Raw genomic sequence first — 230,686 nt, forward strand, 5'->3', positions numbered from 1 at the left:
GTTGCGATCACCGTGCCGTAACAGAGCGGGTAAGCCCACGCCATGCAGCGAACGGGCCAACTCAGCCACCAACCGCCTCCCCGGCCCCGTCTGGGGAGGTAGCTCTCGCGGGAAACGCAGGGCCACGCCAGCATCGGCCAGCAGATTGCCATCCAGCCAAGATGGGCACGCTTTTGCGCCATTCAGACGACGCAATGCTTGGTAAGCGGCATCATTGGTGAATTCCGCAACGGCAGCCTTGAGCCCATCCAGCCCCGCCCTGCCCGGCCATTCTTTCCAACGCAGAAGAAAAGCCGCCGCATCGAGCCAACGGCCTTCATCCAACAGACTGCGTATGCGTGGCCCCGGGTAACCGACGTATCCGCCACACAGCTCATCAGCCCCCTGACCATCGAGCGTGACAGTGATGCCGCGCTCGCGAGCCAACTTGAACACACGATACTGGGCATAAATACTGGTGCTACCGAATGGCTCACCCTGCGTCGCAATCATGTCGTCCAGATCGGATGCCAGCTCTGCCGGGGTAATACTCACTTTATGAGAGATCGCGCCCACATGGGAATTCATGGAGTCAACCCATTGCTCCTCAGAAACGGAACTACCGGATGCGATAAAGCTGAACGTGTGGATGGGAGCGTCAGGCTCGAGATGGCGCATGCAACCGACTATGGCGGAGGAATCCAGCCCACCTGACAGGGCAGCCCCCAAAGGAACGTCACTGCGCAGGTGCAAACGTACACTGCCCAGTAAATGGGAGCGAAGTTCTGCTGCTGCATCTTCGAATATCAGACCCTGAACTGGGGCAATGCGAGGACTCCACCAAGAATGCAGTGTGAGCTGTTTTGAATCCAACTCATAACAGAAGCGATGCCCTGGTGCCAAAGCATGTATATGGTCAAAAAATGTACCAGTTCCCGTGTCGTAATTCCCATGAACTAGATAGTCGTAGGAAGCCTGCCAATTGAGTGTTGGAGCGCGTGACTGCAGGGCGCGTAAAGCCGGAATTTCCGACGCAAAACACAGCTCTCCGTCATCCGCATGGTGGAAATACAGCGGCTTGATACCAAATGGATCGCGGGCACCATGAAGGGTGGCGGTATGGCGGTCAAAAATGACGAACGCAAACATGCCGACAAAACGTTCGAGAGCTGCGTCACTCCATTGAGCCCAGGCCTGTAAAAGGACCTCTGTATCGGAAGTGGAAAGAAACTGACGGCCAAGACCTTGCAGTTCGGCACGTAATTCGCGGTAGTTGTAGATCTCGCCGTTAAAGATCAACAGATAGCGCCCATCCTTGCTGAACATCGGCTGATGGGCAGCAGGGGTAGGATCGATTACCGCCAACCGCCGCTGACCCAGGGCAATAATGGCTTGTCCCTGGCGTAAAGTCTCAAATCCGGAGTCATCCGGACCACGCCGAGCCATCAAATCCAGTGATGCAAATAGGCTGCCAGCGATTTTCGCCTCGTTGGCTACCGGCCAAACGCCCCCGGCAATTCCACACATCTTGTGTTCCTCACGCAGTCAACGCAGGCGTGACCAAGGGGTCGGATGCGTTGTGGAATTCGAGACACGCCTCCAGAGATCCTTGGTGCACTACCCGACCTTCGGCCATCACAATACCCTTCGTGCAAAAAGCGCGGAGGATCTCTTCGTTGTGCGAAGCCAGTACCAAGATTTGAACTTGGTTCATCAGCTTACCAAGCCTACGGTGAGCCCGATCAAGAAACTGCGAGTCCCCTACTCCGATCATCTCATCCATCAACAGAATGTCTGGAACGATGGCTGTAGAGACAGCGAATGCAAGACGCAGAAGCATCCCCGTGGAGTACGACCGAACGGGCAAATGCAGGTAGTCTCCCAATTCAGTGAACTCCTCGACGTCGGCAAACAAGCCTTTTGCCTGGGCTCTGGTAAGGCCCATGACGATGCCTCGAGTGATGACAAAGTCATATCCACTGGCTTCGGGATCGACACCCAACAGTAGGTCCGTCAGCGCAGTCAGCTTACCCTCACTCCGAATTTCCCCCTGCTCTGGCTCGTAAATTCCAGACATCACACGCAACAGAGTCGTTTTCCCTGCCCCGTTGCGGCCAATGAGTGCTACTCGGTCGCCAGTACGAAGATGGATGTCTACATCGCGCAAAGCGTGCACAGTGACACCAGCCCCCCCCTTGCTCTCGATGCGCTGCTGCAGCGCCCTATCAAAACGTAGGATTGAATTGACAAGCCCTCGCGCCTGCGAAGAAAAAATCGGGAAGTCCACGCTGACGCGGGAAAGTTGGAGATGGGCCATAAACGTCAGATCCAATACACGATACGGCGCCGAGCAAAGGTGTAGAGCACAAGAGCAAGGACAAAGAGCACAAGCATGGTCGCGCCCCCAAGAACAACCGATGCGGAAGATGGATGGGTACCAATCAGAGGAGACCTCACCAAATCCAGCAGGGCGGCTAACGGATTGAGGCGCACTGCCCACTGGGCACGTTCGGTCAGTTGTTCTGGCTTCCACATCACAGGTGTCACAAAGAACGCGATCTGCATCAAGCTGGTCACGATCATCGGTACATCTCGAAAACGCGCCGCTACAAGTCCAAGAATAGCCACAGCCAAGGTCGCGCAAGTCACGAACATCGCCAATCCCAGCAGTAGCCACAGCGGCTTCACGGACGTTACCCCCGAAGTGAATCCCAGCACCAAAAGCAAGATGGGTATGTTGTGAGCGAGAAGAATGAGGTTGCGCCAGACAGCGCGGAAAATAAAGGCGAATTTTGGGAAAGGGGCCTGCTTGAGATAGGGCTCTGCCTGAACAAACACCTGACAGCCTTCATTGGCCAGCATCGACAGCGAAGTAAAGAGGATGTGCCCAACACAGAGATAAGGAAGGTAATCACTCGCGCTGGTCTTGAAGAGCTGCGCACCAATCAGGCCGAACACCACAATGAAAATCCCGGTGTTGAGCGTGATCCATACAGGACCGAGAAAAGAGCGTCGGTATTGGCGGGCAATGTCTTCCCAGCCCAGATGCATCCAAAACCGCCAAGTCTGGCACGATTGTTTAATGTCCTGAAGCAGCAATCCAAATTGCTTCATGCTTGTGCTTGTCATTTATTCAGAATCCAATTCGACCAGAGTCGCGCTTTTCACAGTCAGGCGAGAGACACCATAGCGCTCGATCCCAATCCGAACACCGGACACCTCGCCATCGATACGCATACGCCTGGAGAAAGCTAAATGCGAGGTTTTCGAAGACAGCGCGAAATCACCGGCCAACGTCTGCTTCCAAGATGCCGGATCAGTTATGGGCTCCTTTCCTTTCCAAACCCAGATACGAATAAATCCCTCGCCTTCCACGTCCAGTTTCAAAACGTACTCCCTCCCACTCTTGACAGGTATTGGTCCTGCAAGTTGACTGCCACTCGTCGTCAAGCCAACCTGAAGCATGTGGCTATAGCTACGAGGGAAAACCGAGTTAGTGGAAAAAAAGGAACCAGGCATAGTCACCTTACCTTTGCCCATACCTCGCAAAGCAAATGCTGGGCCGCCTACACCAATGCGCGGATACTCAACCCAATCCCAGTCAAAGAGATTTTGGCTGAGTGAAATGCGGCGTGTCTGCTCAGTTCTTTCCTCCGGTAGTCGCAGCCGATAGAGCTGATTAAAGTTGGTATCTACGATCAATTCAGTCAGCTCAGGATCACTTAACAAGACCATCACGCTAGAGTTGGAAACGGGAGGAATAAGATAGTCGGAAACTTGGACGTAGTTCACACCTAGTCGCTGCAAGCTATCGACCAATTTGGTGGGAGCCTGCTCATAAAGCGGTACCGTTCTTGGATCCAAATAGCTGAGCATCCTACGATCGGAGTAGTAAAAATCAGCAGGCCGCATCGCCAAGATACGGGCATCAGAAGGCACCTCTTTTGATAACTGCCGTACCATCTGAATCCCCCCCCAACCCAATAGTGGATCAGCCTTCATTGCTATAACGGGAGGCAGGTCAGGCAGTGTCTGCGCAGGATCGGATTTATGCCACGTGACATCAACTAACTGCAGCCACTGCATCAAATTGCCATATAGCAAAAATGCACACGCATGTCCAAAGAGCAAAATACACACGCTCAGCTGGACGAAGAGCTTGGATTTGGCACGGTAGCTTACATTTTGACTCCACCTTGCATACAGCAACTCGATGCAAGCCCACGCCCCCAAAAGCCCCACGGCGGGTGCAATCACCAGCAGATAGCGATCATTCTTGATCATCAGGTCGGTTCCCACGACCAGTGATGCCACGACTCCTCCAAAGTAAATAGCAAGTACATGAAAGGCAATCAACGGGACGACAGCGCCAAGGGGCTGCGCAGAAACATTGAATAAGACCCGCCAGTTCTTAACTGGCGTTAAAACTACCGTCAACAGGTAGATAGCGCCGACAACCGCGACCCAGAATGCGAAACCGTAACTGTGTACAGCGAGAAAGCCTTTCAGCAATCCATACTGTAGACGCGTGCTCCAGTCGTAAATGGACCTGGCATAACGAAAAAACCCGTCCCAATCCAAGCCGCCCAGCGCAAAGACCGCCGGGTTATCGGAAATCGGTGTGCCGTAAATGGCTATGTTGCGCAGGTAGGGATACGACGCAAATACAGCTGCGATCAGTAGGCTTTTGAATGCCAGCACTGTCGATGCGCGCCACTCGGACAGTCCTCCCGTGACAACTATAACCACGACAAGAATGGGGGCGTACAGAATGGCCTGCGAATGTGTCCATAAAGCCAACCCCAGCAGACTGCCAATCGCCAGGGCCGCACCTCTACGACTACGGTCGATACCCACCAGAGCGATGAGCAACAACACCATCCCCGCCACAGGGAGCGCATCGATAGCCGAGGTCTGAGCCCCCACCCCCAATAGAGGTATCGTCAAAAAAAGAATGGCAGCAAGCCAACCCGTTCGTTGCGAGTGCAAGCGCCCCAAACCAAACAACCCGCAAGAAGCCCCCAAGGTGAACCATGGAGCGATCGCTTTCATTAGATCAGCCTGCGACGCAGTGTCCTGAAGCCCATAGGTCAAAGCGACAAGGCTGGGATACAACGGCGGGTGGGTCCATGGTGCAAAGAATCCAGATGCCACTGAATCGGCATTCAGGAGTGGATACACGCTCAGAGTGCGCGCCTCAAAAATGGCACGCCCCACCAAACCGTATTCCAATGCGTCGTTCTCGGTCAGGGGCAACCGTATGGCGAGATACAGAATATCGGCTGCACAAATGAGAAGCACGAAAAGGAGAATCCATTCTCCGCCCGAAGCAGGCAACCACTGTATGCCAGAAAACTCTGAGTTCTTCAGATTTCTACTGAATTTTAAAAGTAGCCCACCCACGCTCACCATGACCGCTGTGATGATCAATACTTGGACTTGCAGGGAGACTCCTTCAGCCATCAAGCAGATCAGCACGCTGCAAATACCCAAGATAAAGGGTCCCAAGGCAAGCGCAGTGGGAACTACCAGGAGCTCACCACTCCAGCGCGTTTGCCAAGGTAACGCACGCGCAATTAGGAATGCTAGAAACGTGGAGAGGATAATCAAAAAGACCAACCCTCCCCATGCAGCAGTTGGGTTGGACATCATTTCACATCTCCTGCGCTGTAACCCCCCGACTCAATTACACACTCTTCAGTCAAGGTTCAACCTCGGGCGCAAGGCGCGACAAGCTCCACACTGCATTAGCCAATTCCCACGGCGAAGTTAAACGGGAGTAACCATTTGCGACTTTGGGACTCAAATGAAGCGCCCCCGTCTCAGACACTAGGCTTTGATTGACCAGCGGATAGAGCAAACCCCTTGCAGCTAGTGCAGCAGTACTGTTCACAACATTTTTGTGCAGCAAAGGAGACCCCTGACGCGTAACCGCTATCAGAGACATCGCATCGATTGTGCGAAACGATATCCAGGCCTTGCCCTTGTCACCCGGATACTCGGGCTTGTTCTTCGAGACATCATCGAGACGGCTCCAACCATCGAAGGCCTGGCCCCACCAGTAATTCCAAACTCCATCCTCTGGTAGATTACCGTCGGGAGCCACATGACCAATGAACAACTGAGCTATTTCACGCGCCGCACGGTAAGAAGCGGCGTCCTTGTTAGGGTCGGCCACTACTGCAACCGCATAAGCCCATTCGTTTTGATGGTTGTAAGGAACCGCAACGCCGTCGAAATAGAACTTACTTCCCTTGGGCCAACGCAAGTGTGCCTGACCAGGGCTGATCCATTCAGGCTTTTCACCCTTGCGGGCCAACACATCAATGTGGTTACGCAACTCCAAGACATCCCTTTTGAGAGTTATAAGGGATGCAAGTTGCCTCGGTCTAGACACCTCTTTCGTGTAGCGCTCAAAGAGAAGCAGTAATCTCGCAGTCTGCACAGCGAAGAGAGCCCGGCTACGGTCAACCGTGAATGCCCGCGTCTGGAAGCGACCCTGAGCATAGTGCTGATCGATGAGACCGATTTCCAAATCCAGGCGCTGCCTTGCCGCCGCCAGGAGGGGCCCGAATATCCTGAAGGCGGCTTCGCTCCGGCGCGATACCTCCAGCATATCGAGCAGCCCGTTGAGGTAATAAACCTGAGACCAAGGAATACGGCCTTCCTCATTACTGAGGCCCGTCTCCAACCAACCTGAATGCTGTGCTGATAAAAAGTCACGCAGGAAAACACTGCGCAATTGGTCAGCCGAGCGAGCATGCTCAATCTGCAGTCGCCCTTGCGACCACGCCAAGCCCCAAACAGCGCCTTGGGCCGAATTCACAGCAGGCACAGCGATACCGGAAGGCGCTACGATGCGCAGTTCTCGCGGCCCACTGTCAATGGGGGACGGTGTGACGCAGAGATGTGCCAGCCCGCTAGGCGTAGCCACAGACTCCACTACGTGGCGGCATCCTGGCACTCGGCGCACCTGAATCTGCGCTTCATGAATCTGCGCCTCCAAGGTTCCACCGACCAAATAGAGACGATCTTGCGGACTGACCAAAAACCGCAAGGCGGGAATCATTTCGTAAGTAGTACCTGCTGGATCCTCAAGAGAAGGTATTTTCGTACGCACTCCGCCCGGCTCTGTGCAAAGACTTTCGGCCTTGAAGCGAATCAACCAGTTGGCCGACGAGGGATTATCAAAATACGCTAAGTAAATGCTATCCCCATGCAGGGCTGCCGCTCGAAAAAGTGGGTTCACATTACCATGCACAATGGGCAAGGCACAAAGAACCTTGGAGTCGGTATCTAGTTTTTTTAACCAGAGGGCGTCGGTTGGAAAGCGCCTGAAGACCACATAGCGTCCCGCACGCCCTTCAAGTATCGCGAGCGGGATGCCTGCGTCCTCAAACTTTAGCGTCAAACCAGAACGGTACACGGTTGCCTTCGTATTCTTATCTAGCACAACCGAGCCGAGTGATGGATCCAGCAAAGGTACTGAATCAGTCTGAGCAAAAGCGTCCCTCGCTGACACTCGCACAACCTCCTCGGAAGCCCCTGAAATCGCCATCTGCCTAGCAGACTCCAAACCCGCGCCTGAGGCTTCACGCTGGGCACGCATGCAAGCCAATACGCCGCGATAGAGATACGCTTCATACTCAGCAACGACCAGAGGGCTGGCATTGTCAGCGCCCTGCGGATACTTCGCGTAGCGCCCGTCTGACATGCGGTATCGGTGCAATGTGCCGTACAGAGACGGCCGCAAATTAGTCAAGCCTTCCTCCGAACAAGCCAAATACATTGCAAAACCTAGGTCATAAGACCGCGCTGCTGTCTTAACGTCCCCACGAAATCCAGGCCAGCCACGAACAGTACCGCCCTCAATTGGGAAGTCACGTATGTGGCCCAGCACGGCATACCGATCGAACAGCCCCGAAAGGCGACCTCCATAGGCCATGTAAGTTCGTATTCCGTCGATGACGTAGCCCGCGTGCGGCAAGTCATTCGGTACGTTTTCCTGTACCGAATAATTCCAATACCAACTCTTGCGGGCCGAGACCTGACGATGGCGCAGCAGTGATTCCATTGTTGCGTCTGCTACGGCTCGCAACGCTGCCTGGCGTGATGCATCGCGCACCATCCAGCTGTAGCGTTGCAGCTGCCCTGCCATGTAGGCAGCTGGATTAAAAGTGTCGTATGGACGGTCAGAATCCCTAAGCGAATATGGAACCAAGCCGCTCGGGCTTCGCATCGCAAGGTTCAAATAGGGATCAAAGGCCCGCCCAACCTTATCGAGAATTTCCTTGCCGGGAGCAGCAGGATCGCGAGCACGCCATGTCATTAGTGCGTCGACGACGATAGCCGTCGAAATCGTGTATTCCGAGTGCGCCGGATTTACGGAACCATCACCATAGGCATCCCACGCGACAGGCACCCCCCAGCCTATCACCCCGTCATGATTTTCGTCCGCGTGTTCCAGTAACCAACGTCCAGCAAGGCGAACGAGCGACTTCTTTTGTGGCTCGAACCTCAAATCAGCACGATCCAACTCCGCCAACAGCACCATGGCGGTTGCCTTTGGAATACTGTCAATAGTGTGACCCGGATAATCGGTGGTGCCTCTTCCGGGCACAGTCTGGTCGATATTGGCGTAGAGGCTTCGGGCCACTGTTGACCAATCACTATCTGCAACTTGGCTCGGCTGCCCAAATGCCATTGAGCCAGTCGTCAGAACCAGTACACCAACCGCGCTGCACCAACGCACGCCCTGTTCCACAATGGCCCAAGTCATGCGTGCAAACCCAGCGTGTCTAGGGAGTTGATGCGGCGGATCGTGTCGTTGAAGTCTAGTCCAATGGTGTCTAGATACCAGCGCAAGGAAGGAACACGCGGCCGATTCTCTTCCATGATGGCGAGCATGGCATATTCCCTGGTGATCTGCCCCTCGCGAATCTGGTTACTACGGAAGGTATCAAACTCAGTGAAGCCGCGGGCCGTCATGTAGATATAGTTGTAGAAGGGTGCCGTTCCATCGCCAATACGCCATGTGCTCGGAGAATCAGGAGAGAGCTCCCAGTCGTATTCGCCAATCAGCGTCTGGTTGACCTTATCTTCGTTCCAGATGAAGTGGTCGAAAATGAAATAGAAATCTTTTCGGGGCTCAACGTAGTACGCAAGAAATGCTCCGAACGTATCTGCCAAGGAGCTGTTCAAATAACCCGGATTCTTGAGAAACTGAAAAGCATAGTGACTTGCCAGTTTGGCCTTGCGCCCCATCGAGAGGTAATCTACCCGTCGCTTCTCGAAATCGGGTGAGACGTTGCAGAAGCCGGATTTGAAGTCGGTATTCTCAAGCGGGTTGGCGCACCATAGGTCAAGCGATATGCCGGTTTGCTTTTTGAGCATGTTCACAACGCGAAAGAAGTGCTTGTCACCGGCCATGAAGAGCGGAACCATACCCAGGTCGGGCTTTCGCAGCCATGCCGCAACATTCTTGCGAATATTTTCCCGCTTCGTCTTGATGTCCGCAGAAACCAAAATGTTCTGTATGCCCAGTTGGCCACAGAGCCGCGCTACGTTACGCCGTGCGAGGTCTGTCACCATGCCCCAGTCATAGGTGAAGGTCACCGGCTTGAGGCCAAATTCCTTCTTGATAAGATGAAGTCCATAACTGCTGTCACGGCCACCACTGAATGGCACGATGACATCAGGGCCTGGCGCGCTTCGACGGTAGCGCTCCAGCGAAGTAATGAAATCCGCACGCGTCTTCTCTGGGTGCATGCCAGCGAACCGGCGGCGGTATGAACGGCAATAATTGCAGACACCCGCAGAGTCAAAGTGGATATACGGAAACGTCTCCGGGAGCACACAGCAAGTGCACCGGCGTAGCCCTTTAACTCGAGTTTCGCCGAACTTGACCAGCGACTCGTCAGCAGAGCGCCGGAGTACAGAGGGTGCCCCGGGATGGCCCACATGGCGTTCGAAATGCTGCAGCGGTGTCAACGCAGTTTGGCCGTCCGCATGGTTTGCCTCCTGCACAGAGGCCTCTTGCCCGTCTTCCAACGTTGCAATCTTGAACCGGGATGCAGGTTGCTGTCCCGTCACGTCGAAAACCAAGCCGGTGCCGGCTTCGATCCATTCAATTGCAGTCGAGAGCGGAAAACCGGACTTGCCATCTCGGCTGTCTAAAACGCTTTCTAGAATGTAACGCTCAGAAGCGAAGACCAATACTTGCTGTTGGGCATCCACCGCCATGTGGAGATCACCCGTATTTGTTGCCAGCGTTACTAAGCCAGTTTCGCTGTGAGTCCAGGCAATGGAGGCTGCGCCCTCAAGTTCCAAATAGATGGCACGGGTTGCGGCGACCGGGTCCTTGGATAGGCGCATGAAAGCGTCCAGTTGTGCAGCGAGCACTTCTGTATCTACCTCGGCCATTCGTGGCAAGTTGCTGTGCGAGGTCCACAGCTCTTCCACGTTCACCACGATGCCGTTGTGAATGATACTGATATGGCCCGAACGGACAGGCTGGTTGTTTTGCGGAAGGGCCGCAGTACCGTTGGTCACCAACCTGGAGTGAGCCAAGATGGCCATCGGTTGATTGCCCGAGGAGGCTTGAGCGTCAAGTCCGGTGTCAAGGACCCGCTCCAGCACCTCGCGGTATTCATCACTGCGTATGAATAGCGATGCAGACTGCGCGCCCTTGACCGTCCAGGCTTCGCGTTGCGCAGGCAGATACGCATGGAACCCAGCGGATTCCTTGCCTCGGCTCTCAGACAAAAGGTAGAGCCGTTCCAACATCGCCTTGACCGAGTTGCGATCAACAGAAGCCTGCGACTGAAAAAGAAGCCCGAAAATTCCACACATGATAGGTAATCAGTTACGCCAAGTATTGGTAAAGAGTCGCCAGCCGATGAGTTGCCGGGAAAGCACGAATAACGCTGCGGTGCCTGCAACATAACTGATCGCAGTGCCCAAAGCAGCACCCTCCAGTCCCAGGTACGGCAACAATAAGCATGAACCAAGCACATTTGCGCCAACAGCCACCAATTGCTGCACCGCCTGATAGCCCGGTCTGCCAGACACAAGCATGAGATTGTCGAAGGGAATCCACGTACCAATGAGGTTCAGGCCAATCAGGAGAATGATCAGCGACGGCAACCCTTCGTCCAGGCCCTTGCCCGGAATGATCCATGCGCTTGCGGCCATGTAGGCAACAACCAAACCTAAAGAAAGAACCAGCAACGCAGGCAGCGCATACCTCGCGGCTTGAGCACGAAGCGTGCGCAACTGAGCAACATCATTCAGCCGTAGTGCCGCCACTAGAACTGGATTGAAGTTGAGCCGCACCATAGCCAGCACGTGATATGCCCCATCGACAAGCATTGCTGCAAAACTGTAGATTCCCACAGCTCTGTCTGTAAGGAAGAAACCAATCATCAACACATCGATGCGGGAGTTGACCTCCGCGAACATGCCTGCAGGAAAACTTTTGCTACCAAATGCCAAGTGCAATCGACACCAAGTTGCACCGACCCGAGGAAGCAGACACAGCTTGGCACGCGCGATGAAAATCAAAGCGGCCAAGCACGTGACGACCTCAGCCAGCAGGAACGCAAGTGTGCTGACAGCCATGGAAAGCCCCGAGGCCGCAATGCCCACAACCCCTGCCATGACCAAGATGTAGCGCAGCGCCTGCAGAACCGCATGCGCCCGCATGTGCCGCAGGCCATTGAGATACGCCAGCAGAACCTTATTAAAGGGAAACAGTGCCAGTCCACCTGCACTGAAAGCGATGGCTGCAGCCGTGACATCATTTTTGAAAAGCTGAGCAAACAACGGTTGAGCCAGCCAAAGCGCCGCAGCTCCCAGTGTCCCGAACAACAATACCAAGCAACCCGCACTACCAAGCATGACAGCCCGGTCAGGAGCACTGTCGGAATGGAAAGCACTATGACGCAACACCGAATAATGCACCCCCCAACTGGCAATCTGCGAGGCGACGATATAGACTGCATAGGCGAGGTTGAAAACCCCCAGCGCGGCTGCATCGCGCAGCATAGCAACAGCTATATTGATGACAATGCCGCTTGATGCCAGAACGGCAAAACTGCCCAAGCTGAATGCAATATCTTGAGACAGCTTGTGCCGTCTCAAACTATGCGCCACGGTGTGAAGTACCGATACGATCATGAACGCTCAGCGGGGGCTCCTGCGGCCCCGAACGTCTCGTGTACGCAGTGGGGGATTCAGATGCTTGTTCTCTTCATAATCAAACCACATCGCGAAAAACAGAGAGTTGAATCCCAATGAAAATGAGAACAGCCAACTCAAAAAAGTAATCTCAGGCACACTCCCACTGCCAATCCAGAGGCCTAACAGCCGGATGAACATGAGACAACTCACGCCAATGCTAAAAAAGCCGAATGCATAGAAAAACACCAGCGGATGAAAATTACGAATGATGTACTTCTCCTTAAGACGCCAGAAGAACAGTCGCACCAGAAGTGACCCTATAGTGAAAATCACCTTGCGCACCTTAATGCCAGACTTCTCTCCGACGTTATAGACCGGCTCAATCGGTACATCGACCACTCGCATGCCTGCAACGTTCAATTTCACCAGAAGATCGTTGGGCTGACCGTAACGCTTATACATTAGGTCCCAATTGATAGCCTGCAGAGCCACTAAGTTGATAGCCGTATATCCAGTTTGCGAATCCGCAACATGCCAATAACCGGATGCAATCTTGGTAAACAATGAAAGAGCCGAGTTACCAAAGAATCGAATTTTCGGAATCTTCCTAAATGCCTCACCTGTAACCAGTCGATTGCCTTTTGTGTAATCAGCCTCATCATCGACTACAGGATCTAAAATTGCGGGAAGATCCGCCGGATCCATCTGACCATCCCCCGCCATCACAACGGCAATATCATACGCGGCATCACGGGCCCATTTATAGCCTGTTGCAATAGCTCCGCCTACACCTTGATTGACGGAATGCTCAATTAATGTCACAAGCCCGGCCCTGCAGCGCTCATGCTGCCTGATTACCTCTGACGTTCGATCCCGACTGCAATCATTGATGATCACAATCATGTCAACCCATCCAGGCATTGTGTCAATCACTTTGGCAATCTGCGTTTCTTCGTTGTATGCAGGAACCACCACAGCGATACGCTTATTTCGATACATTTCCAAATCCTTTAGATACTTGCCATAGCAGAGACAACGCGCTCAATATCAGCCTCTTGCAAGTCTGCGCTCATAGGCAAACTCATTACATGATCAGCAGCCCAATGACTATTGAGAGTTTGCAAGGCAGACACATCATCACGATATGCAGGCTGCCGATTTAGCGACAAGGGATAATGCACTGCAGTAGGAATACCTTTAGCATGCAAATGCTGCTGCACCGTCTCACGACTCTCTACGAACACCGTGTATTGGGCCCATACACAATTACGGTCTGGCCGCACTGCCAGAAGTTGCGCCTTGCAGCAAGTAGATAAAAGGCGCTCTCTATAGATGGCACCAAGCCTGAGTCGACGCTCGACTTCCCAATCAAAGCGCTGAAGCTTAGCAAGCACAACGGCGCATTGAATCGTATCCATGCGACCACCGAGCCCTAAACGCGTGTGGTAGTAACGCCTTTCTTGTCCGTGGACTCGTATTTCCCTCAAAGCTTTGGCGATTATGTCGTCATTGGTAAAAACTGCGCCACCATCTCCATAACAGCCCAATGGCTTGCTAGGGAAGAAACTTGTACAACCGATAGTAGAAAGATTACAACTCTTGCGCCCTTTGTAAGTGGCACCAAAACTCTGTGCACCATCTTCAATTACAGAAATACCGTGAGCGGAAGCAACTGCATTAATGCTATCCATATCTGAAACCTGCCCATAAAGAGAAACAGGCATGATCGCTTTAGTGCGAGATGTGATTTTTGATGCAATAGCTTTTGCATCAATGAGACATGTATCAACCTCAATATCTACATAAATAGGTTTGGCACCTAGAAGAACGATTGTTTCAACCGTTGCCGCAAAGGTAAATGGGGTAGTAATCACCTCATCACCCGGGCCGATGCCAAGGGCCATAAGCGACATCAACAGGGCTTCTGTACCCGAAGCGCAACTGATGCAATGGCGAGACCCCGTATACGCAGCAAGGGCCTCCTCCATCTCTGCAACCTCAGGTCCCATGATGTACTGCCCATGATCCAGTACCCTGTGAATCCGAGCATCAATTTCACTCTTGAGAACCTGATACTGGCTTTTGAGATCGATGAATTGCATTTGCAGGCACGCTTCCATAGACTGAGCTTTGGTCAAAATTCTGCCCCCTGCTCAAGGGTGCAAACACTGCCTCGCAGCGAGTAGATATCTCCAGTGTGGGGGCAGGCTGCCGTCGCCTCGCCAGATAGAGGTAGAGGCAAGCGCTCACCATGGCGACTCATCCATCCAATTTGCCGCGCTGGCACCCCAACAACAAGCGCAAACGCCGGCACATCCTTTTGAACTACCGCACCTGCACCTACAAAGGCATAACTTCCAATAGTTACGCCACATACCACGGTGCAATTGGCACCCAGCGTAGCGCCCCGCCTGACAAGGGTTCGTCGGTACTCGTTCTTACGCACCACTGCGGCACGGGGGTTGTAGACATTTGTGAACACCATACTGGGTCCACAAAAAACATCGTCCTCTAGTGTCACGGCGTCATAGACACTCACATTGTTTTGGATTTTGACGTTGTGCCCGATATGTACATCGTTACCTACAAAGACACCCTGTCCGAGTGAACAGTGCTCACCAATTGACGCACCACCGCTGATGTGAACCCAATGCCATATGCGAGATCCCGCACCTATGCGAGCTCCTCCGTCTATGATCGCCGTAGGGTGAACCGTGTAGCTCATCGCTTCAAACCCTTGAGAAACGGATGCACCCGCTCATCTGCACCCACTGCAATCGATGCACTGCGAATCACATCCACCGTCTCAATACAGTGCCTTGCATCGGCCAAACCATATCCCCGGCCCGCCAGAATCTCGCGGTAACTGGTGGTGTGCAGGTCGGTAAAACCTTCTGAAAACTCCAGTTGTTCGCCGCTGATGTCGATGTTGCGGTAGGTTGGCTTCTTGCCCTTGACTTCATCCGGCAGGTCGTTCGCGTCGATGGACAAAAACCAGCGCACCCGCGCCCGTTCATATTCCAGATAACCAGCGGCCTTGCTTTCCTGGCTCAGATGGATGCGGTTTTCCTGCAGCTTGCCAAAGATGAAGTGCAGCATGTCAAAGAAATGCACCCCAATGTTGGTCGCTACACCGAACGATTTGCGTGGGTCCCCCTTCCAGCTTTCGGCATACCATTTGCCACGCGATGTGATGTAAGTCAGTTCGACATCAAACTTGGTGTCATGCGGTGCCGCTGCCACCTTGTCGCGCAGTTTCAAAATCGCGTCATGGTGGCGCAGTTGCAGAATATTGAAGACGCGCTTGCCTGTTTCCTGCTCGATGCGGGCCAGTTCATCCATCAGCTGCGGCGTTGGTACCAGGGGCTTCTCACAGATGACATCACAACCAAGCCGCAAGCCGGCGGCAATATGGGCATGGTGCAAATAGTTGGGTGAGCAGATGGAAACGTAATCCAGCGCTGTCGCGGGATGACGCCTGAGTTGGTGCGCATGCTCAGCAAACCGCTCAAACTCTGTGAAGAAGTCACTTTGCGGCGAAATGCTGTCGATGATGCCCACCGAGTCATTGATGTCGTAAGCCACGGCCAGATGATTGCCCGTGTCCTTGATGGCGCGCATGTGCCTGGGGGCAATGTAGCCAGCTGCGCCAATGAGTGCAAAATTTTTCATGCGGAAATCTTGAGAATTCTGAGAGCGTAGGGGCGTTTCAAAGGCGGAATACCGTGAATCCCGCGGCCAGTGCCAAGTGCCTGTTGTAGAGGCTTTTCACATCGGCCAGCACGGGCTTTTCACCCCGGCAAAAGGCGCGCAATTGCCCTGGTGTGCAGGCCCGAAATTCGTTGTGACCGACAGCCACCACCAGCGCATCCACAGGGTGGTCGGCATCTACGCGGTCCAGTGCCAAACCATACTCGTGACGAACCTCGTCTGCATTGGCCCAAGGGTCCGCAACCACGACATGCGCCCCCCAGCCTTCAAATTCGCGCACCATGTCCACCACTTTGCTGTTACGGATGTCCGGGCAGTTTTCCTTGAAGGTGATGCCGAGCACGCCGATTCGGCAACGTGGCACATCCATGCCGTTGCGGAGCATCAGGCGAATGGTGTTCCTGGCGACGTAACGCCCCATGTTGTCGTTGATTCGCCGCCCGGCCAGGATCACTTGCGGGTGATAGCCCACTTCCTCGGCTTTGTGGGTGAGGTAGTATGGATCTACGCCAATACAGTGCCCCCCCACCAGGCCGGGACGGAAGGGCAGGAAGTTCCACTTGCTGCCTGCGGCCTCCAAAACATCCAGCGTATCGATCCCCAGGCGATCAAAAATCACCGACAACTCGTTGACCAGTGCAATGTTCAGGTCTCGCTGGGTGTTTTCAATGACCTTGGCGGCCTCCGCAACCTTCAGGCTGCTGGCTTTGTGGGTTCCCGCCTTGATGATGCTGCCATACAGCACATCCACGGCATCTGCCACCTCAGGAGTGCTTCCACTGGTGATTTTTTTGATTTTTGTGAGCGTATTGACCTTGTCGCCTGGGTTGATGCGCTCCGGGCTGTATCCACAGTAGAAATCACGATTGAAGGTTTTGCCGCTGGCCCGCTCCAGCACGGGCACGCAGACTTCCTCCGTTGCACCGGGGTACACCGTCGATTCATAGATCACAACAGCACCCGCGGGCATGACCTTACCAATGGTTTCGCTGGCTCGCACCAGTGGCGTCATATCGGGCCGGTTGGCCTTATCCACTGGCGTGGGCACGGTCACAATGAAGATCTGGCAATCACCCAGTGCCGATGCATCTGAAGTGAAGCGCAGATGCGTGGCTGCCTGAAGGTCTTCCGTGCTGACTTCCAAGGTCGTGTCTTTGCCTTGCGCGAGCTCACTGATACGGTGGTCGTTGATGTCGAATCCCATCACCTCTCGGTGCTTCCCAAACTCAACAGCCAGGGGCAGCCCCACATAGCCAAGACCCACCACAGCAATTTTTGCGTTGTCCAGTTTCATATTTCTTTTGAATCAATGAGGGCCATTTGCCTCAATACACGCGCACCACGCCCACTCCACCCAACCCGAAACTATAAGGTTCGACCATAGCGGTCATCGAATCGAACAATATCGTCCTCCCCAAGATACTCGCCTGACTGCACTTCGATGATCTCGAGCGGCACCTCGGAAGGATTGGCTAATCGGTGCACGCGACCGACAGGAATGTAGGTGGATTGGTTGGCCTCCAGCAGATAGGTGTCCTCACCATTCGTGACCTCGGCCACGCCCTGCACCACCACCCAATGCTCAGCGCGATGGTGATGCATTTGCAGGCTCAGCGATGCGCCAGGGTTCACCACGATGCGCTTGACCTGGAATCGCTCGCCTTTATCAAGGCAGTCGTACCATCCCCACGGGCGGTGTACTTTGCGATGGGTGCGCGCAAGCGCATGGCCTGCCTGCGCCAGTTGGGCGACCACCTGCTTGACGTCCTGCGTCCGGCGCTTGTCGGCCACCAGCACTGCATCTGGCGTCTCCACCACCACGACATTGTCCAGCCCCACGCCAGCAACAAACCGGCTGCTGGACAGCAAAAGGGAGTCAGTGCAGCCCTGCTGCACCACAGCGCTACCCACCAGGGCATTGCCCTGTGGGTCTCGCTGGACCTGACTCCACAGGGCATCCCAAGCCCCCACGTCAGACCACCCGGCCTGCAATGGCACCATGGACAGGGGAATGCCTAATTCAGAGCAGGCGGGCAGCCGCTCCATGACGGCGTAATCAATCGAATCCGAAGGGCATCCAGCGAACAGTGCAGCATCGGGACGAACAAAGTCGAGGTCTTGACGAGCGGCCTGCATGGCCGATGTGCAGGCGGCAAGAATGTCAGCGCGGCAATGCCCCAAGGCTCGCAGCCACGTACTGCCCTTCAGCATGAACATGCCGCTGTTCCAGAAATGAGCACCGGACTGCAGATACTTCTGGGCAAGTTCCAGAGGAGGTTTTTCGGTAAACCGCTCTACCTGACGCAACAACGGCTCAGACCGGATGGATGGGCCCGACGCAATGCGCCCAGCGGGTTCGGCATGGCACTGGATGTATCCATACCCCGTTTCAGGGTAGTGGGGCACAACCCCGAAGGTCACTACATGCCCCTGGCAAGCCCCAGCATAAGCATCTTGCACGGCCTCGTGAAAGGCGGAAACATTGCCGACCACATGGTCTGCAGGCATTGCAAGCATGACGGGATCCTCGCCGCACGACTGGGCCTGCAGTGCAGCCAGGGTGAGCGCAGGCGCGGTGTTGCGCGCAGCCGGCTCCAGCAGGATACGAGCATGCTCGATGCCAACTTCCTGCAATTGGCTGGCCACCACAAACCGATGCTCTTCGTTGCAGACCAGCACAGGGGTTGGGGCCTGCGGCACATCACGGGAAAGACCACCCAGGCGAAGCACCGTCTGCTGAAGCAGTGTGTGCTCACCCGTCAGCGCAAGAAATTGCTTGGGTAAAGTTTCGCGCGACAAAGGCCAAAGGCGTGTGCCAGAGCCGCCGCAAAGAATGACGGGAAGAAGCATGGGGCGGTTCACGAAGTCGCAGAGTCGGTGCGTTCAGCTTGGCGCATGGTTGCCAAATCGGCCTCCAGCAAGGCAAGCCGTTGATTCAGGCGGCGCACGTCACGCTCTATGCGCGTGTTGACCATGTCTGCATGCAAGGCCTTGACCAGCAACACCATGCAGGCACCGAGCAGCAACAGCGCTGGCGAGTAGCTGATCCCCAAAATCCGCGCCAAACGGTCAATCAACCCGGGCCAGGCTCCCAAAAGCGCAGCGAACGCAGCCACGGCGACCCAGAACAGGCCGTGCATCACGTACAGGTGATCTCGCCGAACCAGATACAGAATCACCGCCGCCAAGCCAATGCCCAGCAGTGCAGTTGTCATTTGCAAGGACGCCATTGAACTCCCATTTTTGTGATGCTTGATAGCAGCCTGGATATTCAGAGGCTCAGCGGTGAACAGCTTCAGTGCGGGCCACTCGGGGGCATGGATCAGATGAATCGATCTGAAGCTTGGCACGCCCCACGGAACCGGATCGCTGCCTGATTACAGATTGTATAGATGCTGAACGCCAGTCACCCGCTCCATGATGCGTGTGCTCATGTCCCCGAGAAGGCTCTAGCGCCAATGATTTATGGCGCAAGCGACCCCAATGCGTTTGCAATCGCGGATGTGGGGCGGGATATCTGCCCCCTCCGATCTAGCGTTCGCTCCTAGGGCGCTTTCAGATCCGCTCCATGCTGACTGTTATGCTTGTTCGATGGCCCGCTCAATCTCTTCGTGCACATCCCTGACAGTGGGTCCACAGAGCGACAAGGAGCTTCTGGAAGTAAGCTGGCTGACGATTTCGTCCACCGTTTCAGAAATGCGCTTGGGCCGCACGATGAACGCGCGACGAACTGCATCCGAAAATCGATGAGCTCTAACTATTTTGGGCTCCAGATCACAGACAGCGCGTGCCCTGACGGCTGTCCGATCTGCCTGGCTATGGGGATTCATCCTTACCGGCCGATCACACGCTCGAGGCGATGGTGGCTCTGGTCGGCCATTCTCTTGATCGGTTAGTGGGGCCGGATGCTCCAGTAGGTGTGGCTGGATTCTCTTTTGGCGGTCTGGTCGCTGCCGGGCTGTCAGCCGAACGCAGCGCCATTTCATGCCTTGCGCTCCTGGGGCCCGCCGGCCATGGAGGCGAAGGCCGTCCCAAGGGCGAACTGCGCAACTGGAAGCCTGCGCTTGAGCGAGAGGACTGGGTGGAGTTTGACGCAGCTATGCGCCACAACCTGATGATGCACATGCTCCACAACGTCAACAGTCTCGACACCACAGCTCTCGCGATCCATACGCAGTCATGCCTGCAGACTCGGTTTCATAGTAAGCGTATCTCCCGTTCCTCTCAGTTGCCACAACTGATGGAAAGGTACACAGGCCCTGTGCTGCTTGCTTGGGGGGAGCATGACGTCACTGCCCATCCACATTCCACTGCATCCATGCTCATGCAGCGCCGTGGACCCTGCACTTCGGTGGTCGTTCCCCGTTCAGGCCACTGGGTGCAGTACGAGGCGGCCAGCGATGTGAACAGCCTGCTATTGAACTGGTTTGATCAAAAATTTTCTCCTTGTCAGAAAACCTGAAATGCACGCTACAGAAGTATTCGCACGGTATGCCACCGAATTCCAGCGCCAGCCGCTTTCTGGTGATGTTATTCACCACGCCAAGCGTGCCGTGATCGATTGGTACGCCTCTTTGTTCCCAGGTTTGAATACGCCGCCCGTGGCTATCCTGGAGAAGACCCTCGCAGATGACCTCGACCGTGGTCGATCCCTCCTAGGTAACGGACGTACAAGTACGGCACGTACGGCCGCGCTCATCAACGGCGCTGCAGCGCATGCGGCCGAGGTGGATGACAGCTTCCGCGATGCGATGTACCACCCTGGCGCAGCGACCATCGCGGCCGCATTGGCTGCAGGGCAGGACCTTGGCGTTGCAGGCCTCGATTTTCTGCGGGGGGTTGTGCTTGGGTAAGAGGTCTCCACTCGCATCGGGGTGGTCATGGGCCGACCTCATTACAAGTTCTGGCACAGCACCGGCACGGTAGGCAGTTTTGGTGCGGCGGCTGCCGTGGGCGGAGTCATGCGCCTCGACGGCACCGCGTTCGCCCACGCGCTCGCGACCGCCGCGACGTTTGCGGCAGGGCTTCAGCAGGCGTTCCGCATGGACTCGATGTCTAAACCACTGCACGCAGGGCGCGCCGCAGAGGCTGGCTTGTTGGCAGCGCAATTGGCCTCGCAGGGCCTGACCGGATCGTTGGATGTACTGGATGGAGAAGTCGGGCTGGGGCAAGCCATGAGCAACGGCCCGGATTGGTCGACCATCGGCGTAACGCTGGGTCAAGATTTCCACATCACTCGACTGACCTTCAAAAACCACATTGGCTGCGGACACACGTTTGCAGCCATTGATGGCGCGCTGGAGCTGCGAGAGCGCCACAATCTTCGGGCGGACGAAATCAAGAGCGTGCGGGTTGCGACCTACCGCCCCGCCCTGGACATTGCTTGCTACACCCGCCCCACAACGGCCAACGAAGCGCGATTCAGCCTGACCTATGTCGTCGCCACTGCGCTGTCACATGGCAGCGTTCGCTTGGCGGCTTACGAGCCAGATCGACTGGATGATGTACGTACACGCGCTCTGATGGAGCGTATGACTGTTGAGGTGGATCCGGCTCTTGACGCAGCATTCCCAGGGCAGCGCTCCGCCCGCATCGAGATAGAGACTGTGGATGGTCGTCGGCTCACACATTTGCAGCCCAACCGCAAGGGAGATCCTGAGCTGGCTCTCACAGATGCCGAACTTGAAGACAAATTCTTGGAGCTTGCAGAACCGGTCATTGGTGCAACTCAAGCTAGGGCCCTGTTGGAGAAGATCTGGGCTCTCGACAGTCGCAACGATTTGTTTTAGGTCCATCAGCGCTAGGTCGCTTGGAGTGTTCTAAGAACTGGCGCTAGGCGACCGCAATGCAGCGGTTGCTGCCGTTCGATTCGGATAGCCGAACTCACGGTATCGTCCGCATAGCGGTCATAGCCACAAGCGGGTCCCATCAAAAAAAGGCATCGCGAGCGATGCCTTTGTGTGCACAGGGGCGTTCTTACAGGGCCTTGACCAGTTCAGGCACAGCCGTGAACAGATCCGCTTCCAGCCCGTAGTCGGCCACGCTGAAGATCGGCGCCTCAGGGTCCTTGTTGATCGCCACGATCACCTTGGAGTCCTTCATGCCCGCCAAGTGCTGGATAGCACCCGAGATACCGGCGGCCACATACAGCTGCGGTGCCACGATCTTGCCCGTCTGGCCCACTTGCCAGTCGTTCGGTGCGTAGCCTGCGTCCACCGCTGCGCGGCTGGCACCCAGGGCGGCGCCCAGCTTGTCGGCCAGGGGCGTCATGACTTCGTCGAACTTTTCCTTGCTGCCCAGCGCACGACCACCGGAGACGATGATCTTGGCAGCGGTCAGCTCGGGGCGGTCGCTCTTGGCGATTTCGCTGCCCACGAAGCTGCTCTTGCCTGCGTCGGCCGTGGCGGCGGCGATTTCAACTTGTGCGCTGCCACCGGTGGCGGCTGCGGCGTCAAAGCCGGTGGTGCGCACGGTGATGATCTTGACGGCATCTTGGCTTTGCACGGTGGCAATGGCGTTGCCGGCGTAGATGGGGCGCTCAAACGTATCGGCTGCGATCACCTTGGTGATGTCGCTGATCTGGGCCACATCGAGCTTGGCCGCCACGCGGGGGGCCACGTTCTTGCCGCCAGCAGTCGCCGGGAACAGGATGTGGCTGTAGTTGGATGCGATGGCGAGCACTTGCGCGGCCACGTTTTCTGCCAGGCCGTGTTCCAGGCCAGGGGCGTCGGCGTGGATGACCTTGGCAACACCGGCTATTTTGGAGGCGGCCTGTGCAGCAGCTCCGGCGTTGTGGCCGGCCACCAGCACGTGCACGTCGCCGCCGCAGGCCACTGCGGCCGTGACGGTGTTCAGCGTGGCGCCCTTGATGGACGCGTTGTCGTGTTCAGCAATAACGAGTACCGACATTTAGATCACCTTCGCTTCGTTCTTGAGTTTTTCGACCAGGGCGGCCACGTCGGCCACCTTGATGCCAGCGCCGCGCTTGGCGGGCTCGGTCACCTTGAGGGTCTTCAGGCGCGGGGCCACGTCCACACCGAGGTCTTCGGGCTTGACGGTATCGAGCTGCTTTTTCTTGGCCTTCATGATGTTGGGCAAGGTGACGTAGCGGGGCTCGTTCAGGCGCAGGTCGGTGGTGATGACGGCGGGCAGCGTCAGGGCCAGGGTTTCCAGGCCGCCGTCCACTTCGCGGGTCACGCTGACCTTGTCTGCAGCCAGTTCAACCTTGCTGGCGAACGTGGCCTGGGGCAGGTCGGCCAGGGCCGCCAGCATCTGGCCGGTCTGGTTGGCGTCGTCGTCGATGGCTTGTTTGCCCAGGATGATGAGCGAGGGTTGCTCTTTGTCCACCAGGGCCTTCAAGATCTTGGCGACGGCCAGGGGCTGCAGTTCGACGTCGGTTTCCACCAGGATGGCGCGGTCGGCACCAATGGCCATGGCCGTGCGCAGGGTTTCCTGGCACTGGGCCACGCCGCAAGAGACTGCGATGACTTCGGTCACCAGGCCTTTTTCTTTCAGGCGCACGGCCTCTTCAACGGCGATTTCGTCAAAGGGGTTCATGCTCATCTTCACGTTGGCGATGTCCACACCCGTGTTGTCCGACTTCACGCGGACCTTCACGTTGTAGTCCACCACGCGCTTGACGGGAACGAGAATTTTCATAGGTCGATCAGCTCACTTTCATTGCTGGTTGGGAGAATCATTGAGCCAGCTTGCCAATACGCTAGCGACATCAACGGGCGGGACACCGGCGGAGCACTGAATGCGTCCAGGCGTGCGCGAGAAGCGAGGTGCTGGCGCGATGTGCGTTACACCATCGACGCTCGTAAAACTTTTGCGCGACTGGATGTGGGGATGCTGCTGAGCTTCCTCCAGCGTCAGAACGGGGGCAAAGCAACTATCGCTACCCTCTATTCGCAAGCACCACTCTGCCAGGGTACGCTGGCGAAATGCAGCGGCGATGGCGTCACGTAGGAGGTGCCAACGAGCACGGTCCTTTTGGGCGTCCCGTAAGGTATCGGGCAAATCCAATTGTTGACACAGCAGGGCAAAAAACTGGGGCTCAATAGGCCCGACAGCTACATGCCTTTTGTCGGCAGTCTCGTACGTTGTGTAGTAAGGCGCGCCACCATCCAGCATGTTGCTATACCGCTGGTCACGGTATAGGTCCCGCAATCGGTGAGACAGGTTATTGTTCAGCATAGAGAGCACACCATCGCAGATGGCGGCATCCACCACTTGGCCCTCCCCCGTAGCGCGAGCGTGCAGCAGCGCCGCGAGCAGACCCGTCACCAAGTACAGACTGCCTCCGCCATAGTCACCCACCAGGTTCAACGGCGGCACGGGACCTCTATCTGCCTCGCCGATGGTGGCTAGTGCACCTGCGACTGCGATGTAGTTGATGTCATGGCCAGCCACCTGTGCGAGCGGCCCATCTTGTCCCCAACCAGTCATCCGGCCGTAGACCAAGCGGGGGTTGCGCTGTGCAACCAATTTTGGGCCGAGTCCAAGCCGCTCCATGACCCCGGGCCTGAAACCCTCCACCAACGCGTCTGCCTTTTCGAGCAACTGCAGTACTTGCTCAACGGCCTCGGGCCGCTTCAGGTCCAGCAGGATGGTCCGGCGTCCCCGTCCCACAATGTCCAAAGGACTCATCGGCGGCGCATCCGGACGATCAATGCGCACCACTTCCGCTCCCATGTCTGACAAGAGCATGCAGGCGAAGGGCCCTGGTCCCAGACCCGCAAACTCGACAATTCGCAATCCGACCAACGGACCTTCGCGTGTGGGTGAGGAGTTTTTTTCCACGTGTTTCTCCAGTTCAGTTCCCTATGGCGCGAGCGACCAACCCCAAAACGCTGGCGGAGCTACCAAGTGCTAGCAAGACAAAAACAGCATTCGCCCGGAGGCTTATCACGATTACGGGAATTCCTGACCAGCGACTTGCGAGCGCACTGACTACCGAGAAGGGCGTAACAATGATCGCAAGGCCCCAGCCAATGAGTACTGCGCTGATGTGCACCAACACTGGCAAGCCCAACAGGGCAGGTCCCAAGCTGGCGCCAACGATGACGGAACTCAGCATGGGATGCATCGCGCTGGCCGACATCAGCACAATGGCCGAAGACACAGTCAGGCAGGCCAGGGCTGGAGAACCTGCGACTGAGGCGCCCACGGCAGCGGTCCATTCGGGAGGGATGGCGTTGCCAATTACAGTCCCTGCGCAGCCCGAGGCAATGAAAATCATGACTTCTCCCGCCATTCCTCTGAAGCTGGACATGTCCTGCCCCAGTTGGATAGTCGCCGCGTGGATGCCGCCAAGGCCACCGCCTTGCAATCGAGCATTCAGTAGCCACGCGGCGGCGGGGGCTATGGAAATGATCACTGCGGAGATTGGCATTGCCAGCCATCGGCTTGTCACGACCATGAGCGACACAAAACCGAGCATGGCCAGCAGCACTGGCCAGCCACTGCGCACAAGCTCGCCCACATTCACAACAGATGGATCGGCGGAAACGCCGCTCCTCGAAATGGCGAATCTGTCCAGCACGACGCCAAGCACGATGAACATCGTAGTGATACCCAGCGCTACCGGTAGCACCCCTGCCCAGCTCGCTCCCTCGTACATGGCCAGCACGATGCTCATATTGCTATACATCGGGCTCCAAAGGCTTAGGGCTGCGTAGCCGCGAGTCACGGCAGAGAAGGCGGCAATTTTCTCGGAGTCAGCCAGGTCTTTCTGCTGAGCTGCCGACTCCATCATCATCGAGATGCCTGCGAGCCCTAGTAGGCCGCCAAAGAACTGGCTCGCCATGCTGAGCACGCCGTACCTTTGACTGGGATGCACGTGATACAGGCGCTGAAGAAGGATGCGTACTTGTGGCACCCGGGAGGCGGAGCGCGAAAGCAGGTTGATTGTCACCAAGAGCGAAGCAATCAGCGCACCGATGCGAACTCCGCGCTCCAACGTAGCGATGGGTGAGGAAAGCAGTGGCAGCAGCACAACTGTCACGGCTACAAGCACCACTGAAGTGCGGCGAAGAGGTCGTGCGACGTGACCCAAATGACGGAACAAAAAGCACAGCGTCACAAATGCCACTCCGGCGACCAGCCCAGGGTTGCGAAACAAGAGATCCGCCAGCGTCAGAGCTGGAATGGCACCCATCACAGCAATGTCGATTGACGGGGCCCGCGCGGTCGTAATGGTCGATACCGCTAGTTTCGTTTGAGGCTGAGGAGATGAGTCGGGCAGCTTGTCCATCGTAAATCTGTCCCATGCGAGAGGCTTTTGTGGCTTTCGCCCAAGGGTTTTCATGCGGCTTGGAGACTGGATATACCTACTATACAATGAATGGATCAACCATTGACAATTGCTGCTCAGGCAGAGCGGCACCACCACTACCAGGAGACAAAAGAGATGAAGATGAGCAAAAGAGCACTGATCGTGGCTTTGGCCGCTTTGAGCACAAGTCTGGCCGGCGCGCAAACCGACAGCTTCCCGTCGCGCCCCATCACCATTGTTGTGCCTTATCCGGCAGGTGGGACCAGCGATGGGCAAGTGCGCATGGTTCAGGAACGGTTGAGCAAGCTTCTCGGCCAGCCGATCGTGGTGGAGAACAAAGCCGGGGCTTCGGGGGCGATTGCTGCACAGTACGTCGCGCGCTCAAAAGCAGACGGCTACACCTTGCTATACCCCAATTCTGGCGTGCTACTGGCGCCGTTACTGAGTGACAAGGCCGGCTACGACGCACTGAAAGATTTCAAGCCCATCAGCATCATGACGTCAGTTCCCATGGTGCTGGTAACAAACAAGTCCATTACCGCCAACAGCGTGGCCGACTTCATCCAGTACGCACGCAGCCAACCTAACGGTATCCAATATGCGTCGGCAGGCCCTGCGTCGTTTGGTCACATCGCATCCGCGAGATTTGCGCAAATGGCCGGCATGAAGGTCGAGCATGTGCCCTACCGCGGAGAAGCCAACACCACAATGGCTATTCGCTCAGGTGAAGTCCAAATGCTGCTCACAACACCTTCGTCAGCGATGCTGGGCCAGATTCAGCAAGGCAATATCAAGCTTTTGGGTGTATCGACACCAAACCCCTCGCCGCTGCTCCCCGGTACGCCGACACTCAACAAGACGGTCGCAGGCTTTACCTCAGAAATCTGGTTCGGGCTGCTGGCTCCTGCAGGCACTCCGGATGACGTGGTTGCCAAGATCAATGCAGCTGTCAAGACGGTGATGTCCGACGATTCCATTCGCGAAAAACTGCAGCCTACAGGCGCATTGCCCCAGACGTCCACCCCTGCCGAGTTTGCAAAGGTGATGAGGGAAGAGTCAGCTCAGTTGCGTGAAGTCGTCAGCAAGTACGGCATCAAGGCTGAGTAAGGGAGGCCCCCCATGAAGACTAAGTACGATCTCGTCATTGCAGGCTCAGGCGCTGCAGGGTTGGCTTGCGCCATCACAGCAAAGAGACGCGGGCTGGATGTAGTGGTGCTGGAAAAGGAGCCCGTCTTTGGTGGTACGACCGCCTTATCCGGTGGCGTGTTGTGGATTCCGCTCAACCACCATGGCCGCAAGCAAAACGCCAGTGATTCCGTCAGAGCAGTGCAGACCTATATGCAGTCCGAAACTGGGAAGTTTTATGACGAAGAGGCTGTGAAGTGCTTCATTGAGAACGGTCCAAAGATGGTGGAGTTCTTCGAGCAGAACACCGCCATGCAGTTCATCCCTACGCTCTACCCGGACTACCACCCTGATGCTCCTGGAGGTGTCGATATCGGACGGTCCATTTTGGCAGCTCCTTACGACATTCGGGAACTGGGCAAGGATATGGACCGGCTCAAGCCCCCGCTGAAAACGATCACGTTCATGGGGATGATGTTCAACTCATCCAACGCAGATCTCAAGCACTTCTTTCGCGTAACCAAATCCTTGACTTCGTTCTTTTATGTCGCCAAGCGTCTGGCGAATCACATGAAAGAACTCGCGTTGTATCGCCGTGCTGTGCAGGTCACCAGTGGTAACGCACTTGCCGCCCGGCTGGCCAAGTCAGCACTTGATCTTGGAATTCCCATCCTCACCGAGACACCGGTACGGAATGTTTTGGTCGAGAGCGGGCGTGTAGTTGGTGTGCTTGCAACTCGTCTGGGCATCGACCAGCGCATCACTGCAAGACATGGTGTGGTGCTCGCTACAGGCGGCTTTCCGCACGATGTCCAGCGGATCGCCAAGGCCTATCCCCATGTCGATCGAGGACACCAGCATCTTTCACCAACGCCCAAGAGCAATACAGGGGATGGTCCCAATATGGCTGAGGCTGTCGGCGGTGTTGTGGATATCCGCTTTCAGGAGCCCGCAGCCTGGATGCCCGTGACACGGGTGGACTTTGGCAAGGGGGAGATTGGCGTCTTCCCGCACCTGCTGGATCGCTACAAGCCAGGTGTGATTGGGGTGCTCTCGAATGGCCGCCGGTTCACCAACGAATCCAATTCCTATCACGACGTCGGCGCGGCGATGGCAAAGGCTTGCGCGAGCATGAAGGAGACGGCTATGTGGCTCGTCTGCGACAAGTCAACCCTTTCCAAGTATGGCTTGGGCTATGTGAAGCCTGCTCCTATGCCGATCGGTAGTTTTGTGCGCAATGGTTATCTCATCAAAGGTCGCACCCTTGCAGATCTCGCAAAACGCGCTGGTATCGACGCCACCAACCTTGAGCGAACCGTGCGCGAGTACAACAAAGACGCAGTTAAAGGAGATGATCCTGCCTTCGGACGGGGAACTACCAGTTTCAATCGCTACCTTGCCGATTCAGATCGCAAACCCAACCCTTGTGTTGCGCCCATTGAGCAAGGACCATTTTTTGCCGTGAAGGTGGTGATGGGCGACCTCGGAACATTCGATGGCATCACAACTAGCGTTGTCGGGGAAGTTCTGCGTCGCGATGGCACTCCGATTGCAGGCCTCTACGCGGTGGGCAATGATCGAGCCAGCATCATGGGTGGAAACTATCCAGGAGCGGGTATCACCCATGGCCCCAATATGACCTTTGGGTATGTCACTGCGAACCACATTGCCGATGCAGCAATACGCGCGGCAACGCCAGAACCGTCGATTACCGGGGAACGGGGATACGCATGACAGCCCATTTATCTCAACTTGATCTTCCGTTGGTGGATCACCGTGTTTACACCATCGCGCTGAGAAAGATGCCAGAGTTTCTTGATGTGTTTCAGCGTCTTGCAATTCCGGTATTGATGGAAACGTTGGGGCATCCGCTGGGTTTCTACACCAGCTTTGTGGGTCCTCAAAACCAGTTTGTCCACCTGTGGGGCTACACCGACTTGGCTGACTATGAGCGGCGGAGCCGCGCGCGCGATAACCATCCTGCCTTCGGGAACTACCTTGCCGCGTCTGGTCACCTCATCACGTCGCAAGAAACGCGACTGATCCGCACTGCCCCCGTGAATCTTGCCATTTTGCCCCAGTAAGCCGCAGACCCGAAGGGCTGCGACTGACCAAATTAGGAGACAAATATGAAGTTGAATAAATGCGCCCTCTCCATCACACTCGCGCTTGCATGCGCTGGTGTGCAAGCTGAAGCACAGTACCCGAGCCAGGCAGTACGGCTGATTGTTCCCTTCCCTCCCGGGTCCAGTTCCGACGTGACGGCGCGTGCAGTGGCGCAGAAAATTGCAGGTCCGCTGGGCCAGCCGGTGGTAGTAGAAAACCGACCTGGTGCTATGGGGGGGATAGGTATGCAAGCCGTAGCACGCAGCAAACCCGATGGACACACATTGGTGGTGGGAACTGTATCAACCACGGTGGTGCCTCCCATCATCTCGAAGAGTGTCCCTGTTGATCTGTTCAAGGATTTCGCGCCTGTCGCTACGATGGCTAACACACCTTTGTTGCTCACGGTGCCTCAGGATTCACCTTTCGGGAGCGTCGCCGACTTAGTGGCTGCTGCCAAGAAAACCCCCAAGTCCCTGACTTATGGAAGTTCGGCGGGCCTTTACAGGATCGCTATGGAAGCTGTGAACAGCAGTGCTGGCATCGACCTGCTCGGTGTTCCTTTCACCAGTCCTCCTCAAGCACTCACGGAATTGCTGGCTGGTCGGCTTACCGTCAATCCCGATGCTTTGGGGGCCGTTGGACCGATGCTTCAGGCCAAGCGTGTTCGCGCGCTTGCCGTGCTGGGCTCCAACAGGACGCCGAGCCTGCCCGATGTGCCAACCATGCAGGAGCTAGGCTTCAAGGGCTTTGCGTTCAACGGCTGGCTTGGTGTATTGGCCCCGGCAGGAACCCCCCAGCCAGTGATCGAGCGACTGCATAAGGAAATTGCCAAAGCCGTTGCTACCCCAGATGTCCAAGCCCTATACACCCGCCTGGGCATGGAGGCAACGGTGCTGTCGCCGCAGGCCTACGGCGAAGAGATGCGCAAGGACGCCGCCAAATACAAGGCCGTGGCACAACAGGCGGGGATAGAAAAAGAATGAACACAGCCACCAACTCCACCTTGTGGCAGATCGCGCAGCAGGCGCGCTCTATGTCTGGCGCCCACATCCCCGAGTCCGTCCGACAGCAAGCGAGACTTTGCATCCTGGATACGATCGGGTGCATATTGGCTGGCAGTCGTACCGAGGAGGCGCAGTTGGTACTCGCGTGCGAGCCAGAGTCGGGCGATCAAACCGCCACTGTATTCGGCGCTTCGTACCGTCGCGGGCTGCGCGCAGCAATGCGCATCAACGGCTATCTGGGCGACGTCCTCGAACTGAACGATCTCATAGGTGGTCACGCCAGCATCGGGAATGTATCGGCTGCGCTCGCCCTTGGTGAGTCGCTGGAGACCAGCGGCGCGCGTTTGCTCGAGGCGGTCGTTCGTGGCATCGAAGTGACCACGCGGGTGTATGAATCTGTCTACCCCTCACTGCGCCGCTACACCGAGGCAGGTCTGGTACCCGTGGGCATACCGGCATCTTTCGGTTCGGCTGTTGCCGCCGCTCACTTGCTCTCGCTGGACGAAGAGAAAACGCTGCATGCCATGGCAATTGCCGGTAGCCTAGCCGGCTGGTGTCCCGCAGAAGTAATCTTTGGCCACGGAGGCTCAGTCAAGCCAATGCTGTTTGGCGCCCAGCCCGCGGACGCGGGCGTGACCGCTGCGCAGTATGCGAAGGCGGGCATGACGGGCCCCGTGAACTTGCTCGACAGCAAGGTCGGATACTTCGCCACGGCCTCTACGGACGGTAGCTTCGATGCAGCGGCCTGGAACAACCGCTGGGCGCTGGAGCAACCGCGGCGCAAGCTGCACGCATGCTGCGGTTACCTGCATTCCGCTGCAGATGCCCTGGGCAAACTGCGCCTGCGCACCGGTGCGGCATTGCAGGATTCGCGCGTTGAAGTGCGCGTACCTACCTACGTGGCCGACGTCGTGAGCAAGGACCGCCTTCCAGACTCACCCAACGACGCCCGCTTTCACTTGCAGTACTGCCTGGCGCTGGTGGCTTGCGGCGCCGACGTGATCCTGCCGGAGCACAGCATCGCGCTGGCCGACCAGCTGCAGCGTCCGGAGGTGCTGGCGGCAATGCAACGAATCACCGTGCTGCCAGACAGTGGGCTCACGCACTATCACCAATGCAGTATCGCGGTGACTGACGCCAGCGGGCAGACCAAGGTGCAACCAGGGACAGCTCCGCGCGGTTCGCCTCAGGAGCCCTTGGGCGACAGTGAGGTGGTGGCGAAGTTCCACGCGCTGGCCGATCCGGTACTGGGGCGCCCTCGTGCCGAGCTATTCGCGCAACAGGCTTTGTCATTGGAGGCAGTGGACAATGTGCATACGTGGATCGCATTGCTTCGCACCTGAAAGCTGCAAAACCAGCGCGCAAAGCGGTGACGCAAAACAAAAGGGCCTGCCGGGAAACCGGCGGGCCCTTTTCTCATCAGCCTTCGTCCTTACTACAGATCCATCTGCTTGGCAATGATGTTGCGCTGGATCTCGCTGGTGCCACCGCCGATGGGGCCCACGCGCGAGTCGCGGAAGAACATCTGCATGTCGTACTCGTTAGAGTAGCCGGCTCCGCCCATGATCTGCATGCCGATGTCGGCGCACTTGAAGTTGTTTTCGGTGGCGACGATCTTGGCGACCGATGCCTCCTGCACCACGGGAAAGCCGCCGTCCAGCAGGTCGGCCACACGGTAAGTCATCTGGCGCGCTGTCTCGGACATGATCATCATGTCGGCGAGTTTGTGCTGGATCACCTGGAACTGAGAGATCGGCTTGCCAAACTGAATGCGGTCACGGGCATAGTCACGCGCGTATTCGGTGATCTTGAAGCAGTGTCCGGATGAGATCGCGGCCAGGCCGAGGCGCTCCAGACCCAGGGCTTTCATGATGTTCTTCCAGGCTTGTCCTTCGCCGCCAAACAGGTTCCCCGCCGGCACCCGGACGTTGTCGAAGAAAACTTCGTTTGCATGGGTGGTACGGCGGCCAAGCATTGAAAGCGGGCGGATCGTGACGCCGTGCGCCTTGGTCGGCACCAGTATGGTGCTGATCCCGTTGTGGCGGGCCTGCGTATCCGTCTTCACAATGGCCACGATGTAATCTGCGACGTGGGCGCAGGTAATCCACACCTTGCTTCCGTTGATCACATAGTCATCGCCATCGCGGACTGCGGACGTCTTGATCCCTGCAACGTCGGAGCCTGTGCCAGGCTCCGACATGCCCAATGCCAGTTTGGCCTGGCCGCTGATGATCTTGGGAATGATTTCCTGCTTCAGCTCTGGCGAGCCAAACTTCGCCACGTGCATCCCGGCATAGATCGCTGAAGTGGTCACAGCCTGGGCGATACCGGTGTAGTAGTAACCCAGTGTTTCCAGTAACACCGCGATGTCCTTGTAGGTGCCACCCATGCCACCAAGTTCTTCGGGGTAGAACAGGCCCAGGTAGCCGGCGTCGGCCAGCGCGTTGTAGGCCTCATGCGGAAACTCGCGCGCCTCGTCCATCTTGCGCACTTTCTCCCAAGGGAGGTGGCGCGACAGCAGGTCGAGCACGCCCTCGCGCATCATGCGTTGGTCTTCGGTTAGGCCGGCGGTATTGATCAGTGATTGGGACATGGTTACTCCGTGGAAACAGATTCAGGGCTTGCTCTTCATAGCCTCGCGGCCGGCAATAGTGAGGACCATGGTGGTCATGAGTCCGGTCTGCACGACGTTGTCGTGCTGATTCAGAAGATCCATGCGGCGGACTAACACGCCGCGGTCAGGCTTGGAAGTTGGTCGCACGGCAACCACAGTGGCGCGCAGGCGGATGGTGTCGTTGAGTAGGATGGGTTTGATAAATTTCCACTCATCAATACCCAGTGCCGCAACTGCTGTGCCGTCCAGGTAGCCAAGACTGGCGCTCAACCCAGTGGCTACTGAAAGCCCTAGCGCACCATGCGCGATGCGCTGTCCCAGCGGAGACTTGGCGCTATGCACTGCATCCGTGTGCATTGGATTGACGTCGCCAGAGATCCAGGAGAACTGCACGACATCCGTTTCGGTAATGGTGCGGGCCCGACTTTCATCGACCTGCCCGACCTCGAATTCCTCAATACATTTACCTCGCATTTTGATTCCTTGCTTAAGTTTCAGGACGCGACCGCTCGCGCCGCGAAAAGCGGCCCGTCTTCGTATTGCAGGACGACCATTTCCACGGCCATCCCGGGGTTCCAGGTAACGCCCGGAGCATCTAGCAGGCGGCATGCAACCCGGATGTAGCTATCTAGGTCGACAATGCCAACGGCATAGGGCGCCTCGGCTGCAAAGACGGCAGGTGCCGCATGGATGCGGGTCCAGGAATAGAGCGTGCCGCGGGCGGACAGCGGGCTCCAGACCACCGAGTCTGACCAGCAATGCGGACAGATAGGTCGCGGCGGGAACGTCTGCTTGCCGCAAGTCTCGCAGCAGGTGGTCTGCCAGCGGCCTTGTGCGAGGCCGTCCCAGAACGTTCTGGTAAAAGCGGAGGTACGCGGTGGATAGGCACGGCGGCCCGGCGCTGGAAATGTGTGTATCTGCGTCATGCCATGGCTTCCAGAACGTGTACGAGGGCGGCGTTGTAGTTACCCAGTTCGCCAGTGGAAAGGCCGAAGCGCGCGTTCTTCACCTGGCGCTCGCCAGCCCGGCCGCGCAGTTGGTCGGCGAGCTCAACGTAGTTGTAGAGTGAAGTCACGTACGCCGGATGGCCCCGAGAGGTCAGGCCGCCGGATGTCGACACCGGGATGCGGCCGCCCAGGCGCGTCTCCCCTTCAAAAGCTGCGTGGGCTCCATGGCCTCTGGGCACCAGGCCAATCGCCTCGCTCACCAGTACCTCGACGATCGTGCAGGGGGCGTAGAGCTCCACCACATCCAGGTCGGCGGCAGTGATACCTGCCTGCGCGTAGGCATCGCGCGATGCGCGGGCAGCAGCCTCGAAGCCGATCATGTCGTTGGGCACGTCGTTGATTTGGTGCGAACCATCGTGGTAGAACCCGCGGCCACGCACCAGTACATAGGGCTTTCCGAGCGACTTGGCGACTTCCTCACTCGCCAGCACCAAGCATGCGGCGCCATCTCCGCGTGGCGGCACGTCATACAGTCCCAGTGGCTCGACGATGGGGCGCTGCGCCAGTACCTCCTCCAGCGTGATCGGTTTACGGTACTGCGCTAACGGGTTCAACGAAGCGTGGTGGCGGTTCTTCACCGCCACAGAGGCCAGTTGCTCGCGCGTAGCACCGGTCTCGTGCATGTAGCGCATGGCGTCCATCGCATACCACGCAATCGGCGTAAAGCCAGCGGAGGTGTGAAAGTCCACATCCCCCGTCGTTCGCATACTGCTCATCATGTGCTCTGCGGCAGAGACTGCGCTTTCCATGTTGATGCCGAGCGCCAGCGCCACATCTGAGCGACCCAGAAGGATTTCGTCGCAAGCCTTGTCGAAGGCCAATGCCGCCGTCATGCCGTTGCCCATCACCTCCATCACACTGCCGCGGCAGGCCAGCCGCAGTTGGCCCACCAGAAATGTGTGGAAGTACTTCTGGCGCGTGTAGGGACGCGGCAAGGTAAACACCAGGCTCTGGATGTCTTCCTTGGAGATGCCCGCGTCCTGGACCGCTTCGGCGACCAGCCGCGTCATGATCTCGTTTTCAAGGACCTGCAGCTCTTCATCGTCTGCGGTCTGATGCCTGCCGTTGGGGATGGCGCTGGCGCCGATCAAAGCGACGCGTCGGGTCACGATGCCACCTTTACCGGATCGGCGCTTGCCACTCCAAATGCTCCCTCAGCTTGCAGCTGCGCAATGTGGTCTTCGTCGTAACCCAGCGTTTCTCTCAGAACTGCTTGGGTGTGCTGCCCGACGGACGGTGCGGCAAAGGGTGCTACCGCCGGCGTCCGCGCCAATCGCAATGGACTGGCGATGTTGGGAATCCAGCCCTTGACCGGGTGAGGGATGCGCGTGACTAGGCCTCGCGAGCGCGCTTCATCCGAGGCGAGTGCTTCACCCAGTGTCCGTACCTGCCCGTGCGGCACGTTCGCTGCACGCAACAGTGGCGCCCAATGGCTCCATGGCTGCTTAGCGAAGGCCTCGTCCATGATCTGAAAGATGCGCTCGCGCTGCTCAAGCCGCTTGACCCGCTGCGAGAGTACGGGATCGTGCGCAAGATCGGGCCGCTCCAGCACCTGCTCAAACAACCGCTGGAAAATCTTGTCATTGCCACAGTTGATATAGAAAGGTTTGTCTTGCGACTGGAAAACGCCCGAAGGACATGTGTCGGGACTGACGTTGCCGTTACGCTGAGGCTCGTAGCCCGTGGTCAGGTGCTGCATGGCGCCGAACCCGGTCATGAGGATGGCTGTGTCGAACAAGGCCACTTCAACTTTCTGCCCCACACCGTCCCTCGTGCGGGCCATCAACGCCAGCAAGATGGCATTGGTGGCGGACATTGCCGTCGCAACGTCCATCACTGCGGCGCCCGTGCGAACTCCTTGTCGGTCTCTGTACCCGTTCATGGAGATAAAGCCGCTTTCCGCCTGCGCGATTGGGTCAAAGCCCAATCGGTCCGCGTAAGGACCTTCGCGCCCGTAGGCCGAGATGGAGCAGTAGACCAGGCGAGGATTGAGCTTGGCGCATGCTGCGTAGTCCAGCCCAAATCGATCCATCACGCCACTGGAGAAGTTCTCCACCAACACGTCGGCCTGGGCAATCAGTTCCTTCGCAATTTTGAGCCCTGCCTCGCTCTTCATGTCTAGCGCGAGGCTTTTCTTGTTGCGGTTGGCCCAGATAAAGGGACCTCCCTGGGCCGGAATGGCGGGGTCCACAGTGGGATAGTGGCGAAAGTCTTCGCCCCGTTCCGGAGCTTCGATCTTGATCACGTCGGCGCCGAAGTCGGCCAGGGTCTGTGTCGACAGCGGGCCCGCCACGAAATGCGTGAAGTCGATCACTCGAAGCCCCTCGAGCGCGGGCGACGCCTGAGACGGCGTACTTTGATGGACCGGAAGGGAGTCGATGCTTAGCTGATTGAACATTGGTTATCCTATCAATGGTTCAACCATTATATTGAAAAAAAGAAGTTTGCCCAGCCCTGCGTATGTGCGGGTCAATTACCAGTACCGGTACATAACGTCAAAAAGCCCCATCGACGGCTGTCGATGGGGCTTTCATAGGCGTTACGTAAAGGGGAGCTGCTAGTGTTGCGCCAGCAGCGAGTGGCTCAGCGCTTGCAGATGCTATCGGGCCATCAATATAGCTCCCACCGCGCGAGCTACTTATTACGCGTCCTGATCGGATTCTCGGCGTAGGCTCCTTCAGGCAGTTTTGCAGCTGCCACCGGCGCAGCTTCTTTGGCCAGGGAAAGGTAGCTGCGCTGTAGGCGCTTGAGACTAGCTTCCATTTCGGCAACCGCACCCTCCGCATCCCGCGCTTCCATCATCTTGATGAAGCGTTTGCGAGAAGGCAAAACAAACGAGTTCTCGTAGGGACCGATTGTCTGTACGAAGTGCCGCAAAACAGAAAGCACGCTGTCCATGACGATCACCATGACAGGGTTCCCGGTCATGCGCGCGAGAATTCGGTGAAACTCCAAATTGGCCTCAGCGCGCTTGCCTAGATCCCCCTGCGCATTCGCCTCCTCTGCTTGCCGCACATTTTCGCGCAGGTTTTCGATGTCGTTGGGAACTGCGCGCTGGCAAGCTTCGCGGACCACGATGGATTCCAGCCAGATGCGAGCCTCGGTCAATTGGGCCGGCAGTATTGACCCACTGTGGAACATGTCCAGCAAACCGGTTGCGATTGTCTCGCCACTGGCCTCGGTGATAAAAGCTCCGCCAGTCGCACCCTTCTGAAGTCGTACCAACCCCGAATGCTCAAGCGAGCGAAGCGCCTCACGCAATGTGTTGCGGGAAACACCAAATTGCTCGGAAAGCGCCCGTTCAGAAGGCAATCGATTGCCTACGCGCAATTTACCCTCGGCCAACTGGGCGCGGATTTGCGTTGCGATTTCCTCAAATGCACGCTGCGACTTGATTGGCCTAAAGACAGGTGCTAATTCGTCAGAGGAACGTTTGGAAGATTGTGAGTCCGTCAAGGTGCTCAGAGCCAATAGTTAGATTGGCACAATGATAGGACCAAAAGCGACCGCTGCAAGACCCAATATGGTTGACGATGAAAGCAGACAGGTACTCGCCGACCTCGACCGAGAAGCCATCGGCGTCGCAGGTGGCGTCCAGTCGTTGACGACAACGCCAAGCAAGGAGATCGGAGAGTTTTGGCATCGATTACGAAGTAAGCAGCCAGCGAATACATGTTGATCTGAGAGCAGCGTTCGATCAGACGGGTGACACATTCACTGTGGCACTTCGATGTTGTCTACGGGTGGGGGCGTCCATCCCCTTGTTTCGACATCAAGGCGTGTATGGCACGTCAACAATTGAAACGCGGACTCCCAGTTGACGGGCGTAACCCACCAGTCCATCCAACAGGTGAAACAGCTGCGCCGTCTCTGCGGTTCGTAGGCTCGGATCCTTAACGGCGTTTTCAAGCGCGCCTACCCCACCGAGATCATCCAGACTCCAGTTATGCCCTCGCGCGACGAGCTCAAGAGCCCTTGCTTCCATTGAATGCACGGCAACCATCGGGACGCGACGTAAGTCGGGTTCTTCGTTGTCGAAGATTTCCTGGGCCGCACCTAGGCACGTCTTGTCCTGTGTGTGAAGGAAGAGATCAATCAACTCCGCAGCCAAGTAGTCCGGATTTCGCATCCAGAAGTCAAACGCCTGGAGCCTCGCTTCACCCTTAAAGACCAACGCGGCGCCCGTATGCTCCGGGTCTCCGTGGATGCTGCCGCTCAGCTCCTGGTCCGCGAGCGTCTCACATCAGCCTTAGGCTGACGTAGTAGCAACCAAGTCACTGTCGAATGCAGTCGATAGTTTGCACTTACTTCTAATTTTTCAATTGTGATTCTTTGCGGCTCAGAGGTGGTAAACAGATCACGTGCCCAGTCCCTGCGCGCCAGCGGGTCGTCAAATCTAAAGTTAAGTGGCGGAAAAACGAAAGTAGAGTGGCGTTCCGCAAAAGTAGAGTGGCGTTCCGCAGCGTTCCGCACCTTCGACCCCATGTTCTGAGGGGGTGTCTTGAAATGGCCACAAATGCCCGTATCATTAGCACTCACCGCAGACGAGTGCTAACACCGCATTCCCTGCTGGCAGTTTGGTGGCCCCGGATGGCCGGGGCTGATTGAGTCCCTCAGCTTTTTTACTGAAAACAGGAGCATTGCAATGAACCTTCGCCCTCTGCACGATCGCGTGATCGTCAAGCGTATTGAAAGCGAAACCACGACCGCTTCCGGCATCGTGATCCCTGACAACGCCGCTGAAAAGCCCGATCAAGGTGAAGTGTTGGCCGTTGGCCCCGGCAAGCGCAACGAAAAGGGCGAAGTGCTCGCCCTGAACGTGAAGGTCGGTGACCGCGTTCTGTTCGGCAAGTACTCGGGCCAGACCGTCAAGGTCAAGGGCGACGAGCTGCTGGTCATGAAGGAAGACGACCTGTTTGCAGTGGTTGAGAAGTAATTTCTCGCCCCTCTGAATCACTCATCTTTTCATAGCTGCTAGTGCTTATTGAATAAGCGCCAGCAGCCAATTTGAATCAAATTTTCAGGAGCTCCAAAATGGCAGCAAAAGACGTAGTTTTCGGCGGCGAAGCCCGCGCACGCATGGTTGAAGGCGTGAACATCCTGGCCAACGCGGTCAAGGTGACTCTGGGCCCCAAGGGTCGCAATGTGGTGCTGGAGCGCTCGTTCGGCGCCCCTACCGTGACCAAGGACGGTGTGTCCGTGGCCAAGGAAATTGAACTCAAGGACAAGCTGCAGAACATGGGCGCCCAGCTCGTGAAGGAAGTGGCCTCCAAGACCAGCGACAACGCTGGTGACGGCACCACCACCGCTACGGTGCTGGCACAAGCCATCGTGCGCGAAGGCTTCAAGTACGTGGCCGCCGGCATCAACCCGATGGACCTGAAGCGCGGTATCGACAAGGCTGTGACGGCCCTGGTCGCCGAGCTGAAGAAGGCTTCCAAGCCCACCACCACCTCCAAGGAAATCGCCCAAGTGGGTTCGATCTCCGCCAACTCCGACGAAACCATCGGCAAGCTGATCGCTGACGCCATGGACAAGGTTGGCAAGGAAGGCGTGATCACCGTGGAAGACGGCAAGTCGCTGGACAGCGAACTGGACGTCGTGGAAGGCATGCAGTTTGACCGCGGCTACCTGTCGCCCTACTTCATCAACAACCCTGAAAAGCAATCCGCGATTCTGGACAACCCCTTCGTGCTGCTGTTCGACAAGAAGATCAGCAACATCCGCGACCTGCTGCCCACGCTGGAACAAGTCGCCAAGGCTGGCCGTCCCCTGCTGATCATCGCCGAAGAAGTCGAAGGCGAAGCCCTGGCTACGCTGGTGGTCAACACGATCCGCGGCATTCTGAAGGTTGTGGCTGTCAAGGCCCCTGGCTTCGGCGACCGCCGCAAGGCCATGCTGGAAGACATCGCCATCCTGACGGGCGGCAAGGTCATCGCTGAAGAAGTCGGTCTGACCCTGGAAAAGGTCACCCTGGCCGACCTGGGCCAAGCCAAGCGCATCGAAGTGGGCAAGGAAAACACCATCATCATCGACGGCGCTGGCGCTGCCGCTGACATCGAAGCCCGCGTCAAGCAAGTGCGCGTGCAGATCGAAGAAGCCACGTCCGACTACGACCGCGAAAAGCTGCAAGAGCGCGTGGCCAAGCTGGCTGGCGGCGTGGCTGTGATCAAGGTGGGCGCTGCCACCGAAGTCGAAATGAAGGAAAAGAAGGCCCGCGTGGAAGACGCACTGCACGCTACCCGTGCAGCTGTGGAAGAAGGCGTTGTGGCTGGTGGCGGCGTGGCTCTGCTGCGTGCCAAGCAAGCTGTGGGCGACTCGATCAAGGGCGACAACGCTGACCAGGACGCCGGTATCAAGCTGGTGTTGAAGGCAGTGGAAGCTCCTCTGCGCGAAATCGTGAACAACGCCGGTGGCGAAGCCTCGGTGGTGGTGAACGCAGTGTTGGCTGGCAAGGGCAACTTCGGCTTCAACGCTGCCAACGACACCTACGGCGACATGCTCGAACTGGGCATTCTGGACCCCACGAAGGTCACCCGCACGGCCCTGCAGAACGCTGCCTCCGTGGCATCGCTGCTGCTGACGACCGAAGCCATGGTGGCAGAGGCTCCGAAGGAAGAAGCCGGCGCTGGCGGCGGCATGCCCGACATGGGCGGCATGGGTGGCATGGGCGGCATGGGCATGTAATTGCCTGGCCCCTGCGCAGCAGCCCCGTGCTGACTGCGCAGCCCACTACACAAAAGCCCGCAGGCCTTACGGTCTGCGGGCTTTTGTTTTTTTATGGGGCCAACTCGGGACACTGGCCTGCCATGGGTTTACTCCCCGCTGGGTTGCACCCACCAGTAAATCAGCACCAGGGTGCCGATACCGGTGAGGGACAGCAGCTGCCACCAGCCGGAGCGGCCAATATCGTGCAAACGGCGAGCCCCCACGGCCAGCGCGGGCAACAGCAGGGCCAGCGCGGCAATGCCATACAGCACCTGGCTGATCATGGTGGCAATCACCAGCACCCCGAACTGAAACAGCGCAAACCACCAGAACTCGGAGCGTGGTGCACGGCCCGAAAACCCTGCGTACTGCGCGAAGCAGCTTTTGACAGCCGAAACAAAATCCATAGCGAATTCCCTCTCTTGAACAATCGTTGCTCGGTCACGGGGTATCCCCGCGTGGCCATGATAGAGGGGCGCTGCGACAAGTCCAGCCAACTCGGCGCGCGCAGCGGAGACACCGTACCGCTGGCACCACGGTGTCAGCGTCTCCTTTGCTCTTATTTTGATAGCTGTTAGTGCATATTGCACTAGCACACCAGGCGCTTTTGGCTGCAAACCCAGCGCCCAGAGCCCCTCAAGCCGCCTTGCGCAATGCCTGGGTGTCGCGCGCCAGCTGGGTGATGCGGGCCCAGTCGCCCGCGCGCACCGCATCGGTGGGCGTAAGCCATGAGCCGCCCACGCAGCGCACATTGGGCAGTGCCAGGTAGTTGGAGGCAGTGGCGTTGGTGATGCCACCCGTGGGGCAAAAGCTCACCTGGCCAAACGGGCTGGCCCAGGACTTCAGCAGCGGGATGCCGCCCACGGCCTCGGCCGGGAAGAGCTTGAGGAACGAGAACCCATCGGCCAGCGCCGCCATGATCTCGCTGGACGTGGCCACACCGGGCAGCAGCGGCAGGTTCAGGCCCTTGCAGGCGCTGCCCACGGCCGAGGTGTAGCCGGGGCTCACGGCAAACCGCGCACCGGCTTCGCTCGCGCGGCGCGCGTCATCGGCGTTGAGTACCGTACCCACACCCACCACAGCTTCGGGCAGATGGCGGGCGATGGTTTCGATGGCGGGCAGACCGGCAGCGGTGCGCAGCGTCACCTCCAGCACCTTCACGCCACCGGCCAGCAAGGCCTCGGCCAGGGGCAGCGCGTCTTCCACGCGGTCGATCACGATGACGGGGATCACCGGGCCATGGCTGGCGATGTCGAGGGGATTCATGGGGGCGGAAGCAGGGGTTACAGCCATGTGCAGGCTCCTTGTTCGGCACCGCCTGCGTGGCGGCGAAAGTTGGTGAAGAGTTCGCGGCCGAAGCCGATGGGGGATGGGGCGCTGCAGCGCTCCGGGGCGCGTGCGGCCCACTCGGCGTCGTCCACCAGCACATCGAGCGTGCCAGCCACCGCATCCACCCGCACGATGTCGCCATCACGCACCTTGGCCAGCGGGCCCCCGGCCAGTGCCTCGGGCGTGACGTGGATGGCAGCGGGTACGCGGCCCGACGCGCCGCTCATGCGGCCATCGGTAACCAGCGCCACCTTGAAGCCCTGGTTCTGCAGCACCGCCAGCGGCGGCGTGAGCTTGTGCAGCTCAGGCATGCCATTGGCCTGCGGGCCCTGAAAGCGCACCACGGCCACCATGTCCTGGTTCACCTCGCCCGCACTGAAAGCGGCGAGCAAGGCCTCTTGCGAATCGAATACACGGGCCGGGGCCTGGACGACGTGGCGGTCTTCGGGCACGGCAGACACCTTGATCACCGCACGGCCCAGGCGACCTTGCAGAAGGCGCAGGCCGCCCGTGGGCGAGAAGGGCTCACTCACGGGGCGCAGCACCGAGGTGTCGCCCGACACGGCGGGCGCGCTCTTGCCGCCATCGGCAATACCGCCTGCGTTCACGCTCATCACATCGGGGTGCATGAAGCCCCCCGCCAGCAGCTCGCGCAGGATCCACGCCGGGCCGCCTGCCGCCTGAAACTGGTTCACATCGGCATCGCCATTGGGGTACACGCGGGCCAGCAGAGGCACCGCCGACGAGAGTTCGTCAAAGTCCGTCCAGTCGATCAGGATGCCCGCGCTGCGCGCAATCGCCACCCAGTGGATCAGGTGGTTGGTGGAGCCGCCCGTGGCCAGCAGGGCCACCATGGCGTTGACGATGCAGCGCTCGTCCACCAGCTTGCCGATGGGGGTGAAGCGGTTGCCCCGTTTGCCGAGGTCGAGCACCGTACGCAGCGCCTGGCGCGTGAAGGCCTCGCGCGCCTCGCTGCCGGGCGACTCGAACGCTGCACCGGGCACATGCAGGCCCATGGCTTCGAGCAGCATCTGGTTGCTGTTGGCCGTGCCGTAGAACGTGCAGGTGCCAGGGCTGTGGTACGCGGCCGATTCGGCCTTGAGCAGTTCGTCACGGCCCACCAGGCCTTGTGCGTACTGCTCGCGCACCTTGGATTTTTCCTTGTTCGACAGGCCTGTGCCCATGGGGCCTGCGGGCACAAACACGCAGGGCAGATGCCCGTAGTGCAGCGCGCCGATCAGCAGGCCGGGCACGATCTTGTCGCACACGCCCAGCAGCAGTGCACCATCGAACACATCGTGGGACAGCGCTACCGCAGTGGCCATGGCAATGGCATCGCGGGAGAACAGCGACAGCTCCATGCCGGGCGTACCCTGCGTCACACCATCGCACATGGCGGGCACGCCACCGGCCACTTGCACCGTGGCACCGAGCTGGGCGGCCTCATCACGCAGGATAGCGGGGTAGCCCTGGTACGGCTGGTGCGCCGAGAGCATGTCGTTGTAGGCCGTGACGATGCCGATGTTGGGCGCCTTCTCGACCGTGACCTTGAACTTGTCCGATCCCGGCAATGCCGCGTAGGCGTGGGCCAGGTTCGCGCAGCCCATGCGGTCTTGTGCGGGCTTGCGGGCAATCATGGCGTCAACGCCGGCAAGGTAGGCGCCGCGGGTGTCTGCGCTGCGCTGGACAATGCGCTCGGTCACGCGCGCTACAACTGGATGCATGGAAGTCTCCATCGGTGGGTGGCAGGACCCCGTGCATTGCGCCAGGGTCGTTATCTGAGGCCCTAGAATGTAACTCGATAACCACCCCAATTCAACCCATGTCCCTGCAAACCTTGCCCTTGCCGCCGTCCGAACTGGGTGAATCCCCCTTCTGGCACCCCACGGAAAAATCCCTTTACTGGTGTGACATTCAGGGACAAGCGGTGCACGCATGGCATCCTGACAGCGGCCACCACCGGCAGTGGCACATGCCCAGCGAGCCCGGCTGCTGCGCCCCTGCGGCTGATGGGCGATTGGTAATCGGGTTACGAAACGGTTTCTATCTTCTGGATCCGGCCAAGGACAGCGCAGACCCTACCGCCCTCACCTGCCTGGCCCTGCTGCCGCCCGAGCAGCATGACACCACGGTCCTGCGCCTGAACGACGGTCGCTGCGACACCGCAGGCAGATTCTGGGCGGGCTCGGTCATCACGCCCCGCCCCGCACCGAATGCGGCACTGTGGTGCCTGCAGGCCGACCCGGCCAGCACCACAGGCTACCGCGTGCGCTACATGGCGGGCGACAACTTCACCGCGAATGGCCTGGCCTTCAGCCCCGACAACCGCACGATGTACTGGTCCAACACGCCGGAGCACCGCATCGACCAGTTCAACTTTGAGGTGGCCACGGGCGATATCACCAACCGCCGCCCCTGGGTGCAGTTTGACCGCAAGGTGGACGGCCAGCCGTACGGCGGCAGACCCGATGGTGCGGCAGTGGATGTGGATGGCAACTACTGGGTGGCGATGTACGCAGGCGCTTGTGTGTTGCAGCTTTCGCCAGCAGGTGAGGTGCTGCAGCGCATTGCGGTGCCGGTGCAGTGCCCGACCATGGTGTGTTTTGGGGGGCCGGATCTGCACACGCTGTTCATCACATCGGCGCGGGCGGGGAGGCCTCTTCAAGAACAGCAGGCAGCGGTTGCAGCGGGGTCGCTGTTCAGCATGCAGGTCGAAGTGGCTGGGCTGCCGGTGAATTTCTTCAAGGTGTGAAAAGCGCCGAGCAACTGGTCACAGTGGGGCACAAAGGCCAGCGCTCCATCACCAGCCCGCCAACGCGCCGATCTCCTCGCGCACGATCCGATAGCTGAGGCGGTCACTGACCAACCTTGCACCCAGGCTCTCGTAAAACGCAATGCCCCGGGCGTTGGACGACTTGACCGACCAGTCGATGCGGCCACAGCCGTTGTCCAGCGCGTATCGCGCCACCCATTGCATCAAAGCCAGGCCAATACCTTGGCTCCGATGGTGCGGAGAAACAAACAGCTCCTTAAGTACACACTGCCGCTGGTGGGCGGGCTCGGGCTCCACCAACGAATACACCAGGTAAATGGCGGCAAACCCCAACAACTCGCCGCCGAGTTCTGCCGTCACCAGCCGAATCTGAGAGTGGGGTCCGCACAGGTTGTCCAACAGGTGGTTGCGCACAAGGACCCGGTCGAGCACCCGGCCCGGGTGGTAGTGATCATGCAGCGCAAGCAGCAAGTCCACCGTCTGCTCCTGTTGCGCCGGGGTCAGCAAACCGACTTCCATGTTTCCTCTTCTGCTGGACCGGATGGTTCCGATGGGGTGAGCTTACGTCGACAGGGTGACTCGCTGGCGGTCAGCCCTTCTCAGCCCCCAGCCCCAGCGCTCCCAACACGTCATAACACGCCCCCATGTTGTGATAGTCCACCTTCCCCGCGTTGCTCTTCTCGCGGGTGGTGTTGCGGTTGTTGCGGTGCAGGATGCGAAACCACGCGCCTGTTTCGTGGTCCACAAAGTGGGCCCAGCAGTAGGTCCAGATGCGGTTGTACCACTGCCAGTAGCGCGTATCCCCCGTGCGAACAGCAAGCACCGCTGCAGCCGCCATGCTCTCGGCCTGCACCCAGTGGTATTTGCCGTCGTCGCAGATGCTGCCGTCGGGCGCCATGCCGTAGTACAGGCCGCCGTGTTCGGCATCCCAGCCCCGCTCCACAGCGGTATCGAACAGGCGCTGCGCACACGGCAGGTGCCATTCGGCGGGCAGCAAGGCGTCGAGTTGCAGCAGCAGCTTGGCCCATTCGGTCTGGTGGCCGATCTGGTAGCCCCAGGGGCGGAAGATGTTGCTGCGGTCATGGCGGTTGTAGTCCCAGTCCACGGACCAGTCGGCATGGAAGTGCTCCCACACCCAACCTTCGGCAGCGGGCGCAAGGGCGCGGGTGGACAACGCGGCCTGCCGCTGGCAGATACCTTGCGCGAGTTGTTCGGCACGCTCGATGTAACGACGCTCGCCCGTGGCGCGGAAGGCCGAAATCATGGCCTCGCAGGCATGCATGTTGGCGTTCTGGCCTCGGTAGCTGGTCACCTGCCACTCGGGGCTTGCCTCGTCGGCATACAGGCCTGCGGCAGGTTGCCAGAAGTGCTGTTCGGCAGTTTCAAAAGCCTCAGCCAGCCAATCGCGGGCCTCGGGCACTCCGGCCTCGTAAGCGCGGGCATACGCCAGCATCACAAAGGCCATGCCGTAGCAGTGGCGCGTGGCGTCTTGCACGGTGGTGCGGCCATCCTGCCAGTCGATCAGCCAGGCGTAGCCGCCCGTGGCAGGGTCGAGAAACGCGGTGCGCAGGAACGTGAGCGCGTGCCGCATGCCCGCCTGATAACGCGCCTCCCCCGTGGTGCGGTAGAGCATGGCGTGCGTGACCACAAAACGGGTGGCGCTGACGAGATGGCGGGTGTGCGTGTTGTAAACCGTGCCGTCGTCCAGAAAGAAGTGGAACTGCCCGCCGCTCGGATCGGTGGCCACGGGGTCGTAGAACGCCATGGTGTCACGCAGATGCTGGCGCAAAAAGGCTGCGGAGCGGAAGTCCGGATAGGGCGGAATCGCCATGGGGAGTGTCTCCTGATGCGTTAGCTGTCGACCAGAAACTGTGCCGGCTTCTGCCGGCAGGGCGCCCGGTCTTCCGCCAGAGCGACCCCGAGGACTTTGCTGTGCCGTGAAGGTCAGGCAGGGCTGCGCAGCAAGCCCAGCAGGCCAGCGGTGGAGCCATCGAGCCCCGCCACATCACCGCTCTCCAGCCGGGCCTCCAGGTCCTTGGCCAGCACCTTGCCCAACTCCACGCCCCACTGGTCAAAGCTGTTGATGCCCCACAGGCTGCCGCTCACAAACACGCGGTGCTCCTGCAGTGCAATCAGCGCGCCCAGCGATGTGGGGGTGAGTGATTCGAGCAGCATCAGGGTGCTGGGGCGGTTGCCCGGAAAGTGCCGGTGGCCGTCGTCGCTGGCCTTGCCCACCATCAGCGCCTGCGTCTGCGCCAGCGCGTTGGCCAGCAGCTTTTGCTGGTGGCCGGGCAGCGGGTGCGAGGCCTTGCGCACGGCGACGATCTCCAGCGGCAGCACATCGGCGCCCTGGTGCAGCATCTGGAAGAACGCGTGCTGGCCGTTGGTGCCGGGCTCGCCCCACAGCACGGGCGATGTGACGCAGGCCAGCGTGCTGCCGTCTTGCGCCACGCGCTTGCCGTTGCTCTCCATCTCCAGCTGCTGCAGGTAGGCCGAGTAGCGCCCCAGCGCGGCGTGATACGGCGCGATGCAGCGGCTGGTGAAGCCGTGGAAATTGCGGTACCAGACATCGAGCAGGCCCAGGCGCACCGGCAGGTTCTGCGCCAGCGGTGCGGTGCGGAAATGCTCGTCCATGGCGTGCGCGCCCGCAAGGAAATCTCGGAAGCCTTGGGCACCGATCGCGATGGCAATCGGCAGGCCAATGGCCGACCACAGCGAGTAGCGGCCGCCCACCCAGTCCCAGAAGCCGAAGGTGGTGGTGATGCCGAGAGCCGCTGCGGCCTCGATGTTGGTGGTAAGCGCCCCAAAGTGGCGGGCCACATCGCGCCCGCCCTGGGCACCAAACCACGCCAGTGCCGAGCGCGCGTTGGTCATGGTCTCGGCCGTGGTGAAGGTCTTGGACGCGACCAGGAACAGCGTGCTCTCAGGCCGCAGGCCCCTGAGCACGTGGTGCAGCTCGTGCCCGTCCACGTTTGACACAAAGTGAAAGCGCTTGCCCGGTGCGCGGAACTCTTCGAGCGCGCGCACGGCCATGTGCGGGCCCAGGTCCGACCCGCCGATGCCAATATTCACCACGTCGGTGATGGCGGCATCGCTGCGCACCTTCTCGGCGTAATGCAGCATGGCATCAAGCGTGTGGTGCACGTCGGCCAGGCGCTGTGCGGTCTCGGGCACATCACCGGGCAGGGCCACGCCTGCAGGGCGGCGCAGCAGCGTGTGCAGCACGGCGCGGTTTTCGGTGGTGTTGATGGCCTCGCCTGCAAACATCGCATCGCGGTGTTGCACCAGGCCGCAGTCGCGGGCCAGATCCAGCAGCAGCGCTTCGGTATCGCGGTCCCACAGGTTCTTGGACAGGTCAGCAAACACATGCGGAGCCGACTGGCTGAAGGCTGCAAACCGCTGGGCATCCTGCGCAAACGCCTGGCGCATGTCCAGGTGCTGGCCGTGGGAGGCGTAGTGGGCGGCCAACTGGGGCCACAGCGCAGACTGGTCGCAACGGAGAGGCATGGTCATCAAACGGGTAAGGTGAAAAAAGCGCCGAGATAGTAACTTGATTACACGACAAAGTGGCCTATTAACAGGTTCTTTTGGGTTACAAGCAGTAGATACAAGGCAATCCTCTTTAGAAAATCATGTAACGTGATTACAATCCCACGCAACAAAACGAACCACCCCATCACGGAGACACCATGAGTTTTGACCTCGTCCTGTTTGGCGGCACCGGCGACCTCGCCTGGCGCAAGCTCATGCCCGCATTGTTTCAGGCCTTTCGGCATGGCACGCTGCCTGAGGGGGGACGCATCATCGCGGTGGCACGTGATGACCTGAGCGACGAACAATACCGCAGCCTGATCCAGTCGCGGTTCGACAGCGTGGAGCTGGCCAAGCGCCCCAGCCCGGACGAGTTTGCACGCTTCGCCGCGCTGCTGCACTACCTGCGCATGGACTTGTCCAAAACCCAGGACTACGAGCGCCTGGCCGAGACGCTGAAGGCGCGCGGAGCCGACTCGGTGGTGATGTATGTGGCCACAGCCCCCAGCCTGTTCACCAATGTGTGTGAACAGATCGCCGCCGTGGGCCTGAACGGCCCCACCACCCGTGTGGTGCTGGAAAAGCCCCTCGGCCACGACCTGCAGTCCAACCGCGCGATCAACGACACGCTGCGCCGCGTGCTCAAGGAAGAGCAGGTCTTCCGCATCGACCACTACCTGGGCAAGCCGTCCGTCCAGAACCTGTTTGCGCTGCGCTTTGGCAACGCGCTGTTCGAGCCCCTGTGGCGCCGCGAAACCATTGCCAACATCCAGATCACGATTGCCGAGGAGCTGGGCGTGGAGTCGCGCGGCGCGTTCTACGACCAGACCGGCGCACTGCGCGACATGGTGCAGAACCACGCGCTGCAGCTGCTGTGCGCGATCGGCATGGAGCCCCCCATCAACTCCAGCGCCAACGCGATCCGTGACGAAAAGCTCAAGGTGCTGCAGTCGCTCAAGCCCTGGACGCTGGAGACCATCGGCCAGCACGTGATCCGTGGGCAGTACGCGGCCGGCAACCACCAGGGCCAGCCCGTGCCCGGCTACGCGCAAGAGAAAGGCGTGGCCGCCAGCAGCACCACCGAAACCTTTGTGGCGCTGCGCACCGAGATCAGCAACTGGCGCTGGGCGGGTGTGCCGTTTTACATCCGCACCGGCAAGCGGCTCGCGGGGCGCGACGCGCACATCGTCATCAACTTCCGGCCCGTGCCCCACCCCATCTTCAAGACCCCTGCGGGCGCTGCCAACCGCCTGGTGATCAACCTGCAGCCCAAGGACGGGCTGGAACTGCACCTGATGGCGCAGGGCGCCGCCCAGCACCAGACCGAGCCCGCGCTGTCGCAGGTGCACCTGAACCTGGACTTTGACCAGCGCTTTGGCACCGAACGCGTAGGCGCCTACGAGCGCCTGCTGCTCGACGTGATCGCTGGCCGCCTGAACCTGTTTGTGCGCAGCGACGAGCAGGAAGAGGCCTGGCGCTGGGTGGAGCCCATCCTGCAGTATTGGAAGAACGACCCGGCAGGCCCCCGACCCTACCCCGCAGGCAGCTGGGGCCCGCGTGCGGCCAGCGCGATGATTGCGCGCGACGGGTATTGCTGGAGCGAGGAGATGTGAGAGCCTCGCGTCCGGCGGCTGCAGACCTTCGCAGCCTCGGCCGCCGGGCCTTGTTTTCTTAAGTCTGCGCAGCCTCGCTGTGCAGCCACGACAGAAACGCCTCCACCGCTGGGCGCTTGGCGTGCCGCTCGGGGTACACGGCGAAATGCGCCTTCACCCGCACGGCCTGGTCCATGCCGAACGGGGCCTTCAGCCTGCCATCGGCCAGGTGCCCACCCGCGTTGACGGCGCTCTCTAGCGCAACGCCCAGGCCCTGTGTGGCGGCGTCCAGGGACATCTGGGCGCGGTCAAACCGCAGGGAGAAACGGTCGGGTGCCCGCAGCTTGGTGAACCGGCCAAACCAGTCGGACCACTGCACGATGCTGACGTTGCTTTGGATCAGCGGCAGGTCCAGCAACTGCTCTGCGCGCTTGAGCTTGTGCGCCTTGATGAAGGCCGGGCTGGCCAGCGGCACGATCGCCTCCTCGAACAGCGGCTCCACCACCAGATCGCCCCACTGCGGAATGCCGTAGCGGATGTCGATGTCGGCCTGGCCCAGTGCGAAATCGCTGGGTGTGTGGGCGGCCGAGAGGTTGAGCGATATCTCCGGGTAGGCCTGTGCAAAGTGGTGCAGGCGCGGCATGAGCCACAGACTGGCAATGCTGGGTGCCGAGTGCACATACAGGCTGTTGCGGATGCCATGACGCAGATCGTCCGTGGCCGTGGCGATGGCGTTGAGCGCTGCACCCACGTGCATCAGGTAATGCTCGCCCGCAGGGCTCAGGCGCACCCCGTGGGCGCTGCGTTCGAACAGGCGGATGTCCAGCTGTGCCTCCAGTCGCGAAACCTGGTGACTGATGGCCGAGGCCGTGAGGTTCAACTCCGCCGCTGCCAGTGCAAAGCTGCGGCGGCGTGCCACGGCCTCGAAGGCCTGCAGATTGGCAATGGGCGGCAAGGTGGGCATGGGGTGAACCCTGACGTTAGATGACGGAATGTCATCTTACGCTGATGATTCATCGCTTGTCATCATCTTGAGCGGCTTTGAGAATCGGCTCCCAGAACAGGAGACACCGCTTCGACAGCCGCCCTCACCGGCAGCGTGCAAGTCTCCTGCACCTTCACACCACAGGAGACAAAACACATGCTGCTCAAGAACCAGGTTGCCATCATTACCGGAGGGGCGGGACTCAACGGCCTCGGGTTTGCCACCGCCCGCCTGATGGCCGAGCAAGGCGCCAAAGTCGCCATCCTCGACCTCGAAGCCGCCGACCCCGCAGGCGCCGCCGCGCGGCTGGGCGAGGGCCACCTGGGCCTGGTGGCCGATGTGACCGACAAAGCATCGTGCGATGCCGCCGCCGCCCAGGTGTATGCCCATTTCGGCCGCATCGACACGCTGGTCAACAACGCGGGCATCACCCAGCCCGTCAAGACGCTGGAGATCACGGGCGCCGACTACGACCGCATTCTCAACGTCAGCCTGCGTGGCACGCTGTACATGTCCCAGGCTGTGCTGCCCACGCTGCGTGCACAGCAAAGCGGCTCCATCATCTGCATCTCGTCGGTGTCGGCCCAGCGCGGCGGCGGCATTCTGGGCGGGCCCCACTACTCGGCCGCCAAAGCAGGTGTGCTGGGCCTGGCCCGCGCCATGGCCCGCGAGTTTGGTCCCGAGAACATCCGCGTCAACTGCATCACCCCCGGCCTGATCGGCACGGACATCATCAAGGGCAAGCTGACCGAAGAGAAAAAGGCCGAGATCGCGGAAACCATTCCACTCGCCCGCCTGGGCCGGGCCGATGACATTGCCGGAGCCTGCGTGTTTCTCGCCAGCCCGCTTTCGACTTATTGCACCGGCATCACGCTCGATGTGAACGGCGGCATGCTGATCCACTGACCGCTTCACGACCTCTCAACAAACATAAACCAGGAGACAAACCATGCAACGCAAAACCTTCACCCGCACCCTGCTGACAGCCGCTGCTTTGGCGGTGGCACTGCCCGGGCTCGCGCAGGCGCAGACCATGAAGCTCACGCTGGGCCATGGCGCTGCCCCCGGCAATCCGCGCCACGAGGCCGCTGTCAAATTCGCTGAAACCCTCAAGGCCAAGACCGCAGGCCGCATCGAGGTGCAGGTGGCGCCCTCCGCCCAGCTGGGCGACGACGCTGCCATGGTCACGGCCGTGCGCACCGGCGCGCTGGACATGACGGCGAACTCGCAAGGCGCCGTGTCGGTGGCCGTGCCCGAGTACGCCGCCTACGGCATGCCGTTCATGTTCTCCACCCCCGCGCAGGCTTTCAAGCTGCTTGACGGCCCACTGGGCCAGGAGCTGGCACAGAAGTCGGCCGACAAGGGCATGGTGGTGCTGGGCTATTGGGACAACGGCATCCGCCACATGACCAACAGCAAACGCCCCATCACCAAGGTCGAAGACATGAAGGGCTTGAAGATGCGCACCCCGCCTGACGCAGTGCTGGTGGACATCATGCAAGCGCTGGGTGCCGAGGCACAGCAGATCAAGTTTGCCGAGCTGTACGTGGCGCTGCAGCAGGGCGTGGTCGATGGGCAGGAGAACCCGCTGGTCAACATCCACGCCAGCAAGCTGTACGAAGTGCAAAAGCACCTGGCACTGACGAGCCACATGTTCCAGATGACGCCGTTCCTGATGAGCAAGCGCACCTGGGACCGCCTGTCCGACGCCGACCGTAAGGCCGTGACCGAAGCGGCTGCCGAGGCCACGACACTGCAGCGCAAGATGTCGCAAGAGGCCGACGACAAGCTGCTGGACGACCTCAAGGCCAAGGGCGTGCAGGTGACCACGGTGGACAAGGCCGCGTTTGCTAAGGCCACGGCTGCGGTGGACGCCAAGTGGCTGACCACGCCCATCGGCCCGTACCTCAAGAAAGTCATCGCCGCCGCGCGCTGACCGCTCCGGGCGCTGCGGCGCCTGTCCTCATTTCCCCGAAGCCGCTGCATGGGCCCCAGCCCTGCAGCCCAAGGAGTCTCCCGATGAACCTCATCGAATGGGCCGTTGTCGGCTTATGCCGAGTGCTGCTGTGGATCAGCACGTCCGTCATCTTCATCATCCTGGTGGCCAACACCGTGTTGCGCTACGCCACCGGCACCAGCCTGCAGTGGGCCAATGAGGTGCCGGAGCTGCTGTTTCCGTGGCTGGTCATGTCTGGCGTAGTGCTGGCGGCAGCGCACGGTGCCCACATCACCACCAGCTTTCTGATGGACGCCATGCCCCCCGCGCTGCGCCGCTGGGCGGCCATCGGCAGCTGGCTGGTGGTGGCAGCGCTGTACGGCACGCTCGCCCGGGCCACCTTTCAGATGCTGGAGATCGTGCACGACGAGAAGTCGCCCATCCTGCAGGTGCCCGGGTCGCTCACCTATGGCTGCGTGATGGGTGGACTGGTGATGCTGGCGTTGCTGGCGCTCAAGTCGGCCTGGAACGCCTGGGCCACCCCGCCGGTGCCCAGCGCCCCCGATGCCGAGACCGCCGTGCCCGAGGCGCACTGGTAAGCCCCGCCACCCCTGCCAAGGAACTCACCATGAGCGCCCTCATTCTTTTTGTCTTTCTCGGTGCGGCCGTGCTGGCCATGCCCATTGCCCATGCGCTGCTGGTCGCGGCCATGGCTGCCGCCGCCACCTCCGACCGTGTGCCGCTCGACCTGCTGGTGCAGCAGATGGTGGCGCAGGTGCAGAGCTTTCCGCTGATCGCGATTCCGTTCTTCATGCTCACCGGCTCGCTCATGATGGGCGGCCGCCTGGGGGCTGCGCTGGTGGGCGTGCTCAGCACGCTGATCGGCCGCTTTCACGGCGGGCCCGCGCAAGTGGGCGTGCTGTCGTCCACGCTGTTCGGTGGCGTGTCGGGTTCGGCCGTGGCCGATGCCTCGGCCATCGGCTCGCTGCTGATTCCCTGGCACAAGCGCCTGGGCTATCCGCCCGCTTTTTCTGCAGCCACGCTGGCTGCAGCGGCCACCATCGACATCCTGATCCCGCCCTCCATCCCGATGATTCTGTTCGCCCTGACGGCCAATGCCTCCATTGCGGCACTGTTTGTCGCGGGCATCCTGCCCGGCATCCTGATGTGCGTGGGCTTTATGTTCATGTGCTGGTGGGTCGGCAAGCGCCGCAACTTCCCACGCGACACCACCCCCATCAACTGGAGTGAATTCCGCGTGCACCTGCTGTACTCGTCGCCCGCGCTGCTGCTGCCGGCGCTGATCGTGTTGTTCCTGCGCTTTGGCATTGCCACACCCACCGAGGTGGCCGTGTTGTCCACGCTGTACGCCGCTGCGGTGTCGGTGGTGGTGTACCGCGACCTGTCGCTCAAGCGCCTGAACGATGCCGTGGTGCATGCGGGCCTGGCGACCGGCGTGGTGCTGCTGGTGATCATGGCCTCTGCCGCCATCGGCTGGCTGCTGACCTACGACCAGATGCCCACGGGCGTGGCCCACTGGATCCAGCAGAACGTGAGCCAGGGCTGGATCGTGATCCTGATCATGAACCTGCTGATGCTGTTCATCGGCATGTTCATCGACCTGCCCGCCGCCGTGTTGCTGCTGACCCCGGTGTTCCTGCCCCTGGCCGAAAGCATTGGCATGGACCCGGTGCAGCTGGGAATCATGATGGTGGTGAACCTGGCTGTGGGCCTGTACACCCCGCCCGTGGGCACCACGCTGTTCATCACCAGCGCGCTGGCCAAGGTCAAGGTGGGCCAGACGGTGCGCGAGCTGGGGCCGTTCTACTTCGTTGCCTTCCTGGTGCTGGCGCTGGTGTCTTACGTGCCGGCCTCGATCCTTCGCTGACCGCTTTTCTTCCCCGCTTTCACACAGGAGAACTCCATGACTTCCGCCGCAGACAAACTGCAGGCGCTGGCCCGGTGCGCCCATCGCATCCGCCGCTACGCCGTTCGCATGGGTGAGGTTCAGGGCCAGGGCTACATCGGCCAGGCCTTGGGCTGGGCCGATGTGCTGGCCGTGGCCTACGGCCACGCGCTGAACCTGCAGCCCCAAGACCCCACCTGGGAGGGGCGGGACCGCTTCCTGCTGTCGCACGGCCATTACGCCATCGCCCACTACGCGGCGCTGATCGAAGCAGGCGTGATCCCGCAGGACGAACTCGAAACCTACGGCAGCGACGACAGCCGCCTGCCCATGAGCGGCATGGCCACATACACACCGGGCATGGAAATCTCGGGCGGCTCGCTGGGCCAGGGCCTGGTGATCGGTGTGGGCATGGCGCTGGGCCTGAAGCAGAAAAAGAATCCCGCGTTCGTCTACAACTCCATGAGCGACGGCGAGCTGGACGAAGGCTCTACCTGGGAGGCCGCCATGTCGGCGGCCCACCACCAGCTCGACAACCTGATCTGTCTGGTGGATATCAACAACCAGCAGGCAGACGGCCCCAGCAGCAAAGTGCTGGGCTTCGAGCCGCTGGCCGACAAGTGGCTGGCCTTTGGCTGGCATGTGCAGCGTGTCGATGGCAACGACCTGGCTGCCGTACTGGCGGCCTTTGACACCGCGCGAAATCTGACAGGGCCCAAGAAGCCGCGTGTGATCCTGTTCAACACGCTGATGGGCAAGGGCGTGCCCTTCCTGGAGACGCGTGACAAGAACCACTTCATCCGTGTCGATCCGCCCGAGTGGCAGCAGGCCCTCGCCATCCTCGACCAGAACGCCCCCGAAGGAGCCGCCGCATGAACACCGTTGCCGAGAAAAAACCGCGCCTGACCACCTCCGCCATGATCGCCTCCATTGCGGGCGAGGGGCAGCGCGTCAAGGCCGCTCCGTTTGGCAAAGCGCTGGTCGAGCTGGCCGCGAACCGCCCCGAGATCGTGGGCATGACCGCCGACCTGGCCAAGTACACCGACCTGCACCTGTTTGCGCAGGCCTACCCGGAGCGCTTCTACCAGATGGGCATGGCCGAGCAGTTGCTGATGGGCGCGGCGGGCGGCATGGCCAAGGAAGGGCTGATCCCCTTCGCCACCACGTATGCGGTGTTCGGCACACGCCGCGCGTACGACTTCATCCACCAGGTGATTGCCGAAGAAAACCTGAACGTGAAAATGTGCTGCGCGCTGCCCGGCCTGACCACCGGCTACGGCCCCAGCCACCAGGCCACCGAAGACATTGCCATGATGCGCGGCATCCCCGGCCTGACCATCATCGACCCCTGCGACGCGCTCGACATCGAGCAGGCCGTGCCGCAGATGGCGGCGCACAACGGCCCGGTCTACATGCGCCTGCTGCGCGGCAATGTGCCGCTGGTGCTGGACGAGTACGACTACCAGTTTGAGCTGGGCAAGGCCAAGCGCCTGGTGGATGGCGACGAGGTGCTCATCATTTCCAGCGGCTTCCTGACCATGCGCGCGCTAGAGGTGGCCAAGGCGTTGCAGGCCGACAACATCGGCGTGGGCGTGCTGCACTGCCCCACCATCAAGCCCCTGGACACCGCAACCATCCTGGCCGAGGTGCAGCGCAAGCCGCGCCTGGTGGTGGTGGCCGAGAACCATTCGATGGTTGGCGGCCTGGGCGAGGCTGTGGCCAGCGCGCTGCTGCAGAACGGCGTACAGCCCGCGCGGTTCCGCCTGGCGGGGCTGCCCGATGCCTACCTGGATGCGGGGGCCCTGCCCACGCTGCACGACCGCTACGGCATTAGCACCGAGGCGTTGTCGGCGCGCGTCAAGGCGTGGTTGAAATAGGGCCGTATCCAGGGGGGCAGGTCCGCACTCTCTGCGCCAGCGCAATGGCCACTCCGTGTTGCTGTGGCGTTGCAGCGATGTGCAGGTTACCGCGCCCTGCCCTCTTCCACCAGCTCGATCGGCAACCCGTCCGGGTCGGCAAAAAAGGTGAACAGCGCCCCGGTGAACGGGTCCGTGCGCACCGGCTCCACGGCCACGCCATGTGCCGCCAGGGCAGCGACACTGGCCGCCATGTCGGCCACGCGCAGGGCCAGGTGGCGCAGGCCACAGGCCTCTGGGTAGGACGGGCGCGCAGGCGGTTCAGGAAAGGAAAACAGCTCCACCTGCGTGCCATCGGGCAGTTGCAGGTCGAGCTTGTACGACTGCCGCTCGGCGCGGTAGTGCTCGTGCACCACCTGCAGGCCCAGCACCTCGGTGTAGAAGCGGCGGGAGCGGGTGTAGTCGCTGGCGATGATGGCCACATGGTGCACGCCGGTGGGCCGGAGCATGGGCGGTGGTGCGCTGTTGCTGCTCATGCGTCCGAGCCCGTAATGTCCAGCGCACGCGATGCGCCAAACAGCGCGGGCGTGGCGCTGGGGTCAATCACCCAACAGGGAATGGTCGCCAGATAGGACTGGAAGCGCCCTTTGGATTCAAACCGTGCGCGGAACGGGGACTGGTCAAACCACGTGCCCAGTCGCGGCACCATGCCGCCGCCCAGGTACACGCCACCGCGCGCACCCAGCGTGAGCGCCAGGTTGCCCGCCACACTGCCCAGAAAGCCGCAGAACAGCTCCAGCGCCTCCAGCGCCAGCGGGTCATTGGCCTGCAGCGCCAGCTCGGTCACCTGTGCGGCGGAGCTGACTTCCTTGCCACCGCGCTGAGCCAGCCGGCGCAGCGCGTGGTACAGGTCCACCAGCCCGGCGCCACACACGGCGCGTTCGGCCGACACGTGGCCGTAGCGCTCTTGCAGAATGCCCAGCACATCGAACTCGCGCTGGGTCTGCGCGGCCAGCGTGACATGGCCGCCCTCGCCGGACAGCGGCACCCCCAGGCTCGAGCCGGGCGGAAACACCAGGCCCGACACCCCCAGGCCCGTGCCCGGGCCCAGCAGCGCAATCGCAGCGCCCGGCACGGCCACACCGCCGCCCACGGGGCGCAGCTGCTCGGGCGTGAGCAGGGGCAGCGCCAGCGCCAGTGCGGTGAAGTCGTTGATGACCACCAGCCGCTCAAAACCAAACGCCTCGCGCACGGCGCGCTGCGAGAAGCTCCAGCTGTGGTTGGTCATGCGGATGGCGTCGCCCGTGACCGGGTTGGCGATGCCAAACGCCGCCTCGCGCGGGGTGGCGATGTTCACTTCGGCCAGGTAGGCCGCCAGTGCGGCGTCCACCGTGGGGAACTGTGCGCAGGGCAGCACACGGGTGTCGTGCAGGGGGCCATCGGGCTGGTCTTGCCAGGCGAGGCGAATGTTGGTGCCGCCAATATCGGCCAGCAGGCGCAGGGGTGTCATGCGGTGTTTTTAAGCAAAAACAGCTGCTAGCGCTAGTAGAACATGCGCTAGCAGCTATTGTTTCAATAGCAACTAGTGTGCTGTCCCGCAAATAGCTGCACGAAATGAAATCGATGACATCGCGCCCAGAGCAAGGCGCAAACCGCAGTGATAGCCGTCGCTATCGCGAGGATTTGCAACGCAGCCCTGGGGGTGAGGACGCGATTTCATGTGCAGCTATTTGCGGGACAGCACACTACATGCAACGATCCGGCGGCGCTTGCGCCGCGCGGCTCACGCCAGCCGATTCTCGCTGCTGGCGTCAAACCAGTGGGCGTTGGCGGGCTCTACCGCCAGGCCCACGGCATCGCCGGGCTGCACGCGGGTCTGGGCGTCGGTGCGCAGCGTGACGCTGCCTGCGGCCGTGTCCACCATCACATAGGTGTCGGGGCCTGTGGGCTCGACCACGCTGACGCGGCCGCGCCACGGGGCCGTCTCCTGCATCACCAGGTGCTCGGGGCGCACGCCCAGCAGCACCTCGTTGGCACTGGCGGGGGCTGCCAGGTTCAACGCTGCGCCCTGGATGCCAAACTGCCCCCCCGTGGCCGCACCGCGCAGCAGGTTCATGGTGGGCGAGCCGATGAAGGTCGCCACATAGGTGTTGGCCGGGCGGTTGTAGATGTCGTCCGGCGTGCCCAGCTGCTGCACCACACCGCCCTTCATCACCGCGATGCGCGAGCCCAGCGTCATGGCCTCGACCTGGTCGTGTGTGACGTACACGCTGGTGATGCCGCTGGCCTGGTGCAGGCGCTTGATTTCGGCGCGCATCTCCACGCGCAGCTTGGCGTCCAGGTTGGACAGCGGCTCGTCGAACAGGAACAGTTGCGGCTGGCGCGCCAGCGCCCGCCCCATAGCCACACGCTGGCGCTGGCCGCCCGAGAGCTGGCTGGGCCGGCGGTCCAGCAGGTGGCTAATCTGCAGCATGGCGGCCACTTCGTCGATGCGCTTTTGGCGCTCGGCCTTGGGCATCTTGCGCATCTCCAGCGCAAAGCCGATGTTGTCGGCCACGCTCAGCGTGGGGTACAGCGCATAGCTCTGGAACACCATGGCGATGTCGCGGTCGCGCGGGGGCATGCCCACCACGTTCTTGCCGCCAATGCGGATCTCGCCCTCGGTGGGTTCGTCGAGCCCCGCAATGATGTTGAGCAGCGTGGACTTGCCGCAGCCCGAGGGGCCGACCAGGATGAGGAACTCGCCGGGCGCGACGTGGATGTCCACCTTGCGCAGCACCTCCACGCTCTTGTCGCCCTTGCCAAAGCGCTTGTTGATGCCTGCAATGTCGAGTGATGACGCCATGATTGATGAGAGCCTGTTATGCACTTTTACGTGCCCACGAAAGCCGGGGAAAGGCCCGGCAACTAGGCGCAGGACGCGCCGCGGTATGGATACCGCAAGCGGTCTGCAACAACGTGGCCGGGCCTTTCCCCGGCTTTCCCGAAGGGTTGGGCCCACAGGCCAGCGCTCGCGGCGTTGCAGTCCTTGCCAAGGTCCCGACCTTGGCGGCGGCAGACTGCGCCTTGCGATCACAGGCCTGAGGGCCCAACGTGGGCGCGTAAAAGTACATAACAGGCTCTCCTACCCTTTGACCGCGCCGGCCGTCAGCCCGCGCACAAAAAATTTACCCGCCAGCACATAGATCACCATCGTGGGCAGGCCCGCGATGATGGCGGCCGCCATGTCCACGTTGTAGGCCTTCACACTGCTGCTGGTGTTGGCCAGGTTGTTCAGACCCACGGTGATGGGCTTGGACTCGGTGCCCGAGAACACCACACCGAACAGAAAGTCGTTCCAGATGTTGGTGAACTGCCAGATCAGCGTGACCATCACGATGGGCGTGGACAGCGGCAGCACGATGCGCCAGAAGATCTGCCAGAAGCTTGCGCCATCCATGCGTGCCGCGTTCACCAGCTCCTTGGGGATGGCCGCGTAGTAGTTGCGAAAGAACAGCGTGGTGCCGGCCAGCCCCGCCAGGCAGTGCACCAGCACCAGCCCGGTGATGGAGCTGGACAGCCCCAGCCAGCCCAGCACCTGGCTCATGGGCAGCAGCACGACCTGGAAGGGCATGAACACGCCAAACAGCAGCAGGCCAAACAAGGTGTCGCTGCCGCGAAACTTCCACAGGCTCAGCACATAGCCGTTGAGCGCGCCCCACACGGTAGAGATGAGCACCGCTGGCACGGCCATGGCCACCGAGTTCCAGAAGAAGGGGCGCAAGCCGTTGCAGTCCACCCCCGTGCAGGCGCTGGACCATGCCGTGCCCCAGGCCGACCAGTTGAGCGCAGCGGGCAGCGCCAGCAGCGAGGTGCTGCGGATCTCCTCGGCGTCCTTGAACGAGGTGACCAGCATGGCGTACAGCGGCAGCAGAAAGAAGGCGGTGGCCAGGGCCAGCACCGTGTAGACCAGCAGGCGGCCCACAGAAGGGAACAAGGAGGGCTTAGCGGTCATGGGCTTTGGTCCGCAGTTCGCTGTAAAGGTAAGGAATCACCAGGGCCGCGACGGTGGCCAGCATCATGGTGGCGCTGGCCGCGCCCAGACCAATTTGCCCGCGCGAGAACGACATGGTGTACATGAAGGTGGCGGGCACATCGGTGGAAAAACCGGGGCCGCCCGCCGTCAGCGCCATCACCAAATCAAAGCTCTTGATGGCCAGGTGCGACAGCACCATGAGCGTGGAGAAGAACACCGGCCGCAGCGCGGGCAGCACGATGCGCCAGTAGATGCGCGGCAGCGAGGCACCATCGACCTGCGCGGCCTTGATGATGCTGTCGTCAATGCCGCGCAGCCCGGCCAGGAACAGCGCCATGGCAAACCCGGCGCTTTGCCAGATGCCGGCGATGACCACGCAGTAGATCGCCATCTCGGTGTCCACCAGCCAGCCAAACTCAAAGTTCGTGAAGCCCCAGTCGCGCACCATCTTTTCGATGCCCAGACCGGGGTTCAGCAGCCACTTCCAGGCCGTGCCGGTCACCACGAACGACAGCGCCATGGGGTACAGATAGATGGTGCGCAGCGCGCCCTCGGCGCGGATCTTCTGGTCCAGCAGCACGGCCAGCACCACACCAATCACCAGCGATCCGCCCACATAGCCCACGCCAAAAATGCCCAGGTTCTTCAGGGCGACCCACCAGCGGTCCATCTCCCACAGGCGCTCGTACTGCGCCAGGCCCGCCCATTCGTAGTTGGGCAGCATGCGCGATGCGGTGAGGCTGAGCACGCCGTTCCACACCATGAGGCCATAGATGAAGGCAAAACCCAGCACAAACGCCGGGGTCACCACCAGCCTGGGCAGCCAGGTTTCAAAGGAATTCTTCATTGCTTGCGAATCTCTCTTGCGTACGCACTGCACACGCTGCGCGCGCGGTACGCGGTGTCTCGATCAGTCACTGAATCACCGTTTCACTCATTCACACATCCACTTTGTGTCACATGAAAAAAGGGGGGTGCGCACAGAGCACCCCCCAATGAACAAAGTGTCTACCTCAAACTAACTCGCTACTCACTCTCTCCCTCTTACCACCACACCTCGTACTGCACGCCCACCAGCGTGCGCGAGGTCTTGCCATTGGCGCCAAAGGTGCCTGCGTTGGCCACAGCCGCCGCCTGGTTCCAGTTGGCCTTCGTCACGTACAGACGCAGCTCAGGACGCGACCAGAAGTCTTCATTCAGTGCCAGGGCACCCGCCAGCGTGACCTTGGACAGGCGCTGGTCCGGACCACTGCCCTTGCGGGTGGTGGTGGACAACTCCACCAGGCCCTTGAAGTTCTTGGTGAACGCGTACGAGCCACGGCCGCCCAGCGAGAAGTCCTTGGTCTCCACGCCGGTCAGGTCAGCCTTGTTGGTCTGGTAGCCAATGAGGGCCTGGCCGCCAAACGGGCCGCTTTGCCAGTTGATGGAGTCGGCAATGCGGGTGGCGCGCTTGCCTGCGCTGGTGCCCTCGATGGCTTCAAACTCCCCGTCGATGCGGGCATGGCCGCGCGATGTCTGCAAATACAGCGTGTTGCTGATGCTGGGCAGCAGGAACTCCTTTTGTGTGTGCATCAACGAGATGCCAGAGCCGGAGCCGCCACCCACCTGGTTCTTGCCGCCAACGGCGGTCAGCAGCACCCGCAGCTTGCCGCCGGGGTTGGTGTTGATCTCGGACAGGTCGGCGTTGATGCGGTGTGCCTTCACGTTGTTGGGCAGGCCGCCGTCAAACTTGTCGCCGGAGAACACGCCCACGCCCAGCTTCATGCCGCCCACAGGCACGTCGGTCACACCAGCGCCGATGTTGTCGCCGTAGTTCAGCAGGAAGTAGTCGACGATGTGCACGTCCTGGATCCGCAGGCGGCGCTGGCCGACCCAGAACTTGGCTTCGGGCGAGAACGAGAAGCCGCTCATTTCCACAAACGCCTGTTCGGTGCTGATGTCGCCACTGCCCCACTTGGCGGGCATGTAGTTCACCTTCCAGTTGACGCCACCTGCCTCGAAGCCCTTGGCAAAGTTGACTTCGATACCGTTGTCGCCTTCGTTGCCCAGGCGGTACTTCTGCAGTTCGCCGCCCAGCGTCAGGTTGCCCTTGACGCCATCGGAGTGGTTGAACACCGGGCCACCGCGGGAGTAGCCGTTGAACTCAAAGCCTGCTACGTCCATAGCAAAGGCGCCATTCGCGCATGCGGCGGCCAAAGCCACCGCCGTGAGGCGGTTTCTTGTCTTCATGATGGGATCCCTCTGGGGTTGGTTTTAGTGCGTGTAGGTATGTGTGTCGTACACGGCTTACTTGGTCTTCGCGGCGGCCGCGATCTTCTTCATGGCGTCGGCGACGCTCACCTTGTCGTCGTTCCAGAACTGGCTGACGACATCCTTGATCGCCCCTTCGGTGGCAGGCGCAATCGCCATGCCATGGGCCACGCTGGGCACCAGGCCACCGCTCTTGGCAGTGTCGGCAAAGTCTTTGCTGGACAGCTTGGCGCAGTCGTCAAACTTGTCCATCTTCTGTCCGGTGCGCACAGGGATCGAGCCCTTGTTGAGGTTGAACACCTCCTGGAACTCAGGGCTCATGATGGAGCTGGCCAGGTCGCTCTGCGCCTTCTGTGCTGCTGCGTCCTTGAGCTTGAACAGGATGAACGAGTCCACGTTGAAGGTGAACGCGTTGGCCGTGCCTGGTGCCGCTACGCACTGGAAGTCCTTGCCCGGCGCCTTGTTGGCCGCGATGAACTCACCCTTTGCCCAGTCACCCATCAGCTGGAAGCCCGCCTTGCCCTGGATGAGCATGGCTGTGGCCAGGTTCCAGTCGCGGCCGGGAGCGCCCGGGTCGGTGTAGGTCTTGATGCGGCGGAAGGTCTCCAGCGACTTCTTCATGGTGTCGCTGTTGATGGCCTTGTCGTCCAGTTTGACCAGGGCGTCCTGGTAAAACTTGGCACCGCCCACGCCCAGCACCACGGATTCAAAGGTCGTGAAGTCCTGCCAGTTCTGGCCGCCATGGGCCACGGGGACCAGGCCTGCGGCCTTGAGCTTGTCGGCAGCGGCAAAGAACTCGTCCCAGGTCTTGGGCATGCTGGCCACGCCCGCCTTCTTCAGCGCATCGGAGCTGGCCCACAGCCAGTTCACGCGGTGCACGTTGACCGGGGCAGCCACGTAGCTGCCCTTGTACTTCATCACGTCGGCGACCACCTTGGGCAGCACGTCGTCCCACTTCTCGGTCTTGGCCAGCGCATCGACATTGGCCAGCACGCCTTCGGACGCCCATTCCTGGATGGCCGGGCCCTTGACCTGGGCGGCCGAGGGCGGGTTGCCCGAGATCACGCGGCTCTTGAGCACCGTCATGGCGCTGTCGCCACCGCCGCCAGCCACGGCAAAGTCGCGCCAGGTGTGGCCTTTGGACTGCATGATCTTCTTGAGCTCGGCAGCCGACTTGGCCTCGCCGCCCGATGTCCAGTAGTGCAGGACCTCGACCTCCCCCGCGCTGGCAGACATCGCGGCCGCCAGGCCCACCGCCAGTGCGGCGATCTTTGTCATCTTCCACATACCCTTGTCTCCTCGACGTTGTTTTCAGAACCCGTTGCTGCGCCGTGATACCGGTGCCGTTCAGCGCAGTCGGTACTTTAATTACAATAATTAATTTAATTCTCAGGGCTTTCCCTGAGAGTCGCAGCGGCCCCACAGAGGGCCCGTTGCAGGGGCCTTTGTTATGCTCAATCCATGGCCACGATACTGATTGTCGAAGACGACGCCCTCCTGCTCGACGCTCTCACCGGCCAGCTCAAGCAACTCGATTACAGCGTCTGCACCGCCAGCAGCGTGGCGCAGGCCATGGCGCTTTTGCAGACGCAGGCGGTGGACGGCATCATCCTGGACCTGGGCCTGCCCGGCGCCGACGGCATGGAACTGCTGACCTGGGCCCGCGCGCACATTGCCGGCCTGCCCGTGCTGATCCTCACCGCCCGCGACGGCGTCGACGACCGCGTGCTGGGCCTGAACGCCGGGGCCGACGACTACATCACCAAGCCCTTCAACATGCAGGAGCTGCAGGCCCGCCTGCAGGCCATGCTGCGCCGCGCGCGCCAGCCCGCCTTCACCCAGGCCAGCAGCGCTGCGGGCGCCGTCAGCACCACCATCGGCCCCCTGGTGCTGGACCACGCCAGCCATGCCGCGGCCCTGAACGGTGACCTGCTGGAGCTGACCCAGCGCGAGTGGGAGCTGCTGGAGCTGCTGGCCCACCGCTGTGGCGAAGTCGTCACGCGCGACGACGTGCTGGCCGCCTGGCGCGCCAGCCCGCCCGAGCCGGGCCAAACCGCCGCCCCGCTGAACTCCAATGCACTGGAGGTGTATGTGCACCGCCTGCGCAAGAAGCTCGACCAGTCCAATCTGGTGATCCGCAATATCCGGGGGCTGGGGTACATGCTGAACAAGCCATGAAGCCCCCCCTGAGATGCTACGCATCTTCCCCCCGTGGGGGGGACGCCGCCAGCGCGGCGGGGCGGCCCTTGCGCGGCGGCACTGGCCTTGGTCGCGCCAGTTGCAAGACGCGCGCCGTTTAATTTTTACGGCCATTCATGCGTCACGTCCCGGGTGTTTCTCTTCAACGCAAGCTGCTGCTGTGGCTGCTGCTGCCGCAGCTGGTGCTGTGGTTGTCGGGTGGGTTTCTGGCGTGGCGCATTGCGCTGCAGAACGGCGAGAAGGGCATTGACCAGACGCTGACCCAGTCAGTGCGGGCGCTGGCGCGGCAGATCAAGCCGATTGGCGATGGGCTGCTGGTGGACTTTCCGAAGGCCGCGCAGGACATCCTGGAACAGGACCCGGCCGACCGCATCACCTACATGGTGTCGTCTCCGCCCGGCCGCTTTTTGCTGGGCAACGCGCAGCTGCCGCCACCGCCCGCCCAGGTTGATGTGGCGGTGGGCGAGGCGTTTTTGTACCAGGCGCGGGTGGATGACAAACCGGTGCGCGTGGCCTTGCTGGATGTGGACTACGGCACCGCCTCTACCCGCCAGCGCCTGCGCGTTCAGGTGGCCCAGAGCCTCACGGTGCGCGAGCGCATTGCGCAGGAACTGCTGGAGCGCATGGTGTTCCCCATGGGCCTGATGGGCCTGGCCCTGAGCGCCGTGGTGTACGCCGGTGTGCTGCGCGGCCTGCAGCCCTTGAAGCGCCTGGAGGCGCAAATTGAGCGCGCAGGCGCGCAGCCCCACACGGGCACCACGCCGCTTCCGCCCATAGAGCTGACCTCTGCCCCGCAGGAAGTGCATTCGCTGGCCAGCACCATCAACCGCCTGCTGGAGACCGTGGCGCGTGGCCAGCAAAAGGAAAAGCGTTTTCTGAACGACGCTGCCCACCAGCTGCGCACGCCGCTCGCAGGCCTGATCGGCCAGACCGAGCTGGCCCTGCATGAGAGCCACGAACCCGCAGTACAGGCCCGCCTGCAAAAGGTGCTGTCGGCCGCGCAACGCAGCGCGCACCTGGTGCACCAGCTGCTGCAACTGGCGCGCTCAGAGTCGAACGTGGAGATGCAGTCCATCGACCTCGCCGCCCTGGCCCGCGAGGTGGCCCGCGAATGGGCCGCCCGCGCCCTGGCCCAGGGCATGGACCTGGGCTACGAGGGCGTGGACCACCTGCCCGCGCAGGGCCACCCGCTGCTGCTGCGCGAGGCGTTGAACAACCTCATCGACAACGCGCTGCACTACGCGGGCCCCGGCGCCACGGTGACGGTGCGCGTGGGCCATGAAGAGCCGGGGCATTGGGCGCTGCTGGTGGTGGAGGACGATGGACCGGGCGTGCCGGCCGAGCACCTGGGCGATCTGTTTGCGCGGTTCTGGCGTGGGTCGGACAAGGCGGGGGGGTGCGGACTGGGGCTGTCGATCGTGGAAGAGATCGCGCTGCGGCACGGGGGGCGGACGGTGGCGGAAGGGGTGGTGCCGAAGGGGTTGCGGGTGGGGATGCGGCTGCCTGCGGGGTGAGTTTTTGGTGTTTTTGGCTGGATGCGCTAGTGCTTCATGCCTTGGCAGCTATGATTTTTATAGTGAACTCCATCACGTCTGGGCTGAAGATTTCCAGCGGAAATTGACGGTTTCATGCGTCTGGTGTGCGCGCTGAGTCTTGGGGGCTTGTGCGCATCGAATGACATGCTTTCTTTGAGGGCGGAGGCCGGGAGTCGCCCGGCAGGCGAGTAACTTTCTCTTGTCTCGCCAAGAGAAAGTCACCAAAGAGAAAGCGACCCCACTGTCTGCGTCCCCTGCGCTTCGCTCCGGGGCAACCTGCGGTGCTTGGGTTTGGCGGGGTCTCGCTCAACTCGCGCCGCTGCGCGTCGCTCAGACACACGCGAGCCCTGATCGGCCAAACCCTGCGCTCCTCGGCGCAACCAGAGGGGCCAGGGGAGCAGAACATCCACACGGGCCATCGCTGCGCTCGGCCACACCTCGCGGGCGCAAGCGCTACGCGCTGCGCAGCCTGGGCCGAGCGCAGCGATGGCCCGAATGGATGTCCGGCTGTTCGGTTGTTGGGATGTTCGGTTGCCCCACCCCTGCTGGCTGCGCCTGCGGCGGGGCGGTTGCGGGGTGGCATGGGCGTCGAAGCGCCCATGCTTCGTGAACTGGCTCGCCGTGGCTGTCCGAGCGGCGCGCGCAGCGCAAAGCGAGTTCCACGGCGCACCCCGCAGCCGCACCGCTGCAGGTTTGCCCCGGAGCGAAGCGCAGGGGTCGCAGACTGGGGGTCGCCTTTTCTTTGGTGACTTTCTTTTGGCGAAGCAAAAGAAAGTTACTCGCTCGCCGGGCGACTCCCGGCCTCCGCACTCAAACCAGGCACACCGCCTGATAAGCACGTAGCCTTGCGAATAGCCAAAAACAAAAGCGGCCAGCACCTGCACCCCAGGCACCAGCCGCCCCAATACAAAAACAAACCTCAAGCCGCGAGGATCAGCTTCTCCAGCTTCACAGCATCCACCGCAAACGCCCGAATCCCCTCAGCCAGCTTCTCGGTCGCCATCGCATCCTCATTCAACGCAAACCGGAACCCCGCCTCGTCATAGTTCACCGCAGGCAGGTCCATCGCCTTGGCAGCCTCCGCATCCAACGCCCGCTGCAACGGCGCATCACTCGCAGCCAGCTGCGCCAACAGCTCGGGGGCAATGGTCAACAGGTCGCACCCGGCCAGCGCCGTGATCTGCCCCACATTGCGGAAACTCGCGCCCATCACCTCGGTGGCGATGCCGAAACGCTTGTAGTGGTTGTAGATCTGCGTGACAGACTGCACGCCCGGGTCGTTGGCGCCCGCGCGCGCGGCCTCGTCCCAGCTCGCGCCTGCCTGCTTTTTGTACCAGTCGTAAATACGGCCCACAAACGGCGAGATCAGCTGCACCTTGGCCTGGCCGCAGGCCACGGCCTGGGCAAAAGAGAACAGCAGCGTGAGGTTGGTGTGGATGCCCTTGCGCTCCAGCTGGGCGGCCGCCTGGATGCCTTCCCACGTGGCTGCGATCTTGATGAGCACGCGGTCGATGTGGATGCCTTCTGCCCGGTACAGCTCGATGATGCGCTCGGCGCGCGTGACGGTGGCGCTGGTGTCAAAGCTCAGGCGGGCATCCACTTCGGTGGAAACACGGCCGGGTACATGGGTCAGGATCTCGCAGCCAAAACGCACCAGCAGGCGGTCGATCACCTCGTCCATCGCACGCCCTTGCCACTTGGCGACGGTGTCCTTGAGCAGCGGCGCGTATTCGGGCTTTTGCACCGCCTTGAGAATCAGCGAGGGATTGGTCGTGGCGTCCTGCGGACGGAACTGGGCCAGTTGCAGAAAGTCGCCGGTGTCGGCAACCACGGTGGTGAACTGTTTGAGGGCGTCGAGTTGGTTCATGGCGCCATTATTCCGCATCACGTTGGGCACCTTCGGTACTACCAACCACCGATACGCCGTGGGCACCCAGGCTCAGTTGCACGTCATCACCAACGGCCAGCACATCATCCAGGTCGGACGACACCACAAAGATGTGGCCCAGCGCGGTCTCGAAGGTGTATTCGTACACCGCGCCCAGGTACGCCCGCTTGTCCAGCCGGGCGGGCAGCAGGCCCGCGCCCTGGCGATGAATGCGCCAGGCCTCCGGCCGCACCGCCACCTTCACAGGGCCGCTCTTCACCGCCATGCGGGGGCGCAGCACCAGCGGGCCGAGTGCCACCGTGCCGTCAGCGTCGGCCACGGCGGGGAACAGCATCGCCTCGCCCATGAAACCGGCCACGAACTCGCTGTGCGGGGTTTCGTACAGCGCGCGCGGCGATCCCTTCTGCGCAATCAGGCCCTGGTTCATCACGATGATCTGATCGCTCACCGCCATGGCCTCAGCCTGGTCGTGTGTGACGTAAGCCACCGTGAGCGACAGGCGCTGCTGCAAGGCACGGATTTCCTCACGCATCTCACGGCGCAGGCGGGCGTCGAGGTTGGACAGGGGCTCGTCGAACAGCAGCACCTCGGGCTCCAGCACCAGCGCGCGGGCCAGGGCCACGCGCTGCTGCTGTCCGCCCGAAAGTTCGCTGGGCAGGCGGTCGTCATAGCCCACCAGGCCCACGCCGCGCAGCGCCTCCACCGCCTTGGTGCGTGCCTGCTCCTTGGGCTGGCCCGACATGCGCAGGCCGTACATCACGTTCTCCACCACATTCATGTGCGGGAACAACGCGTAGCTCTGGAACATCATGCTCACATTGCGTTGCGCGGGGCCCAGCGTGGTCACGTCCTGGCCTGCGATGAAGATCTCGCCCGAAGTGGGCGATTCCAGCCCCGCGATCATGCGCAAGGTGGTGGTCTTGCCGCAGCCCGAGGGGCCAAGGATGGTGGTGAGCGTGCCGCGCGGCACCTCAAAGCTGATGCCCTTGACGGCCAAGGCCGCGCTGCTGTCGCTGCCGTAGCGCTTGGTGATGTTGCGGAACACGATGCCCGCGTCGTTGTTGTTCATGGCGTGTTTTCTTTTTTGTCAGAGGTGTCAGTGCGCAGCGGGAGCGGCTCCACGGCGGCCCAGTTTGCGGTCACCCACCAACAGCTGAATGAGTCCGATGGAGGCCGACATAAGGACGATGAGCACCGTGCAGTACGCCAGCGCCACTCCATAGTCGCCATTGCCCACGCGGCCGATGATGTAGGTGGTGGCCAGCTCGTTCTCGGCCGTGACCAGGAAGATCACAGCGCTCACGGTGGTGATGGCTCGCACAAAGCTGTACACCAGTGCAGCCACCAGGGCGGGCTTGAGCAGCGGCAGCACCACATGGCGCAGCGTCTGCACGCTGCCTGCGCGCAGCATGACGGACGCCTCATCCAGCGACCGGTCGAGTTGCTTGAACGCCGCCGTGCCCGCCCGCACGCCCACCGGCAGGTTACGGAACATGAAGCACAGCACGATGATGAGTGCCGTGCCCGTCAGCTCGAACGGCGGCACGTTGAACGCCAGGATGTAGCTCACGCCCAGCACCGTGCCGGGAATGGCAAAAGCCAGCAGCGCTGCAAACTCGAACGCGCCCTGCCCCCGGAACTCGGTGCGCGCCAGCAGCCACGCAATGCCGATGCCCAGCGTGGCCGTGAGCGGCGCCGAGATGGCCGCGAGCTTGAGCGTGGTGAAGAACGAGTTCCACGCTGTGCCCGCCCACACCACACCAAACTCGCCCCATTCCACACTGAACGCCGTGCGAAAGTGCGCCAGCGTGATGGTGTAGTCGCGCCCCCAGGTCTGCACAAAGCCGCCGGCCAGAGCAAACAGGTACACGATGAGGGTGAACGCCATCCAGGGCAGTGCAATGGAGTGCACCACGCGGCGCACACCGGTGGGCAGCGGCATGGCAATGCCTGCATCACCCTTGCCCGATACGGTGGTGAAGTTCTGCTTGCCCAGCAAGCCGCGCTGGATGGCAAACACGGTGAGCGCAAAGAACGTGAGAATCCAGGCCAGCGACGCGGCACGGCCCTGGTCGTACTGCGCACCCACGATGGCAAAGAAGATTTCGGTGGACAGCACCGAGAACTGCCCGCCCACCACGATGGGGTTGCCGAAGTCGGCCATGCTTTCGATGAAGCCCACCAGGAACGCATTGGCCAGGCCCGGCTTGAGCAGCGGCAGGGTCACGGTCATGAAGGTGCGGTGCGGGCTGGCACGCAGCGTTTGCGCGGCCTCTTCCAGGCTGGGCGCCACGCCCTGCACCACGCCACGCATGATCATGAAAGCAATGGGTGTGAAGGCAAAGGTCTGCGCCACCCACACGCCCAGCCAGCCGTAGAACCAGCGCGACGGCGTGATGCCAAACGCGTATTCCAGAAACTGGTTGAACACGCCTGCGCGGCCAAACAGCAGGATGAGCCCCAGGCCCACCACAAACGGCGGCGTGATGATGGGCAGCAGCGCCACGATGTTCAGCGGCCGCGCATAGCGGCGCGATGCGCGCTCGGCCATCAGGGCCATGAAGGTGCCCAGCAGCGTGGTGCTGGTGGCCGTCATCAAGCCCAGGAACAGCGTGTTCCAGGCCACACCGCAGCGCTGGCCGCCCGCCAGACACGACAGGCTGAAGTTGCGCTCGTGCGCAATGCGCTCCCACACCACGGCCAGCGAGAACGGGCCGTCCTCCAGAAAAAACGCAGCCGACAGCGCCTTGAGCACCGGGAACACGATGAACAGCGCGAGCAGGCTGCCACAGCCCACCACCGCAGCCGCCACGAACAGATCGCCCTTGAAGAAGCCCCGCCGTGCCACCCCAAAAGACAGCAGCACCAGCAGCGCCGACAGCACCACAAACCCGCCCCAGCCCATGCCGGGCTGACGCGCGCCCAGTTCGCCCAGGCTGTTGTTCATCCATTCAAACGCCCAGCCGCGCGCGCCAATCGCAAAGCCGCTGAGCAGCAGGGCCGCCAGCCCCAGCGCCCCCCCCGCCACCAGCAGGGCACCCTGCTTGCGCCCGGCGGGCAGGCAGGCCCCCAGGCCCGCCACCACCAGCCCGGCGAGGCCCAGCCACAGCCAGGGGCGCCCGAACAAGGCCGCCTGCATCAGCCCGTTGGCCGCCTGCTCGCTGCTGAAGACCTGGCCCACCGCCAGCAGGCCATTGGCGTCCTGCTGTGCATACCAGGGGAACACCAGGTACCCCAGTGCGCCCATGGCCAGCCAGACCCACAGGGGCCGGTTGACCGAGGCACCGGGAGTCCTGGTCCGAAGGGTTGCGTGCGCCGCCGCTGCTGCCGACACCACCACCCCTTAGCGCGTTGCGTTTTGCACGTCTTTTTCCCAGCGCGCAATCAGGCGGCGGCGCTCGGCGCTGGCGCCGTATTTGGCGTAGTCGTAGTTGATGAGCTTCATCTTGGCCGGATCGGTCATGCGCGGGTCTTTGGGCACCTGCGTGTTGCTGGGCAGCTGGAACTGCTTGGCCGCCAGGCCAAACTGTTGGCCGCCGGGCGTGAGCGCCCATTCGTAGAACTTCTTGGCCGCCTCGGTGTTGGGGCCGTTCTTGACGATGCTCATGGAGCCCACCTCGGCGCCAGTACCTTCAGAAGGTGTGACCGAGCCCACGGGGAAGCCGTTGACCGCCTCGGTGGTCACGTCGTGCACGAAGCTCACGGACACCGTGGTCTCGCCGCGTGCAACCGCCTTGACAGGCGCCGTGCCTGAACGGGTGTACGCGCTGATGTTGGGGTGCAGGGCCTTGAGGTATTCAAACGCCTTTTCCTCGCCCATGATCTGCACCAGCGTGGCGATCATGGTGTAGGCGGTGCCGCTAGAGGCCGGGTTGGCCATCTGAACCTCGCCCTTGAATTCAGGCTTGAGCAGGTCGGCCCATGACTGGGGGAGGTTGAGCTTGCGCTTGGCCAGCAGCTCCTTGTTGTAGCCAAAACCCAGCGGGCCCAGGTACACGCCCACGGTGCGGTACTTGGAATCGGCCGCCTGCTTTTGTGCCCAAGGGTACAGCTGCGCGAGCTGGGGCGACTTGTATTCGAGCGTCAGGCCCTGTTCGGCCGCCTGCAGGTGCGGGTCGCCCGTACCGCCAAACCAGATGTCGGTCTTGGGGTTGGCGCGCTCGGCATTGAGCTGCGCCAGCGCCTCGCCCGATCCCTTGGCCGTCATGTTGACCTTGGTGCCGGTGGTCTTGGCGTACACCGTGGACATCAGGTTGCACCACTCGGCCTGCACCGAGCAGATGATGTTGACCTGGCCCTGGGCCCAGCTGCCCGATGCAGCGGCCACAAGGGCCGCACCGGCCAGAAGTTTTGTCAGCAAGGGTTTGCGCATGGAAGGCTCCTCAGTATCTGGATAACGTGATGGAGGATGCTATGCGTGCAGGGCCTGCCCGGGCCAGGGGGGAAACGCCCAGGCCCCGTGCAAGCAGGTTGAAAGGCAGGGATTGCGCGGACCCCATACCTTTGGGAACCGAGTTACATTAAACGCAGATGGCCCCACCACCGCGCGTACAGCCGGTGGATGAAGCGTCCACCCAAGCCCCTTCCAAGGCCCCCTGCGCAGCCTGCCCTGCCTTCACAGACTGACATGCTCGACCGCATCACCGCCTCCCTGCCCTCGCTGGCCCCCGCCGAACAGCGCGTGGCCAAGCTGGTGCTGACCGACCCCCGCACCTTCGCCCGCCTGCCCGTGCGCGAGCTGGCCGAGCGCGCGCATGTGAGCAAGCCCACCGTGGTGCGCTTTTGCCGCAGCATGGGTTACGACGGGCTGGCGGACTTCAAGCTCAAGCTGGCAGGCAGTGTGAGCGAAGGCGTGCCCTTCATCCACCGCAGCGTGGATGCCGACGACAAGACCGGTGACGTGCTGGTGAAGGTGGTGGACAACGCCGTGGCAGCGTTCCTGCAATACCGCAACGCGGCCAGCACCGTGGCCATCGAACGTGCGGCCGAGGCCATTGCCGACACGTGGAAGAAAGGCAAACGCATCGAGTTCTACGGCGTGGGCAACTCGGGCATCGTGGCGCAGGATGCGCAGCATAAGTTCTTCCGCCTGGGCGTGACCTCGATTGCCAGCAGCGACGGCCACATGCAGGTGATGAGCGCCACCCTGCTGGGGCCAGGCGACTGCGCCGTGATCATCTCCAACTCGGGCCGCACCCGCGACCTGATGGACGCGGCAGACATCGCCCGCCGCAACGGCGCCACCACCATCGTCATCACCGCCAGCGGCTCGCCCCTGGCCAGCACCTGCCAGATCCATCTGGCGGCCGACCACCCCGAGGGCTACGACCGCTACAGCCCCATGGTGTCGCGCCTCATGCACTTGCTCATCATCGACGTGCTGGCCACCTGCGTGGCGCTGCGCATTGGCAGCTCGCTGCAGCCGATCCTGCAGCAGATGAAGGAAAACCTGCGGGCCAAGCGTTACGCGTAAATCCTGGCCGTCAGGCCAGGCCGGCCCACGCCTTCTCAGTCCAGCGTGACACCCGCGTCGCGGATCACCTTGCCCCACTTGGTCGTTTCGGCCGCAAGAAAAGCGTCGCACGCCTCGGGCGTGGTGCCTTCACCAAAGGTGCCCATGGTGTCGAGTTTGGCCTTGGTTTCATCACTCTGGATGATGGCGTTCACGGCGTCCGACATGCGCTTGACGATGTCGCGCGGCGTCCCTGCGGGTGCAATCATGCTGGCCCAGGTACTGCCCAGCATGCCGGGCACGCCTTGCTCGATGAAGGTCGGCACGTCAGGCAACATGGGCAAGCGCTTTTCGCTGGCCACGCCGATGAGGGTGATGCGGCCTGCCTTGGCGGGCTGGATCAGGTTGGGCGGAGGGTCGAGGAACAAGGGCACCTGGCCGCCGAGCAAGTCCGTCAACGCCGGGGCTGCGCCGCGGTAGGGAATGTGGACCATGAAGGTCTTGGTCAGTGACTTGAGCAACTCGCTGGTCAGGTGCGCGGCAGAGCCTGTGCCTGATGAGGCAAAACTCACCTTGCCAGGGTTGGCCTTGGCATAGGCCACGAGTTCCTTCACCGTCTTGAACGGTGCATTGGGCGCCACCGCCGCCACCAACGGAGAAACACCCAGCAGCGACACGCCCATCAGGTCCTTGCGCGGGTTGTAGGGCAGCTTGGGGTAGAGCGTGGTGTTGGCGGTAAAGGCCGGAATGACCACACCAAAGGTGTGACCGTCCGGGGCGGACTTGGCGACGGCATCCACGCCGATGATGCTGTTCGCACCGGGTTTGTTGTCGATGACAACCGGCTGACCGAATTGCTTTTGCAGGCCTACCGTCAGCAGACGCGCCATCTGGTCGGTAAACCCGCCCGCCGTGTAAGGCACGATGATGCGAATCGGGCGACTCGGCCAACTGGTTTGGGCCAGTGCTGGCAATGCCGCACTGGCCAGCGCTGCGCCAGTGGCCTGGACAAGCCTGCGACGGGAAAGGAATGTGGTCATGGTTTTGTCTCCTGCTGATTTATAGGTATAAAAAGCAGCCTCAGCGCTCATGCGATAAGCGCTAAAAGCTATATTTTTAGAAGCATCCAGATCCCATCAAGTGGGCTGTGCCTGTGATCTGCGGGGGCTCAGAGGGCCTTGACCAGTTCAGGCACAGCCGTGAACAGATCCGCTTCCAGCCCATAGTCGGCCACGCTGAAGATCGGTGCCTCAGGGTCCTTGTTGATCGCCACGATCACCTTGGAGTCCTTCATGCCCGCCAAGTGCTGGATAGCACCCGAGATACCGGCGGCCACATACAGCTGCGGTGCCACGATCTTGCCCGTCTGGCCCACTTGCCAGTCGTTCGGTGCGTAGCCTGCGTCCACCGCTGCGCGGCTGGCACCCAGGGCGGCGCCCAGCTTGTCGGCCAGGGGCGTCATGACTTCGTCGAACTTTTCCTTGCTGCCCAGCGCACGACCACCGGAGACGATGATCTTGGCAGCGGTCAGCTCGGGGCGGTCGCTCTTGGCGATTTCGCTGCCCACGAAGCTGCTCTTGCCTGCGTCGGCCGTGGCGGCGGCGATTTCAACTTGTGCGCTGCCACCGGTGGCGGCTGCGGCGTCAAAGCCGGTGGTGCGCACGGTGATGATCTTGACGGCATCTTGGCTTTGCACGGTGGCAATGGCGTTGCCGGCGTAGATGGGGCGCTCAAACGTATCGGCTGCGATCACCTTGGTGATGTCGCTGATCTGGGCCACATCGAGCTTGGCCGCCACGCGGGGGGCCACGTTCTTGCCGCCAGCAGTCGCCGGGAACAGGATGTGGCTGTAGTTGGATGCGATGGCGAGCACTTGCGCGGCCACGTTTTCTGCCAGGCCGTGTTCCAGGCCAGGGGCGTCGGCGTGGATGACCTTGGCAACACCGGCTATTTTGGAGGCGGCCTGTGCAGCAGCTCCGGCGTTGTGGCCGGCCACCAGCACGTGCACGTCGCCGCCGCAGGCCACTGCGGCCGTGACGGTGTTCAGCGTGGCGCCCTTGATGGACGCGTTGTCGTGTTCAGCAATAACGAGTACCGACATTTAGATCACCTTCGCTTCGTTCTTGAGTTTTTCGACCAGGGCGGCCACGTCGGCCACCTTGATGCCAGCGCCGCGCTTGGCGGGCTCGGTCACCTTGAGGGTCTTCAGGCGCGGGGCCACGTCCACACCGAGGTCTTCGGGCTTGACGGTATCGAGCTGCTTTTTCTTGGCCTTCATGATGTTGGGCAAGGTGACGTAGCGGGGCTCGTTCAGGCGCAGGTCGGTGGTGATGACGGCGGGCAGCGTCAGGGCCAGGGTTTCCAGGCCGCCGTCCACTTCGCGGGTCACGCTGACCTTGTCTGCAGCCAGTTCAACCTTGCTGGCGAACGTGGCCTGGGGCAGGTCGGCCAGGGCCGCCAGCATCTGGCCGGTCTGGTTGGCGTCGTCGTCGATGGCTTGTTTGCCCAGGATGATGAGCGAGGGTTGCTCTTTGTCCACCAGGGCCTTCAAGATCTTGGCGACGGCCAGGGGCTGCAGTTCGACGTCGGTTTCCACCAGGATGGCGCGGTCGGCACCAATGGCCATGGCCGTGCGCAGGGTTTCCTGGCACTGGGCCACGCCGCAAGAGACTGCGATGACTTCGGTCACCAGGCCTTTTTCTTTCAGGCGCACGGCCTCTTCAACGGCGATTTCGTCAAAGGGGTTCATGCTCATCTTCACGTTGGCGATGTCCACACCCGTGTTGTCCGACTTCACGCGGACCTTCACGTTGTAGTCCACCACGCGCTTGACGGGAACGAGAATTTTCATGGTTGGGTCTTTCTGAAAAAACAGGAAATCGATCAGTGCGACAGCGTGCGGTGCAGGTCACGCAATTCACGCTTGAGCACCTTGCCGATGGCGCTGCGCGGCAGCTCATCGATGAAATGCAGCGCAGCCAGCCGCTGCGTTTTGCCCGCCCGGGCGTTGTACCAACCCATGATCTGGGTGGCGTCTTCGGTGGCGCCCGGTCGGCGGCACACAAAGGCCACCGGCGTCTCGCCCCACTGTTCGGAGGGCACGCCGGTCACGGCCACGTCCTCCACGGCGGGATGCTTGCGCAGCTCTGCTTCGAGGTCGCTGGGGTAGATGTTGAAGCCGCCGCTGATGACCATGTCCTTGCGGCGGTCCAGCAGGGTCAGAAAGCCCTGCACGTCAAACCGGCCCACATCGCCCGTGCGGATGAAGCGCTTGCCGGTGGCGTCAAACCACTCGGCCTCGCGCGTCTTGTCGGGCTGCCGGTGGTAGCCGGTCATCATGCCGGGCGAGTGGCCCACCACCTCGCCGGTGGCACCGGGCGGCAGCTCATGGCCCTCTTCGTCGATCAGGCGGATATCGCTGGTGGACGCGGGCTGGCCCACAGTGTGCAGCTTGTCCGGGTGCTCGTGCGCCGCCAGGATGCAGGTGCCGCCGCCTTCGGTCATGCCGTAGAACTCGTACAGCGCGCCCGGCCAGCGCGCCAGGATGTCGGCCTTGAGCTCGGCACGGAACGGCGCGCTGGTGCAGAACTTGGCGCGAAAGCACGACAGGTCGAATTCACCAAACTGCGGCAGCGCCATGATGCGCTGGTATTGCACCGGCACCAGCATGGAATGCGTGGCGCGGATCTGCTGCGCGGTCTGTAAGTAGCGCAACGCATCGAACTTCGCCATCAGCCGCACGCTGCCGCCCCAACACAGGCCGGGAAAGAACGACACCAGCGTGGTGTTGGAATACAGCGGCGTTGCCAGCAGCGTGACACTGTCCGGGCCGTAGCCCTGCGCCAGGCCGCGCACCAGATGCGCCCAGCGCATGCCGTGCGATTGCACGATGCCCTTGGGGTTGCCGGTGGTGCCGGAGGAATAAATGATGTTGAACGGGTGCTCGGGCCCCACGTCCACCGGCTGCGGTGCGGCGCCTTCGGGAGCGAGCCACTCAATCCACGGCGTGCCCGCGCCGGTATCGTCCAGCGCCACCAGGGGCAGCGCACCGGCGCCTTCCATCACTGCCGGCGGCACCGCCGCCCTGCCCTGCGCATCGGCAAACAGCAGGCGCGCCTGGGCATCGCCCAGCATGGACGCCATCGCATCGGGCGTGACGGAGGGTGCCAGCGGTGCCACTACCACACCCGCACGCAGGGCGCCCAGGTACACGGCGGCATAACGCACAGACGACGCGGCGCACACGGCAACCACATCGCCCGAGTGCAGGCCCGCCTGCTGCAACGATGCGGCCACGCGGTCCACCAGGGCATCGAGTGCGGCCCATTTCAACGCGGAGTCGTCATCGGCCAGGGCGCTGGCCTGCGGGCGCTGCCGCGCGTTGTCACGCAGCAGATCGGAGACCCGGCGGAAAGGGGGCAAAGGGGCAGAGGCAGTTGCGTTGGTCATGGCCCAACTTACTCGAAGACGATGCCCTTGTCGCGGATCACCTGGCCCCACTTGGCGTAATCGCCACGCACGCGCTTGGCCATCTGTTCCGGGCCCTGGTAGTTGGCGATGGCACCGGCGTTGAGCAGCTTGTCCTGCACTTCCTTGTCGGCCAGGATGGCTTTGACTTCGGTGCTGATGCGATCAACCACCTCCTTGGGCGTACCGAGCGGGGCCATCAGGCCGCCCCACGACACGGCATCAAAGCCCTTGAAGCCCTGCTCGGCAATGGTGGGCACGTTGGGGATTACGCCCACGCGCTGCGGCGAGCCCACGGCAATGGCGCGCAGCTTGCCCGTCTGGATATGGGGCAGCGCTGCCACGAGGTCGGCATACATCATGGGCACCTGGCCGCCCAGCGTGTCGGTGATGGCGGGCACACCGCCCTTGTAGGGCACATGCTCCATCTCGAATTGACCCAGCTGCTTGAGCAGCTCCATGCTCAGGTGGCCAAAGCTGCCCACGCCCGAGGAGGTGTAGTTGAGCTGACCTGGCCGCGCCTTGGCGTGGGTGATGAGCTTTTGCAGATCGGTCACGGTAGGCATCTGCGCCGGGTTGACCACCACTACGATGGGCAGGTCGTACACGGTAGCCACGGACACGAAATCCTTGGTGGTGTCGTAGCCCGCCTTTTTGTACAGGTGCGGAGCCAACAGCGTGGGCGTGGCCAGCATCATGAGCGTGTAGCCGTCGCCAGGGGTCTTGGCGATCTGCTGCGCGGCAATCGAGCCCGAAGCGCCCGCGCGGTTCTCCACCACCACGGGCTGCTTCAGCCGCTCGGCCAGCTTCTGGCCGACGATACGCGAGGCCGTGTCGGTGGGGCCACCAGCCGGGAAGGGCACCACGAGCTTGATCATCTTGTTGGGCCAGGCCTGGGCGTGCGCTGGGGCCGTGCCCAGCAGGCCGATGGCCGACACAGCGGCAGCTGCGGACAGCACCGCGCGACGCGAAAAGGCGGCGGGGAAAAGAGATTGTTTCGTCATCAGATATCCGTTTTTACTTTCAGCTTTTGTGCTGACCCACGCCCGACGTAACCGGCGCGGCCCAGGCGCGGGCAGCCGCGCAAGGGCCGCCCCGCCGCGCTGGCTGCGTCCCCCTGCCCGCATGGCGCAGCCATGCGAGAGCGGGGGGAAGCCGCGCTGCGGCTCAGGGGGGTGTTAATCGAGCTTTGCGCCAGACACTTTCACCACGCGCTCCCACACCGGTGCGTCCTTCTTGAACTGGGCGCTGAACTGCTCGGGACTGCTGCCCACGGGGGTGAAACCCATCTGCTGGATGCGGTCGCGCACTTCGGGCATCGCGATCACGGCCTGCAGCTCAACGCCAAGCCGCGCTACGACTTCGGGCGGCGTCTTCGCGGGTGCGCTCATGCCCACCCAGCCCGTCACCTGGAAGACCTCGTCCTTGATACCCTGCTCAGCCATCGTGGCCACTTTGGGCAGCGCGTCCATGCGCTGCGCGCCGGTCACGGCCAGTGGCTTGAGGCGGCCCGATTCGATGTAGGGCCGGGCCGACTGCAGGCTGGCAAACGCCATCTGGAACTGCCCGCCCACGAGGTCCTGCAGCATGGGGGCCTCGCCCTTGTAGGCCACATGGTTCATGTCGGCCTTGTGCTTGTCGGACAGCCACGCCCCAGCCAGGTGGGCGTACGAACCCATGCCCCATGAGCCATAGGCGATCTTGCCCTTGTTGCGGTCGATGTAGGCCATCAGCTCCGCTGCGTTGTTGACCGGCAGCTGCGGGTTGACCAGCAGCACCACCGGCGCCAGCGCGATCTGGGTGATGAGGGCCTGGTCCTTTTGCGGCTGGTACGGCAGGCGGTCGTACAGAAACTGGTTGATGAGCATGGTGGTGCCCAGGGACACCAGCAGGGTGTAGCCGTCGGCCGGCGACTTGAGCGCCTGGTCGGTGCCGGTCACGCCGCCGGCTCCGCCGCGGTTGTCCACCAGAACAGGCTGGCCCAGGCGGGCCGAGAGCTTCTCGCCCAGCGCGCGGGCGGTGATGTCGGTGGCGCCACCGGCCTGGTACGGCACGATCAGCTTGATAGGCTTGGCAGGCCAGGCGTCCTTACCCGCCTGCGCCAGGGCCGAGCCCAGCAGGCCGGTGCTGATGAGGGCGGCCAGGCCCTGCAGGACCCTGCGGCGGGGAATACGGAAGAAGTTCATGTTTGTCTCCGGATGGCAATAGGAAAAGGTCGATAGCGCTTGTTCCGCAAGCGCTTTCCGCTATTATTTTTATAGCTATTAAAGCGGGGGAAGTGTGAGCACACCCTTGTCGCGCAGGGCCTGAAGCTCGGCCTCTGGCAGTTGCAGCAGCTGCTGCAGCACATCGCGCGTGGCGTCGCCCAGGGTGGGCGGTGCGTTGCGGATGGGCAGGCGCTGGCCGTCCAGCCGATAAGGCGGCGCGAACACATGCGTGGTGCCCGCCACGGGGTGGGGCATTTCCTGCAGGAGGCCGCCACGCCGCGTACGCTCGCTGGTCAGCGCTTCGTGCAAGCCAGCCACCCTGCCGCAAGGGATGCCAGCAGCGGTCAGGCGTTCGAGCAGCACATCACGCGGGAAGCTGGCAATCAACGCCTTCATCTCGGGCAGCAGGGTCAGTCGATTGCGGGCACGCTCGACATTGGTGGCAAAACGGGGGTCTTCCACGATGTCCGGGCGCATCACCACCTGACGGCAGAACTTGTCGAACTGGCTGTTGTTGCCCACGGCGATGATGAGCGGACCGTCCTGTGCCTCGAACATGCCGTAGGGCACGATGGACGGGTGGGCGTTGCCGTAGCGCTGCGGGTCGTGGCCCAGCAGCATGGCGTCCAGGCCGTAGTAGCCGGTGATCATCAGACCGCAGTCGTACAGCGCCATCTCGATGTGGCGGCCCTTGCCCGTGCGCTCCCGCCGGAACAGCGCGGCCAGCACGGCCTGCGCCGCATACATGCCGGTCATCATGTCCACCGCGGCCACGCCGAACTTCAGCGGGGGCTGGCTTGCCTCACCGTTGATGGCCATCAGACCCGCCTCGCCCTGGATCACCAGGTCATAACCGGGGCGCTTGGCCTCGGGGCCGGAGCTGTCGTAGCCCGCCACCGAGCAGTAGATGAGGTCGGGCTTGATGGCCTTGAGCTGCTCGTAGCCCAGGCCCAGCTTCTCGGCGCCGCCGGTCTTGAAGTTCTGGACCACCACGTCGCACTGCGGCAGCAGGTCGCGGATGATCTTCACGCCTTCGGGCGTCTGCAAATCCACCGTGATGGACCGCTTGTTGCGGTTCATGCTGTTGTAGTAGGTGGTCTCGGTCTTGCCGATGCGCATGCCCCAGTCGCGGGTGTCGTCACCCCGGCCGGGGTGTTCCACCTTGATGACGTCGGCACCAAAGTCGGCCAGTACCTGGCCGCACAGCGGGCCCGCAAACACACGCGAGAGGTCGAGCACGCGCACGCCTTCGAGCGGGAAGTCCATGCCCTCGGGCAATGGGGGTGTGGGGGTGGTGGAGGTCATTGCGTAGTGTCTTGTGTACCCGCGCCAGCGGTATTGACCTGGCGCAGGCGGGCGAAATCGGCCGGGCGTTTTTCCAGAAACGCACCGATGCCTTCGCGGGATTCTTCGGTGGCTTGCGACTGCACCATGAGCTGAGCTTCCAACTCCAGCTGGTCGTCCAGTGGCTGGACGTAGGCACTGCGGCACAGCGCCTTGATGCGGCCCATGGCCAGGTCCGGCCCGGTGGCTACCTGCGCGGCCAATGCCAATGCCTGCGTCAGCGCCTCACCCGGTTCGGCCAGTCGGTTGACCGGGCCCAGCGCATGCAGTCGCTCGCCAGAGATGCGTTCGCCGGTGAGGCACAGCTCGGTCAGAACCTGGCGCGACACGAACTCGGCCAGGAAAGCCGTGGCGCCGCCGTCGGGCGTGAGGCCCACTTTCACATAGGCCACCGAGAACACGGCATTGCGCGCAGCCACCAGCATGTCACAGGCAAGCGCCAGCGACAGGCCCGCACCGGCCGCTGCGCCCTCCACCGCTGCAATCACCGGCTTGCGGCAATCGCGCACGGTGCGGATCAGGTCGTGCAGGCCTTCGAGCTTGGCGCGGCGCTCTTCAATGGGCAGCTCACGTCGCTTGGCCAATTGGCGCAAGTCACCGCCCGCACAAAAGTGCCCGCCTTCGCCCGTGAGCACGATGGCACCCACGGTGGGGTCAGCCTCGGCCTGCGCCAAGGCCTCGGTCAGCGCCGCGTAAAACGCGGGCGACAGCGCATTGCGCGCAGCGGGGTTGTTGTTGGAGAGCACGAGCACCGCGCCCTCGCGGCGTTGCAGCAGAGGCTGTGGCTGCTCCATGGCTTCAGCTCCGGCCCAGCGCGATAAAGCGCGCCAGGTGGTGGTCTTCATCGCCAAACTGGTGGTCCACCATGACGAGGCGCTTGGCGTAGTGGGACAGGGGCAGCTCCCACGTCATGCCAATGCCGCCGTGCAGCTGAATACTTTCCTCCGCCACCAGCGCGCCAATGCGGCCCATCGTGACCTTGGCGGCGGACAGCGCACGCTCGCGCTCGACGCGGTCGGTACTCTCCATGGCAGCGGCTGCGTTGATGACCGCCGAACGCGCCTGCTCCACTTCGAGCAGCAGGTCGGCCATGCGGTGCTGCAGGGCCTGGAAGCTGCCGATGGGCACACCAAACTGCTTGCGGGTCTGCAGGTATTCCAGCGTATTTTTCTTGGCGACTTCCATCGCACCCAGCGCCTCGGCACACACGGCCAGAATGCCCCAGCCTACCGCGTGCTCCAGCGTCGCGTAGCCCTGCCCTTCTGCGCCCAGCAGTGCTCCCGCGCCGACATGAACGTTTTGCAAAGTGACTTCAGCCACGCGGCCACCATCGATACGACCCATGCCACGGTGGCTCAGGCCTGCGGCATCGGCGGGCACCAGGAACAGCGAGATACCCTCTTCATCGTCCACAGCGCCCGCTGTGCGGGCACTGACCAGCAGCAGTTGAGCCTGGTCGCCATGCAGCACCACGGCCTTGTGGCCGGTGAGTTGCCAGCCGTCGCCATTGCGCACGGCGCGGGTGGTCACGCGGTTGAGCGCGTAGTGCGCGCCGGCCTCCTCGTGCGCCAGGGTCACCACGGTGCTGCCGTCGATGATGCGGGCGATGTGTTCCTTTTGCGCAGCGCTGCCCGCCAGGCCCAGCGCACGGCCCACCACCAGCGCGCCCACAAACGGCTCCACCACCAAGCCGCTGCCCAGGGCTTCAAACACCACGGCCACATCAAAGCCTGCGCCGCCGAAGCCGCCATCGGCTTCGGGGAAGAGTGCGCCAATCGCGCCCAGCTCGGCAAAGCGGCTCCACAGCGCCGCGTCCATGCCGCTGTCGCCGTAGGCGATGTGGTTGCGCGTCTCGATCCCGTACTGCTCGGCCACAAAACGGTTCAGGGTGTCCGCCAGCATGCGGCGGTCTTCGGTGTGTTCAAAGTTCATCGCGGCAACCTCACAGGCCCAAAATCATTTTTGAAATGATGTTCTTCTGGATTTCATTGGAGCCGCCAAAGATCGACAGCTTGCGGTAGTTGAAGTAGTTGGCGGCTGCCGTGGCCGCCTCTTTCGGCCCCACGGGTTCGTCGGCATAGCCTTCGTACTGCGCCTCTTCGATGAAAGGCAGCGCGTACGGGCCCACCGCACGGCGGATGAGCGAGAGGATTTCCTGGCGGATCTCGGTGCCGCGAATCTTGAGCATGGAGCTTTCAGCCCCAGGCACGCCGCCACCGGCCACGGCGGCAATCACGCGCAGGTTGGTGGTCTTCATGTTCTCCAGATCAATCTCGACCTGGGCCATGCGGGCGGCAAACAGCGGGTCCTGGTCCAGCGGCTGGCCGTTCTTCATCACCTTGGCGACCACCACCTTGAGCTTGGCCAGTGCGGCAATGCAAAAGCCCACGCCTGCAATGCCCGTGCGCTCATAGGTCAGCAGGTACTTGGCGTAGGTCCAGCCCTTGTTCTCCTCGCCCACCAGGTTTTCTACCGGCACCTTCACGTCGGTGAAGAACACTTCGTTGACCTCCTTGTCGCCATCGAGCGTGCGGATGGGGCGCAGCTCCACGCCGGGCGATTGCATGTCCACCAGCAAGAAGCTGATGCCCGACTGCGCCTTGGCTTCGCGGTCGGTGCGTACCAGGCAGAAGATCATGTTGGCGTGCTGGCCCTGGGTGGTCCAGGTCTTCTGGCCGTTGACGATGTAGTGGTCACCCTGGCGCACCGCCGTGGTCTTGACCGATGCCAGGTCCGAACCCGCGCCGGGTTCGGAGTAGCCCTGGCACCACCAGTCCTCGCCGCTCAGGATGCGCGGCAGCCAGTATTTTTTCTGCGCCTCGTTGCCAAACTTGATGAGCACCGGGCCCAGCATGTTCACGCCAAAGGGCACGATGCGCGGGCCACCAGCCAGCGCACATTCGGTGTCGAAAATGAACTTCTCGACGGCCCCCCAGCCGGGGCCGCCATAGGCTTCGGGCCAGTGGTTGGCCAGCCAGCCGCGCTCGTTCAGGATGGCGTGCCACTCGTCCTGGTCCGCCTTGGACAGGCGCTGCCCGGCCTTGACCTTGGTGGCGATGCGCTCGGGCAGCTTGGCTTTCAAGAAAGCCTGCACCTCGGCGCGGAAGGCTTCTTCTTCAGGGGTGAAATTCAGGTCCATTGACGGTTTTCCTCAGTCATCCATGGCGCTGTGCGCCTGTATACGGCCTTTGCAATGGCACGCCCCAGGCGGGGGACGCCGAGCAAGGGCCGCCCCGCAGCGAGGGCGTCGTCCCCCTCCCGCGGGAGAGGGGGAAGCGGCGCCAGCCGCTCAGGGGGTGTTTCAATAAATTTCGAAGAGGCCTGCAGCGCCCATGCCGCCTGCAATGCACATCGTCACCACGCCGTACTTGGCCTTGCGGCGGCGGCCTTCGAGCAGCAGGTGGCCCACCAGACGGGCGCCGGTCATGCCAAACGGATGGCCAATGGCAATCGCCCCGCCGTTCACGTTCAGCCGCTCGGACGGAATGCCCAGGCGGCGCTGGCAGTACAGGGCCTGCGAGGCAAAGGCTTCGTTCATCTCCCACAGGTCAATGTCCTGCACCGTGAGGCCGTGGCGCGCCAGCAGCTTGGGCACGGCAAACACGGGGCCAATGCCCATTTCGTCGGGCTCGCAACCGGCCACCGCAAAGCCACGGAACGCGCCCAGGGGCTGCAGGCCACGGCGCTCGGCTTCTTTCGCTTCCATGAGCACGCAGGCGCTGGAGCCGTCGGACAGCTGCGAGGCGTTGCCTGCAGTGATGAACTGGCCCGGACCTTTCACCGGCTCCAGCTTGGCAAGACCTTCCAGCGTGGTGCTGGCGCGATTGCAGTTGTCGTGTGTGGCGGTCACTTCACGGTAGGTGACCTCGCCGGTTTCCTTGTTTTTTTCCATCATGCGCGTGGTGCAGGGCACGATCTCGTCAGCGAACACGCCGGCCTGCTGTGCGGCGGCGGTGCGTTGCTGGCTTAGCAGCGAGAACGCATCCTGGTCTTCGCGGCTGATGCCATAGCGGTGGGCCACGATGTCGGCGGTGTCGATCATGGCCATGTAGAGGTCGGGCTTGTGCTCTTGCAGCCAGGGGTCGATGTCTGCCGGGTTGCCGGTCCGGATGGCCGAGATGCTTTCCACCCCGCCCGCCACCATGGCGGGCACGCCTTCGGCCACGATGCGGCCTGCGGCAATCGCCACCGACTGCAGGCCCGACGCGCAAAAGCGGCTGGCCACCATGCCGGCCACCGACAGGGGCAGGCCCGCACGCAGCGCCGTCTGGCGGCCAATGTTCTTGCCGGTGATGCCCTCGGGGTAGCCGCAGCCCATCACCAGGTCTTCGATCAGCTCGGGGTCGATGCCCGAGCGCTCGACCGCCGCCTTGACGGAAAAGGCCGCCAGCTGCGGGCCGGGTGTGGCATTGAACTCGCCCCGGTGCGACTTGGTCAGCGGGGTGCGGGCGGTGGAAACGATGACGGCTTCACGCATGATTTGCTCCTGATTTAATAGCTGTTTGCGCTTATTCATAAAGCGCTAGAGGCCAATATGACTCGAATACGGTGGGACTGATGGAAAACGCTTCGCGTGCAATGCAGGTCAGGCAGACTCTGCGCTATGCAGCCTTGTTCAGGCTGTCGAAATTGCGCCCCTCGGCTACCAGCTTTTCCAGCAGCGGCGCGGGCTGCCAGAACAGAGGGTCTTCCTGGGCGAACTCGCGGATATCGGCCAGCACCTTGTCCAGCCCTGTCATGTCGGCCCACTTCATCGGCCCGCCACGGTGGCGCGGAAAGCCGTAGCCCGCGACAAAGGTCACGTCCACATCCAGCGGGCGCAGGGCAATGCCTTCGGCCACCACTTTGGCGCCTTCGTTGACCATGGCGGCCATGTAGCGGCGCATGATCTCGTCGGCGCTGAAGCTGCGGGGCGTGACGCCTTTCTTGGCGCGCTCGGCATCCACTATGGCCAGCACTTCCGGGTCGGGCTGGCCCGTGCGGGCACCGTCGGGGTACAGGTAGAACCCGCGCCCGGTCTTCTGACCAAACCAGCCGCGTTCGCAGATGCGGTCGGCAATCTCCACGTAGCGGGCCCGTGGGTCGCGCGTGGCAGCGCGGCGCTTGCGCGTGGCCCAGCCAATGTCTCCACCGGCGAGGTCCGTCACCTGGAAGGGGCCCATGGCAAAACCGAAACCGCGCACGGCGGCGTCGATCTCATACGGGCTGGCACCGTCTTCCAGCAGGTAGTCGGCCGCCTGCTTGTACACGGCCAGGATGCGGTTGCCGATAAAGCCGTCGCACACACCGGCGCGCACAGGCACCTTTTTGAGCTTCTTGGCCAGCTCAAACGCCGTGGCCACCACGTCGGGAGCAACCTTGGCGGGCACCACGATCTCCAGCAGCTTCATGATGTTGGCGGGGCTGAAGAAGTGCAGGCCGATCACGTCCTGCGGGCGGCCAGTGGCAGCGGCAATGGCGTCGATGTCGAGGTAAGACGTGTTGGTAGCCAGCACAGCACCGGGCTTGCACACGCGGTCGAGCTCGCGGAACACGGCCTTCTTGACCTCGATGTCTTCAAACACGGCCTCGATCACCAGGTCCACCTGGGCGATGTCGGCGTAGTCGGTGCTGCCGGTGTAGCGCGCCATCACGGCGGCCTGGGCGGCCTCGGTCATGCGGCCCTTGGCCACCAGGGCGTTGTAGACCTTCTCGACATTGGCGCGGCCCCGGGCAATGGACTCGGCATCGCGCTCGATCATGGTCACCGGCAAGCCGGCATCGAGGGCTGCCACGGCAATGCCCGCGCCCATGGTGCCGCCGCCGATGACGGCGATGCTGGCGACAGTGCGTGGCTGCGCGGCCTGGGCCTCAGGCACTTTGACCACTTCACGCTCGGCAAAAAAGGCGTGGATGAGCCCGGCGCGTTGCGGGCTGTCGATGCATTCCGTGAACAGCGCACGTTCGCGGGCCATGCCTTCTTCAAACGGCAACTGCAGTGCAGCCTGCACGCATTCGATGATCTTGAGGGGCGAGAACAGGCCGCGCGACTTTTTGGCCGTCTCAGCCTTTTGCTCTTCCAGCCAAGCCAGCGCAGCCTGCGGCTCGGCAATGGCCAGGTCACGCGTGCGGCGCACGGGGGCGTTGGCAGCCAGCAGTTCGCGCACGTAGGCCAAGCCTGCGGCCAGCGGGTCGGTGCCTTCCACCAGCTTGTCAACCAGGCCGGCTTGCAGCGCGGCCTGCGCCTTGAGGGGCTGGCCGCTGAGCATGAGGGTTGTGGCGGCCTGCACGCCCATCAGGCGCGGGGCGCGCTGGGTGCCACCCGAGCCGGGCAGCAGGCCCAGGTTCACCTCGGGCAGGCCCAGCGTGGCGGCAGGCAAGGCCAGCCGGTAGTGGGCCGACAAAGCCACCTCCAGCCCGCCGCCCAGGGCTGCGCCGTGCAGCACGGCCACCACGGGCTTGTTCAGGTTTTCGATGGCGCGGCAGACCTCAGGCAGGATGGGTGCTACCGGTGGCTTGCCGAATTCGCGGATGTCCGCCCCGGCAATGAAGGCCTTGCCCGCGCCCACCAGCAACACGGCGACCACGGCGGCGTCGGCCTGCGCCTGCTGCATGGCCGCCAACAGGCCCTGGCGCACGGCGGCTCCCAGGGCATTGACGGGCGGGTTGTCGATGGTGACGACCAGAACATCGCCATGCAGCGCGGTGATAACAACGGAAGATGCGGCAGCGGCGGCGTGCATACGGGGAAGTCTCCTGGTCAATGGCTGTGCCTGTTGATGACCGGGGGATTGTTGATGCGCGAAGTAATCTTGACAATTACATAGCCCATTGACAGACTGTCAAACTTCTTTTGACAAACTGCGGCAAGCGAGCGTTCAGATGCCGCCCCACCTATCCCGCCTATGGAACTCACCTCCCTCACCGTGCTGGTCGACATCCTTGATGCTGGCAACCTGAGCCAGGCCGCGCGCAACCTGAAGATGACGCGAGCCAACGTGAGCTACCACCTGCACCAGTTAGAAAAATCGGTGGGTGTACAGCTGGTGCGCCGTACCACGCGCCGGGTGGAGCCCACTGAGGTGGGCCTGCGCCTGTACGCCCATGGCCGCGCCATTCAGAACGAAATGCTGGCCGCGCGCGAAACGATTGCCACGCTGGGCCAAGGCCTGCAGGGCCGCGTGGGCCTGAGCGTGCCCAGTGGCTATGGGCAGATGGTGATGTCGGACTGGCTGATCGACTTCAAGCGGCTGTACCCCGGTATCGTGCTGGACGTGCGCTTCGAAAACCGGGTGGACGACCTCATCCGCGATGAGGTGGACATCGCCATCCGCGTGATGCCCGAGCCCCCACCCACGCTGGTGGCGCGCGACCTGGGCAGCGTGCGTTACATCGCCTGCGCATCGCGGGAGTACGCCGAGACGCATGGACTGCCCCAGGACTTCGAAGCTCTGCAGGCCGCGCCGGTGATCACCGCAGGGGTGGTAGGCAAGCAGCTGCGCCTGCGCGGGTACCGGGGTGACCAGCGCCAGGAGGCCATGCTGGAGCCCACCCTCATTTCGGAGCACTTTCCGTTTCTGCGCCAGGGCATCCTGGCAGGGCTGGGCGTAGGGCTGGTACCGGATTACGTGGTGCAGGACGCCGTGTCCAGCGGGGAAGTGCTGACCACGCTCGACGACTGGCGGCTGAGCATTTTTGGCACCCAGATGTTCATGCTCTACATGCCCAACCGCCACCAGACGCGTGCGGTGCGCACCTGCATTGACTACCTGCTGGGGCGTGCCCTGCCGGCAGCCGGCCAAGGAGTGACTGCGGAGCCAGGATGAGCATCTTCTGCGCGTTTACAAGCAAAAATAGCCGCAAGCGCAGGTATTCATTGCGCTAGCAGCTATTTTATTGATAGCAATCGCTACTGCGACAGTAGCACTGCGGGATGCGTCCCTCCGCCGCGCGTCAGCACACCCGCGTGGCGGCTGGCATCAGATGCGCCCTTCCTCCACCGCATGGCACGCAATGCGGATGCCGCCAATGCTCAGGAGCTGGGGGCGCTCGGTGCGGCAGCGGTCATTCACATGGGGGCAGCGCGGGTTGAACGCGCAGCCGGGCGGCGGGTTCAGCGGGTTGGGTACCTCGCCCTGGACGGGGGTGCGCGCCTTGCCGGTGTCGTGCATCTTGGGGATGGCATCGAGCAACATGCGCGTGTAGGGGTGACGCGGTGTGTCGAACAGCGTGTGTTTGTTGGCCAGCTCGACCAGCCGGCCCAGGTACATCACGCCGACCTGGTCGCTCACGTGGCGCACCACGGCCAGGTTGTGGCTGATGAACAGATAGGTGAGCTGCCGTTCGCGCTGCAGGTCCTTCATGATGTTGAGGACCTGGGCCTGCACCGACACATCGAGCGCGCTGGTGGGCTCGTCGCACACCAGGAACTCGGGTTCGGTGGCAAGGGCGCGTGCAATCGAGATGCGCTGGCGCTGCCCGCCCGAGAACTGGTGCGGGTACTTGACCATGTCCAGCGGCGACAGCCCCACGGACTTGAGCAACTCGCCCACGCGGGTTTTGAGCTGTTCCTTGTCGGTGATGAGGCCGTGTTCTTTCAGCGGCTCTCCGATGATGTCCTCCACCAGCCAGCGCGGATTCAGGCTGGCGTACGGGTCCTGGAAGATCATCTGGATGCGGCGGCGCATGGCCTTGGCATCGTTGCCCTTGAAGGCGGCGTGCGCGTCCTGGTTGTCGAAGGTGAGACCGCCGCGGGTGGGCTCGTACAACCCCACCAGCAGGCGGGCCACGGTGCTCTTGCCGCAGCCGGACTCGCCCACCAGGGCCAGCGTCTTGCCCTTCTCGATCTCGAAGCTCACGCCATCCACCGCATGCAACAGGGTGCGGGGCTTGCGTTCGATCACACGGTTGAGCCAGGGAGCGGAGACGTCAAAGGTCTTGGCCAGGTCGTGCGCCTGGACCAGGGCCTTGCTTTTCGTTGCTGCGGCACTCATGCGGTCACCTCGGCTTGGGTCGCGGCACCAGCGTGCAGCCAGCATGCAGCGCGTGTAGCGCCTGCATCCATCAGGTCGGGGCGGTCGGTCATGCAGCGGTCAAAGGTCTTGGGGCAGCGGGGGTTGTAGGCGCAGCCACGGGGAATGGCGTTCAGGCGCGGCATGGCGCCATCGATCTGGTTCAAACGTTCACGGTCCATCGTCATGTCGGGGATGGAGGCCATCAACCCGCTCGTGTAGGGGTGCGACGGCTTGTTGATCACATCGTGCACCGGGCCGATCTCGGCCACGCGGCCAGCGTACAGCACAGCCACGCGATCACAGGTTTCGGCAATCACGCCCATGTCGTGGGTGATCAGCATCACGGCTGCACCGCGCGATTTGCAGATGTTCTTGAGCAGCGTGATGATCTGCGCCTGGATGGACACATCCAGCGCCGTGGTCGGCTCGTCGGCCACGATGAGTTTGGGCTCGGCCGCCAGGGCCAGGGCGATCACCACACGCTGGCGCATTCCACCTGAAAACTGGTGCGGATAGTGGTCAATGCGCTCTTCTGCCGCGGGAATGCCGGTGTCCTTGAGCAACTGGATGGCGCGCTGGCGGGCCTCAGCGGCGTTGACAGGCAGGTGCGCCAGGATGGTTTCGGTGAGCTGTCGGCCCACCGTGTACAGCGGGTTCAGCGAGGTCAGCGGGTCCTGAAAGATGGCGCCAATGCGGCGACCACGGATGTGGCGCATTTCCTCATTGCTGAGGTTGTCGATGCGCTGGCCCTCCAGCAGGATCTGGCCCGAGGCCACACGGCCCGGCGGCTCCAGCAGGCCGATGATGGCCGCGCCGGTGAGTGACTTGCCGGCGCCGGACTCCCCCACCACGCCCAGGATCTCGCCGGGCGCAATGGAGAAGGAAATGTCGTCCAGGGCGCGCAGGGTACCGCGGCGACCCGGGAATTCGACAACGAGGTTTTTGACTTCGAGAAGGCTCATGGAGATATCGCTTTTCTTGTTCTTGTTGTGGCTCAACGCAGGCGCGGGTTCAGGGCATCGCGCAGCCAGTCACCCAGCAGGTTGACCGACAGCGCAATCAGCACCAGCATGGCGCCAGGAAACACCGTGATCCACCATTCGCCCGAGAACAGGTAGTCGTTGCCGATGCGGATCAGCGTGCCCAGCGAGGGCGAAGTGGGCGGAGCGCCCACACCCAGGAAGGACAGCGTGGCTTCGGTGATGATGGCCGTGGCCACCTGGATGGTGGCCAGCACCAGCACGGGCCCCATCACGTTGGGCAGCACATGCTTGCGCATGATGCGCAGCGGCGGGACCCCCGTCACACGGGCCGCCTGCACGTATTCCTTGTTGCGCTCCACCAGCGTGGAGCCGCGCACCGTGCGGGCATATTGCACCCAGCCGGTGAGGGAGATGGAGAGGATCAGCACCCCGAACGCCAGCGACTCGTGCGCATTGGGAAACAGCGCACGACCCACGCCGGCAATCAGCAGCGCGACCAGGATGGCAGGAAAGGAGAGCATCACATCGCACAGGCGCATGAGCACAGCATCCACCCAGCCGCCCCGGAAACCGGCCAGCAGACCGAAGGCCACACCCACCACCACGGAGAGCAGCACCGAGGCAATGCCGACCACGAGGGAGATGCGCGCACCGTAGATCAGCGCGGACAGGATGTCACGGCCCTGGTCATCGGTGCCCAGGGGGTATTTCATGGAGCCCATTTCGCTCCACGCCGGGGGCAGCCGCGCGTCGCTCAGCTCCAACGTGGTGAGGTCGAACGGGTTGTGGGGCGCCACCCATCCGGCGAACACCGAACAGAACAGGCAAATCAGCGCAATGGCGGCGGCCAGCATGGCGACCGGCGATGTGCGGAAGCTGTAGCCAACGTCGCTGTCGAACCAGCGGGCAAGGGTAGTTTTCATTGTGGGAAACCAATCAACAGGCAACAACACGCGCAACGGGTAGCTACGGGTGTTGTTGCGGGCTTGAATCAGCCGATGGCGTTGTCGTTGTTGTAGTCGTCGTATCGATCAGGCGGGAACAAGCAGGATTACTTGCTCACGGTGATCCACTTGAAAGGCATGTAGTTGTCGGCCATCTGCACCAGCTTGACCTTCTTGCTCACCCCCCAGGCCAGCGCCTGCTGGTGCAGCGGCAGGTGCCCAACGTCGGCGGTGTGCACATCGAAGGCTTCCTTGATCATGGCATCGCGCTTGGGCTTGTCGGTCTCGACCAGGATCTTCTTGGTCAGTTCGTCCAGCTTGGGGTTGCAATACGCACCCAGGTTGAACTGGCCCGCTCCGGTCTTGTCGTCGGGGCAGATCATCAGCGCATTCAGGGCGTTGTGCGAGTCGTAGGTGGTGGGGGTCCAGCCCAGCATGTAGAAGCTCGTGTCACGGCGCAGCACCTTGGGGAAGTACGTGCCCTTGGTCTCGGCCGCGAGGTTGATCTTGACGTTGATGCGCGACAGGTTGGCGGCCACGGTCTGGCAGATGCGGCCGTCATTCACGTAGCGGTCGTTGGGGCAGTTCATGGTCACTTCAAAACCGTTGGGGTAACCGGCTTCAACCATCAGCTTCTTGGCGGCTTCGACGTCATAGGGCAGGCGCTTGACATCCGGCTGGAAGCCGTTGATGCCGGGGCCCACCATCAGCGCGGAGGGGTTGGAGGCGCCGCGCATCACAGTCTTCTTGATGCCTTCGATGTCGATGGCCTGGTAGAAGGCCTGGCGCACGCGCTTGTCCTTGAAGGGGTTCTTGCCCTTGACGTTGGAGTACAGCAGCTCGTCGCGTTTCTGGTCCATGCCCAGGAAGATGGTGCGCAGCTCAGGGCCAGTGATGGCGCGGGCATTGGCGCTGCCGTTGATACGCTCGATGTCCTGCACGGGCACAGGCTCCATCACGTCCACTTCGCCCGACAGCAGAGCCGCCACGCGCGTGGCATCGTTGCCGATGGGCGTGAACACAACTTCGGTGGCGTTGCCTTCGATCTTGTCCCAGTAGGCGCCATTGCGCACGAACACCGTGCGCACGTTGGGCTGGCGCTCACGCAGGCGGAAGGGGCCGGTGCCATTGGCGCGGAACGACGCCGCGTTCTCGATGCCCTTGCGGCGGTCTACCGGGGTTGTGGCCTGATTGGTCTCGCACCACTTCTTGCTCATGATGTAGGACGTGGTGATCACGTCCGGGAGGATGGGCTGGGGAGCCATGGTGTCGATCTCGACCGTGTGGTCGTCGATCTTGCGCACCTGCTTGATGTCGCTGTTGGTGGCCTTCATGTCAGAGCCATCGCCCTTCATGCGGGCGAAGCTGAACACCACATCGTCGGCCGTGAACGGCGTGCCGTCGTGGAATTGCACACCCTTGCGCAGTTCGAAGCGCCACACGGTGGGGGCAATCTGCTTCCAGCTGGTAGCCAATGCGGGCGCAAGGCTCAGGTCCTTGTTGCGGCCCACCAGCGGTTCGTAAACGTTGCTGGTCACGCTCAGCTGCAGCGACTCGTTGAGTGAGTGCGGGTCCATCGACAGGGCATCGCCCTGGTTGGCGATGCGAACGGTCTGTGCCTGAGCTACCAAACTCGTCGCAGCCAGCGCAGCGAAGAGAGCGGTCACAGCGACTTTTTTCTGGAATTTCATGGAAATCTCCTGGTAGTGAAAGGGTGGGATGGAAGGGTACGAAGACTTCCGGTGGGTGAGCGGTGTGTGCGTGGAGAAGTCAGACGCCCGCGCCTGATCAGAGCGCGGGCAGCGGCATGGCCTGCTCGATCAGGCTGGCGTGCAGCGCAGCGCCCAGCGGCAGGATGTCATCGTTAAAGTCATACCGACTGTTGTGCAAGGCGCTGCCGCTCGATCCTGTGCCCTGGCCAATGCGCAGGTAGGCCCCCGGCTTGTTCTGCAGCATGAAAGAGAAGTCTTCAGCGCCCATGCTGGGCTCCAGGTCGCGCACCACGTGGTCGGCCCCCAGCAGCGACTCGGCCACATCGCCCGCGAAGATGGCTTCGCTTTCGCTGTTGATGGTGGCGGGGTAGATGCGTTCGTAGTGCACCGTGGCCGTGGCACCGAAGCCGAGCGCAATGGCGCTGCACAACTCCTTGAGGCGCTTTTCCACCATCTCCTGCACCAGCGGGTCGAAGGTGCGCACGGTGCCCACCAGCGTGGCCGTGCCGGGCAGCACGCTGAAGGCACCCAGGTCGCCTGCCTGCATCGCGCACAGGCTGACCACCGCACTGTCGATGGGCCGCACATTGCGCGAAACGATGCTCTGCGCTGCGGTGATGATGTGGGCCGCGACCAGCACAACGTCCACCGTCTGGTAGGCGTGCGCGCCGTGGCCGCCACGCCCAGTGATCTCGACCGTGAAACGGTCGGCGGCTGCCATCATCGGACCGGCATTGATCCCCACGGTGCCGGGCTTCATTGCGGGCCAGTTGTGCATGGCAAAGATGGACTGCACGGGGAAGCGGTCAAACAACCCGTCTTCCATCATCACGCGGGCACCGGCAAAGCCTTCTTCGCCCGGCTGGAACACCAGCACGGCGGTGCCATCGAAGTTGCGGGTTTCGGCCAGGTAGCGCGCAGCGCCAATCAGCATGGCGGTGTGACCGTCATGGCCGCAGCCGTGCATGAGGCCCTGCTTGCAGGACTTCCAGGCGAAGTCGTTGTGCTCGGTCAGCGGCAGGGCATCCATGTCGGCGCGCAGGCCCACCATGCTACCGCCGGCGCTGCTGCGCCCACGAATGACGCCCACCACACCCGTGCGCCCGATGCCTTCGTGGATCTCATCCACACCGCAGAGCTTCAGCGCTTCCTTGACGCGTTTGCTGGTGTAGATCTCTTCAAAACCCAGCTCCGGATGGGCATGCAGGTCACGCCGCAGTGCCGTCAACTCAGGGTGGTACTGCGCGATGTGAGCGAAGGCGCGGCCACCAGCTTTCAAACGGGGGCCTTGCATCAATGGCCTCCTGCCTTGCCAACGCGCAGTCGAGGATCGACCGCGAAGTACAGCAGGTCCACCACCAGGTTGATCACCACAAAGATCAACGCAATCAGGCACAGGTAAGCGGCCATCACGGGAATGTCAGCGAAGGTCACAGCCTGGATGAACAGCAGGCCCATGCCTGGCCACTGGAACACCGTCTCGGTAATGATTGCAAAGGCGATCAGGCCACCCAGTTGCAGACCTGTGATGGTCAGCACGGGCACGAGAGTGTTCTTAAGGGCGTGGCCAAAATGGATGGCCCGATTGGACAGGCCACGAGCCCGGGCGAACTTGATGTAGTCGGTGCGCAGCACCTCCAACATTTCGGCCCGCACCAGCCGCATGATCAGCGTGAGCTGGAAGATGGCCAGCGTGATCGCAGGCAGGGTGATGTGGTGCCAGCCCTTGGCCTTGAGCAAGCCGGTGCTCCACCAGCCCAGCTGCACGACCTCACCCCGACCAAAGCTGGGGAACCAGCCCAGGTGTACGGCAAACACCAAAATCAACAAGATGCCGATCAGGAAGGTGGGCAGGGACACTCCCAGCAGGGACAGTGTCATGAACAGCTGGCTGGTGAAGGTGCCGCGCTTGAGGGCGGCATACACACCCATCGGCACACCAATGACCAGCGCGAGGAGGGCTGCAACCAGCGCCAACTCGAGAGTGGCCGGGAAGCGCTCGGCAATCAGGCGCGACACCTTGGCTCCCTGGCGCAGGCTCAGTCCAAACTCACCCTGCGCTGCATTCACCAGAAAGTGCCAGAACTGCACAAAGAAGGATTTGTCCAAGCCGAGGGCGCTGCGCAACTCGCGGATCTGCTCGGGGGTGGCGTCCTGGCCCAGCAGGAACACCACGGGGTCTCCCACGTACTGGAACAGCATGAAGGAGATGAAGGCCACCGTGACCATGACAATCACAGCCTGTATCAGGCGGCGCAATATAAAGGCAAGCATCAGAGAGTCGAGTGAGTGTTCGATGGAAGTGCCGCCGTCACTTTTGGTGGCTGAGGCACTGCGGGTCAATACATCGTCAGATATACCAAAGAAAGCAAGGGCCGCACGGCCCTTGCTTCCAGTCTGTCAAGAATAAATCAGTTCACCTTGACGGTGCGCATGTCCACGCGGTTATCGGCACGGTGCACCAGTTCGATGTTCTTCTTCATGGCCCATGGGATCACCTGGTCATGCAGAGGAATGTGCGACACGGTGTCGTTGGACAGTTGCAGCGCCTCGGTCAGCATGCGGGCGCGAACAGGCGCATCGGTCTCGGCCTTGATGCGGTCCACCAGATAGTCCATGCGCTGGTTGCTGTAGCGACCCACGTTGTAGTTGCCGTCACCGCCCTGGCCCACGGTGCGCACCAGCGATTGCAGGCTGTACAGCGCGTCGAATGTCGGCACGCCCCAGCCCAGCATGTAGATGCTGGCTTCGTAGCGCTGGATCATCGGGAAGTAGTTGACCAGCGGCAGCGTGCGCAGCTTGGCCTTCACACCCACGCGCGCCCACATCGCTGTCACGGCCTGGCAGATGGCTTCGTCGTTGATGTAGCGGTTGTTGGGGCAGGCGAAGTCCACTTCAAAACCATCGGGATACCCGGCCTCGGCCAGCAGCTTCTTGGACGCATCCACGCTGTACGGGAAGCGCTTGCCCACGGCCTCGGTGTAGCCGGCCACTTGTGGCGCCACGATGGTGCCGGTGGGCTTGCCCAGGCCGCGCATGATGTTGCGCGAGATGGTTTCGGCATCAATCGCCTGATAGAGGGCCTTGCGCACCCGCAGATCCTTGAGCGGGTTCTTGCCCTTGATGTTCGAGCCCGGCAACTCTTCGCGGAACTGGTCCATGCCCAGGAAGATCGTGCGGTTCTCTACGCCGTCAATCACCTTCAGGTCAGGGCTGGCGCGCAGGCGACCCAGATCCTGAGGTGACGGATCGAGCACCAGATCCACCTCACCCGACAACAGTGCGGCAATGCGTGTGGCAGCAGACTTGATGGGTGTGTAGACGATCTCGGTCACGTTACCGTCCATCTTGCCCCACCAGTTGGGGTTGCGCTTGAACACCATCTTCACATCAGGCTGCCAAGATTCGAGGGTGTAAGGCCCTGTCCCCATGGCATTGCGGTGGGCAAAGTTCTCGTCGGTGCCCTTGATGTCTTTGGGCTCCACCGACTTGTTCTTTTCCGCCCATGCCTTGCTCATGATGCGCAGCTCGGTCATCTGACGCAGCAGCACCGGGTTGGGCGAAGACAGGATCACGTCAAAGTTCTGGGCATCCACCTTCACCACTTTGCTGATGCCCTGCACGTAGGGGGTGAAGTTGGACGTTTTGGCCATGGCCCGCTGGATGGAGTACACAGCATCGTCAGTGGTCAGCGGCGAACCATCATGGAACTTGACGCCCTGGCGAAGCGTAAAACGCACCTGCATGGGGCTGATCTCCCGCCAGGCTGTTGCCAGTACGGGTTCCACATCAAACGTCTTGCTGTTGTAGTACACCAGGCTTTCATACACGTTGGCATGAAGGCCGTTTTGCAGCGCATTGTTCTGGGAGTGAATGTCCCAGGTCGCGATTTCCCCCTGACTGGCCCACTTGAAAGGCTTGGCTTGCAGTGATGGCGCAAACAGCAGCGCGGCAGCCGCAGCCACCGCCAAAAGACTGTGGTTGAGTTTCATGGAACCCTCTTGATTAAAAGTTTTACTATGCAGTAAAGGTTGCTCTATAGCCAACGGGAAATCCCTGAATCCCCGGTGCCATGAAGGGCCTATAACTGCGCCGACAACGCGTCCTCTATGCAAGGTTGGTGCCAGTTCAAACTTTCTTTTTGCCCTTGTCCGTGCGGGCCCATGCCGCCGTTCAAGGCTGCGATATTGCTTCGCCCTTCAGCAACCCGGGGTCAAATGCATTGCACTGCGGCCTTACCACCCGTTTGATTTTCTAGCCGTTTCGACGGGAGCACTCAGCGCACGGCAATCGGCCACACCACAAGTCCTATAGGACTGCTGAGCAATCATGGTTCAGCACGTGAGCCACGAGACCAATTTGTACTACCCGAATCGATACACAGGAAGTCGCACGCAACGAACACACTCGCGCAAACAATTCGAGAAATGAAAAAAGCCGCCCGAAGGCGGCTTTTTAAGCTTTTTTATCAGCAACTGGCCAAAGCCAGCTGAGGATATTAGAAGCTGTGACGGATACCGAAGTCGTAACCGTTGGAGTTGTCGTTCACACCAGTCACAGCACCGTTCAGGGATTGAGCAGCGCCGTTCTTGTTGTTCAGGTGAGCGTAGGTTGCGTACAGAGCGGTGCGCTTGGACAGGTTATGCACATAGCCCAGAGCCAGCTTGTTCGTACGGGGATCTGCACCAGGAGTGCTGATCTTGTAGGTGGAGTAAGCCAGACGAATTTCGCCAGCGCCCATGGGGATCAGACCACCGATCAGGAAGCCCTTACCGTCGTTGCCGCCGCTGATCTTGTCTTGGTTGTAGTGAGCCATGATCTTGGCCATGCCCAGATCATATTGACCGCCCAGGTTCACAGCCTTGATGTTGCCAGCCAGGAACTTGGTTTCGGAGAAAGCGATAGCAGCGTTGATGGGGCCGTTAGCGTAACCAGCGCGCAGTGCCAGGCCGTTGCCGTCCTTCTTGTTGGCAGCGTTGCTGTTGTTCTCACCCATGTAGTACTGGGCTTGGCCGTAGAAACCACCCAGATTGCCAGGCAGGAAGTAGCCGATGGAGTTCGAAGCGCGGATGGTGGTAGGGCCGCCCAGGCTGGAGTTCAGGGTTTGGGTGGTGCCCACGCCGTTCGTGCCGAACGGATCGAACACGGTCAGGTTCCAGAATTGGGGGGTGTAGTCACGGCCCAGACGCACTTCACCGAAGCCGCCGTTCAGGCTAACCGTCGAACGACGGTTGAAAGTCAGGCCGCCGCCAGTGCTGGTAGCTGCTTGGTTGTTGGTGTTGGTAACGCCGCCGGTGCCGTTGTCGTTGTTCAGACCAGCTTCGAGCCAGAACGAAGCGGACATGCCGCCACCCAGGTCTTCAACGCCGCGGAAACCCAGACGGCTGCTGTTGTAGCCGGAGTTTGTCAGTTGCGACTTGTTAGAGACGCTGCCGGAACCGTAAGCGTAGGTTGCGTCAACCACGCCGAACAGGGTCACGGAAGATTGAGCCATTGCAGCGCCGGAAGCAGCCAGCACAGCCAGGGCAATCAGGGATTTTTTCATTGCGAGTTACTCCAAGGTTAAACATCGGGCTCCGGTACGGGGGGTCTATGGTGAAAGCACCTGCACAGTCCCGCCGGTTTCCCGGGCCAACCTCCTGGTGGGGAAGTTGCTCTTATTGCACCAGACCCGGCCGGGTTTCGCAAAGGAATTCACCCACAATCGCCCCGAAAGGGGAAATTCGTTGCAGTGTTGCAACATTTCAGTGCGCACGGGCAAAATCACGATTGCTGCATGCAACTCCTGTGCCTTGCCTTGCGGTTTTTTGTATCCAAGTGCAATTTGTGTTTCGACGCCATTGCCATCCGAGAGCTTTCCATGGACGCTTTTTTGACTGCCGCAGACAACGCGCTGCGCACACTGTTTGCCCAACCCCGAGCTTCCGAACAGACACCGGCACACGGTGTGCCCGAGGCGTCGCTGGATCCTGCGCAGAAAAAGCTGGCGGGAGCCCTGATGCGCGTGAACCATGTGGGGGAAGTGTGCGCCCAGGCACTCTACAGTGCGCAGGCGGCCGTCACCCGTGACCCCGCCCTGCGGGACCACCTGCAGGCAGCGGCGCGCGAAGAGACCGACCATTTGGCATGGACACAGCAGCGCCTGGACGCACTGGGCGCACGCCCCAGCCTGCTCAACCCTCTGTGGTTCGCAGGGGCTTTTGCGCTCGGGCTGGTGGCTGCCAAGGTCAGCGACCGGGCCAACCTGGGTTTTGTGGTGGAGACGGAAACCCAGGTGGCCGCGCATCTGCAAAGCCACCTCGACAGGCTTCCCGAGCAAGACCAGGCGTCAAGGGCAGTGGTCGCCCGGATGAAGCAGGACGAGGAGCGGCACGCAGACCAGGCCCGCGCCGCCGGTGCGCTGGAATTGCCCGTCCCGGTGCGCCTTGCCATGAAAGGCGCCGCGAAGGTCATGACCACCACGGCGCACTATCTTTGAATCCCCAGCTGGTCACGCGGGCAGCAGGCGTACCAAAACATACGCGCCGCAACCCGCTCAGCCTGGCAGTCCAGACCACTACACGCCGCCCCCTCAAGCCTCCAGCACTTCGAAGCCGGTGGTGATTTCGGCCGTCTTGCCCAGCATGATGCTGGCCGAGCAGTACTTGTCATGGCTCATGGCAATCGCACGCTCCACGGCGGCCGGGGGAATGCCCTTGCCCGTGACGGTGAAGTGCATGTGGATCTTGGTGAACACCTTCGGGTCGGTCTGGGCACGTTCCGTCGTCAACTTGACGCTGCAGCCGCGCACGTCATGGCGGCCGCGCTTGAGGATCAGCACCACGTCATAGGCGGTGCACCCGCCCGTGCCCGCCAGCACGGTCTCCATGGGCCGGGGCGCCAGGTTCTGGCCGCCGTTGGCGGGGTTGGCGGCATCGGGGGCGCCATCCATGGTCAAAACATGGCCGCTGCCGGTTTCGGCCACAAAACCCATGCCAGAACGGGTTCCCGCCCCGCCGGTCCAACTGACTGTGCATTCCATTTGTGTTTCTCCTGTGTGACACGTGGTTTTTTTCGCACGGAAAACCGAAACGAAAAGAATTTGATGCGAATTTTGCTGCATCGCAACAAGACTCGCGCTAAACTTCGCCCATGCGCTGCCGCTTTCGAACAGAAAGGAACCGGCAGGCGGCAAGAAGCCCGGAACCCGGCACTTGCCTCGCACCGATTGTCTCCTCCATCTCCTCAAAGGATGGATTAGCCCCAGGCCTCACGGCCCGGGGCTTTTTTTTGCCCGCTCGCACCGTCCCACGGCAGACTGCCGTCCCGGATGCCTCGGCCCCTCGCTAGGGCGACGCCCTATGATGTGGGCCCCCGCCCGTTGCCCTGCGCCGGTGGGGCTCTCCTCCTGCACCTGCCATGACCCAGCACCTCACCCCCGCCGACTACCTCAAGAAAATCCTGACTGCCCGCGTGTACGACGTGGCGGTGGAGTCGGCGCTGGAGCCCGCCAAGAACCTCAGCCGCCGCCTGCACAACAAGGTACTCCTGAAGCGCGAAGACCAGCAGCCCGTGTTCAGCTTCAAGTTGCGGGGCGCGTACAACAAGATGGCGCACCTCACGCCCGAGCAGCTGCAGCGCGGCGTGATCTGCGCCTCGGCCGGCAACCACGCCCAGGGCGTGGCCATGAGCGCCCACCGGTTAGGCACGCGCGCCGTGATCGTGATGCCCACCACCACCCCGCAGCTCAAGATTGATGCCGTGAAGACGCTTGGTGGCGAGGTCGTGCTGTTTGGCGAGAGCTATTCCGACGCCTACGGCCATTCCGTCCAGCTGGAAAAGGAACAGGGCCTGACCTTCGTGCACCCGTTCGACGACCCGGACGTGATTGCCGGCCAGGGCACCATCGCCATGGAGATCCTGCGCCAGCTGCAAAGCCTGGGCAGCAACCAGCTCGATGCCGTGTTCGTGGCCATTGGCGGCGGCGGACTCATCTCGGGTGTGGCCAACTACATCAAGGCCGTGCGCCCCGAGATCAAGGTGATCGGCGTGCAGATGAACGACTCGGACGCCATGATCCAGTCGGTGCAGGCGCACGAGCGCGTGACGCTGGCCGATGTGGGCCTGTTCTCAGACGGCACGGCCGTGAAGCTGGTGGGCGAGGAAACCTTCCGCGTGGCGCAGGGCCTGGTCGATGACTACATCACCGTCGATACCGACGCCGTCTGCGCCGCCATCAAGGACATCTTTGTGGACACGCGCAGCATCGTCGAGCCCGCTGGGGCGCTGGCCGTGGCCGCCATCAAGCAGTACGTGGCACAGCGCAAGACCAAGGGCGAGACCTACGCGGCCATCCTGTGCGGCGCCAACATGAACTTCGACCGCCTGCGCTTTGTGGCCGAGCGCGCCGAGGTGGGCGAGGAGCGCGAGGCGCTGCTCGCCGTCACCATCCCCGAAGAACGCGGCAGCTTCCGCCGCTTCTGCGAGGTGGTGGGCGGCCTGCCCGGCGGCCCGCGCAACGTGACCGAATTCAACTACCGCATCAGCGACGCCGCCCGCGCCCATGTGTTCGTGGGCCTGACTACCAACGGCAAGGGTGAATCGGAAAAGATCGCCAAGAACTTCAACCGCCACGGTTTCGAGGCGCTGGACCTGACCCACGACGAACTGGCCAAGGAACACCTGCGCCACCTGGTGGGCGGCCACTCGGCCCTGGCGCAGGACGAGCGCCTGATGCGTTTCACCTTCCCCGAGCGGCCCGGCGCGCTGCTCAAATTTTTGAGCCTGATGCAGCCGACCTGGAACATCAGCCTGTTCCACTACCGCAACCAGGGCGCGGACTATGGCCGCATCCTCGTGGGCATGCAGGTGCCGCCCGAGGACAAGGCGGCCTTCGACGCCTTCCTGGCCACGCTGGGCTACCCCTATGTGGAAGAAACGCTGAACCCGGCCTACCGCCTGTTCTTGCGGTCCAAATAATGCCCAAAATGGCTGCAAGCGCTAGTTGAAAATGCCTTGACAGCTATCAAAACAGAAGCACCAAGCCCCCACTGCACACCATGCAAGCCCTGCGCCACTACCTGCTGGCCGTGCAGTTCTTCACCCGCATTCCCGTCACCGGTCGGCTAGCGCAGTGGGTGGGCTACAGCCCGGCCATGCTGCGGGCCAGCGCGGCGCACTTTCCGGGCATCGGCTGGCTGGCGGCGCTGCTGTCCACGGCCGTGTACGCCGCGCTGCACTGGGCGCTAGCGCCCAACCCGCTGGCCCCGGCCGTGGCCGCAGTGTTCTGCACCATCGCCACGGTGCTGATGACCGGTGGTTTCCATGAAGACGGCCTGGCCGACGTCGCCGACGGCCTGGGCGGCAGCTACGACCGCGAACGCGCGCTGGACATCATGAAGGACTCGCGCATTGGCGCCTTCGGGGCCATGGCGCTGGTGCTGGCGTTACTGACCAAGCTCAGCCTGCTGGCGCTGCTGGGGGCGCACAGCCTGCCGGTGGCACTGGCGGCCCTGGTCGGCGCACACGTGTTGTCGCGCTTTTGGCCCCTGCTCATCGTGCGCAGCCTGCCGCATGTGGGTGATACGGCGCGCTCCAAAAGCAAGCCGCTGGCCGACCAGATCTCCGGCCAGGCACTGGTTGCGGCACTTTTATGGTGTTTTCCGCCCCTTGCGCTAGTCGGATATGCCCAGACAGCTCTTTTTTTGGTAGCGCCCATCGCTCTCAGCGCGCTCTGCGCGGGCTGGATGGCGCGCTGGTTCGCCCGACGGCTGCAAGGCTTCACCGGCGACTGCCTGGGCGCCACGCAGCAGGTGAGCGAAATCGGTTTCTACCTGGGCGTGGCCATCGCACTGCGATGGCTATGACGCCCCCCCCTGCCTCCACCAGCAGCCGCCTGTGGCTGGTGCGCCATGCAGCCCCGCTGGTTCCCCCGGGCACCTGCTACGGCGCTTTGGACGTGCCGGCCGACGCGCAGGCCACCCGCGCTGCGGCAGAGCGCTTGGCAACGGCCCTGCCCCCCGGGGGGGGCGCTGCGTGCGTGGCGTATTCCACGCTACAAAGATGTGAGCTGCTGGCGCATGAATTACAAGCGCTCAGACCGGATTTTACCTTCACTCCCGACGCCCGGCTGCGCGAGATGGACTTCGGCCGCTGGGAAGGGCAGCCTTGGGACGCCATCGGCAAAAGTGCCATCGACACTTGGGTGGCCGGATTCGCCACCCACACACCCGGCGGGGGCGAAAGCCTGGCCCACATGCTGCACCGCGTGGCAGCAGCCCTGCAGACCGCCCAGGCGTGGCGCACCGAACAGGGCGTGGGGGATGTGGTGTGGATCACCCACGCCGGAGTGGCCCGCTGCGTGGCCTGGTTGCAGGAGCGGGGTGAGAGCGCCCTGCCCCGCTCAGAGGATTGGCCGGTGGCGGCGCCGGGCTGGGGGGAATGGGAAATCAGGGAACTGGCCTGAAGCTGTAGGCCAGCAGGTGCCTAGTTCTTGAGCGGCATGTCCAGCGTCACCGTAGCGGGTCCGCCCATGCTGGTCCCCAGTTGCGCCTGGCGGGGGCCCAGGGCCTGCAACACCAGGCCTTCGTCCACCGCAGCGCCCACGCGGAAGGGCTTGGCGGGCTTGCCGTCCACGGCAATCAGTGCCGCACCGCCGCCGCTGCTGCGCCCCGACAGCACCCCGATCAGCGTGAACCGGCTCGCGGTGGGTGCCACCGGCGCTGCCACGCCAGGGGCTGCAGGCGCAGCACCCAGCAAACGCGCCAGCGCCTGCGCGTCCATGGCCACCGGGGCGGGCGCCACTGCCGGGGCGGAGGACGCGGACGAAGGCGCCGACAGGCGCAGCCCCCAATAGACCACGCTGGCGCCGGCTGCTGCCCAGAGCACCAGAGTCCCCAGGCGGACGCCCCATTTGCTGTACGTATTGGTCACCATGCGGGGATTATGATTCACGCGATTCGACCATCCGAGAGACCGCCAGCAGTGAACACTTCTTTCTCCCTCCTCGTGCGCTCCGCCCCCCGCCGCGTTGCCAAGTCCGTGGCCCGTGGTTTCACCCTCATCGAGCTGATGGTGGTTCTGGTGATCATCGGCGTGCTGGCCGCGCTGATCGTGCCCAACGTGCTCGAACGTGCCGACGATGCCCGCGTGACGGCCGCCCGCACCGACATCACCAACATCATGCAGGCGCTCAAGCTCTACCGCCTGGACAACCAGCGCTACCCCACGGCCGAGCAGGGCCTGCAGTCGCTGGTCATCAAGCCCACTGCGGGCCCCGTGCCGGGCAACTGGAAGCTGTACCTCGAAAAGCTGCCCAACGACCCCTGGGGCCGCCCTTACCAATACCTCAACCCCGGCATCAAGGGCGAGATCGACGTGATGTCGTTCGGCGCCGATGGCCAGTCGGGCGGCGAAGGCAAGGACGCCGATATTGGCAGCTGGCAGTAAAGAGATGTGGTCCCCACGGTCGTGCCCTGGCGTGTCACTCCCTGCTCCCCACAGCAGGCTCGCCCCGCGCTTCGCTGGTGCATGGGGCCGGGCCTTGCTTGGGGCGGCCCGGCGCTGCGGCCGTGCGCCTGGTGGATACGCCGTGACCGTTGCGACCGCCCATCGCGCAGCTTCATGAACCGCTCGGGCGGATTCACCCTCCTGGAGCTGCTGGTGGTCATCAGCATCATGGCGCTGGCCACGGCGGGCGTGGGGCTGGCGATGCGCGATGGCGGACAGACGCAGCTGGAGCGGGAAGCCGCACGGCTGGCGGCGCTGCTCGAATCCGCGCGTGCCCAGTCCCGCGCAGGGGGCATCCCCGTGCGCTGGCGCGCGCTGCCGGGGGGCTTCCGCTTTGAAGGGCTGCCGCGCAGCGCACAGGCCGCCCTGCCCAACCAGTGGCTGGACCCTGGCACCGTGGTGCGCGGGCCGGCAGTGCTGCTACTGGGCCCCGAGCCCCTGATCGGCCCGCAGCAGGTGCTGATCACCCACCAGTCCTCCCCCGACCGCACCCTGCGCATTGCCACCGACGGCGTGCGCCCGTTTTCCGTGGATGCGGTGCAGTGAGGATGCGCCGCCCTCTCATCGGCCACCGGGGTTTCACGCTTGTGGAAGTGCTGGTGGCGCTGGCCATCGTGGCCATTGCCCTCATGGCGGGGCTGCAGGCCACGACGGCGCTCACGCGCAACGCCCTGCGGCAGTCCGACATCGTGCTCGCGCAGCTGTGCGCGGAGAACGAGCTGGTCAAGGCCCGGCTCTCCCGCCAGATGCCAAGCGTGGGTGACAGCAGCCTGACCTGCGAGCAGGCCGGGCGCCAGCTGCAGGTGGTGACCATCGTGCGGCCTACGCCCAACCCGAGTTTTCGGCGCATCGATGCGCAGGTGCTGGACGGGGACAACTCCATCCTGCGCCTCTCCACCATCATTGGAAGGTATTGATGGAACACCCCCCTGAGGCCCTGCGGGCCTTCCCCCCGCTCTCGCATTGCTGTGCAATGCGGGCAGGGGGTCGCCGCCAGCGCGGCGGGGCGGCCCTTGCGCGGCGTCCGCTGGCCTGGGCCGCGCCAGTTGCTCAGGCCTCGCGCCGGCGCCTCAGCAGTGGGGGCACGGCCCCGCGCGGCTTCACACTCATCGAGTTGCTGGTCGCGATCAGCGTCATGGCGTTGATCGCCATCCTGAGCTGGCGCGGGCTCGATGGCATGGTGCGGGCGCAGGAGTCCACGCGCCAGCGGGCAGACGAGATGCTGGTGCTGCAGGCTGCGCTGGGGCAGTGGGGTACGGACCTGGACGCCCTGATGCCCGTTGCCAACACCACGCCGCTGGACTGGGACGGCCAGGTGCTGCGCCTCACCCGCCGCAGCAGCGCCGTACCCGACGAGGGTGCGCTGGTGGTGGCCTGGACCCGCCGCAACAACAACCAGGGCGTGGGCCAGTGGCTGCGCTGGCAGTCGCCGCCAGTGCGCACCCGAGCCGACTGGCGGCAGGCCTGGGAGCAGGCCGCCCAGTGGGCGCGTACGCCGGGCGACGCCGAGCGGCGCTACGAGGTGACGCTGCTGCCGCTGGACAACTGGCAGATCTTTTACTACCGGGGTGGCGCGTGGTCCAACCCACAGTCGAGCACGGGCACCCCGACGGGTGACAGCACCTCGGCCATCCCGGACGGCATCCGCCTGCAGATCACCCTGCCCCCGGGCCTGGCGCTGACGGGCCAGCTCACGCGAGACTGGGTCAACCCGGTGCTGGGCGGAGGCAGGACATGAGCACCCACCGGCTCGCGCGTTGGCGGTGCCAGTGGCACAGACGCAAGGAGCACGGCGCCGCCCTGCTCGCCGCCATGCTCACCGTCACGCTGGTCGCCACCTTTGCGGCGGCCGCGATGTGGCAGCAGTGGCGCGCGGTGGAGGTCGAGACGGCCGAGCGCGGCCACGTGCAGTCCACCTGGATTTTGGTCGGTGCGCTCGACTGGTCGCGGCTCATCCTGCGCGAGGATGGGCGCTCCGGCGGGGCCGACCACTTGGCCGAGCCCTGGGCCATCCCTCTGCAGGAGGCCCGGCTGTCCACCTTCCTCGCGGCCGACAAGAACGTGACCCAGGTGGACGACGCCAGCACCGACACCACCGAGGCCTTCTTGTCGGGCCAGATCACCGACCTGCAGGGCCGCCTGAACATCACCAACCTCACGGAGGGCGGGCAGGTGCAGGCCGTGGCGCTGCGGCAGTTCACCCGATTGTTCGAGCGCCTGGGCCTGCCCGGACAGCAGCTGAGCGTGCTGATCGACGGCCTGCGCCGGGCGCAGGCGGGTGCGGGCGCCGACAGTGGTTCCGCCCCCCTGCTACCGCCCAGCGTGACCCAGCTGGGGTGGCTGGGCCTGACCCCGGCCACGGTGGCGGCGCTCGCCCCCCATGTGACGCTGCTGCCCGTGCGCACCCCGGTCAACCTGAACACCGCCGACATCAACGTGCTCATGGCCGCCATCGACGGGCTGGACAGCGCCACGGCCCAGAAGATCGTGCAGACCCGCGAGGCGCGGCACTTCCGCACCCTCAGCGACGTGCGCGACCTGGTGGGCGCCAGCATCGACATCAACGAAAGTGCCCACGCCGTGGCCTCGTCGTACTTTGAAGTGCGGGGCCGCCTGCGGCTCGGCGATGCGATGGTGGACGAGCGCTCTTTGGTGCGCAAACAGGGCATCGACGTGACCACACTGTGGCGCGAACGCGGCGCCTTCGACCGGGAAACCACGCAACTGCTGCCCGGGGCACAGCGCTGAGGGTGTAACAACCCTCACACTGCACCCACCCACACCGCCGCTGCGTCACGCCCGCCCCCTAAAATGGCCCGCAAAACCCGCCCATGAGCACCCTGATCCTTTTCCTGCCGCCGGCCCGTCCGGGACCCGCCTCCGAGTACGCCTACACGCTCACGGCTGACGGCCATTCCGCCCTCCAGCACGCCACCGCACCCGCAGCCCTGCTGCCCGAGCCCACCCGCCCCGGCGGCGAGGTCGTGGCCGTGGTGCCCGCACGGGCGCTGTCGTGGCAGCGCGTGACCATTCCGGCCGGCGTGCCGCTGGGTGCCGGCCAGCAGACGCCCCGGCTGCGATCCGTGCTCGAAGGCCTGCTCGAAGACCGCGTGCTGGACGATGCCAGCCAGCTGCACTTTGCGCTGCAACCCGGCGCACAAAGTCGTGCGCAGGCTGGCGAACCGGTGTGGGTGGCCGTGTGCGACCGCGCCTGGCTGCGCGAACACCTGCAGGCGCTGGAGGCCGCAGGCCGCCGCGTGGCCCGCGTGGTGCCCGAATTTGCGCCGGGCCCCACGGCCAGCGGCCAGCCCGAGCTGTGTGCCCTGGGCACGCCCGAAGAGGCCTATGTGGTGCTCACCGGCCATGGCGCCGACCAAGGCGTGGCGGTGCTGCCGCTGACCCCCATGGCCCTGACCCTGGCACGCGCCGGCTTGCCAGCCGCCGATAGCGGCGACAACCCAGCCCTCACGGTCCGCGCCGAGCCCGCCGTGGCTGCGCTGGCCGAACGCACCCTGGGCCAGCAAGGCCAACGCATTGCCCTGCACACCACCAGCCAGCGCGCGCTCGATGCCGCCCGCGGCGACTGGGACCTGGCGCAGTTCGACCTGTCCAGCACCAGCAGCACCCGCGCGCTGCGCAAAGTGGGCAGCGCGCTGAGCGCGGCGCTGTACGCCCCGCAGTGGCGTGCAGCCCGCTGGGGCGCGGGCGTGCTGGTGGTGGCGCACCTGGTGGGGCTCAATGCCTGGGCCTGGCAAGAACGGCAGGCGCTGACTGCCAAGCAGGCCAGCGTACGCAACACCCTGACCCAGACCTTCCCCAAAGTGCAGGTGGTGGTCGATGCGCCGGTGCAGATGGAGCGCGAACTCGCCCAGCTGCGGCAGGCTGCCGGCAGTGTCTCGGCGCGCGACCTGGAGCCCCTGCTGGCGGCGGCTGGAGCGGCCTTGCCCGATGGCCGCCTGCCCAGCAGCATCGAATACACGCCCGGCGAGCTGCGCCTGCGTGGCGTGACCCTGGCGCCCGATGAAGAATCTGTGGTGTCCGGCCGCCTGCAAGCCGCCGGATACCGCGCCCGCGTGGACGATGGCAGCCTGTTGCTGCGCACCGAGGTGAGCCCATGACCCGATCCTCCGCCCTCCAGGACCGCTGGAAAGCCCTGGCGCCCCGCGAGCAGAACCTGGTGCTGGCCGCCGCCGCGGTGGTGGCGCTGGCCCTGCTGTGGTGGGTGGCCGTCGCCCCCGCACTCGGCACCTTGCGCGCTGCGCCCGCGCGGCACGCCGCACTCGACGCCCAGCTGCAGCGCATGCAAAGCCTGCAGGCGGAGGCCCAGCAGCTGCAGGCCACACCCGCCACCAGCCCCGGCGATGCCGTGGGTGCGCTGCGCACCGCCCTCACGCAGCGCATGGGCAACACGGCACAGCTCAACGTGGCGGGCGACCGCGCCACGGTCACGCTCAAAGGGGCTTCGGCCGACGCGCTGGCCCAATGGCTGGCCCAAGCCCGCAGCAACGCCCGCGCCACGCCGCTGGAAGCGCGGCTGACCCGCAGCGCAGCCCCTGCTGCTGCGGCGCCCACCGGCAATGCGCCCATCACCCTGGGCAGCGCGCCCGTGGCCATGCCCCGCTGGGATGGCACCGTGGTGCTGGCCCTGCCCGTCGCCCCGGCCCGCTGACCCGCGGACTGACCTGAACAACACATTCCCCCCGTGGCCCGCAACCTCCGTCCGACACGTCCAGCCCCCAGCTCCGCCCCCCGCACGGCGTGGGGCTGGGCATGGGCCGGTGCGCTGGCCGGCGTGCTACCCGCCGTGGCAGCCTTTGCGCCCGCGCACTGGCTGGCCGGCGGCGTGGCACGCGCTACCCAGGGACAGGTGCTGTTGCTGCAGCCAAGGGGCACGGTATGGACCGGCTCGGCCCAACTGGTGTTGACTGGTGGCCAGGCCAGCAAAGACAGCGCCGCCCTGCCCGGCCGGGTGGACTGGCAGCTGCGCCCCACCTGGGGCGGGCTAAGCGCCCAACTGCACGCAGGCTGCTGCACGCCCGAGCCCCTGCGGGCCCAGGTGCACCTGCGCTGGGCCGGCCCGCAAATCACTGTGGCCGACGGCCAGAGCCAGTGGCCGGCGGCCTTGCTGGCGGGCCTGGGCACCCCCTGGAACACACTGCAGCCGCAGGGGCAGCTGGCACTGCAAACACGCGCGCTGACGGCGCAATGGGCTGCTGGCCGCATGGTGCTGTCGGGCCAGGCCCAGATGGATGCGCGGGCCATGTCCTCGCGCTTGTCCACCCTGCGCCCCATGGGCAGCTACCGGCTGGTGCTGCAGGGCGGCGAGGTGCCCACGCTTGCCCTCAGCACCCTCGACGGGGCCCTGCAACTGAGCGGCAGCGGCCAGTGGGTGGGCAACCGCCTGCGCTTTGCGGGCGAGGCCAGCGCCACCCCCGAGCGGGAGGCCGCACTGTCCAATCTTCTGAACATCATCGGACGGCGCAATGGCGCGCGCTCCATCATCACCGTGGGTTGAATCTATGACTTTCCTGTTTGCTCCACGCCTGCGCTTTACTCTCAAAACAATAGCTGCCAGCGCAATAATTACCTGCGCTAGCGGCCAAATTGGCGCCCAGACGGCGGTGGACACCCGCACCGGCAGCGTACGCCCCAGCGAACCCGTCACGCTCAACTTTGCCAACGCCGAGATCGAGGCCGTGGCCCGCACCATGGCCACCATCACCGGCCGCAACGTGGTGGTGGACCCACGGGTCAAAGGCCAGCTCAACCTCGTGACCGAGCGCGCGGTGACGCCTGCCGCCGCGTTCCAGCAGTTCCTGGCCGCGCTGCGCCTGCAGGGCTTCACGGTGGTGGAGGCGGCGGGCCTGTACAAGGTGGTGCCCGAGGCCGACGCCAAGCTGCAGGGAGGCAGCGTGAGCGTGGTGCAGGGCAACGCGGGCAGCGCGCCCGGCGGTGGACAAATCGTCACGCAGATCTTCAAGCTCAACTTCGAGAATGCGGCCAATCTGGTGCCGGTGCTGCGCCCGCTCATCAGCCCCAACAACACCATCAACGTGAACCCCGGCAACAACTCGCTGGTGATCACCGACTATGCCGACAACCTGCAGCGCCTGGCGCGCATCGTGGCGGCCATGGATGTGTCCAACGCCAGCGATGTGGAGGTGATTCCGCTCAAGAACGCGATTGCCAGCGACCTCGCACCGCTGGTGTCGCGCCTGATCGACGGCGGCAGCGCCAACGGGGGTGCCGCAGCCGCGGCCGCGCCCGGCCAGGCCGACACCGCGTTCAAGACCACCCTCATCGCCGAGCCGCGCAGCAACTCGCTGATCCTGCGTGCCGCCAACCCGGCCCGCGTGGCCCAGGTGCGCGCCCTGGTGGCCCAGCTGGACCAGGCGCCTGCGCCCGGCAGCAGCGCGGCCAGCGGCAACATCCATGTGGTCTACCTCAAGAACGCCGACGCCACCAAGCTGGCCACCACCCTGCGCGCCGCCATGGCGGCCATGGGCGGTGGCAATGGCGGTGCGGCCAGCGGCGGGGGTGGCGCCAGCGCGCCCGCGCCCAGCACGGGGCTCAGCACCGGCGGCATGCTGTCCACCAACGGCAGCTCGTCCGGCAGCAGTAGTAGCACCGGCGGCCTGGGATCCAGCGCGAGCGCCATGGGTACCAGCAGTACCAACAACAACCAGCCCTCCACCGGCGGGCAGATCCAGGCCGACCCCACCACCAACTCGCTCATCATCACCGCGCCCGAGCCGCTGTACCGCCAGCTGCGCGACGTGATCGACAAGCTCGACGGCCGCCGCGCGCAGGTGCTGGTCGAGAGCCTGATCGTCGAGGTCTCTGCCAACAAGGTGGCCGAGTTCGGCATCCAGTGGCAGGGCGTTCTGGGCAAGAACGGTGATGGCACTGTGGGCGTGATCGGTACCAACTCCGGCCAGGCCGGCATGAACATTCTCAATGCCACGGCTGCGCTCGCAACGGGCAACTACGCATCCCTGGCCGGCAGCAGCGGCCTGGGCACAGGCCTGAACCTGGGGCTGGCCCCGCGCATCAACGGGCAGTACTACCTGGGCGCGCTGGCGAACTTTCTGCAGAACAGCGGCGATGCCAATGTGCTCTCCACACCCAACCTGATGACGCTGGACAACGAAGAGGCGCGCATCATCATCGGCAACAACGTGCCCTTCGTGACGGGCTCGTACGCCAACAGCACAGGCAACAATACCGTGAACCCGTTCACCACGGTGGAGCGCAAAGACGTGGGCCTCATGCTCAAGGTGCGTCCGCAGATCAGCGAGAACGGCACGGTGAAGATGGCGATCTACCAGGAGGTCTCCAAGATTGACACCGCCACGCTGAGCAACGCCAACGGCCCCACCACCAGCAAGCGCTCCATCGAGTCGAACGTGGTGGTGGACGATGGCAGCATCATCGTGATTGGCGGCCTGCTGGAAGACAGCTACTCGCAAGGCCAGGACAAGGTGCCGGTGATGGGCGACATCCCGGTGCTGGGCAACCTGTTCCGCAGCGAGAACCGCACCCGCAACAAGACCAACCTGATGGTGTTCCTGCGCCCCATTGTGGTGCGTGATAACGCCACCAGCGACGCATTGATGATGGACCGCTACGAGGCCATCCGCGCGCTGCAGCAGACCACCCAGCCCGCGCCCAGCGTGGTGATGAAGTCGGTGTCCGGCGCGCCCATCCTGCCCGCGCTGCCACAACGCACAGAGCCCGGCGCAGCCACCGTGCCTGCACAGCCGCTGGTGCCCCTGCCCGCAGAGACCTCGCCACGCTGAAGGGCCGCCACGCATGCGCCACCCCCTGCCCTACGCCTTTGCCCGCACCGCCCAGCTGCTGCTGGAGGACGACGGCCACCAGCTGGTGCTGTGGCACGGCCCCAGCCCCGACGCGGGCGCGCTGTCCGAAGTGCTGCGCAAGCACCCGGTGCAGCAACTGCTTGCGCTCGATGCCCCGGCCCTGGCCCAGCGCATCAGCGCGGCCTATTCACACAGCGAATCGAGCGCTGCCACCGTGGTGAGCGAGGTCGAGAGCGACGCCGACCTCTCGCGCATGATGCAGGAGCTGCCGGCCGTCGAGGACCTGCTGGAATCAGCCGGCGACGCACCCATTATCCGCATGCTCAACGCCCTGCTCACGCAGGCCGCACGCGACGGCGCGAGCGATATCCACATCGAGCCCTACGAGCGCCACAGCAGCGTGCGCTTTCGTGTGGACGGCACGCTGCGCGAAGTGGTGCAGCCCAACCGCGCGCTGCACGCCGCATTGATCTCGCGCCTGAAGATCATGGCCGACCTGGACATCAGCGAAAAACGCCTGCCCCAGGACGGCCGCATCAGCCTGCGCCTGGGCACGCGCGCCATCGACGTGCGCGTCTCCACCCTGCCCAGCGCGCACGGCGAGCGCGCCGTGCTGCGCCTGCTGGACAAGAGTGAAAGCAAGCTGAGCCTGGAGGCCGTGGGCATGCAGGGCGACACCCTGCGCCGCTTTGAGGGCCTGATCGGCCAGCCGCACGGCATCATCCTGGTCACCGGCCCCACAGGCTCGGGCAAGACGACCACGCTGTATGCAGCGCTGGGTCGGCTCGACGCCACGCGCAACAACATCATGACGGTGGAAGACCCCATCGAATACGAGCTGCCGGGCGTGGGCCAGACCCAGGTCAACAGCAAGATCGAGCTGACCTTTGCCAAGGCGCTGCGCGCCATCCTGCGGCAGGACCCGGACATCATCATGATTGGTGAAATCCGCGATTTCGAGACCGCGCAGATCGCCATCCAGGCCTCGCTGACGGGCCACCTGGTGCTGGCCACCCTGCACACCAACGACGCGGCCAGCGCCGTCACGCGCCTGACCGACATGGGTGTGGAGCCCTTCCTGCTGTCGTCGTCGCTACTGGGCGTGCTGGCCCAGCGCCTGGTGCGCAAGTTCTGCAGCCACTGCCACGGCACGGGCTGCGAGCACTGCGGCCAGACGGGTTACACCGGCCGCACGGGCGTGTTCGAGTTGCTGGTGACCACGGACGCGATCCGGGCACAGATCCACAACCAGGCCTCAGAGGCCGACATCCGCACCGCAGCGCTGGCGGGTGGCATGGCGCTGATGCGGGACGATGGCGAACGCCTGATTGCCGCCGGCATCACCAGCCGCGAAGAAGTGCTGCGGGTGACGCGAGACTGATTTGCTACTTTTTTGATAGCTGCTAGAGCATGAAGCACTAGCGCTACCAGCCAAAAACACTTCAAACTACCGGATCTGCAGCGCGGGCCGGCGCCCCACCTGGGCCATCGCAGGTGCGGCGGGCGTTGCAGGTGCCGAGGTGCTAAACGCCGGGGATGCCGTCGCGCCATCCTGCAGCTTGAACTGGCTGACCGCGCTGTTGAGGTGGTGCGCCTGCTCGCGCAGCGACTCGGACGCTGCGGTGGACTCCTCCACCAGTGCCGCGTTCTGCTGGGTCATCTGGTCGAGCTGCGTGACCGACTGGCTGATCTGGCCGATGTTGTCGCTTTGCTCGGCCGACGAAGCGGTGATCTCCGCAATGATGTCGGACACGCGCCGCACGCTGCTCACGATCTCGGTCATGGTTTGGCCGGCCTGGCTTACCAGGCGCGAGCCGTCTTCGACCCGCTCCACCGACGAACCGATCAGGCCCTTGATCTCCTTGGCCGCTTCGGCGCTGCGCTGCGCCAGGTTGCGCACCTCGCTGGCCACCACCGCAAAGCCACGGCCCTGCTCACCGGCACGGGCGGCTTCCACCGCCGCGTTGAGCGCCAGGATGTTGGTCTGGAACGCAATCGAATCGATCACGCCCGTGATATCGGCAATCTTGCGCGAGCTGGTGGTGATCTGGTCCATGGTGGTCACCACCTGCGACACCACGGCGCCACCGCGCGCAGCCACCTCGGCGGCGGACGAGGCAAAGTCGCTGGCCTGGCGCGAGGCCTGGGCGCTTTGCTGCACGGTGCTGGTCAGCACCTCCATCGACGAGGCGGTCTCTTCCAGGTTGGCCGCTGTCTGCTCGGTGCGGTGGCTCAGGTCATGGTTGCCGCTGGCGATCTCGGAGCTGGCGGTGGAGATGTTGCCCGCCGCGTCCTGCACCTGGCGCACCAGGTCACGCAACGAGTCCTGCATGCGGCCCATGGCGCCCACCAGCTGGCCCACTTCATCCTGGTTCATGGCTGCCACATCGCGCGACAAATCGCCACTGGCAATGCGTTCGGCCAGCTCCTGTGCCTGTCCGAGGGACTTGGTGATGGAACGCACGCTGAAGAACGTGAGCGGAATCAGCACCGCCAGCGCCAGCACCAGGCCCACACCAATCAGTGCGGCCATGGTGGAGGTGCGCGATTCGACACCCGCGCGGGCCTCGTCCATCTGCGCACGTGCCGAACCCGCCAGGCTGGAGAACAGCTTGTCGGTGGCTTCCATGTGGACCTTCAGGCGGTCGGCGTAGGCGCCGCCCCCTGCGCCGTCGAGCTGCGCGCCCTCGATCTTTTCGAAGATGGGTGAGATGCCGGTTTCGTACTGCTTGATCTCATCGAGCGATTTGTCGATCGAGGCCACAAACTCGGCATCGCCCGACTGCACTTGCCGCACATCGGCCAGGCGCTTGCGCAGGGAGGTCAGGGTTTTGGCCCAGGACTCGCGCAGGGCAGAGACCTCGACCGAGTTGTTGAAGTTGATGATGATGTCTTTTTCGGTCCGGCGCAGGTCACCCAGGGTGGTGCGCAGCTCGGACATGTCGGTCAGCGTCTGCACGCGTTCTGAAAACAGCACCTGCAGCGTGCCGCGCGTTCGGTCCAGGGCCACGTAGCCCATGGCACCAATGACGACCAGAAGGATCAGGGAAAAGACGGTTCCGAAGTAGAGACGCGTGCGGATGGAGAAGCGGCCGAGAGCATTCATGGCTCTTCCTTACATTTTTTAACAGACAGTCCAGCATAGCAAATTTGGTGCCACACACACCCCCCGCCTTCTGGGCCGGGGGTGGGCGGGACTATATGCCGGGCAAGACGGTCCACCGCACAGGGTAAGCACGGCCCCGGGGCCCTGTTTCAGGGAATCCTCGGGGCCAGTAGCTGCGCTTATTGCGCTGCTGTCACACGGGCTTGAGCGGGATGTACAGCTCGCCCCCGCCCTTCTGGAACTCCGCCGCCTTGGTCTGCATGCCCTGGGCCAGGGCGTCAGCCTCGGCCACACCCTTCTGGGCGGCGAAGTCACGCACCTCCTGGGTGATCTTCATCGAGCAGAACTTGGGGCCACACATCGAGCAGAAATGCGCCACCTTGGCCGAGTCCTTGGGCAGGGTCTCGTCGTGGTATTCCTTGGCGGTCTCAGGGTCCAGGCCCAGGTTGAACTGGTCCTGCCAGCGGAAGTCAAAGCGCGCCTGGCTGAGCGCATCATCGCGCGAGCGAGCGCCGGGGTGGCCCTTGGCCACATCGGCCGCGTGGGCGGCGATCTTGTAGGCAATGATCCCCTGCTTCACGTCGTCGCGGTCGGGCAGTCCCAGGTGCTCCTTGGGCGTCACGTAGCACAACATGGCCGTGCCCATCCAGCCGATCATGGCCGCGCCAATGGCCGAGGCAATGTGGTCGTAGCCGGGGGCGATGTCGATGGTCAGCGGGCCCAGGGTGTAGAAAGGCGCCTCGTGGCAGGTCTTGAGCTGCTCGGTCATGTTGGCCTGGATCATGTGCATGGGCACATGGCCCGGGCCTTCGATCATGGTCTGCACGTCGTGCTTCCAGGCCACCTGGGTCAGCTCGCCCAGCGTGTGCAGCTCGGCAAATTGCGCTTCGTCGTTGGCATCGGACGCGCAGCCAGGCCGCAGGCCGTCACCCAGGCTGAACGACACGTCGTACGCCTTCATGATGTCGCAGATGTCTTCGAAGTGCTCGTACAAAAAGCTCTCGCGGTGGTGCGCCATGCACCACTTGGCCATGATGGAGCCGCCGCGCGAGACGATGCCCGTGCGCCGCTGCGCCGTGAGGTGGATGTAAGCGAGGCGCACGCCCGCATGGATGGTGAAGTAATCCACGCCCTGCTCGGCCTGCTCGATGAGCGTGTCGCGGAAGATCGCCCAGGTCAGGTCTTCGGCCACGCCACCCACTTTTTCGAGCGCCTGGTAGATCGGCACCGTGCCGATGGGCACAGGGCTGTTGCGCACGATCCAGTCGCGTGTGGTGTGGATGTTCTTGCCAGTGGACAGGTCCATCACGTTGTCGGCCCCCCAGCGGATGGCCCAGACGAGCTTTTCCACTTCTTCTTCGATGCTGGAGGTGACAGCCGAGTTACCGATGTTGGCGTTGATCTTGACCAGGAAGTTGCGGCCAATCGCCATCGGTTCCACCTCGGGGTGGTTGATGTTGGCGGGGATGATGGCGCGGCCCCGAGCCACTTCGTCGCGCACAAATTCGGGGGTGATGATGCGCGGGATGCTGGCGCCCATCGGGTTGCCCATCAGGCGCTTTTCACGGCCTGCGTCGGCCATGTACTGTTCCATCCACTCACGCTTGCCGTTTTCGCGGATGGCGACGTATTCCATCTCGGGCGTGACGATGCCCTTCTTGGCGTAGTGCATCTGCGTGACATTGGCACCCGCCTTGGCGCGCAGGGGCTTGCGCTGCAAGGCGGCGGCCTCGGCGCGCAGCTGGGCGAGGCGGGTGGCATCTTCGCTCTTTTGGCCGTCGTCCAGCGCTACGGGGGCGCGGCCTTCGTAGTGCTCCACATCGCCACGGCCGGCGATCCAGCTACCGCGCACGCTGGCCAGGCCCTTGCGCACGTCGATCACGGCTTCAGGGTCGGTGTAAGGACCGGAGGTGTCGTACACGCTGACCAGCTCGCCGTTGGTTAGCGCGATGTCGCGCACGGGCACGCGCAGGTCGGTGTGCAGATGGCCGGGGATATAGGCCTTGCGGGATGCGGGGAAGGGTTCGCGGGTGCGTGCGAGCAGCTCGGCGAACTTTTCAGGGGCAGCCAGTGTGGCGTGGGGGTCGGGGGCGTTCATGGGCAGGTCTCCTGGTTCCGGTGGCGGTGGGTCTGCTCCGGAATGGACCTGTGCGCCCCTCGGGTGGCTGCGCATGGCAGCACCTGAGGCAAGGCGTGTCCACAGGGAGTGCGGGCACGGGGACAAGGAGGTCGGCTCTTCTTCCGCCGGTATGAACCGGATCAAGTTCGTCGGGTTCGCAAGCTGGCCTGAATTTCTTCAGGCCTCTCGCATCTCAGCGCATCAGCACACCCCGGAGCAGGCGCGAGTATAGGGCAGAGGAAAAACGGGGCAGCAGAGCCCCCCAATCAACAGATACATCAGGCCAGGCGGCCGATGAGGATCACCGCGAAGAAAAAGACGGCGGCAATCACTGTCCACTTGAGGATGACGAGCCCCAGGCGCTTGTAGCGCGGCTGCCCGGTGCCCGCGTAAAACGCGAAAGACACGGCCGCCGCCAGCAGCAGCAGCATGGCTAGCCAGCGAAAGATCAACATGGCCAGTGGGCCTTACCAGGCGCGCGCAGGCTGCGCAAAGCCGGTGGGAGCCTGGCGCTCGTCCTCGAAGGTGACCACCTCCCAGGCATCACGCTGGGCCAGCAGCTCGCGCAGCAAGAGGTTGTTCATGGCATGGCCCGAGCGGAACGCACTGTAGGCGGCCAGCAGCGGCTTGCCGATGAGGTACAGGTCACCCATGGCATCCAGGATCTTGTGCTTCACGAACTCGTCGTCGTAGCGCAGCCCGTCGCTGTTAAGCACCTTGTAGTCGTCCATCACGATGGCGTTATCCAGCCCACCGCCCAGCGCCAGGCCGTTGGAGCGCATCATCTCCACATCGCGGGTGAAGCCGAAGGTGCGGGCGCGGGCAATGTCGCGGCTGTAGTTGCCTTGCCCCAGGTCAAACTCCACACGCTGGCCGGTGGAGTCCACGGCCGGGTGGTCGAAGTCGATTTCGAAGCTGAGCTTATAGCCGTGGTACGGCGTGAGGCGCGCCCACTTGGCGTTGGCGCCCTCGCCCTCGCGCACCTCCACGGGCCGGGTGACGCGGATGAAGCGCTTGGGTGCGTTCTGCAGTTCCACCCCGGCGCTTTGCAGCAGGAACACAAACGAGGCCGAAGACCCATCGAGGATGGGGACCTCTTCGGCCGTGATGTCCACGTACAGGTTGTCGATGCCCAGCCCCGCACAGGCCGACATCAGGTGCTCCACCGTGTGCACCTTGGCGTTGCCCACCGCGATGGTGGACGCCAGCCTCGTATCCGTCACCGCCTCGGCACGGATGGGAATGTCCACCGGCTGCGGCAGATCCACCCGCCGGAACACGATGCCTGTGTCCGGCTGCGCGGGCCGCAGGGTCAACTCGACCCGTTGGCCGCTGTGCAGACCCACGCCTACGGCGCGGGTCAGGGTCTTGAGGGTGCGTTGCTGGAGCATCTGCGCATTTTAGTTTCTGCGGCACCGCCCCGCACGTGCCGAGGTCTTGTCGCTCCGCAAAGCGACGCGTACGTAGAGCTACCGCCGCGTTTTCACCTACTGTGCAGGCCCCATGGTTCGCCGCACAATTTGGTACACAGGGCCTTAACAACCACAACATGAACACACGACACCCGCCCCACAGGAGACTCCCATGAGCAAACTCAGTTTCAAGATGAAAGTCATGCTCATGATCGGCACCGCGCTCACGGCGCTGCTGATCATGGCCATCCTGTCACTCCTCCAGGAGCGGCGACTGATCACCGAGTCCCGCAAGGACCTGCTGACCACCGCCGTCCAGTCCGCACACAGCATCGTGGTCGGTTACCAGGCCAAGGCCGCGAGCGGCGCCATGTCGGTGGAAGACGCGCAGAAGGCTGCCAAGGACGCCCTGCGCATTGCACGCTACGGCGGCCCCGAGGGCAAGACCGAATATTTCTACATCTGGACCACCGAGGGCGTGGGCGTGATGCACCCCTTCAAGACCGAGTGGGACGGGCAGGACATGCTCGGCAAGGTCAAGGATGGTTCGGGCGTGGACATCATCGGCCTGCTGGTAAACGGCATGCGCAGCAGCAAGGACGGCAAGGCCTTTGTGCCCACCATGTTCGCGCGCCCCGGCCAGCAGACACCCGTGCCCAAGCTGCAGTACATCGTCAAAGTGGACGGCTGGAACTGGATGGTGGGCTCCGGGCTGTATACGGACGACGTCGATGCCATGCTGCGCCAGGCCCTGTGGTCGAGCCTTGCTCTGGTGGTGGCGGTGTTTGTGGCGGTGGGGGTGATCGGCCTGCTGGTGTCGCGCTCGGTGTTGCGCCAGATTGGTGGCGAACCCACCCACGCCATTGCCATCATGTCCGAAGTGGCCGAAGGCAACCTCGACGCCCAGATCCCTGCCGCCCCACCGGGCTCCATGCTCGATGGCTTGGCCCACATGGTGGCCTCGCTGCGCAAGCTGGTGACCGAGGTACGGTCGGCCACGGACAGCATTGCTACGGCGTCGGGGGAAATTGCCCAGGGCAACAACGACCTGGCCCACCGCACCGAAGACACGGCCAGCAACCTGCAAACCACCGCCAGCAGCATGGAGGAGCTCACCAGCACCGTGAAGCAGACATCGGACTCCGCGCAAACCGCCAACCAGATGGCAACTTCAGCGGCTGCCGTGGCGGCGCGCGGAGGGGAAGTGGTGTCCCGAGTGGTATCCACCATGCAGGACATCAACGCCAGCAGCAACAAGATCAGCGACATCATCGGCGTCATCGACGGGATCGCGTTCCAGACCAACATCCTGGCGCTCAACGCCGCCGTGGAGGCCGCCCGCGCAGGCGAACAGGGCCGGGGCTTTGCAGTCGTGGCGGGCGAGGTGCGCAGCCTGGCGCAGCGCAGCGCCGAGGCTGCCAAGGAGATCAAGTCGCTGATCGGCGCGTCGGTCGAAAAGGTCGAGTCCGGCACCGCCCTGGTGGGCAATGCGGGCGCCACCATGACAGAGATCGTGGCCAGCGTGCAGCGCGTGACCGACATCATTGGCGAGATCCGTGCGGCCACATCGGAGCAGAGCCAAGGCATCGCGCAGGTCAACACGGCCATGAACCAGCTGGACCAGATGACCCAGCAGAACTCGGCGCTGGTGGAAGAATCCACGGCCGCCGCCGACAGCCTGCGCGAGCAAGCCATGAAGCTCACCCAGGTGGTGGCGCTGTTCCGCGTGAACGGTAGCACCTCCGCTCCCGCCCCGGCCAACCGCCCCGCAGCCGCGCCCCGCCCCGCCGTGGCCCCTGCCGTGCGTGCGGCAGCCCCCCGCCCGGCCCTGTCCAAGGCGCCAGCAGCCCCTCGTGCTGCTGCGCCTTCACCCGCGCCAGCGGCGGCATTGCCCCCCAAGGCAAGCAGCCCCAAGCCTGCGGCTGACAATAACGATGACTGGGAATCTTTCTGACCACTGAGAGGCCTGGGGCGACCCGGGCCTGAAAGCCTGCGGACGTTCGCCCAGACAAAAAGCCCTGCCAGCTTGCGCCGGCAGGGCTTTTTGTCTTGCAGCCCCCGGGAGGGGGCCGCAGGGTGCGATCAGCGCGATTGTCAGTCCGCTTGCTTGCGCAGGAAGGCGGGGATTTCCAGGTCATCCATACCGCCGGACGACAGGGCATCCACGCGGGCTGCGGCCTGCGTGCGGTTGGTACGCCACACGCTGGGTACCGACATGCTGCCATAGTCGGCCTGCGCACTGCCCGTGTGGCCGCCTTGCACGCCCACGGCAGCACCCAGCGTACCCACACCGGCGACAGGCATCTGGTAGGCCATGTTATCCGTACCAGTGCGCAGGCCACCCTGCACCACCGAGATGGGCTGACGGCGCGCATTGGCACGCGACAGACCCGTGGCCACCACGGTCACGCGGATCTCGTCACCCAGGCTTTCGTCATAGGCAGCGCCGAAGATCACGTGCGCGTCGGTCGATGCGTAGGCGTTGATGGTGTTCATGGCCTGGCGTGACTCGGACAGCTTGAGGCTGCCCTTGCTGGCCGTGACCAGCACCAGCACACCCTTGGCGCCCGACAGGTCGATGCCTTCGAGCAGCGGGCAGGCGATGGCCTGCTCGGCTGCGATGCGTGCGCGGTCTGGGCCGCTGGCCGTGGCCGTGCCCATCATGGCTTTGCCGGGCTCGCCCATCACGGTGCGCACGTCTTCAAAGTCCACGTTCACCTGGCCGTATTCGTTGATGATTTCAGCGATGCCGCCCACGGCGTTCTTGAGCACGTCGTTGGCGTGGGCAAAGGCTTCGTCCTGGGTGATGTCGTCGCCCAGCACGTCCAGCAGCTTCTCGTTGAGCACAACAATCAGCGAGTCCACGTTGGCTTCAAGTTCGGCCAGGCCATCGTCCGCATTCTTCATGCGGCGACCGCCCTCCCAGTCGAAAGGCTTGGTGACCACGCCCACCGTCAGGATGCCCATCTCCTTGGCCACGCGCGCGATCACGGGCGCAGCGCCCGTGCCCGTGCCGCCGCCCATGCCCGCCGTGATGAACAGCATGTGGGCGCCAGAGATGGCTTCACGGATATCGGCCACCGCCGCCTCAGCCGCATCGCGGGCTTTCTCGGGCTTGCCCCCAGCACCCAGGCCGCTGTTGCCCAGCTGGATGACGCGGTGCGCCGAGCTGCGCGTGAGCGCCTGTGCATCGGTGTTGGCGCTGACAAACTCCACGCCCTGCACGCTGCGGGCAATCATGTGCTCGACGGCATTGCTGCCGCCACCGCCCACACCGATCACCTTGATCTGGGTGCCCTGGTTGAATTCTTCGGCTTCGATCATTTCGATGGTCATCTTGGAGCTCCTGGTTCTAAATTCGTATGCAATTGCCAATTGAGAGATGGGATCATTTTTCTTGTAGTGCGTGGCGGTCCTGTACATCGCCATCGCTCGCGCGGTATCTGGTGAGGGCTTCCACGCGCTAGCCACAGGGGGTATTTCATGGTCAGAAATTCCCCACGATGAAATCTTTGAAGCGCCCGAATGCGGTCTTCATGGACCCACTCTTCTGAGCCACCTTGAAGCCGCGCAGGCGGGCCAGGCGCGCTTCTTCAAGCAGCCCCATCACGGTGGCTGCACGGGGCTGGGCCACCATGTCGGCCAGGGCGCTGGAATACTTCGGTATGCCGCGCCGCACGGGCTTGAGGAAGATGTCCTCGCCCAGTTCGATCATTCCCGGCATGACCGAGCTGCCGCCCGTGAGCACGATGCCCGACGACAGCACTTCTTCGTAGCCCGACTCGCGCACCACCTGCTGCACGAGCGAGAAGATTTCTTCGACACGCGGCTCGATCACGCCGGCCAGCGCCTGCTTGCTCAGCATGCGCGGGCTGCGGTCGCCCAGGCCGGGCACTTCCACCTGCGCCTCGGGGTCAGCCAACAGTTGCTTGGCGTAGCCGCTTTCCACCTTGATGTCCTCGGCGTCCTTGGTCGGCGTGCGCAGTGCCATGGCGATGTCGCTGGTGATGAGGTCGCCCGCAATCGGAATCACCGCTGTGTGGCGAATCGCGCCGCCAGTGAAGATGGCGACATCGGTCGTGCCCGCGCCGATGTCCACCACCACCACGCCCAGCTCGCGCTCGTCGTCGGTCAGCACCGCCTGGCTGCTGGCCAGCGGATTGAGCATGAGCTGCTCGACCTCCAGGCCGCAGCGGCGCACACACTTGATGATGTTCTCGGCCGCGCTCTGCGCGCCGGTCACGATGTGGATCTTGGCCTCCAGGCGGATGCCGCTCATGCCGATGGGCTCCTTCACATCCTGCCCGTCGATCACGAATTCCTGCGGCTCCACCAGCAACAGGCGCTGGTCGCTGCTGATGTTGATGGCCTTGGCCGTCTCCACCACGCGGGCCACGTCGGCCGACGTGACTTCCTTGTCCTTCACCGCCACCATGCCGCTGGAGTTGAGACCGCGGATGTGGCTGCCCGTGATGCCGGTGTAGACGCGCTGGATCTTGCAGTCCGCCATCAGCTCGGCCTCTTTCAGCGCCTGCTGGATGCTCTGCACGGTGGCATCGATGTTGACCACCACCCCACGCTTGAGACCATTGCTTGGGGCCACGCCCAAGCCTGCGAGCTTGAGCTCGCCATTGGGCAGAACCTCGGCCACCACAGCCATGACCTTGGCGGTGCCAATGTCCAGCCCCACGACGACGTCTTTGTATTCTCTTGCCATATCAGTCTCTGCCCTTCTCGGTTCTGTCCCGCTGTCCCACCAACCCCTCGCACCGCCCTCTCGGGGCCCGCAGAGTGCTGCGTTTTGCTCTGTCTTGCCTCATGCCATTACCTCTTGCGCACGGCCGTCGCGCCGGTTGCGTCTGCAGTCACTGTGGTCACACCCCGCAGGCGCAGGGCGTAGCCCCCAGCGTGGCGCAGGTCCGCAGACTCCAGCGCGTCCACGCGGCGGCCATACTGCGCGGCCACCTGGGTCAGGGTGCGTACAAAACGCTGCGTGCGCTGCACCACTTCCTGCGGCGTACCGCCTCCCAGCTCCACCACGGCCTCGCTGTCGAGGGTGGCGCGCCAGCCGCCTCGCCCGGTCAGCTGCAGCTCTTCCACGTCCAGGCCCAGAGGTTTGAACACGGGCTCCAGCAGTCCATACATCTGCAGCACCTCGGCCGAGCTGCCTGTAGGCCCCTGCAGGCGCGGCAGGCCCTCCTGCTCCACATCGCCCACATTGGCCTCGAAGACTTCGCCCTGGCTGTTGACCAGCGCTGAGCCGGTGTCCGGCCCCCAGTACGCCACCGCGTCATGCTCCTGCAGCTCCACACGCAAGCTGCCGGGGTACACCCGACGCACTTGCGCGCGGCGTACCCAGGGCACCTGCTCGAAGGCCTCGCGGGCGGCACGCAGGTCCACAGTGAAGAAGTTGCCCACCAGATGTGGCGCCACATTGGCCCGCAGGGTCACCGCGTTGTTGTGCACCAGCTCGCCCTGCACCACGATGCGTGCGATGGCAAAGCCGGGGTAGCGCAGCACCCACCCCACCCCCGCCGCCAGCACGGCCAGGGCGCAGCCCACGAACAGGACCGACGCGGTCAGGTTCATGAGCTTGACGTCCAGGGGTGCGGGCAGCGTCTGGGTCATCAGGCGGCCTTTGGCTTTGCGGGCGTGTCGAGGGCCGCATCGGCGAGGATGCGCAGGCACAGCTCTTCGTAGCTGATGCCAGAGGCGCGGGCCGACATGGGCACCAGCGAATGCCCCGTCATGCCAGGGGATGTGTTCATCTCCAGCAGGAAGGGCTTGCGGTCGCTCGCGCGGATCATCAGGTCGGCACGGCCCCAGCCCCGGCAGCCCAGGGTGCGGTAAGCCTCCAGCACGATGCGCTGGATCTCGCGCTCTTCGGCATCGGGCAGGCCGCTTGGGCACTGGTACTTCACGTCGTCGGTGAAGTACTTGTTCTGGTAGTCGTAGGCGCCATCGGGCGCCACGATGCGGATCACTGGCAGCGCACGGGCACTGGCGCCCTGGCCCAGCACGGGGCAGGTCACTTCTTCGCCTTCGATGAACTCTTCGCACAGCACGTCGGGGTCGTACTGGGCAGAGAGCTTCACGGCCTCCTGCATGTCCGAATAGCCGCGCACCTTGGTCACGCCGATGGACGAGCCTTCGCGCGGCGGCTTGACGATGAGCGGCAGGCCCAGCTCGTCGGGCACGGTGCGCACCACCTCGCGCTGCTGCCGGTCGGGAGCCAGCCACACATAGCGGGGCGTGGGCAGGCCCTCGGCCAGCCATACTCGCTTGGTCATGACCTTGTCCATGGCGATGGCCGAGGCCATCACGCCGGGGCCGGTGTAGGGGATGCGCAGCAGCTCCAGCGCGCCCTGCACCGTGCCGTCTTCGCCATGTCGGCCGTGCAGCGCGATGAAGCAGCGCGCATAGCCGTCGCGCTTCAAATCACCCAGCGCGTTCTGTGCGGGGTCAAACGCATGGGCATCCACCCCACGCGAGCGCAGCGCCTGCAGCACGCCGCTGCCCGACATCAGCGACACCTCGCGCTCGGCCGAGTCCCCGCCCATCAGGACGGCGACCTTGCCCAGCGACTTCACATCGATATTCGATTCAGGAAGGGTCATAGTGCGCTCCCTTCATGCGCTCTCAGCTCATTATTTTGTAGCATCTCAACCACCTTGCCGGGCACTGCGCCAATGGAGCCGGCTCCCATGCACATCACCACGTCGCCCGCGCGTGCGTTGTCGACAATGGCCTGGGGCAGATCGGCCACGTTGTCCACAAACACCGGCTCCACACGCCCTGCCACACGCAGGGCACGGGCTAGCGAGCGTCCATCGGCGGCCACGACTGGCGCCTCGCCTGCGGCATACACCTCGGTGAGCAGCACCGCGTCGGCATGGCCGATCACCTTGACGAAATCTTCAAAGCAATCGCGCGTGCGGGTGTAGCGGTGCGGCTGGAAGGCCAGCACCAGGCGCCGCCCGGGGAACGCACCGCGTGCGGCCGCCAGCGTGGCAGCCATCTCCACAGGGTGGTGGCCGTAGTCGTCGATGACGGTGAAGGTGCCGCCGTCCTTCGCGGGCAGATCGCCATAGCGCTGGAAGCGTCGGCCCACGCCCTTGAAGCCCGCCAGCGCGCGCTGCACGGCGTCGTCGGGGATGTTGAGCTCCACCGCCACGGCAATGGCCGACAGCGCGTTGAGCACGTTGTGCTCGCCCGCGAGGTTGAGCACGATTTCCATGTCGGGCAGCGTGACGCCGTTGCGCCGCTGCACGGTGAAGCGCATCTGGCCCGCCTCGGCGCGCACGTTGATGGCGCGCACCTGCGCGTCTTCAGAGAAGCCGTAGCTGGTGATGGGGCAGGTCACGCTCTGCAGGATGTCGCGCACAGCGGGACTGTCCACACACAGGATGGCCGTGCCGTAGAACGGCATGCGGTGCAGGAAATCGACAAACGCGCCCTTGAGCCGACCGAAGTCGTGGCCGTAGGTCTCCATGTGGTCGGCGTCGATGTTGGTCACCACGGCCATCACGGGCAGCAGGTTCAAGAACGACGCGTCGGACTCATCGGCCTCGACCACGATGTAGTCGCCGCTGCCCAGCTTGGCATTGGCGCCCGCGCTGTTGAGCCTGCCGCCGATGACGAACGTCGGATCCAGCCCCGCCTCGGCCAGCACGCTGGTCACGAGGCTGGTGGTGGTGGTCTTTCCGTGCGTGCCCGCGATGGCAATGCCCTGCTTCAGGCGCATCAGCTCGGCCAGCATCAGTGCGCGCGGCACCACGGGGATCTTCTTTTCGCGTGCGGCCAGCACTTCAGGGTTGTCCGAAGTGACGGCTGTGGACGTGACCACCGCATCGGCACCATCGATGTGCGCTGCCGCGTGGCCGAGACAGGTCTTGATGCCGAGGTCTGCCAGGCGGCGCAGCGTGGCACTGTCGGCCAGGTCCGAGCCCGAGATGCGGTAACCCAGGTTGAACAGCACTTCGGCAATGCCACTCATGCCGGCCCCGCCGAGGCCTACGAAATGGATGTGGCGAATCGCATGTTTCATGATTGGGCCAACTCCTCGCAGGCAGTCACCACCTCGCGGGTGGCATTGATTTTTTGCATGTTTTTGGCCTTGAGCGCTACATCCACAAGTGTGGGGCGCTCTAATTTCAATAGCATTTCAGACAGCCCTTGCGGCGTCAGGTCGCGCTGCTGCACCAGCCAGCCGCCTCCTGCGTCCACGAGGAACTGCGCGTTGGTGGTCTGGTGGTCGTCCACGGCCGACGGGAAGGGGACAAAGATAGACGCGGCGCCCACGGCGGCGATCTCGGTGACGGTGCTCGCCCCCGCCCGGCAGACGATGATGTCGGCCGCTGCAAACGCGCTGGCGGTGTCGTCGATAAATGGCGTCAGCTCTGCCTCGACCCCTGCAGCGGCGTAGTGGGCGCGCAGGGCATCGATCTGTGCCGCACCGCTTTGGTGGACCACGGTGGGTCGTTGGCCGGCCGGCATCAATGCGATGGCCTGGGGCACGATCTCGTTGAGCGCACGCGCTCCCAGGCTACCGCCCACCACCAGCAGGCGCAGCGGGCCGCTGCGGCCGGCAAACCGCTCGGCCGGGCCCGGCTGCTGCGTGAAGGCGGTGCGCAGGGGGTTGCCCACCCACTGGCCCTGTTTGAACACGTTGGGGAAGGCCGTGAACACCCGGTCGGCCAAACCTGCCAGGACCTTGTTCGCCATGCCCGCCACCGAATTCTGCTCATGCAGCACCAGGGGCTTGCCCGCGAGTACACCCATCATCCCGCCCGGAAAGGTGATGTAGCCACCCAGGCCCACCACCACGTCGGGCTTCACACGGCGCACGACCTGCAGCGCCTGCCAGAACGCACGCAGCAGGCGCAGCGGCAACAGGGCCAGCGTGACGAGTCCCTTGCCGCGCACGCCCGAAAAATCGATGAGCTCCAGCGCAAAGCCGTGCTGCGGCACGATGCGCGACTCCATGCTGCCGGGCGCGCCCAGCCAGTGCACACGCCAGCAGCGTGCGCGCAGTTCCTCGGCCACAGCCAAGCCGGGGAAGATGTGGCCGCCGGTTCCACCAGCCATGATGAGGGCGGTCTTCTGCGTGCTCATACGCGACCTCCCCGCATGAGGAGCTTGTTCTCGTAATCGACCCGCAGCACCACCGCCAGCGCCACCAGATTCATCAAAATCGCCGACCCACCAAAACTCATCAGTGGCAGCGTGAGCCCCTTGGTCGGCAGCGCGCCCAAATTCACGCCCATGTTGATGAAGGCTTGAAAACCGATCCAGATCGCCACGCCCTGCGCCACCAGCCCCGCGAACACGCGGTCCAGCGCAATGGCCTGTCGGCCGATGTGCATGATGCGGCGGGTCATCCACAGGAACAGCACGATGAGCGCAACCACGCCCACCAGGCCAAACTCTTCGCCGATCACGGCCATCAGGAAGTCGGTGTGCGCCTCGGGCAGCCAGTGCAGCTTCTCCACACTGCCCCCCAGCCCCACGCCAAACACCTCGCCGCGCCCGATGGCGATCAACGAGTGCGATAGCTGGTAGCCCTTGCCGAGTGCATGCTGTTCGCTGAAGGGATCCAGGTACGCAAACACGCGCTCGCGGCGCCAGGGCGAACTGGCGATCATCAACGCAAAGGCACCCACCAGCACCCCTGCGATCAGGAAGAACATGCGGGCGTTCACACCGCCGAGGAACAGGATGCCCATGGCAATCACGGCCACCACCATGAAGGCCCCCATGTCGGGCTCGGCCAGCAGCAGCACGCCGACGATGGCCACCGCAGCGCCCATTGGCAGCACGGCGCGGAAGAAGCGCTCCTTCACCTCCATCTTGCGCACCATGTAGTCGGCGGCGTAGATCAGCACCGCAAACTTGGCCACCTCGGAGGGCTGGAAGCCCATGGGGCCGATGGACAGCCAGCGGCGAGCGCCATTGACCACCTTGCCCACGCCGGGGATCAGGACCGCCACCAGCATGAGCAAGGCCACTATGAACAACCAGGGCGCCACCCGCTCCCACAGCGCCATGGGCACCTGGAACGCCAGCAGCGCCGCCACAAACCCCACCACCAGGTACATCATGTGGCGGGTCAGGAAATGGGTGGACGCATAGTTGGCAAAGCGCGGGTTGTCCGGCATGGCAATCGACGCTGAATACACCATCACCAACCCCCACGCCAGCAGTGCCACCACCACCCAGAGCAAGGCCTGGTCAAAGCCCAACACGCTCGCGGGCGTGCTGGACGACTGCCGGTACTCGGTGCCGCCCACGCGCACGGGCAACACGTCGGCCGCCTTGCCGGGCAGGCCACCGAACCAGCCGGTCACGCGTTGCAACAAGGTGCTGGCGGGTGCCGTCATTGCATGCCCTCCGCCGACTGGCCCGCATCGTCGGCCATCGCCCGCACGGTCTCGCAAAAGACCTGGGCGCGGTGCTCGTAGTCCTTGAACATGTCGAAACTGGCGCAGGCGGGCGACATCAGCACCGCATCGCCAGAATGGGCGCGCTGCGCGGCCAGTGCAACGGCCTCAGGCAAGGTGTCCGCATCGAGCAACGGCACGCCAGCGTCCTGGAGCGCAGCGCGGATCAGCGGTGCGTCGCGGCCAATCAGCACCACCGCACGTGCATAACGTGCGACGGGGGCTGCCAGGGGCGCAAAGTCCTGCCCCTTGCCTTCTCCGCCCAGAATGACCACCAAACGCCGCTCCGTGCCCAGCCCCACCAGCGCAGCCGCCGTGGCGCCAACGTTGGTGCCCTTGCTGTCGTCAAAATATTCCACGCCGCGGATGATGGCCACGGGCTCCACACGATGGGGCTCGCCCCGGTACTCGCGCAGGCCGTAGAGCATGGGCGCCAGCGGGCAACCCGCTGCCGTGGCCAGCGCCAGCGCCGCCAATGCGTTAGTGGCGTTGTGGCGGCCCCGGATGCGCAGGGCATCCGCCGGCATGAGCCGCTGGATGTGCAGGTCCTCTTCGACCTCGTTGCGGCCACGCTTTCGGGTTTCGTCCGCGTCCATGGCGCGCACCAGCCAGGGCATGCCGCTCACGACCTCGATGCCAAAGTCACCCGGACGCCGGGGCATGTCGCCACCAAAGGTGAGGTGCGCGCGCACCTGCGGCTTTTGCAGCTTGACCTTGACGGGTGGCGGCAGCATGGCCATCACCGCAGCGTCTTCACGGTTCAGGATCATCAAGCCCGTCTGGCCAAAGATGCGCGCCTTGGCCGCAGCGTAAGCCTCGATGCTGCCGTGCCAGTCCAGGTGGTCCTGCGTGATGTTGAGCACCGTGGCGGCCGTGGGCTCGAAGCCCCCTTCACCCCCATTCACGCCATCCAGCTGAAAGCTCGACAGTTCCAGCACCCACACGTCGGGCAAGGTGTCTGCATCCAGGTGTTCTGCCAGTGTGTCGAGCAGGGTCGGGCCGATGTTGCCGGCCACGGCCACGCGTTTGCCAGAGCGCTCCACCAACTGTCCGGTGAGCGAGGTCACGGTGGTCTTGCCGTTGGTCCCGGTGATAGCCAGCACGGCGGGGGCATACGCGTGCGATTCGCGCAGCGCTGCCAGGGCCATGGCATAAAGACTCAGCTCACCGCCAGCGCTGATGTTGTTTGCACGAGCCGCTTCGAAAACAGGAGCAACTGCCTCGGGGCTCAACCCAGGCGAACGATAGACCGCATGCAGGTTCTGCCCCTGCACCAGGCTGGTATCGAATGCGCCCGACACAAAACGGACCTGGGGCAGCTCTCGCTGCAGTGCGGGCAGTTGCGGCGGGGCAGCGCGCGTGTCGGCCACAGTGACTTGCGCGCCGCAACGCACGCACCAGCGTGCCATCGCCATGCCCGAGGCGCCCAGGCCCAGGATCAGGATGTGCTGGCCTTGCAGCAGGTTCGCAACGCCCTCGCGCGCCGGGCCCGCAGGCACGGCCGGTGTCATGGGCTCGTCGACCTCTGCGGTGTCTGCAGCGCCCTCACTGTCAGCGGCTCCCGACTCAGGAGCCGCCACCTCGGCAAAGATCTGCGCCACAAAATCCGCTGCGGCTTTCGCGGCGGAGACAGCAGGCACGGCCTCGGGGTTCCAGGCAGTGCTGGTGCTCTTTCCTGCCGGCGCACCTGGGGCCGCCTCAGTGACCTCTGCGGGAGGCATGCCGTCTGACACTTCGCTGCCCGATGCCGCAGTGTCCTGCCCTGGATTCACATCGGGTACCGCGGGCGCAGCATCCTGCCTGCCAGGGTCGACCTCTGGAGCACCGGTAGCATCCACCCCAGCCCCTGGCAACGGGGGCATGGCCTCGGACGTGCCGAGGGGGTCAGGGACAAGAGGATCGTTCGGGTTCATCGCAGTTTCAGCGTGGACAGGCCAATCAGGCACAGCAGCATGGTGATGATCCAGAAGCGCACGACCACTTGCGTTTCTTTCCAGCCGCTCTTTTCAAAGTGGTGGTGCAGGGGCGCCATCTTGAGCAGGCGGCGGCCTTCGCCATAGCGCTTCTTGGTGAACTTGAACCAGGTGACCTGCAGCATCACAGACAGGGCCTCGACCACAAAGATGCCGCCCATGATGGCCAGCACGATCTCCTGGCGCACGATGATGGCGATGGTGCCCAGGGCTCCGCCCAGCGCCAGTGCCCCCACGTCGCCCATGAAAACCTGGGCGGGGTGCGCGTTGAACCAGAGGAAAGCCAGGCCCGCGCCCGCCATGGCAGCGCAGAAGATCAGCAACTCGCCCGAACCCGGAATGTGCGGGAAGAACAGGTACTTGGAATACACCGAGCTGCCGGTGACATAAGCAAACACGCCCAGCGCCGAGCCCACCATCACCACGGGCATGATGGCCAGGCCGTCCAGGCCGTCGGTCAGGTTCACCGCATTGCTGGAGCCCACGATGACAAGATAGGTGAGGATCACGAAGCCGAGCACGCCCAGCGGGTAGCTCACTTCCTTGAAGAAGGGCAACTGCAGCCCCGCCTTGGGCGGCAGGTCCAGCGAAAAGCCCGACTGCACCCAGCCCACGAACAGCTCCCACACCTTGGCGTTGGAGCTTTCAGAAATGCTGAACACCAGGTACAGCGCGGCCATGAGACCGATCACCGACTGCCAGAAGTACTTCTCGCGCGAACGCATGCCTTCGGGGTCCTTGTTGACCACCTTGCGCCAGTCGTCCACCCAGCCGATGGCGCCAAAACCAAGCGTGACGATGAGCACAATCCACACAAAGCGGTTGGACAGATCAAACCACAGCAGGGTGGAAATGGCGATCGACAACAGGATCAACACACCGCCCATGGTGGGCGTGCCACTCTTGGACAGGTGCGACTGCATCGCATAGCCGCGGATGGGCTGGCCGATCTTGAGCGAGGTGAGGATGCGAATCACCTTGGGGCCGGCCACCAGCCCGATGAGCAGCGCCGTCATGGCGGCCATCACCGCACGGAACGTGAGGTACTGGAACACCCGAAAGAAGCCGAACTCGGGCGACAGGCCCTGCAGCCATTGCGACAGCATCAGCAGCATGTGGCACCTCCGGCATGGGCTGGCACCGTACGGGCAATATCAATGCGTTGCGCCATGGTGTCCCTCCCGTGGATTGATCGGCTTTTGTTGTTGTTCTGGGGGCAGTGCGGCGGCGCTGATCGCCTCGACCACCTGTTCCATCTTCATGAATCGCGATCCCTTGACCAGCACGCTGCCCACCGTGGGCAGGGCGTTGCGCACCGCATCCTGCAGTGCGCTCATATCGTTGAAATGCCGGGCAACACCACCCTGCCCGTCGCCGTACGCCGACGCGGCGTGCACCGACTGCGCGCCCAGCGCAAACATCGTGGAGATACCAGCCTCACGGGCCAGTGCGCCGGCCTCGGTGTGGAACTGTGGCCCCTGGTCGCCCACCTCGCCCATGTCGCCCATCACCAGCAGTTGCGGGCCTGGCAGTTCGGCCAGCACCTGGATGGCAGCGTGCATGGAATCGGGGTTCGCGTTGTACGTGTCGTCCACCACCGTGATGTCGCGGCCCGCGACGGTCACACTGAAAGCGCGCGAACGGCCCTTGACCGGTGTGAAGTCGCGCAGCCCCTGGGCAATGGCCGCGACGGGTGCACCCGCTGCCAGCGTGCACGCCGTGGCTGCCAGCGCGTTGGTGACGTTGTGGCGGCCAGCGATGTGCAGGCGGGTCGTGATCTCGCCGCGTGGTGTGGCCAGGGTGACCGCCCAGGCGCCGCGCTCCCACGTGGCCTGCGCACAGCGAACATCGCCGCCATCACCAAAGGTCACCGTGCGGCGGCCGGGCCGCCCCAGAGCCAGCGACTGCCACAGGCCCGTGTAGGCATCCCCTGACGGGAACACGGCCACGCCATCGGCGGGCAAGCTGGCAAACACCGAGCCGTTCTCGCGGGCCACCGCCTCGACGGTATGCATGAACTCCAGATGCTCGCGCTGCGCGTTGTTGACCAAGGCCACCGTGGGCTGGGCCATGGCGGCCAGCGTGGCGATCTCGCCAGGGTGGTTCATGCCCATCTCGATCACGGCGGCGCGGTGGCTGGCGCGCAGGCGCATCAGCATCAGCGGCACACCGATGTCGTTGTTGAAATTGCCCTGCGTGGCAAACGCAGCCTCACCCTGCCAGGCACGCAGGATGGACGCGATCATCTGCGTCACCGTGGTCTTGCCATTGCTGCCCGTCACGCCGATCAGCGGCAGGTGGAACTGCGTACGCCAGCCCGTGGCGAGTGCGCCCAGCGCAGCCAGGCTGTCGGGCACTTCGATGCCGGGCAAACCGGCTGCCTCCAGACCACCGTGCACAATGGCTGCAGCGGCACCGCCAGCACGGGCATCGGCCAGGAAGGCGTTGGCATCGAAACGCTCGCCCTTGAGCGCCACAAACAGATCGCCCGGCTGCAGGGTGCGCGTGTCGGTGTGCACACGCGCCAGCGGCGTGGCGCCATCGCCCACCAAGCGGGCAGCGGGAATACGCGGCTGCAGCAGTGCCCAGGCTTGCTGCAGTGTCATGACGGGTGCAATGGTGTTCATGCCCATGTGTGGGCTCCTCGGGCCTGCAGCGCAGCCTGCGCGTGGGCCATGTCGGAGAACGGCACGCGCACGCCTGCCGCCTCCTGGGTGTCTTCGTGGCCCTTGCCGGCAATCAGCACCACGTCGGCAGGTGCGGCTTCGGCAATGGCTTGGGCGATGGCGGCCGCACGGTCGGGCTCAGCACGCACGGTGCCACCGGCAATCGTGCCCTGCAGGATCTGGTGCAGGATGGCGGCCGGGTCTTCGCTGCGGGGGTTGTCGCTGGTCACCAGCACCTGGTCGGCCTGCTGCTGGGCAACGGCACCCATCAGCGGGCGTTTGCCCGCGTCGCGGTCGCCGCCGCAGCCGAACACGCACCACAGCCGCCCGCCACGCTCGGTGGCCAGGGGGCGCAGGGCTTGCAGGGCTTTGTCCAAAGCGTCGGGGGTGTGTGCGTAGTCCACGGCCACCAGGGGCTGGCCCACCGCCACCAGCCGCTGCATGCGGCCCGGCACGGGCTGCAGGCTGGCGCAGGCGCGCACAGCGCGGACCAGCGGCACACCCAGGCTGCGCAGCGTAGCCAGCACCCCCAGCAGGTTCAGCACGTTGTACTGGCCGATCACGCGAGTTTGCAGCAGGTGCCGGTCAGAGCCCTCGGCCACCGTGAAACACAGACCCTGGTCGCCCAGGGTGATGTCCTGCGCCGCCAGGCGCGCAGCCCCCTGGGCAGAGACGCTCCACAGATCCAGAGCACTGCCCTTCAGCTCGCCATGCAGTTGGGCGCCTGCGGGGTCGTCCACATTGATGATGGCAGCCTGCAGGCCCGGCCAGTCGAACAGCGCCCGCTTGGCCAGCCAGTAATCGGCCATGCTGCCGTGGTAATCCAGGTGGTCTTGCGTGAAGTTGGTGAAGATGGCCGCGTGGATGTGCGTGCCGTCAAGCCGGGCCTCGGCCAATCCAATCGACGAGGCCTCGATGGCGCAGGCACCGAGGCCCTGCGCCACAAACTGGGCAAACGCGCGCTGCAACCGCACCGGGTCGGGCGTGGTCATGCCGGTGGAGGTGAGCGCGGGTGGCAGTCCCATGCCCAAAGTGCCCACCAGCGCACATTGATCTTGCCCTGATTGCTCCTCATTCGATAGCACATTCAGAGCACCTGCGAGCCACCACGCCGTGCTCGTCTTGCCGTTGGTTCCCGTCACCGCCAGCACCTTCAGCTGCTGCGTGGGTTGTGCAAACCATTCGGCGGCGATGGGCCCTGTGGCGGCTTTGAGACCTTGAAGCGCGGCCATGTGGTCGCCCGCAAAAGCAAAGGCCTCGACCCCCGCCTGTTCGACGAGGCAGGCCGTGGCGCCACGCACCATGGCGTCGGCCACATGCGCGCGGCCGTCTGTGGCGGCACCGGGCCAGGCAATGAAGCCGTCGCCGGGCGTGATCTGGCGGCTGTCGGTGTGCAGTGCGCCGGTGACGCGCGTGCGCAGCCATTGCACCGCGTCGCTGGCAGTCTGCAGGGTGTGGAGCGGCGCTTGCATCACAGCGACTCCTCCACGGCATTGGCCACGATCTGCGGCTTGACGGCCATGTCGGGCTGCACGCCCATCATGCGCAGGGTCTGCTGCACTACCTCGCTGAAAACCGGCGCAGCCACGGCACCGCCGTAGAACACGCCATTGCTGGGCTCGTCGATCATCACGGCCACGATGATGCGGGGCTTGTCGATGGGTGCCATGCCGGTGAACCACGCGCGGTACTTGCCCGAGGCGTAGTTCTTGCCCACCTGCTTGCGTGCCGTACCCGACTTGCCGCCCACGGAGTAGCCCACGGTCTGCGCCTTCTGGCCCGTGCCGCCGGGGCCTGCGGCCATCTGCAGCATCTTGCGCACCTGGTCGGCCGTGCGCTCGGAAAAAACAGGCACGCCCACGGCGGGCTCGGCCGTCTTGAGCATGGTGGCGGGAATCACCCGACCGCCATTGGCAAACACGGTGTACGACCGTGCCATCTGGAACAGGCTGGCCGAGAGGCCGTAGCCGTACGACATGGTGGCCTGCTCCACGGGGCGCCAGCTCTTGTAGGGGCGCAGGCGGCCCGTCACCACGCCCGGGAAGTGCAATTGGGGCTTCTGACCAAAACCGGCGGCCGAGAAAGTCTCCCACATCTCGCGCGCGGGCATCTGCATGGCCAGCTTGGTGGTGCCCACGTTGCTGGACTTCTGGATCACGCCTTCGACCGTGAGCACGCCGTAGTTGTGCGTGTCCGAGATCGTGGAGCCTGTGATGGTGATGCGTCCGGGGTTGGTATCCACCACGGTCTCTGGGCGCACGCGCCCGGTCTCCAGCGCCAGGCCGATGGTGAACGGCTTCATGGTCGAGCCGGGCTCGAACACGTCGGTCAGCGCACGGTTGCGCAGCTGCTCGCCAGTCAGGTTCTGGCGCTTGTCGGGCACGTAGCTCGGGTAGTTGGCCAGCGCCAGCAGCTCACCCGTGTGGGCATCGAGCACTACCACACTGCCCGCCTTGGCCTTGTGCGCGGCGACCTGGTCGCGCAGCTTCTGGTAGGCAAAAAACTGCACCTTGCTGTCGATGGACAACTGCATGTCCTTACCATCGACCGGGGGCACGGTTTCGCCCACGCTTTCGACCACGCGGCCCAATCGGTCTTTGATCACACGGCGCGAACCGGGCTTGCCTGCCAGCTCCTTGTCGAAGGCCAGCTCCATGCCTTCCTGGCCATGGTCTTCCACGTTGGTGAAGCCCACCACGTGTGCGGCGGCCTCGCCCTCGGGATACTGGCGCTTGTATTCCTTGCGCTGGTAGATGCCCTTGATGTCCAGGGCTGCGATCTGCTGGCCCACGTCCCAGTCAAGCTGACGCTTGATCCAGACGAAGGTCTTGTCCTCATCCGCCAGCTTTTTCAGCAGGTCGGCCTGCGGCATGTCCAGCAGCTTGGCCAGCTGCTTGAGCTTGGCGCGAACCTCGGGCCTGTCCTGGTCCACGTCTTCGGGGATCGCCCAGATGCTGGCAGCCGGCACGCTGGACGCCAGGATCAGGCCATTGCGGTCCACGATCTTGCCGCGGTTGGCAGGCAACTCCAGCGTGCGCGCAAAACGCACCTCGCCCTGACGCTGGAAGAACGCGTTGCCAAACACCTGCACATAGGCCGCCCGCCCAGCCAGCCCCAGAAAGCCCAGCCCAATCACCGCCACGATGAACTTGCTGCGCCAGACCGGCGTCTTGCTGGCCAGCAAAGGGCTGGATGTGTAGAGCACGCTGCGGCTCATGGCTGCACCCCGGCGGGTTGCGAAGCGGCGGCGGCTGCCGCTGCGGTGGCAGTTGCGACGCCTTGCGGGTCAGACACGTACTGAGTGATCGCTGGGGTGGCGGTGCGCATGTTCAACTGCGCGCGCGCGATCTTCTCCACCCGCAGCGGAGTGGCCTGGGCGCGCTTTTCCACCTGCAGGCGCTGGTGCTCCGTCTCCAGACGGCGGGCCTCGGCCACGGCGCGGTCCAGCTCGGTGAACAGGCGGCGCGATTCGTACTGGGTGTGCACCAGATAGATCGCACTGGCCAGCACCGCCAGCAACAGGACCACGTTGAGCCGCGTCATGTCAGACGACCGCCGTGCGCTCGGCCACGCGCATGATGGCGCTGCGCGAGCGGGGATTGGCCTCGACCTCGGCCGCACTGGGCTTGATGCGGTCGAGCGCGATGAGCTTCATGGCCTGCGGCGCAGCAAACGGTGCGCGGCGGTCGTAGACCTCCTTGGAATGTTTGGCGATGAACTGCTTGACGATGCGGTCTTCGAGCGAATGAAAGCTGATGACCACCAGCCGCCCACCGGGCTGCAGCACCGAGAGGCTGGCCTCTAGCGCCTGTTGCAGCTCTTCAAGCTCGGCGTTGATGAAAATCCGAAGAGCTTGAAATGTGCGCGTTGCAGGGTTCTGGCCCGGCTCGCGGGTTTTGACCGCGCCAGCCACGAGGTCGGCCAATTCTGCGGTGGTTGCAAGAGGACCCCGTTCTTCGCGCCGAGCAACAATCGCCTTTGCAATGGGGCCAGCAAACCGTTCTTCACCGTAGTCACGTATCACCTCCGCAATCTGACCGACTTCGGCCGTGGCCAACCAATCGGCCACGCTTTCGCCGCGCGTGGTATCCATGCGCATGTCCAGCGGACCGTCAAAACGGAAACTGAAGCCCCGCTCGGGGCTGTCGATCTGGGGCGAGCTCACGCCCAGGTCCATCAGCACGCCCGCAGCACTGGCAGGCGGCAGGTCGGCCAGATGGCGAAAACCTTCGTGCCGAATGGAAAAACGCGCATCGGTGATGCGCGTTGCTTCGGCGATGGCTTCGGGGTCCTTGTCAAAGGCCACCAGGCGCCCCTGGGGGCCCAGCCGGAGCAGGATGAGGCGGGAGTGCCCGCCGCGCCCGAAGGTCGCATCGATCCAGGTGCCGGAAGGCTCCGGGCCTGCGCCGCCCAGGAGAGAGTCCACGGCCTCGTTCAGCAGGACGGTGGTGTGTTGCAAGGGGGATGTCACAGCGCGCCTTAGAAGGAGAAGTCCTTGAAGACATCCGGCATCTCACCCTGCATGGCCTTGGCTTCCTGTTCGTCGTAGGTGGCCTTGTCCCAGAGTTCGAAATGATTGCCCATGCCCAGCAGCATGGTGTCTTTGGAAATACCGGCGGCTTCGCGCAGCTCGGGGGAGATCAGCACACGGCCGGTGGCGTCCATGTCCACATCCATGGCATTGCCCAGGAAGATGCGCTTCCACCACTGGGCGGACATGGGCAGCTGGGCAATGCGCTCGCGGAACTTCTCCCATTCAGGGCGGGGGAAGACCATGAGGCAGCCGTGCGGGTGCTTGGTGATGGTGAGCTGACCGGATGCCGTGGCCGCGAGGACGTCACGATGCCGGGTCGGCACGGACAGCCGACCCTTCGCATCGAGACTCAGCGACGAGGCACCTTGAAACACGGACAGATTCCCAGTTCGGTTTTGCGCCTCGCAGGTCCAGAAACGGACCCTGAGGGCACTTTTCACCACTTAATTGCACTTTTTTGCACTGTAGCAGGAAAAGCACACCGAACAAGGGGGTTGTCCCACAAACTTTTCAATGAAATCAACGACTTAGATGCGTTTTTTCAGACACCAGAATGCCAAAAGTCGTTGAAAAAGAAGCACTTAGAGAGGCCTATGAAAGTGACCTCTCAAGGCTTGACCGAGTGGTCACAGGATGTAGCGCGACAGGTCCTCGTCCTGGCTCAGAGTCTGCAGGCGGGTATCGACGTAGGCGGCGTCGATGGTGATGGTCTGGCCGGCCAGGCGGGTGGCGTCAAAGCTCACCTCGTCCAGCAGGCGCTCCATCACCGTGGACAGGCGGCGCGCGCCGATGTTCTCGGTGCGTTCGTTCACCTCAAAGGCGATGTGCGCCAGGCGGGTGATGCCCTCGGGCGCGAACTCCAGCGTGACGCCCTCGGTGGCCAGCAACGCCTGGTACTGCTTGACCAGCGACGCATGGGTCTGGGTGAGGATGGCTTCGAAGTCCTTGACCGACAGCGATTCCAGCTCCACCCGGATCGGGAACCGCCCCTGCAGCTCCGGGATCAGGTCGCTCGGTTTGGACAGGTGGAACGCCCCCGAGGCGATGAACAGGATGTGGTCCGTCTTGATCATGCCGTACTTGGTGGACACCGTGGTGCCCTCCACCAGCGGCAGCAGGTCGCGCTGCACGCCCTGGCGCGATACGTCGGCGCCACTGCTTTCCTGCCGCGCGGCCACCTTGTCGATCTCATCGATGAAGACGATACCGTTTTGCTCGGCGCTGGCCACGGCGCGGGTCTTGATGTCCTCTTCGTTGACCAGCTTGGCCGCCTCTTCATCGGCGATGAGCTTCAGGGCCTCGGCGATCTTGAGTTTGCGGGTCTTGCGCTTGTCCTGCCCCAGCTGGCTGAACATGCCACGCAGCTGCTCGGTCATCTCTTCCATGCCCTGGGGACCCATGATTTCGAGCTGAGGGCGGCCTTCGGCCACGTCGATCTCGATCTCCTTGTCATCCAGTGCACCTTCGCGCAGCTTCTTGCGAAAGACCTGGCGGGCCGTGTTGTCAGCGGCGGGTTCGCTGCCTGCCGCTGCGCGGGCCGGGGGGATCAGCACGTCCAGGATGCGTTCCTCGGCGGCATCTTCGGCGCGTGTGCGCACCTTCTTCATCTCGGCCTCGCGCGTCTGCTTCACAGCCATCTCGGCCAGGTCGCGGATGATGGAATCCACGTCCTTGCCCACATAGCCCACCTCGGTGAACTTGGTGGCCTCGACCTTGATGAAGGGCGCATCGGCGAGTCTTGCAAGGCGGCGTGCAATCTCGGTCTTGCCCACGCCGGTGGGGCCGATCATGAGGATGTTCTTGGGCGTGATCTCCTGGCGCAGGCTGCCTTCCACCTGCTGGCGGCGCCAGCGGTTGCGCAGAGCGATGGCCACGGCACGCTTGGCGCTGGCCTGGCCCACGATGTGGTGGTCCAGCTCGGAGACGATTTCCTGGGGGGTCATGGACGACATACAGGTCTTCCTGGTATCAAATGGGACTGTAGCGCTAGTGAATCATGCACCAGCAGCTATAAAAAACAGAGCATTTAGCCCTCGATGCGCTGACCGTGAGGCCAGCGCGGGGCCTGCTCCACCGTCGCACGCTCAGAGCGTCTCGATGGTGTGGTTCATGTTGGTGTAGATGCAGAGTTCGCCCGCAATTTCGAGCGACTTTTTCACGATCTCTTGGGCAGACAACTCGGTATTCACCAGCAGCGCCTTGGCCGCCGAGTGCGCATAAGCGCCACCCGAGCCAATCGCCACGATGCCTTGCTCGGGCTCCAGCACGTCGCCATTGCCGGTGATGATGAGCGACGCACTGGCGTCGGCCACGGCCAGCATGGCTTCGAGGCGGCGCAAGACCCGGTCGGTACGCCAGTCCTTGGTGAGTTCGATGGCAGCGCGCGTCAGGTGGCCCTGGTGCTTTTCCAGCTTCGCCTCGAAGCGCTCGAACAGCGTGAACGCATCGGCCGTGGCGCCCGCAAAGCCCGCCAGCACCTTGCCGTGGTAGAGCTTGCGCACCTTGCGCGCCGTGCCCTTGACCACGATGTTGCCCAGCGTGACCTGCCCATCGCCGCCGATGGCGACCTGGATGCCGGAAGGCGTCTGGCGACGCACACTGAGGATGGTGGTGCCGTGGAACACCGGATGGTTGTCTTGAGATGAATCCATAGCTGCGGCAGATGGGGATCACCAGGCATTTTGCAAGCCGACCTCGGGACGGATGCCGCACACGCAGCCTGGCCAACCACGCGACACGCCATTCCCCAACGCCCGCAAGACTGGAATCTGGACCGGAACAGCCCCCCCCCAGGAGAGGTGCTGCTAGTTCTTCCGGGGGACCACCCAGGCGTGCTCGTTGATTCCGATCACGTTGAAGAAGATCGCCACCAGCCGCTGCAGGTTGTGGAACTGGATCACATGGCCGTGGCCCTGTTGCTCGGCCGCCCAGTTGAGCACGGAGCCTGCGGCCGCAAAGTCCACCCGGATCAGCTTGTCGCAGGCAATGGTCAGCGGCACGCCGGGCTTGAAGTGCGCCTCGAATGGCTGCAGCAGGGGCGTGGCATCGCCATCGATATGGCCGCTGAGCTGTGCGACGGGTCCGGTCTCCAAGGGAGCGGGGACCGACGACTCACCGAGATCGGACGCCATGAAGTCGCTGTCGGCGGCCAGAGGCGCAGAGCCTGAAGACACCCCCTCGTTGTCCGAGTATCCGCAACGTGGCGACACCCAGGAGGGCGGAGAGACTTCGTAGGTCACGCAGTAGTCGAGCGCCACCAGTTCAAACTCGTCGGGCTTGCCCATGAGGCGCATGGCAGCCATGCGCAAACGCCACCACTCGGGGCTGTTCGAGCGGTCGCCCGACTGGGTCTTGGCATCGAGCAGGGCATGGAGCTTTTCAACCCCCGAAAACACGATCTGGACATCGCGGTCGGCCCACAGGCTGAACTGGTCAGCCAACAGGGGCACTGCCGCCTCATCAATCGAAGCAAGGCGTGACCAGGACAGCGTCCAGGGGGACGCCGCACGGGCCAGCGAGGCCTGCAGTGCCGCCACCGAAGAAACCGCCACGGTGGGCGGAGCGTTCCAGCTGAAATCGCGGCGCATGGCGGCGGCAGGCTCGGCAGCGGGCGCCACTTCAACGGCCAGGCCCAGTTGCGCCGGGATGGAAAACCACAGCGGCGCCGAGCGGCCATATTGCGCGGCAAAGTCGATGGCCAGGGTGTCAAAACGGTCGTGCTGCCCGGTGGCCCGGTAAAGGTCGAACAGCGTCATCCAGATTTCCAGCTGCTGCGCTGGATCGTCCTGCTGGTGCTGGGCCAGCACCTCCAGCAGGCCAGACTCGGCCCCTGCATGGTCACCATTGGCAAACCGGATGGCGGCTTCTTCAAGATCGGGTTCGTGCACGAATTCCTCCGGTTCGAATGCGGGCGCGGGCGCAGCCGTGGGAGCCGCAGGGCTGAAGGATGCTTCGACGTGTGGGGTGCTGCCGGGCAGCATGGTGGCGTCCGTGCCACCAAAGCGGCCAATGGCCATGCTGTCATCAGCGAACAGAGGCTGAACGGCGGGTTTGGTATCCAGTGGGGCAGACAGGCTCCCGGGCACCGTGGGCGCATAGGCACGGGCTTGCTCTTCCGCAGACGCCTCCGTGCTGGAATCCGGCATCACCCCTGGCTGGGTGGGTGCGTCAGCGCCCTGCTTGCTCTTCCACCACTGCTGGGACATCTGCGCTTCGATCTCGTCGATCTTCTTGAGCGTGACGGCCCGTTCGTCGGGCGATGCCATGCTGCTCTGGAAAAACGAGGGGCGCCCTGCGGCATCTTCCACCCGCTGCCCGTGCAAGACCTCGCGCTGGCGCAGCTTGCGCAGCTGATCGAACTCGCGGCGCCGCACAAAATCGTTGCGGCGCTTGCGCTCGATCATCTCCTTGAGCATCTGCTTGCTGTATTGGCTCTCCCGGTCGTCCTGGAGGGAGTCCAGCTCCGTCCAGTTGACGGTCGGATTCTTCACGAACCGCACCACCTTCGATAGCAGGCCGCCAGGGGTGGATTCTTCCTTGCTCATGGCTCAGGGTGCAGAGTGCGCGCGTTGATCAACAGGCGGCTGCCTGCTCAATCCCCAAACATCTTCTGCTTGAGTTCGCGGCGTTGCTGCGCTTCGAGCGACAGCGTGGCGGTGGGACGTGCGATCAGGCGGCCCACACCAATGGGCTCACCGGTTTCGTCGCAGTAGCCGTAGTCACCCGCATCAATGCGGGCAATGGATTGTTCGATCTTCTTGAGCAACTTGCGCTCCCGGTCGCGGGTGCGCAACTCCAGTGCGTGCTCTTCTTCGATGGTGGCGCGGTCGGCCGGGTCGGGCACCACCACGGTGTCCTCACGCAGGTGTTCGGTGGTTTCGCCGGCACTGTTGTGGATGTCCTGCTTGAGCTGAACGAGCTTGAGGCGGAAGAACGCCATCTGCTTTTCGTTCATGTACTCGCTGTCGGGCATGGCCATGACTTCAGCGTCGGTCAGCTCGGCGACGGACTTGGTTTTCCAGTTGTTCGCCAGCTTGGGGTCTTTTTTGGCAGCCGTGTAAGTGGGCTGCGCTTGCGCGGTCGTGGGCATGGTGTGTTGATAACTGGCTTTGGCAGCTGTCGAAGCCACCGTCTGTGCCATGGATGGTACGGTCAATTGGGCCAATCGGGAAGAAGGCCGGGTTGTGCGCACGGGTACCTGCGAGCCCGCTTGCAGTGCGGGCGCCGGAGCGGGTGCCGCCACGGCCGGGGGCGCGACCACCTTGGGTGCCGCAGCAGCCTTGGCAGTGGCCTTCGCAGCAACTTTGGGTGCCGCTGGGGCGGCGGCGCTTTTCGCCGCGGCAGGGGTTGCCTTGGTGGCCCCCTTGGATTTGCTGGTGTCGGCTTTCACTTCCTGGTCTCCTCGCAGTACGGGCGGGCCCCAGCTGCATTCGCAGCCAAGGGCGTGTGGCAAGCCTTCCGGGGTCTAGAACCTGTTCACAGGTTCTTGCCGGGGCGCGATTGTATCGACCTGGGCTGACGCAAACGGAAACGTTGCAGATACAACACAAATCGGGCTCCATCGCCCCCTCGGAACCGGCGAACAGGTCAGACCAGGCTTTGCTCCAGCCCCTGCAGGAAGATGTCCTTGGGCAGGTCAATGCCAATAAAGACCATCTTGCTGGTACGCGCCTCGCCCTCGGCCCACTGGGGGCCCAGGTCGCTGCCCATGAGCTGGTGCACGCCCTGGAATATGACCTTGCGTTCAGTGCCCTTCATATTCAGCACCCCTTTGTAGCGCAGCATGCGCGGGCCGTAAATATTGACGATGGCGCCAAGGAAGTCTTCGAGCTTGGCCGGATCGAACGGGCGGTCCGATCGGTACACAAAACTCTTCACATCGTCGTCGTGGTGATGGTGATGGCCATGGCCGTGCTCATGTTGGTGGGAGGGGTGGCTGCAGTGCTCGCCATGTTCGTGGTCATGGTCGTGGTGGTCATGTCCATCCCCTTCTTCCTTGAGGAAGTCCGGGTCGATGTCCAACTTGGCATTGAGGTTGAAGCCGCGCAGGTCCAGCACCTCCTTGAGCGGCACTTCGCCAAAATGCACGGCCTTGATGGGCGCGCGCGGGTTCATGTGCTTCAGGCGATGGATCAGCGCGTCGGTCTCGTCCTTGGACACCAGGTCGGTCTTGGACAGGAAGATCTGGTCCGCAAACCCCACCTGGCGGCGCGCCTCCTGCCGGTCGTTGAGCTGCTGTGGCGCATGCTTGGCGTCCACCAGCGTGATGATCGAGTCGATGAGGTAGGTTTCGGCGATCTCTTCGTCCATGAAGAAGGTCTGTGCCACGGGGCCCGGGTCGGCCACGCCGGTGGTCTCGATCACGATGCGGTCAAAGTCGAGCAAGCCCTTGCGCTTTTTGGCCGCCAGCAGTTGCAGCGTCTCGCGCAGGTCTTCGCGGATGGTGCAGCAGATGCAGCCATTGCTCATCTGCACGATCTGCTCCTTGGACTCGGTCACGAGGATGTCGTTGTCGATGTTTTCTTCGCCGAATTCGTTCTCGATCACGGCAATCTTCTGGCCATGGGCTTCGCTCAAGAGGCGCTTGAGCAACGTCGTTTTGCCCGAGCCCAGGAAGCCGGTGAGGATGGTGACGGGGATCAGTGCCATAAATCTGTCTTTCAAGGGAATCAAATACTTGCGCTGCATGGCGCAGTGCCCCACCCAGGGGCATCTTTTTCAGTGTACCGAGGCTGTCAAGCCCCTGCTGGCACCGGAAAGCTCACCCCTTGCGCATCACCACCAGCCCCTTGAGGTACTCGCCCTCCGGAAACTCCAGCGTCATCGGATGGTCGGGCGCGCCGCCCAGGCGCTCCAGGATGTAGCCGTCCACCCCTGCATCGGCGCCAGCCGAGGCCACGATCTTGTGGAACAGGTCGGCGCTGATGCCGCCCGAGCACGAGAAGGTGAACAGCACCCCGCCGGGCGACAGCAACTGCAGCGCCAGCCGGTTGATGTCCTTGTAGGCGCGCGCGGCCCGCTCGGCGTGGGCCGCCGTGGGGGCGAACTTGGGCGGGTCCAGGATGATGGCGTCAAAGCGCTGGCCTTCCTTGAGGAACTGGCGCAGCGAGGCATTCACGTCGGCATCGAGGAAGGTGGCCCGGTTCGGATCAAACCCGTTGAGCGCCACATGGGCGCGGGCGCGCTCCAGGGCCGGGCCCGAGGAATCGATGGAGGTCACGTGCCCGTCGGCCACAGTGCCCGCTGCACGCATGCCCGCCAGTGCCGCCACGCTGAAGCCACCGGTGTAGCAAAAGCAGTTGAGCACATGCTTGAAGCCCAGGCGCTGGGTGTAGTCGGCAAACCGCTGGCGGCTGTCGCGCTGGTCCAGATAGAAGCCGGTTTTGTGGCCCTCAGCGATGTTGAGCGTCAGACGCCACTGGTGTTCACGGATCGTGAGTTCGAGCGGCGGCCCCTCGCCATCACCTGCCGCACCCGTGGGCCCACCGCGCAGCCAGCCGGTGGCGGGCTCCAGGCCCTCCAGCGAACGCACGCTGGCATCCGAGCGCTCGTAGAGCTTGGTCAGCCCCGTTTCGCGCAGCAGCGCATCGGCAATCACGCCCTTCCAGCGCTCGGTGCCTGCGCTGGTGAACTGCGCCACCAGCGTATCGCCATAGCGGTCCACGATGAGCCCGGGCAGGCCGTCGGACTCGCCATGCACCAGGCGTACGCCATCGCTTTGCACGTCAAAACGTGCCCTGGCGATGATGGAACGTGCGCAAGCAGCTATAAAAAACGGAGCGTCAATGCGTTGCGCCTCATCAAAACTCCACACCCGGGCACGGATGCGCGAGCTGGGGCTGTACGCAGCCCAGGCCAGAAACTGGCCTTCGTGCGATTCCACGCGCACGGTCTCGCCGCTGTCGCCGCCGCCCTTGGCGATGGCCGATTCAAAGATCCAGGGATGGCGGCGCAACAGCGAGCGTTCTTTGCCCGCGCGGAGTCGAAGGGTTTTCATGACCCGGATTGTGCGTGCTGGCGGGCACGGGTGAGCCACCCGCCGATGGAAAACTGCGCGCAAAAGCTACCCACGCCCCTGGTCACACACCCATCAGACAGGCCAACCCAGCCCTTCCCAGCCCGGCAGGAACGCATCCGATCTACCGCATTGAAATCGCATATTTGACAAATATGATTTTCAATCGATAAAATTGCATAAATTATCATTTTTATCACAACCAATCCGATGACCACCTCTGCCACACGCCCCAGCATCACCCGCCTGGCCCCCGCGCCCGGCACGGCCCAGGCCGTGATGACCGACCTTCGTGAATTTCTGGCCTTCAAGATAGGCAACGAGGAATACGGGGTGGACATCCTGCGCGTGCAGGAGATCCGGTCGTACGAGAAGCCCACCACCATCGCCAACGCGACCGGTGAGCTTTTGGGCGTGATGAACCTGCGCGGCGTGATCGTGCCCATCCTCGACCTGCGCCTGAAGCTGGGCCAGACCGCCGTGCAGTACGACCACCTGAAGGTGGTGATCGTGCTGCACATCGGCCAGCGGACGGTGGGTGTGGTGGTGGACGGCGTGTCCGACGTGCTCACGCTGGAGCGCGAACAGCTGCGCCCCGTGCCCGCCCTGCGCGGCAACGTCAAGCCCGAACACCTGCTGGCCATCGGCTCGGTCGGCCCGCGCATGCTGATCCTGCTCGATATCGAGAAATTTCTTGCCAAATCGGTAGCGAGTGATACACCTGCCACCAGCCACTGAGCGGCTGCATCACCCACAAGGAACTGCTAATCATGAACTTCAATGACCTGAAGATTTCTACCCGCCTGTCTCTGCTGCTGGCCGTACTTTGCGTGCTGACCGTTGTGATCGGCAGCGCAGGCCTCACTGGCATGCAGCGCGCCAACGCGGGGCTCAATACCGTGTACCAGGACCGCGTGGTGCCACTCAAACAGATCAAGCTGGTGTCAGACGCGTACGCCGTGAACGTAGTGGATACCGCACACAAGGTGCGCGACGGCGCGCTCACCCCGCAGCAAGGGTTGGATTCGATCGCCAGAGCCAAGAAGGACATCAGTGACAACTGGAACGCCTATCTGGCGACCGAGCTGGTGGCCGACGAAGTGCGCTTGGCAGCCCAATTCAAAGAGCTGCAGCCCAAAGCCGATGGCGCCGTCCAAGCGCTGGAAAACCTGATCGGTAACAAGGACCTGCCGGGCCTGACCGACTATGCAGCACGAGAGATGTACCCCGCACTCGATCCGCTGCAAGACGTGCTGGGCGCTCTGGTGCAGGTGCAACTGGACACCGCGCGCAAGGAGTATGACCAAGCGGTCGAGTCCTATGCCAATACGCGATGGTTCGTGGCGCTGGCTATTGCCAGTGGTGTGCTATTCGCCCTGGGCTTTGGCTACCTCGTGACCCGCAGCATCGTGGGCCAGTTGGGCACCGAGCCGGGCACTGCTGCCGCACTGGCGCGCAGCGTGGCGCACGGCGACCTGACCGTGGCCATTGACCTCAGGCCCGGCGACACCTCCAGCCTGATGGCGCAACTCAAGCGCATGCAGGACAGCCTTGCCACCATGGTAGCCATGGTGCACCAGAGCTCCATCAACGTAGCCAGCGCTTCGGAACAAATCGCACAGGGCAACAACGACCTGTCTTCGCGCACCGAAGAGCAAGCCAGTGCGCTCGAAGAGACAGCCGCCTCCATGGAGCAGCTCAACGCCACTGTGCGCCAGAACGCCGAGAACTCCCGCCAGGCCAACCAGCTGGCCCAGACCGCCACCTCGATTGCAGTGCAGGGTGGCGAGGTGGTGGCTGACGTGGTGCGCACCATGAAGGACATCAACGACAGCAGCAACAAGATCTCCGAGATCATCGGGGTCATCGACTCCATCGCGTTCCAGACCAATATCCTGGCGCTGAACGCGGCGGTGGAGGCCGCCCGCGCCGGCGACCAGGGCCGGGGCTTTGCCGTGGTGGCCACCGAGGTGCGCGTGCTGGCGAGCCGCTCGGCCGAGGCCTCCCGCGAGATCAAGGGCCTGATCGGAACCAGCGTGGAGCGCGTGGAAGCCGGGTCTGCCCTGGTGGACCGCGCCGGTCAAACCATGAGTGAGGTCGTTGCCTCCATCCGCCGTGTCACCGACATCATGGGCGATATCACTGCCGCCAGCACCGAACAGAGCCAGGGGGTGGACCAGATCAACGAAGCGGTAACGCAGATGGACCAGGCCACACAGCAAAACGCCGCACTGGTGGAAGAAATGGCCGCAGCCGCTGCCAGCCTGAACCAGCAGGCGGGCGAACTGGTCGACACGGTTGCCACCTTCAAGCTGCCTGCGGTCCAAGCCCTCGTCCACGTCCATGAGCCACTTGCTGTCGCGCAGCACCGGCCCGTACGCCGCCCCTCGCTCGGTCACGCCCATCCGCCGATGGCAGCCGTCTGAGCAGCGCGGCCAGGCGTGCAGGCCGCGCCCCTGATGAACTGGAGGGACTACAGCGCCTTGCCAAAGCGCTCCAGGCGCGGCGCCCAGTGGCCCAGCACATCGGCCGACAGCAGCACGCGGTGCGCCTGCCCGATGAGCAGATGGCGTGGCACCAGGCCGATGTAGCGCGAGTCGGCACTGTTGTCCCGGTTGTCACCCAGCACCAGGTATTCGCCCTCGGGCACCTGCACCGGATCGAAGCTGCTGCGCGCAGTCACGCCCTGCAGCCACTGCACACGGCGCTCATGCCCCAGCAGGCGCTCTGTCCAGCGCGTGGCCGTGAGCGTGTGACCTGGCAGCACCGGCTCCTGCACAGAATCGGGCATCTCGTATTCGGCCGCCTGGCCGTTGATGTAGAGCACCTCGTTGCGCATCTCCACCGTGTCTCCGGGCAAGGCCGCAATGCGCTTGATCAGGCGGGTGCCATCCAGCGGGGACGAGAAGGTGACCACATCGCCGCGCTGCGGATCATCGATGTGCGCCAGGATCATGTCCGTGAGCGGCAGCTTGAGGTCGTAGGCCAGGCGATTGACCAGCACCACGTCCCCCTCCAGCAGCGTGGGCCGCATCGAGCCCGAAGGGATGGGATTCCAGTCGGCCACGGCAGTGCGAAAAACGCCAAAGCACAACAGCAACACGATGAACCACCGGTTCGATTGGATCCATTTCAGCAGCATGAGGACAACTCCAGGGCGCTCCACAGCGGGCGCCACGTTGCTCGGAGGCGCCTGGTTGTCACTTGGTTCCGCCAGGCCAGCAGGCGCGCCGCCCTTTGGAGGGACGCCGCACGGCAACTCAGGGGGACTTCTTTCGCGCGCGCGGGTGGGCCGCGTCATACACCTTGGCCAGGTGCTGAAAGTCGAGCCGCGTGTACACCTGCGTGGTCGTGATGTTGGCGTGCCCCAGCAGCTCCTGCACCGCACGCAGGTCGCCACTGCTTTGCAGCAGGTGGCTGGCAAACGAGTGGCGCAGCATGTGCGGGTGCACCGGCGTGGTCAGCCCCGCCTGCTGGCTGCGCTGGCGCAGGCGCAGCCAGATGGACTGGGCGGTAAGGCGTTTGCCGCGCTGGCCCACGAACAGGGCGGTGTCCAGCCGCACAGAGCCCTCGCCCCCAAACGGTGTGGCCCGCAGCTGCAGCCAGGCCTGCAGCGCGGCTGTGGCAGCCGCGCCCACCGGCACGCTGCGCCGCTTGCTGCCCTTGCCGAACACATGGGCCTCGCCCGCTTGCAGGTCCACCCAGCCACGGCCCTGGCGCTGGGTGTCGGCGTTGGGGTTGGCATCGAGCCCCGCCAGTTCGCCCACGCGCAGGCCGCAGCCGTACAGCAGCTCCACCATGGCTGCATCGCGCGCCTCGAGCCAGGGGTCGGCGCCGGTGTTGTCGAACTCGGCCAGCCGCACGGCGTCGTCCACCCCCAGCGCCTTGGGCAAAGGCTTGGGCGCCTTGGGGGCACGCACGTCCTGCACCGGGTTGTGCGGGATCAGCCCCTGCCGCCCCGCCCAGATGAAAAAGCCGCGCCAGCCCGACAGGATGAGCGCGATGCCCCGCCCGCTGCGGCCGCCGCTGTGCATCTGCGCGACGAAGCGGCGAATGTGAGCGGTTTGCAACTGCAGCATCGGCACATTCACGCTGGCCGCAAACTGCGCCAGTTTTTCGAGGTCGAGGGTGTAGAGCGTGAGCGTGCGCGCAGCCAGCCGCTTTTCGACGCGCACATGCTCCAGATACCGCAGGACATGGGGGTCGAGCGTGGTGGGTGCCGCGGGCGTTTCAGGCATGGGGGCCGTGGCTGAGACGCCGTTGGGTTGGCAATGGCGGCTGGGCTTGCGACTGCTTACTGAAGCCGCAGAAGGGCTGCGCTCGCCAGCTCTGCCATGCGCGACAAAAAGTCGGTGCCCATCGTGGCATCAAAACGCTGTGGATCCTGCGACCCCAGCACCAGCAGGCCAAACGCAGGCGTGGCGCTATCGATGGCGCCTGCGCGCAGCGGCAGCAGGGCCAGCGACTGGGCCGGCTCACCGGCCTCTTGCGCCAGCCAGCCCGCAGGCTCAAAACCCAGGTTGGGCCCGCAGAACGGCATGGTCAGCGACGACGCAAAGGCCCGCGCGTCCTCGCTCGCGCCCTGGGTGAAGTCGGCGTCGATATAAGGCGCTGCCACCTCCCATACACGCACCGCCGCCTGGGGCACGTCGAAGAGGGTGCGCACGCCATCGACCACGGCCTGGGGCAGGTCGAACGGGTCGCGCACCTGCAGCAGGCTGCCAGTCCATTGGTGCACCTTCTGGGCAATGGCGGCGTTTTCGGTGCTGTTGCGCACCATTTCCATGATGCGGTGCTCCAGACCCTTGATCTTCTCGCGCAGCATCTCGGCCTGGCGCTCCTGCAGGCTCACCGCACGCGCGCCGTGCGGGCTGGTGATCTGCACACTGGCCAGCACCTCGGCATGGCGCTCGAAGAAGCCGGGCGTGTTGGTGAGGAACTGGGCGATGTCGTCTTCGGTGATCGGTGGGATGTGGGTAGTCATACGAGCGTGTCGGGAATGTCGATCTGGCCCTCGAACACCGTGGTGGCGGGGCCTGTCATGAAAACGGAATCGGTGTCGGCACCGCTCCACGCAATGGTGAGGCGGCCGCCGCGCGTGTCCACCTGCACCTCGGGGTCGAGCAGCCCCAGGCGGATGCCGCTGGCCACTGCCGCGCAGGCGCCGGTGCCACAGGCCAGGGTCTCGCCTGCGCCGCGCTCGAACACGCGCAGGCGCACATGGGAGCGGTCCACGATCTGCAGGTAGCCGGCGTTCACCCGCTGGGGGAAGCGCGCGTGGCGCTCGATCAGCGGCCCGGTCTGCGCGACCGGAGCGGTGTCCACGTTGTCCACCAGCTGCACCGCATGCGGGTTGCCCATGGAGGCAACAGCTATCAAAACAGAAGCACCAGGGGCATATTCTTCTAACGCCAGCGGCCATTTTCGCCCCAAACCCTGCTGCACGGGCGTGAGACCGGTGGTGTCGAACGGCACCTGGGCGGGGTCGAACTCGGGACGCCCCATGTCCACCGTGACGCGGCCGTCGCCCGTGAGGCGGGGCGCGATCACGCCGCTTTTGGTCTGCACGCGGATGGTGTCCTTGCCCGACAGGCCCCGGTCATGCACAAAGCGCGCAAAGCAGCGCGCACCGTTGCCACACTGCTCCACCTCGCCGCCGTCGGCGTTGTGGATCACGTATTCGAAGTCAATGCCGTCACCAGGAGAAGGCCGCACGGTGAGGATCTGGTCGGCCCCGACACCGAAGTGTCGATCTGCCAGGAAGCGGTATTGGGCCGTGTTCAGCCCCAGGCGGCCCTGGGTTTCGTCGAGCACCACAAAATCGTTGCCCGCGCCCTGCATTTTGGTGAAGCGAATCTGCATGGGATGGGATTATGGCCCCGCCCCTGCGCCAAACCATGTGCGGGCTTACGCTTGGCAGCTTCTCTCGATTCCACCGGCTTTTTCAGGAACCTCGCATGACCGATCTTTCCGCTTTTGCCATCACCCGCAAATGGCCCGCCCGGCACCCCGACCGCATCCAGCTGTATTCATTGCCCACGCCCAACGGCGTGAAGGTGTCGATTGCACTGGAAGAACTGGGCCTGCCCTACGAGCCCCACCTGGTGAGCTTTGAGACCAACGACCAGACCTCCCCCGAGTTTCTCTCCCTCAACCCCAACAACAAGATCCCGGCCATCCTGGACCCGAACGGCCCGGACGGCCAGCCGCTGGCGCTGTTCGAGTCCGGCGCCATCCTGGTGTACCTGGCCAGCAAGACCGGCCAGCTGATGCCGCAGGACACCGCTGGGCGCTACGAGACCCTGCAGTGGGTGATGTGGCAGATGGGCGGTGTGGGCCCCATGTTTGGCCAGCTCGGGTTCTTCCACAAGTTTGCGGGCAAGGACTACGAAGACAAACGCCCGCGCGACCGGTATGTCGCCGAATCGAAGCGCCTGCTCAAGGTGCTGGACGAGCGCCTGGCGGGCCGCCCATGGGTGATGGGCGACCAGTACACCATCGCCGACATTGCCATCCTGCCCTGGGTGCGCAACCTCATCGGCTTCTATGGCGCGGGCGACCTGGTGGAGTTTGGCCAGTTCAAGGAAGTGCAACGCGTGCTCGATGCGTTTGTGGCGCGCTCGGCAGTGGCCAAGGGCTTGGCGATTCCGGCACGCGGCTGACGGCGGGCGCCAGGGCGCCTGGGTTTCTCATCGGCCCTTGATCTTGATCATGCCGCGCAGCCCGGCACCCGGCCGCCACGCACCTACCATGGGCCTCCTCAAAAAAACAGGGAGTGCCCCATGGGATTGACCGTTGATGTTCTTCAGGATCTGGACCTGCACGACCTCCAGGCTGCCGCCCGTGCAGCGCTGCAGGAAACGAACGCCATCGCTTTGATCGAGTTGCTGGAAATGCTGTGGAGCTGCGATGTGGAGGGTGCCAATGCCGTCATCGACGCGGTGCTGCTTCGCCTGCAGCAGCTGCGCGCATTGCGCTAAAGGCGGGCCTGCTCAGCCCAGACGCTCCTGCAGAAAATCCAGAAAACACGCGATGCGTGCCGCCAGCTGCGTGTTGCGGTAGTACACCGCGCTGATGGGCTGGCGCACCTCCACCGTGTCCTTGGCCAGCACCTGCACCAGGTCGCCACGCGCACGGTCACCGGCCGTCATGAAATCGGACAGGCACACGATGCCCACCCCCTGCAGCGCAAGCTGGCGCAACGTTTCGCCGTTCGACGCGGTGAGGCTGGGCACGATGGGCCAGGCATCACCATGCTCGCCCCGCAGCGGCCAGTGGTTAAGCGACTCAGGCTGGTGAAAGCCCAGCAGCGTGTGCCGCGCCAGGTCCGCCACGCTCTTGGGCCTGCCCGTCCGCGCCAGGTAGTCGGGACTGGCCAGCACCCGCACGCGGCTGGTGCACAGGGGGCGCGCATGCAGGGTGGAGTCCTGGAGCTGTCCGATGCGGATGGCCACGTCCGTGCGCCGCTCCAGCAGGTCGATGTACGTTTCGTCCGTGTCCAGTTGCAGCGTGATCTGCGGATACGCCTCGCGAAACGCTGGCACCAGGGGCACCACGGCATGCAGCATGAATGGCGTGGCGGCATTCACCCGCAGGCGGCCTGCGGGCTGCTGGCGGCGCGCAGCCATGTGCTCCTCGGCGTCGTCGATGGAGGCCAGGATGGCGCGCGTGCGCTGCAAAAAGGCCTGGCCCTCCTCGGTCAGCTCAGTGCGGCGCGTCGTGCGGCGAAGCAGCGTGGTGTCCAGCTTTTTCTCCAGCCGCGCCAGTGCCCGGCTGATGCCAGAGACAGTCTGGCCCAGTGCGTCAGCTGCGGCCGTGATCGAACCGCCATCCACCACGGCGACAAAGGCCTGCAGTTCTTCCAGCGTGGTTTTCATGGGTGCTCCGGGCGCTTTGATTGTTGATTTCCAGTCAATTATCAATGGCGCCTCACCCTATTTTTCTGCAAGACCCAAACACCCACACTCCAGAGCCCGAAAGCCTGAAAACTGGAGTGTTCCCATGCCCATTGCCTTGCTCGCGCTGACGCTCAGCGCTTTTGCCATCGGCACGACCGAGTTCGTGATCGTTGGCCTGCTGCCCACCGTGGCGGCAGACCTTTCCATCAGCATCCCCTCGGCGGGCCTGCTGGTCAGCCTGTACGCCCTGGGGGTCGCCGTCGGCGCCCCGGTGCTCACCGCACTCACCGGCAAGCTGCCGCGCAAGGCGCTGCTGCTGGCGCTGATGGCGCTGTTCACCGCCGGCAACCTGCTGGCCTGGCAGGCACCCAGCTACGAGACACTGGTGGCCGCGCGCATCCTCACCGGGCTGGCGCATGGCGTGTTCTTCTCGATCGGCTCGACCATCGCCACCGGCCTGGTGCCACGCGAAAGGGCCGCAAGCGCGATTGCCATCATGTTCACCGGCCTCACGGTGGCCCTGGTCACGGGCGTGCCGCTGGGCACCTTCATCGGCCAGCACTTTGGCTGGCGCGAGACCTTCCTGGCCGTGTCAACCCTGGGCGCGGCAGCCTTCATCGGCAGCGCCCTCTTCGTGCCGCGCAACCTGGCGCATACCCCGCCCGCCTCGCTGATGCAGCAGGCCAAGGTGCTGGCAGAGCCGCGCCTGCTGCTGGTATATGCCAAGACGGCCATCGGCTACGGCGGCACCTTCATTCCGTTCACCTTTCTCGCGCCCATCCTCACCGACATCTCGGGGTTCAGCGCGGGTTCGGTGGGCTGGGTGATGCTGGTGTACGGCGTGTCCGTGGCCGTGGGCAACCTCTGGGGCGGCAAGCTGGCCGACCGGCTGGGCCCCATCCCGGCGCTGCGCATCATCTTTGCGCTGCTGGCGGCCGTGCTGCTGCTGCTGCAGTTCACCGCGCCCCACCCCTGGCTGGCTGTGGGCACCGTGCTGCTGTGGGGCGCCGTGGCATTCGGCAATGTGCCGGGGCTGCAGGTGTATGTGGTCAAGCAGGCCGAGCGCTTCACGCCGCAGGCGGTGGACGTGGCCTCGGGCCTGAACATCGCAGCGTTCAACCTGGGCATCGCCGGCGCCGCGTGGGCCGGTGGTCTGATCGTGACGCACCTGGGCCTGCAGCACACGCCGTGGATCGGAGCGCTGGTGGTGCTGGTGTCGCTGGCCCTCACGCACTGGAGCGGTGTGCTGGACCGGCGCAGCGGCATCCCCGTGCGTGCCGCTGGTGTGGTGCCTGTGGGGCACTGAGCCCACCTCAGCCCGCCATCACCCGCACGAAAGCCGGCACCACGCCCAGCAGGTCGTCGCGCCGCTGCACCGCATGCACATCGGCGCGCGGCGCTTTGGCGCCCAGGGGCTTGAACACCACACGCGGCCCGAACAGCATGCCCAGGGACGACGGCACCAGGGCCACGCCCAGCCCGGCCGCCACCAGGCTCAGCACGGCCGCCAGCTCCACCGTGGTCTGCGCCACCTGGGGCGCAAAGCCGGCCTGCACGCAGCACTGCACCATGTGCTCGGCATGGGCCGACGAGTCGCGGCGCAGCATCACGAAGGCCTCGCTGCGCAGATCCTTCAAGGCCAGTGCCTTGCGCGCCGCCAGCGGGTGGCCGGGCGGCAAAGCCGCCACCACAGGGTCGGGCCACAGCAGGGTGCTGGCGAGCTGGTCGTCGTTGACGGCCGTGCGCGAGATGCCCACATCGATGCGTTTGTCGCGCAGGGCCGCCTGCTGCAGCGAAGGCTGCATCTCGTGCAGCACCACATCCACGCCCGGATGGCTTTGTCGGTAGCGCGCCAGCGCCGCCGGAAACGGCCCGAGGAAATGCGAGCCCGACAGCCCCACTTCAATGCGCCCGGCCTGCCCCTGGCCGATGGCCGCCACACGCTGGCGCGCCGTGTCCAGCCGCTCCAGCACCGCGCGTGCATCCACCAGATAGGCCTGGCCTGCCAGCGTCAGCTCCACGCGCCGGCTGGTGCGCACGAAGAGCTGGGCGCCCAGTTCTTGTTCCAGCTGGGCGATCTGCAGGCTCAGCGGCGGCTGCGAGACATGCAGGCGCTGCGCGGCGCGTGTGAAGCTCAGCTCTTCCGCCAGGGCGACGAAGTAACGCAGATGGCGCAGTTCCATTGATACTTTTCAGGTCTTGATCAAGACCAACAATATATTGGACTGCTGATTCGCTTGTTTCCACAATACCTTCACTACAACATCTGGTGGAGACGAACATGACGATCAAGCACAGCCTGCTGGCTGCCACGCTGGCCCTCTCGGGCCTGGCCATGGCGCAAGACAACTACCCCAGCAAGGCCATCACGCTCACCGTGCCCAACCCGCCCGGCGGCGTGGTGGACACCTCGGCCCGCCTGCTCAACGAGCCTTTGGCGCGCGTGATCGGCCAGCCGGTGGTGATCGACAACAAGGCGGGCGGCAGCGGCAACGTGGCCTACGGCGCCGTGGCCCGCGCAAAACCCGATGGTTACAACCTGCTGATCTCGTACTCGGCCTACCACGTGGGCAACCCGGCCCTCACCCCCAGCCTGCCCTGGGAGGCCAAGGACTTCGCCCCCGTCGCGCTGCTCACCGTGGCCACCAACGTGATTGCCGCTCACCCCTCGGTGCCAGCCAACAACCTCAAGGAATTCATCGCCTACCTCAAGGCCAACCCGGGCAAGGTGAACTACGCCTCGCAGGGCAACGGCTCGCTGTCCCACATCGGCACCGAGATCTTCAAGCAGCAAAGCGGCACCTTCATGACCCACATCCCCTACCGTGGCTCGGGCCCTGCGGTGGCCGATGTGCTGGCGGGCCAGGTGCAGGTGTTCATCACCACGCCACCGTCGGTCATGCAGCATGTGGTCAGCGGCAAGCTCAAGGCCTTTGCCGTCACCGGCACCAAGCGCCACCCGGGCCTGCCCAACGTGCCCACCGTGGCCGAGGCCGGCATGCCCGACTTCAAGCTCGAAGCCTGGGTGGGCCTGTTCGCCCCGGCCGCCACGCCACCCGCCGTGGTGGCCAAGCTCACCGCCGATGTGAAGAAGGCGCTGGACATGCCCGAGACGCGCCAGCGCGCCGACGCGGCGGGCATCGAACTGCGCTACCTGCCGCCCGACGCCCTCGGTGAGCTGGTGAAGACCGAAACCGCCTACTGGGCCAAGACCATCAAGGCCGCCGGTATCAAAGCCGACTGACCGGCCCACAAACATCCCCTGCGCGATCCCATTTCCGGCGCTCCGCGCGCCGGGCGGGCAGCGCTTTGCCCATTGACTCCTGAAAGACCACCATGCAACGCACCTACCGCATCGGGCAGATCGTGCCCAGCTCCAACACCACCATGGAGACCGAGATCCCGGCCATGCTGCGCGCCCGCGAGCAGATCCTGCCCGAGCGCTTCAGCTTCCACGCCAGCCGCATGCGCATGCAAAAGGTCACCAAGGAAGAGCTGGCCGCGATGGACCGCGACTCCGACCACTGCGCGCTGGAGCTGTCGGACGGCAAGATGGACGTGATGGGCTATGCCTGCCTCGTGGCCATCATGAGCATGGGCCTGGGCTACCACCGCGCATCCGAAAAGCGGCTGCATGAGGTCACCGTGGCCAATGGCAAGCCCGCGCCCGTGGTGTCCAGCGCAGGCGCGCTGGTCGAAGGGCTCAAGGCCATGGGCGCGAAGAAGGTCTCGGTGCTCACGCCCTATATGAAGCCGCTGACCCAGCTGGTGGTGGACTACATCGAGCACGAGGGCATTGCCGTGCACGACAGCCTGTCGCTGGAAATTGCCGACAACCTGCAGGTGGGCGCGCAGGACCCCGCCGCCCCGGCCCAGCTGGTGCAACGGCTGGACACGCGCGGCGTGGATGTGGTGGTGATCTCGGCCTGCGTGCAGATGCCCTCGCTGGCGTCCGTGCAGATGGCACAGGACCAGTTGGGCATTCCTGTCGTGTCCGCTGCAGCCTGCACCACCTGGGCGATGCTCAAGCGCCTGGGGCTGGAAACGCGGGTACCCAACGCAGGGGCCCTGCTCTCTGGCGCCTACTGACCTCCCCAAGGGCAAGAGGCCGGTCCGTTGACGAAAGCAGCTGGCGGGCAGGCTGCAGGGCAACGCCGGATAATGGCCCGATGCCCCGCTCCAGCCAACAACTCCACCCCCACCGAGAACCGGTAGCCACCCGCCCCGCTGCCACCGTGCTGCTGCTGCGCGATGTGCCTGGCGGCGGCGGGCTCGAAGTCCTCATGACCCGGCGCTCGGCCACGGCCAGTTTTGCGCCTGGCGCGTATGTGTTCCCCGGCGGGGGCATTGATGCGCTGGACGCAGCACCCGCCACGCACGCCGCTGCGGACCGCCGCCCTACCCAGAGTGACCAGCACCTCACCCAGGCGATTGCCGCCATCCGCGAGAGTTTTGAAGAGCTGGGCGTATTGCTGGCGCGCCATACAGAAGGCCCCCGCCAAGGGCAGATGGCCGATGCGCAGGACATTGCCGCCATCGACCGCCACAAGCCGTTTGCCGCCCAGTGCGCCGCACGCGGACTGCGCCTGGCGGCCGACGGGGTGTACCTGCTGGCCCACTGGACGGCCGACCGTGACCTGGCGCGCCGCTTTGAAGTGCCCTTTCTGGTGGCCCGCATGCCCGAGGGCCAGGAGCCCGTGGCCGACGAGGCAGAGCAGTTCGAGCCCGTGTGGGTGCGCCCTGCCGACGCGCTGGCGCGGCACGAGGCGGGGCAGTTCTTCATGATCTTCCCGACCATCCGCACGCTGCAGCGCCTGGCCCAATTTGCCAGCACCCAGGCGGTGCTGGACGCCGTGGCGCACGAGCAGCCCCTGTGGGTCAGCTGCCCGCGCGCCGGCCTGCTGGCAGGCAAGGAAGCGCGCTACATGGAGGACGACATGCCGTTTGGCGAGCTGGCGCTGGTCTGCCCCGACGGGCAGATCGTGCACCCACTGGACTGGCAGACTGAGCGCCCCGTGCCGCTGCTGCGCAACGTGATGCGCCTGACCGCCCCCAACCCCGGCGTGATGACCGGCCCTGGCACCAATAGCTATCTGGTGGGCGACCCGGCCACGGGCTTCATCGCCATCGACCCTGGCCCGGCCGACGCCGAGCACCTGGACAAGCTCTGGCGTGCAGCGGGGGGCGACATCCGCATGATTGTGTGCACCCACTCGCACGCCGACCATTCCCCCGGCGCGGCGCCGCTGCAGGCGATGTGTGTGCAGGCCGGCAAGGCGCGCCCGCCCGTTCTGGGCCTGCCGTCGGCCCCCACGGCCCGCGCGGCCAGCCAGTTCACCCCCGACCGGGCGCTACAAAATAATGAGCTGCTTGTGCTTGAGGGACTAGCACCTGAAGGCAAAATCACCCATACCCTGCAGGTGATCCACACCCCAGGCCATGCGGCCAACCACCTGTGCCTGCTGCTGGTGGAAGACGCGCTGCTGTTCAGTGGTGACCACATCCTGAACGGCAGCACCACCGTGATCGACCCGCCGGACGGCAACGTGGCCGACTACCTGGATTCGCTGGACCGGCTGGATGCGGCGTGCACCGAGCACAGCGTGGAGTTCATCCTGCCCGCGCATGGCTACGTGCTGGGGGGCCCGGTCCTCGGTGCCCGCAATGCCATCGCCAAGCTCAGGGCCCACCGCCTGGCGCGCGAGGCCAAGGTACTGGCCGCCATGCAGGCGCTGCCCCAGGGCAGCATGGACGACTGGGTGCGCCACGCCTATGACGACGTACCGCAGCGCATGTGGCCGGTGGCCCAGCGCTCGCTGCTGGCGCATGTGGAGCGCATTCGCTCTCTGCAGCCCGGCAATGACTGAACCACAAGAACACCAAGACCGCCTTCATATTCAATGACCGACAAGAACCCTGACCCCACCCACATCCGCCTGGCCAAACGCGTGGCCGAACAGCTGAGCTGCTCGCGCAGCACGGCAGAGCAATTCATCGAGGGCGGCTTTGTGAGCGTGGACGGCCAGATCGAGGAAGCCCCCGGCGCGCGCGTGCGCCCCGATCAGACCGTGGCGGTCGCACCCGATGCCAGCCTGCTGGAGCTGACCCCAGTGACCTTGCTGCTGCACAAGCCCGCAGGGTTTGAAGCCGGCCTGGGCCTGCCGGGCGCCCCCACCGGGCAGGCGGCCCACGCCAGCCGCAGTCAGGGTGCGCAACAGGCGCTCACGCTGCTCAGCGCCGCGTCCCACCTGCCGGAAGACGCATCGGGCATCCGCGTGCTGCAGCGCCACTTCAAGCAGCTCGAATGCTTCACCCCGCTACCCACCGAGGCCAGCGGCCTCGTGGTGTACACGCAAGACAAGCGCATCGCGCGCAAGCTGGCCGAAGACATCGAGTCGCTGGAGCAGGAGTGCATCGTCGAGGTCAAGGGCGACATCGCGCCCAATGGCCTGCAGCGCCTGTGCCATGGCCTCACGTTCAATGGCCGCCCCCTGCCCCCCATCAAGGTGAGCTGGCAGAACGAAACCAAGCTGCGCTTTGCGCTCAAGGGCATCCGCCCCGGCCAGATCCCGGCCATGTGCGAGGCGGTGGGCCTGACGGTGGTGGGCATGAAGCGCATCCGCATCGGCCGCGTGCCGCTGGCCAAGGTGCCCGAGGGGCAGTGGCGCTACCTGCAGCCTTGGGAGAAGTTCTAAGGCAACGCTGAATAAGTCCCCGCAGTGGCGCGCGCCCTGATTTGGGATGGGATGCAAGGCGCAAACCACAGCGATAGCCGTAGCTATCGCGAGGATTTGCAACGCGGCAGACCGCCCAAAGCAGGGGTGCGCGGTGCGCGAGGGACTTGTTCAGCGTTGCCCTAAGGGCTTGCGGGCCCAGCGGCGCCCTGCCGATGCGCACCGGACAAGTCAAGCACATATGCTCCTGAAAACATAGCTACCAGCGCTTTTACAACAAGCGCTTCAAGCCTTTTTCATTTGAATTCCTTCGATCCGCACCGCTGCTACACTGCGCAGCACTCTGGAGGGAGTTCATGAACACAAACCAATCGTCTGGCGGCGCTGCGGGGCCGATGTCCACCTTCATGCCGATGAACATCGATGCCCACCCGCTCGAGTTCACGGGCAGCGGGGGCGAGTATTTCCGGGTCTGGATCGTCAACGTGCTGCTGTCCATCGTCACGCTGGGCATCTACACCCCCTGGGCGCGCCGCCGCACCGCCCAGTATTTCTACAGCCACACGCTGGTGGCCGGCAGCCCCCTCGAATTCACCGCGCAGCAACGCAAGATGGTGATGGGCTTTGTGCTGCTGATGCTGCTGACCATTGCCTACAACCTGGCCGCCAACACCGGGCAGGACACGGCGGTGGGCCTGTTCCTGCTGGCGGGCGCGGCGCTGGCGCCCTTCATCTGGGCCAGCGCCATGCGGTTTCGCCTGGGCGCCACGCGGTGGCGCGGGCTGCGACTGCAGTTCACGGCCAGCTGGAAAGAGGTCTACATCGCCAGCTGGCCTGTTTTTGCGCTGGCGCTGGTGTGGTTTGGCGTGTTTTATGGTCTGCAGCTGCTGTCGCCCGACCTGGCCCAGGCGCTGGAGGCCATCGAAGAAGAGGGCAAGAAACAACCCATGCCCCGCTTCACGCCCGCCATGGGCGGCCTGGTACTGCTGGGCCTGGTGCTGTCGGTGCTGTGCGTGATCCGCACCGAATACAACTTCAAGAGCCTCTTGGTGCTCAAGGCCCAGGTGGGTGCCGAGCGAGGCCGCTGGAAGCCCGTGTACATGGACTTCGTCAAGGTGTGGATGGCCACCGTGGCTGTGTTCATCCTGTGCGTGGTGGGGTTCTCGGCGCTGATCGGCATTCTCGCAGGCAGCTCCATCGCCCTGGTGGCCAGCCAGAGCGACCGCCTGGGCCTGTGGATGTTTGTGGTGATCATCGTGTCCATCATCGCGGGCATCTTCATGCTGATCCTGGCGTCGGCACCGGCCCGCGCATACCGCGAGGCGCGCATGTTCCAGCTGATGTGGAACAACATCGGCGTGAGCCACGTGGCCCGCTTCAAGTGCCACCTGAAAAGCGGCCAATACGTGTGGCTGCGCATCAAGAACATGCTGCTCACCCTTCTGACGCTGGGGCTGTACCGCCCGTTTGCGCGGGTCAGCGAATACCGCATGAAGTGCGAGTCCGTCACCCTGCACGTCAAGGGCGGCGTGGAGCAGGTGACCGGTGCCATGGTGCGCCAGCAGCAGGGGGGCCTGGGCGATGCGCTGGCGGATGCGGCTGGCCTCGACCTTATCGGTTGAACATGTCGGCATCTGCGCACCCAGCCCTCGTCCCCGGGCGCTGGTTCGATGGCCAGAGCAGCAAGGCCCGGCCCGTGGTGGTGAGCCTGCGGCCCACGCCGCAAGGCCCCTCCTTGGTGCTGCACCTGCTCTCACAGCCCGGGGCCGAGCCTGTCGTCTTTGCCTGGAAACAGGTGGGCTGGCCCGAGGCCTGGAACGAGCGCAAACCGCAGCCCCGCGTGGTCGTCGATCTGCGCGACCATGGCAGCGTGGAGATCGATGCCGTGGCCGAATGGCGCGCCGCACTGGCCGTGGCGGGCGAGCGCCCCGGCATCGCACAACGCATGCAGACCCGCTGGCCCGTGCTGCTGGGCGTGACGGCCGCCGCCGTCATTGGCCTCACGCTGTTCTACCGCTACGGCACACCCTGGGCGGCAACGCAGCTCACGCGGTTTGTGCCCATCAGCTGGGAGACCAGCGTGGCCGAGAACGTGCTCCAGCAGATGGACAACGGCACCCTGAAGCCCAGCAAGCTGCCTTCGGCCCGACAAGACCAGCTCAAGGCGCGTTTTGATGCCCTGGTGCAGCAAACGCCCCCTGGCCTGCAGCGTTACTCCGGCTACCGGCCGCCTTTGTCCCTGGAGTTCCGATCCGGCATGGGCGCCAATGCCTTTGCGCTGCCCGGCGGCAAGATCGTGATGACCGACGGCATCGTGAAAGCAGCGGCCGACAAGGGCCTGGACGACAACGCATTGGTGGGCGTCCTGGCCCACGAGGTCGGCCACGTGGTGCAGCGCCACACCACGCGCATGGTGGTGCAGCAGGGCGTACTCAACATGGGCCTGGGGCTGGCGCTGGGCGATGTGTCTGGCATCGTCTCTACGGGTGCATCCTTGCTGACCGGCCTGGCCTACAGCCGCAGCCATGAGCGCGAGGCCGACTGCTACGCCATCGCCGTCATGCGCCACGCCGCACTGCCCACAGCGCCCATGGGCCAGCTGCTGCTGGCGATTGCGCGCGATGAGGACAACGAAGAGGCCCAGAAAAAAGACCAGGGCAAGGGCCCGACCACCGCGGCATCGGCGCCCTCCTCCGGGGCCAGCACACCCGATGCAGCGCGCCAGCGCAAGGTGGCTCAGGAGATCGGCTCGCACCCTGTCTGGTCGCTGCTGAGCAGCCACCCCGACACGGTGGAGCGTGCGACAGAGCTGGAGCGGGGGCAAGCACCCCATTGCGCAAAAAACTGAACACAGCCGCGCCACAGGGGCGGCGTGCTCACCACACGCCCCTTGGCGAGTCGGGGTGAAAATAAAGTGTGAAGCGCGCCGATAAGCCGGATTCTGTGCACCACGGTTGCCCGCAGTGTGACCGCCATTAATCTGGGCCGGGTGTCGCCACCACGGCTCGGTGCTACCTACCCGCCAGCTCTGCGGAACCACATCAACGCTGGCCTACTTGGTATTGCTGCGCGTAGAGATTGCCCGTTTCACCCCCGGTGGTTTGCCTTGCGGCACTCCCCCGGGACTCGTCTCTGTTGCTCTGATCCTCACCTCACGGTGGGCAGCCGTTAGCTGCTACGCTGTCCTGTGCAGTCCGGACGTTCCTCCAGTGCCTGGTTTCCCAGATTGCACCAGCGGCGGTCTGGCGTGCTTCACGGGTGGGATTATCGCCCAGCGGCCACGACGCGATCCCAGTCCAGACCAAAGCGCACAAGATACTTGCGCAGCCGGTCCGCGTCATTGACCACCGTGCGCTGCGTGCGCGAGGCCTGGAACAGCAGGCGCCCCGCGTCCGACAAAGTGCGCGATTGGCGGCAGACCTGCAGCACCGCCGCCAGTTGGAGCTGGTCGAAGAGGTCCATGGATTCCACCGCCTCGGCGCCCAGCAGGGCCGCGAGTTCGTCGCGTCCCACCGTCCCTGTTGCAGATGCCAGCCCGTTGCGCGCATCGCTGGCGGGCTGCCACAGCCAGCGCAGGCGGGCGATCTCGGCCTCGACCAGGGGTAGGCCGATGCGACCGCTGTCAGCCAGCGTGGCCAGGCGTGTCACGCTGGCCGAGAGGTCGCGAAAGTTGCCGGTCCACAACGCTTCGGGCGACTGGGCATAGCGCAGGTAGGCGGCGCGTGCCTCGTTGGAAAAGCGCACGCTGCGTCCCAGTTCCGTGCCCGCACGCACCAGCAGGTGCTCCACGTTGGGCTCGATGTCTTCGGGTCGCTGGGCCAGGCCCGGCAGCACATAGCTCCAGAGGTTGATACGCGCAAACAGATCCTCACGAAAGCGCCCTGCCGCCACCTCGGTGCGCAGGTCACGGTTGGTGCCAGCCACCAGTTGAAAGTCGCTCTCCACCTCGCGGTCGCTGCCCAGGGGGTAGAAGCGTTTTTCCTCCACGGCCTTGAGCAGCATGGCCTGCTCGTCCGGGCCCAGCTCACCAATCTCGTCGAGGAACAACACACCCTTGTGCGCCGTGCGCAGCAGGCCCGCACGGTCGGCCGCCGCGCCAGTGAAGGCACCTTTCTTGTGGCCGAACAGCGTGGACGCCGCACCGTCGCCATGCAGCGTGGCGCAGTTCACCTCCACAAATTCGCCCTCCACCTGGTGGCGCGACTTTTTCAGCTCGAACATGCGCCGCGCCAGGTGCGACTTGCCCGCACCCGTGGGCCCGGTGAACAGAATGGGCGCGCGCGAGCGCACCGCCACGCGCTCCACCTCGTCGATCAGCGCGTTGAAGCGCGCATTGCGCGTGGCAATGCCGCTTTTGAGGAACTGCACCGCATCCTGCTGCTCCGCGCCGAAGCGCTGCGCGATCACGTCGTAGCGCGAGAGGTCCAGGTCGATCAGCGTGTAGCTGCCAGGGTTGCCCATCTGCTGGCGCTTGGGCGGAGAGGTCTGCACCAGCACACCCGGAATGCGGCGCGACTCCACCAGCAGGAACAGGCAGATCTGCGCGACGTGCGTGCCGGTGGTGATGTGCGTCCAGTACTCCTCGCGCTCGGTGTCAAAGCGGTAGGCCTGCGTCCAGTCGTACAGCTGGGCATAGACCTCGCCAAAGTCCCACGGGTCGGCAATGGTCAGCGGCACCAGGTTCACCGTGGTCTCGGGCGAGGCAGTCGCCATGTCAGCGCGCACCTGGTGGGCCAGCTCGCGGTGCGGTGGTGTGTAGAGCAGCTCCAGCCGCTCGATCACCACGTCCTCATGCTGCACCAGCGATACGGTGGGGCGCCACTTCTCCCACCGCCCCGCGCCCCGGCCGGAGTCGAGCTGGGTGCCAAGGAACCCCATGACCACCTTGTTTTTGTGCATTTATTTTGTCTATTTAACTAGCTTTCATTCTAGTTATTTTGACAAGCGCATACCACACCAATTTCGTAAAACAAAAATATCACCATACAAATCAACAGCTTGCGCAAGTTGAATACCACTCACCACAAGCTGGCACAAATCTGGCAAAAGAAGAAGCATCCAGCGCAAGCGGTGACCGCTCACAGGCTGGGGTTAGGACAAATGTTCGCCCCACCGGTGCCGGGCGTCCGGGGCCTTCGGGTTCTGTTGATGTTCTGCATGCCGCACATCGCCAACGCTGGGTATTGGCAAGGTCTTGGTGACGCCTCGCAAGAGGAGATGCCGGGTTCGACTCCCGGCTTGCCACCTTTGGTAGCTCATTGGTAGAGCAACCTCGCAAGAGGTCTGTAGCAGGTTCGACTCCTGCCCATTACTCCGGCCGCAAGGCTGGAACTTTGTACCGGTCGAAAGACCACCCGCCGAACGCGGGGAGAGGCCTCGAGGTTGCGCCGCAATCGCAAGGGTCCCACCCCGTCAGCCGGCGGCGGTTTGTGCCAGCACCCGGCACAGCCCGCGCCCGCAGCCAGCCGTGCTGCCGCCCTCCCCTCCTGGGGGCTGAGGCAGTAACCACGGCGCACTGCTAGGCCCAGGCTGCACCCCCTGGCACCCCGCCATCGCTGTAACGGCAACCCGATACGACAACGAAGAAGAGAGAGGAAAAAGAGATGCTGACGAAGATGTTCCAACGCGCCACCGTCAAGAAGAACGAACGCGCCCTACTGCTGCGCAACGGCAGCTTTGACCGCGTGCTGCGCAGCGGCACCTACTGGCTGTTTGCGGGCACCGACCAGTTGCGCGTGGAGACCTTCGCCCTGGAACAACCCGCCTTCACCCACGGCCTGGCCGAGTACCTGATGGCGCAAGAGCCCGCGGTGGTGGCCGCCGAGTTTGTGCAGGTCAACCTGTCGGAAACCGAAGTGGGCCTGCGCAGCGAAAACGGCGTGCTGGTCGAGATCCTACCCCCCGGCACCCGCCGCCTTTATTGGAAAGGCCTGGCGGAGGTGAACGTGCACGTGGTGGACCTGCAAGCGGGCGCTGAGTTACCCACCGCATTGGTGGCGCGATTGACGCAGACCCAGCTGCGCCAGCGCAGCGTGACCGGCTTGGCCGGCGTGCTGCAGGTGCAGGTGCCCGAGGGCCAGTGCGCACTATTGACGGTGGACGGCAAGGTGGAGCGCCTGCTCACGGCTGGCACCTACGCCTTCTGGAAGTACGGCCGCACCGTGGCCGTGGAGATGGTGGATTTGCGCCTGCAAGCCGTGGAAGTATCGGGCCAGGACATCATGACCCGCGACAAGGTAAGCCTGCGCCTGAACCTGTGCGCCACCTACCGCTACACCGATGTGCTGCGCGCTTTTGCCCAATTGCAAAAGCCTGCCGACCACCTGTACCGCGAGCTGCAGTTTGCGCTGCGCGCCGCCGTGGGCACCCGCACGCTCGATGAGCTGCTGGAGAACAAGACGGTGATCGACGACGTGGTGACCGCACACATGGCCGCCAAGCTGTTGCCCTACGGCATGCAACTGGAGAGCGTGGGCGTGAAGGACATCGTGCTGCCGGGCGAGATGAAGACCATCCTGACCCAGGTGGTGCAGGCACAGAAGCAGGCCGAGGCCAACGTGATCCGCCGCCGCGAGGAAACCGCCGCCACGCGCTCGCTGCTCAACACGGCCAAGGTGATGGAGGACAACCCCGTCGCCCTGCGCATGAAGGAGCTGGAGACGCTGGAACGCGTGGCCGAGCGCATCGACAAGATCTCCGTCTTCGGCGGTCTGGACCAGGTATTGAATGGATTGGTGAAGATGCGCTGAGGTGAGCAAAGCGCGAGGAGGAATGCGATGAAGAACAAAAAACTGACGCCCCGCGAAAAGCGCCAGCGGCGGGACAACGCTGCGGTCACCTGCGAATCCATTGGCCTCGACCCAGCGGTCTACAACGCGGCCCTGAGTTACCTGTTCGACCGCCCCGTACCCGACAAGGGCGGTCAGGAGTGGTACTGGGACATCGAAGAGCCCGCGTTCGAAGCCACACCGCTGCAATGGACGCACATCCAGACCGTGCTGTTCGCCAACGCAGGTAACGACCTGGCGCCCTACAGTGACGCTCAGGTCGGCATGGGCCTGAACCATGTGATGAGCAACAACGCCGGAGACATCCCGCACATGGTCAACGACCCGTCCGTGCCGCTGGCCAACGCGATGCGCATGGTGCGGGCGCTGCCCAGCTTGTGGCATGAGTGTCTTGGTCCGCGCCTGGACACTGGGCCCAGCCCCATCGGGAGCCCAAGCGACCGACTCTACTTCGTGAGCTACATGTGGTTTGACGTGTGGCCCACGTTCTGGAACGCCAAGGACATCCCTGAATGGCGCGACGCGATGTGGCAGGTGTTCTGCGAAATGCTGGCGATGCCTTGGCGCGAAGCGCAGGTGTCGGCACTGCACGGGATCGGGCACGAAGGGTCACGCCTGAACAGACCCAAGGAATTGAAGGCACACATGGATGCCTTCATCCGCCAGTTGAAGAACGACGACGAACTGAAAAACTATGCCCAAGCCGCAGCGCGTGGAATGGTTCAATGAACAACAAAGACGAAAGAACAATATGAACAACAACTATGAACAACTCGAAGTCCCCAACGGCGTTCCCGTGAAGATGTGGACGAACGGCGTGCCAGTGGAAGAAGAAGCCAGGAACCAGCTGCGCAACATCGCGCGCCTGCCCGTCGTGTTCAAGCACGTGGCGGTGATGCCCGACGTGCACCTGGGAATCGGCGCCACCATTGGCTCGGTGGTGCCCACCCTCAAGGCCATCATCCCCGCAGCGGTGGGGGTGGACCTGGGGTGCGGAATGATGGCGTGCAAGACCACGCTGACCGCGAGCGACCTGCCCGACAACCTGTCAGGCGTGCGAGCCGCCATCGAGCGCGCCGTGCCGGTGGGCATGACGCCCAAGCGCTTCGGCCGCGACAAGGGAAGCTGGGATACCCCGCCCGCTGAAACCGACCGCGCCTGGGCGGGGCTGGTGGATGAGTTCGAGGAAATTTGCGAGGCGCACCCGCGCATCAAGAACACCAACAACTACAAGCACCTGGGAACGCTGGGAACGGGTAACCACTTCATCGAAATCTGCCTGGACGAACACCAGTCCGTGTGGGTGATGCTGCACTCGGGCTCGCGCGGAGTGGGGAACGCCATCGGCACCCACTTCATCGAGCTGGCCAAGAAGGACGCCGAGATGAACCAGCGCAACCTGCCCGATAAAGACCTGGCGTACTTCGAAGAAGGCGCGCAGTACTTCGGCGACTACGTGAAGGCCGTGGGGTGGGCGCAAAAGTTTGCCGCCGCCAACCGCGAGGTGATGATGGGCCGCGTGATTGCCGCGCTGCGCAAGGTGATCACCAAGCCATTCGAGACGCACGTGGAAGCCGTGAACTGCCACCACAACTACGTGCAGCGCGAAACGCACTTCGGGCAAGACGTGTTCGTGACCCGCAAGGGCGCGGTGAGTGCCGAGCAAGGCAAGCTGGGGATCATCCCTGGGAGCATGGGGGCAAAGAGCTTCATCGTGCGCGGAAAGGGTAACCCCGAGAGCTTCAACAGCTGCAGCCACGGCGCAGGCCGCACCATGAGCCGCACCAAGGCCAAGAAGCTGTTCACGGTCGAAGATCAGATCAAGGCCACCGAGGGCGTGGAATGCCGCAAGGACGCCGACGTGATCGACGAGATTCCGATGGCGTACAAGGACATTGACGCGGTGATGGCGGCGCAGGAAGACCTGGTGGAGGTGGTGTACACGCTAAAGCAGGTGGTGTGTGTAAAGGGGTAAAGAGATGAACTGCTACGAACTAAGCATGCTGGACGACGTAATCGACTCTACTGCTCAAGCGGCAGAACAAGCAAAGCGTCTAGAAAAGGGAGTTTGCTCTCCCAAGTGGCTTGTTGTCGCAGCTCACTCCGCAGCACAAGCCGCCATGACTTGCTACCTAAATCAGGGCGACGGAATGACCTCGTGGCGCAAAAAGGATGCGCAGGCATGGCAGAACGCGTATGAGCAACAGCAGGCTCAATCCGCGTCATTTCAAGGCTATCCAGTCGTGCGTTTGAACTTTTTTATGGAGCTTTATGCGAACGTCAAAGAGACTGCGCAAATGAAGCGGGATGCCCGTATCACGTCATCTCTAAGCGGAGATATGGATCGTTGGATGATTGAGTTGAACCAGCTACGAAACAGCCTTGTCCACTTTCAGGCGAATCGTCATGTGGTTTTTAAGCAGCACGTGGTGGCTGTAACTCAGGCCGCATCGGCAACAGTCAATGCGCTGAGTGCAAGTCCATCCTTCCCTTGGTGGTGGAGCGATGAAGCAGAGCATGCCCGATCACTCTTGCAGGAGCATCTCAAAACGCTTGATAGCGCTCTTTCTACTCTTACGACCACATCGACAAGCGCGTAACCCGAGGCGGCCCAACGGAGAGACGAATACCGTATCTGCGGCATGGAAATATCCTTCGCCACAGCAAGAACAATATTTTTGATAGCTGCTAGCGCTTATCAAGCAGGCGCTACAACCCATTTTTATGCATACAACAGAACAAAAAGAAATGCTGCGCTCCGCCCACCCGGTGGAGCCCCACATGCGCACGCAGGTGCTGCAGGCCCTGCGCGACATCGAAGCCACACACGACGTGACGGTGCTCTTTGCCTGCGAATCCGGCAGCCGGGGCTGGGGCTTTGCCTCGCCCGACAGCGACTACGACGTGCGCTTCATCTACGTGAACCGCCTGCCCTGGTACCTGACCGTAGCGCCAGGCCGCGACGTAATCGAGCTGCCGATCAGCGGGGACTTGGACGTGAACGGCTGGGACCTTCGCAAGGCCCTGGGCCTGCTGCGCGAGTCCAACCCCACGCTGCTCGAATGGCTGGGCTCACCCATCGTCTACCGCGAAGAGGCAGACACCATGGCGCAGTTCCGCACGCTGGCAGCGCAAGTGTTCTCCAACGCCAAGGGCTGGCACCACTACGCATCCATGGCCAAGAAGAACTTTCGAGAGCACCTGCAGGCCGACGAGGTGCGCTACAAGAAGTACCTGTACGTGTTGCGCCCCCTGCTTGCCGCGCGGTGGATACGCACACAACCCGGCGTGCCACCCATGCGCTTTGCCGAACTGGCCCAGCACACGCTGCACCCCGTGCAGGATGCGGCGCTGGTCGATGAGATCAACGCACTGCTGGAGGTGAAGATGCGCGCTGGCGAAGCGGCCACCAGCCCCCGCTGGCCCGGCATCCATGCGTTCATCGAGGCCGAGCTGGCCCGCAATGCGGCGGAGCCCGTGCAGCCGCTGCCCGTGCCTGGGCACGCCGCGCTGGACGCCTTGCTGCATGACACCGTGCTGCAGTTCAGCAAGCGCCCCGAGGGTGCGGCGCAGGTATCGCCATGACGGAACTCGCTGTGACGCCCCTCACCCTCGACGGCTCCAACGGCGAAGGCGGCGGTCAGATCCTGCGCACCGGCCTGGCACTGTCCATGGTCACCGGCCGCCCGCTGCACATCACGCGCATCCGTGCGGGGCGTCCCAAGCCGGGGCTGATGCGCCAGCACCTGGCCTGCGTGCAAGCGGCGGTGGCCGTGTGCGGCGGGGAGGCCGAGGGCGCGGAGCTGAATTCGCAAACGCTGGTGTTCACACCCGGCAACGTGCGTGCAGGTGATTACCGTTTTCAGATTGCCACCGCAGGCAGTTGCCTGCTGGTGCTGCAGACGGTGCTGCCCGCGCTGATGCTGGCCGATGGCCCGAGCAAGGTCGAGCTGGCGGGTGGCACGCACAACCCGATGGCGCCGCCTTTTGATTTTCTGGAACGCGCCTTTGCGCCGCTGGTGCGGCGGCTGGGTGTGGGGCTGGAGCTGCAATTGCAGCGGCGGGGCTTCTACCCCGCCGGGGGCGGCGAGCTGGTGGCGCACATCATGCCCGCCACCGCCACCACGCAGCCGCTGGCGCCGGTGGATGTGCTGGAGCGCGGCCCGTTGCAAAACGGCTGGGGCGAGGCACTGGCACCCGGCCTGGCGCGCCACATTGCCACGCGGGAGCTGGAGGCGCTGGGCCAGCGCATGGGGTGGACGTTCGAGGCCGGCCAACTGCGCCAGCCATCCACACGCCAGAACGAGGGCCCGGGCAATGCGCTGATCGCCACGCTGGAGTATGCGCAGGTGACCGAGGTGTTTTGCCAGTTGGGCGAGCGCAGCCTGTCGGCCGAGCAGGTTGCCAAGCGGCTGGTGGACGAGGTGCGCGCCTACCAGCGCAGCACCGGCGCGCTGGGCCCGCACCTGGCGGACCAGTGGATGCTGCCGCTGGCTCTGTCTGTGTGGCGCAGTGGGCAGGCCGCGCGCTACACCTGCACCAAGGTTACGCAGCACACGGTTACCAATGCGCAGACCATCGCGCTAGGCTTGCCGGTTCAGGTTCAGATCACCCCCTCAGAGGATGCAATGCACGTTGAGATATCTCCCGTGCCCTGAAGGGCCAGCGCGGCATGGACCCATACCCTGGCTATATCCATATGACCAGGGCCGTAGAACAAGTGGTTCAGAATGCGCACCACACCCCTTCCCTTTGACCCATCCGACACCTCACAGGAGACGCCATGAAAGTTGACAACATTCTTCAGACCATTGGCAACACGCCCCACGTGCGCATCAACCGCCTGTTCGGCCCCGGCGCCAATGTGTGGGTGAAGTCGGAGCGCAGCAACCCCGGCGGCTCCATCAAGGACCGCATTGCGCTGGCCATGGTGGAAGACGCCGAGAAATCGGGCGCGCTCAAGCCCGGCGGCACCATCATCGAGCCCACCTCGGGCAACACCGGCATTGGCCTGGCGCTGGTGGCGGCCGTCAAGGGCTACAAGCTCGTCCTCGTGATGCCCGACAGCATGAGCATCGAACGCCGCCGCCTGATGCTGGCCTATGGCGCGCAGTTCGACCTGACCCCGCGCGAAAAAGGCATGAAGGGCGCCATCGCCCGCGCGCAAGAGCTGCAGGCGCAGACGCTCGGCTCGTGGATTCCGCAGCAGTTCGAGAACCCCGCCAACATCGACATCCATGTGCGCACCACGGCGCAGGAGATCCTGGCAGATTTCCCCGACGGCATTGATGCGCTGATCACGGGGGTGGGCACGGGTGGTCACATCACAGGCGTGGCGCGGGTGCTCAAAGCAAAGTTCCCCCAACTCAAGGTGTTTGCGGTGGAGCCCACGGCCTCGCCGGTGATCTCGGGCGGCGCGCCGTCGCCCCACCCCATCCAGGGCATTGGCGCGGGGTTCATCCCCAAGAACCTCGACACCAGCCTGCTCGACGGCGTGATCCAGGTCGATGCCGAACCGGCCCGCGAATACGCCCGCCGCTCTGCGCGCGAAGAGGGCATCCTGGTGGGCATCTCGTCCGGCGCCACCTTGGCCGCCATTGCCCAGAAGCTGCCCGAGCTGCCCGCAGGCGCCAAGGTGCTGGGCTTCAACTACGACACGGGCGAGCGCTACCTGTCGGTGGAAGGTTTCCTGCCGGCCTGATGGCCGCTGGCACGCAGCGCACTCACACCAGGGCCCTTCGGGGCCCCTTTTTTTTGGGCTGCGCAGCACAAAGCCACGGCCAGCCGTCCTACAGCGGCGGGGCACGCAGGCCAGAACAATCAGTGTTCGCACCGGCCCACCTCTGCGGTGATTTCGCCGGAGCCCCCCCCAACGATTGCAACTGCCCATGGCCCCGAACTCCGCGACAGACTCCCAGCCTATTGCGTTCAAGGTGCTCACCGTGAACGTGCACAAGGGCTTCACCACCTTCAACCGGCGCTTCATGCTGCACGAGCTGCGCGAGGCCGTGCGCGATGTGGCGGCCGACCTGGTGTTCTTGCAGGAGGTGCTGGGCACGCACCACCGGCACGCCAGCCGGTTCGCCAACTTTCCGCAGGTTCCGCACTACGAGTTTCTGGCCGACACCATCTGGTCGCAATACGCCTACGGCCGCAATGCGGTGTATGACAACGGCGACCATGGCAATGCGTTGTTGTCCAAGTTTCCGATCACGCATTACGAGAACCACGACATCTCGGTGAGCGGGCCCGAACGGCGCGGCATGCTGCACTGTGTGCTGCAGCCCCCCGGGCACCACCTGCCGGTGCATGCCGTGTGTGTGCACCTGGGCCTGCAGGAGTCGCACCGGCAACACCAGCTGCGCCGCGTGTGCGATCTGGTCAACAGCTTTCCCGCCCACGAGCCTGTGGTGCTGGCGGGCGACTTCAACGACTGGCGCCACCGTGCCCACCGGGTGCTTCAGCACGAGGCGGGATTGCAGGAAGTGTTTGTGCAGGCCTTTGGCCGGGCGGTGCGCACGTTTCCGGCGGCGATGCCGCTGCTGGCGCTGGACCGCATTTACGTGCGCAACGCGACCGTGCACTCTCCACTGGCATTGCCCAAGAAGCCCTGGGACAAGCTCTCGGACCATGCGCCCCTGGCTGCGGAGATCCTGCTATGAAACGCCCTACCTTCCGCGCGCCACGCTCGTCCCGCTGGGTGCCCGGCAACCATTTCGAGTTGCTCGAAAACGGCGAGGAGTTCTTTCCCCGCGTGTTCCAGGCCATTGCCGAGGCCCGGCGCGAGGTCATGCTGGAAACCTTCATCCTGTTCGAGGACAAGATCGGCCAACAGCTGCACGCCGCTTTGCTGGCGGCCGCCCGGCGGGGCGTGGAGGTGCATGTGCTGGTGGACGGCTTTGGCTCGCCCGATCTGTCGGACCAGTTTGTCGGCAGCCTGGTGGAGGCCGGCGTGCACTTTCGCATCTTTGACCCGGGCCGCCGTTTCCTGGGCCAGCGGCTGAACCTGCTGCGCCGCATGCATCGCAAGATCGTGGTGGTGGACGGGCACCTGGGGTTCATTGGTGGCATCAACTACTCGGCCGACCATGTGGCCGACTTTGGCCCCGAAGCCAAGCAGGACTATGCCGTGCAGGTGCGCGGCCCCATCGTGGCGCAGATGCACCACTTCACCCGCGAGGCCGTGCTCAGCCGCCAGGACCGCAAGCGCCACCAGGCCGCAGGCATCACCGGGCGCCCGCACGCGGGCACGGCCCATGCCATGTTCGTGACACGCGACAACCAGCAGCACACCAACGACATCGAGCGCCACTACCGCGTGGCCCTGCGCGCAGCGCGCAGCCGGGTGGTGATTGCCAACGCCTACTTCTTCCCGGGCTACCGGTTCATCCGCGAGATGCGGCGCGCCGCGAAACGGGGGGTGGATGTGCGCATCATCCTGCAAGGCCAGCCCGACATGCCCATCGTGAAGACGGCAGCCAGCCTGCTGTACGACCACCTGCAGCGCGCAGGCGTGCGGGTGTACGAATATTGCGACCGCCCGCTGCACGGCAAGGTGGCGCTGGTGGACGAAGACTGGTCCACCGTGGGCTCCAGCAACCTTGACCCGCTGAGCCTGTCGCTGAACCTCGAGGCCAACGTGATCATCCAGGACCGCGCCTTCAACGCCCACCTGCACCGCCGCCTGTCGCACCTGATGGAGCACAGCTGCAAGCAGGTGCAAGCCACAGCCCCCAGCCGCTGGAACGGCCTGCGCCTGCTGCGCAGCTATGCGGTGTTCCACCTGCTGCGCTGGTTCCCCGCATGGGCGGGCTGGCTGCCCCGCCACGAGCCCCAGATCACGCTCGCGAACCCGGGGGCGGGTGCGGCAGAGCCCACTGGCAGCCCCGCCACCTGAGCCGGCAGGCGCCCACCATGGCCACCCCCACGCTGCACGCGGACACCCAGGCGGGCGGCGCCACCGACGCCCTGCAGGCGCCATCCCGCAGAAGCAGCAACCGCCACACCCCCAGCGGCTGGCGCCGTTGGCCGCAGCAAGCCTGGTGGCCCTGGCTCACCCGGGGGCTCGCCCTCGCCTTCTTTGCGGTGGTGGCCGGACTGATCTTTCGGCAGGCGCGCTCGGTGGACTGGCCCGCCGTGCTGCAGGCGCTGCGCGACCTGCCCGCCACCGCACTGGCGCTGGGCGGCGCGCTGGCGCTGCTGAGCCACTTCACCTACGGCAGCTTTGACTGGGTGGGGCGCCATTGCAGCGGCCACCGCCTGACGCGCGGCACCACGCTGGCGATTGCCATGACAAGCTATCCGTTCACGCTCAACCTGGGCTCGCTGATTGGCGGCGTGGGCGTGCGCTACCGGCTGTACGACCGGCGCGGCGTGGACCCCGGCACCATCGGCCAGGTGGTGGGCACCAGCATCGTGACCAACTGGGTGGGTTACCTGATGCTGTCAGGCGTGCTGTCATGGCTGTGGCAGCCACCGGCAGTGGCCGGGTGGACGGTAGCGCCCTGGCAATGGCACTGGGGCGGCACGGTACTGGGCGGCCTGCCGCTGGCCTACCTGGCACTGTGCGCGGTGCGCAGGGGCCGCGCGCTCACGCTGCGCGGCCATGCGTTTCCGCTACCGCACTGGCCCGTGGCGCTGTGGCAAATCGCGGCATCGGCCACCAACTGGATGCTGATGGGCGCCGCACTGTGGACGGTGCTGCAACACCAGGTGGCCTACCCCGCCGCCCTGGCCACAGTGCTGCTGGGCGCCGTGGCCGGGCTGGTGCTGCGCGTGCCTGCGGGCCTGGGCGTGCTGGAGGCCGTGGGCGTGGCGCTGCTGGCCACCGACGCATTGGGGCAAGAACAGGTGCTGGCGGCACTGCTGGCCTACCGGGCGCTGTACTACTTTGGGCCGTTGGTGCTGGCCGCCGTGGCACTGGGTGTGGCCGAGCTGCGCTGGCGCCAGGGGCCTGCGCAAGGCATGCAGCGCACTCTGCAGTGAGAATTTCAGCCAAAAGTGCCAGATGCGCTATTGCATATTGGCCTTGTTGCTATCATTTTTATATAGCCCTGCCGCCCGATACCCCGGTAACTCGGTCCGACAGGGGTTCCGCCCGCTGCGCGGACCCCGTATCATCCCGGCCCCACGCTATTGCTTTTCGCCCGATCGACACGGGCCCGCAAGACCATGATCCGACTCTCCGAAATCCGGCTGCCGTTCACCGTGGCCGAAGCCCCCGAGGCGCCCCTGCGCGCCGCTGCCGCCCACATTCTGGGCCTGGCAGACGCCGACATTGCCCACCTGCACGTCTTCAAGCGCAGCTTTGACGCACGCAAGGCCGACCTGCTGGCGGTCTACATCGTGGACATCACGCTCGCCCAGCCTGAACGCGAAGCCGCGCTGCTCGCAAAGTTTGCAGGCAACCCGCACATCCAGCCCACGCCCGACATGGCCTGGCACCCCGTGGGCCAGGCGCCTGCCGACCTGCCCCTGCGCCCCGTGGTGGTGGGCTTTGGCCCCTGCGGCATCTTTGCGGCACTGGTGCTGGCTCAGATGGGCTTCAAGCCCATCGTGCTGGAGCGCGGCAAGACCGTGCGTGAACGCACCAAGGACACCTGGGGCCTGTGGCGCAAGCGCGAGCTGCATGCCGAAAGCAACGTGCAGTTTGGCGAGGGCGGCGCCGGCACGTTCAGCGACGGCAAGCTCTACAGCCAGATCAAGGACCCGCGTCACCTGGGCCGCAAGGTGATGAACGAGTTCGTCAAAGCCGGTGCGCCCGAAGAAATCCTGTATGTCGCCCACCCGCACATCGGTACCTTCAAGCTGGTGAAGGTGGTGGAAAACCTGCGCGAGCAGATCATTGCGCTGGGCGGCGAGATCCGCTTTGAGCAGCGCGTGACCGACGTGATCATCGAAGGCACAGGCGGTGCGCGCCACCTGCGCGGCCTGAAGGTGCTGAACCAGGCCACGGGCGAGACCACCGAGCTGCGCGCAGACCATGTGGTGATGGCGCTGGGCCACAGCTCGCGCGACACCTTTGCCATGCTGTACCAGCGTGGCGTGGCCATGGAGGCCAAGCCTTTTTCCATCGGTTTCCGCATCGAGCACCCGCAGGGCGTGATCGACCGCGCCCGCTGGGGCCGCCACGCAGGCCACCCGCTGCTGGGCGCAGCCGACTACAAGCTGGTGCACCACGCCGCCAATGGCCGCGCGGTGTACAGCTTTTGCATGTGCCCCGGCGGCACCGTGGTGGCCGCTACCAGCGAGCCCCACCGCGTGGTGACCAACGGCATGAGCCAGTATTCGCGCAACGAGCGCAATGCCAACGCGGGCATGGTGGTGGGCATCGACCCCCGCGACTACCCGCAGGGCGCGCAGGCGTTTGAAACCCACCTGGGCCAGACCTATGGCGTGGAAGCACTGCCCGCCGGACAGTTCCACCCCCTGTCGGGCAGCGTGCTGCAGCGCCAGCTCGAATCGAATGCGTTTGTGCTGGGCGGGCGCGACTACAGCGCACCGGGCCAACTGGTGGGCGAGTTCATTGCGGGCAAGCCTTCGACCCAGCTGGGCAGCGTGGAGCCCTCGTACAAGCCCGGCGTGGCGCTGGGCGATTTGCACGCCGCCCTGCCCGGCTACGCCATCGAGGCGCTGCGCGAGGCGCTGCCCGTGTTCGGCCGCAAGATCAAGGGCTTTGACATGCACGACGCGGTGCTGACGGGTGTGGAGACACGCACCTCGTCGCCGCTCAAGATCGGGCGCGGCGACAACTTGCAAAGCCTGAACACGCCGGGCCTGTACCCGGCGGGCGAAGGCGCCAGCTACGCGGGCGGCATTCTGTCCGCCGGCGTGGATGGCATCAAGGTCGGCGAGGCCGTGGCCCGGAGCCTGCTGGGCGCAGCGGGCTGACCTGCCTCCTGGCGGTGCCGGCCCGGGGCACCGCTTACTTGCGCTGCAAAAAGTCCACGGCCAGCGCCGCCAGTGAGCGGGCACCCACGGGCAGCTGGTCTTCGTCGATGTCGAACAGCGCGGAGTGGTTGGGCGGTGCCTTGGCGAAATCCTTGCCCTTGGGTGGCGCACCCAGGAAGTAGAAGAAGCCCGGCACGACCTTCTGGAACTCCGAGAAGTCCTCCGACCCTGCCACCTTCGGGATCACCATCGTCTTGCCGCCCATGGCCAGGTTCAGCGCGGGCAGCGAGGCCTGCGTGAGCGGCGCAGGGTTGGTGGTCACGGGGTAGGCCACGGGGCCAAAACGCACGCTGGCCTTGGCACCGCTGGCGGCGGCAATCGACTCGGCCGTGGTGGTGATGCGCTTGAGCGCTTCCTGGCGCATGTCTTCGTCAAAGGTGCGCAGCGTGCCCATCATCTCCACCTTGTCGGGGATGATGTTGTAGCGGGTGCCGCCCTGGATCTGGCCGATGGTGACCACGGCCGGTTCCTGGCTGATGTTGAGCTGGCGGCTCACCACGGTCTGCAGGCCCATCACCACCTGGCTGGCGGCCACGATGGGGTCGATGGTGGCCCAGGGCGACGAGCCATGGCCGCCACGCCCTTCCACATGGATGGTGATGTTGTCCGACCCGGCCATCAGCGGGCCGCTGCGGTAGCCCACCACGCCGCCAGGCAGGTTGGAGGTGATGTGCAGCCCATAGATGGCCTGCACGTCCTTGAGCGCACCGGCTTCGATCATGGCCTTGGCGCCGAAGCTGGGCACCTTGCCGTTGGCGTCGGGCTCCACGGGCGCGCCCTCTTCGGCGGGCTGGAAGATGAACCTGATCGTGCCCGGCAGCTGCGCCTTCATGCCCGCCAGCACCTCGGCCGCGCCCATCAGCATGGCGGTGTGGGCGTCATGGCCACAGGCGTGCATCACGGGCACTTCCTTGCCCAGGTAGTTGGCCTTGGCCTTGCTCGCAAACGGCAGGCCGGTGTTCTCGGGCACGGGCAGGGCATCCATGTCAGCGCGCAGGGCCACCACCTTGCCGGGCAGGCCTCCCTTGAGCGTGCCCACCACGCCGGTGCCGCCCACGCCGGTCTGCACGTCCATGCCCAGCTTCTTCAGGTGCTCGGCCACGAGCTTGGCCGTGCGCACTTCCTGGCCCGAGAGTTCGGGGTGGGCATGGATGTCGCGGCGCCAGTTGACCATCTTGGGCGCCACGGCCGTCACGGCGGCATCGATGGCCTGCAGGCCGGCGGCGTCCAGGGCCTGGGCCTGGGCGGACGATGCGAACGTCAGCCCGCTGAGAAGCAGGCCGGTGGCCAGCGAGATGGCAGAGAGGGGTTTGTGCATGAGACAGATCCGTGCAGGAAGTGAAAGCAAAAAGGAACGCGGCAAAAAAACGCACGTTCATGCTAAGAGCCCACCCCACGCTGCAGACAAGCGAAAATGGCCATCCACAGAGCCAATATCGCCATGCCCCGTTCTTCTGTCCCATCTGCGACGGCGCCGGTTTTTCGCATCGACATCCCGCTGCTGCCCGAATCGGCAGTGGGCAACGCACTGCAGTTCATCGACCTCTTGCGCAGCGCCAATCTGCTGGCCGGCTTGCGGGGCGGCGCTGGCTCGCCCCGCCTGGCCTGGCGGCTGCTGGACGCCCAAGGCCAGCCGCTGGCGCACCAGCCGGGCCCGCTGGCGGCCTACACGCAGCCCCCGGCGGCACCTGCCGAGGGGCCGGCATTCGCCTGGTTCATTCCCTCCTTCCACGCCGCCGACATCCCCGCCATCCGCAGCGTGGCGTCGCGCCACCGCGCCCTCTCGCGCCAGATCGGCATTGCGCTGGATGCCGGGCACAAGGTGCTCACCGTCGGCAACGGGGCCTGGCTGGCGGCGCAGAGCGGGCGCCTGCAGGGCCGCCGCTGCGGCCTGCCGTGGTTCTACCTGGCCGGGTTTGAGCGCGACTTTCCCGACATCGACCTCGATGCCGGCCACGACCTGACCGATGACGGCCTCTGGCTCAGCTGTGCGCTGCCCCACAGCCTGGGAGAAATGGCCATCGCCCTGGTGCGCCACGCACTGGGTGACGCGCTGGCCCAGACCTGTGCCAGCGTGCTGCGGCCCGACCACGAACGCGCCCGGGCTGCGCTGCAGGCCAACGCGCAGCAACACATCCCCGCCACGCGCGACAGCACCCTGGCCCGCGCCATGGCCTGGATGGAGACCCATCTGGACGAGCCCTATTCGCTGGCCCGGCTGGCCGAGGCGGCGGCGGTGAGCCCGCGCACTTTGCTGCGGCACTTTCAGCTGGAGCTGTCGCAGTCGCCGCTGGACCACCTGCACAGCCTGCGCTGCGCACGCGCCAAGGTGCTGCTGGAGGTGACGCTGGAGAGCGTGCCCAGCATTGCCACGGCCTGCGGCTATGCCGACCCGGCGGCGTTCCGGCGCATCTTTGTGCGCTACACCGGCATGGCACCGGCCGAGTACCGCAAGCGCCATGCACTGCGCGCGCCGCGCAGGCGCTGGCGGGTGGATCTGACGTGAAAGCCCGGTGTTCTCTCGCCTAGCGAGGCAGCGCGTTCCCCGAAGGCAGGCGAAACGCCTCCACCAGCTCGGCCAGCTGCTGCGCCTGCACCCGCAGCCCCTGCGCGGCGGCCGAGGACTCCTCCACCAGCGCGGCGTTCTGCTGGGTCATCTGGTCGAGCTGCGAGACCGCCTCACCCACCTGGCTCAGGCCCGTGGTCTGCTCGCGGGCCGCAGTGCTGATCTCGCCAATGATGGCGGCCACCTGCTGCACCGAGTTCACGATCTCGCCCATGGTGCCCCCTGCCGCATGGACCAGTTGGGTGCCCTCGTCCACCTGCCGCACGCTGTCGCCGATCAAGCCCCCGATCTCCTTGGCCGCCGTGGCGGAACGCTGCGCCAGGCTGCGCACTTCGCTGGCCACCACCGCAAAGCCACGGCCCTGCTCACCGGCACGGGCTGCCTCCACGGCCGCATTCAGCGCGAGGATGTTGGTCTGGAATGCAATGCCATCGATCACGCTGGTGATGTCGGCAATGCGGCGCGACGACAGCGCAATGCCGTCCATGGTGCCCACCACGCGGTCCACCGCCTCGCGCCCGCGCTGGGCCACGCTGCTGGCGCCAGTGGCCAGGGTGCTGGCCTGCGCAGCCGCGTCGGCGCTGTGGCGCACGGTGGCCAGCAGCTCCTCCATGCTGGCGGCGATCTCTTCGAGGTTGGAGGCGGTCTGCTCGGTGCGGGCCGACAGGTCGCTGTTGCCTGCCGCGATCTCGCTGCTGGCACCGGCCACCGAGGTGCTGGCCTGGCGCATGCCCACCACCAGCTCGGCCAGCCGTGCCTGCATGCCCCCCAGGCGCGCCAGCAGGGCCTGCAGCTCGTCGCGGTTGCCCGCCTGCGGCGCGGGCACGGGAGAGGTGAGGTCGCCTTCGGCAATGCGGTCGGTCACCTCGGACGCATGGGCCAGGGGCTGCAGGATGGAGCGCGACAGCAGCCAGGCGCAGGCCAGGCTCAGCAGCAAGCCCACCAACGAGCCCGCCGCCAGCAGCGTGATGCCCTGGCTTTCGCTGCGGGCGGCAGCGGCTCGCGCTTCGGCCACACGCTGGCGCTGGTATTCGGCCAGCTTGTCCACGGCAGCGGCGTAGGCGTCTGCCGCAGGACGCAGCTGCTTGGCAATGGCGTCGGGCGGCAAGGCCTCGCCCGCCTTGCGGCGCTTGACGAGGTCGTCCCGCACCGTGCGAAAACCGTTGCCGGCCTTGTCGATGGCATCGAACAAGGCCTGCGATTCCGGGTCTGCCGCCAGCTCGTCCAGGCGCTTGCGCACTTCGGACGAGCGGGCTGACGTGGTCTTGCGGTCGGCGTCGATGCGCGCCGCGTAGTCGGGGTTGTTGTCGATCTCCAGCAGCGTTTCGGCGCGGGCGGAGCTGAGCACCACGATGGCGTGCAGCTCCCGCGCCAGCAACGCGCGCTCGGACGACGCACCGCCCAGGTCGTCCGCAATGTCCTGCAGCCCGGCCAGCCGCCAGATGCCCACCGCCGCCGACAGGGACATGACGAGGCAGACCACACCAAAAGCCAGGGCTAGGCGGACAGCAACACGTGCGTGGGAGATGGACATGGGAGGCTCTCGTGAGGGTGAATGGGGCAACGCGGGACAGCGGCTGGAGGTGGCAGGCGTTGGGAATGTATCGACAAAAGGTTACAAGTCCTTGAGCCGCCCCACAACAGGCCACACCCTGCCGGAGCGCCAAAGCAACAGCCGCAACGCACCAACAAAAAGGCCGCCACAGTGCAAGACTGTGGCGGCCCTCGGGGCCGATCAGGCGTTGCGCCTGAGGCGGTTCGGTTTATTGCTGCTGTGCGTTTTGCAGCGCAGCAATGCGCTCTTCAATGGGCGGGTGGGTGCTGAACAGCTTGCCGATGCCACCGGCGATGCCCATGGCCGCCACGCTCTTGGGCAGCTCGCCGGGGTGCATGCCACCCAGGCGGGCCAGCGCGTTGATCATGGGTTGGCGGCGGCCCATCAGCTGGGCAGCGCCCGCGTCGGCGCGGAACTCGCGCTGGCGGCTGAACCAGGCCACGATCATCGCGGCCACAAAGCCCAGCACGATGTCGAGCACGATGGTGGTCACGTAGTAGCCGATGCCGGGGCCCGAGCTGTTCTCGTCGTTCTTGCGCAGGAAGCTGTCCACCGCGTAGCCGATGACGCGCGACAGGAACACCACGAAAGTGTTCATCACGCCCTGGATCAGCGTCATGGTCACCATGTCGCCGTTGGCGATGTGGGCCACTTCGTGGCCGATCACGGCCTCGACCTCGTCGCGCGTCATGCCTTGCAGCAGGCCGGTGGACACCGCCACCAGGGCCGAGTTCTTGAACGCGCCCGTGGCAAACGCATTGGGGTCGCCCTCGAAGATGCCGACTTCGGGCATGCCGATCTTGGCTTCGGTGGCGAACTTGCGCACGGTCTCGACGATCCAGCGCTCGTCGGGCGAGCCGGAGCCGTCGATCACGCGCACGCCCGAGGTCCACTTGGCCATGGGCTTGCTGATGAGCAGCGAGATGATCGCGCCGCCAAAACCCATGATGAGCGCAAAGCCCAGCAGCGCGCCCAGATTGAGCCCGTTGGCCGTGAGGTAGCGGTTCACGCCCAGCAGGCTGGCCACCACCCCCAGCACGACAACGACGGCCAGGTTGGTCATCACAAACAAAAGGATCCGCTTCATGGAATGGTTTCTCCGTGGGGTAAACAACAACGAGTGTTTGCTGGCTCAGATGGGGGCCGGGGGCGCCGCTTCAAGCGCCAGTCTCCAGGCGGCGAGGCCGTGGCAGCCCCCCATGGCCGCGATTTCATCGCGCTATGGTAGGTGCAAACCCCGGCCGGGGCCTTATCACACAAGCCTTGGCGGGAATTACGAAACCGCCGCGGCCCGCAAGGGCCGGAACACCTGCGCATCGGCATAGAAGCCCGGCGCTGCATTGGCCGGCCACCAGCCGGGCACGCCCAGCACGGGCAGCGGCGTGAAGGGCTTGCTGGACCATGCCGAGGCCTCCACCTGCCCTGCCAGCCACGCATCCACCTCCGCTATGGAATCAATAGCTGCCGGCGCATGAAATACGTGCGCCACCATGGGTTTTCGCGGAAAAACCAGCTTTTCGAGCAGTGCGTGCCCGAACAGCACCAGCCGGGCCTGGCCCCACAGCGGGCGCAAGTCGATGAACAGGCGCTGCCAGTCCCTCGCCCGGAGCGCATCCCACAGGGCATCCGGCGCCTGCAACAGCGCGCCGTTTTCATCAAACACCGTGAGTGCATCGCGCAGCGGTCCACGCACGGCCTGCACGCCATCGGCGGCGATGGCCTGGGCCTGCAGCTGGTTCAGGCGCCGCTTGGTGTGCGGAAACCGCAACCACACCAGGCCGTTGAAAAAGTCGTGCAGGTTGTCGCGCGTGGGCACGCGGCGGGTGTCCCAGATGTACTGCTCGTAGGCGGTGCCTTCGGGCAGCGCGGACTGGGGCACAAAGACCACGGGAGCACCCTGCGGCGCTGCGGTCTGCAATGCCTGGTGCACCGATGGGTCATCCTGCAACAGCTGCCGGGCCAGGGGTTGGCCCAGGCCGCGCCACGGCGCCAGCCAGGGAGCGCTCCAGTCGATGGCGTCGAAGGGCGGACTTACACCAGCCGCCACGGCAGGGCTTCACCGGCGCGCAGGGGCTTGAGTTCGGCTTCGCCAAACGCAAAGCTGTCGGGCGGCGTCCACGACTCGCGGCGCAGGGTGATGGTGGTGGTGTTGCGCGGCAGGCTGTAGAAGTCCGGGCCGTGAAAGCTGGCGAAGCCTTCGAGCTGGTCGAGCGCCCCGGCATTGTCGAATGCCTCGGCATACATCTCGATGGCCGCGTGGGCTGTGTAGCAGCCCGCGCAGCCGGTGGCATGCTCCTTGAGGTGCGCCGGGTGCGGTGCACTGTCGGTGCCCAAAAAGAACTTGCTGCTGCCGCTGGTGGCGGCCTGCACCAGGGCCACGCGGTGCGTTTCGCGCTTGAGCACTGGCAGGCAGTAGTAATGGGGGCGCACGCCGCCGATGAAGATGGCGTTGCGGTTGTACAGCAGGTGGTGCGCGGTGATGGTGGCGGCGGTGAAGCGGTCGGCGCTGGCCACGTAGTCGGCAGCGTCCTTGGTGGTGATGTGCTCGAAGACGATCTTCAGCTCGGGGAAGTCGCGGCGCAGCGGGATGAGCTGCTGCTCGATGAACACGGCCTCGCGGTCGAACAGGTCGATGTCGCTGCTGGTCACTTCGCCGTGCACCAGCAGCAGCATGCCGGTCTTCTGCATGGCTTCCAGCGTTTTATAGGTCTTGCGCAGGTCGGTCACGCCCGCGTCGCTGTTGGTGGTGGCGCCTGCGGGGTAGAGCTTGCAGGCCACCACGCCTGCGGCCTTGGCACGCACGATTTCTTCGGGCGGGAGGTTGTCGGTCAGGTACAGCGTCATCAGCGGCTCAAAGCGCATGCCTGCGGGCACGGCGGCCAGGATGCGCTGCTTGTAGGCCAGGGCCTGCTCGGCCGTGGTGACCGGCGGGCGCAGGTTGGGCATGATGATCGCGCGCCCGAACTGGGCGGCGGTGTGGGGCACGACGGTGTGCAGGGGCTCGCCGTCGCGCACGTGCAGGTGCCAGTCGTCGGGGCGGGTGATGGTGAGGGTTTGGGGGGCTGCAGTCATGGGCGTCATTGTCCCATTGCGGACATGCCGCCTCCAAACGCTCTCATTTTCATAGCTAGCGAGGCATATGTTCGTAGCGCTACCGAATGAAACGGCTCATCACGGTAGCGCCAGGGACAGATCTGCCGGTTTATTCGGCGGTGATCCCTGCGCGTTTGACGACCGCGCCGAACTTCACCATCCGGTCCGCCATCATTTTTTCGAACGCGGCGGGCGACATCTCTTCCGGCACGATCACGCCACGGTCCTTGAGGTTGGCCACCATGGCGGGCGATGTGGCCACTTGGCGCACGGCCTTGTACAGCGTCTGCACCACCGCATCGGGTGTGCCCGCAGGCGCGGCCAGGCCTGTCCAGGAAGTGAGGTTGAGCTCGGGGTGGCCCACCTCGGCCATGGTGGGCACATCGGGCAGTTGCGGCAGGCGCTGGTCGGCCGCCACGGCCAGGGCGCGCACCTTGCCCGCCTGGATGTGGGGCAGCATGATGACCAGGTTGTCGAGGATGAACTGCACCTCGTTGCCCAGCACGCCCGTGATCAGCGGCGTGCCCCCACGGTAGGGAATGTGCGTGGTGAACACGCCCGTGGACACCTTGAGCATTTCCACATTGAGCTGGCCCATGCTGCCCACGCCGCCGCTGCCGTAGTTGAGCTTGCCCGGGTTCTTCTTGGCGTAGTCGATGAACTCCTTGAAGGTCTTGAACGGCAGGCTGCTGTGCACCACCAGCGCGTTGGGCTGGCGGCCCAGGATGGCGATGTTCTCAAAATCCTTGACCGGGTCGTAGCCGATCTTGGGCTGGGTCAGCGGGTTGGCCAGGTGGCTGCTTTGCGACGACACGACCAGGGTGTAGCCATCGGCCTTGGAGCGCGCCACATACTGCGCGCCCACCGAGCCACCCGCGCCGGCGCGGTTTTCCACCACGATGGGCACGCCCAGCACGCGCGACAGCGGCTCGGAATACTGGCGCGCCATGATGTCCACCGACCCACCCGGCGGGAAGGGCACCACCAGCGTGATCGGGCGCGAAGGGAACTTGTCTTGCGCCATGGCGGGCAGCGCGGCGAGGCCGGCAAGGCCCAGTCCGGTGGTCAGAAGATGGCGACGGGAAGGTGTGGTGTGCATGACGATCAAAGAACTCAAAAAAGGGGCGGGGAGGTACAAGAAATCAGGGGTGTGCCAGCACGGCCAGCGCCACGGCCTGCGCGCGTGGCACAAAGGTGGACAGCTCGCAGTACTCGCGTTCGGTGTGTGCGTGGCCGCCCACCGGGCCCGTGGCGCACAGCGTGGGCACGCCCACTGATGCGGTCAGGCCGCTGTCGGCCGCGCCGCCGGTGAACTCGCCTTGCACTTCAAAGCCCAGCGACCGCGCGCCTTGCTGGTACAGCGCCAGCAGGTCGTCCGGGGTGGGCTTCATGGGCAGGGTGCGGCGCGTGGTGGTGATGCGGCCCTGGGTGCGGGGCACGGACTCTTCTTCGACGATGACACGCACGCGCTCCAGCAGTTCGTCGGGGTTGGTGTCGGCGGTAAAGCGCAGGTCCACCTCAGCGCGGGCGTGTGGGGCCACCATGTTGGGCACGATGCCCCCTTGCACCACGCCCACGTTGCAGGTGACGCCCGTGGCCGGGTCGGTCAGCGCATGCAGCGCCAGGGTCTTGCGGGCCAGGGCTTCGATGGCACTGGCGCCAGCGGCGTGGTTGATGCCTGCATGCGCGGCCACGCCCTGCACCTCGAACTCCACCACCATCGAGCCCTTGCGGCTGGTGACCACGTTGCCGCTGACACGGCCCGGCTCGGCGTTGAACACCACACGCGCCCCCCGCACGCGGGCCATGATGAGGTCGCGCGTGGCGGGCGAACCGATCTCTTCATCACACGAGAAGAACAGGTGCAGCGGCGCCTGCAGGCCGCCGCAGCGCGCAAAGGCCTCGGCCACAAACACGTTGAGCACCAGGCCGGACTTCATGTCGGCCACGCCTGGGCCGTAGGCGCGCCCCGCTTCTTCGCGGTAGGGGCGCTTGGCCACGGTGCCATCGGGAAACACCGTGTCCATGTGCCCCATGAGGATGATGGGCGCGCCACCGGCTGCAGCGCCCTCTGCCGGGTTGACCTGCGCATGCAGCAGCACGCCATAACCGGGCACCGGCTCAAACTGCACCGGCACACCGGCCGCCTGCAGGCGCTCGGCCAGGGCATGGGCCACGGCGGTCACGCCCGCCTCATTGCGGCTGCCGCTCTCGATATTGACCACTTTTTGCAACAGGTCTTGCATGGACTGCTGCTGTCTGGCCAGCCAGTCCAGGACCTGCGCACGCACCGGCAGCAGACCTTCGTTCAGGGTATTGAGCATCGTTGTCCTTGGGCAAGCCCCAGGTAGGGGCAAAATTTGGGCCGCAGTGTTGCACGCGACCCGGAGTTCTGCAACGTATTTTGCACGAATGAGAATTTTATGAAATCATCATTGCACGAATCCAGCGCCTTGCTGACCGAGCGGCTGGCCCGCCAGGACGCCGACCTGACCGCCAGCGAACGGGCGCTGGCCGAGGCCCTGGGGCGCGACTACCCCCACGCCCTGCTGGAGTCCGCCACCGCCCTCGCTGCGCGCACTGGCACCAGTGCATCGACCGTGGTGCGGCTGTTTGCCAAGCTGGGCTACGGCAGCTATGCCGAGGCCCAGCGCGAGGCGCGGGCCGAGGTTACCGCCCTGCTGCAAACGGCGGGGCAGCGCGCGCCGGTCACCATCGGCACCCGGCGCAGCCTGCAGCAGTGTGTGGACGACGCGCTGCTGCACGACCAGCACAACCTCACCACCACGCGCGACGGACTGGACATGGCAGCCTTCGAGGCCATGGTGGCACGTATCGCACAGGGCAAGGGACGCATCTTTGTGCTGGCGCAGATCAACAGTGCCCCGGTGGCCGCCTGGCTGGCGCTGCACCTGAACATGTGCCGCCCGGGCGTGCACGAACTGGGGGCTGGCGCGGTGGACGCCACCGACCAGCTGCTGTGGATCCAGCCCGAAGATGCCTTGCTGGTCTTCAGCATCCGCCGCTACGCCAGCGGGCCGGTGAAAGTGGCGCAGCGCTTTCGCGACGCCGGGGCCCAGGTGCTGGCCATCACCGACAGCGCCGCCGCGCCCTTGGCGGCGCTGTCCCACCACCGGCTGCAGGTGCGCACGTCCAATGCGTCGCCGTTCGACTCTTACACCGCCGCGTTCTTCCTGTGCAATGCGCTGGTGTCGGCCGTGGCCCAGCTGCGGCACAAGGCGGTGTCCGAGGCACTGAAGCGGCGCGACGATCTGTGGACAGATTTCGAGTCGCAACTCATCGTGGAAAGCCCCTCGCCAGCCGGTCGGCGGAGCAAGCGCTAGCCTGCGCGCGGCAGACGTTCAGCCTTGGGTAGCCCCATGAAAAAAGCGCTCCGGAGAGCGCTTCTTTTGTAGCCCCCAACCCTTGCGGCACGGGGGTGCAGGCACCGTTCAGTGCTGCAGGATCTTATTGAGGAAGTCCTTGGTACGCGGCTGGCGTGCGTCGGGGTTGTTGAAGAAGTCGTCCTTGGAGCAGTCTTCCAGGATCTTGCCGCCCACGTCCATGAAGATCACGCGGTTGCTCACCTTGCGGGCAAAGCCCATTTCGTGGGTCACGCACATCATGGTCATGCCTTCGTTGGCCAGGCCCACCATCACGTCCAGCACTTCACCGACCATTTCGGGGTCGAGCGCGGATGTGGGTTCGTCGAACAGCATCACGATGGGGTCCATCGACAGAGCGCGCGCAATGGCCACACGCTGCTGCTGACCGCCCGAGAGCTGGCCGGGGAACTTGTCCTTGTGGGCGATCAGGCCCACGCGCTCCAGCATCTTGAGGCCGCGCTTCTTGGCGTCGTCCGCGCTGCGGCCCAGCACCTTGATCTGCGCAATGGTCAGGTTGTCCGTCACCGACAGGTGGGGGAACAGCTCGAAGTGCTGGAACACCATGCCCACGCGGCTGCGCAGCTTGGGCAGGTTGGTGCTGGGGTCATGCAGCTTCACGCCATCGACCGTGATCTCGCCCTTCTGGAAGGGTTCGAGCGCGTTGATGGTCTTGATGAGTGTGGACTTGCCAGAGCCCGAGGGCCCGCAGACCACGACCACTTCACCCTTGTTGATGGTGGCCGAGCACTCGTTGAGCACCTGCACCGGGCCATACCACTTGGATACGTTTTTGAGTTCGATCATTTCTTTTTCCTCAATCCAATCTCTTTTGCACCAGCCTCGATCAGCGGATGATCGCGATCTTCTGGTGCAGGCGCTTGACCGCCCATGACAGCGCATAGCACATGATGAAGTACAGAACCGCAGCGGCCAGGTACGCCTCGATCGGACGACCAAAGTTCTTGCCCGCCACTTCAAAGCCCTTGAGCATGTCGTAGGCGCCAATGGCGTAAACCAGCGACGTGTCCTGGAACAGGATGATGGTCTGGGTGAGCAGCACGGGCAGCATGTTGCGGAACGCCTGGGGCAGCACCACCAGCTTCATGTTCTGGCCGTAGGTCATGCCCAATGCCTGGCCGGCGTACACCTGGCCGCGTGGGATGGACTGGATGCCAGCGCGCATGATTTCGCTGAAGTACGCTGCCTCAAAGGCAATGAAGGTGATGACTGCCGACACTTCCGCGCCAATGGGGCGGCCGATGATGGCGGGCACCAGCAGGAAGAACCACAGAATCACCATCACCAGCGGAATGGAGCGCATGCCGTTGACGTAGATGGTGGCGGGCACATCCAGCCACTTCTTGCCCGACAGGCGCATGAGGGCCAGCACGGTGCCGAACAGCACGCCCCCGATGGTGGCCACCAGCGTGAGGATCAGGCTGAAGTACAGCCCCTTGAGCACGAAGTTGGAGATCAGGTCCCAGTTGTAGAAGGAGAAATCGAGATTCATATCAATGCCCCCCTCCGGCCGCGCCACTCACGACCATGCCAGGGATGCGTGCGCGCTTTTCAATGAAGGCCATGATGCGGTTGATCGCAAACGCCGAGATGATGTACAGCGTGGTCACCGCCAGATAGACCTCGATGCCGCGCGAGGTTTCTTCCTGCGCCTGCATGGCGAACATGGTGAGTTCAGCCACCGACACGGCAAACGCCACGGACGAGTTCTTGAAGATGTTCATCGTCTCGCTGGTCAGTGGCGGAATGATGATGCGAAACGCCATGGGCAGCAGCACATAGCGGTAGGTCTGGAAGGTGGTGAAACCCATGGCCATGCCGGCATACCGCTGGCCGCGTGGCAGGGCCTGGATGCCCGAACGCACCTGCTCGGCGATACGTGCCGAGGTGAAAAAGCCCAGCGCCAGCACCACCAGCGCAAAACCGGGAACGCCCCGCAGCACCGGGAACAGGCTGGGCAGCACGTGGTACCACAGGAAAATCTGCACCAGCAGCGGAATATTGCGAAACAGCTCGACCCAGGCGTTGCCCAGCCGAACAATCATCGGGCGATCCTGCAAGGTGCGCAGCGTACCGATGAATGAACCCAACACAAGCGCCAGCAGCAAGGCCAGCAGCGAAACGGACACCGTCCAGCCCCAGGCCGACAGCATCCAGTCCAGGTAGGTGATCTCGCCGCCTTTGCCAAAGCAGCCCTGCACCACATCCCGGTCCATGGTGTCCTGGCAGAACACCTGCCAATCCCAACTCATAGGAGCACCCCTTTAATTTTTGGTTTTGCGCTGGGGGGCCCACTGGGCCGACCCAACAAAAAAGCCCCTTCAAACCAGCTGGCCGAAGGGGCACAAGCGTTGCAGAGCTTACTTCTTGGCGTAGTCTTCCATGGGCTTGTCGTTAGGCGATGCCCAAGCTGCCTTGGTAGCGTCGGACATCGGCAGGCCGATCTTGGTGTTGGTCGGTGGCACGGGTTGCATGAACCACTTGTCGTACAGCTTGGCCAGCGAGCCGTCGGCGATCTGGCGCTTGATGGAGTCGTCCACAGCCTTCTTGAACGCGGGGTCGTCCTTGCGCAGCATGCAGGCGATGGGTTCCACCGACAGCACTTCGCCCACGATCTTGTAATCGGCAGGGTTCTTGGACTTGGAGATGTTGGCAGCCAGGATGGAGCCGTCCATCACGAACGCGTCAGCACGGCCGGTTTCCAGCATCAGGAAGCTGTCGGCGTGGTCCTTGCCGAACACTTCCTTGAAGTCGATGCCGCCAGCACGTTCGTGCTTGCGCAGGGTCTGCACGGAGGTCGTGCCGGTGGTGGTGGCCACGGTCTTGCCGTTCAGGTCCTTGATCGAGGTGATGCCCGAGTTGGCCTTCACCACGGTGCGCACTTCTTCCACATAGGTGGTCACGGCAAACGCCACGTCCTTTTGGCGAGCAGCGTTGTTGGTGGTGGAGCCGCACTCCAGGTCCACGGTGCCGTTGGTCACCAGCGGAATACGGTTTTGCGAGGTCACGGGCTGGTACTTGATATCCAGCTTGGGCAAGCCCAGTTGCTTCTGGATGTCGTGCAGAACGATCTCGCCCATTTCGGTGTGGAAACCCACGTACTTGCCGTTGCCCAGCGTGTACGAAAGACCTGAAGACTCGCGCACGCCCAGCGTCACGCTGCCGGAGGCCTTGATCTTGGCCAGAGTGTCATTGGCCTGGGCAAATACGCTGCCTGCAGCCAAGGCGGTCACGGCAACCGCGAGCAAATGTTTCTTCATAGGGATCTCCTTGTGTTGAAAACGAAAAAGGGGGGGATTTTAGAGACAGGGGCCAGCCGGGGGTAACCGGTCAGGACCGCACTCCAAAAAGGGGTAGCACGCAACCAGGGATATTAGTCAGAACGGGACCTGGTCGGTAGGGTATTTCCAGAAGTCGCGCAACAAGTAACTGACCGGCAGGCTCAGCACGGTGTTGTTGGGCGGAATGGCCTTGTTGAACCACTTGTCGTAAATCGGGTAAATCTCGCGGCTGGTAATCAGGCGGCGCATTTCCTCGTCCACCAGCTTTTTGAACTCAGGGTCGTTCTTGGGCAGCATGATGGCCAGTGGCTCGGTGGTCATGAAGCGGCCCACCACCTTGAGCGCTTTGGGGTCGGGCCGCCCGGCCGCCAGGCCGTACAGCAGCACGTCGTCCATCACAAACGCATCGGCCTCACCCTTCTCGACCATCTCGACCGCCTTGGCATGGTCGGGTGCCTCGACGATGGTGATGCCCATCAGGCGCTCGCGGTTGGCCTGGTCGGCCGCCTTCAGGGGCGTCGTGCCCTTGGTGGACACCAGCTTCTTGCCGTTGAGATCCTCCACCCTGTCGATGGTGCTGGAGGACTTGACCAGCAGCCGCGCGCCGGTGATGAAGTGGGGGATGGTGAAGGCCACCTTCTGGCGCCGCTCGGCGTTGTTGGTGGTGGAGCCACACTCCATGTCGGCCTTGCCCTGCTCGATCATGGCGATGCGGTTGGCCGGCGTGACAGGCACCAGCTCGATCTCCATGTCCTTCTTGCCGGTCTTCTTGCGCACCAGCTCGGCCATGCGCAGGCACAGGTCCAGCGCATAGCCCACAGGCTTGCCCGACTGGCTGTCGACGTACGAGAAAGGCACCGAGGATTCACGGTAGGCAATGACCAGCTTGCCACCGCCAGCCACGCGCTCCAGCACGCTGGCCTGCGCAGACGCACCGACCGCACAGCACAGTGCTGCGAGGCCCCAGGCCAATCCCCAATGCTGAACTTTCATACGATGCCTCTGTGAAGGAATGAACCGGGTTTGCAATCTTCGTGCCACCGTGGGGCCCTGCCAAGGCACACGCTGCTATCCACCGATCCGGCGATGGCGCAGACTGTACGTGTCGTTACGGTGAAATTCCAATGCCGTTTGCGCGCACAACTATGCAAAGTGTTTATGTCCGTATTTACCCTTAGCATGAGGCCGCTTGGGCCTGCAGGTAGGTCCACAGCGCCTGCGCCGTGCCTTTAGGGGTGTCCTTGCCATTGGGCTTTTCGCGGTAGGCACGCACATCCATGGTCATCTGCAGGCCTTCGGTGTCGGGGGGCGCGGCGCTGACCAGGCGGCGCGAGCGCAGCTCCTTCTTCACGGCGCTGTGGGGCAAGAAGGCCACGCCATGCCCTTCCAGCGCCATGGCCTTGAGACCTTCGGCCATATCGGTCTCGTACACACGCTCCAGGTGAATGGGCGTCTGCGATTGTTTGAGGATGAGTTCGGTCACCCGCCCCAGGTAGGCGCCGGGCGCATAGCCTAGGTAGGGCAGCGGCTGCCCCGCGCGGCCGGGCAGGCGGTGCACGGGCTGGCCATCGGCGTCGGCCTTGCTGTAGGGCGACAACACTTCCTGACCCAGGCTGACCATTTCATACCGATCGGCATCGAGCTGAAAGGGCTGCGAGGGGTGGTGGTATGCGATCAGCAGGTCGCACCCGCCTTCGACCAGGCGCATCACCGCGTCGTGCACATTCAGCGCAATCAGGCGGCTTTTGAACGGGCCGAACTTGTCGTGCAGGCTGGACACCCAGGCCGGGAAGAACGTGAACGCCAGCGTGTGGGGCACGGCGAACTCGATCATGTCCTTGCCTGCACTGGTGTGCGCGCGCAGCATGGCGCGCGTGTTCTGCAGCGACTGGAGCATTTCCAGGGCCTGGTCGTACAGGGTCTTGCCGGCCGGGGTCAGCCGGGTGGGGTAGGAGCTGCGGTCCACCAGGTCGGTGCCGGCCCAGGCCTCCAGCGCCTGGATGCGCCGCGAGAACGCTGGCTGGGTCACATGCCGCAGCTGCGCTGACCGGCTGAAGCTGCGGGTTTCCGCAAGACTGACGAAATCTTCAAGCCACTTGGTTTCCATCGGTGCATTATCCGCGCGCGGGCTACACCGTGCTGGCCGCTGGCATGAGGGTTTACACAGTGCTGACGCGGCGCACCAATGGTGTGCATGCATAGCAACCCATCGCATAATAGAAAGCGGCGCCTACAGCGCTCCGCGTCGAGGCCCCTGGTGCACAACACTGCCGGGCAGGGCGACCCGCACATCCGCATCGAGTACTTTGCCGAGGGCGGCTCTGCCCTGCGCAGCAAGCGCCTGTCCATGCTGGGCGCGGCCACTGTGGCCCTGCTGTTTGGCGTCATCGCCGTCCTGAGCGTGCGCGTGGTGTGGGACGACTACAGCTTTGGCGAAACCTCCCCCGGCATCGGCGTGCCGCAGTGGTGGTATTCAATCTGGCTGCCCGTGTTCTCTGCGCTCATCACGGCACGCGCCATTGGGCTGTTCATCCGCCGCAGCCGCGGCGCGGTCAGCGATGCCGCCCCGGCGCACAAGGATGCGCAACCATGATCGCAACGCTGCTGTTTGTGGCCTTTCTGGGCCTGATGTTTGTGGGCGTGCCGATTGGCGCCGCGCTGGGCCTGGCCGGTGCCGCCGCCATTGCGCTGGCCAATGCCGACAGCCAGTGGTTCGGCCTGCTGGCCGTGCCGCAGAACTTCTACGCCGGCCTGGGCAAGTACCCGCTGCTGGCCATCCCGATGTTCGTGCTGGTCGGCTCCATCTTCGACCGCTCGGGCGTGGCGCTGCGCCTCGTGAACTTTGCCGTGGCCATCGTCGGGCGTGGCCCGGGCATGCTGCCGCTGGTGGCCATTGCGGTGGCCATGTTCCTGGGCGGCATCTCGGGCTCGGGCCCGGCCAATGCCGCTGCTGTGGGCGGGGTGATGATCGCGGCCATGTCGCGCGCGGGCTACCCGCCCTCGTTCTCGGCCAGCGTGGTGGGGGCCGCTGCGGCCACCGACATCCTGATCCCGCCCTCGGTCGCGTTCATCATCTACTCGGTGCTGGTGCCCGGCGCCTCGGTGCCCGCGCTGTTTGCGGCTGGCATGATCCCGGGCATCCTGGCGGGCGTGGCGCTGATCGTGCCCGCCGTGTGGATGGCGCGCAAGCACAAGATGGGCGCGCTCGAAGCCACCATGCCCCGCCCCCCATTCTGGAAGAGCCTGCGCGAGGCCACCTGGGGCCTGGCCGCGCCGGTGCTGATCCTGGGCGGCATGCGTGCCGGTTGGTTCACGCCGACGGAAGCCGCCGTGGTCGCGGTGTTCTACGGCCTGTTCGTGGGCATGGTGATCCACCGCACGATTTCTGTGCGCGACCTGTTCCCCATCTTGCGCGAATCGGGCGAGCTGTCCGCCGTGATCCTCATCGTTGTCTCGCTCGCGGGCATCTTTGCGTATTCGCTGTCCACGCTGGGCGTGATCGACCCGGTGGCCAACGCCATCGTGAACTCGGGCCTGGGCGAGTACGGCGTGCTGGCGCTGCTCATCGTGCTGCTGATCACGGTGGGCATGTTCCTTGACGGCATCTCGATCTTCCTGATCTTTGTGCCGCTGCTGCTGCCCATCATGCAGCACTACAAGTGGGACCCGGTGTGGTTTGGCGTCATCCTCACGCTCAAGGTGGCCCTGGGCCAGTTCACCCCGCCACTGGCCGTGAACCTGATGGTGTCTTGCCGCATTGCCGGTGTGCGCATGGAATCGACCGTGCGCTGGGTGGGCTGGATGCTGTTCGCCATGTTCCTTGTGATGGTGGCCGTGATCGCCTTCCCGCAACTGGCCCTGTGGCTGCCCGCCAAACTGGGCTACTGACCCCTTGCCGACGAATTTCTAACCAGGAGACTGAAACAATGAAACTGCGCACCTTCCTCACTTCCGCCGTGGCCGCTGCCGCCGCCCTGGCGTTCACCGCCCCTGCCGCCATCGCGCAGACCGCGTACAAGAGCGAGTACCGCATGTCGCTGGTGCTGGGCACGGCCTTTCCCTGGGGCAAGGGCGGCGAGCTGTGGGCCAACAAGGTGCGCGAGCGCACCCAGGGCCGCATCAACATCAAGCTCTACCCCGGCGTGTCGCTGATCCAGGGCGACCAGACGCGCGAGTTCAGTGCCCTGCGCCAGGGCGTGATCGACATGGCCGTGGGCTCCACCATCAACTGGTCGCCCCAGGTCAAGCAGCTCAACCTGTTCTCGCTGCCCTTCCTGTTCCCCGACTACGCTGCGGTCGATGCAGTGACGCAAGGCGACGTGGGCAAGCAGATCTTCACCACGCTGGAGAAGGCAGGTGTCGTGCCGCTCGCCTGGGGTGAGAACGGCTACCGCGAAATCTCCAACTCCAAGCTGGCCATCAAGAGCCCCGCCGACCTCAAGGGGCTGAAGATCCGTGTGGTGGGCTCGCCCCTGTTCCTGGACACCTTCACCGCGCTGGGCGCCAACCCCACACAAATGAGCTGGGCCGACGCACAGCCCGCCTTTGCCAGCGGCGCGGTGGACGGCCAGGAGAACCCCATCGCCGTGTACCAGGCCGCCAAGCTGCATACCGTGGCGCAGAAGCACATCACCATGTGGGGCTACGTGAACGACCCGCTGGTGTTCGTGGTGAACAAGGACATCTGGGCTTCGTGGACCCCTGCGGACCGAGAGATCGTGAAGCAGGCCGCCATCGACGCTGGCAAGGAAGAAATCGCCATCGCCCGCAAGGGCATGGTCGAGGCCGACAAGCCCCTGCTCAAGGAAATCGCCGCCAACGGCGTGACCGTCACGCAGCTGTCCGCCGCCGAGCGCGACGCGTTCGTGAAGGCCACGCGCCCCGTGTACGAAAAGTGGAAGGGCCAGATCGGCGCCGACCTCGTGGGCTCTGCCGAGAAGGCCATTGCTGCACGCAAGAAGTGACCCTTGAGTGGGCCCGTCCGTCACCGGTGCGAGCAGTCGCCCGGTGTTTGCCAAAGCCCCGCCATGGCGGGGCTTTTTGCTGGGCGGGCGCGAAAGCGACAGCTGGGGAAGTGCCCGCGATTTCACTATTTATTTGATAGCACCCAAGGCATATTGCACTAGCGCTACCGGCCGCTTTCACTTCAAATCATCGGGAACTGGGTGCTTGACCGCGTTTTTGCGCAGCTTGTGCTCCACGGCCTCGGCCAGGTCCACGCCCGCGTGGTCCGCGAGCTGCAGCAGGTACAGCAGCACGTCGGCCACCTCATCGGCAATGGGCTCCTTCAGCGCCGGGTCCTCACGCACGGCGAGCGACTGTTCCGGCGTCATCCACTGAAAGATCTCCGCCAGCTCGGCCGCCTCGACCATCAGCGCCATCGCCAGGTTCTTGGGGGTGTGGAACGGCTGCCACTGCCGCTCCGCCGCAAACGCGCGCAACCGGGTCTGCAGCTCCGTCAAATCGACAGACATTCCATTGCTCCTGATTCAATAGCTAACAGCGCATATTCCACTAGCGCTATCGACCTGCACGGCCCCAAACCGGTCACACCGGCGTGACCGGCGCCTCACCCGCCAGATGGCGCCGGGCGTTCTCCATGAACCGGTCCACCGAGGCCTGCACGGCTTCGGGCGACCAGCCCGCCACATGGGGCGTGAGCACCACGTTGTCCAGGTCCAGCAGCTCGGCCGGGGGGGCGGGCTCGCTCTCGTACACATCCAGCCCTGCGGCGGCAATGCGGCCGTCGCGCAGCGCTGCGGCCAGGGCGGTGGTGTCGATCACGCTGCCGCGCGCGATGTTGACCACCACGCCCCGCGCGCCGAGCGCCTTCAGCACGTCGGCGTTGACCAAATGTTTGGTGCCCGCGCCGCCCGGCGTGGCGACCACGAGGAAGTCCGCCCATTCGGCCAGCGCGGTGACATCGGCAAAGTAGCGATAAGGCACATCGGTGCGTGCACTGCGGTTGTGGTAGCCCACCTCGATCTCGAAGCCCAGCGCGCGCTGGGCAATCTTCTTGCCGATGGTGCCCAGGCCGATGATGCCCAGCCGCTTGTGCGACACGTTGGGCGGCAGCGGCAAGGCCGTGCGCCAGATGCCGGCGCGGGTGGCCTTGTCCAACAGCAGGATGCGGCGCTGCGCCGCGATCAGCAGGCCCCAGGTGTGGTCGGCCACGCAGTCGTCGTTGGTGCCTGCACCGGTGGCCACCACAATGCCGCGCGCCTTGGCATGGGCCACCGCCACGTTCTCGTAGCCTGCGCCTAGCGCGCAGATGAGTGTGAGCGCGGGCAGCGCATCGATCTGCGCCGGGCTCAGGCCCACCGCACCAATGGTGAGCACCACACGCACGCGGCTGCCGTGCTGCGCGATGGCGGTGGCGGCCTGCGGTGCATCGGGGGCGTAGATCACTTCAAAGGTCTGGGCCATCTGCGCGATGTGCTCTTCAGACAAAAACATGAGGGCGAGAAGGACGGGCTTCATGGATTACAAATCGCGAAACAAATAAAAGAGAGAGGGATGCCGCTCAGGCGGCAGCATCGCTTTGCTGGAGCGACCACATGCTGGCGTAGCGGCCGCCGAGGGCCAGCAGCTGCGCGTGCGTGCCGCGCTCGATGATGCGGCCCGCGTCCATGACCAGGATCTCGTGCGCGTCCACCACCGTGGACAGGCGATGGGCAATCACCAGCGTGGTCTTGTTCTGCGCCACGCCCTGCAGCTCGGCCTGGATGGCGCGCTCGTTGGCGGAGTCCAGCGCGCTGGTGGCCTCGTCAAAGATCAGGATGGGCGGGTTCTTGAGCAAGGTGCGGGCAATCGCCACGCGCTGCTTTTCACCGCCCGAAAGCTTGAGCCCCCGCTCGCCGACCATGGTGGCGTAGCCCTTGGGTGTGCTGGCGATGAAGTCGTGGATGCGCGCGGCGCGGGCGGCGGATTCGATCTCGTCCTGGCTGGCGCCAGGGCGGCCATAGGCGATGTTGTAGGCCACGGTATCGTTGAACAGCACGGTGTCTTGCGGCACGATGCCAATGGCCTGGCGCACGCTGGCCTGCGTCACGCTGCGGATCTCCTGCCCCGCAATGGTGATGCGCCCCTGCTGGATGTCGTAGAAGCGGAACAGCAGCCGCGCCAGCGTGCTCTTGCCCGAACCCGAGGGCCCCACCACCGCCACCGTCTTGCCCGCCGGGATCTCGAAGCTGATGCCTTGCAGGATGGTGCGCCCGCCCTTGGCGTCATAAGCAAACACCACGTCCTCGAAACGCAAGGTGGGCTGGTCCAGCCCCGCCAGCGGCTTGGCGCCAGGGGCGTCGGCCACCTCGCGCTCCTTGTCCATCAGCGTGAACATCTTGTCCAGGTCGGTCAGGCTTTGCTTGATCTCGCGGTAGATCACGCCCAGGAAGTTGAGCGGGATGTACAGCTGGATCATGAAGGCGTTGACCATGACCAGGTCGCCCAGCGTCATGCGGCCATCGACCACGCCCTGTGTGGCGCGCCAGAGCATGGCCACCAGGCCCACGGCAATGATGAGCTGCTGGCCGGTGTTGAGCAGGGACAGCGTGGTCTGGCTCTTCAGGCGCGCGCGGCGCAGGCGCTCCAGGCTTTCGTCATAGCGGCGGGCCTCGAAGCCTTCGTTGTTGAAGTACTTCACCGTCTCGTAGTTGAGCAGCGAATCCACGGCCTTGGAATGCGCGGCCGAGTCGAACTCGTTGGCCTCGCGGCGGAACTGGGTGCGCCACTCGGTCACCAGCACCGTGAAGAGGATGTACAGCGCCAGCGCCGCCAGCGTGATCCACGCAAACCAGGCGTCGAACTTGATGGCCAGCACCGACAGCACCAGCACCACCTCAACCAGGGTGGCGACCACGTTGAACAGCGTGAACGAGATCAGCGACTCGATGCCGCGCACACCGCGCTCGATGTCACGCGTCATGCCACCCGTCTGCCGCTCCAAGTGAAACCGCAGGCTAAGCGCATGCAGGTGCTCAAAGGTCTGCAGCGCAATCGAGCGCGCTGCGCCCTGCGTTGCCTTGGCAAACACCAGCTCGCGCAGCTCGGTGAACAACGAGGTGGACAGCCGCAGCGCGCCGTAGGCCACCAGCAGCCCCACCGGCACCACCAGCAGCGCGGCGGGGTCGCCCGGCTTCAGGCTCATGGCATCGACCAGCGTCTTGAGCAGGATGGGCACGCCCACGTTGGCGAACTTGGCGCCCACCATGAAGACGATGGCGGCTATCACGCGCCATTTGTATTGCCACAGGTAGGGCAGCAATCGGTGCAGGGTGACCCAGTCCGACTGGACCGGTGCGGGACTGGCGGCCATGCCACTGGCGGTGGCACCGGGCGCGCTGGCGGCGGCAGGGGGGGAGGTTTCGCCGTGGTGGCGCATGGGGGACAATTCCGGTTGTTGTTTTTACCGACCTGGCTGATGCCCAGGTGGCTTTTTCAGGGCGCGAGGCCTTGTGAAACCACCGGTTTCCCCAAGGATTGGCTCAGCCCCAACCGAGATTGTGCCCATGTCTGCCGTTTTCAGCCCACCACCCGCCGCATTGCCCACCGACAAGGAGCTGGTGCTCAAGGTCATCCCCATGCCCGCCGACACCAACGGCAATGGCGACATCTTTGGCGGATGGGTGATGGCGCAGGTTGACCTGGCGGGCTCCGTGCTGCCCGCGCGCTACATCCAGGGCCGCATGGCCACGGTGGCGGTCAATGAATTCATCTTCAAGCAGCCCGTGCGCGTGGGCGACATCCTGTCGTTCTTCTCGGCCATCACGCGCGTCGGCAACACCTCGGTCACCGTGGAGGTGGAGGTGTATGCCGAGCGTTTTTCTGCCCAGGGGCAGTATGTGAAAGTGACGGAGGCGCGACTGACCTATGTGGCCATCGACCACCAGGGCAGGCCGCGCCCGGTGCCCAAGCACAACGCGCCTGCGTGAGCCACCGAACGGAATCGAACGGACTGACCGCGCCTATCGGGGCGCGGCTGTGAGTGCAGATCAGGCTGCCAGCGCGGCTGGCTCAGCCCTCAAAGGGGCTGCTGCCCGCTGTGTGCTGCTAGACGACGATGCGGAAAAACCGGCCTCGATCTCTCCCGCCAGCTGTCCACCCTCTTCCACCACCAGCTTGCCGTAGCGGATCTTGCCGTTGACCTTGCCGGTGCTGTAGATCACCAGCTTTTGCCGCACGGTGAGCGTGCCGTTGAACTCGCCGTGGATCTCGGCAATGTCGATCTCAGCCGAGCCCTTGAAGGCGCCGTGCTCCGAGATCTGGATCACGCGCGAATCCATCGTGGCCTCGACCGTGCCTTCGACCACGAGCGTGTCGCAGTCGGTGATCTCCACGCCCTTGAGCTTGATGTTCGGGCCCACCGTGAGCTTGCTGCCTGAGCTGTCGCTGGCACTGGCCGACTTGGGGGCAGCCGGAGCAGGCACCGGCTGCGCAGGTGCGGCGCTGCTGGCCGCCGTGCCGCCCAATACGGAGCCTGAGGTGGTGCTGCTGCGGGGTTGGAACGACTCGGGTTCACGCTTGCCAAAGAAAGGGTTTTGCACGGCCATCAGATCTCCTTGAAAAGAGAGTCATCGTAGGTTTCGTGCCCCTGGAAAGATGCCTTCGTTACGCAAGAACGGTAACCAAACGGTTCTCTCGTAGCATGCGCTTGCAAGGCTTGCGGGATCACACATCCCGCGCACGGCAGCACGCCCGGATCAAGAAACGATGTACGCCGCAGCCCCCGCCGACATGATCTGCCCGTCCGGCCCCAGAAACTCCATGCGTGTCGTGGCGACACGCGAGCCCAGCCGTAACACCTGCGCCCGCAGCTCAAAGTGGCTGCCAATGCCCGGGCGCAGGTAGTCGATGCGCAGGTCGATGGTGCCCAGCTTGGCAAAGCGGTGCAGGCGCTGCTCGGGCGGCTCGTCCAGGTGCTTGGCGCCAATCGCAGCCATCACGGCCAGGCCGCCCATGGCGTCGAGCCCCGCACTGATCACGCCACCGTGAATGCGGTTGTAGGCGTAGTGCCCCACCAGGTCGGGCTTCATGTCAATGCGTCCCACCACGCCGTCAGGCGCCAGGGCGGTGACCTTAAGCCCCAGGACCTGGTTGAACACGATCTTTTCTTCAAAGATGGACTTGAGCCCGGCGATGAACTCGGGCTCGAAAGCCTGTGGCTGGGGGGAAATGGTTTTGCTCATGGTGTGCTGTGTGCGGACCTGCAGCGCGCTGCGCCCACCGGTCCGATGACTCCTGTTTTTATAGCTGCTGGCGCTTGATACACCAGCACCTGGAGGCATTTTGACTTAAAACTGGCCGTGGCGTCCCTGCCCAGCCGCAAAACGCGAGGCGCCGCGCAGCGCCTCGGCCAGGCATTCGCGGCCACCCGCCCACTCCTGCAGCAAGGCCTGCTGCAATGGCAAGCCCTCGGCGGCCAGCGCACTGGCGCGGTCTGCACGCAGGGTGGCCTGCGGGAAGGCGGCCAACTGATGTGCCAGGGCCAGGGCTGCCTCCAGCGCCTGCCCGGCAGGCACCACGCGGTTGCACAGCCCCATGCGCAGGGCTTCGGCAGATTCCACCTTGCGCCCGGTCAGGATCAGGTCGAGCGCGTGCGACAGCCCGACAAGGCGCGGCAGGCGCACGGTGCCGCCATCGATCAGCGGCACGCCAAAACGGCGGCAGAACACGCCCATGTAAGCGTCCTCCGCCATCACGCGCAGGTCGCACCACAGTGCCAGCTCCATGCCGCCGGCCACAGCGGCGCCTTCGATCGCCGCAATCACCGGCTTGGACAGATGCAGGCGACTCGGCCCCATGGGCCCAGGTGGGTGGACCGCATCGGCCGTGAAGTCCAGCGTCTCGGCGAGCGCCTCGGGCGTGACGCCGGCGGCCAGCAGACGCGCGCCCGACTGCAGATCCCAGCCCGCACAAAAATGCCCACCAGCGCCCTGGAACACCGCCACATTGGCGCTTTCATCGTGCTCAAAGGCCAGAAAGGCCGCATGCAGTATGCGGGCGGTGTCGGCATCCACCGCGTTGCGCACATCCGGCCGGCGCAATGTCACCAGCGTGACACCGCCTTGCGTTTCAACCTCTACGGACATGCGGCTCTCCTGTGGTCCGGTGCTCAGAACCTGTTCACCCACCCGACGTTACTCCTATTGCGCAGGGTGCAGCGCTGCGTCAATATCCGCCGCTACCCGCTCGCCCACCCCATCAGGGTTAGCCCCGAGTGCGGTATGCACAGCACGCGTGCACCATTATTTATGCAAAGCAATCGCTTTGTAAAAATATTCTGCAGGACCTGCGCAAGCAACGATGCACCTGGCACATGCCCACAAGGCATACGCCCCGCTCTTACCCGCTTTGCGTATCACTTATTCTGGAGAGCCAGTGTGCAATTTGTGCAACTGTTGATCAGCGGCATCTCCCAGGGGTGCATCTACGGCCTGATCGCGCTGGGCTTCGTGCTCATCTACAAGGCCACGGAGACCGTGAGCTTCGCCCAGGGCGAACTCATGATGCTCGGCGCTTTCTGCGGGCTGGCACTCATGACGGTGCTGGGCTTTCCCTTCTGGGTGGCCGTGCTCGCCAGCATCCTGGCCATGGGCTGCTTTGGCGTGGTGCTGGAGCGCGCCGTGATCCGTCCCATCCTGGGCCAGCCCGCCTTCTCCATCGTCATGCTCACCATCGGCATCGGCTACGTGCTGCGTGGGCTGGTGACCATGATCCCCAACATCGGCACCGAGACGCACACGCTGCCCGTGCCCTACAAGGACTTGTCGTTTCGCCTCGGTGCGCTGGTGCTCAACGCCGAGCAGCTGGTGGTGATCGGCGCCACGGGCGTGTTGTGCGTGCTGCTGTTTGCCATGTTCCGCTACAGCAAGCTGGGCATCGCCATGCAGGCGTCGTCGCAGAACCAGCTGGCCGCCTACTACATGGGCATTCCGGTGCAGCGGCTCAACGGTCTGGCCTGGGGCCTGGCCGCCGCCGTGGCGGCGGTGGCAGGCCTGCTGCTGGCGCCCATTACCTTCGTGCACGCCAACATGGGGCTGATCGGCCTCAAGGCCTTCCCGGCCGCTGTGGTGGGCGGCTTTGGCAGCCTGCCGGGCGCCATCGTCGGCGGACTGGTGATCGGCATCGTCGAATCGCTCTCGGGCTTCTATCTGCCCGATGGGTTCAAAGACACGGCCGCGTACATCGTGGTGCTGATCATGCTGATGGTCAAACCCAACGGACTGTTCGGCGAGAAGCTGAGAAAGAAAGTCTGACCCATGCGCTTTCTCTTCAAGACCTCGTACGAGCAAGACATTCGCCTCGCCAAGCATGGCGGGCACGTGTTCTGGTACAGCTTGCTGTGCCTTGCCCTCGTCGCCGCGCCCTGGGTGGCGCCCGAATACTGGCTGGCGCAGCTCACCTTTGTGCTCATCTACGCCATCGTGGGCCTGGGGCTGATGCTGCTGGCGGGCTTCACCGGCTTGTTCTCGCTGGGGCACGCAGCGTTTCTGGGCGTGGGGGCGTATACGCAGGCAGTGCTCACGGGAATGGGCTGGCCGTTTGCGCTGTCTCTGGCCTGCGCGGCGGGGCTGTCGGCCGCTGTGGGTGTGGTGGTGGGCCTGCCCGCATTGCGCGTCAAAGGCATCTACCTGGGCATGGCCACACTGTCGTTCGGGTTCATTGTGGAGGAAGTTTTTGCGCGCTGGGAGTCGGTGACCGGCGGCAACTCCGGCAAGCACCTGGTACCGCCACAAATCGCGGGCTACTCGTTCGAGACCACGGAGTCGTTCTACTTTTTGTGCCTCGTGATTGCGGTGGTCAGCACGCTGGCCATCCTGAACCTGCTGCGCTCGCCCACGGGCCGTGCGTTTGTCGCCATCCGTGATTCAGAGATCTCCGCCCAGAGCATGGGCATCCACCTGGCCCGCTACAAGACGCTGTCGTTCTCCATATCGGCCGCACTGGCAGGCGTCGGCGGTGCGTTGTACGCGCACAAGCTGCAGTTCATCTCGCCCGACCAGTTCAACATCCTGCAGTCCATCGACCTGCTGCTGATGATCGTGATCGGCGGGCTGGGCTCGGTGCATGGCGCCTTTCTGGGCGCAATTTTCCTGATCTCCATGCCACAGCTCATCTCCCTGGGCAAGGACTGGCTGCCGGACTCCATCGGACAGTCACCCGGCCTGCAGGCGGTGGTGTACGGCGTCGTGCTGATCGCGTTTGTGCTGTTCGAGCCCATGGGGCTGTATGGCCGCTGGCTCAAGGTGCGCACCTGGCTGCAGATGTTCCCGTTCTACCGCAAGGGCTTGTTCAAGCGGCAGAAGTCGTTCCAGAAATCGGATCGCTTGAAATGAGCGCGGCGACCACTATGAACCAAGACATGCTGCTTTCGGCGCAGAACCTCAGCGTCCGCTTCGGCGGCGTGCTGGCGGTCAACAACGTGAGCTTTGACGTGCGGCGCGGCGAGGTGTTCACCCTCATCGGCCCCAACGGCGCGGGCAAGACGACGGTGTTCAACCTCATCAGCCGCATCTATACGCCCACCACCGGCACCATCGCCTACGCGGGCCCGGGCGGGGCCCTGCTGCCACTGACCGACCAGCCGCCGCACAAAGTGGCAGGCCTGGGCATTGCACGCACCTTCCAGAACATCGAACTCTTCGAGCACGCGAGTGTGCTGCACAACCTGCTGATCGGCCGCCACACCCGACAGCACAGCAGCCTGTGGGCCGAGATGTTCTTCACGCGCAAGATGCGCGAAGGGGAAATTCAGGCCCGGGAGAAGGCCGAGCAGGTCATCGACTTTCTCGATCTGCAGCACTACCGCGACACCATGGTCGCCGGCCTGCCCTACGGCGTGCGCAAGGTGGTGGAGCTGGCCCGTGCGCTGTGCACCGAGCCGCAGTTGCTGCTGCTCGACGAGCCCTCGTCGGGCCTGAACGTGGAGGAGACTGACGACATGGCCTTCTGGATCCAGGACATCCAGCACGAGCTGGGCATCACCGTGCTGATGGTGGAGCACGACATGTCGCTGGTCTCCAAGGTGTCCGACCGCGTGCTGGCCATGAACCAGGGCGAGGTGGTGGCCATGGGCTCACCGCGCGAGGTGCAATCGCACCCCGGCGTGATCGAGGCGTACCTGGGCACCATCGACGACGTGAGCAACCTGCGGCGTCCGGCGGGTTCAAAAATGGGGGTTCGGGCATGAACGCCGTACTTGCCGCCGTCAACACATCCGCAGCAGCAGCTGCGGCTGACCAACCCTTGCTGCGCCTGCAGAACGTGGAGAGTGCCTACGGCCCCATCAAGGCCATCCGCGGCGTGAGCCTGCAGGTGCGGCGCGGCGAGATCGCCGCCGTGCTGGGCAGCAACGGCGCGGGCAAGACCACCATATTGAAGACCATCAGCGGCATCATCGACCCCCGCAAGGGCTCCATCGAATTCCAGGGCGCCGACATCACCGCCAACGACCCGGCGGCCATCGTGCGCCGGGGCCTGATGCACGTGCCCGAGGGGCGCGAGGTGTTTGCACTGCTCTCGGTGCGCGACAACCTGCTCATGGGCGCCTACACGCGCAGCGATGCCGACGCCGTGGCCCGCGACATCGAAACGGTGTATGGCTACTTCCCCATCCTGAAGGAGCGCGCCGCGCAGGACGCCGGCCTGCTCTCGGGTGGGCAACAGCAGATGCTGGCCATCTCGCGTGCGCTCATGGCCAACCCCGAACTCATCCTGCTCGACGAGCCCAGCCTGGGCCTGTCCCCCAAGCTCACCAAGGAGATCTTCGAGATCGTGGTGCGCATCAACCGTGAGCGCGGCACCACCATCCTGCTGGTGGAGCAGAATGCCAACATGGCGCTCAACGCATCGGACTACGGCTATGTGCTGGAGAACGGCCGCATCGTGATGGAAGATAGCTGCGAGCGCCTGCGCGAGAAGGACGACATCAAGGAGTTCTACCTTGGGATGAAAGATGTCGGCGTGCGCGGAGAGCGGCGCTGGAAGAAAAAGAAGACCTGGAGATAAGCGCAAATGTCTAACCTCTGGGACCTCGATCACATCCAGCCCGCAGGCACCGACGTGCTCGCGGGCGACACCATCGCCGCCATGTTCTGGAACGCCGTGGCCGAGCGCGGCCCGCGCGTGTGGATGCGCCAGAAGGAGCTGGGCATCTGGAAGAGCTGGACCTGGGACCAGACGGCGGAAGCCGTGCGGGAGATTGCGGGCGGCCTGATGTCGCTGGGGTTTGCGCCTGGCGAATGCGCATCCATCCTGTCCAACACCAACATCGAATGGGTGCTGGCCGATCTGGCCGTGCTGAGCTGCGGCGGCGTGGCCAACGGCATCTACCCCACTGACGCTGCGGCGCAGGTGCACTACCTGAGCGAAGACTCTCGCACCACCGTGCTGTTTGTGGAAGACGATGAACAGCTCGACAAGGCCCTGGAAGTGCGCAGCAGCCTGCCCCTGCTGCGCAAGGTGGTGGTGTTCGACATGGAAGGCCTGCGCAGCCTGAACGACCCCGATGTGCTGAGCCTTGCGGACCTGCGCGAGCTGGGCCGCGCCTGGAATACACAACACCCCGACGCGCTGATGCAGCGCGTCAAGGCCTGCCGACCCGAAGACTTGGCCATCCTGGTCTACACCTCGGGCACCACCGGCAAGCCCAAGGGTGCCATGCACACGCACGCCGCGCTCACCTACACCGTGCGCGGCTACAACACGCTGATCTCGCGCAGTGAGGCCGACGAGACCATGTGTTTTCTGCCGCTGTGCCACATCGCCGAGCGCATGGGGGGTGAATACTTCTCGCTCTACACCGGCGCGCGCCTGAACTTTGTCGAGAACCCCGACACCGTACCCGAGAACGTGCGCGAGATCGCCCCCACGGTGTTCACCGCCGTACCCCGGGTGTGGGAGAAGTTCTATTCGGGCGTGATGATCGCGCTCAAGGAATCCACGCGCATGCAGCAGGCGGCCTATGCCTGGTCGATTGGCGTGGGCACCCGCATCGCTGACTTGGTGCTAGCCGGACAGCCGGTGGGCGGTTTGCTGAAGGCGCAGTTCATGCTGGCGCGCTTTCTGGCACTCAACAATGTGCGCAAGCTCATCGGCATCCACCGTGCGCGCTTTCTGGTCACAGGCGCAGCGCCCATTTCGCCCGATCTGGTGAAGTGGTACCTGGCGCTGGGCGTGCCCATGCTCGAGGTGTGGGGCATGACCGAGACCTGCGGCGCCTCCACCGGTGTGCCGGCCAGCCGCATCAAACCCGGCTCCATCGGCCCCGCAGCCAGCTACAACGAGGTGCGCATCGACCCCGCCACAAGCGAAATCCTGGTGCGTGGCCCCAATGTGTTCAAGGGCTACCTCAACCAGCCCGAGAAAACGGCCGAAACAATCGACCCCGAAGGCTGGCTGCACACGGGCGATGTGGGCCTGATCGACGCTGATGGCTACCTGCGCATCACCGACCGCATGAAGGACATCATCATCACAGCGGGCGGCAAGAACATCACCCCCAGCGAGCTGGAGAACGAACTCAAGTTCAGCCCTTACATCACCGATGCGGTGGTGATTGGCGACAAGCTGCCCTACCTCACGGTGATCATCATGATCGACCAGGAGAACGTGGAGAAGTACGCTCAGGACAACGACGTGCCGTTCTCCAACTACGCCAGCCTGACCCGCACGCGCGAGGTGCAGGAGCTGATCCAGGGCGAAATCGACCGCGTGAACGCCAAGTTCGCCCGCGTGGAGCAGATCAAGAAGTTCTTCCTGCTCGACACCCAGCTCACGGCCGAGGATGAAGAGCTGACACCCACCATGAAGCTCAAGCGCAAGCTGGTGCAGCAGAAGTACGCCCCCCAGATTGAGGCGATGTACCGGTAGGTGCGCACGTCACGCAACCACAGGCTACGCCCATCAGGATAGGGAAAGTGCTGGTGCCCCACCCCGGGCATCGTTCTATAACGAGCAACCGAGTTCGATCCAACCAAAGGAGACGTGCCATGAAGTTTCATCACATTGCCGCGCTGGCCATCGTGGCCATGGCCGGAGGTGCTGCACAGGCGCAGCCCAGCCAGGGCGTGAGCAAGGACACCATCACGCTGGGTTCCATCCAGGATCTGTCCGGCCCGCTGGCGGGCTTTGGCAAGCAGGTGCGGCTGGGCATGATGCTGCGCGTGGACGAGGCCAACGAGCAAGGCGGCGTCAATGGCCGCAAGCTGGACCTGAAGGTGGAGGACTCGGGCTACGACCCCAAGAAAGCCGTGCTGGCCGCGCAAAAGCTCGTGAACCAGGACAAGATCTTCATGATGGTGGCGCACATCGGCACGGCGCAAAACCTGGCCGCCATGCCGGTGCAGTTCAGCAAGAACGTGATCAACTTCTTCCCGGTGACGGCCGCGCGGGAAATGTACGAGCCCTTCCACAAGCTCAAGTATTCGTTTGCCGCCACTTACTACGACCAGATCCGCCTTGCAGCCCCCAAGCTCATCAAGGAAAAGGGCGCCAAGAAGATCTGCACCATCTACCAGGACGATGAATTTGGCCTGGAGGTGATGCGCGGGGGCGAAGCGGCACTCAAGTCCATGGGCATGGACTTCACCGAGAAGACCTCGTACAAGCGCGGCGCCACCGACTTCTCTTCACAGGTCGCCAAGATGAAGTCGTCCGAATGCGACTTCGTGATCCTGGGCACCATCATCCGCGAGACCATCGGCACGATCGGCGAGGCGCGCAAGACGGGCTTCAACCCCACCTTCCTGGGCTCCAGCGCCGCCTACACCGACCTCATCCACAAGCTGGGCGGCAAGCCCATGGACGGGCTGTACGCCACCATGACGGTGCAACACCCCTACCTGGATGAAGCCAGCCAGCCCATCCGCTTCTGGGCCAACAAGTACAAGACCAAGTTCAACGAAGACCCCACCGTGTTCTCGGTCTACGGCTACAACGCCATCGATGCCTTCATCAAGGCGGCCCAGAAGGCGGGCCCCAACCTGAGCACCGACAGCTTCATCAAGGCCATGGACACCATGGTGATTCCGCCCGACATGTTCGGCAGCGCCGAGGGCACCTTTGGCCCACAAAAGCGCCTGGGCAGCGATCTTTCTCGCCTGTCGCAGATCACCGATGGCAAGTGGAAGGTGGTCTCCGACTACGTCAAGCCATGAGCGCCTGACCCGCCTCCTTCAAGCCGCCTTCGGGCGGCTTTTGCGTTTCAGGGGGTGCATCCGGGCTCAGTCGGTGGCAGAATTTAACCAAGCAGTAACTTTGCATAAATAACCTGGTTGCCCCACCATGATCGAACGCACCCTCTTCCAGCCCGACCACCAGGCCTTTGCCGACAGCTTTCGCCGCTTCATCGACAAGGAAGTGACGCCCCACCACGCCGCCTGGGAAGACCAGGGCTATGTGGCGCGCGAGGTGTGGAGCCAGGCGGGCGCCAACGGTTTTCTGTGCATGAGCCTGCCCGAGGAATACGGAGGCGCCGGGGCCGACAAGCTCTATTCGGTGGCGCAGATGGAAGAGCTGGCGCGCGCCGGCACCACGGGTATCGGCTTTGGTCTGCACAGCGAGATCGTGGCGCCGTACATCCTGCACTACGGCACTGAAGCCCAGAAACAGAAGTACCTGCCGCAGATGGCAATCGGCGCCGTGGTGGGTGCCATCGCCATGAGCGAGCCGGCTGCGGGCAGCGACCTGCAAGGCATCAAGACCACGGCCATCAAAAGTGCGGACGGGTCGCACTACGTGCTGAACGGCAGCAAAACCTTCATCACCAACGGCTGGCATGCCGACCTGGTGATTGTGGTCGCCAAGACCGACCCGGCTGCGGGCGCCAAGGGCACCAGCCTTTTGCTGGTGGAGCGCGGCATGCCCGGCTTTGAAAAAGGCCAGCGCCTCAAGAAGATGGGCATGAAGGCGCAGGACACGTCCGAGCTGTTCTTCAACGACGTGCAGGTGCCGGTGGACAACCTGCTGGGCGGACCCGCCATGGAAGGGCGCGGCTTCATCTGCCTGATGGAGCAGTTGCCCTGGGAGCGCCTGCAGATCGCCATCACCGCCGTGGCCGCCGCCCAGGCCGCCATTGACTGGACGCTGGACTACGTCAAGCAGCGCAAGGTCTTTGGCCAGAGCGTGGCGTCATTTCAAAACACCCGCCACACCCTGGCCGAGCTGCAAACGCAGGTGCAGGTGGCCCGCGTGTTCGTGGATAAGTGCTGTGAGCTGATCGTGCGCGACCAGCTCGACACAGAAACCGCCAGCATGGCCAAGTACTGGACGACCGACCTGCAATGCAAGGTGATGGACGAATGCGTGCAGCTGTTTGGCGGCTACGGCTACATGTGGGAATACCCCATCACGCGCGCCTACGCCGATGCACGCGTGCAGCGCATTTATGGCGGCACCAACGAGATCATGAAAGAAGTGATTGCGCGGGCCATGGGCCTGGGCAAATAACGGAATGCACCGCGCCGTGAATAACGCAGCGCCCGACGCCCTTCACAACGCACAAGTGGGCGCCGAATGCCGCTACAGATACCAGGCGGCGCGCGCTTCCTCGGGGCTCAGCGGCGCACCAGGGCGGCGGTCGGTGACATTCAGCCAGGAGCGCACACCCTGGCTGCCACTCAGCGCACGCATCAGCAGCAAGCCTGCGCCAATGCCGCGTATGGCCGCCGAGCTGCGGCTGGGCGCCATGAAGGCCGCCACCGCCAGCGCACTGGATGCAGCCAGCACGACATGGTGCTCCAGCGCAAATCCTTCGCGCGTGTCGTCGTATTCGATGGCGCTGCGAGCGATGCGCTGCAATGCAGGGGATGTATTTCGTTCCATAGCCAGAAATGTAGATAGCAAACGCCGAAAGATAGTGCAAAAACCACTGCACCCGCGTCAGAAAGCACCTTGTAGTGGCGTGAGCCAGCCCAGCTGCTTTACCGCCGCACTGCTTGAAGTTTAGAGAAACCACCGGAGACCATTCATGACCGAAGCCTATGTATTCGATGCGCTGCGCACCCCGCGCGGCAAGGGCAAGAAGGACGGCACCCTGCACGAGGTCAAGCCTATCGACCTGCTGGCAGGCCTGCTGACGGAGCTGCAAGCGCGCCACCGCTTCGACACGGCGGCGGTGGACGACGTGGTCATGGGCATCGTCTCGCCCGTGGGCGAACAGGGTTCGGTGCTGCCCAAGGTCGCGGCGCTCAAGGCCGGGTGGGACTTTCGCTGTGCGGGTGTGCAGGTCAACCGTTTCTGCGCCTCGGGCCTGGAAGCCGTGAATCTGGCCGCGCAGAAGGTGCGCAGCGGCTGGGAAGACCTGGTGGTGGCCGGTGGCGTGGAGAGCATGAGCCGCGTGCCCATCGGCTCCGACGGCGGCGCCTGGGCTCAAGACCCCGCCACCAACTCCGCCACGCTGTTCGTGCCCCAAGGCATCGGCGCCGACCTGATCGCCACGTTGGACGGCTACACCCGTGCCGACGTGGACGCCTTCGCCCTCGAGTCGCAGCGCCGCGCCACCGCCGCGCGCGCAGCGGGCTACTTCAAGAATTCGGTCGTGCCCGTGCGCGACTTCATCGGCCAGACCATCCTGGCGGAAGACGAATTCATCAAGCCCAAGACCACGCTGGAGGGCCTGGGCGCGCTCAAGGCATCGTTCGAGCAACTGGGTGGCATGGGCTTTGATGCCGTGGCGCTGCAGCGCTACCCGCAGGTGGAGCGTATCCACCACGTTCATCACGCGGGCAACTCGTCGGGCATTGTGGACGGCGCAGCCGCCGTGCTCATCGGCAACGAGGCCGCCGCCAAGGCCCACGGCCTCACGCCCCGCGCGCGCATCGTGGCAACGGCGCTCAGCGGCGCCGACCCCACCATCATGCTCACCGGCCCCGTGCCCGCTGCCAAAAAGGCGCTGGCCCGTGCGGGCATGACCATCGACCAGATCGACCTCTTCGAAGTCAACGAAGCGTTTGCCGCCGTGCCCATGCGCTTCATGCGCGAGCTGGGCGTACCGCACGACAAGGTCAACGTGAACGGCGGCGCCATTGCCATGGGCCACCCGCTGGGCGCTACCGGCGCCATGATCCTCGGCACCCTGATTGACGAACTGCACCGCCGGGGCCAGCGCTACGGCCTGGCCACGCTGTGCGTGGGCGGCGGCATGGGCATTGCCACCATCGTCGAGCGAATCTGATTGACTGGGAAGGAGACAACAACATGCAAACCATCCGCTACGAACTCATCCCCGCCCAGGGCACCGAAGGCCAGGTCGCCGTCATCACGTTTGACGAAACCAACTCCCCCGTCAACACCATGTGCCGCCAGTGGCAGCAAGAGCTGGGCGAGGTCACGGCCCAGGTGCTGGGCGACCGCGAACGCCTGGGCGCCGCGCTCAAAGGCATCGTGCTGGCATCGGCCAAGACCAGCTTCTTTGCAGGCGCCGACCTCAAGGCCACCATGCGCCTCACGCCCGCCGATGCGCCCAGCGCGTTTGGCGAGATCGAGCGCATGAAGAAGCACTTTCGCACGCTCGAAACTCTGGGCATCCCCGTGGTGGCCTGCCTCAACGGCGCAGCGCTGGGCGGCGGGTGGGAGGTGGCCCTGGTCGCCCACTATCGCATCGCCGTGGCCGACCCCAAGATCCAGTTCGGCCTGCCCGAGGTGACGCTGGGCCTGATGCCTGGCGCCACCGGCGTGACCAAGATGACCCGCCTGCTCGGCCTGATGGGTGCGCAGCCCTACATCCTGGAGGGCAAGCTCTTCAACCCCGCCGAGGCGCTGGAGCTGCAACTGGTGCACGAACTGGTCGCCACGCGCGAGCAGCTGCTGCCCGCCGCCCTGGCCCACATCGCCACCCACCCGCACGCCGTGCAGCCGTGGGACGACCAGCACTACAAGATGCCCGGCGGCACGCCCGCCAACCCCAAGATTGCAGGCGCCCTCACCGTCGCGCCCGCCATGCTCAAGAAGACCACGCGCGGCCGCTACCCAGCGCCCGAGGCTGCACTGGCCGCCATGGTTGAAGGCGCCATGGTGGACTACGACACCGCCCTGCGCATTGAAAGCCGCTACCTCGCCCGCCTGATGACCGGTCCCGTGGCGCGCAACATGATCAACACGTTCTTCTTCGACATGAACGCGATCAAGAGCGGCAAGTCGCGCCCGGGCACTACGCCCCGCTACAGGCCGCAAAAGGTCGGCATCCTGGGCGCCGGCATGATGGGCGCGGGCATTGCCTATGCGCAGGCCAGCCGGGGCATCGCCACCGTGCTGAAAGACGTGAGCACCGAGAAGGCCGAGGCTGGCAAGGCCTACAGCGCCAAGCTCACCCAGGCCCGCGTGGACAAGGGCCGCATGACTGCCCAGGCACAGCAGGCGCTGCTCTCGCGCATCACGCCCACCGCCAGCGCGGCCGACCTGGCGGGCTGCGACCTCATCATCGAAGCCGTGTTCGAAAGCCGCGACCTCAAGGCCAAAGTCACGCAAGAGGCCGAGCCGCAACTCGCACCCGGCGGCTTCTTTGCCAGCAACACCTCCACCCTGCCCATCAGCGGTCTGGCCACCGCCAGCAGCCAGCCCGAGAAGTTTGTCGGCATCCACTTTTTCAGCCCCGTGGACAAGATGAAGCTGGTGGAGATCATTCGAGGCAAGCAGACCGATGACGAGACCGTGGCCCGTGCGTTTGACTACGTGCAGGCCCTGGGCAAGGTGCCCATCGTGGTCAACGACTCACGCGGCTTTTACACCAGCCGCACCTTCGGCACCTTTGCGATGGAAGGCGCCGCCATGCTGGGCGAAGGCATCCCCGCCGCCGCCATTGAAAACGCCGCCATGCAGGCCGGCCTGCCCGTGGGCCCGCTGGCCGTGCTGGACGAAACCGCGCTGACCCTGAGCGTGCATGTGCTGGACCAGACCCGCGCCGACTACGCCGCCGAAGGCAAGACCTACACCGCCACACCCGGCGAGCTGCTGGTAGAGCGCATGGTCAAAGAACTGAAGCGCCCCGGCCGCGCCGGTGGCGGCGGCTTCTACGACTACCCCACTGGCACCAAGAAGCACCTGTGGCCGGAGCTGAAGCCCCTGTTCAAAAAGCCCGGTGTGGAATGGAGCGTGCAGGAAATCCAGGACCGGCTGCTCTACCGCCAGGCCATCGAGACCGCGCGCTGCCTGGCCGAGGGCGTGCTGACCAGCGTGCATGACGCGAACATCGGGTCGATTTTTGGGATTGGGTTTCCGGCTTGGACGGGGGGGGCGATGCAGTTCATTTATGGGACTGGGGTGGAGGCGTTCCTTCAGCGTGTTGATGAACTGGCGGCGGGGTACGGGGCAGGGTTTGTTCTGGAAGCGAAAGCCCGAGATGCCATTCGAGCTTTTCAGCCGACCTATTGACTGTCATGGTTCAGTCAAACCGGATAGCAAAAGGAGCTCGCTTCTGGCACACCCAGCGCATCCCCGACCAGCTGCCATATTTGCTGGCTCGGTGTCGTGGAGAACACAAACCACAGCTCTGCAATGCGCAGAGCTGGCAGCATCAGATCTTCCAGCGAGAAGCGTCCGTCTCTATTGAGAAAGACAGCCACCACCAAATCGTCACCAGAGTATTTGCTCAGTCCATTGACCAACGCCTGGACTGTGGCGCTTGCGTTCAAATGATCAGGCACCAGCTCTTTGAGCTGAACCGGCGCAAAGTGCCGAACATCAGCGATCTCCCACGTGGCAACGAAGTCATAGTCGCTTGACTCCACGGGAGAAAACAAGACCTGGTGCCCGATACGCAATGACATGCCATAGCAAAAAAGTGCAGCTTGGCGAAACTCGCGTATGTGCTTGAGGTCATTGGTTCGCAGGTTGCGGACCTGTGGAGACAGGTCTGCATCGACGATTTGCATTTCGATTTGCCGGAGCTCTCTCAGTACCGCGACCGGACCACGATACGCCAACGACGCGAATGCTTTCAACGCTGATCGGGACTGTTCCACTCCGTTAATCTTTCCTACCCATTGAGGGCGATAGGCGCACTGCCACCAGCGCCACACCGCCGAGACTCCAAACCGTATGGGTTCTGTATCGTCCTTGCAAACTGATCGCTCGGCGATCAATTTGCGAGGATAACGACGCCGCAGGGGAACGCTGAAGTTCCCACCTGAGCACATCAGACCATCGTGGCGGACCCAACCGTCGCCTTCAACCCCAACATCCCCCGCGCCTCCTGCGGCGAAGCCACCTCCCGCCCCGCATTGCGCGCGTACTCCGCCAGCTTCTCAATCAGCGGCCCGTTCGACTCCGCCTTCGTCCCATCCGGCAGATAGAACGTGTCCTCCAGCCCCGTGCGCAGGTGCCCGCCAAGCTCGGCCACGCGCTGGTGCACGGGCCAGATCTCGCTGCGGCCGATGACGGTGGCCTGCCAGGGGGCATCCTTGATTTTCAGCTTGAGCAGGATGGGCAGCAGGTCCGGGTCGGCGGGCATGCCGGATTCGACGCCCATCACAAAGTTGTATTCGGGCAGTCGCTCGGTGTACATGCCGGTCTGCACATACATCTCCACGCAGCGCACGATGCCTACGTCGAAGCACTCAAACTCGGGCAACGTACCGGTCTCCAGCATCACGTCGATGAAGTCCTTGACCTTGGCGGGCTGGTTGTCGAACAGCATGGGCGGCCAGGCCCAGGTGCCGTTGCTGCGCACCTTCAGGTAGTTGAGCGAGCCCGCGTTGCACGCGGCCATCTCGGGGCGGGTGGCGCGCAGGCAGTCGAGCGGGCCTTGGTAATTGGGGCCGACCACGCCGGTGGTCTGGTTGATGATCAAATCCGGGCAGGCCTCGCGCATGGCTTGCACGCAGTCGCGGGCCACCTGCGGGTCCCAGCTGGGCAGGTGGCCTTTGCCGGGCTCCTGGTTGCGAAAGTGCACGTGAACCACGGCGGCGCCGGCGTCGTAGGCACGGCGGGCTTCCTGGGCCAGTTGCTCGGGCGTGACGGGCACGTGGTGCTGGCCGGGGTCCGTCAGCACGCCGGTGATGGCGCAGGTGATGATGGCTTTGTTGCCGTGGTCGGTGCTGTGCATGGTGGCTGTCTCCTTCAAATGCCGAGCTGCTTGGCAGCCAGGTCTTTCATGATTTCTTCCGCACCGCCGCCGATCATCATGACCTTGACCTCGCGGTAGATGCGCTCGCTGACGGTGCCGCGCATGAAGCCCATTCCACCCAGTATCTGCACGGCCTGGTCGGCACAGAACTGCATGGTTTGGGTGGCGTGGTTCTTGAGCAGGCACACCTGCGCTACCCACTCGGGACCGGTGCGGCCAGCGTCGGCCTGCGCGGCCACGGACTCGCACCACGCAGCGGTGGACTGGATGCGCATCTGCATGTCCACCAGCTTGTGGCGGATGACTTGGTGCTCCACCAGCGCGGCGCCAAAGGTCTTGCGCTGGCGGGCCCAGGCCAGGGCCTCGTCGTAGCAGGCCTCGGCAAAGCCCAGGGCCGACACGGCCAGGCCAAAACGCTCACCGTTGAAGTTGGCCATGATGATGCGAAAGCCCGCGCCTTCTTCGCCCAGCAGGTAGCGCGCAGGCACGCGCACGTTGTCAAAGCGCAGGTGGGCGGTGTCGGAGCAGAGCCAGCCCATCTTGTCGAGCTTGCTGCGCGACAGGCCTGGGCTGTGGCCAGGGATGAGCAGCATCGATATGCCGCCGCTGCCCTTGCTGCCAGCGTCGCCAGTGCGCACAGCCACCGTGATCCAGTCCGCGCGCATGCCAGAGGTGATGAACACCTTTTCGCCGTTGACGATGTACTCATCGCCCTCACGCCGCGCGGTGGTCTTGAGCTGGGCCACGTCGGACCCACCCCCAGGTTCGGTGATCGCCAGTGCGGCGATCTGCTCGCCTGCCAGCACGGGCGGGATGACCTCAGCACGCACAGCATCGCTGCCATGGGCCAGAACCGGCGGCAGGCCGATGTTGTGCGACAGCAGGCTGGCCAGAACGCCGCCGCTGGCGCCGTGGCGGCTGAGCGCGCGCCACAGCGGCAGGCGAAGCAGGTAGCTGGCGGGCGTGCCGCCGTACGGCTCGGGGTAGCCCAGACCCAGCAGGCCCAGGTCGGCTGCGCGGCGGTACAGGCTGCGGGGGAACTCACCGGCGGCGTCCCACGCGTCCACATGCGGCGCGATCTCGGTACGGGCAAAGCGGGTGACGGTGTCGGTGAGGGCGGTACGGTCTTCGTCGCTCACAGAACTTGCATCGGACGTGGCGGTCATACGGGCGCTCCTTGCGTGGCGGGTGCAAAGCGGGCCAACACCTGGCCGGGCGACACCTGCTGGCCGAGGGCCACCAGCAGCTCGGCCACCGTGGCGGCTGCGGGGCTGGCCAGGCTGTGTTCGAGCTTCATGGATTCGATGACCACCACGGTGTCGCCCGCCGCCAGCGCCTGGCCTGCGGCCACGGGCAGCGCGACCACCTTGCCGTTGAAGGGGGCGCGCAGCTCCGTCGCACCGCCCGCCGCACCCGCGCGCGCAGCGGGTTCCCACGATGCGTGTTCCACCCAGCCGTCCACGCCGCTGGTTTGACAGTGCCAGCGTCGGGGGCCCACCGCCACGCAGTGCACACCGCGCTGGGGCAGTTGCAAAGTCACAGGCTCCGCCCCCGCCTGTTCCACCAGCAGCCGCCCACCGCCCAGCTCGCGCACGGCAATGGAGTGCACCTCGCCCTGGTGGCGCAGCCGCAGGGGCCGGGCCATGGCACAAGGCAGGTCCGACAGCGTATTTGAAGCAAAAATGGCCGATAGCGCCCAAGGAATATGCACTGATAGCTCATTATTTGATAGCAACCGCTGCAGCTCCTGGGCATGCTCCGCCAGGAACGGCACCAGCGCCTGGCCGCTGGCAAACACGGGGTGCTGCAGGCAGGCCACCAGAAACGCGCGGTTGGTGGGCAGGCCCAGCACGCGGGTGCCCTGCAACGCGCGGACCAGCGCGGCGATGGCCTCGACCCGCGTGGGCGCGTGCACGATGAGCTTGCCCAACATGGCGTCGTAGTGAGGCGTGACCTCTGCCCCCTCCTCCAGCGCATGGTCAAAGCGCAGCGCGCCCGGCGCAGCCCGTTCAAACGCGGTGGCCTGTGGCGCGCTGAACTGCAGCACGCTGCCGGTGTGGGGGCGGAAATGCGCGTCTTCGGCACACAGGCGCACTTCAATGGCGTGGCCTTGCAAGACCACCTGTGATTGCGCAAGGGGCAGCGGCTCGCCCCGCGCCACGCGGATCTGCCATTCCACCAGGTCCAGCCCGGTAAGCGCCTCGGTCACCGGATGCTCCACCTGCAGGCGGGTGTTCATCTCCATCAAGAAGAATTCAGCCCCGTCCAAAAGGAATTCCACCGTGCCCGCGCCCACATAGCCAGCGGCCTGCGCCAGCGCCACAGCGCAGGCACCCATGCGTTCGCGCAGCGCTGCGTCCACGGCGGGGCTGGGGGACTCTTCAATGATCTTCTGGTGGCGGCGCTGCACCGAGCAATCGCGCTCGCCCAGGTGGATGCACGCGCCGTGGGCGTCGGCAAAGATCTGCACCTCCACATGGCGCGGCTGCAACAGCGCACGTTCGATCAGCAAGTCGCCACAGCCAAAACCCGCCAGCGCCTCCGACCGGGCGCTGGCCAGTGCTGCGGGCAACTGCGCCAGTTCGGTGACGAGGCGCATGCCACGCCCCCCCCCACCCGCCACGGCCTTGACCATGAGGGGCGTGCCGATGCGGGCTGCCTCGGCGGCAAAGCGTTCGTCGCTCTGGTCGTCGCCCGCATAGCCGGGCAGGCAGGGCACGCCGTGCGCATGGGCCAGGGCCTTGGCCCCCGACTTGCTTCCCAATGCGCGGATGGCGGCTGGCGAGGGGCCGATCCAGGTCAGGCCCGCATCGACCACGGCCTGGGCGAAGTCAGCGTTCTCGCTGAGGAAGCCATAGCCAGGGTGCACGGCATCTGCGCCGGCGGCTCTGGCTGCGGCCAGCAGCTTGTCGGTGCGCAGGTAGGTGTCGGCGCTGGCGGCGCCGCCCAGCGCAACGGCCTGGGTGGCTTCGCGCACGTGCAGGGCGTTGGCATCGGCGTCGGAATAGACCGCCACCGTTTCGATGCCCATGCGGTGGGCGGTGTGGATGATGCGGCGGGCGATCTCGCCGCGATTGGCGATAAGGATCTTTTTCATAGCTTCGCACTCCAGGGCGGCGCCTTGCGCGCAGCAAACGCCGCCAGCCCCTGCGGAGCCTCGGGGCCACGCAGCGCCTGCGAAAAAGCAATTGCCGCTTCGTCCAGCAGTGCGGGCAACGGCGTTTCGGCTTGGGCCAGCAACAAACGTTTGGTGGCGGCTACAGCTTGGGGTGCGGCGGCGGCGTGGCGTGCGATGGCAGCCCGTACAGCAGCATCCATGTCGCCCTCCACCACGTCATCGACCAGGCCCAAGCGCTGGGCGGCAGCGGCATCCCAGCGCTCGCCTGTCAGCAAACACCGCCGCGCAGCAGACGGGCCAAGGCGCCGCACCACAAAGGGCGCGATCTGCGCAGGCACGATGCCCAGCGTGACCTCGGGCGTGGCGAACTGCGCGCTGGTATGGGCCAACACCTGGTCTGCGCAGCACACCAGGCCAAAGCCGCCGCCCATCGCAGCACCTTCGACCGCCACAATGAGCCACTGGGGCAGCGCGCACAAGGCCTGCAGCAGCGCGCCAAAGCGGCGGTTCAGTGGAACCAGCGGGTCGGCTTCGCCGGCAGCCAGGGGCTGGCCAATGGTCTTGGCAAAGCCGCCCAGGCTGCCACCCGCGCAAAAGTGCCCACCGGCACCCCGCAGCACCACGCCGCGCAGATCGGCATCGGTCGCAGCCCGCTCGCACGCGGCCAGCAGGGCGTCCACCATGGCTTCTGACAGCGCATTGCGGCTGGCGGGGTCATTGAGCGTCCAGGTTTCCACGCTGCCGCTAGCCAGCGGCGCGCGGGTTATCTGTAAAGGCATGTCAGGTCTCCACCGTGCTGCGCGCTACGCACGACATACGAAACTGGCGCGGCCCAGTGCCAGTGCAGCCGAGCAAGGGCCGCCCCGCAGCGAGGGCTGCGTCCCCCTGTCCGCATTGCGCAGCAATGCGAGAGCGGGGGGAAGCGACGAAGTCGCTCAGGGGGGTGTTGCTCATCTCTTCGCGATGCCCATGAGCTTGGCGAGGATGCCCAGCATCACCTCGTCCGCACCGCCGCCGATGGACGCCAGCCGCCCGTCGCGGTACATGCGCGAGACCTTGTTTTCCAGCGTGTAGCCCATGCCGCCCCAGAACTGCAGGCAGGTGTCGGGCACCTCGCGGTTCAGACGGCCAGCCTTGAGCTTGGCCATGCTGGCCAGCTCCAGCACGTCCTGTCCGTTCACGTACAGGTCGCAGGCGCGGTAAGTGAGTGCGCGCAGGGCTTCCACCTCGGTCTTGAGTTCGGCCAGCTTGAACTGCACCCACTGCTGGTCGGCCAGAGTGCTGCCAAACAACTTGCGCTCCTGCGCGTAGTCGATAGTCCACTGGATGCAGTGGTTCAGCGATTCGAGCGTGCTGGCGGCACACCACAGGCGCTCTTCCTGGAACTGCTGCATCTGGTAGATGAAGCCCTGCCCTTCCGCACCGATGCGGTAGCGCTGCGGCACGCGCACCTCGTCAAAGTAGATCAGCCCGGTGTCGCTGCTGTGCATGCCGATCTTGCGGATCTTTTGCGCTACCTCGATGCCCTTGGTGAGTTTGCCGCCCGGGCCATCCCGCATGGGCACCATCACCAGGCTTTTGTTCTTGTGCACAGGCCCTTCGCCCGTGTTCACCAGCATGCACATCCAGTCGGCCTGCAGGCTGTTGGTGATCCACATCTTCTGGCCGGTGATCACGTAGTCGTCGCCATCCTTGCGCGCCACGCTCTTGATGCCCGACACATCGCTGCCCGCCGCAGGCTCGCTCACACCGATGCAGCCCACCATGTCGCCCGCAATCGCAGGGGCCAGAAAGTTGCGCTTGAGTTCTTCGCTACCGTAGCGCGCCAGCGCCGGGGTGCACATGTCGGTTTGCACGCCGATGGCCATGGGCACGCCGCCGCAGTGGATGTGGCCCAGTGCCTCGGCCATGGCGAGGCTGTACGAATAGTCCAGCCCCTGGCCGCCGTATTCCTCGGGCTTGCACAGGCCCAGCAGGCCCAGGTTGCCCATCTTCTTGAAGACCTCGTGCGCGGGGAAGATCTCTGCGGCCTCCCACTCGTCCACATGGGGATTGATCTCTTCGTCGATGAAACGCTTGAGGGTTTTCTGGATCTCGCGGTGCTCGTGTGTGAACTGCATGGTGCTTGTCTCCTGCTGTTGCGTTTGTACGTTTGTGTGCCTGCAAACCTCGATCACGAAAGCTGAAATTGCCCCAGCGGCTGGGGCCGCCCGTTGAGCACCAGCTCCACCTGGTGCGCGCCGGGGTAGTGGGTGCGTGTGGTCATCTGCTGCAGCGACAGCGTCTTGCCCACGGCCACGGTGGCGCCGGGCGGTATGTCCAGCGTCTGCAGCTTGAACACCTTGGGCGCCGCGCCGCCGTGGGCCTTGACGTAGTGCACCTTCAGGTCCGCCAGCACGCGCTGGGGCTGGAGCGTGGGGTTGTGCAGTTCGACCTCGATGCGCACCTTGTCGCCAATGCGTGCGCGGGCGGGCAGCACGCGTGCGGCCTGCACGTCCAGCGCCACGGCATGGCCCACGCCCAGGGCATCGAGCGCAGCGGCGTCGCCGAGTTTGATGAGAAAACGCAGGCCGTGGCGCACCAGGGCTTCACGCGGGGCGGGTGCGCCCAACAGCCAGGTGCGCGCGGTGCCCACGGCCAGGTCGGGGTGGTCCTTGGCGATGTCGCCCAGGTGGTTGGCCACGGAGCGACGCACGTACGACGATGGGTCGTCCTTGAGCGCATCGAGCAACGGCAGGGCCAGTTGCGGGTTGTTCTGGAATGCGGGCAGGCGCGGCGCCCAGGGCAGGCGGGGCCGCGTGCCTTCGCTCACCAGGCGGCGCACATGGGCGTTGCCATCTTGCGCCCAGTCGCGCAGCCGCGCTAGCGTGGCGCCCTGGTGGTGCAGCAGGTAGGGGCGTATGCAGAACTCGGCCGTAAAGCGCTGGGTGAGTGCGTGCTGCGCGGCCATGGCCGCCTCGAAATGCGGCAGGCCGTGTGTGCCGATGTAGATGCTGTGCGGCAGGTACAAAAAGGCGCTGTAGGGGCGGTCACCCGCGTCGGGCTCGCCCACCGCATCGAGGCCCATGGGTGGGTCCATCGAGTCGACCAGCACACCCAGCGCACGCGACACGTCTTGCGGCAGGTGTGTCTGCAGGGCCTGCGCAATGCGCTGGCCGCGTGCCATCAGCTCCAGCGATTCGTAGCCGGGCTCTACCTGCTGCAGAAACGCGGTGGTATCGAACTTGCGCCACGCGCGCCGCACCATGGCCGCGATGCGCGGGGGCACGGTGTCATTCAGCAGGTGTTTGAGAGGCTCGGCCATCGTGGAGATTGCGTGCGAAGCGCCTACATCCGCGCCACGCCAAAGCTCAGGGGCCGCAGCGTGCGCGCCTGCGCCTCGGCGCAGGTATCCAGGCAAAACGCCAGCACGGCCCGCGTGTCGCGCGGGTCGATCACGCCATCGTCCAGCAGCAGACCGCTGGTGTAGAACGCATCGGCCTGGGCCTCGAACATGGCGACGATCTTGTCGAACTGGGCTTGCGATTCGGCCGGGTCGGGCGTGATGCCTTTGCGCGCCAGCGCCGCCTCGGTCACGATCTGCATGGTGCGCGCGGCCTGCTCGCCGCCCATCACCGCTGTCTTGGCCCCCGGCCAGCTGAACAGGAAGCGCGGCGCATAGCCGCGCCCGCACATGCCGTAGTTGCCCGCTCCAAAGCTGGCGCCGCACTGGATGGTGATCTGCGGCACGGTGGCGTTGGTCACCGCCTGGATCATCTTGCTGCCGTGCTTGATCATGCCGCCCTGCTCGCTTTCCTTGCCGACCATATAGCCCGTGGTGTTCTGCAGGTAGATGATGGGGTGGCCCAGCTGGCACATCCACTGGATGAAGTGCGTGGCCTTGTTGGCGCCTGCCACGTCGATGGGCCCGTTGTTGCTGATGAAGCCGACGGCATGGCCCTGGATGTGGCCCTGCGCGCACACGGTGGCCACGCCGTAGCGTGCTTTGAATTCGAGCAGTTCGGAGCCATCCACCAGCCGCGCGATGACCTCGCGCATGTCCACGGGTTGGCGCAGGTCGGCGGACATCAGGGCCAGCAGGTCGTCGGCGGGCAAGGTGGGCCCGGGTGCGCTGGGTCGCGGCGCTACGCCCCACCCCAGCTGCGCCACCACATCGCGCGCCAGGCCGATGGCCTCACGGTCGTCCTGCGCCAGGTATTCACCCAGACCCGAGACGGCGGTATGCATCTCGGCACCGCCCAGTTCCTCTTCCGTCGCAATCTCGCCCGTCGCAGCCATGAGCAGCGGCGGCCCGGCCAGAAAGGCGCGCGAGCGGCCCTGCACCATGATGACCACGTCCGACAGGCCGGGCATGTAGGCGCCGCCCGCAGTGCCCGAGCCGTGCTGCACGGTGATCACCGGAATGCCCGCCGCCGACAGCCGCGCGAGGTTGCGGAACAGCGTGCCGCCGTGCACGAAGCCCTCCACCCGGTAGCGCATCAGGTTGGCGCCTGCGCTCTCCACCAGGTGGATGAACGGCAAGCGGTTTTGCAGCGCGATCTCCTGCACGCGCAGGATTTTTTCAAGGCCCATGGGCTGAATGGCGCCCGCCTCGATGCCCGAGTCACTGGCCACCACCATGCAGCGCACGCCCGAGACAAAGCCAATGCCCGCGACCATGCCACCACCGGGCACGGACTTATCGGGGTCTTTCACGTCCTGCAGGTAGCCCGCCAGGGTGCACAGCGGCAGCCAGGGCGCACCGGCATCCAGCAGCAGCGCCACGCGCTGGCGCGGCAGCAGCTGGCCGCGTTTTTCAAACTGGGGCAGCGAGCGGGCCGAGGCGGCGGCGGCACGCTCTTCCAACGCGCGCAGAGCATGAAGGCGGGCCTGCAGCGCCGCGCGGCGCTGCGTGGCCTCGGCACTGCCTGGGTTGAATCGGGAAGTGAAGACGGCGGTCATGCGGCCTCGGTCTTGGGGGTGTGGGAAGGTGCAAACACCTGCGGCACCTGCGCGCGGTGAAAGCCGTCAAATGGCCGCACGGCCGGGTGTGCAGCGGCGGTGGCACCAGGCGGGCGCTGCGGCCAGCCCATGCGCACCTGGGGCCGTGCGCCGTCCACCCGCAACGTGGTGCCGCTGATGAAGCTGGCTGCCGGGCTGAGCAAAAAGGTGATGGCCGCCGACACCTCGGCCTCGTTGCCAAAGCGCCCGAGCGGCACTGTGCGCGGCATGGCACGCAGCATGTCTGCCGCCTCGGGCGGGTAGTTGTCCATGCCGCTGGAGGCGATGTAACCCGGCGCCACGGCGTTCACGCGCACACCGCTGTGTGCCCATTCCAGCGCAGCGGTTTCGGTGAAGCTGACCATGCCCGCACGGGCAGCGCCACTGTGCCCCATGCCCGGCATGGAGCCCCACATGTCGGCCACGATGTTGACGATGGAGCCGCCGTGCTGCGTCATCCACTGCCGGTAGCACTCTCGCGCCATCAAAAAGCCGCCGGTGAGGTTGGTGTGCAGCACGGCCTCCCAGCCCTTGGCGCTGATGGATTCGAGCGGCGACATGAACTGCCCGCCCGCGTTGTTGACCAGCGCATCGATGTGGCCTTGCGCAGCAAGGATCTGTTGCACCAGCGCGACCACGCCTTCTTCGGAGCGGATGTCGCACACCTCGCAGGACACACGGCCGCCATCGGCGGTGATCTCTTCGGCCACGGCCAGCAGCTTTTCTGGCTTGCGCCCCACCAGCACCACATGCGCGCCCAGTTGCGCCAGCTCGTGTGCCGTGCACCGGCCAATGCCGGAGCCGCCGCCGGTGACCACCACCACTTGGCCCTGGAACAGGCCCGGAGCAAACACAGACTGGTAGGCGTTGCGCGCGGTGGGGGCCATGGTGACTCTGCCTTGGTGGGGTTGTTTGTTATGAACGGATAAACAAGGCCAGCGCCTCGTCGGTGAGCGCGTCGAGCGACTTGCCCTTCTTGGGCGAGAACCATTGCACCGCCCAGTTGAGCGCCCCAAAGATGAACAGCCGCGCCACACCGGGCTCGGCCTGCAGCGCACCCTGCTTTGCCAGCGCTTCCAGCACGGGCATCCAAGTGGCCTCGTAGCTGTCCTTGATGCGGGCAATGCCCTTGCGCTGCGCAGGCGTGAGCGAACGCCACTCGTACAGCATCACCGGGATGAAGCTGCTGCGCGGGCCGAGCAGGATCTCGAAATGGTGGCGAATGAGCGTGTGCAGCTGCTCGCGCGGTGTGGCCGTGGCGGGCAGTGCATTGAGTGCCTGCTGCTGGCTTTGTGTGGCCATGGTCATGCCCTCGCTCATCACGGCGTAGAGCAGCGCGCTTTTGCTTTCGAAGTGATAGAAGGGCGAGCCACTGTGCATGCCTGCCGCCGCAGCAATGTCGCGCGTGCTGGTGGCGGCAAAGCCCTGGGTGCGAAAGAGCTTGGCCGCGCCGTCCATGAGCTTGCGGCGGCGGTTGCCGTCGTCGAGTTCCTCGGCGGTTTTGCGCGGGCGGCCACGGGGGCGGCGGGTGGTTTCTTCGGTGGGGGATTGTGTTGTGGTTGCCGTGTTGGCGTTGAGGGGCGCTACGGCCTTGCTGCGGGGGCGGGCCGGGGGCTTCTTGAGAGTGGGGGCGATGGCGCGGGTGCGCGGCACGGGTGATTCCATGCAGGCACGATAGCAAAACTGTTTATTTTTAGCAAGCAAGTGCTTTGTAAAAATAGATGGCTTGCCTCATCATGATTGCCATCGGGTGTTATTTGATTTGAAGCGCTGTTATCTATCGCTTGATTTGCTATCTATTTGGAAGCGGATGGCATGCCCGTGTGGAGTGCGGGAGCCGGGAGTCGCCCGGCGTGCGAGGTACTTTTCTTTGCTTCGCCAAAGAAAAGTACCCAAAAGAAAGGCGACCCCACTGTCTGCGTCCCCTGCGCTTCGCTACGGGGCAACCTGCGGTGCTCGGGTTTGGCGGGGTCTCGCTCAACTCGCGCCGCTGCGCGTCGCTCAGACACACGCGAGCCCTGATCCGCCAAACCCTGCGCTCCTCGGCGCAACCAGAGGGGCAAGGTGAGCAGAACATCCACACGGGCCATCGCTGCGCTCGGCCACACCTCGCGGGCGCAAGCGCTACGCGCTGCGCAGCCTGGGCCGAGCGCAGCAATGGCCCGAATGGTTGTTCGGCTGTTTGGCTGTGGGCTGTTTGGCTCCCAACCCCTGCTGGCTGCGCCTGCGGCGGGGCGGTTGCGGGGTGGCACGCGCGTCGGAGCGCGCGTGCATCGTGCTCTGACTCGCCGTGGATGTCTGAACGAAGCTGCAACGCAGCGCAGTGAGTTCCACGGCGCACCCCGCAACCGGCACGACGCAGGTTTGCCCCGTAGCGAAGCGCAGGGGTCGCAGACTGGGGGTCGCCTTTTCTTTGGTGACTTTCTTTTGGCGAAGCAAAAGAAAGTCACTCGCACGCCGGGCGACTCCCGGCTCCCGCACTTCACACGGGCATGCAGTAGCCACCGCCAAAACAAGCTTCGCTAAGCTCAACCCGAACGGACGGGGCGAGAACGAACTATAAAAACAATAGCTGCCAGCGCTTTATGTACAAGCGCCAGCAGCCAAAAATACCTCAGAACTAGCGAATCAAACCGCGCTGAAATCAGGCTTTCTCTTCTCCATAAAAGCCGAGAACGCCTCCCGCGCCGCAGGCTCACGCAACATGCGCCCAAAGCTCTCACCCTCTTCCGCCATCACCTCCAGCACCTTCGCCGTCTGCCCACCCTTCATCAACCGCTTGGTTTCGATGAGCGACGACAACGGCTTGGCAGCCAGCTTCTTCGCCTGCGCCTGTGCGACGCCATTGCACTCGGTGGGCGGCACCACACGATTCACCAGCCCCACTTCCAACGCGGCCTCGGCCATGAAAGGCTCGCCCAGCAGCAAGGCTTCCGCAGCGCGGTGGTACCCCAGCATCTGTGGCACCAACAGGCTCGACGCCGCCTCGGGGCACAGGCCCAAATTCACGAACGGCATGGAGAACGCCGCGTTGTCGCCCGCATAGACCAAGTCGCAATGAAACAGCATCGTCGTGCCGATGCCCACGGCCGGGCCGCAGACCGAGGCGATCACGGGCTTGGGGAAGGTGGCGATG

General features: G+C 64.1%; 199 protein-coding genes, 1 tRNA gene, 1 other RNA gene, 2 pseudogenes and 1 riboswitch (2 of these 204 running past the window's edge). Of the genes and pseudogenes, 74 read left to right on the forward strand and 129 right to left on the reverse strand.

Features of this window, described 5'->3' with window-relative positions:
* The 14 genes from asnB to CLU87_RS16655 all read right to left on the reverse strand — a co-directional run.
* Positions 1–1,506 carry the 5' portion of an asparagine synthase (glutamine-hydrolyzing) gene (asnB, locus tag CLU87_RS16590; RefSeq protein WP_099731144.1) on the reverse strand. The gene continues 387 nt to the left of window position 1, outside the view, so 1,506 of the gene's 1,893 nt are visible here — the first part of the coding sequence; its start codon is at positions 1,504–1,506; its stop codon lies beyond the left edge, outside the window.
* Positions 1,507–1,516: 10 nt separating this feature from the next.
* Positions 1,517–2,296, reverse strand: a complete 780-nt coding sequence (locus CLU87_RS16595; RefSeq protein WP_099731145.1) for an ABC transporter ATP-binding protein — start codon at positions 2,294–2,296, stop codon at positions 1,517–1,519.
* 5 nt (positions 2,297–2,301) lie between these two features.
* Positions 2,302–3,093 carry an ABC transporter permease gene (locus CLU87_RS16600; RefSeq protein ID WP_158236084.1) on the reverse strand — a complete coding sequence of 264 codons (792 nt, stop codon included), beginning with the start codon at positions 3,091–3,093 and terminating at the stop codon, positions 2,302–2,304.
* A gap of 15 nt (positions 3,094–3,108) precedes the next feature.
* Positions 3,109–5,631 (reverse strand): glycosyltransferase family 39 protein, encoded by a 2,523-nt coding sequence (locus CLU87_RS16605; RefSeq protein WP_099731147.1) that lies wholly within the window; start codon positions 5,629–5,631, stop codon positions 3,109–3,111.
* Between the two features lie 49 nt (positions 5,632–5,680).
* Positions 5,681–8,758 (reverse strand): hypothetical protein, encoded by a 3,078-nt coding sequence (locus CLU87_RS23175; protein WP_143227286.1) that lies wholly within the window; start codon positions 8,756–8,758, stop codon positions 5,681–5,683.
* Positions 8,755–10,830, reverse strand: a complete 2,076-nt coding sequence (locus CLU87_RS16615; RefSeq protein ID WP_099731149.1) for a hypothetical protein — start codon at positions 10,828–10,830, stop codon at positions 8,755–8,757. Before CLU87_RS16615 ends, CLU87_RS23175 begins: the two co-directional genes overlap by 4 nt.
* 9 nt (positions 10,831–10,839) lie before the next feature.
* Complete coding sequence (locus tag CLU87_RS16620) at positions 10,840–12,156, reverse strand: lipopolysaccharide biosynthesis protein (protein ID WP_099731150.1); 1,317 nt, start codon at positions 12,154–12,156, stop codon at positions 10,840–10,842.
* A 6-nt stretch (positions 12,157–12,162) separates the two neighbouring features.
* Complete coding sequence (locus tag CLU87_RS16625) at positions 12,163–13,158, reverse strand: glycosyltransferase family 2 protein (RefSeq protein WP_099731151.1); 996 nt, start codon at positions 13,156–13,158, stop codon at positions 12,163–12,165.
* Between the two features lie 11 nt (positions 13,159–13,169).
* Entirely contained in the window at positions 13,170–14,261 is a 1,092-nt protein-coding gene (locus CLU87_RS16630) for a DegT/DnrJ/EryC1/StrS aminotransferase family protein (RefSeq protein ID WP_099732216.1), read from the reverse strand.
* Between the two features lie 32 nt (positions 14,262–14,293).
* Positions 14,294–14,884: an acyltransferase gene (locus CLU87_RS16635; protein ID WP_099731152.1), complete on the reverse strand. Its 591-nt coding sequence runs from the start codon at positions 14,882–14,884 to the stop codon at positions 14,294–14,296.
* Positions 14,881–15,831 carry a Gfo/Idh/MocA family protein gene (locus tag CLU87_RS16640; protein ID WP_099731153.1) on the reverse strand — a complete coding sequence of 317 codons (951 nt, stop codon included), beginning with the start codon at positions 15,829–15,831 and terminating at the stop codon, positions 14,881–14,883. Before CLU87_RS16640 ends, CLU87_RS16635 begins: the two co-directional genes overlap by 4 nt.
* A 37-nt stretch (positions 15,832–15,868) precedes the next feature.
* On the reverse strand, positions 15,869–17,164 hold the full coding sequence (locus CLU87_RS16645; RefSeq protein WP_099731154.1) for a nucleotide sugar dehydrogenase: 1,296 nt from the start codon (positions 17,162–17,164) through the stop codon (positions 15,869–15,871).
* 71 nt (positions 17,165–17,235) lie between these two features.
* Complete coding sequence (locus CLU87_RS16650; protein ID WP_099731155.1) at positions 17,236–18,720, reverse strand: mannose-1-phosphate guanylyltransferase/mannose-6-phosphate isomerase; 1,485 nt, start codon at positions 18,718–18,720, stop codon at positions 17,236–17,238.
* A gap of 8 nt (positions 18,721–18,728) precedes the next feature.
* Positions 18,729–19,220, reverse strand: a complete 492-nt coding sequence (locus CLU87_RS16655) for a DUF2304 domain-containing protein (RefSeq protein ID WP_369804323.1) — start codon at positions 19,218–19,220, stop codon at positions 18,729–18,731.
* Between the two features lie 458 nt (positions 19,221–19,678).
* On the opposite strand from CLU87_RS16655, the gene CLU87_RS16660 reads away from it, so the two are divergent.
* The gene (locus CLU87_RS16660) at positions 19,679–20,332 is read left to right on the forward strand and encodes an alpha/beta fold hydrolase (RefSeq protein WP_255409876.1); all 654 of its coding nucleotides are present in this window, start codon (positions 19,679–19,681) and stop codon (positions 20,330–20,332) included.
* A 1-nt stretch (position 20,333) separates the two neighbouring features.
* A pseudogene (locus CLU87_RS16665) lies at positions 20,334–21,659 on the forward strand (MmgE/PrpD family protein).
* A gap of 187 nt (positions 21,660–21,846) precedes the next feature.
* On the opposite strand, the gene CLU87_RS16670 reads toward CLU87_RS16665, so the two are convergent.
* Genes CLU87_RS16670 through CLU87_RS16685 form a run of 4 tightly spaced genes read right to left on the reverse strand, consistent with a single transcriptional unit; the run spans position 21,847 to position 26,128 of the window.
* The gene (locus CLU87_RS16670) at positions 21,847–22,779 is read right to left on the reverse strand and encodes an electron transfer flavoprotein subunit alpha/FixB family protein (protein WP_099730800.1); all 933 of its coding nucleotides are present in this window, start codon (positions 22,777–22,779) and stop codon (positions 21,847–21,849) included.
* Positions 22,780–23,529: an electron transfer flavoprotein subunit beta/FixA family protein gene (locus CLU87_RS16675; RefSeq protein WP_099731158.1), complete on the reverse strand. Its 750-nt coding sequence runs from the start codon at positions 23,527–23,529 to the stop codon at positions 22,780–22,782. It lies immediately after the preceding gene.
* Positions 23,530–23,547: 18 nt separating this feature from the next.
* Complete coding sequence (locus CLU87_RS16680) at positions 23,548–24,675, reverse strand: CaiB/BaiF CoA-transferase family protein (RefSeq protein ID WP_099731159.1); 1,128 nt, start codon at positions 24,673–24,675, stop codon at positions 23,548–23,550.
* A 13-nt stretch (positions 24,676–24,688) separates the two neighbouring features.
* On the reverse strand, positions 24,689–26,128 hold the full coding sequence (locus CLU87_RS16685; RefSeq protein WP_233193805.1) for a hypothetical protein: 1,440 nt from the start codon (positions 26,126–26,128) through the stop codon (positions 24,689–24,691).
* A 156-nt stretch (positions 26,129–26,284) separates the two neighbouring features.
* Between CLU87_RS16685 and CLU87_RS16690 the strand changes: the two genes are divergently transcribed.
* From CLU87_RS16690 to CLU87_RS16710, 5 genes are read left to right on the forward strand one after another with little or no spacing between them, the layout of a single operon-like run.
* Positions 26,285–27,256 (forward strand): tripartite tricarboxylate transporter substrate binding protein, encoded by a 972-nt coding sequence (locus CLU87_RS16690; RefSeq protein ID WP_099732218.1) that lies wholly within the window; start codon positions 26,285–26,287, stop codon positions 27,254–27,256.
* A gap of 12 nt (positions 27,257–27,268) precedes the next feature.
* Positions 27,269–29,008, forward strand: coding sequence for an FAD-dependent oxidoreductase (locus tag CLU87_RS16695; protein WP_099731160.1), 1,740 nt, complete (start codon positions 27,269–27,271; stop codon positions 29,006–29,008).
* Entirely contained in the window at positions 29,005–29,358 is a 354-nt protein-coding gene (locus tag CLU87_RS16700) for an NIPSNAP family protein (RefSeq protein WP_099731161.1), read from the forward strand. Before CLU87_RS16695 ends, CLU87_RS16700 begins: the two co-directional genes overlap by 4 nt.
* Before the next feature lie 45 nt (positions 29,359–29,403).
* A complete protein-coding gene (locus tag CLU87_RS16705; RefSeq protein WP_099731162.1) occupies positions 29,404–30,366 on the forward strand; it encodes a tripartite tricarboxylate transporter substrate binding protein in 963 nt (320 codons plus the stop codon).
* Positions 30,363–31,730 (forward strand): MmgE/PrpD family protein, encoded by a 1,368-nt coding sequence (locus CLU87_RS16710; protein WP_099731163.1) that lies wholly within the window; start codon positions 30,363–30,365, stop codon positions 31,728–31,730. Before CLU87_RS16705 ends, CLU87_RS16710 begins: the two co-directional genes overlap by 4 nt.
* Before the next feature lie 92 nt (positions 31,731–31,822).
* Here the strand turns inward: CLU87_RS16710 and CLU87_RS16715 are convergent, their stop codons facing one another.
* The 7 genes from CLU87_RS16715 to CLU87_RS23365 form a co-directional block, all read right to left on the reverse strand.
* A complete protein-coding gene (locus CLU87_RS16715) occupies positions 31,823–32,980 on the reverse strand; it encodes an acyl-CoA dehydrogenase family protein (RefSeq protein WP_099731164.1) in 1,158 nt (385 codons plus the stop codon).
* A 21-nt stretch (positions 32,981–33,001) separates the two neighbouring features.
* Positions 33,002–33,475, reverse strand: coding sequence for a MaoC/PaaZ C-terminal domain-containing protein (locus CLU87_RS16720; protein WP_099731165.1), 474 nt, complete (start codon positions 33,473–33,475; stop codon positions 33,002–33,004).
* Between the two features lie 20 nt (positions 33,476–33,495).
* Positions 33,496–33,927, reverse strand: a complete 432-nt coding sequence (locus CLU87_RS16725; protein ID WP_099731166.1) for a Zn-ribbon domain-containing OB-fold protein — start codon at positions 33,925–33,927, stop codon at positions 33,496–33,498.
* Positions 33,924–35,117 (reverse strand): thiolase family protein, encoded by a 1,194-nt coding sequence (locus tag CLU87_RS16730; protein WP_099731167.1) that lies wholly within the window; start codon positions 35,115–35,117, stop codon positions 33,924–33,926. Before CLU87_RS16730 ends, CLU87_RS16725 begins: the two co-directional genes overlap by 4 nt.
* Complete coding sequence (locus CLU87_RS16735) at positions 35,114–36,406, reverse strand: CaiB/BaiF CoA-transferase family protein (RefSeq protein WP_099731168.1); 1,293 nt, start codon at positions 36,404–36,406, stop codon at positions 35,114–35,116. The genes CLU87_RS16730 and CLU87_RS16735 overlap by 4 nt, the downstream gene beginning before the upstream one ends.
* 236 nt (positions 36,407–36,642) lie before the next feature.
* Positions 36,643–37,464 carry a FadR/GntR family transcriptional regulator gene (locus tag CLU87_RS16740; protein ID WP_099732219.1) on the reverse strand — a complete coding sequence of 274 codons (822 nt, stop codon included), beginning with the start codon at positions 37,462–37,464 and terminating at the stop codon, positions 36,643–36,645.
* Positions 37,465–37,780: 316 nt separating this feature from the next.
* Positions 37,781–38,137 carry a hypothetical protein gene (locus CLU87_RS23365; RefSeq protein ID WP_199170841.1) on the reverse strand — a complete coding sequence of 119 codons (357 nt, stop codon included), beginning with the start codon at positions 38,135–38,137 and terminating at the stop codon, positions 37,781–37,783.
* Between the two features lie 516 nt (positions 38,138–38,653).
* Here CLU87_RS23365 and CLU87_RS16750 point away from each other — a divergent pair.
* Positions 38,654–38,944 (forward strand): co-chaperone GroES, encoded by a 291-nt coding sequence (locus CLU87_RS16750; protein WP_099731169.1) that lies wholly within the window; start codon positions 38,654–38,656, stop codon positions 38,942–38,944.
* Positions 38,945–39,042: 98 nt separating this feature from the next.
* Complete coding sequence (gene groL, locus CLU87_RS16755) at positions 39,043–40,695, forward strand: chaperonin GroEL (RefSeq protein WP_056058489.1); 1,653 nt, start codon at positions 39,043–39,045, stop codon at positions 40,693–40,695.
* Between the two features lie 128 nt (positions 40,696–40,823).
* Here groL and CLU87_RS16760 read toward each other — a convergent pair whose 3' ends face one another.
* From CLU87_RS16760 to edd, 3 genes are all read right to left on the reverse strand, one after another.
* Entirely contained in the window at positions 40,824–41,123 is a 300-nt protein-coding gene (locus CLU87_RS16760; protein ID WP_056744079.1) for a DUF805 domain-containing protein, read from the reverse strand.
* A gap of 229 nt (positions 41,124–41,352) precedes the next feature.
* Positions 41,353–42,009 (reverse strand): bifunctional 4-hydroxy-2-oxoglutarate aldolase/2-dehydro-3-deoxy-phosphogluconate aldolase, encoded by a 657-nt coding sequence (gene eda, locus CLU87_RS16765; RefSeq protein ID WP_056058486.1) that lies wholly within the window; start codon positions 42,007–42,009, stop codon positions 41,353–41,355.
* The gene (gene edd, locus CLU87_RS16770; RefSeq protein ID WP_099731170.1) at positions 42,000–43,769 is read right to left on the reverse strand and encodes a phosphogluconate dehydratase; all 1,770 of its coding nucleotides are present in this window, start codon (positions 43,767–43,769) and stop codon (positions 42,000–42,002) included. Before edd ends, eda begins: the two co-directional genes overlap by 10 nt.
* Before the next feature lie 98 nt (positions 43,770–43,867).
* Between edd and CLU87_RS16775 the strand changes: the two genes are divergently transcribed.
* Positions 43,868–44,797 (forward strand): SMP-30/gluconolactonase/LRE family protein, encoded by a 930-nt coding sequence (locus CLU87_RS16775; RefSeq protein ID WP_099731171.1) that lies wholly within the window; start codon positions 43,868–43,870, stop codon positions 44,795–44,797.
* 48 nt (positions 44,798–44,845) lie between these two features.
* Here the strand turns inward: CLU87_RS16775 and CLU87_RS16780 are convergent, their stop codons facing one another.
* From CLU87_RS16780 to pgi, 3 genes are all read right to left on the reverse strand, one after another.
* A complete protein-coding gene (locus CLU87_RS16780) occupies positions 44,846–45,337 on the reverse strand; it encodes a GNAT family N-acetyltransferase (protein WP_099731172.1) in 492 nt (163 codons plus the stop codon).
* Between the two features lie 70 nt (positions 45,338–45,407).
* Positions 45,408–46,649: an AGE family epimerase/isomerase gene (locus CLU87_RS16785; protein WP_099731173.1), complete on the reverse strand. Its 1,242-nt coding sequence runs from the start codon at positions 46,647–46,649 to the stop codon at positions 45,408–45,410.
* A 113-nt stretch (positions 46,650–46,762) separates the two neighbouring features.
* Positions 46,763–48,331, reverse strand: coding sequence for a glucose-6-phosphate isomerase (gene pgi, locus CLU87_RS16790; protein WP_099731174.1), 1,569 nt, complete (start codon positions 48,329–48,331; stop codon positions 46,763–46,765).
* 176 nt (positions 48,332–48,507) lie between these two features.
* Between pgi and zwf the strand changes: the two genes are divergently transcribed.
* Positions 48,508–49,962, forward strand: a complete 1,455-nt coding sequence (gene zwf / locus CLU87_RS16795; protein WP_099731175.1) for a glucose-6-phosphate dehydrogenase — start codon at positions 48,508–48,510, stop codon at positions 49,960–49,962.
* Positions 49,963–50,020: 58 nt separating this feature from the next.
* Here the strand turns inward: zwf and CLU87_RS16800 are convergent, their stop codons facing one another.
* Positions 50,021–50,905, reverse strand: coding sequence for a LysR substrate-binding domain-containing protein (locus tag CLU87_RS16800; protein ID WP_099731176.1), 885 nt, complete (start codon positions 50,903–50,905; stop codon positions 50,021–50,023).
* Positions 50,906–51,082: 177 nt separating this feature from the next.
* On the opposite strand from CLU87_RS16800, the gene CLU87_RS16805 reads away from it, so the two are divergent.
* From CLU87_RS16805 to CLU87_RS16830, 6 genes are all read left to right on the forward strand, one after another.
* Positions 51,083–51,832 (forward strand): SDR family NAD(P)-dependent oxidoreductase, encoded by a 750-nt coding sequence (locus CLU87_RS16805; protein WP_099731177.1) that lies wholly within the window; start codon positions 51,083–51,085, stop codon positions 51,830–51,832.
* A 43-nt stretch (positions 51,833–51,875) separates the two neighbouring features.
* Positions 51,876–52,862 carry a TRAP transporter substrate-binding protein gene (locus CLU87_RS16810; protein ID WP_099731178.1) on the forward strand — a complete coding sequence of 329 codons (987 nt, stop codon included), beginning with the start codon at positions 51,876–51,878 and terminating at the stop codon, positions 52,860–52,862.
* Positions 52,863–52,945: 83 nt separating this feature from the next.
* On the forward strand, positions 52,946–53,461 hold the full coding sequence (locus tag CLU87_RS16815; protein WP_099731179.1) for a TRAP transporter small permease: 516 nt from the start codon (positions 52,946–52,948) through the stop codon (positions 53,459–53,461).
* 29 nt (positions 53,462–53,490) lie between these two features.
* Positions 53,491–54,750, forward strand: a complete 1,260-nt coding sequence (locus CLU87_RS16820; protein ID WP_099731180.1) for a TRAP transporter large permease — start codon at positions 53,491–53,493, stop codon at positions 54,748–54,750.
* 36 nt (positions 54,751–54,786) lie between these two features.
* Positions 54,787–55,644 (forward strand): transketolase, encoded by an 858-nt coding sequence (locus CLU87_RS16825; protein WP_099731181.1) that lies wholly within the window; start codon positions 54,787–54,789, stop codon positions 55,642–55,644.
* Positions 55,641–56,645: a transketolase family protein gene (locus CLU87_RS16830; RefSeq protein ID WP_099731182.1), complete on the forward strand. Its 1,005-nt coding sequence runs from the start codon at positions 55,641–55,643 to the stop codon at positions 56,643–56,645. Before CLU87_RS16825 ends, CLU87_RS16830 begins: the two co-directional genes overlap by 4 nt.
* Before the next feature lie 86 nt (positions 56,646–56,731).
* Here CLU87_RS16830 and CLU87_RS16835 read toward each other — a convergent pair whose 3' ends face one another.
* The 7 genes from CLU87_RS16835 to CLU87_RS16865 all read right to left on the reverse strand — a co-directional run bounded on the left by CLU87_RS16835 (position 56,732) and on the right by CLU87_RS16865 (position 64,176).
* Entirely contained in the window at positions 56,732–57,160 is a 429-nt protein-coding gene (locus tag CLU87_RS16835) for a VOC family protein (RefSeq protein ID WP_099731183.1), read from the reverse strand.
* Positions 57,157–58,134 (reverse strand): glucokinase, encoded by a 978-nt coding sequence (glk, locus tag CLU87_RS16840; protein ID WP_099731184.1) that lies wholly within the window; start codon positions 58,132–58,134, stop codon positions 57,157–57,159. The genes CLU87_RS16835 and glk overlap by 4 nt, the downstream gene beginning before the upstream one ends.
* A 273-nt stretch (positions 58,135–58,407) precedes the next feature.
* Complete coding sequence (locus tag CLU87_RS16845) at positions 58,408–59,469, reverse strand: ABC transporter ATP-binding protein (protein WP_056744052.1); 1,062 nt, start codon at positions 59,467–59,469, stop codon at positions 58,408–58,410.
* Positions 59,470–59,748: 279 nt separating this feature from the next.
* A complete protein-coding gene (locus CLU87_RS16850; protein WP_099731185.1) occupies positions 59,749–60,618 on the reverse strand; it encodes a carbohydrate ABC transporter permease in 870 nt (289 codons plus the stop codon).
* Positions 60,608–61,486, reverse strand: a complete 879-nt coding sequence (locus CLU87_RS16855) for a carbohydrate ABC transporter permease (RefSeq protein ID WP_099731186.1) — start codon at positions 61,484–61,486, stop codon at positions 60,608–60,610. Before CLU87_RS16855 ends, CLU87_RS16850 begins: the two co-directional genes overlap by 11 nt.
* A 197-nt stretch (positions 61,487–61,683) precedes the next feature.
* Positions 61,684–62,802 (reverse strand): carbohydrate porin, encoded by a 1,119-nt coding sequence (locus CLU87_RS16860; RefSeq protein ID WP_099731187.1) that lies wholly within the window; start codon positions 62,800–62,802, stop codon positions 61,684–61,686.
* Positions 62,803–62,925: 123 nt separating this feature from the next.
* Positions 62,926–64,176, reverse strand: coding sequence for an ABC transporter substrate-binding protein (locus CLU87_RS16865; RefSeq protein ID WP_099731188.1), 1,251 nt, complete (start codon positions 64,174–64,176; stop codon positions 62,926–62,928).
* Positions 64,177–64,350: 174 nt separating this feature from the next.
* Here CLU87_RS16865 and CLU87_RS16870 point away from each other — a divergent pair, with 174 nt between their 5' ends.
* Together CLU87_RS16870 and CLU87_RS16875 are read left to right on the forward strand one after the other, a co-directional pair.
* Positions 64,351–65,067 carry a response regulator transcription factor gene (locus CLU87_RS16870; RefSeq protein WP_099731189.1) on the forward strand — a complete coding sequence of 239 codons (717 nt, stop codon included), beginning with the start codon at positions 64,351–64,353 and terminating at the stop codon, positions 65,065–65,067.
* Between the two features lie 137 nt (positions 65,068–65,204).
* Positions 65,205–66,602 (forward strand): sensor histidine kinase, encoded by a 1,398-nt coding sequence (locus tag CLU87_RS16875; protein ID WP_056744047.1) that lies wholly within the window; start codon positions 65,205–65,207, stop codon positions 66,600–66,602.
* 940 nt (positions 66,603–67,542) lie between these two features.
* Here the strand turns inward: CLU87_RS16875 and tal are convergent.
* The 4 genes from tal to CLU87_RS16900 all read right to left on the reverse strand — a co-directional run bounded on the left by tal (position 67,543) and on the right by CLU87_RS16900 (position 72,883).
* Complete coding sequence (gene tal, locus CLU87_RS16885) at positions 67,543–68,490, reverse strand: transaldolase (protein ID WP_099731191.1); 948 nt, start codon at positions 68,488–68,490, stop codon at positions 67,543–67,545.
* Between the two features lie 7 nt (positions 68,491–68,497).
* The gene (locus CLU87_RS16890) at positions 68,498–69,580 is read right to left on the reverse strand and encodes an ABC transporter ATP-binding protein (RefSeq protein ID WP_099731192.1); all 1,083 of its coding nucleotides are present in this window, start codon (positions 69,578–69,580) and stop codon (positions 68,498–68,500) included.
* Between the two features lie 27 nt (positions 69,581–69,607).
* Positions 69,608–71,758: an iron ABC transporter permease gene (locus CLU87_RS16895; protein WP_233193806.1), complete on the reverse strand. Its 2,151-nt coding sequence runs from the start codon at positions 71,756–71,758 to the stop codon at positions 69,608–69,610.
* Positions 71,759–71,854: 96 nt separating this feature from the next.
* On the reverse strand, positions 71,855–72,883 hold the full coding sequence (locus CLU87_RS16900; protein WP_099731193.1) for an ABC transporter substrate-binding protein: 1,029 nt from the start codon (positions 72,881–72,883) through the stop codon (positions 71,855–71,857).
* Positions 72,884–73,138: 255 nt separating this feature from the next.
* Between CLU87_RS16900 and CLU87_RS16905 the strand changes: the two genes are divergently transcribed.
* A complete protein-coding gene (locus CLU87_RS16905; protein ID WP_056058413.1) occupies positions 73,139–73,984 on the forward strand; it encodes a MurR/RpiR family transcriptional regulator in 846 nt (281 codons plus the stop codon).
* Positions 73,985–74,019: 35 nt separating this feature from the next.
* Here CLU87_RS16905 and CLU87_RS16910 read toward each other — a convergent pair whose 3' ends face one another.
* The 12 genes from CLU87_RS16910 to CLU87_RS16965 form a co-directional block, all read right to left on the reverse strand.
* The gene (locus CLU87_RS16910) at positions 74,020–75,003 is read right to left on the reverse strand and encodes a tripartite tricarboxylate transporter substrate binding protein (protein WP_099731194.1); all 984 of its coding nucleotides are present in this window, start codon (positions 75,001–75,003) and stop codon (positions 74,020–74,022) included.
* A gap of 128 nt (positions 75,004–75,131) precedes the next feature.
* Positions 75,132–76,064 carry an electron transfer flavoprotein subunit alpha/FixB family protein gene (locus CLU87_RS16915; protein WP_099730800.1) on the reverse strand — a complete coding sequence of 311 codons (933 nt, stop codon included), beginning with the start codon at positions 76,062–76,064 and terminating at the stop codon, positions 75,132–75,134.
* On the reverse strand, positions 76,065–76,814 hold the full coding sequence (locus CLU87_RS16920; RefSeq protein ID WP_099731158.1) for an electron transfer flavoprotein subunit beta/FixA family protein: 750 nt from the start codon (positions 76,812–76,814) through the stop codon (positions 76,065–76,067).
* Between the two features lie 32 nt (positions 76,815–76,846).
* Positions 76,847–78,412, reverse strand: a complete 1,566-nt coding sequence (locus tag CLU87_RS16925; protein ID WP_099731195.1) for a class I adenylate-forming enzyme family protein — start codon at positions 78,410–78,412, stop codon at positions 76,847–76,849.
* A gap of 8 nt (positions 78,413–78,420) precedes the next feature.
* Positions 78,421–79,434: a tripartite tricarboxylate transporter substrate binding protein gene (locus CLU87_RS16930; protein ID WP_099731196.1), complete on the reverse strand. Its 1,014-nt coding sequence runs from the start codon at positions 79,432–79,434 to the stop codon at positions 78,421–78,423.
* A 174-nt stretch (positions 79,435–79,608) separates the two neighbouring features.
* Entirely contained in the window at positions 79,609–80,616 is a 1,008-nt protein-coding gene (locus CLU87_RS16935) for a tripartite tricarboxylate transporter substrate binding protein (RefSeq protein WP_099731197.1), read from the reverse strand.
* 78 nt (positions 80,617–80,694) lie between these two features.
* Entirely contained in the window at positions 80,695–81,942 is a 1,248-nt protein-coding gene (locus CLU87_RS16940) for a CaiB/BaiF CoA-transferase family protein (RefSeq protein ID WP_099731198.1), read from the reverse strand.
* Complete coding sequence (locus CLU87_RS16945) at positions 81,939–82,775, reverse strand: oxepin-CoA hydrolase, alternative type (RefSeq protein ID WP_099732221.1); 837 nt, start codon at positions 82,773–82,775, stop codon at positions 81,939–81,941. The genes CLU87_RS16940 and CLU87_RS16945 overlap by 4 nt, the downstream gene beginning before the upstream one ends.
* Before the next feature lie 4 nt (positions 82,776–82,779).
* Positions 82,780–83,913 carry an acyl-CoA dehydrogenase family protein gene (locus CLU87_RS16950; protein WP_099731199.1) on the reverse strand — a complete coding sequence of 378 codons (1,134 nt, stop codon included), beginning with the start codon at positions 83,911–83,913 and terminating at the stop codon, positions 82,780–82,782.
* Between the two features lie 10 nt (positions 83,914–83,923).
* Positions 83,924–85,120 carry an acyl-CoA dehydrogenase family protein gene (locus tag CLU87_RS16955; RefSeq protein WP_099731200.1) on the reverse strand — a complete coding sequence of 399 codons (1,197 nt, stop codon included), beginning with the start codon at positions 85,118–85,120 and terminating at the stop codon, positions 83,924–83,926.
* A gap of 162 nt (positions 85,121–85,282) precedes the next feature.
* Positions 85,283–86,458, reverse strand: a complete 1,176-nt coding sequence (locus tag CLU87_RS16960) for an acetyl-CoA C-acyltransferase (protein WP_099731201.1) — start codon at positions 86,456–86,458, stop codon at positions 85,283–85,285.
* Positions 86,459–86,582: 124 nt separating this feature from the next.
* A complete protein-coding gene (locus CLU87_RS16965) occupies positions 86,583–88,703 on the reverse strand; it encodes a 3-hydroxyacyl-CoA dehydrogenase NAD-binding domain-containing protein (protein WP_099731202.1) in 2,121 nt (706 codons plus the stop codon).
* Between the two features lie 162 nt (positions 88,704–88,865).
* On the opposite strand from CLU87_RS16965, the gene CLU87_RS16970 reads away from it, so the two are divergent.
* On the forward strand, positions 88,866–89,786 hold the full coding sequence (locus CLU87_RS16970) for a LysR family transcriptional regulator (protein WP_099731203.1): 921 nt from the start codon (positions 88,866–88,868) through the stop codon (positions 89,784–89,786).
* 153 nt (positions 89,787–89,939) lie between these two features.
* On the opposite strand, the gene CLU87_RS16975 is transcribed toward CLU87_RS16970, so the two are convergent.
* The 8 genes from CLU87_RS16975 to CLU87_RS17010 form a co-directional block, all read right to left on the reverse strand.
* Complete coding sequence (locus tag CLU87_RS16975) at positions 89,940–90,953, reverse strand: ABC transporter ATP-binding protein (RefSeq protein WP_099731204.1); 1,014 nt, start codon at positions 90,951–90,953, stop codon at positions 89,940–89,942.
* On the reverse strand, positions 90,950–91,936 hold the full coding sequence (locus tag CLU87_RS16980; RefSeq protein WP_056059952.1) for an ABC transporter ATP-binding protein: 987 nt from the start codon (positions 91,934–91,936) through the stop codon (positions 90,950–90,952). Before CLU87_RS16980 ends, CLU87_RS16975 begins: the two co-directional genes overlap by 4 nt.
* 32 nt (positions 91,937–91,968) lie before the next feature.
* The gene (locus CLU87_RS16985; protein ID WP_056059141.1) at positions 91,969–92,880 is read right to left on the reverse strand and encodes an ABC transporter permease; all 912 of its coding nucleotides are present in this window, start codon (positions 92,878–92,880) and stop codon (positions 91,969–91,971) included.
* Between the two features lie 128 nt (positions 92,881–93,008).
* Positions 93,009–94,592 (reverse strand): ABC transporter substrate-binding protein, encoded by a 1,584-nt coding sequence (locus tag CLU87_RS16990; protein ID WP_056059145.1) that lies wholly within the window; start codon positions 94,590–94,592, stop codon positions 93,009–93,011.
* 97 nt (positions 94,593–94,689) lie between these two features.
* The gene (locus CLU87_RS16995; RefSeq protein ID WP_099731205.1) at positions 94,690–95,907 is read right to left on the reverse strand and encodes a M20 aminoacylase family protein; all 1,218 of its coding nucleotides are present in this window, start codon (positions 95,905–95,907) and stop codon (positions 94,690–94,692) included.
* A complete protein-coding gene (locus CLU87_RS17000) occupies positions 95,907–96,887 on the reverse strand; it encodes an ABC transporter permease (protein WP_015012584.1) in 981 nt (326 codons plus the stop codon). The genes CLU87_RS16995 and CLU87_RS17000 overlap by 1 nt, the downstream gene beginning before the upstream one ends.
* 137 nt (positions 96,888–97,024) lie before the next feature.
* On the reverse strand, positions 97,025–98,605 hold the full coding sequence (locus CLU87_RS17005; RefSeq protein WP_099731206.1) for an ABC transporter substrate-binding protein: 1,581 nt from the start codon (positions 98,603–98,605) through the stop codon (positions 97,025–97,027).
* A gap of 506 nt (positions 98,606–99,111) precedes the next feature.
* The gene (locus CLU87_RS17010; RefSeq protein WP_056059147.1) at positions 99,112–100,158 is read right to left on the reverse strand and encodes a porin; all 1,047 of its coding nucleotides are present in this window, start codon (positions 100,156–100,158) and stop codon (positions 99,112–99,114) included.
* 315 nt (positions 100,159–100,473) lie between these two features.
* Between CLU87_RS17010 and coq7 the strand changes: the two genes are divergently transcribed.
* Complete coding sequence (gene coq7 / locus CLU87_RS17015; RefSeq protein ID WP_099732222.1) at positions 100,474–101,091, forward strand: 2-polyprenyl-3-methyl-6-methoxy-1,4-benzoquinone monooxygenase; 618 nt, start codon at positions 100,474–100,476, stop codon at positions 101,089–101,091.
* 93 nt (positions 101,092–101,184) lie between these two features.
* On the opposite strand, the gene CLU87_RS17020 is transcribed toward coq7, so the two are convergent.
* Entirely contained in the window at positions 101,185–101,634 is a 450-nt protein-coding gene (locus tag CLU87_RS17020) for an OsmC family protein (protein ID WP_099731207.1), read from the reverse strand.
* Between the two features lie 377 nt (positions 101,635–102,011).
* Between CLU87_RS17020 and ilvA the strand changes: the two genes are divergently transcribed.
* From ilvA to CLU87_RS17035, 3 genes are all read left to right on the forward strand, one after another.
* Positions 102,012–103,571, forward strand: a complete 1,560-nt coding sequence (ilvA, locus tag CLU87_RS17025) for a threonine ammonia-lyase, biosynthetic (protein WP_015012579.1) — start codon at positions 102,012–102,014, stop codon at positions 103,569–103,571.
* Positions 103,572–103,651: 80 nt separating this feature from the next.
* The gene (gene cobS / locus CLU87_RS17030; RefSeq protein WP_099731208.1) at positions 103,652–104,458 is read left to right on the forward strand and encodes an adenosylcobinamide-GDP ribazoletransferase; all 807 of its coding nucleotides are present in this window, start codon (positions 103,652–103,654) and stop codon (positions 104,456–104,458) included.
* Positions 104,455–105,057, forward strand: a complete 603-nt coding sequence (locus CLU87_RS17035) for a histidine phosphatase family protein (protein ID WP_099731209.1) — start codon at positions 104,455–104,457, stop codon at positions 105,055–105,057. The genes cobS and CLU87_RS17035 overlap by 4 nt, the downstream gene beginning before the upstream one ends.
* Before the next feature lie 20 nt (positions 105,058–105,077).
* Here the strand turns inward: CLU87_RS17035 and CLU87_RS17040 are convergent, their stop codons facing one another.
* Positions 105,078–105,527 (reverse strand): type II secretion system protein N, encoded by a 450-nt coding sequence (locus CLU87_RS17040; RefSeq protein WP_056745245.1) that lies wholly within the window; start codon positions 105,525–105,527, stop codon positions 105,078–105,080.
* Positions 105,528–105,575: 48 nt separating this feature from the next.
* Here CLU87_RS17040 and gspG point away from each other — a divergent pair, with 48 nt between their 5' ends.
* From gspG to CLU87_RS17090, 10 genes are all read left to right on the forward strand, one after another.
* Positions 105,576–106,040 (forward strand): type II secretion system major pseudopilin GspG, encoded by a 465-nt coding sequence (gene gspG, locus CLU87_RS17045; protein ID WP_056745246.1) that lies wholly within the window; start codon positions 105,576–105,578, stop codon positions 106,038–106,040.
* A 174-nt stretch (positions 106,041–106,214) separates the two neighbouring features.
* Entirely contained in the window at positions 106,215–106,646 is a 432-nt protein-coding gene (locus CLU87_RS17050) for a prepilin-type N-terminal cleavage/methylation domain-containing protein (RefSeq protein ID WP_099731211.1), read from the forward strand.
* A 2-nt stretch (positions 106,647–106,648) separates the two neighbouring features.
* Complete coding sequence (gene gspI, locus CLU87_RS17055; RefSeq protein ID WP_099731212.1) at positions 106,649–107,017, forward strand: type II secretion system minor pseudopilin GspI; 369 nt, start codon at positions 106,649–106,651, stop codon at positions 107,015–107,017.
* A complete protein-coding gene (locus CLU87_RS17060; RefSeq protein WP_199170842.1) occupies positions 107,017–107,838 on the forward strand; it encodes a type II secretion system protein J in 822 nt (273 codons plus the stop codon). The genes gspI and CLU87_RS17060 overlap by 1 nt, the downstream gene beginning before the upstream one ends.
* Complete coding sequence (gene gspK / locus CLU87_RS17065; RefSeq protein ID WP_099731213.1) at positions 107,835–108,848, forward strand: type II secretion system minor pseudopilin GspK; 1,014 nt, start codon at positions 107,835–107,837, stop codon at positions 108,846–108,848. The genes CLU87_RS17060 and gspK overlap by 4 nt, the downstream gene beginning before the upstream one ends.
* 83 nt (positions 108,849–108,931) lie before the next feature.
* Positions 108,932–110,218 (forward strand): type II secretion system protein GspL, encoded by a 1,287-nt coding sequence (gene gspL / locus CLU87_RS17070; protein WP_099731214.1) that lies wholly within the window; start codon positions 108,932–108,934, stop codon positions 110,216–110,218.
* Positions 110,215–110,769: a type II secretion system protein GspM gene (gene gspM, locus CLU87_RS17075; protein WP_099731215.1), complete on the forward strand. Its 555-nt coding sequence runs from the start codon at positions 110,215–110,217 to the stop codon at positions 110,767–110,769. Before gspL ends, gspM begins: the two co-directional genes overlap by 4 nt.
* 33 nt (positions 110,770–110,802) lie before the next feature.
* Complete coding sequence (gene gspN / locus CLU87_RS17080) at positions 110,803–111,615, forward strand: type II secretion system protein N (RefSeq protein ID WP_099731216.1); 813 nt, start codon at positions 110,803–110,805, stop codon at positions 111,613–111,615.
* Positions 111,616–111,619: 4 nt separating this feature from the next.
* Positions 111,620–113,899 carry a type II secretion system secretin GspD gene (gspD, locus tag CLU87_RS17085; protein WP_099731217.1) on the forward strand — a complete coding sequence of 760 codons (2,280 nt, stop codon included), beginning with the start codon at positions 111,620–111,622 and terminating at the stop codon, positions 113,897–113,899.
* A 13-nt stretch (positions 113,900–113,912) separates the two neighbouring features.
* A complete protein-coding gene (locus tag CLU87_RS17090; protein WP_099731218.1) occupies positions 113,913–115,301 on the forward strand; it encodes a GspE/PulE family protein in 1,389 nt (462 codons plus the stop codon).
* Between the two features lie 66 nt (positions 115,302–115,367).
* On the opposite strand, the gene CLU87_RS17095 is transcribed toward CLU87_RS17090, so the two are convergent.
* The 4 genes from CLU87_RS17095 to lpxC form a co-directional block, all read right to left on the reverse strand.
* Positions 115,368–117,026, reverse strand: coding sequence for a methyl-accepting chemotaxis protein (locus CLU87_RS17095; RefSeq protein ID WP_056059188.1), 1,659 nt, complete (start codon positions 117,024–117,026; stop codon positions 115,368–115,370).
* Between the two features lie 193 nt (positions 117,027–117,219).
* The gene (gene thiC / locus CLU87_RS17100; protein WP_099732224.1) at positions 117,220–119,097 is read right to left on the reverse strand and encodes a phosphomethylpyrimidine synthase ThiC; all 1,878 of its coding nucleotides are present in this window, start codon (positions 119,095–119,097) and stop codon (positions 117,220–117,222) included.
* Positions 119,098–119,245: 148 nt separating this feature from the next.
* Positions 119,246–119,369: riboswitch (TPP riboswitch) on the reverse strand.
* Positions 119,370–119,423: 54 nt separating this feature from the next.
* Positions 119,424–119,600 carry a hypothetical protein gene (locus CLU87_RS23370; protein WP_015012563.1) on the reverse strand — a complete coding sequence of 59 codons (177 nt, stop codon included), beginning with the start codon at positions 119,598–119,600 and terminating at the stop codon, positions 119,424–119,426.
* 12 nt (positions 119,601–119,612) lie between these two features.
* A complete protein-coding gene (lpxC, locus tag CLU87_RS17105; RefSeq protein WP_015012562.1) occupies positions 119,613–120,536 on the reverse strand; it encodes a UDP-3-O-acyl-N-acetylglucosamine deacetylase in 924 nt (307 codons plus the stop codon).
* A 193-nt stretch (positions 120,537–120,729) separates the two neighbouring features.
* On the opposite strand from lpxC, the gene CLU87_RS17110 reads away from it, so the two are divergent.
* A complete protein-coding gene (locus tag CLU87_RS17110) occupies positions 120,730–122,511 on the forward strand; it encodes a methyl-accepting chemotaxis protein (protein ID WP_099731219.1) in 1,782 nt (593 codons plus the stop codon).
* A 140-nt stretch (positions 122,512–122,651) separates the two neighbouring features.
* On the opposite strand, the gene ftsZ is transcribed toward CLU87_RS17110, so the two are convergent.
* The 21 genes from ftsZ to CLU87_RS17215 all read right to left on the reverse strand — a co-directional run bounded on the left by ftsZ (position 122,652) and on the right by CLU87_RS17215 (position 148,165).
* Positions 122,652–123,893, reverse strand: a complete 1,242-nt coding sequence (gene ftsZ, locus CLU87_RS17115; protein ID WP_099731220.1) for a cell division protein FtsZ — start codon at positions 123,891–123,893, stop codon at positions 122,652–122,654.
* Between the two features lie 151 nt (positions 123,894–124,044).
* Positions 124,045–125,274: a cell division protein FtsA gene (ftsA, locus tag CLU87_RS17120; protein WP_015012559.1), complete on the reverse strand. Its 1,230-nt coding sequence runs from the start codon at positions 125,272–125,274 to the stop codon at positions 124,045–124,047.
* 107 nt (positions 125,275–125,381) lie between these two features.
* A complete protein-coding gene (locus tag CLU87_RS17125; RefSeq protein WP_099731221.1) occupies positions 125,382–126,185 on the reverse strand; it encodes a cell division protein FtsQ/DivIB in 804 nt (267 codons plus the stop codon).
* Entirely contained in the window at positions 126,185–127,174 is a 990-nt protein-coding gene (locus CLU87_RS17130) for a D-alanine--D-alanine ligase (protein ID WP_099731222.1), read from the reverse strand. The genes CLU87_RS17125 and CLU87_RS17130 overlap by 1 nt, the downstream gene beginning before the upstream one ends.
* Positions 127,171–128,604: a UDP-N-acetylmuramate--L-alanine ligase gene (murC, locus tag CLU87_RS17135; RefSeq protein WP_099731223.1), complete on the reverse strand. Its 1,434-nt coding sequence runs from the start codon at positions 128,602–128,604 to the stop codon at positions 127,171–127,173. The genes CLU87_RS17130 and murC overlap by 4 nt, the downstream gene beginning before the upstream one ends.
* On the reverse strand, positions 128,601–129,671 hold the full coding sequence (gene murG, locus CLU87_RS17140) for an undecaprenyldiphospho-muramoylpentapeptide beta-N-acetylglucosaminyltransferase (protein ID WP_099731224.1): 1,071 nt from the start codon (positions 129,669–129,671) through the stop codon (positions 128,601–128,603). Before murG ends, murC begins: the two co-directional genes overlap by 4 nt.
* On the reverse strand, positions 129,668–130,936 hold the full coding sequence (gene ftsW, locus CLU87_RS17145) for a putative lipid II flippase FtsW (protein ID WP_099731225.1): 1,269 nt from the start codon (positions 130,934–130,936) through the stop codon (positions 129,668–129,670). Before ftsW ends, murG begins: the two co-directional genes overlap by 4 nt.
* Positions 130,933–132,909, reverse strand: a complete 1,977-nt coding sequence (gene murD / locus CLU87_RS17150; protein WP_369804324.1) for a UDP-N-acetylmuramoyl-L-alanine--D-glutamate ligase — start codon at positions 132,907–132,909, stop codon at positions 130,933–130,935. The genes ftsW and murD overlap by 4 nt, the downstream gene beginning before the upstream one ends.
* The gene (gene mraY, locus CLU87_RS17155; RefSeq protein ID WP_015012552.1) at positions 132,906–134,084 is read right to left on the reverse strand and encodes a phospho-N-acetylmuramoyl-pentapeptide-transferase; all 1,179 of its coding nucleotides are present in this window, start codon (positions 134,082–134,084) and stop codon (positions 132,906–132,908) included. Before mraY ends, murD begins: the two co-directional genes overlap by 4 nt.
* Before the next feature lie 39 nt (positions 134,085–134,123).
* Positions 134,124–135,602: a UDP-N-acetylmuramoyl-tripeptide--D-alanyl-D-alanine ligase gene (gene murF / locus CLU87_RS17160; protein WP_056745270.1), complete on the reverse strand. Its 1,479-nt coding sequence runs from the start codon at positions 135,600–135,602 to the stop codon at positions 134,124–134,126.
* Positions 135,593–137,107: a UDP-N-acetylmuramoyl-L-alanyl-D-glutamate--2,6-diaminopimelate ligase gene (locus tag CLU87_RS17165; RefSeq protein ID WP_056745272.1), complete on the reverse strand. Its 1,515-nt coding sequence runs from the start codon at positions 137,105–137,107 to the stop codon at positions 135,593–135,595. Before CLU87_RS17165 ends, murF begins: the two co-directional genes overlap by 10 nt.
* Complete coding sequence (locus CLU87_RS17170) at positions 137,107–138,852, reverse strand: penicillin-binding protein 2 (RefSeq protein ID WP_056745274.1); 1,746 nt, start codon at positions 138,850–138,852, stop codon at positions 137,107–137,109. Before CLU87_RS17170 ends, CLU87_RS17165 begins: the two co-directional genes overlap by 1 nt.
* Positions 138,849–139,178, reverse strand: coding sequence for a cell division protein FtsL (ftsL, locus tag CLU87_RS17175; RefSeq protein WP_056059227.1), 330 nt, complete (start codon positions 139,176–139,178; stop codon positions 138,849–138,851). The genes CLU87_RS17170 and ftsL overlap by 4 nt, the downstream gene beginning before the upstream one ends.
* Before the next feature lies 1 nt (position 139,179).
* Positions 139,180–140,106, reverse strand: a complete 927-nt coding sequence (gene rsmH, locus CLU87_RS17180) for a 16S rRNA (cytosine(1402)-N(4))-methyltransferase RsmH (RefSeq protein WP_056059230.1) — start codon at positions 140,104–140,106, stop codon at positions 139,180–139,182.
* 8 nt (positions 140,107–140,114) lie between these two features.
* Positions 140,115–140,543, reverse strand: coding sequence for a division/cell wall cluster transcriptional repressor MraZ (mraZ, locus tag CLU87_RS17185; RefSeq protein ID WP_015012546.1), 429 nt, complete (start codon positions 140,541–140,543; stop codon positions 140,115–140,117).
* Between the two features lie 252 nt (positions 140,544–140,795).
* A complete protein-coding gene (hslU, locus tag CLU87_RS17190) occupies positions 140,796–142,121 on the reverse strand; it encodes an ATP-dependent protease ATPase subunit HslU (RefSeq protein ID WP_056059234.1) in 1,326 nt (441 codons plus the stop codon).
* Between the two features lie 132 nt (positions 142,122–142,253).
* A complete protein-coding gene (gene hslV, locus CLU87_RS17195) occupies positions 142,254–142,820 on the reverse strand; it encodes an ATP-dependent protease subunit HslV (protein WP_056059237.1) in 567 nt (188 codons plus the stop codon).
* Between the two features lie 153 nt (positions 142,821–142,973).
* Positions 142,974–144,713: an STAS domain-containing protein gene (locus CLU87_RS17200; RefSeq protein ID WP_056059240.1), complete on the reverse strand. Its 1,740-nt coding sequence runs from the start codon at positions 144,711–144,713 to the stop codon at positions 142,974–142,976.
* A 47-nt stretch (positions 144,714–144,760) separates the two neighbouring features.
* Positions 144,761–145,558 (reverse strand): RNA polymerase-binding protein DksA, encoded by a 798-nt coding sequence (gene dksA, locus CLU87_RS23685; RefSeq protein ID WP_082522359.1) that lies wholly within the window; start codon positions 145,556–145,558, stop codon positions 144,761–144,763.
* 197 nt (positions 145,559–145,755) lie between these two features.
* Positions 145,756–146,817, reverse strand: coding sequence for a GTP-binding protein (locus CLU87_RS17210; RefSeq protein WP_099731227.1), 1,062 nt, complete (start codon positions 146,815–146,817; stop codon positions 145,756–145,758).
* 112 nt (positions 146,818–146,929) lie between these two features.
* A complete protein-coding gene (locus tag CLU87_RS17215; RefSeq protein ID WP_099731228.1) occupies positions 146,930–148,165 on the reverse strand; it encodes a class I SAM-dependent rRNA methyltransferase in 1,236 nt (411 codons plus the stop codon).
* Between the two features lie 228 nt (positions 148,166–148,393).
* On the opposite strand from CLU87_RS17215, the gene CLU87_RS17220 reads away from it, so the two are divergent.
* Positions 148,394–148,921 (forward strand): chemotaxis protein CheW, encoded by a 528-nt coding sequence (locus CLU87_RS17220; RefSeq protein WP_099731229.1) that lies wholly within the window; start codon positions 148,394–148,396, stop codon positions 148,919–148,921.
* A 32-nt stretch (positions 148,922–148,953) separates the two neighbouring features.
* Positions 148,954–150,609, forward strand: a complete 1,656-nt coding sequence (locus tag CLU87_RS17225; RefSeq protein ID WP_056745281.1) for a methyl-accepting chemotaxis protein — start codon at positions 148,954–148,956, stop codon at positions 150,607–150,609.
* 47 nt (positions 150,610–150,656) lie between these two features.
* Here CLU87_RS17225 and lepB read toward each other — a convergent pair whose 3' ends face one another.
* The 4 genes from lepB to dapF all read right to left on the reverse strand — a co-directional run bounded on the left by lepB (position 150,657) and on the right by dapF (position 154,045).
* Positions 150,657–151,325 (reverse strand): signal peptidase I, encoded by a 669-nt coding sequence (lepB, locus tag CLU87_RS17230; protein ID WP_082522360.1) that lies wholly within the window; start codon positions 151,323–151,325, stop codon positions 150,657–150,659.
* 118 nt (positions 151,326–151,443) lie between these two features.
* Positions 151,444–152,421 (reverse strand): tyrosine recombinase XerC, encoded by a 978-nt coding sequence (locus CLU87_RS17235; RefSeq protein ID WP_099731230.1) that lies wholly within the window; start codon positions 152,419–152,421, stop codon positions 151,444–151,446.
* A gap of 56 nt (positions 152,422–152,477) precedes the next feature.
* Complete coding sequence (locus tag CLU87_RS17240) at positions 152,478–153,167, reverse strand: DUF484 family protein (RefSeq protein WP_099731231.1); 690 nt, start codon at positions 153,165–153,167, stop codon at positions 152,478–152,480.
* Positions 153,164–154,045 carry a diaminopimelate epimerase gene (gene dapF, locus CLU87_RS17245; protein WP_056059269.1) on the reverse strand — a complete coding sequence of 294 codons (882 nt, stop codon included), beginning with the start codon at positions 154,043–154,045 and terminating at the stop codon, positions 153,164–153,166. The genes CLU87_RS17240 and dapF overlap by 4 nt, the downstream gene beginning before the upstream one ends.
* Positions 154,046–154,140: 95 nt before the next feature.
* On the opposite strand from dapF, the gene CLU87_RS17250 reads away from it, so the two are divergent.
* On the forward strand, positions 154,141–154,845 hold the full coding sequence (locus tag CLU87_RS17250; protein WP_056059273.1) for a glutathione S-transferase N-terminal domain-containing protein: 705 nt from the start codon (positions 154,141–154,143) through the stop codon (positions 154,843–154,845).
* Between the two features lie 120 nt (positions 154,846–154,965).
* Positions 154,966–155,163: a hypothetical protein gene (locus CLU87_RS17255; protein ID WP_015012532.1), complete on the forward strand. Its 198-nt coding sequence runs from the start codon at positions 154,966–154,968 to the stop codon at positions 155,161–155,163.
* 12 nt (positions 155,164–155,175) lie between these two features.
* Here the strand turns inward: CLU87_RS17255 and CLU87_RS17260 are convergent, their stop codons facing one another.
* Entirely contained in the window at positions 155,176–156,060 is an 885-nt protein-coding gene (locus CLU87_RS17260; RefSeq protein ID WP_099731232.1) for a LysR family transcriptional regulator, read from the reverse strand.
* A 124-nt stretch (positions 156,061–156,184) separates the two neighbouring features.
* Between CLU87_RS17260 and CLU87_RS17265 the strand changes: the two genes are divergently transcribed.
* Complete coding sequence (locus tag CLU87_RS17265; RefSeq protein WP_099731233.1) at positions 156,185–157,387, forward strand: MFS transporter; 1,203 nt, start codon at positions 156,185–156,187, stop codon at positions 157,385–157,387.
* 7 nt (positions 157,388–157,394) lie between these two features.
* On the opposite strand, the gene CLU87_RS17270 is transcribed toward CLU87_RS17265, so the two are convergent.
* Positions 157,395–158,264, reverse strand: coding sequence for a LysR substrate-binding domain-containing protein (locus CLU87_RS17270; protein ID WP_056745290.1), 870 nt, complete (start codon positions 158,262–158,264; stop codon positions 157,395–157,397).
* A 98-nt stretch (positions 158,265–158,362) separates the two neighbouring features.
* Between CLU87_RS17270 and CLU87_RS17275 the strand changes: the two genes are divergently transcribed.
* From CLU87_RS17275 to CLU87_RS17300, 6 genes are all read left to right on the forward strand, one after another.
* Positions 158,363–159,325 (forward strand): tripartite tricarboxylate transporter substrate binding protein, encoded by a 963-nt coding sequence (locus CLU87_RS17275; protein ID WP_052952277.1) that lies wholly within the window; start codon positions 158,363–158,365, stop codon positions 159,323–159,325.
* A 92-nt stretch (positions 159,326–159,417) separates the two neighbouring features.
* Positions 159,418–160,170: an Asp/Glu racemase gene (locus tag CLU87_RS17280; protein WP_099731234.1), complete on the forward strand. Its 753-nt coding sequence runs from the start codon at positions 159,418–159,420 to the stop codon at positions 160,168–160,170.
* 80 nt (positions 160,171–160,250) lie between these two features.
* Complete coding sequence (locus CLU87_RS17285) at positions 160,251–161,948, forward strand: MBL fold metallo-hydrolase (RefSeq protein WP_099731235.1); 1,698 nt, start codon at positions 160,251–160,253, stop codon at positions 161,946–161,948.
* Between the two features lie 33 nt (positions 161,949–161,981).
* Positions 161,982–162,776 (forward strand): rRNA pseudouridine synthase, encoded by a 795-nt coding sequence (locus CLU87_RS17290; protein WP_056059291.1) that lies wholly within the window; start codon positions 161,982–161,984, stop codon positions 162,774–162,776.
* A gap of 335 nt (positions 162,777–163,111) precedes the next feature.
* Positions 163,112–164,377 carry a YjgN family protein gene (locus CLU87_RS17295; protein WP_233193808.1) on the forward strand — a complete coding sequence of 422 codons (1,266 nt, stop codon included), beginning with the start codon at positions 163,112–163,114 and terminating at the stop codon, positions 164,375–164,377.
* A gap of 2 nt (positions 164,378–164,379) precedes the next feature.
* Positions 164,380–165,603, forward strand: a complete 1,224-nt coding sequence (locus CLU87_RS17300) for a M48 family metallopeptidase (RefSeq protein WP_099731237.1) — start codon at positions 164,380–164,382, stop codon at positions 165,601–165,603.
* A gap of 66 nt (positions 165,604–165,669) precedes the next feature.
* Here CLU87_RS17300 and rnpB read toward each other — a convergent pair.
* Both rnpB and rtcR read right to left on the reverse strand, forming a co-directional pair.
* An RNA gene (gene rnpB / locus CLU87_RS17305) (RNase P RNA component class A) lies at positions 165,670–166,009 on the reverse strand.
* Positions 166,010–166,019: 10 nt separating this feature from the next.
* Positions 166,020–167,654: an RNA repair transcriptional activator RtcR gene (gene rtcR, locus CLU87_RS17310; protein ID WP_099731238.1), complete on the reverse strand. Its 1,635-nt coding sequence runs from the start codon at positions 167,652–167,654 to the stop codon at positions 166,020–166,022.
* A gap of 350 nt (positions 167,655–168,004) precedes the next feature.
* Here rtcR and CLU87_RS23275 point away from each other — a divergent pair.
* From CLU87_RS23275 to CLU87_RS17360, 12 genes are all read left to right on the forward strand, one after another.
* Positions 168,005–168,068: transfer RNA gene (locus tag CLU87_RS23275), tRNA-OTHER, on the forward strand.
* A 302-nt stretch (positions 168,069–168,370) separates the two neighbouring features.
* Positions 168,371–169,504 (forward strand): slipin family protein, encoded by a 1,134-nt coding sequence (locus CLU87_RS17315; RefSeq protein WP_099732225.1) that lies wholly within the window; start codon positions 168,371–168,373, stop codon positions 169,502–169,504.
* Between the two features lie 27 nt (positions 169,505–169,531).
* Positions 169,532–170,272 carry a hypothetical protein gene (locus CLU87_RS17320; RefSeq protein WP_099731239.1) on the forward strand — a complete coding sequence of 247 codons (741 nt, stop codon included), beginning with the start codon at positions 169,532–169,534 and terminating at the stop codon, positions 170,270–170,272.
* Positions 170,273–170,294: 22 nt separating this feature from the next.
* Positions 170,295–171,518: an RtcB family protein gene (locus CLU87_RS17325; RefSeq protein WP_099731240.1), complete on the forward strand. Its 1,224-nt coding sequence runs from the start codon at positions 170,295–170,297 to the stop codon at positions 171,516–171,518.
* 25 nt (positions 171,519–171,543) lie between these two features.
* On the forward strand, positions 171,544–172,143 hold the full coding sequence (locus CLU87_RS23180; protein ID WP_143227287.1) for a hypothetical protein: 600 nt from the start codon (positions 171,544–171,546) through the stop codon (positions 172,141–172,143).
* A 148-nt stretch (positions 172,144–172,291) separates the two neighbouring features.
* The gene (locus tag CLU87_RS17330; RefSeq protein ID WP_233193809.1) at positions 172,292–173,128 is read left to right on the forward strand and encodes a nucleotidyltransferase domain-containing protein; all 837 of its coding nucleotides are present in this window, start codon (positions 172,292–172,294) and stop codon (positions 173,126–173,128) included.
* Positions 173,125–174,201, forward strand: coding sequence for an RNA 3'-terminal phosphate cyclase (rtcA, locus tag CLU87_RS17335; RefSeq protein WP_199170843.1), 1,077 nt, complete (start codon positions 173,125–173,127; stop codon positions 174,199–174,201). The genes CLU87_RS17330 and rtcA overlap by 4 nt, the downstream gene beginning before the upstream one ends.
* A gap of 125 nt (positions 174,202–174,326) precedes the next feature.
* Positions 174,327–175,244 (forward strand): cysteine synthase A, encoded by a 918-nt coding sequence (gene cysK, locus CLU87_RS17340; RefSeq protein WP_099731242.1) that lies wholly within the window; start codon positions 174,327–174,329, stop codon positions 175,242–175,244.
* Between the two features lie 187 nt (positions 175,245–175,431).
* Positions 175,432–176,205, forward strand: coding sequence for an endonuclease/exonuclease/phosphatase family protein (locus CLU87_RS17345; RefSeq protein ID WP_056745297.1), 774 nt, complete (start codon positions 175,432–175,434; stop codon positions 176,203–176,205).
* A complete protein-coding gene (clsB, locus tag CLU87_RS17350; RefSeq protein ID WP_099731243.1) occupies positions 176,202–177,440 on the forward strand; it encodes a cardiolipin synthase ClsB in 1,239 nt (412 codons plus the stop codon). The genes CLU87_RS17345 and clsB overlap by 4 nt, the downstream gene beginning before the upstream one ends.
* A gap of 17 nt (positions 177,441–177,457) precedes the next feature.
* Complete coding sequence (locus CLU87_RS17355; protein WP_099731244.1) at positions 177,458–178,528, forward strand: lysylphosphatidylglycerol synthase domain-containing protein; 1,071 nt, start codon at positions 177,458–177,460, stop codon at positions 178,526–178,528.
* A gap of 186 nt (positions 178,529–178,714) precedes the next feature.
* A complete protein-coding gene (locus CLU87_RS17360) occupies positions 178,715–180,433 on the forward strand; it encodes an NAD(P)/FAD-dependent oxidoreductase (RefSeq protein ID WP_099731245.1) in 1,719 nt (572 codons plus the stop codon).
* A gap of 34 nt (positions 180,434–180,467) precedes the next feature.
* Here the strand turns inward: CLU87_RS17360 and CLU87_RS17365 are convergent, their stop codons facing one another.
* Positions 180,468–181,811: an amidohydrolase gene (locus CLU87_RS17365; RefSeq protein ID WP_099731246.1), complete on the reverse strand. Its 1,344-nt coding sequence runs from the start codon at positions 181,809–181,811 to the stop codon at positions 180,468–180,470.
* 123 nt (positions 181,812–181,934) lie between these two features.
* On the opposite strand from CLU87_RS17365, the gene CLU87_RS17370 reads away from it, so the two are divergent.
* Complete coding sequence (locus CLU87_RS17370; protein ID WP_099732227.1) at positions 181,935–182,999, forward strand: GlxA family transcriptional regulator; 1,065 nt, start codon at positions 181,935–181,937, stop codon at positions 182,997–182,999.
* A 19-nt stretch (positions 183,000–183,018) separates the two neighbouring features.
* Here CLU87_RS17370 and CLU87_RS17375 read toward each other — a convergent pair whose 3' ends face one another.
* From CLU87_RS17375 to CLU87_RS17400, 6 genes are all read right to left on the reverse strand, one after another.
* Entirely contained in the window at positions 183,019–184,593 is a 1,575-nt protein-coding gene (locus tag CLU87_RS17375) for a methyl-accepting chemotaxis protein (RefSeq protein WP_099731247.1), read from the reverse strand.
* 229 nt (positions 184,594–184,822) lie between these two features.
* Entirely contained in the window at positions 184,823–185,701 is an 879-nt protein-coding gene (htpX, locus tag CLU87_RS17380) for a protease HtpX (protein ID WP_099731248.1), read from the reverse strand.
* Between the two features lie 186 nt (positions 185,702–185,887).
* Positions 185,888–186,661: a DUF3025 domain-containing protein gene (locus CLU87_RS17385; protein WP_099731249.1), complete on the reverse strand. Its 774-nt coding sequence runs from the start codon at positions 186,659–186,661 to the stop codon at positions 185,888–185,890.
* On the reverse strand, positions 186,646–187,686 hold the full coding sequence (gene pyrC / locus CLU87_RS17390; RefSeq protein WP_099732228.1) for a dihydroorotase: 1,041 nt from the start codon (positions 187,684–187,686) through the stop codon (positions 186,646–186,648). Before pyrC ends, CLU87_RS17385 begins: the two co-directional genes overlap by 16 nt.
* 130 nt (positions 187,687–187,816) lie before the next feature.
* A complete protein-coding gene (locus CLU87_RS17395; RefSeq protein WP_099731250.1) occupies positions 187,817–188,806 on the reverse strand; it encodes a tripartite tricarboxylate transporter substrate binding protein in 990 nt (329 codons plus the stop codon).
* Positions 188,807–188,849: 43 nt separating this feature from the next.
* On the reverse strand, positions 188,850–190,031 hold the full coding sequence (locus CLU87_RS17400) for a M20 family metallopeptidase (RefSeq protein ID WP_099731251.1): 1,182 nt from the start codon (positions 190,029–190,031) through the stop codon (positions 188,850–188,852).
* 99 nt (positions 190,032–190,130) lie between these two features.
* On the opposite strand from CLU87_RS17400, the gene CLU87_RS17405 reads away from it, so the two are divergent.
* The gene (locus CLU87_RS17405; RefSeq protein ID WP_055400817.1) at positions 190,131–191,051 is read left to right on the forward strand and encodes a MurR/RpiR family transcriptional regulator; all 921 of its coding nucleotides are present in this window, start codon (positions 190,131–190,133) and stop codon (positions 191,049–191,051) included.
* Between the two features lie 108 nt (positions 191,052–191,159).
* Here the strand turns inward: CLU87_RS17405 and CLU87_RS17410 are convergent, their stop codons facing one another.
* The 6 genes from CLU87_RS17410 to CLU87_RS17435 all read right to left on the reverse strand — a co-directional run bounded on the left by CLU87_RS17410 (position 191,160) and on the right by CLU87_RS17435 (position 196,499).
* Positions 191,160–191,897, reverse strand: a complete 738-nt coding sequence (locus CLU87_RS17410; RefSeq protein ID WP_056059339.1) for an amino acid ABC transporter ATP-binding protein — start codon at positions 191,895–191,897, stop codon at positions 191,160–191,162.
* Between the two features lie 40 nt (positions 191,898–191,937).
* Complete coding sequence (locus tag CLU87_RS17415; RefSeq protein ID WP_056059987.1) at positions 191,938–192,603, reverse strand: amino acid ABC transporter permease; 666 nt, start codon at positions 192,601–192,603, stop codon at positions 191,938–191,940.
* A gap of 1 nt (position 192,604) precedes the next feature.
* Positions 192,605–193,363 (reverse strand): amino acid ABC transporter permease, encoded by a 759-nt coding sequence (locus CLU87_RS17420; protein WP_056059340.1) that lies wholly within the window; start codon positions 193,361–193,363, stop codon positions 192,605–192,607.
* Positions 193,364–193,471: 108 nt separating this feature from the next.
* A complete protein-coding gene (locus CLU87_RS17425) occupies positions 193,472–194,371 on the reverse strand; it encodes an amino acid ABC transporter substrate-binding protein (protein ID WP_056745312.1) in 900 nt (299 codons plus the stop codon).
* A 117-nt stretch (positions 194,372–194,488) separates the two neighbouring features.
* Positions 194,489–195,385 (reverse strand): amino acid ABC transporter substrate-binding protein, encoded by an 897-nt coding sequence (locus CLU87_RS17430; RefSeq protein ID WP_099731252.1) that lies wholly within the window; start codon positions 195,383–195,385, stop codon positions 194,489–194,491.
* Between the two features lie 181 nt (positions 195,386–195,566).
* On the reverse strand, positions 195,567–196,499 hold the full coding sequence (locus CLU87_RS17435) for a LysR family transcriptional regulator (protein WP_056745314.1): 933 nt from the start codon (positions 196,497–196,499) through the stop codon (positions 195,567–195,569).
* Between the two features lie 174 nt (positions 196,500–196,673).
* Between CLU87_RS17435 and CLU87_RS17440 the strand changes: the two are divergent.
* The 3 genes and pseudogenes from CLU87_RS17440 to CLU87_RS17450 all read left to right on the forward strand — a co-directional run.
* Positions 196,674–196,985 (forward strand): annotated as a pseudogene (locus CLU87_RS17440) (TRAP transporter small permease); the annotation flags it as partial.
* The gene (locus tag CLU87_RS17445) at positions 196,982–198,280 is read left to right on the forward strand and encodes a TRAP transporter large permease (protein ID WP_056745317.1); all 1,299 of its coding nucleotides are present in this window, start codon (positions 196,982–196,984) and stop codon (positions 198,278–198,280) included. The pseudogene CLU87_RS17440 and the gene CLU87_RS17445, both read left to right, overlap by 4 nt.
* 38 nt (positions 198,281–198,318) lie before the next feature.
* Positions 198,319–199,356 carry a DctP family TRAP transporter solute-binding subunit gene (locus CLU87_RS17450; protein ID WP_099731254.1) on the forward strand — a complete coding sequence of 346 codons (1,038 nt, stop codon included), beginning with the start codon at positions 198,319–198,321 and terminating at the stop codon, positions 199,354–199,356.
* 177 nt (positions 199,357–199,533) lie between these two features.
* Here CLU87_RS17450 and CLU87_RS17455 read toward each other — a convergent pair whose 3' ends face one another.
* From CLU87_RS17455 to CLU87_RS17465, 3 genes are all read right to left on the reverse strand, one after another.
* Entirely contained in the window at positions 199,534–199,866 is a 333-nt protein-coding gene (locus CLU87_RS17455; RefSeq protein WP_099731255.1) for a nucleotide pyrophosphohydrolase, read from the reverse strand.
* A 73-nt stretch (positions 199,867–199,939) separates the two neighbouring features.
* Positions 199,940–200,872 (reverse strand): 2-hydroxyacid dehydrogenase, encoded by a 933-nt coding sequence (locus tag CLU87_RS17460; RefSeq protein ID WP_099731256.1) that lies wholly within the window; start codon positions 200,870–200,872, stop codon positions 199,940–199,942.
* Between the two features lie 43 nt (positions 200,873–200,915).
* The gene (locus CLU87_RS17465; RefSeq protein WP_099731257.1) at positions 200,916–202,772 is read right to left on the reverse strand and encodes an ABC transporter ATP-binding protein/permease; all 1,857 of its coding nucleotides are present in this window, start codon (positions 202,770–202,772) and stop codon (positions 200,916–200,918) included.
* Between the two features lie 127 nt (positions 202,773–202,899).
* Between CLU87_RS17465 and CLU87_RS17470 the strand changes: the two genes are divergently transcribed.
* Complete coding sequence (locus CLU87_RS17470; protein ID WP_015012492.1) at positions 202,900–203,322, forward strand: acyl-CoA thioesterase; 423 nt, start codon at positions 202,900–202,902, stop codon at positions 203,320–203,322.
* A gap of 60 nt (positions 203,323–203,382) precedes the next feature.
* Here the strand turns inward: CLU87_RS17470 and CLU87_RS17475 are convergent, their stop codons facing one another.
* The 3 genes from CLU87_RS17475 to CLU87_RS17485 form a co-directional block, all read right to left on the reverse strand.
* Positions 203,383–203,940 (reverse strand): polymer-forming cytoskeletal protein, encoded by a 558-nt coding sequence (locus CLU87_RS17475; RefSeq protein ID WP_099731258.1) that lies wholly within the window; start codon positions 203,938–203,940, stop codon positions 203,383–203,385.
* A 150-nt stretch (positions 203,941–204,090) separates the two neighbouring features.
* The gene (locus CLU87_RS17480; protein WP_056059361.1) at positions 204,091–204,576 is read right to left on the reverse strand and encodes a thioesterase family protein; all 486 of its coding nucleotides are present in this window, start codon (positions 204,574–204,576) and stop codon (positions 204,091–204,093) included.
* 105 nt (positions 204,577–204,681) lie between these two features.
* On the reverse strand, positions 204,682–205,479 hold the full coding sequence (locus CLU87_RS17485) for a crotonase/enoyl-CoA hydratase family protein (RefSeq protein ID WP_099731259.1): 798 nt from the start codon (positions 205,477–205,479) through the stop codon (positions 204,682–204,684).
* Between the two features lie 291 nt (positions 205,480–205,770).
* Between CLU87_RS17485 and CLU87_RS17490 the strand changes: the two genes are divergently transcribed.
* From CLU87_RS17490 to CLU87_RS17520, 7 genes are all read left to right on the forward strand, one after another.
* Positions 205,771–206,646: a branched-chain amino acid ABC transporter permease gene (locus CLU87_RS17490; protein WP_099731260.1), complete on the forward strand. Its 876-nt coding sequence runs from the start codon at positions 205,771–205,773 to the stop codon at positions 206,644–206,646.
* 3 nt (positions 206,647–206,649) lie between these two features.
* The gene (locus tag CLU87_RS17495) at positions 206,650–207,726 is read left to right on the forward strand and encodes a branched-chain amino acid ABC transporter permease (protein ID WP_057229158.1); all 1,077 of its coding nucleotides are present in this window, start codon (positions 206,650–206,652) and stop codon (positions 207,724–207,726) included.
* Positions 207,727–207,740: 14 nt separating this feature from the next.
* Positions 207,741–208,580 (forward strand): ABC transporter ATP-binding protein, encoded by an 840-nt coding sequence (locus tag CLU87_RS17500; RefSeq protein WP_099731261.1) that lies wholly within the window; start codon positions 207,741–207,743, stop codon positions 208,578–208,580.
* Positions 208,577–209,398, forward strand: coding sequence for an ABC transporter ATP-binding protein (locus tag CLU87_RS17505; protein ID WP_099731262.1), 822 nt, complete (start codon positions 208,577–208,579; stop codon positions 209,396–209,398). The genes CLU87_RS17500 and CLU87_RS17505 overlap by 4 nt, the downstream gene beginning before the upstream one ends.
* Positions 209,399–209,404: 6 nt before the next feature.
* On the forward strand, positions 209,405–211,261 hold the full coding sequence (locus CLU87_RS17510; RefSeq protein WP_099731263.1) for a long-chain fatty acid--CoA ligase: 1,857 nt from the start codon (positions 209,405–209,407) through the stop codon (positions 211,259–211,261).
* A gap of 119 nt (positions 211,262–211,380) precedes the next feature.
* Positions 211,381–212,547, forward strand: coding sequence for an ABC transporter substrate-binding protein (locus CLU87_RS17515; RefSeq protein ID WP_056059375.1), 1,167 nt, complete (start codon positions 211,381–211,383; stop codon positions 212,545–212,547).
* A gap of 127 nt (positions 212,548–212,674) precedes the next feature.
* Positions 212,675–213,838, forward strand: a complete 1,164-nt coding sequence (locus CLU87_RS17520; RefSeq protein ID WP_099731264.1) for an acyl-CoA dehydrogenase family protein — start codon at positions 212,675–212,677, stop codon at positions 213,836–213,838.
* A 72-nt stretch (positions 213,839–213,910) separates the two neighbouring features.
* On the opposite strand, the gene CLU87_RS17525 is transcribed toward CLU87_RS17520, so the two are convergent.
* Positions 213,911–214,213, reverse strand: a complete 303-nt coding sequence (locus CLU87_RS17525) for a hypothetical protein (protein ID WP_225581100.1) — start codon at positions 214,211–214,213, stop codon at positions 213,911–213,913.
* 145 nt (positions 214,214–214,358) lie between these two features.
* Between CLU87_RS17525 and CLU87_RS17530 the strand changes: the two genes are divergently transcribed.
* Positions 214,359–215,564, forward strand: coding sequence for an acetyl-CoA C-acetyltransferase (locus CLU87_RS17530; RefSeq protein ID WP_099731265.1), 1,206 nt, complete (start codon positions 214,359–214,361; stop codon positions 215,562–215,564).
* A 23-nt stretch (positions 215,565–215,587) separates the two neighbouring features.
* Complete coding sequence (locus CLU87_RS17535) at positions 215,588–217,759, forward strand: 3-hydroxyacyl-CoA dehydrogenase NAD-binding domain-containing protein (protein WP_099731266.1); 2,172 nt, start codon at positions 215,588–215,590, stop codon at positions 217,757–217,759.
* Positions 217,760–217,773: 14 nt separating this feature from the next.
* Here the strand turns inward: CLU87_RS17535 and CLU87_RS17540 are convergent, their stop codons facing one another.
* The 11 genes from CLU87_RS17540 to CLU87_RS17595 all read right to left on the reverse strand — a co-directional run.
* Positions 217,774–218,259, reverse strand: coding sequence for a hypothetical protein (locus tag CLU87_RS17540; RefSeq protein ID WP_143227288.1), 486 nt, complete (start codon positions 218,257–218,259; stop codon positions 217,774–217,776).
* A gap of 263 nt (positions 218,260–218,522) precedes the next feature.
* On the reverse strand, positions 218,523–219,431 hold the full coding sequence (locus CLU87_RS17545; protein ID WP_056059994.1) for a 3-keto-5-aminohexanoate cleavage protein: 909 nt from the start codon (positions 219,429–219,431) through the stop codon (positions 218,523–218,525).
* Between the two features lie 14 nt (positions 219,432–219,445).
* Positions 219,446–220,618, reverse strand: a complete 1,173-nt coding sequence (locus CLU87_RS17550) for an acyl-CoA dehydrogenase family protein (RefSeq protein ID WP_099731268.1) — start codon at positions 220,616–220,618, stop codon at positions 219,446–219,448.
* On the reverse strand, positions 220,615–222,549 hold the full coding sequence (locus tag CLU87_RS17555; RefSeq protein ID WP_099731269.1) for a biotin carboxylase N-terminal domain-containing protein: 1,935 nt from the start codon (positions 222,547–222,549) through the stop codon (positions 220,615–220,617). The genes CLU87_RS17550 and CLU87_RS17555 overlap by 4 nt, the downstream gene beginning before the upstream one ends.
* Positions 222,546–223,349, reverse strand: coding sequence for an enoyl-CoA hydratase/isomerase family protein (locus tag CLU87_RS17560; RefSeq protein WP_099731270.1), 804 nt, complete (start codon positions 223,347–223,349; stop codon positions 222,546–222,548). The genes CLU87_RS17555 and CLU87_RS17560 overlap by 4 nt, the downstream gene beginning before the upstream one ends.
* 171 nt (positions 223,350–223,520) lie before the next feature.
* Entirely contained in the window at positions 223,521–224,690 is a 1,170-nt protein-coding gene (locus CLU87_RS17565; RefSeq protein WP_099731271.1) for an acyl-CoA dehydrogenase family protein, read from the reverse strand.
* A 53-nt stretch (positions 224,691–224,743) separates the two neighbouring features.
* A complete protein-coding gene (locus CLU87_RS17570) occupies positions 224,744–225,874 on the reverse strand; it encodes a DNA alkylation repair protein (protein ID WP_099731272.1) in 1,131 nt (376 codons plus the stop codon).
* A 23-nt stretch (positions 225,875–225,897) separates the two neighbouring features.
* On the reverse strand, positions 225,898–227,511 hold the full coding sequence (locus CLU87_RS17575; RefSeq protein ID WP_099731273.1) for an acyl-CoA carboxylase subunit beta: 1,614 nt from the start codon (positions 227,509–227,511) through the stop codon (positions 225,898–225,900).
* Positions 227,508–228,437 carry an SDR family oxidoreductase gene (locus tag CLU87_RS17580; RefSeq protein WP_099731274.1) on the reverse strand — a complete coding sequence of 310 codons (930 nt, stop codon included), beginning with the start codon at positions 228,435–228,437 and terminating at the stop codon, positions 227,508–227,510. The genes CLU87_RS17575 and CLU87_RS17580 overlap by 4 nt, the downstream gene beginning before the upstream one ends.
* Before the next feature lie 28 nt (positions 228,438–228,465).
* Complete coding sequence (locus tag CLU87_RS17585; protein WP_099731275.1) at positions 228,466–229,215, reverse strand: TetR/AcrR family transcriptional regulator; 750 nt, start codon at positions 229,213–229,215, stop codon at positions 228,466–228,468.
* Between the two features lie 963 nt (positions 229,216–230,178).
* On the reverse strand, positions 230,179–230,686 hold the 3' portion of the coding sequence (locus CLU87_RS17595; protein WP_099731277.1) for an enoyl-CoA hydratase. It continues 269 nt past the right edge of the window; the window shows 508 of its 777 coding nt (coding positions 270–777); the start codon falls outside the window, past its right edge; its stop codon occupies positions 230,179–230,181.

It is taken from the genome of Acidovorax sp. 59, assembly GCF_002754175.1.
GTDB classification, from domain to species: domain Bacteria; phylum Pseudomonadota; class Gammaproteobacteria; order Burkholderiales; family Burkholderiaceae_C; genus Acidovorax; species Acidovorax delafieldii.

Bases quoted from the DNA above. Each gene is read 5' to 3' on its own strand.
- CLU87_RS16595 (WP_099731145.1), bottom strand. From the start codon at position 2,296: ATGGCCCATCTCCAACTTTCCCGCGTCAGCGTGGACTTCCCGATTTTT.
- CLU87_RS16600 (WP_158236084.1), bottom strand. From the start codon at position 3,093: ATGAAGCAATTTGGATTGCTGCTTCAGGACATTAAACAATCGTGCCAG.
- CLU87_RS16605 (WP_099731147.1), bottom strand. From the start codon at position 5,631: ATGATGTCCAACCCAACTGCTGCATGGGGAGGGTTGGTCTTTTTGATT.
- CLU87_RS23175 (WP_143227286.1), bottom strand. From the start codon at position 8,758: ATGACTTGGGCCATTGTGGAACAGGGCGTGCGTTGGTGCAGCGCGGTT.
- CLU87_RS16615 (WP_099731149.1), bottom strand. From the start codon at position 10,830: ATGTGTGGAATTTTCGGGCTTCTTTTTCAGTCGCAGGCTTCTGTTGAT.
- CLU87_RS16620 (WP_099731150.1), bottom strand. From the start codon at position 12,156: ATGATCGTATCGGTACTTCACACCGTGGCGCATAGTTTGAGACGGCAC.
- CLU87_RS16625 (WP_099731151.1), bottom strand. From the start codon at position 13,158: ATGTATCGAAATAAGCGTATCGCTGTGGTGGTTCCTGCATACAACGAA.
- CLU87_RS16630 (WP_099732216.1), bottom strand. From the start codon at position 14,261: ATGCAATTCATCGATCTCAAAAGCCAGTATCAGGTTCTCAAGAGTGAA.
- CLU87_RS16635 (WP_099731152.1), bottom strand. From the start codon at position 14,884: ATGAGCTACACGGTTCACCCTACGGCGATCATAGACGGAGGAGCTCGC.
- CLU87_RS16640 (WP_099731153.1), bottom strand. From the start codon at position 15,831: ATGAAAAATTTTGCACTCATTGGCGCAGCTGGCTACATTGCCCCCAGG.
- CLU87_RS16645 (WP_099731154.1), bottom strand. From the start codon at position 17,164: ATGAAACTGGACAACGCAAAAATTGCTGTGGTGGGTCTTGGCTATGTG.
- CLU87_RS16650 (WP_099731155.1), bottom strand. From the start codon at position 18,720: ATGCTTCTTCCCGTCATTCTTTGCGGCGGCTCTGGCACACGCCTTTGG.
- CLU87_RS16670 (WP_099730800.1), bottom strand. From the start codon at position 22,779: ATGTCGGTACTCGTTATTGCTGAACACGACAACGCGTCCATCAAGGGC.
- CLU87_RS16675 (WP_099731158.1), bottom strand. From the start codon at position 23,529: ATGAAAATTCTCGTTCCCGTCAAGCGCGTGGTGGACTACAACGTGAAG.
- CLU87_RS16685 (WP_233193805.1), bottom strand. From the start codon at position 26,128: ATGGACAAGCTGCCCGACTCATCTCCTCAGCCTCAAACGAAACTAGCG.
- CLU87_RS16690 (WP_099732218.1), top strand. From the start codon at position 26,285: ATGAAGATGAGCAAAAGAGCACTGATCGTGGCTTTGGCCGCTTTGAGC.
- CLU87_RS16695 (WP_099731160.1), top strand. From the start codon at position 27,269: ATGAAGACTAAGTACGATCTCGTCATTGCAGGCTCAGGCGCTGCAGGG.
- CLU87_RS16700 (WP_099731161.1), top strand. From the start codon at position 29,005: ATGACAGCCCATTTATCTCAACTTGATCTTCCGTTGGTGGATCACCGT.
- CLU87_RS16705 (WP_099731162.1), top strand. From the start codon at position 29,404: ATGAAGTTGAATAAATGCGCCCTCTCCATCACACTCGCGCTTGCATGC.
- CLU87_RS16710 (WP_099731163.1), top strand. From the start codon at position 30,363: ATGAACACAGCCACCAACTCCACCTTGTGGCAGATCGCGCAGCAGGCG.
- CLU87_RS16715 (WP_099731164.1), bottom strand. From the start codon at position 32,980: ATGTCCCAATCACTGATCAATACCGCCGGCCTAACCGAAGACCAACGC.
- CLU87_RS16720 (WP_099731165.1), bottom strand. From the start codon at position 33,475: ATGCGAGGTAAATGTATTGAGGAATTCGAGGTCGGGCAGGTCGATGAA.
- CLU87_RS16725 (WP_099731166.1), bottom strand. From the start codon at position 33,927: ATGACGCAGATACACACATTTCCAGCGCCGGGCCGCCGTGCCTATCCA.
- CLU87_RS16735 (WP_099731168.1), bottom strand. From the start codon at position 36,406: ATGTTCAATCAGCTAAGCATCGACTCCCTTCCGGTCCATCAAAGTACG.
- CLU87_RS23365 (WP_199170841.1), bottom strand. From the start codon at position 38,137: ATGCGAAATCCGGACTACTTGGCTGCGGAGTTGATTGATCTCTTCCTT.
- CLU87_RS16750 (WP_099731169.1), top strand. From the start codon at position 38,654: ATGAACCTTCGCCCTCTGCACGATCGCGTGATCGTCAAGCGTATTGAA.
- groL (WP_056058489.1), top strand. From the start codon at position 39,043: ATGGCAGCAAAAGACGTAGTTTTCGGCGGCGAAGCCCGCGCACGCATG.
- CLU87_RS16760 (WP_056744079.1), bottom strand. From the start codon at position 41,123: ATGGATTTTGTTTCGGCTGTCAAAAGCTGCTTCGCGCAGTACGCAGGG.
- eda (WP_056058486.1), bottom strand. From the start codon at position 42,009: ATGGCTGTAACCCCTGCTTCCGCCCCCATGAATCCCCTCGACATCGCC.
- edd (WP_099731170.1), bottom strand. From the start codon at position 43,769: ATGCATCCAGTTGTAGCGCGCGTGACCGAGCGCATTGTCCAGCGCAGC.
- CLU87_RS16775 (WP_099731171.1), top strand. From the start codon at position 43,868: ATGTCCCTGCAAACCTTGCCCTTGCCGCCGTCCGAACTGGGTGAATCC.
- CLU87_RS16780 (WP_099731172.1), bottom strand. From the start codon at position 45,337: ATGGAAGTCGGTTTGCTGACCCCGGCGCAACAGGAGCAGACGGTGGAC.
- CLU87_RS16785 (WP_099731173.1), bottom strand. From the start codon at position 46,649: ATGGCGATTCCGCCCTATCCGGACTTCCGCTCCGCAGCCTTTTTGCGC.
- pgi (WP_099731174.1), bottom strand. From the start codon at position 48,331: ATGACCATGCCTCTCCGTTGCGACCAGTCTGCGCTGTGGCCCCAGTTG.
- zwf (WP_099731175.1), top strand. From the start codon at position 48,508: ATGAGTTTTGACCTCGTCCTGTTTGGCGGCACCGGCGACCTCGCCTGG.
- CLU87_RS16800 (WP_099731176.1), bottom strand. From the start codon at position 50,905: ATGCCCACCTTGCCGCCCATTGCCAATCTGCAGGCCTTCGAGGCCGTG.
- CLU87_RS16805 (WP_099731177.1), top strand. From the start codon at position 51,083: ATGCTGCTCAAGAACCAGGTTGCCATCATTACCGGAGGGGCGGGACTC.
- CLU87_RS16810 (WP_099731178.1), top strand. From the start codon at position 51,876: ATGCAACGCAAAACCTTCACCCGCACCCTGCTGACAGCCGCTGCTTTG.
- CLU87_RS16815 (WP_099731179.1), top strand. From the start codon at position 52,946: ATGAACCTCATCGAATGGGCCGTTGTCGGCTTATGCCGAGTGCTGCTG.
- CLU87_RS16820 (WP_099731180.1), top strand. From the start codon at position 53,491: ATGAGCGCCCTCATTCTTTTTGTCTTTCTCGGTGCGGCCGTGCTGGCC.
- CLU87_RS16825 (WP_099731181.1), top strand. From the start codon at position 54,787: ATGACTTCCGCCGCAGACAAACTGCAGGCGCTGGCCCGGTGCGCCCAT.
- CLU87_RS16830 (WP_099731182.1), top strand. From the start codon at position 55,641: ATGAACACCGTTGCCGAGAAAAAACCGCGCCTGACCACCTCCGCCATG.
- CLU87_RS16835 (WP_099731183.1), bottom strand. From the start codon at position 57,160: ATGAGCAGCAACAGCGCACCACCGCCCATGCTCCGGCCCACCGGCGTG.
- glk (WP_099731184.1), bottom strand. From the start codon at position 58,134: ATGACACCCCTGCGCCTGCTGGCCGATATTGGCGGCACCAACATTCGC.
- CLU87_RS16845 (WP_056744052.1), bottom strand. From the start codon at position 59,469: ATGGCGTCATCACTCGACATTGCAGGCATCAACAAGCGCTTTGGCAAG.
- CLU87_RS16850 (WP_099731185.1), bottom strand. From the start codon at position 60,618: ATGACCGCTAAGCCCTCCTTGTTCCCTTCTGTGGGCCGCCTGCTGGTC.
- CLU87_RS16855 (WP_099731186.1), bottom strand. From the start codon at position 61,486: ATGAAGAATTCCTTTGAAACCTGGCTGCCCAGGCTGGTGGTGACCCCG.
- CLU87_RS16860 (WP_099731187.1), bottom strand. From the start codon at position 62,802: ATGGACGTAGCAGGCTTTGAGTTCAACGGCTACTCCCGCGGTGGCCCG.
- CLU87_RS16865 (WP_099731188.1), bottom strand. From the start codon at position 64,176: ATGTGGAAGATGACAAAGATCGCCGCACTGGCGGTGGGCCTGGCGGCC.
- CLU87_RS16870 (WP_099731189.1), top strand. From the start codon at position 64,351: ATGGCCACGATACTGATTGTCGAAGACGACGCCCTCCTGCTCGACGCT.
- CLU87_RS16875 (WP_056744047.1), top strand. From the start codon at position 65,205: ATGCGTCACGTCCCGGGTGTTTCTCTTCAACGCAAGCTGCTGCTGTGG.
- tal (WP_099731191.1), bottom strand. From the start codon at position 68,490: ATGAACCAACTCGACGCCCTCAAACAGTTCACCACCGTGGTTGCCGAC.
- CLU87_RS16890 (WP_099731192.1), bottom strand. From the start codon at position 69,580: ATGAACAACAACGACGCGGGCATCGTGTTCCGCAACATCACCAAGCGC.
- CLU87_RS16895 (WP_233193806.1), bottom strand. From the start codon at position 71,758: ATGGGCGCACTGGGGTACCTGGTGTTCCCCTGGTATGCACAGCAGGAC.
- CLU87_RS16900 (WP_099731193.1), bottom strand. From the start codon at position 72,883: ATGCGCAAACCCTTGCTGACAAAACTTCTGGCCGGTGCGGCCCTTGTG.
- CLU87_RS16905 (WP_056058413.1), top strand. From the start codon at position 73,139: ATGCTCGACCGCATCACCGCCTCCCTGCCCTCGCTGGCCCCCGCCGAA.
- CLU87_RS16910 (WP_099731194.1), bottom strand. From the start codon at position 75,003: ATGACCACATTCCTTTCCCGTCGCAGGCTTGTCCAGGCCACTGGCGCA.
- CLU87_RS16915 (WP_099730800.1), bottom strand. From the start codon at position 76,064: ATGTCGGTACTCGTTATTGCTGAACACGACAACGCGTCCATCAAGGGC.
- CLU87_RS16920 (WP_099731158.1), bottom strand. From the start codon at position 76,814: ATGAAAATTCTCGTTCCCGTCAAGCGCGTGGTGGACTACAACGTGAAG.
- CLU87_RS16925 (WP_099731195.1), bottom strand. From the start codon at position 78,412: ATGACCAACGCAACTGCCTCTGCCCCTTTGCCCCCTTTCCGCCGGGTC.
- CLU87_RS16930 (WP_099731196.1), bottom strand. From the start codon at position 79,434: ATGACGAAACAATCTCTTTTCCCCGCCGCCTTTTCGCGTCGCGCGGTG.
- CLU87_RS16935 (WP_099731197.1), bottom strand. From the start codon at position 80,616: ATGAACTTCTTCCGTATTCCCCGCCGCAGGGTCCTGCAGGGCCTGGCC.
- CLU87_RS16940 (WP_099731198.1), bottom strand. From the start codon at position 81,942: ATGACCTCCACCACCCCCACACCCCCATTGCCCGAGGGCATGGACTTC.
- CLU87_RS16945 (WP_099732221.1), bottom strand. From the start codon at position 82,775: ATGGAGCAGCCACAGCCTCTGCTGCAACGCCGCGAGGGCGCGGTGCTC.
- CLU87_RS16950 (WP_099731199.1), bottom strand. From the start codon at position 83,913: ATGAACTTTGAACACACCGAAGACCGCCGCATGCTGGCGGACACCCTG.
- CLU87_RS16955 (WP_099731200.1), bottom strand. From the start codon at position 85,120: ATGGACCTGAATTTCACCCCTGAAGAAGAAGCCTTCCGCGCCGAGGTG.
- CLU87_RS16960 (WP_099731201.1), bottom strand. From the start codon at position 86,458: ATGCGTGAAGCCGTCATCGTTTCCACCGCCCGCACCCCGCTGACCAAG.
- CLU87_RS16965 (WP_099731202.1), bottom strand. From the start codon at position 88,703: ATGCACGCCGCCGCTGCCGCATCTTCCGTTGTTATCACCGCGCTGCAT.
- CLU87_RS16970 (WP_099731203.1), top strand. From the start codon at position 88,866: ATGGAACTCACCTCCCTCACCGTGCTGGTCGACATCCTTGATGCTGGC.
- CLU87_RS16975 (WP_099731204.1), bottom strand. From the start codon at position 90,953: ATGAGTGCCGCAGCAACGAAAAGCAAGGCCCTGGTCCAGGCGCACGAC.
- CLU87_RS16980 (WP_056059952.1), bottom strand. From the start codon at position 91,936: ATGAGCCTTCTCGAAGTCAAAAACCTCGTTGTCGAATTCCCGGGTCGC.
- CLU87_RS16985 (WP_056059141.1), bottom strand. From the start codon at position 92,880: ATGAAAACTACCCTTGCCCGCTGGTTCGACAGCGACGTTGGCTACAGC.
- CLU87_RS16990 (WP_056059145.1), bottom strand. From the start codon at position 94,592: ATGAAATTCCAGAAAAAAGTCGCTGTGACCGCTCTCTTCGCTGCGCTG.
- CLU87_RS16995 (WP_099731205.1), bottom strand. From the start codon at position 95,907: ATGCAAGGCCCCCGTTTGAAAGCTGGTGGCCGCGCCTTCGCTCACATC.
- CLU87_RS17000 (WP_015012584.1), bottom strand. From the start codon at position 96,887: ATGCTTGCCTTTATATTGCGCCGCCTGATACAGGCTGTGATTGTCATG.
- CLU87_RS17005 (WP_099731206.1), bottom strand. From the start codon at position 98,605: ATGAAACTCAACCACAGTCTTTTGGCGGTGGCTGCGGCTGCCGCGCTG.
- CLU87_RS17010 (WP_056059147.1), bottom strand. From the start codon at position 100,158: ATGAAAAAATCCCTGATTGCCCTGGCTGTGCTGGCTGCTTCCGGCGCT.
- coq7 (WP_099732222.1), top strand. From the start codon at position 100,474: ATGGACGCTTTTTTGACTGCCGCAGACAACGCGCTGCGCACACTGTTT.
- CLU87_RS17020 (WP_099731207.1), bottom strand. From the start codon at position 101,634: ATGGAATGCACAGTCAGTTGGACCGGCGGGGCGGGAACCCGTTCTGGC.
- ilvA (WP_015012579.1), top strand. From the start codon at position 102,012: ATGACCCAGCACCTCACCCCCGCCGACTACCTCAAGAAAATCCTGACT.
- cobS (WP_099731208.1), top strand. From the start codon at position 103,652: ATGCAAGCCCTGCGCCACTACCTGCTGGCCGTGCAGTTCTTCACCCGC.
- CLU87_RS17035 (WP_099731209.1), top strand. From the start codon at position 104,455: ATGACGCCCCCCCCTGCCTCCACCAGCAGCCGCCTGTGGCTGGTGCGC.
- CLU87_RS17040 (WP_056745245.1), bottom strand. From the start codon at position 105,527: ATGGTGACCAATACGTACAGCAAATGGGGCGTCCGCCTGGGGACTCTG.
- CLU87_RS17050 (WP_099731211.1), top strand. From the start codon at position 106,215: ATGAACCGCTCGGGCGGATTCACCCTCCTGGAGCTGCTGGTGGTCATC.
- gspI (WP_099731212.1), top strand. From the start codon at position 106,649: ATGCGCCGCCCTCTCATCGGCCACCGGGGTTTCACGCTTGTGGAAGTG.
- CLU87_RS17060 (WP_199170842.1), top strand. From the start codon at position 107,017: ATGGAACACCCCCCTGAGGCCCTGCGGGCCTTCCCCCCGCTCTCGCAT.
- gspK (WP_099731213.1), top strand. From the start codon at position 107,835: ATGAGCACCCACCGGCTCGCGCGTTGGCGGTGCCAGTGGCACAGACGC.
- gspL (WP_099731214.1), top strand. From the start codon at position 108,932: ATGAGCACCCTGATCCTTTTCCTGCCGCCGGCCCGTCCGGGACCCGCC.
- gspM (WP_099731215.1), top strand. From the start codon at position 110,215: ATGACCCGATCCTCCGCCCTCCAGGACCGCTGGAAAGCCCTGGCGCCC.
- gspD (WP_099731217.1), top strand. From the start codon at position 111,620: ATGACTTTCCTGTTTGCTCCACGCCTGCGCTTTACTCTCAAAACAATA.
- CLU87_RS17090 (WP_099731218.1), top strand. From the start codon at position 113,913: ATGCGCCACCCCCTGCCCTACGCCTTTGCCCGCACCGCCCAGCTGCTG.
- CLU87_RS17095 (WP_056059188.1), bottom strand. From the start codon at position 117,026: ATGAATGCTCTCGGCCGCTTCTCCATCCGCACGCGTCTCTACTTCGGA.
- CLU87_RS23370 (WP_015012563.1), bottom strand. From the start codon at position 119,600: ATGTTGATCTTTCGCTGGCTAGCCATGCTGCTGCTGCTGGCGGCGGCC.
- lpxC (WP_015012562.1), bottom strand. From the start codon at position 120,536: ATGCTCCAGCAACGCACCCTCAAGACCCTGACCCGCGCCGTAGGCGTG.
- CLU87_RS17110 (WP_099731219.1), top strand. From the start codon at position 120,730: ATGAGCAAACTCAGTTTCAAGATGAAAGTCATGCTCATGATCGGCACC.
- ftsZ (WP_099731220.1), bottom strand. From the start codon at position 123,893: ATGACCATCGAAATGATCGAAGCCGAAGAATTCAACCAGGGCACCCAG.
- ftsA (WP_015012559.1), bottom strand. From the start codon at position 125,274: ATGGCAAGAGAATACAAAGACGTCGTCGTGGGGCTGGACATTGGCACC.
- CLU87_RS17125 (WP_099731221.1), bottom strand. From the start codon at position 126,185: ATGACCCAGACGCTGCCCGCACCCCTGGACGTCAAGCTCATGAACCTG.
- CLU87_RS17130 (WP_099731222.1), bottom strand. From the start codon at position 127,174: ATGACCCTTCCTGAATCGAATATCGATGTGAAGTCGCTGGGCAAGGTC.
- murC (WP_099731223.1), bottom strand. From the start codon at position 128,604: ATGAAACATGCGATTCGCCACATCCATTTCGTAGGCCTCGGCGGGGCC.
- murG (WP_099731224.1), bottom strand. From the start codon at position 129,671: ATGAGCACGCAGAAGACCGCCCTCATCATGGCTGGTGGAACCGGCGGC.
- ftsW (WP_099731225.1), bottom strand. From the start codon at position 130,936: ATGACGGCACCCGCCAGCACCTTGTTGCAACGCGTGACCGGCTGGTTC.
- murD (WP_369804324.1), bottom strand. From the start codon at position 132,909: ATGAACCCGAACGATCCTCTTGTCCCTGACCCCCTCGGCACGTCCGAG.
- mraY (WP_015012552.1), bottom strand. From the start codon at position 134,084: ATGCTGCTGATGCTGTCGCAATGGCTGCAGGGCCTGTCGCCCGAGTTC.
- murF (WP_056745270.1), bottom strand. From the start codon at position 135,602: ATGGGCATGAACACCATTGCACCCGTCATGACACTGCAGCAAGCCTGG.
- CLU87_RS17165 (WP_056745272.1), bottom strand. From the start codon at position 137,107: ATGCAAGCGCCGCTCCACACCCTGCAGACTGCCAGCGACGCGGTGCAA.
- CLU87_RS17170 (WP_056745274.1), bottom strand. From the start codon at position 138,852: ATGAGCCGCAGCGTGCTCTACACATCCAGCCCTTTGCTGGCCAGCAAG.
- ftsL (WP_056059227.1), bottom strand. From the start codon at position 139,178: ATGACGCGGCTCAACGTGGTCCTGTTGCTGGCGGTGCTGGCCAGTGCG.
- hslU (WP_056059234.1), bottom strand. From the start codon at position 142,121: ATGTCGTCCATGACCCCCCAGGAAATCGTCTCCGAGCTGGACCACCAC.
- hslV (WP_056059237.1), bottom strand. From the start codon at position 142,820: ATGGATTCATCTCAAGACAACCATCCGGTGTTCCACGGCACCACCATC.
- CLU87_RS17200 (WP_056059240.1), bottom strand. From the start codon at position 144,713: ATGAGCAAGGAAGAATCCACCCCTGGCGGCCTGCTATCGAAGGTGGTG.
- CLU87_RS17210 (WP_099731227.1), bottom strand. From the start codon at position 146,817: ATGGCACTGATCCCCGTCACCATCCTCACCGGCTTCCTGGGCTCGGGC.
- CLU87_RS17215 (WP_099731228.1), bottom strand. From the start codon at position 148,165: ATGAAAACCCTTCGACTCCGCGCGGGCAAAGAACGCTCGCTGTTGCGC.
- CLU87_RS17220 (WP_099731229.1), top strand. From the start codon at position 148,394: ATGACCACCTCTGCCACACGCCCCAGCATCACCCGCCTGGCCCCCGCG.
- CLU87_RS17225 (WP_056745281.1), top strand. From the start codon at position 148,954: ATGAACTTCAATGACCTGAAGATTTCTACCCGCCTGTCTCTGCTGCTG.
- lepB (WP_082522360.1), bottom strand. From the start codon at position 151,325: ATGCTGCTGAAATGGATCCAATCGAACCGGTGGTTCATCGTGTTGCTG.
- CLU87_RS17235 (WP_099731230.1), bottom strand. From the start codon at position 152,421: ATGCCTGAAACGCCCGCGGCACCCACCACGCTCGACCCCCATGTCCTG.
- CLU87_RS17240 (WP_099731231.1), bottom strand. From the start codon at position 153,167: ATGACTACCCACATCCCACCGATCACCGAAGACGACATCGCCCAGTTC.
- dapF (WP_056059269.1), bottom strand. From the start codon at position 154,045: ATGCAGATTCGCTTCACCAAAATGCAGGGCGCGGGCAACGATTTTGTG.
- CLU87_RS17250 (WP_056059273.1), top strand. From the start codon at position 154,141: ATGACCGATCTTTCCGCTTTTGCCATCACCCGCAAATGGCCCGCCCGG.
- CLU87_RS17255 (WP_015012532.1), top strand. From the start codon at position 154,966: ATGGGATTGACCGTTGATGTTCTTCAGGATCTGGACCTGCACGACCTC.
- CLU87_RS17260 (WP_099731232.1), bottom strand. From the start codon at position 156,060: ATGAAAACCACGCTGGAAGAACTGCAGGCCTTTGTCGCCGTGGTGGAT.
- CLU87_RS17265 (WP_099731233.1), top strand. From the start codon at position 156,185: ATGCCCATTGCCTTGCTCGCGCTGACGCTCAGCGCTTTTGCCATCGGC.
- CLU87_RS17270 (WP_056745290.1), bottom strand. From the start codon at position 158,264: ATGGAACTGCGCCATCTGCGTTACTTCGTCGCCCTGGCGGAAGAGCTG.
- CLU87_RS17275 (WP_052952277.1), top strand. From the start codon at position 158,363: ATGACGATCAAGCACAGCCTGCTGGCTGCCACGCTGGCCCTCTCGGGC.
- CLU87_RS17280 (WP_099731234.1), top strand. From the start codon at position 159,418: ATGCAACGCACCTACCGCATCGGGCAGATCGTGCCCAGCTCCAACACC.
- CLU87_RS17285 (WP_099731235.1), top strand. From the start codon at position 160,251: ATGCCCCGCTCCAGCCAACAACTCCACCCCCACCGAGAACCGGTAGCC.
- CLU87_RS17290 (WP_056059291.1), top strand. From the start codon at position 161,982: ATGACCGACAAGAACCCTGACCCCACCCACATCCGCCTGGCCAAACGC.
- CLU87_RS17295 (WP_233193808.1), top strand. From the start codon at position 163,112: ATGAACACAAACCAATCGTCTGGCGGCGCTGCGGGGCCGATGTCCACC.
- CLU87_RS17300 (WP_099731237.1), top strand. From the start codon at position 164,380: ATGTCGGCATCTGCGCACCCAGCCCTCGTCCCCGGGCGCTGGTTCGAT.
- rtcR (WP_099731238.1), bottom strand. From the start codon at position 167,654: ATGCACAAAAACAAGGTGGTCATGGGGTTCCTTGGCACCCAGCTCGAC.
- CLU87_RS17315 (WP_099732225.1), top strand. From the start codon at position 168,371: ATGTTCCAACGCGCCACCGTCAAGAAGAACGAACGCGCCCTACTGCTG.
- CLU87_RS17320 (WP_099731239.1), top strand. From the start codon at position 169,532: ATGAAGAACAAAAAACTGACGCCCCGCGAAAAGCGCCAGCGGCGGGAC.
- CLU87_RS17325 (WP_099731240.1), top strand. From the start codon at position 170,295: ATGAACAACAACTATGAACAACTCGAAGTCCCCAACGGCGTTCCCGTG.
- CLU87_RS23180 (WP_143227287.1), top strand. From the start codon at position 171,544: ATGCTGGACGACGTAATCGACTCTACTGCTCAAGCGGCAGAACAAGCA.
- CLU87_RS17330 (WP_233193809.1), top strand. From the start codon at position 172,292: ATGCTGCGCTCCGCCCACCCGGTGGAGCCCCACATGCGCACGCAGGTG.
- rtcA (WP_199170843.1), top strand. From the start codon at position 173,125: ATGACGGAACTCGCTGTGACGCCCCTCACCCTCGACGGCTCCAACGGC.
- cysK (WP_099731242.1), top strand. From the start codon at position 174,327: ATGAAAGTTGACAACATTCTTCAGACCATTGGCAACACGCCCCACGTG.
- CLU87_RS17345 (WP_056745297.1), top strand. From the start codon at position 175,432: ATGGCCCCGAACTCCGCGACAGACTCCCAGCCTATTGCGTTCAAGGTG.
- clsB (WP_099731243.1), top strand. From the start codon at position 176,202: ATGAAACGCCCTACCTTCCGCGCGCCACGCTCGTCCCGCTGGGTGCCC.
- CLU87_RS17355 (WP_099731244.1), top strand. From the start codon at position 177,458: ATGGCCACCCCCACGCTGCACGCGGACACCCAGGCGGGCGGCGCCACC.
- CLU87_RS17360 (WP_099731245.1), top strand. From the start codon at position 178,715: ATGATCCGACTCTCCGAAATCCGGCTGCCGTTCACCGTGGCCGAAGCC.
- CLU87_RS17365 (WP_099731246.1), bottom strand. From the start codon at position 181,811: ATGCACAAACCCCTCTCTGCCATCTCGCTGGCCACCGGCCTGCTTCTC.
- CLU87_RS17370 (WP_099732227.1), top strand. From the start codon at position 181,935: ATGCCCCGTTCTTCTGTCCCATCTGCGACGGCGCCGGTTTTTCGCATC.
- CLU87_RS17375 (WP_099731247.1), bottom strand. From the start codon at position 184,593: ATGTCCATCTCCCACGCACGTGTTGCTGTCCGCCTAGCCCTGGCTTTT.
- htpX (WP_099731248.1), bottom strand. From the start codon at position 185,701: ATGAAGCGGATCCTTTTGTTTGTGATGACCAACCTGGCCGTCGTTGTC.
- pyrC (WP_099732228.1), bottom strand. From the start codon at position 187,686: ATGACTGCAGCCCCCCAAACCCTCACCATCACCCGCCCCGACGACTGG.
- CLU87_RS17395 (WP_099731250.1), bottom strand. From the start codon at position 188,806: ATGCACACCACACCTTCCCGTCGCCATCTTCTGACCACCGGACTGGGC.
- CLU87_RS17400 (WP_099731251.1), bottom strand. From the start codon at position 190,031: ATGCTCAATACCCTGAACGAAGGTCTGCTGCCGGTGCGTGCGCAGGTC.
- CLU87_RS17405 (WP_055400817.1), top strand. From the start codon at position 190,131: ATGAAATCATCATTGCACGAATCCAGCGCCTTGCTGACCGAGCGGCTG.
- CLU87_RS17410 (WP_056059339.1), bottom strand. From the start codon at position 191,897: ATGATCGAACTCAAAAACGTATCCAAGTGGTATGGCCCGGTGCAGGTG.
- CLU87_RS17415 (WP_056059987.1), bottom strand. From the start codon at position 192,603: ATGAATCTCGATTTCTCCTTCTACAACTGGGACCTGATCTCCAACTTC.
- CLU87_RS17420 (WP_056059340.1), bottom strand. From the start codon at position 193,363: ATGAGTTGGGATTGGCAGGTGTTCTGCCAGGACACCATGGACCGGGAT.
- CLU87_RS17425 (WP_056745312.1), bottom strand. From the start codon at position 194,371: ATGAAGAAACATTTGCTCGCGGTTGCCGTGACCGCCTTGGCTGCAGGC.
- CLU87_RS17430 (WP_099731252.1), bottom strand. From the start codon at position 195,385: ATGAAAGTTCAGCATTGGGGATTGGCCTGGGGCCTCGCAGCACTGTGC.
- CLU87_RS17435 (WP_056745314.1), bottom strand. From the start codon at position 196,499: ATGGAAACCAAGTGGCTTGAAGATTTCGTCAGTCTTGCGGAAACCCGC.
- CLU87_RS17445 (WP_056745317.1), top strand. From the start codon at position 196,982: ATGATCGCAACGCTGCTGTTTGTGGCCTTTCTGGGCCTGATGTTTGTG.
- CLU87_RS17450 (WP_099731254.1), top strand. From the start codon at position 198,319: ATGAAACTGCGCACCTTCCTCACTTCCGCCGTGGCCGCTGCCGCCGCC.
- CLU87_RS17455 (WP_099731255.1), bottom strand. From the start codon at position 199,866: ATGTCTGTCGATTTGACGGAGCTGCAGACCCGGTTGCGCGCGTTTGCG.
- CLU87_RS17460 (WP_099731256.1), bottom strand. From the start codon at position 200,872: ATGAAGCCCGTCCTTCTCGCCCTCATGTTTTTGTCTGAAGAGCACATC.
- CLU87_RS17465 (WP_099731257.1), bottom strand. From the start codon at position 202,772: ATGCGCCACCACGGCGAAACCTCCCCCCCTGCCGCCGCCAGCGCGCCC.
- CLU87_RS17470 (WP_015012492.1), top strand. From the start codon at position 202,900: ATGTCTGCCGTTTTCAGCCCACCACCCGCCGCATTGCCCACCGACAAG.
- CLU87_RS17475 (WP_099731258.1), bottom strand. From the start codon at position 203,940: ATGGCCGTGCAAAACCCTTTCTTTGGCAAGCGTGAACCCGAGTCGTTC.
- CLU87_RS17480 (WP_056059361.1), bottom strand. From the start codon at position 204,576: ATGAGCAAAACCATTTCCCCCCAGCCACAGGCTTTCGAGCCCGAGTTC.
- CLU87_RS17485 (WP_099731259.1), bottom strand. From the start codon at position 205,479: ATGTCCGTAGAGGTTGAAACGCAAGGCGGTGTCACGCTGGTGACATTG.
- CLU87_RS17495 (WP_057229158.1), top strand. From the start codon at position 206,650: ATGCGCTTTCTCTTCAAGACCTCGTACGAGCAAGACATTCGCCTCGCC.
- CLU87_RS17500 (WP_099731261.1), top strand. From the start codon at position 207,741: ATGAACCAAGACATGCTGCTTTCGGCGCAGAACCTCAGCGTCCGCTTC.
- CLU87_RS17505 (WP_099731262.1), top strand. From the start codon at position 208,577: ATGAACGCCGTACTTGCCGCCGTCAACACATCCGCAGCAGCAGCTGCG.
- CLU87_RS17510 (WP_099731263.1), top strand. From the start codon at position 209,405: ATGTCTAACCTCTGGGACCTCGATCACATCCAGCCCGCAGGCACCGAC.
- CLU87_RS17515 (WP_056059375.1), top strand. From the start codon at position 211,381: ATGAAGTTTCATCACATTGCCGCGCTGGCCATCGTGGCCATGGCCGGA.
- CLU87_RS17520 (WP_099731264.1), top strand. From the start codon at position 212,675: ATGATCGAACGCACCCTCTTCCAGCCCGACCACCAGGCCTTTGCCGAC.
- CLU87_RS17525 (WP_225581100.1), bottom strand. From the start codon at position 214,213: ATGGAACGAAATACATCCCCTGCATTGCAGCGCATCGCTCGCAGCGCC.
- CLU87_RS17530 (WP_099731265.1), top strand. From the start codon at position 214,359: ATGACCGAAGCCTATGTATTCGATGCGCTGCGCACCCCGCGCGGCAAG.
- CLU87_RS17535 (WP_099731266.1), top strand. From the start codon at position 215,588: ATGCAAACCATCCGCTACGAACTCATCCCCGCCCAGGGCACCGAAGGC.
- CLU87_RS17540 (WP_143227288.1), bottom strand. From the start codon at position 218,259: ATGCAAATCGTCGATGCAGACCTGTCTCCACAGGTCCGCAACCTGCGA.
- CLU87_RS17545 (WP_056059994.1), bottom strand. From the start codon at position 219,431: ATGCACAGCACCGACCACGGCAACAAAGCCATCATCACCTGCGCCATC.
- CLU87_RS17550 (WP_099731268.1), bottom strand. From the start codon at position 220,618: ATGACCGCCACGTCCGATGCAAGTTCTGTGAGCGACGAAGACCGTACC.
- CLU87_RS17555 (WP_099731269.1), bottom strand. From the start codon at position 222,549: ATGAAAAAGATCCTTATCGCCAATCGCGGCGAGATCGCCCGCCGCATC.
- CLU87_RS17560 (WP_099731270.1), bottom strand. From the start codon at position 223,349: ATGCCTTTACAGATAACCCGCGCGCCGCTGGCTAGCGGCAGCGTGGAA.
- CLU87_RS17565 (WP_099731271.1), bottom strand. From the start codon at position 224,690: ATGCAGTTCACACACGAGCACCGCGAGATCCAGAAAACCCTCAAGCGT.
- CLU87_RS17570 (WP_099731272.1), bottom strand. From the start codon at position 225,874: ATGGCCGAGCCTCTCAAACACCTGCTGAATGACACCGTGCCCCCGCGC.
- CLU87_RS17575 (WP_099731273.1), bottom strand. From the start codon at position 227,511: ATGACCGCCGTCTTCACTTCCCGATTCAACCCAGGCAGTGCCGAGGCC.
- CLU87_RS17580 (WP_099731274.1), bottom strand. From the start codon at position 228,437: ATGGCCCCCACCGCGCGCAACGCCTACCAGTCTGTGTTTGCTCCGGGC.
- CLU87_RS17585 (WP_099731275.1), bottom strand. From the start codon at position 229,215: ATGGAATCACCCGTGCCGCGCACCCGCGCCATCGCCCCCACTCTCAAG.